184 protein-coding genes, 1 pseudogene and 1 riboswitch (2 of these 186 cut by a window edge) are annotated in these 230,686 nt (G+C 67.3%); of the genes and pseudogenes, 88 read left to right on the plus strand and 97 right to left on the minus strand.

Going from position 1 to position 230,686, the window contains the following annotated elements:
- Positions 1–934: the 5' portion of a malonate--CoA ligase gene (locus GLS40_RS01580; protein ID WP_160380843.1), read on the minus strand. 566 nt of this gene lie to the left of the window's left edge; the window shows 934 of its 1,500 coding nt (coding positions 1–934); the start codon lies at positions 932–934; the stop codon falls past the left edge of the window.
- Between the two features lie 135 nt (positions 935–1,069).
- Here GLS40_RS01580 and GLS40_RS01585 point away from each other — a divergent pair, with 135 nt between their 5' ends.
- Positions 1,070–1,993 (plus strand): DMT family transporter, encoded by a 924-nt coding sequence (locus tag GLS40_RS01585; protein WP_160380844.1) that lies wholly within the window; start codon positions 1,070–1,072, stop codon positions 1,991–1,993.
- Positions 1,994–2,146: 153 nt separating this feature from the next.
- On the opposite strand, the gene GLS40_RS01590 is transcribed toward GLS40_RS01585, so the two are convergent.
- Positions 2,147–2,860 carry a response regulator gene (locus tag GLS40_RS01590; RefSeq protein ID WP_160380845.1) on the minus strand — a complete coding sequence of 238 codons (714 nt, stop codon included), beginning with the start codon at positions 2,858–2,860 and terminating at the stop codon, positions 2,147–2,149.
- Positions 2,857–3,354, minus strand: a complete 498-nt coding sequence (locus GLS40_RS01595) for a MarR family winged helix-turn-helix transcriptional regulator (RefSeq protein WP_160380846.1) — start codon at positions 3,352–3,354, stop codon at positions 2,857–2,859. Before GLS40_RS01595 ends, GLS40_RS01590 begins: the two co-directional genes overlap by 4 nt.
- 185 nt (positions 3,355–3,539) lie before the next feature.
- Here GLS40_RS01595 and GLS40_RS01600 point away from each other — a divergent pair, with 185 nt between their 5' ends.
- Positions 3,540–4,409, plus strand: coding sequence for a branched-chain amino acid aminotransferase (locus GLS40_RS01600; RefSeq protein WP_160380847.1), 870 nt, complete (start codon positions 3,540–3,542; stop codon positions 4,407–4,409).
- Between the two features lie 177 nt (positions 4,410–4,586).
- Positions 4,587–5,360, plus strand: coding sequence for a 23S rRNA (adenine(2030)-N(6))-methyltransferase RlmJ (locus tag GLS40_RS01605; RefSeq protein WP_160380848.1), 774 nt, complete (start codon positions 4,587–4,589; stop codon positions 5,358–5,360).
- Positions 5,361–5,604: 244 nt separating this feature from the next.
- On the opposite strand, the pseudogene GLS40_RS01610 reads toward GLS40_RS01605, so the two are convergent.
- The 8 genes and pseudogenes from GLS40_RS01610 to eutB form a co-directional block, all read right to left on the minus strand.
- Positions 5,605–6,456, minus strand: a pseudogene (locus GLS40_RS01610) (ABC transporter permease); the annotation flags it as partial.
- 5 nt (positions 6,457–6,461) lie between these two features.
- Positions 6,462–8,027 carry an ABC transporter permease gene (locus tag GLS40_RS17785; protein WP_235905750.1) on the minus strand — a complete coding sequence of 522 codons (1,566 nt, stop codon included), beginning with the start codon at positions 8,025–8,027 and terminating at the stop codon, positions 6,462–6,464.
- 280 nt (positions 8,028–8,307) lie between these two features.
- Entirely contained in the window at positions 8,308–9,420 is a 1,113-nt protein-coding gene (locus GLS40_RS01615; RefSeq protein WP_160380849.1) for an extracellular solute-binding protein, read from the minus strand.
- 65 nt (positions 9,421–9,485) lie between these two features.
- On the minus strand, positions 9,486–10,592 hold the full coding sequence (locus GLS40_RS01620) for an extracellular solute-binding protein (protein WP_160380850.1): 1,107 nt from the start codon (positions 10,590–10,592) through the stop codon (positions 9,486–9,488).
- 138 nt (positions 10,593–10,730) lie between these two features.
- Complete coding sequence (locus tag GLS40_RS01625) at positions 10,731–11,831, minus strand: ABC transporter ATP-binding protein (RefSeq protein WP_160380851.1); 1,101 nt, start codon at positions 11,829–11,831, stop codon at positions 10,731–10,733.
- 224 nt (positions 11,832–12,055) lie between these two features.
- Positions 12,056–13,426: an aspartate aminotransferase family protein gene (locus GLS40_RS01630; RefSeq protein WP_160380852.1), complete on the minus strand. Its 1,371-nt coding sequence runs from the start codon at positions 13,424–13,426 to the stop codon at positions 12,056–12,058.
- A 42-nt stretch (positions 13,427–13,468) separates the two neighbouring features.
- Positions 13,469–14,458: a cyclodeaminase gene (locus tag GLS40_RS01635; RefSeq protein ID WP_160380853.1), complete on the minus strand. Its 990-nt coding sequence runs from the start codon at positions 14,456–14,458 to the stop codon at positions 13,469–13,471.
- Positions 14,448–15,440, minus strand: coding sequence for a hydroxyectoine utilization dehydratase EutB (eutB, locus tag GLS40_RS01640; protein ID WP_160380854.1), 993 nt, complete (start codon positions 15,438–15,440; stop codon positions 14,448–14,450). Before eutB ends, GLS40_RS01635 begins: the two co-directional genes overlap by 11 nt.
- Positions 15,441–15,620: 180 nt before the next feature.
- Here eutB and GLS40_RS01645 point away from each other — a divergent pair, with 180 nt between their 5' ends.
- Genes GLS40_RS01645 through GLS40_RS01655 form a run of 3 tightly spaced genes read left to right on the plus strand, consistent with a single transcriptional unit; the run spans position 15,621 to position 18,611 of the window.
- Complete coding sequence (locus GLS40_RS01645) at positions 15,621–16,805, plus strand: M24 family metallopeptidase (RefSeq protein ID WP_160380855.1); 1,185 nt, start codon at positions 15,621–15,623, stop codon at positions 16,803–16,805.
- Complete coding sequence (gene argE / locus GLS40_RS01650) at positions 16,802–17,974, plus strand: acetylornithine deacetylase (protein WP_160380856.1); 1,173 nt, start codon at positions 16,802–16,804, stop codon at positions 17,972–17,974. Before GLS40_RS01645 ends, argE begins: the two co-directional genes overlap by 4 nt.
- Complete coding sequence (locus GLS40_RS01655) at positions 17,961–18,611, plus strand: GntR family transcriptional regulator (protein ID WP_160380857.1); 651 nt, start codon at positions 17,961–17,963, stop codon at positions 18,609–18,611. The genes argE and GLS40_RS01655 overlap by 14 nt, the downstream gene beginning before the upstream one ends.
- 92 nt (positions 18,612–18,703) lie before the next feature.
- Here the strand turns inward: GLS40_RS01655 and GLS40_RS01660 are convergent, their stop codons facing one another.
- From GLS40_RS01660 to folK, 5 genes are read right to left on the minus strand one after another with little or no spacing between them, the layout of a single operon-like run.
- Entirely contained in the window at positions 18,704–19,450 is a 747-nt protein-coding gene (locus GLS40_RS01660) for a pyridoxine 5'-phosphate synthase (protein ID WP_160380858.1), read from the minus strand.
- 28 nt (positions 19,451–19,478) lie between these two features.
- Entirely contained in the window at positions 19,479–20,129 is a 651-nt protein-coding gene (locus GLS40_RS01665) for a DUF2062 domain-containing protein (protein ID WP_160380859.1), read from the minus strand.
- The gene (locus GLS40_RS01670; RefSeq protein ID WP_160380860.1) at positions 20,119–22,281 is read right to left on the minus strand and encodes a RelA/SpoT family protein; all 2,163 of its coding nucleotides are present in this window, start codon (positions 22,279–22,281) and stop codon (positions 20,119–20,121) included. Before GLS40_RS01670 ends, GLS40_RS01665 begins: the two co-directional genes overlap by 11 nt.
- Positions 22,282–22,331: 50 nt before the next feature.
- Entirely contained in the window at positions 22,332–22,685 is a 354-nt protein-coding gene (rpoZ, locus tag GLS40_RS01675) for a DNA-directed RNA polymerase subunit omega (RefSeq protein ID WP_160380861.1), read from the minus strand.
- Positions 22,686–22,736: 51 nt separating this feature from the next.
- Entirely contained in the window at positions 22,737–23,309 is a 573-nt protein-coding gene (folK, locus tag GLS40_RS01680) for a 2-amino-4-hydroxy-6-hydroxymethyldihydropteridine diphosphokinase (protein ID WP_160380862.1), read from the minus strand.
- A 143-nt stretch (positions 23,310–23,452) separates the two neighbouring features.
- Between folK and GLS40_RS01685 the strand changes: the two genes are divergently transcribed.
- From GLS40_RS01685 to lpxK, 7 genes are all read left to right on the plus strand, one after another.
- The gene (locus GLS40_RS01685) at positions 23,453–24,028 is read left to right on the plus strand and encodes a LabA-like NYN domain-containing protein (protein WP_160380863.1); all 576 of its coding nucleotides are present in this window, start codon (positions 23,453–23,455) and stop codon (positions 24,026–24,028) included.
- A 148-nt stretch (positions 24,029–24,176) separates the two neighbouring features.
- Positions 24,177–25,133 carry a 4-hydroxy-3-methylbut-2-enyl diphosphate reductase gene (ispH, locus tag GLS40_RS01690; protein WP_160380864.1) on the plus strand — a complete coding sequence of 319 codons (957 nt, stop codon included), beginning with the start codon at positions 24,177–24,179 and terminating at the stop codon, positions 25,131–25,133.
- Between the two features lie 49 nt (positions 25,134–25,182).
- Positions 25,183–25,776, plus strand: a complete 594-nt coding sequence (locus GLS40_RS01695) for a class I SAM-dependent DNA methyltransferase (protein WP_160380865.1) — start codon at positions 25,183–25,185, stop codon at positions 25,774–25,776.
- 36 nt (positions 25,777–25,812) lie between these two features.
- Positions 25,813–26,265, plus strand: coding sequence for a ribonuclease HI (rnhA, locus tag GLS40_RS01700; RefSeq protein WP_160380866.1), 453 nt, complete (start codon positions 25,813–25,815; stop codon positions 26,263–26,265).
- 152 nt (positions 26,266–26,417) lie between these two features.
- A complete protein-coding gene (locus GLS40_RS01705) occupies positions 26,418–26,657 on the plus strand; it encodes a DUF4170 domain-containing protein (RefSeq protein ID WP_160380867.1) in 240 nt (79 codons plus the stop codon).
- A 6-nt stretch (positions 26,658–26,663) separates the two neighbouring features.
- Positions 26,664–27,884: a 3-deoxy-D-manno-octulosonic acid transferase gene (locus GLS40_RS01710; RefSeq protein WP_160380868.1), complete on the plus strand. Its 1,221-nt coding sequence runs from the start codon at positions 26,664–26,666 to the stop codon at positions 27,882–27,884.
- Between the two features lie 34 nt (positions 27,885–27,918).
- A complete protein-coding gene (gene lpxK / locus GLS40_RS01715) occupies positions 27,919–28,914 on the plus strand; it encodes a tetraacyldisaccharide 4'-kinase (protein ID WP_160380869.1) in 996 nt (331 codons plus the stop codon).
- A 45-nt stretch (positions 28,915–28,959) separates the two neighbouring features.
- Here the strand turns inward: lpxK and GLS40_RS01720 are convergent, their stop codons facing one another.
- From GLS40_RS01720 to puuE, 4 genes are read right to left on the minus strand one after another with little or no spacing between them, the layout of a single operon-like run.
- Positions 28,960–30,315 (minus strand): uracil-xanthine permease family protein, encoded by a 1,356-nt coding sequence (locus GLS40_RS01720; protein ID WP_160380870.1) that lies wholly within the window; start codon positions 30,313–30,315, stop codon positions 28,960–28,962.
- A 54-nt stretch (positions 30,316–30,369) separates the two neighbouring features.
- Entirely contained in the window at positions 30,370–30,864 is a 495-nt protein-coding gene (locus GLS40_RS01725; protein WP_160380871.1) for an ureidoglycolate lyase, read from the minus strand.
- Positions 30,861–31,889 carry an allantoicase gene (gene alc / locus GLS40_RS01730; protein WP_160380872.1) on the minus strand — a complete coding sequence of 343 codons (1,029 nt, stop codon included), beginning with the start codon at positions 31,887–31,889 and terminating at the stop codon, positions 30,861–30,863. The genes GLS40_RS01725 and alc overlap by 4 nt, the downstream gene beginning before the upstream one ends.
- Positions 31,889–33,313, minus strand: a complete 1,425-nt coding sequence (puuE, locus tag GLS40_RS01735; RefSeq protein ID WP_160380873.1) for an allantoinase PuuE — start codon at positions 33,311–33,313, stop codon at positions 31,889–31,891. The genes alc and puuE overlap by 1 nt, the downstream gene beginning before the upstream one ends.
- Positions 33,314–33,389: 76 nt before the next feature.
- Between puuE and uraH the strand changes: the two genes are divergently transcribed.
- Genes uraH through aroC form a run of 4 tightly spaced genes read left to right on the plus strand, consistent with a single transcriptional unit; the run spans position 33,390 to position 35,384 of the window.
- The gene (gene uraH, locus GLS40_RS01740) at positions 33,390–33,749 is read left to right on the plus strand and encodes a hydroxyisourate hydrolase (protein ID WP_160380874.1); all 360 of its coding nucleotides are present in this window, start codon (positions 33,390–33,392) and stop codon (positions 33,747–33,749) included.
- On the plus strand, positions 33,749–33,988 hold the full coding sequence (locus tag GLS40_RS01745) for a hypothetical protein (protein ID WP_160380875.1): 240 nt from the start codon (positions 33,749–33,751) through the stop codon (positions 33,986–33,988). Before uraH ends, GLS40_RS01745 begins: the two co-directional genes overlap by 1 nt.
- Positions 33,989–33,992: 4 nt before the next feature.
- Positions 33,993–34,226, plus strand: coding sequence for a GlsB/YeaQ/YmgE family stress response membrane protein (locus GLS40_RS01750; RefSeq protein WP_160380876.1), 234 nt, complete (start codon positions 33,993–33,995; stop codon positions 34,224–34,226).
- A 54-nt stretch (positions 34,227–34,280) separates the two neighbouring features.
- Positions 34,281–35,384, plus strand: coding sequence for a chorismate synthase (aroC, locus tag GLS40_RS01755; protein ID WP_160380877.1), 1,104 nt, complete (start codon positions 34,281–34,283; stop codon positions 35,382–35,384).
- 234 nt (positions 35,385–35,618) lie between these two features.
- Here the strand turns inward: aroC and ade are convergent, their stop codons facing one another.
- Positions 35,619–37,319 carry an adenine deaminase gene (gene ade / locus GLS40_RS01760; protein ID WP_160380878.1) on the minus strand — a complete coding sequence of 567 codons (1,701 nt, stop codon included), beginning with the start codon at positions 37,317–37,319 and terminating at the stop codon, positions 35,619–35,621.
- A 219-nt stretch (positions 37,320–37,538) separates the two neighbouring features.
- Here ade and aroQ point away from each other — a divergent pair, with 219 nt between their 5' ends.
- The 3 genes from aroQ to GLS40_RS01775 all read left to right on the plus strand — a co-directional run bounded on the left by aroQ (position 37,539) and on the right by GLS40_RS01775 (position 40,233).
- Positions 37,539–37,979, plus strand: a complete 441-nt coding sequence (gene aroQ, locus GLS40_RS01765) for a type II 3-dehydroquinate dehydratase (RefSeq protein ID WP_160380879.1) — start codon at positions 37,539–37,541, stop codon at positions 37,977–37,979.
- Between the two features lie 25 nt (positions 37,980–38,004).
- The gene (locus tag GLS40_RS01770; RefSeq protein WP_160380880.1) at positions 38,005–39,423 is read left to right on the plus strand and encodes a hypothetical protein; all 1,419 of its coding nucleotides are present in this window, start codon (positions 38,005–38,007) and stop codon (positions 39,421–39,423) included.
- 117 nt (positions 39,424–39,540) lie between these two features.
- Positions 39,541–40,233 (plus strand): fumarylacetoacetate hydrolase family protein, encoded by a 693-nt coding sequence (locus GLS40_RS01775; protein ID WP_160380881.1) that lies wholly within the window; start codon positions 39,541–39,543, stop codon positions 40,231–40,233.
- A 3-nt stretch (positions 40,234–40,236) separates the two neighbouring features.
- Here the strand turns inward: GLS40_RS01775 and GLS40_RS01780 are convergent, their stop codons facing one another.
- A complete protein-coding gene (locus GLS40_RS01780; protein WP_160380882.1) occupies positions 40,237–40,950 on the minus strand; it encodes a hypothetical protein in 714 nt (237 codons plus the stop codon).
- Positions 40,951–41,154: 204 nt separating this feature from the next.
- On the opposite strand from GLS40_RS01780, the gene rimP reads away from it, so the two are divergent.
- Genes rimP through infB form a run of 5 tightly spaced genes read left to right on the plus strand, consistent with a single transcriptional unit; the run spans position 41,155 to position 46,690 of the window.
- A complete protein-coding gene (gene rimP / locus GLS40_RS01785) occupies positions 41,155–41,724 on the plus strand; it encodes a ribosome maturation factor RimP (RefSeq protein ID WP_160380883.1) in 570 nt (189 codons plus the stop codon).
- Positions 41,717–41,857 (plus strand): hypothetical protein, encoded by a 141-nt coding sequence (locus GLS40_RS01790; protein ID WP_160380884.1) that lies wholly within the window; start codon positions 41,717–41,719, stop codon positions 41,855–41,857. Before rimP ends, GLS40_RS01790 begins: the two co-directional genes overlap by 8 nt.
- Before the next feature lie 27 nt (positions 41,858–41,884).
- On the plus strand, positions 41,885–43,507 hold the full coding sequence (gene nusA, locus GLS40_RS01795) for a transcription termination factor NusA (RefSeq protein ID WP_160380885.1): 1,623 nt from the start codon (positions 41,885–41,887) through the stop codon (positions 43,505–43,507).
- Between the two features lie 25 nt (positions 43,508–43,532).
- A complete protein-coding gene (locus GLS40_RS01800) occupies positions 43,533–44,156 on the plus strand; it encodes an RNA-binding protein (protein WP_160380886.1) in 624 nt (207 codons plus the stop codon).
- Positions 44,157–44,161: 5 nt separating this feature from the next.
- Positions 44,162–46,690, plus strand: a complete 2,529-nt coding sequence (gene infB / locus GLS40_RS01805; RefSeq protein WP_160380887.1) for a translation initiation factor IF-2 — start codon at positions 44,162–44,164, stop codon at positions 46,688–46,690.
- A 68-nt stretch (positions 46,691–46,758) separates the two neighbouring features.
- Here the strand turns inward: infB and GLS40_RS01810 are convergent, their stop codons facing one another.
- The 5 genes from GLS40_RS01810 to GLS40_RS01825 all read right to left on the minus strand — a co-directional run bounded on the left by GLS40_RS01810 (position 46,759) and on the right by GLS40_RS01825 (position 50,732).
- The gene (locus tag GLS40_RS01810; RefSeq protein WP_160380888.1) at positions 46,759–47,640 is read right to left on the minus strand and encodes a DMT family transporter; all 882 of its coding nucleotides are present in this window, start codon (positions 47,638–47,640) and stop codon (positions 46,759–46,761) included.
- A gap of 230 nt (positions 47,641–47,870) precedes the next feature.
- Positions 47,871–48,011: a hypothetical protein gene (locus tag GLS40_RS17790; RefSeq protein ID WP_202075771.1), complete on the minus strand. Its 141-nt coding sequence runs from the start codon at positions 48,009–48,011 to the stop codon at positions 47,871–47,873.
- A 182-nt stretch (positions 48,012–48,193) separates the two neighbouring features.
- Positions 48,194–48,592 (minus strand): (deoxy)nucleoside triphosphate pyrophosphohydrolase, encoded by a 399-nt coding sequence (locus tag GLS40_RS01815; RefSeq protein WP_160380889.1) that lies wholly within the window; start codon positions 48,590–48,592, stop codon positions 48,194–48,196.
- A complete protein-coding gene (gene argJ / locus GLS40_RS01820; RefSeq protein ID WP_160380890.1) occupies positions 48,592–49,821 on the minus strand; it encodes a bifunctional glutamate N-acetyltransferase/amino-acid acetyltransferase ArgJ in 1,230 nt (409 codons plus the stop codon). Before argJ ends, GLS40_RS01815 begins: the two co-directional genes overlap by 1 nt.
- 5 nt (positions 49,822–49,826) lie before the next feature.
- Positions 49,827–50,732 (minus strand): peptidylprolyl isomerase, encoded by a 906-nt coding sequence (locus GLS40_RS01825; RefSeq protein WP_160380891.1) that lies wholly within the window; start codon positions 50,730–50,732, stop codon positions 49,827–49,829.
- 189 nt (positions 50,733–50,921) lie between these two features.
- On the opposite strand from GLS40_RS01825, the gene secA reads away from it, so the two are divergent.
- The 4 genes from secA (at position 50,922) to GLS40_RS01845 (ending at position 57,507) form a co-directional block, all read left to right on the plus strand.
- Positions 50,922–53,639, plus strand: a complete 2,718-nt coding sequence (secA, locus tag GLS40_RS01830; RefSeq protein ID WP_160380892.1) for a preprotein translocase subunit SecA — start codon at positions 50,922–50,924, stop codon at positions 53,637–53,639.
- Positions 53,640–53,786: 147 nt separating this feature from the next.
- The gene (locus GLS40_RS01835; protein WP_160380893.1) at positions 53,787–54,800 is read left to right on the plus strand and encodes a hypothetical protein; all 1,014 of its coding nucleotides are present in this window, start codon (positions 53,787–53,789) and stop codon (positions 54,798–54,800) included.
- 24 nt (positions 54,801–54,824) lie between these two features.
- Positions 54,825–56,399, plus strand: a complete 1,575-nt coding sequence (locus GLS40_RS01840) for a phosphate ABC transporter substrate-binding/OmpA family protein (RefSeq protein WP_160380894.1) — start codon at positions 54,825–54,827, stop codon at positions 56,397–56,399.
- Positions 56,400–56,508: 109 nt separating this feature from the next.
- Complete coding sequence (locus GLS40_RS01845) at positions 56,509–57,507, plus strand: NADP-dependent oxidoreductase (RefSeq protein WP_160380895.1); 999 nt, start codon at positions 56,509–56,511, stop codon at positions 57,505–57,507.
- Positions 57,508–57,514: 7 nt separating this feature from the next.
- Here the strand turns inward: GLS40_RS01845 and polA are convergent, their stop codons facing one another.
- The 3 genes from polA to GLS40_RS01860 all read right to left on the minus strand — a co-directional run bounded on the left by polA (position 57,515) and on the right by GLS40_RS01860 (position 61,186).
- Complete coding sequence (polA, locus tag GLS40_RS01850; RefSeq protein WP_160380896.1) at positions 57,515–60,313, minus strand: DNA polymerase I; 2,799 nt, start codon at positions 60,311–60,313, stop codon at positions 57,515–57,517.
- 112 nt (positions 60,314–60,425) lie between these two features.
- Positions 60,426–60,629 carry a zinc-finger domain-containing protein gene (locus tag GLS40_RS01855; protein ID WP_160380897.1) on the minus strand — a complete coding sequence of 68 codons (204 nt, stop codon included), beginning with the start codon at positions 60,627–60,629 and terminating at the stop codon, positions 60,426–60,428.
- A 71-nt stretch (positions 60,630–60,700) separates the two neighbouring features.
- Positions 60,701–61,186, minus strand: coding sequence for a DUF1203 domain-containing protein (locus GLS40_RS01860; protein ID WP_160380898.1), 486 nt, complete (start codon positions 61,184–61,186; stop codon positions 60,701–60,703).
- Between the two features lie 177 nt (positions 61,187–61,363).
- Between GLS40_RS01860 and GLS40_RS01865 the strand changes: the two genes are divergently transcribed.
- Together GLS40_RS01865 and GLS40_RS01870 are read left to right on the plus strand one after the other, a co-directional pair.
- The gene (locus GLS40_RS01865; RefSeq protein WP_160380899.1) at positions 61,364–61,771 is read left to right on the plus strand and encodes a GFA family protein; all 408 of its coding nucleotides are present in this window, start codon (positions 61,364–61,366) and stop codon (positions 61,769–61,771) included.
- A gap of 16 nt (positions 61,772–61,787) precedes the next feature.
- Positions 61,788–62,195 (plus strand): GFA family protein, encoded by a 408-nt coding sequence (locus tag GLS40_RS01870; protein ID WP_160380900.1) that lies wholly within the window; start codon positions 61,788–61,790, stop codon positions 62,193–62,195.
- 16 nt (positions 62,196–62,211) lie between these two features.
- Here the strand turns inward: GLS40_RS01870 and GLS40_RS01875 are convergent, their stop codons facing one another.
- Positions 62,212–62,589: an HIT domain-containing protein gene (locus tag GLS40_RS01875; protein WP_160380901.1), complete on the minus strand. Its 378-nt coding sequence runs from the start codon at positions 62,587–62,589 to the stop codon at positions 62,212–62,214.
- A gap of 8 nt (positions 62,590–62,597) precedes the next feature.
- Positions 62,598–64,175, minus strand: coding sequence for a DUF5928 domain-containing protein (locus GLS40_RS01880; protein WP_160380902.1), 1,578 nt, complete (start codon positions 64,173–64,175; stop codon positions 62,598–62,600).
- Positions 64,176–64,318: 143 nt separating this feature from the next.
- On the opposite strand from GLS40_RS01880, the gene GLS40_RS01885 reads away from it, so the two are divergent.
- Positions 64,319–65,137, plus strand: a complete 819-nt coding sequence (locus GLS40_RS01885; protein ID WP_160380903.1) for a sulfotransferase family protein — start codon at positions 64,319–64,321, stop codon at positions 65,135–65,137.
- Between the two features lie 30 nt (positions 65,138–65,167).
- On the opposite strand, the gene GLS40_RS01890 is transcribed toward GLS40_RS01885, so the two are convergent.
- Both GLS40_RS01890 and GLS40_RS01895 read right to left on the minus strand, forming a co-directional pair.
- Positions 65,168–66,037: a methyltransferase domain-containing protein gene (locus GLS40_RS01890; protein WP_160380904.1), complete on the minus strand. Its 870-nt coding sequence runs from the start codon at positions 66,035–66,037 to the stop codon at positions 65,168–65,170.
- 123 nt (positions 66,038–66,160) lie between these two features.
- A complete protein-coding gene (locus tag GLS40_RS01895; protein WP_160380905.1) occupies positions 66,161–66,814 on the minus strand; it encodes a peroxiredoxin in 654 nt (217 codons plus the stop codon).
- 171 nt (positions 66,815–66,985) lie between these two features.
- On the opposite strand from GLS40_RS01895, the gene GLS40_RS01900 reads away from it, so the two are divergent.
- The 3 genes from GLS40_RS01900 to GLS40_RS01910 all read left to right on the plus strand — a co-directional run bounded on the left by GLS40_RS01900 (position 66,986) and on the right by GLS40_RS01910 (position 70,930).
- On the plus strand, positions 66,986–68,425 hold the full coding sequence (locus GLS40_RS01900) for an aldehyde dehydrogenase family protein (RefSeq protein ID WP_160380906.1): 1,440 nt from the start codon (positions 66,986–66,988) through the stop codon (positions 68,423–68,425).
- Between the two features lie 754 nt (positions 68,426–69,179).
- Positions 69,180–69,821, plus strand: a complete 642-nt coding sequence (locus GLS40_RS01905; RefSeq protein WP_160380907.1) for a hypothetical protein — start codon at positions 69,180–69,182, stop codon at positions 69,819–69,821.
- A gap of 68 nt (positions 69,822–69,889) precedes the next feature.
- Entirely contained in the window at positions 69,890–70,930 is a 1,041-nt protein-coding gene (locus GLS40_RS01910; RefSeq protein ID WP_328598863.1) for a phosphotransferase, read from the plus strand.
- Here GLS40_RS01910 and GLS40_RS01915 read toward each other — a convergent pair.
- From GLS40_RS01915 to GLS40_RS01945, 7 genes are all read right to left on the minus strand, one after another.
- Complete coding sequence (locus GLS40_RS01915; protein WP_235905738.1) at positions 70,927–74,271, minus strand: efflux RND transporter permease subunit; 3,345 nt, start codon at positions 74,269–74,271, stop codon at positions 70,927–70,929. The genes GLS40_RS01910 and GLS40_RS01915 overlap by 4 nt on opposite strands.
- A 19-nt stretch (positions 74,272–74,290) precedes the next feature.
- Positions 74,291–75,475 carry an efflux RND transporter periplasmic adaptor subunit gene (locus tag GLS40_RS01920; protein WP_160380908.1) on the minus strand — a complete coding sequence of 395 codons (1,185 nt, stop codon included), beginning with the start codon at positions 75,473–75,475 and terminating at the stop codon, positions 74,291–74,293.
- 154 nt (positions 75,476–75,629) lie between these two features.
- Complete coding sequence (locus GLS40_RS01925) at positions 75,630–76,091, minus strand: hypothetical protein (protein ID WP_160380909.1); 462 nt, start codon at positions 76,089–76,091, stop codon at positions 75,630–75,632.
- 433 nt (positions 76,092–76,524) lie between these two features.
- On the minus strand, positions 76,525–77,763 hold the full coding sequence (locus tag GLS40_RS01930) for an agmatinase family protein (protein WP_160380910.1): 1,239 nt from the start codon (positions 77,761–77,763) through the stop codon (positions 76,525–76,527).
- A complete protein-coding gene (locus GLS40_RS01935) occupies positions 77,760–78,512 on the minus strand; it encodes an ATP-binding cassette domain-containing protein (protein ID WP_160380911.1) in 753 nt (250 codons plus the stop codon). Before GLS40_RS01935 ends, GLS40_RS01930 begins: the two co-directional genes overlap by 4 nt.
- A gap of 445 nt (positions 78,513–78,957) precedes the next feature.
- On the minus strand, positions 78,958–79,770 hold the full coding sequence (locus GLS40_RS01940) for an ABC transporter permease (RefSeq protein WP_160380912.1): 813 nt from the start codon (positions 79,768–79,770) through the stop codon (positions 78,958–78,960).
- Between the two features lie 179 nt (positions 79,771–79,949).
- Positions 79,950–81,011, minus strand: coding sequence for a putative urea ABC transporter substrate-binding protein (locus GLS40_RS01945; RefSeq protein WP_160380913.1), 1,062 nt, complete (start codon positions 81,009–81,011; stop codon positions 79,950–79,952).
- 91 nt (positions 81,012–81,102) lie between these two features.
- A riboswitch (guanidine-I (ykkC/yxkD leader) is annotated at positions 81,103–81,217 on the minus strand.
- A gap of 255 nt (positions 81,218–81,472) precedes the next feature.
- Here GLS40_RS01945 and modA point away from each other — a divergent pair.
- The 8 genes from modA (at position 81,473) to GLS40_RS01985 (ending at position 90,167) form a co-directional block, all read left to right on the plus strand.
- A complete protein-coding gene (gene modA, locus GLS40_RS01950) occupies positions 81,473–82,255 on the plus strand; it encodes a molybdate ABC transporter substrate-binding protein (RefSeq protein ID WP_160380914.1) in 783 nt (260 codons plus the stop codon).
- 1 nt (position 82,256) lies between these two features.
- Complete coding sequence (gene modB / locus GLS40_RS01955; protein WP_160380915.1) at positions 82,257–82,955, plus strand: molybdate ABC transporter permease subunit; 699 nt, start codon at positions 82,257–82,259, stop codon at positions 82,953–82,955.
- Complete coding sequence (modC, locus tag GLS40_RS01960; RefSeq protein WP_160380916.1) at positions 82,952–84,049, plus strand: molybdenum ABC transporter ATP-binding protein; 1,098 nt, start codon at positions 82,952–82,954, stop codon at positions 84,047–84,049. Before modB ends, modC begins: the two co-directional genes overlap by 4 nt.
- Before the next feature lie 66 nt (positions 84,050–84,115).
- Positions 84,116–84,862: a tyrosine-protein phosphatase gene (locus tag GLS40_RS01965; protein ID WP_160380917.1), complete on the plus strand. Its 747-nt coding sequence runs from the start codon at positions 84,116–84,118 to the stop codon at positions 84,860–84,862.
- A gap of 265 nt (positions 84,863–85,127) precedes the next feature.
- Positions 85,128–86,477 carry an ABC transporter substrate-binding protein gene (locus GLS40_RS01970; RefSeq protein WP_160380918.1) on the plus strand — a complete coding sequence of 450 codons (1,350 nt, stop codon included), beginning with the start codon at positions 85,128–85,130 and terminating at the stop codon, positions 86,475–86,477.
- A gap of 25 nt (positions 86,478–86,502) precedes the next feature.
- On the plus strand, positions 86,503–87,792 hold the full coding sequence (locus GLS40_RS01975) for a carbohydrate ABC transporter permease (RefSeq protein ID WP_160380919.1): 1,290 nt from the start codon (positions 86,503–86,505) through the stop codon (positions 87,790–87,792).
- A 109-nt stretch (positions 87,793–87,901) separates the two neighbouring features.
- Positions 87,902–89,113 carry a carbohydrate ABC transporter permease gene (locus tag GLS40_RS01980; protein WP_160380920.1) on the plus strand — a complete coding sequence of 404 codons (1,212 nt, stop codon included), beginning with the start codon at positions 87,902–87,904 and terminating at the stop codon, positions 89,111–89,113.
- 4 nt (positions 89,114–89,117) lie between these two features.
- Complete coding sequence (locus tag GLS40_RS01985; protein WP_160380921.1) at positions 89,118–90,167, plus strand: ABC transporter ATP-binding protein; 1,050 nt, start codon at positions 89,118–89,120, stop codon at positions 90,165–90,167.
- Between the two features lie 133 nt (positions 90,168–90,300).
- Here the strand turns inward: GLS40_RS01985 and GLS40_RS01990 are convergent, their stop codons facing one another.
- Positions 90,301–93,909 (minus strand): hydantoinase B/oxoprolinase family protein, encoded by a 3,609-nt coding sequence (locus GLS40_RS01990; RefSeq protein ID WP_160380922.1) that lies wholly within the window; start codon positions 93,907–93,909, stop codon positions 90,301–90,303.
- 106 nt (positions 93,910–94,015) lie between these two features.
- Here GLS40_RS01990 and GLS40_RS01995 point away from each other — a divergent pair, with 106 nt between their 5' ends.
- The 4 genes from GLS40_RS01995 (at position 94,016) to GLS40_RS02010 (ending at position 97,424) form a co-directional block, all read left to right on the plus strand.
- Positions 94,016–94,972, plus strand: coding sequence for a TRAP transporter substrate-binding protein (locus GLS40_RS01995; RefSeq protein ID WP_160380923.1), 957 nt, complete (start codon positions 94,016–94,018; stop codon positions 94,970–94,972).
- A gap of 304 nt (positions 94,973–95,276) precedes the next feature.
- Positions 95,277–95,801: a TRAP transporter small permease gene (locus GLS40_RS02000; RefSeq protein WP_160380924.1), complete on the plus strand. Its 525-nt coding sequence runs from the start codon at positions 95,277–95,279 to the stop codon at positions 95,799–95,801.
- Entirely contained in the window at positions 95,798–96,133 is a 336-nt protein-coding gene (locus GLS40_RS02005) for a hypothetical protein (protein WP_160380925.1), read from the plus strand. The genes GLS40_RS02000 and GLS40_RS02005 overlap by 4 nt, the downstream gene beginning before the upstream one ends.
- The gene (locus tag GLS40_RS02010) at positions 96,126–97,424 is read left to right on the plus strand and encodes a TRAP transporter large permease (protein ID WP_160380926.1); all 1,299 of its coding nucleotides are present in this window, start codon (positions 96,126–96,128) and stop codon (positions 97,422–97,424) included. Before GLS40_RS02005 ends, GLS40_RS02010 begins: the two co-directional genes overlap by 8 nt.
- Before the next feature lie 139 nt (positions 97,425–97,563).
- On the opposite strand, the gene GLS40_RS02015 is transcribed toward GLS40_RS02010, so the two are convergent.
- Positions 97,564–98,568, minus strand: a complete 1,005-nt coding sequence (locus tag GLS40_RS02015; protein WP_160380927.1) for an asparaginase — start codon at positions 98,566–98,568, stop codon at positions 97,564–97,566.
- A gap of 172 nt (positions 98,569–98,740) precedes the next feature.
- Between GLS40_RS02015 and GLS40_RS02020 the strand changes: the two genes are divergently transcribed.
- The 3 genes from GLS40_RS02020 (at position 98,741) to rlmN (ending at position 101,039) form a co-directional block, all read left to right on the plus strand.
- A complete protein-coding gene (locus tag GLS40_RS02020; protein WP_160380928.1) occupies positions 98,741–99,265 on the plus strand; it encodes an invasion associated locus B family protein in 525 nt (174 codons plus the stop codon).
- A gap of 94 nt (positions 99,266–99,359) precedes the next feature.
- Positions 99,360–99,761 carry a DUF1304 family protein gene (locus GLS40_RS02025; RefSeq protein WP_160380929.1) on the plus strand — a complete coding sequence of 134 codons (402 nt, stop codon included), beginning with the start codon at positions 99,360–99,362 and terminating at the stop codon, positions 99,759–99,761.
- Between the two features lie 78 nt (positions 99,762–99,839).
- Complete coding sequence (gene rlmN / locus GLS40_RS02030) at positions 99,840–101,039, plus strand: 23S rRNA (adenine(2503)-C(2))-methyltransferase RlmN (RefSeq protein WP_160380930.1); 1,200 nt, start codon at positions 99,840–99,842, stop codon at positions 101,037–101,039.
- Between the two features lie 7 nt (positions 101,040–101,046).
- Here the strand turns inward: rlmN and GLS40_RS02035 are convergent, their stop codons facing one another.
- Positions 101,047–101,742, minus strand: a complete 696-nt coding sequence (locus tag GLS40_RS02035) for a phosphodiester glycosidase family protein (RefSeq protein WP_202075816.1) — start codon at positions 101,740–101,742, stop codon at positions 101,047–101,049.
- A gap of 77 nt (positions 101,743–101,819) precedes the next feature.
- A complete protein-coding gene (gene rbfA, locus GLS40_RS02040; protein WP_160380932.1) occupies positions 101,820–102,230 on the minus strand; it encodes a 30S ribosome-binding factor RbfA in 411 nt (136 codons plus the stop codon).
- A gap of 86 nt (positions 102,231–102,316) precedes the next feature.
- On the opposite strand from rbfA, the gene dapB reads away from it, so the two are divergent.
- Together dapB and GLS40_RS02050 are read left to right on the plus strand one after the other, a co-directional pair.
- Positions 102,317–103,126, plus strand: a complete 810-nt coding sequence (gene dapB / locus GLS40_RS02045) for a 4-hydroxy-tetrahydrodipicolinate reductase (RefSeq protein WP_160380933.1) — start codon at positions 102,317–102,319, stop codon at positions 103,124–103,126.
- 89 nt (positions 103,127–103,215) lie between these two features.
- Entirely contained in the window at positions 103,216–103,578 is a 363-nt protein-coding gene (locus tag GLS40_RS02050) for a dihydrodipicolinate reductase (protein WP_160380934.1), read from the plus strand.
- An 88-nt stretch (positions 103,579–103,666) separates the two neighbouring features.
- On the opposite strand, the gene GLS40_RS02055 is transcribed toward GLS40_RS02050, so the two are convergent.
- Positions 103,667–103,843 (minus strand): DUF1674 domain-containing protein, encoded by a 177-nt coding sequence (locus tag GLS40_RS02055; RefSeq protein ID WP_160380935.1) that lies wholly within the window; start codon positions 103,841–103,843, stop codon positions 103,667–103,669.
- 990 nt (positions 103,844–104,833) lie between these two features.
- Here GLS40_RS02055 and GLS40_RS17910 point away from each other — a divergent pair.
- The 5 genes from GLS40_RS17910 (at position 104,834) to GLS40_RS02080 (ending at position 110,695) form a co-directional block, all read left to right on the plus strand.
- Positions 104,834–106,069 (plus strand): RsmB/NOP family class I SAM-dependent RNA methyltransferase, encoded by a 1,236-nt coding sequence (locus GLS40_RS17910; RefSeq protein WP_235905751.1) that lies wholly within the window; start codon positions 104,834–104,836, stop codon positions 106,067–106,069.
- Positions 106,070–106,271: 202 nt separating this feature from the next.
- The gene (locus GLS40_RS02065) at positions 106,272–108,014 is read left to right on the plus strand and encodes a heparinase II/III family protein (protein ID WP_160380937.1); all 1,743 of its coding nucleotides are present in this window, start codon (positions 106,272–106,274) and stop codon (positions 108,012–108,014) included.
- A gap of 24 nt (positions 108,015–108,038) precedes the next feature.
- A complete protein-coding gene (purH, locus tag GLS40_RS02070) occupies positions 108,039–109,640 on the plus strand; it encodes a bifunctional phosphoribosylaminoimidazolecarboxamide formyltransferase/IMP cyclohydrolase (protein ID WP_160380938.1) in 1,602 nt (533 codons plus the stop codon).
- Positions 109,641–109,647: 7 nt separating this feature from the next.
- Positions 109,648–110,118, plus strand: a complete 471-nt coding sequence (gene lspA, locus GLS40_RS02075) for a signal peptidase II (RefSeq protein WP_160380939.1) — start codon at positions 109,648–109,650, stop codon at positions 110,116–110,118.
- A gap of 52 nt (positions 110,119–110,170) precedes the next feature.
- Positions 110,171–110,695: a DUF3035 domain-containing protein gene (locus tag GLS40_RS02080; RefSeq protein ID WP_160380940.1), complete on the plus strand. Its 525-nt coding sequence runs from the start codon at positions 110,171–110,173 to the stop codon at positions 110,693–110,695.
- Here the strand turns inward: GLS40_RS02080 and GLS40_RS02085 are convergent.
- On the minus strand, positions 110,692–111,096 hold the full coding sequence (locus GLS40_RS02085) for a hypothetical protein (protein WP_160380941.1): 405 nt from the start codon (positions 111,094–111,096) through the stop codon (positions 110,692–110,694). The genes GLS40_RS02080 and GLS40_RS02085 overlap by 4 nt on opposite strands.
- A 149-nt stretch (positions 111,097–111,245) precedes the next feature.
- On the opposite strand from GLS40_RS02085, the gene GLS40_RS02090 reads away from it, so the two are divergent.
- On the plus strand, positions 111,246–112,586 hold the full coding sequence (locus tag GLS40_RS02090) for a M16 family metallopeptidase (protein WP_202075773.1): 1,341 nt from the start codon (positions 111,246–111,248) through the stop codon (positions 112,584–112,586).
- Positions 112,586–113,902 (plus strand): M16 family metallopeptidase, encoded by a 1,317-nt coding sequence (locus GLS40_RS02095; RefSeq protein ID WP_160381147.1) that lies wholly within the window; start codon positions 112,586–112,588, stop codon positions 113,900–113,902. The genes GLS40_RS02090 and GLS40_RS02095 overlap by 1 nt, the downstream gene beginning before the upstream one ends.
- Before the next feature lie 48 nt (positions 113,903–113,950).
- Here the strand turns inward: GLS40_RS02095 and GLS40_RS02100 are convergent, their stop codons facing one another.
- Both GLS40_RS02100 and GLS40_RS02105 read right to left on the minus strand, forming a co-directional pair.
- A complete protein-coding gene (locus GLS40_RS02100; RefSeq protein ID WP_160380942.1) occupies positions 113,951–114,559 on the minus strand; it encodes a COG3650 family protein in 609 nt (202 codons plus the stop codon).
- The gene (locus GLS40_RS02105; RefSeq protein ID WP_160380943.1) at positions 114,559–115,380 is read right to left on the minus strand and encodes an ABC transporter permease; all 822 of its coding nucleotides are present in this window, start codon (positions 115,378–115,380) and stop codon (positions 114,559–114,561) included. Before GLS40_RS02105 ends, GLS40_RS02100 begins: the two co-directional genes overlap by 1 nt.
- Positions 115,381–115,518: 138 nt before the next feature.
- Between GLS40_RS02105 and cysQ the strand changes: the two genes are divergently transcribed.
- From cysQ to GLS40_RS02150, 9 genes are all read left to right on the plus strand, one after another.
- Positions 115,519–116,316 carry a 3'(2'),5'-bisphosphate nucleotidase CysQ gene (gene cysQ / locus GLS40_RS02110; RefSeq protein WP_160380944.1) on the plus strand — a complete coding sequence of 266 codons (798 nt, stop codon included), beginning with the start codon at positions 115,519–115,521 and terminating at the stop codon, positions 116,314–116,316.
- Positions 116,316–117,116 (plus strand): 3-deoxy-manno-octulosonate cytidylyltransferase, encoded by an 801-nt coding sequence (locus GLS40_RS02115; protein WP_160380945.1) that lies wholly within the window; start codon positions 116,316–116,318, stop codon positions 117,114–117,116. The genes cysQ and GLS40_RS02115 overlap by 1 nt, the downstream gene beginning before the upstream one ends.
- Complete coding sequence (locus GLS40_RS02120) at positions 117,113–118,351, plus strand: glycosyltransferase family 2 protein (RefSeq protein WP_160380946.1); 1,239 nt, start codon at positions 117,113–117,115, stop codon at positions 118,349–118,351. The genes GLS40_RS02115 and GLS40_RS02120 overlap by 4 nt, the downstream gene beginning before the upstream one ends.
- 222 nt (positions 118,352–118,573) lie before the next feature.
- Positions 118,574–119,464, plus strand: coding sequence for a UTP--glucose-1-phosphate uridylyltransferase (locus tag GLS40_RS02125; RefSeq protein ID WP_160380947.1), 891 nt, complete (start codon positions 118,574–118,576; stop codon positions 119,462–119,464).
- Between the two features lie 17 nt (positions 119,465–119,481).
- A complete protein-coding gene (galE, locus tag GLS40_RS02130; protein ID WP_160380948.1) occupies positions 119,482–120,465 on the plus strand; it encodes a UDP-glucose 4-epimerase GalE in 984 nt (327 codons plus the stop codon).
- Between the two features lie 22 nt (positions 120,466–120,487).
- The gene (locus tag GLS40_RS02135; RefSeq protein WP_202075774.1) at positions 120,488–121,690 is read left to right on the plus strand and encodes a glycosyltransferase family 4 protein; all 1,203 of its coding nucleotides are present in this window, start codon (positions 120,488–120,490) and stop codon (positions 121,688–121,690) included.
- A 70-nt stretch (positions 121,691–121,760) separates the two neighbouring features.
- A complete protein-coding gene (locus GLS40_RS02140) occupies positions 121,761–122,747 on the plus strand; it encodes a glycosyltransferase family 2 protein (RefSeq protein ID WP_160381148.1) in 987 nt (328 codons plus the stop codon).
- Between the two features lie 16 nt (positions 122,748–122,763).
- Complete coding sequence (locus tag GLS40_RS02145; protein WP_160380950.1) at positions 122,764–124,464, plus strand: DUF5927 domain-containing protein; 1,701 nt, start codon at positions 122,764–122,766, stop codon at positions 124,462–124,464.
- 6 nt (positions 124,465–124,470) lie between these two features.
- Complete coding sequence (locus tag GLS40_RS02150) at positions 124,471–125,901, plus strand: sulfotransferase domain-containing protein (RefSeq protein WP_160381149.1); 1,431 nt, start codon at positions 124,471–124,473, stop codon at positions 125,899–125,901.
- Between the two features lie 55 nt (positions 125,902–125,956).
- Here GLS40_RS02150 and GLS40_RS02155 read toward each other — a convergent pair whose 3' ends face one another.
- The 8 genes from GLS40_RS02155 to smpB form a co-directional block, all read right to left on the minus strand.
- Positions 125,957–126,421 carry a PTS sugar transporter subunit IIA gene (locus GLS40_RS02155; RefSeq protein WP_160380951.1) on the minus strand — a complete coding sequence of 155 codons (465 nt, stop codon included), beginning with the start codon at positions 126,419–126,421 and terminating at the stop codon, positions 125,957–125,959.
- 48 nt (positions 126,422–126,469) lie between these two features.
- Entirely contained in the window at positions 126,470–127,039 is a 570-nt protein-coding gene (gene hpf, locus GLS40_RS02160; RefSeq protein ID WP_160380952.1) for a ribosome hibernation-promoting factor, HPF/YfiA family, read from the minus strand.
- Positions 127,040–127,290: 251 nt separating this feature from the next.
- Positions 127,291–128,049: an LPS export ABC transporter ATP-binding protein gene (gene lptB, locus GLS40_RS02165; protein ID WP_160380953.1), complete on the minus strand. Its 759-nt coding sequence runs from the start codon at positions 128,047–128,049 to the stop codon at positions 127,291–127,293.
- Entirely contained in the window at positions 128,049–128,564 is a 516-nt protein-coding gene (gene lptA / locus GLS40_RS02170) for a lipopolysaccharide transport periplasmic protein LptA (protein ID WP_160380954.1), read from the minus strand. The genes lptB and lptA overlap by 1 nt, the downstream gene beginning before the upstream one ends.
- Complete coding sequence (gene lptC / locus GLS40_RS02175) at positions 128,561–129,205, minus strand: LPS export ABC transporter periplasmic protein LptC (RefSeq protein ID WP_160380955.1); 645 nt, start codon at positions 129,203–129,205, stop codon at positions 128,561–128,563. The genes lptA and lptC overlap by 4 nt, the downstream gene beginning before the upstream one ends.
- Positions 129,177–130,145, minus strand: a complete 969-nt coding sequence (locus GLS40_RS02180) for a KpsF/GutQ family sugar-phosphate isomerase (RefSeq protein ID WP_160380956.1) — start codon at positions 130,143–130,145, stop codon at positions 129,177–129,179. Before GLS40_RS02180 ends, lptC begins: the two co-directional genes overlap by 29 nt.
- Positions 130,142–130,756: a ribonuclease D gene (locus GLS40_RS02185; protein WP_160380957.1), complete on the minus strand. Its 615-nt coding sequence runs from the start codon at positions 130,754–130,756 to the stop codon at positions 130,142–130,144. Before GLS40_RS02185 ends, GLS40_RS02180 begins: the two co-directional genes overlap by 4 nt.
- Positions 130,757–130,828: 72 nt before the next feature.
- Entirely contained in the window at positions 130,829–131,302 is a 474-nt protein-coding gene (smpB, locus tag GLS40_RS02190) for an SsrA-binding protein SmpB (RefSeq protein WP_160380958.1), read from the minus strand.
- A 143-nt stretch (positions 131,303–131,445) separates the two neighbouring features.
- Between smpB and GLS40_RS02195 the strand changes: the two genes are divergently transcribed.
- Both GLS40_RS02195 and GLS40_RS02200 read left to right on the plus strand, forming a co-directional pair.
- Positions 131,446–132,462 (plus strand): NADP-dependent oxidoreductase, encoded by a 1,017-nt coding sequence (locus GLS40_RS02195; protein WP_160381150.1) that lies wholly within the window; start codon positions 131,446–131,448, stop codon positions 132,460–132,462.
- Positions 132,463–132,567: 105 nt separating this feature from the next.
- Positions 132,568–134,910, plus strand: a complete 2,343-nt coding sequence (locus GLS40_RS02200; protein WP_160380959.1) for a penicillin acylase family protein — start codon at positions 132,568–132,570, stop codon at positions 134,908–134,910.
- A 31-nt stretch (positions 134,911–134,941) separates the two neighbouring features.
- Here the strand turns inward: GLS40_RS02200 and GLS40_RS02205 are convergent, their stop codons facing one another.
- Positions 134,942–136,870: an FAD-binding monooxygenase gene (locus GLS40_RS02205; protein WP_160380960.1), complete on the minus strand. Its 1,929-nt coding sequence runs from the start codon at positions 136,868–136,870 to the stop codon at positions 134,942–134,944.
- Positions 136,871–136,990: 120 nt separating this feature from the next.
- Between GLS40_RS02205 and GLS40_RS02210 the strand changes: the two genes are divergently transcribed.
- Positions 136,991–137,452 (plus strand): MarR family winged helix-turn-helix transcriptional regulator, encoded by a 462-nt coding sequence (locus GLS40_RS02210; protein ID WP_235905741.1) that lies wholly within the window; start codon positions 136,991–136,993, stop codon positions 137,450–137,452.
- 27 nt (positions 137,453–137,479) lie between these two features.
- Here the strand turns inward: GLS40_RS02210 and GLS40_RS02215 are convergent, their stop codons facing one another.
- Positions 137,480–137,977 carry a cytochrome b gene (locus GLS40_RS02215; protein WP_160380961.1) on the minus strand — a complete coding sequence of 166 codons (498 nt, stop codon included), beginning with the start codon at positions 137,975–137,977 and terminating at the stop codon, positions 137,480–137,482.
- Between the two features lie 94 nt (positions 137,978–138,071).
- Entirely contained in the window at positions 138,072–138,839 is a 768-nt protein-coding gene (locus GLS40_RS02220; RefSeq protein WP_160380962.1) for a DeoR/GlpR family DNA-binding transcription regulator, read from the minus strand.
- A 263-nt stretch (positions 138,840–139,102) separates the two neighbouring features.
- Between GLS40_RS02220 and glpD the strand changes: the two genes are divergently transcribed.
- The 8 genes from glpD (at position 139,103) to glpK (ending at position 148,652) form a co-directional block, all read left to right on the plus strand.
- On the plus strand, positions 139,103–140,698 hold the full coding sequence (gene glpD, locus GLS40_RS02225; protein WP_160380963.1) for a glycerol-3-phosphate dehydrogenase: 1,596 nt from the start codon (positions 139,103–139,105) through the stop codon (positions 140,696–140,698).
- Positions 140,699–140,711: 13 nt separating this feature from the next.
- Positions 140,712–141,800 carry an ABC transporter ATP-binding protein gene (locus GLS40_RS02230; protein ID WP_160380964.1) on the plus strand — a complete coding sequence of 363 codons (1,089 nt, stop codon included), beginning with the start codon at positions 140,712–140,714 and terminating at the stop codon, positions 141,798–141,800.
- Between the two features lie 12 nt (positions 141,801–141,812).
- Positions 141,813–142,886 carry an ABC transporter ATP-binding protein gene (locus tag GLS40_RS02235; protein WP_160380965.1) on the plus strand — a complete coding sequence of 358 codons (1,074 nt, stop codon included), beginning with the start codon at positions 141,813–141,815 and terminating at the stop codon, positions 142,884–142,886.
- Complete coding sequence (locus GLS40_RS02240; protein WP_160380966.1) at positions 142,886–143,755, plus strand: carbohydrate ABC transporter permease; 870 nt, start codon at positions 142,886–142,888, stop codon at positions 143,753–143,755. The genes GLS40_RS02235 and GLS40_RS02240 overlap by 1 nt, the downstream gene beginning before the upstream one ends.
- A 175-nt stretch (positions 143,756–143,930) precedes the next feature.
- Positions 143,931–144,776: a carbohydrate ABC transporter permease gene (locus GLS40_RS02245; protein ID WP_160380967.1), complete on the plus strand. Its 846-nt coding sequence runs from the start codon at positions 143,931–143,933 to the stop codon at positions 144,774–144,776.
- 228 nt (positions 144,777–145,004) lie between these two features.
- The gene (locus GLS40_RS02250; RefSeq protein ID WP_160380968.1) at positions 145,005–145,277 is read left to right on the plus strand and encodes a DUF2160 domain-containing protein; all 273 of its coding nucleotides are present in this window, start codon (positions 145,005–145,007) and stop codon (positions 145,275–145,277) included.
- A gap of 70 nt (positions 145,278–145,347) precedes the next feature.
- The gene (locus tag GLS40_RS02255; protein ID WP_160380969.1) at positions 145,348–147,057 is read left to right on the plus strand and encodes an ABC transporter substrate-binding protein; all 1,710 of its coding nucleotides are present in this window, start codon (positions 145,348–145,350) and stop codon (positions 147,055–147,057) included.
- A 110-nt stretch (positions 147,058–147,167) separates the two neighbouring features.
- On the plus strand, positions 147,168–148,652 hold the full coding sequence (glpK, locus tag GLS40_RS02260) for a glycerol kinase GlpK (RefSeq protein WP_160380970.1): 1,485 nt from the start codon (positions 147,168–147,170) through the stop codon (positions 148,650–148,652).
- On the opposite strand, the gene GLS40_RS02265 is transcribed toward glpK, so the two are convergent.
- The 14 genes from GLS40_RS02265 to GLS40_RS02330 all read right to left on the minus strand — a co-directional run bounded on the left by GLS40_RS02265 (position 148,649) and on the right by GLS40_RS02330 (position 163,256).
- Entirely contained in the window at positions 148,649–149,584 is a 936-nt protein-coding gene (locus tag GLS40_RS02265) for an ABC transporter permease (protein WP_160380971.1), read from the minus strand. The genes glpK and GLS40_RS02265 overlap by 4 nt on opposite strands.
- Complete coding sequence (locus GLS40_RS02270) at positions 149,581–150,624, minus strand: ABC transporter permease (RefSeq protein ID WP_160380972.1); 1,044 nt, start codon at positions 150,622–150,624, stop codon at positions 149,581–149,583. Before GLS40_RS02270 ends, GLS40_RS02265 begins: the two co-directional genes overlap by 4 nt.
- A gap of 104 nt (positions 150,625–150,728) precedes the next feature.
- Complete coding sequence (locus GLS40_RS02275; RefSeq protein WP_160380973.1) at positions 150,729–152,246, minus strand: ABC transporter ATP-binding protein; 1,518 nt, start codon at positions 152,244–152,246, stop codon at positions 150,729–150,731.
- 160 nt (positions 152,247–152,406) lie between these two features.
- Positions 152,407–153,393 (minus strand): BMP family protein, encoded by a 987-nt coding sequence (locus tag GLS40_RS02280; RefSeq protein ID WP_160380974.1) that lies wholly within the window; start codon positions 153,391–153,393, stop codon positions 152,407–152,409.
- A 20-nt stretch (positions 153,394–153,413) separates the two neighbouring features.
- Positions 153,414–154,703 (minus strand): amidohydrolase family protein, encoded by a 1,290-nt coding sequence (locus GLS40_RS02285; protein ID WP_160380975.1) that lies wholly within the window; start codon positions 154,701–154,703, stop codon positions 153,414–153,416.
- Positions 154,704–154,927: 224 nt separating this feature from the next.
- Positions 154,928–155,719, minus strand: a complete 792-nt coding sequence (locus GLS40_RS02290; protein WP_160380976.1) for a creatininase family protein — start codon at positions 155,717–155,719, stop codon at positions 154,928–154,930.
- Entirely contained in the window at positions 155,719–156,633 is a 915-nt protein-coding gene (locus GLS40_RS02295) for an isopenicillin N synthase family dioxygenase (RefSeq protein WP_160380977.1), read from the minus strand. Before GLS40_RS02295 ends, GLS40_RS02290 begins: the two co-directional genes overlap by 1 nt.
- Complete coding sequence (locus GLS40_RS02300; RefSeq protein ID WP_160380978.1) at positions 156,630–157,265, minus strand: NAD(P)H-dependent oxidoreductase; 636 nt, start codon at positions 157,263–157,265, stop codon at positions 156,630–156,632. The genes GLS40_RS02295 and GLS40_RS02300 overlap by 4 nt, the downstream gene beginning before the upstream one ends.
- The gene (locus GLS40_RS02305; RefSeq protein WP_160380979.1) at positions 157,265–157,852 is read right to left on the minus strand and encodes an NAD(P)H-dependent oxidoreductase; all 588 of its coding nucleotides are present in this window, start codon (positions 157,850–157,852) and stop codon (positions 157,265–157,267) included. The genes GLS40_RS02300 and GLS40_RS02305 overlap by 1 nt, the downstream gene beginning before the upstream one ends.
- Positions 157,849–159,261, minus strand: a complete 1,413-nt coding sequence (locus GLS40_RS02310; RefSeq protein WP_160380980.1) for an FAD-binding oxidoreductase — start codon at positions 159,259–159,261, stop codon at positions 157,849–157,851. The genes GLS40_RS02305 and GLS40_RS02310 overlap by 4 nt, the downstream gene beginning before the upstream one ends.
- 2 nt (positions 159,262–159,263) lie before the next feature.
- Positions 159,264–160,523, minus strand: coding sequence for a cytosine deaminase (locus GLS40_RS02315; protein ID WP_160380981.1), 1,260 nt, complete (start codon positions 160,521–160,523; stop codon positions 159,264–159,266).
- The gene (locus GLS40_RS02320; RefSeq protein ID WP_160380982.1) at positions 160,523–161,398 is read right to left on the minus strand and encodes an ABC transporter permease; all 876 of its coding nucleotides are present in this window, start codon (positions 161,396–161,398) and stop codon (positions 160,523–160,525) included. Before GLS40_RS02320 ends, GLS40_RS02315 begins: the two co-directional genes overlap by 1 nt.
- Positions 161,395–162,198: an ABC transporter ATP-binding protein gene (locus GLS40_RS02325; protein WP_235905742.1), complete on the minus strand. Its 804-nt coding sequence runs from the start codon at positions 162,196–162,198 to the stop codon at positions 161,395–161,397. Before GLS40_RS02325 ends, GLS40_RS02320 begins: the two co-directional genes overlap by 4 nt.
- Positions 162,199–162,251: 53 nt before the next feature.
- Positions 162,252–163,256 (minus strand): ABC transporter substrate-binding protein, encoded by a 1,005-nt coding sequence (locus tag GLS40_RS02330; protein ID WP_160380983.1) that lies wholly within the window; start codon positions 163,254–163,256, stop codon positions 162,252–162,254.
- Positions 163,257–163,504: 248 nt separating this feature from the next.
- On the opposite strand from GLS40_RS02330, the gene GLS40_RS02335 reads away from it, so the two are divergent.
- Positions 163,505–163,894: a RidA family protein gene (locus GLS40_RS02335; RefSeq protein ID WP_160380984.1), complete on the plus strand. Its 390-nt coding sequence runs from the start codon at positions 163,505–163,507 to the stop codon at positions 163,892–163,894.
- A gap of 67 nt (positions 163,895–163,961) precedes the next feature.
- Here the strand turns inward: GLS40_RS02335 and GLS40_RS02340 are convergent, their stop codons facing one another.
- A complete protein-coding gene (locus GLS40_RS02340; protein WP_160380985.1) occupies positions 163,962–164,837 on the minus strand; it encodes a glucokinase in 876 nt (291 codons plus the stop codon).
- A 220-nt stretch (positions 164,838–165,057) separates the two neighbouring features.
- On the opposite strand from GLS40_RS02340, the gene GLS40_RS02345 reads away from it, so the two are divergent.
- Genes GLS40_RS02345 through GLS40_RS02355 form a run of 3 tightly spaced genes read left to right on the plus strand, consistent with a single transcriptional unit; the run spans position 165,058 to position 167,973 of the window.
- The gene (locus GLS40_RS02345; RefSeq protein ID WP_235905743.1) at positions 165,058–166,386 is read left to right on the plus strand and encodes a 3-hydroxyacyl-CoA dehydrogenase; all 1,329 of its coding nucleotides are present in this window, start codon (positions 165,058–165,060) and stop codon (positions 166,384–166,386) included.
- 3 nt (positions 166,387–166,389) lie between these two features.
- Positions 166,390–167,163 carry an enoyl-CoA hydratase-related protein gene (locus GLS40_RS02350; protein WP_160380986.1) on the plus strand — a complete coding sequence of 258 codons (774 nt, stop codon included), beginning with the start codon at positions 166,390–166,392 and terminating at the stop codon, positions 167,161–167,163.
- 39 nt (positions 167,164–167,202) lie between these two features.
- Positions 167,203–167,973: a VOC family protein gene (locus tag GLS40_RS02355; protein ID WP_160380987.1), complete on the plus strand. Its 771-nt coding sequence runs from the start codon at positions 167,203–167,205 to the stop codon at positions 167,971–167,973.
- Between the two features lie 6 nt (positions 167,974–167,979).
- On the opposite strand, the gene GLS40_RS02360 is transcribed toward GLS40_RS02355, so the two are convergent.
- Entirely contained in the window at positions 167,980–168,945 is a 966-nt protein-coding gene (locus tag GLS40_RS02360; RefSeq protein ID WP_160380988.1) for a DUF808 domain-containing protein, read from the minus strand.
- A gap of 220 nt (positions 168,946–169,165) precedes the next feature.
- Here GLS40_RS02360 and GLS40_RS02365 point away from each other — a divergent pair, with 220 nt between their 5' ends.
- On the plus strand, positions 169,166–169,975 hold the full coding sequence (locus tag GLS40_RS02365; protein WP_160380989.1) for a MaoC family dehydratase: 810 nt from the start codon (positions 169,166–169,168) through the stop codon (positions 169,973–169,975).
- Positions 169,976–170,062: 87 nt separating this feature from the next.
- Here GLS40_RS02365 and GLS40_RS02370 read toward each other — a convergent pair whose 3' ends face one another.
- The 6 genes from GLS40_RS02370 to GLS40_RS02395 are packed head-to-tail and all read right to left on the minus strand — an operon-like array spanning position 170,063 to position 174,571.
- Entirely contained in the window at positions 170,063–170,473 is a 411-nt protein-coding gene (locus GLS40_RS02370; RefSeq protein WP_160380990.1) for a Rieske (2Fe-2S) protein, read from the minus strand.
- On the minus strand, positions 170,466–171,584 hold the full coding sequence (locus GLS40_RS02375) for an amidohydrolase family protein (protein WP_160380991.1): 1,119 nt from the start codon (positions 171,582–171,584) through the stop codon (positions 170,466–170,468). Before GLS40_RS02375 ends, GLS40_RS02370 begins: the two co-directional genes overlap by 8 nt.
- The gene (locus tag GLS40_RS02380; RefSeq protein WP_160380992.1) at positions 171,581–172,678 is read right to left on the minus strand and encodes an amidohydrolase family protein; all 1,098 of its coding nucleotides are present in this window, start codon (positions 172,676–172,678) and stop codon (positions 171,581–171,583) included. Before GLS40_RS02380 ends, GLS40_RS02375 begins: the two co-directional genes overlap by 4 nt.
- Positions 172,679–172,729: 51 nt before the next feature.
- On the minus strand, positions 172,730–173,059 hold the full coding sequence (locus tag GLS40_RS02385; RefSeq protein ID WP_202075780.1) for a non-heme iron oxygenase ferredoxin subunit: 330 nt from the start codon (positions 173,057–173,059) through the stop codon (positions 172,730–172,732).
- 17 nt (positions 173,060–173,076) lie between these two features.
- Positions 173,077–173,718 (minus strand): TetR/AcrR family transcriptional regulator, encoded by a 642-nt coding sequence (locus tag GLS40_RS02390; protein ID WP_160380993.1) that lies wholly within the window; start codon positions 173,716–173,718, stop codon positions 173,077–173,079.
- A gap of 46 nt (positions 173,719–173,764) precedes the next feature.
- Positions 173,765–174,571, minus strand: a complete 807-nt coding sequence (locus tag GLS40_RS02395) for an IclR family transcriptional regulator (RefSeq protein ID WP_160380994.1) — start codon at positions 174,569–174,571, stop codon at positions 173,765–173,767.
- 262 nt (positions 174,572–174,833) lie between these two features.
- On the opposite strand from GLS40_RS02395, the gene GLS40_RS02400 reads away from it, so the two are divergent.
- Complete coding sequence (locus tag GLS40_RS02400; RefSeq protein ID WP_160380995.1) at positions 174,834–175,622, plus strand: alpha/beta fold hydrolase; 789 nt, start codon at positions 174,834–174,836, stop codon at positions 175,620–175,622.
- Here GLS40_RS02400 and GLS40_RS02405 read toward each other — a convergent pair.
- The 13 genes from GLS40_RS02405 to GLS40_RS02465 all read right to left on the minus strand — a co-directional run bounded on the left by GLS40_RS02405 (position 175,609) and on the right by GLS40_RS02465 (position 226,657).
- Positions 175,609–176,373, minus strand: coding sequence for an enoyl-CoA hydratase/isomerase family protein (locus tag GLS40_RS02405; protein WP_328598864.1), 765 nt, complete (start codon positions 176,371–176,373; stop codon positions 175,609–175,611). The genes GLS40_RS02400 and GLS40_RS02405 overlap by 14 nt on opposite strands.
- A complete protein-coding gene (locus tag GLS40_RS02410) occupies positions 176,370–178,484 on the minus strand; it encodes an acetate--CoA ligase family protein (protein ID WP_160380996.1) in 2,115 nt (704 codons plus the stop codon). Before GLS40_RS02410 ends, GLS40_RS02405 begins: the two co-directional genes overlap by 4 nt.
- A gap of 126 nt (positions 178,485–178,610) precedes the next feature.
- On the minus strand, positions 178,611–179,489 hold the full coding sequence (locus GLS40_RS02415) for an endonuclease/exonuclease/phosphatase family protein (RefSeq protein ID WP_160380997.1): 879 nt from the start codon (positions 179,487–179,489) through the stop codon (positions 178,611–178,613).
- On the minus strand, positions 179,486–180,604 hold the full coding sequence (locus GLS40_RS02420) for an ABC transporter ATP-binding protein (RefSeq protein WP_160380998.1): 1,119 nt from the start codon (positions 180,602–180,604) through the stop codon (positions 179,486–179,488). Before GLS40_RS02420 ends, GLS40_RS02415 begins: the two co-directional genes overlap by 4 nt.
- Before the next feature lie 8 nt (positions 180,605–180,612).
- A complete protein-coding gene (locus GLS40_RS02425) occupies positions 180,613–181,539 on the minus strand; it encodes an ABC transporter permease subunit (RefSeq protein WP_160380999.1) in 927 nt (308 codons plus the stop codon).
- Between the two features lie 10 nt (positions 181,540–181,549).
- Positions 181,550–182,431, minus strand: a complete 882-nt coding sequence (locus GLS40_RS02430; protein ID WP_160381000.1) for an ABC transporter permease subunit — start codon at positions 182,429–182,431, stop codon at positions 181,550–181,552.
- A 66-nt stretch (positions 182,432–182,497) separates the two neighbouring features.
- Positions 182,498–183,829 (minus strand): extracellular solute-binding protein, encoded by a 1,332-nt coding sequence (locus tag GLS40_RS02435; RefSeq protein WP_160381001.1) that lies wholly within the window; start codon positions 183,827–183,829, stop codon positions 182,498–182,500.
- A 298-nt stretch (positions 183,830–184,127) separates the two neighbouring features.
- Positions 184,128–184,943 carry a sugar phosphate isomerase/epimerase family protein gene (locus GLS40_RS02440; RefSeq protein ID WP_160381002.1) on the minus strand — a complete coding sequence of 272 codons (816 nt, stop codon included), beginning with the start codon at positions 184,941–184,943 and terminating at the stop codon, positions 184,128–184,130.
- A gap of 75 nt (positions 184,944–185,018) precedes the next feature.
- Positions 185,019–187,025 carry a preprotein translocase subunit SecA gene (locus GLS40_RS02445; protein WP_160381003.1) on the minus strand — a complete coding sequence of 669 codons (2,007 nt, stop codon included), beginning with the start codon at positions 187,023–187,025 and terminating at the stop codon, positions 185,019–185,021.
- Positions 187,018–189,168 (minus strand): PqqD family peptide modification chaperone, encoded by a 2,151-nt coding sequence (locus GLS40_RS02450; RefSeq protein WP_160381004.1) that lies wholly within the window; start codon positions 189,166–189,168, stop codon positions 187,018–187,020. The genes GLS40_RS02445 and GLS40_RS02450 overlap by 8 nt, the downstream gene beginning before the upstream one ends.
- Positions 189,165–191,024 carry an HlyD family efflux transporter periplasmic adaptor subunit gene (locus GLS40_RS02455; protein ID WP_160381005.1) on the minus strand — a complete coding sequence of 620 codons (1,860 nt, stop codon included), beginning with the start codon at positions 191,022–191,024 and terminating at the stop codon, positions 189,165–189,167. Before GLS40_RS02455 ends, GLS40_RS02450 begins: the two co-directional genes overlap by 4 nt.
- Before the next feature lie 6 nt (positions 191,025–191,030).
- A complete protein-coding gene (locus GLS40_RS02460) occupies positions 191,031–191,309 on the minus strand; it encodes a DUF3467 domain-containing protein (RefSeq protein ID WP_160381006.1) in 279 nt (92 codons plus the stop codon).
- Between the two features lie 5 nt (positions 191,310–191,314).
- Positions 191,315–226,657, minus strand: a complete 35,343-nt coding sequence (locus tag GLS40_RS02465) for a CARDB domain-containing protein (protein ID WP_160381007.1) — start codon at positions 226,655–226,657, stop codon at positions 191,315–191,317.
- A 255-nt stretch (positions 226,658–226,912) separates the two neighbouring features.
- On the opposite strand from GLS40_RS02465, the gene GLS40_RS02470 reads away from it, so the two are divergent.
- Positions 226,913–227,749 (plus strand): efflux RND transporter periplasmic adaptor subunit, encoded by an 837-nt coding sequence (locus GLS40_RS02470; RefSeq protein WP_160381008.1) that lies wholly within the window; start codon positions 226,913–226,915, stop codon positions 227,747–227,749.
- Here GLS40_RS02470 and GLS40_RS02475 read toward each other — a convergent pair.
- On the minus strand, positions 227,746–228,399 hold the full coding sequence (locus tag GLS40_RS02475) for a glutathione S-transferase family protein (RefSeq protein ID WP_160381009.1): 654 nt from the start codon (positions 228,397–228,399) through the stop codon (positions 227,746–227,748). The two genes, GLS40_RS02470 and GLS40_RS02475, sit on opposite strands and share 4 nt — an antisense overlap.
- A gap of 113 nt (positions 228,400–228,512) precedes the next feature.
- Here GLS40_RS02475 and GLS40_RS02480 point away from each other — a divergent pair, with 113 nt between their 5' ends.
- Positions 228,513–229,727 (plus strand): polyhydroxyalkanoate depolymerase, encoded by a 1,215-nt coding sequence (locus GLS40_RS02480; protein WP_160381010.1) that lies wholly within the window; start codon positions 228,513–228,515, stop codon positions 229,725–229,727.
- Positions 229,728–229,747: 20 nt separating this feature from the next.
- Here the strand turns inward: GLS40_RS02480 and GLS40_RS02485 are convergent, their stop codons facing one another.
- Positions 229,748–230,350, minus strand: a complete 603-nt coding sequence (locus tag GLS40_RS02485; RefSeq protein WP_160381011.1) for a helix-turn-helix transcriptional regulator — start codon at positions 230,348–230,350, stop codon at positions 229,748–229,750.
- Between the two features lie 105 nt (positions 230,351–230,455).
- Here GLS40_RS02485 and GLS40_RS02490 point away from each other — a divergent pair, with 105 nt between their 5' ends.
- Positions 230,456–230,686, plus strand: the 5' portion of a protein-coding gene (locus GLS40_RS02490; RefSeq protein WP_160381012.1) for a substrate-binding domain-containing protein. 969 nt of this gene lie beyond the right edge of the window; only the first 231 of its 1,200 coding nucleotides appear in the window; its start codon is at positions 230,456–230,458; its stop codon lies off the right edge, out of view.

Consider the following 230,686-nt stretch of genomic DNA (forward strand, 5'->3'; position numbering starts at 1 on the left):
GGTTCGAGGTGTTCATGTTGGTCTCGGTCATGCCGTAGCGTTCGAGGATGCGCAGGCCGGTCCGCTCTTCCCATTTCTCATGCGTGTCGACCAGCATCGGCGCCGATCCCGACACGAAGAGACGCATGTTCGACGCCGCCTCGCGGGTCAGCCGGGGGTTTTCCAGCAGGCGGGTGTAAAAGGTCGGCACGCCCATCATCGCGGTGGCACCCGGCATTGCGTCCAGGATCGCCTCGGGGTCGAATTTCGCCAGAAAGACGATGGAGGCCCCCGCGAAAAGCGCCACGTTGGTCGCCACGAACAGCCCGTGGGTGTGAAAGATCGGCAATGCGTGGATCAGCACATCGGCGTCGGTGAACTGCCAGTACCCCACCAGCATCTCGGAATTCGAGGCCAGGTTGGCATGGCTGAGCATCGCCCCCTTGGACCGCCCCGTGGTGCCCGAGGTGTAGAGGATCGCCGCCAGGTCGCCGGCCCCGCGCGCCACCGCGTCGAACCCGGCCACGTCGGGCAGGGCGTCAATCAGCGAGCCTGTGCCGTCCGGCGCCAGATCGAAGACGGCGGCGGATCCGGCCAGCGGCGCGATCTCGGCCCGGCGGGCGGGATCGCAGACCACCACGGCTGGCGTCGCGTCGCCCAGGAAATAGCCCAGCTCGGCCGCCGTGTACCCGGTGTTGAGCGGCAGGAAGATCCCGCCCGCCAGGACCGTGCCGATGTAGAGCTGCAGCGCCTCCATGGATTTTTCGACCTGTACCGCCACCCGGTCGCCCGGTGCCAGCCCCGCCGCCAACAGCGCCGCCGCCATCCTCTCGGCCCCGGCAAAAAGCTGGGCATAGGTCACGTCGGACTGCCCGGGACGGGTGGCAAAGACCTTGTCCGGGGTCCGTCCGGCATGGCGCGCCAACCGGCTGGCAAGGTGGTTCTGGTCGTACATGAAGGCCTCTCGGAGTGTGGGTATACCATTTTTTCCGATGCCGGACCGGGAATTGCAAGCGCGTCCTTGCCGTTGACCTTTGTCTGCCACAAGGAGAGCATCGCGGCGAACTGAACCCTCCGGAAGGTCGACTGAATGGCACCCCTGCGCGGTATTATCCTGAAACTCTGCGCCGTGATGTGCTTCATCGTCATGTTCGCGCTGATCAAGCTGTCCGCCGATCACGTGCCGCCGGGGGAATCCGTCTTCTTCCGCTCGTTCTTTGCCCTGCCGGTCATCGTGGGATGGCTGGCGATGAAGGGCGACCTGTCCGTCGGGCTCAAGGTGAAATCGCCCACGGCGCATGTGCTGCGCGGCTGCCTCGGGACGGTGGCGATGGGGACCAACTTTGCCGCCGTCGCCCTGCTGCCTCTGCCCGAGGTCACGGCGCTTGGCTATGCCATGCCGCTGCTGGTTGTCGTCTTTGCCGCGATGTTCCTGCACGAACGCGTCGGCCCCTACCGCTTTGGCGCGGTCGCGCTTGGGCTTGTCGGCGTGCTGGTGGTGATGGAGCCGAACATCACCATCCAGTCCGGCAACACGATCAAGAGCACGCAGGCCTTCGGCGTGATGCTGGTGCTCTTCGGCGCGGTCTGCGGGGCGCTGGCGCAGATCCATATCCGCAACATGGTGCAGGTCGAACAGACTTCGGCCATCGTGTTCTGGTTCTCGATGACCTCCAGCGTGCTGGCGCTGCTGACGGTCCCGTTCGGCTGGGTCGTGCCGCATGGCTGGGAATGGGTCTGGCTGATTTCCTCGGGCCTGATCGGCGGCATCGGGCAGATCTGCCTGACCTCGGCCTATCGCTTCGCCGATGCCTCGCTGGTGGCGCCGTTCGATTACGCCTCGATGATCTTTGCCGTGCTGATCGGCTATTTCCTCTTTGCCGAGGTGCCGACGATCCAGACCCTCGTTGGCGCGCTACTGGTCATCTCGGCGGGGGTGATCATCATCCTGCGCGAGCGGCACCTGGGCCTGCAGCGGGGCCGGGCCCGGCAGGCCAAGACGCCTCTGGGCTAGACCGGCAGCGGGCTGCAGGGGGCCGGGCACTTCGCCGGGCGCCCCCTAAGGCGGCCTGGGCATCCCTTGGCGCACCGGACCGACAGGTCGGAGGGCAACAGGTCCCCAGACATGCGCAGGCAGGCAGGTCACGCGGTGCCGCGCAATTCGCGGTCAGTCGGGCGCCAGCATGTAGCCCGCGCCGCGCACTGTCTGCAGATAGCGCGGCTGCTTCGGATCGGTTTCGATCTTGCGCCGCAGCCGGGTGATCTGCACGTCGACCGCGCGCTCCTGCGCCAGCCCGCCGTCCCGCCCGGTGGTGCGGCCCAGATCCTCGACCAGCTGGGTGCGCGACAGGGGCTCGCCCGGATTGGCGGCAAAGATGCGCATCAGCTGCACCTCGGTCGCCGTCAGGCGCACCTGCGCCTGCCCGCGCCACATCTCGCTGCGGTCGATGTCGTAGCTGACATCGCCCAGGTGCAGCACGCGGGGGGCCTCGTCCGGCTGGGCGGGTTCGGGCATCCGACGCAGGATGGCATTGATCCGCAGCAGCAGTTCGCGCGGTTCGAACGGCTTGGAAAGGTAGTCGTCGGCCCCCGCCTCCAGCCCCTCGATCCGCTCGCTCGTCTCGCCCTTGGCGGTCAGCAGCATCACCGGGGTCTGCAGCGTCTGGCGCACGTGGCGCGTCAGGCTCACGCCGTCCTCGCCGGGCATCATCACGTCCAGCACGATCAGGTCGAATTCCAGCCCGGCCAGCAGGCGGCGGGCATGGGCCGCGTCGCGCGCGGTCGAGACAAGGAAACCGCTGCGCACCAGGAACTTGGCCAGCAGGGCACGAATGCGTTCGTCGTCATCGACGATCAGCAGGTGGGGCGACGGCTCGCTCATCCCTGGCCCTCGCGCAGAGAGGCATAGGTCGCGCGCACCTGCGGCTCGATCATCGCCTCAAGCACCTGGCGGAACCCGGCCACGGCATCCGGACCGGCCTGGCGATAGGCCGAGCGCATCTGGCGGCGCTGCGCATCGGACAGGCGGGCCTCCAGCTCGCGGCCCTTCTCGGTCAGGAACAGGTGGCGTTCGCGCTTGTCGCTGGTGCCGACTCGGCTGTCCACCAGACCGTCCTCGATCAGGGTGCGCAGCACGCGGTTCAGCGACTGTTTGGTGACGCCCAATATTTCAAGCAGCCGTTTCACGTTCATACCCGGCACCCGCGCGATGAAGTGCAGCGCCCGGTGATGGGCGCGGCCGTAATCCATGCCCTCCAGTATCTGGTCGGGCGCCGAAGTGAAGCCACGGTAAGCAAAAAACATGGCTTCGATGCCCTGTCGCAACTGCTCGTCCGTGAGAAAGAGAAGGGTATCGCCGCTGCTGGCCTCGTTCATGGTAACCTGCCCTCTCGTTCACAATTTGCCCATTCAAGCGGCATGTTAAGTCAGCCTTGTTGACATTCCAAGACCCATTTGTTAGCGATTCCCGGCAACTCGCGAAATTAAATGTCCGGCATGAGACTAATTCGCGCAACAAATGAAAATTCGCGGGCCCGACCGCGCAGTGAAGGAAGAAACCGATGACCGGTGCCTATGACGATCGCGACGGCAAGATCTGGATGGACGGCAAGCTGGTGGACTGGCGCGATGCCAATGTGCACCTGCTGACCCATGCCCTGCACTATGCCTCGTCGGTATTCGAGGGCGAGCGGTGCTACAACGGCAAGATTTTCAAGGGAGTCCAGCATTCCGAACGGCTGCGCAATTCGGCCAGCCTGCTGGATTTCGAAATCCCCTACACGGTCGAAGAGATCGAGGCCGCCAAATATGCCATGCTCGAGGCCAACGGCTGGACCGACGCCTATGTGCGTGCCGTCGCCTGGCGCGGCGCGGGCGAGGACATGGGCGTCTCGGCCGCCCGCAACCCGGTGCGCCTGGCCATCGCAGGCTGGGAATGGGGCAACTACTACGGCGACGCCAAGTTCAAGGGCGCCAAGCTGGACATTTCCAAGTGGAAACGCCCCTCGCCCGAAACCATCCCGGTGCATGCCAAGGCCGCCGGTCTCTACATGATCTGCACCATGTCCAAGCACGCGGCCGAGGCCAAGGGCTGTTCGGACGCGTTGTTCATGGATTACCGCGGCTATGTGGCCGAGGCGACCGGCGCCAACATCTTCTTCGTCAAGGACGGCGAGGTGCACACGCCCAAGGCCGACTGCTTCCTCAACGGCCTGACCCGGCAGACGGTCATCGGCATGCTGGAGGAAAAGCAGATCAAGGTCACCGAGCGCCACATCATGCCGGAAGAGCTGGAAAGCTTCGAACAGTGCTGGCTGACCGGAACGGCGGCCGAGGTCACCCCCGTGGGCGAGATCGGCACCTACAATTTCGAAGTCGGCGCCCTGACGCGCGACATCGCGGAAAGCTACGAGAAGCTGGTGCGCGCCTGATCGCATCATGGCCCGCCCTTGCCGGGGCGGGCCGGTTGCCGCCGCAGTGGGGTGGCGGTGAGCGTGCTTACGTTGCCGCAGACCGCGCCGCCCCCCTGCCCGGCATGTCGCGCGCCGGGATCGCCCCGCCCGCCTGACAGGCTGTCGCGCCCCGCGCGGGGGTGCTAGAGAAACGCCATGCTCTCTTACCAGCACGCCTATCACGCCGGGAACCTGGCCGATGTCCACAAGCACGCGCTGCTGGCGCTGGCGCTGGACTACATGGCGCAGAAGCCGAAACCGCTCAGCTATCTCGAAACCCATGCCGGCCGCGCGCTCTATGACCTTGCGGCTCCCGAGGCACTGAAGACGGGCGAGGCGGCGCAGGGAATCGAGCGGGTGTCCGGCTGGTTCCCTGCCGATCACCCCTATGCCCGCGCCCTGGCCGCCGCCCGTGCGCAGGCGGGCCCCCGCGCCTATCCCGGGTCGCCCTTCATCGCCCGCCACCTGCTGCGCGAGAGCGACCGCATCACCCTGGCCGAACTGCACCCGCAGGAGGTCGCCGCCCTGCGCGCCGCCCTGCCCGGCGCCGATGTGCGCAAGGCCGACGGGCCGGCGCTGGCCCTCTCGCTTGCCCCGCCCGAGCCGCGGCGCGGCCTTGTCCTGATCGACCCGTCCTGGGAGGTGAAGACCGACTGGTCCGAGATGCCCAGGCTGGTGTCCCGCCTGCACCGGAAATGGCCGGTCGGGGTGATCATGCTGTGGTACCCGATGCTGACCTCGGGCGCGCATGAGCCGATGCGGCAGGCGCTGGACGCGCTGGATATCCCGGATGCACTGGTCAGCGAGGTGCGCTTTCCCTCGGCCCGGCCCGGTCACGGGATGACTGGCAGCGGGCTCTTTGTGGCGAACCCACCCTGGGGGCTGGCCGAGGCAGGCAGCCAGATCGGCGAGCGGTTCGGCCGGCTTTAGGTGGTTGCGCCGGCTGCGCCGTCGCGCGGGAGGGGGCTCTGCCCCCGCCGCACCTGCGGTGCGACTCCCCCGGAGTATTTTGGACGAGATGAAGCGGGGGACCGGTCCCCTGCTTCCTCTTGCGTCAAATATGCCCGCCGGAGGCGGACCTGCGCCAGCGGCGACGCAATCGCGCCGCCCGGCACTGCGGTGTCGGTGAAGGTGCCTGCCCCTCTCCGCCCGTGAGGAAGAGAGGGGGCGCGGATCAGCCCGGGGACATGCCCCGCAGCCGTTCGGACCGGCGGCGCAGCAGTTCGACCACGGTCAGCAGGACGATCGAGATCGCCACCAGCATCGTCGCCACCGCGAGGATTGTCGGCGATATCTGTTCGCGCAGGCCGATGAACATCTGCCAGGGCAGCGTCTTCTGGCCGGCGGAGCCGACGAAGAGCACCACCACCACCTCGTCGAAGGAGGTGATGAAGGCGAAGAGCCCGCCCGAGATCACCCCCGGCAGGATCAGCGGCATCTGCACCCGGAAGAAGGTTGTCACCGGATCCGCGCCCATGTTGGCCGCCGCGCGGGTCAGCGAGCGGTCGAAGCCGACCAGCGTTGCCGTCACGGTGATGATCACAAAGGGAATGCCAAGCGCCGCATGTGCCAGCACGACGCCCAGATAGGTGCCCTGCAGACCGATGCGCGAGTAGAAGAAATACATCCCCGCGGCCGAGATGATCAGCGGCACGATCATCGGCGAGATCAGGATCGCCATGATCGCCCGGCGGAACGGCACATGTTCCGACGACAGCCCGATGGCCGCCAGCGTGCCGAAGCCGACCGAAAGCAGCGTCGCCATCGGCGCGATCTTCAGCGAATTCCACATCGCCGCCTGCCAGTCCGAGGTCTGGAAGAAGTCGCGGTAATGCTTCAGCGAGTAGCCTGCCGGGTCGAGCCGCAGCATTTCCGGCGTGAAGGTGAAGAAGTCCTCGGCGTTGAAGCTGAGCGGCATCACCACCACGATGGGGGCGATCAGGAAGAAGAAGATCAGCCCGCAGATCACGCGGAAGGCGTAGTACCAGATGCGCTGGCCGGTCGTGGCGTACGGAGGAAGTCCCATGTGCGTTACCCCAGCTTCACGTTGTCGATGCCCACGATCCGGTCATAGGCGTAGTAGAGGATCAGAACCGCCGCCAGCAGGATCGAGCCGAGCGCGGCCGCGAGGCCCCAGTTCAGCGATGACGAGATGTGATAGGCGATCCGGTTCGAGATGAACGTCCCCGTCGTGCCCCCCACGATCTCGGGCGTGATGTAATAGCCGATGGCCAGGATGAAGACGAGGATCGAGCCCGCGCCGATGCCCGGCACCGACTGCGGGAAGTAGACCCGCCAGAAGGCCACCCAGTTCGTCGCCCCGAGGGATTTCGCCGCGCGCAGGTAGGTCGGCGGGATCGTCTGCATCACGGAATAGAGCGGCAGGATCATGAACGGCAGCAGGATATGCGTCATCGCGACGATGGTGCCGAACTGGTTGTTGATCATGATCAGCCGTCCGCTGTCGGATATGATCCCCAGCCAGACGAGCACGTCGTTGATCACCCCCTGCTGCTGCAGCATCACCTTCCAGGCGGAGGTGCGCACCAGCAGCGAGGTCCAGAACGGCAGCAGCACCAGGATCATCAGGATATTGGCCGTGCGCATCGGCAGGTTCGCCAGCAGCCAGGCCACCGGGTAGCCCAGCATGATGCAGCTCAGCGTGATGGTGATCGACATGAAGATCGTGCGCTTGAACAGGATGCCGTAGATCTGTTCGTTCTCGGGCCGGGCCGAGACGCCATCGGCCGTCAGCTGCGCATCCACCGCGTTCAGGAAATAGCCGGGCGTATAGGCCGGCGAATAGGTCTTGATCGTCGCCCAGACCTCGTGATTGCCCCAGTCCTTGTCGGCGTCGATGAACTGCTGCTCGATGGAGACGGGGGTGAAGGTCTTGACGGCACCGGCGGCCTGCTCCAGCCGTGGCGACAGGCCCGAGACATCGGCGCCGGCCATCAGCTCGGAATAGAGCGAGGTGAAGAGGAAGGGCTCGACATCCTCTTTCGCCGGGTCCTCGTTCTTGGTCTGCAGGAAATCCGTCCACCGCTGCCAGAGATGCGCCGTCTGCGGCAGGGCCTTGGCGATATCCTCGTTGGCGAACATCGCGGCCCAGGTGGCCGGGTCCTTCCAGCTCGGGTCCAGGGCGGCAAAATCGTCGACATATTTGTCGGTGTCGAACCGGTCGACCGCGCGGCCCGTCTTGCGGAACAGCGACGAGATGCCGGTGAGTTCATAGTTCAGCCGGGTGCCGAGGCGGGTGTGCAGTTTCTGCTCGGCGGCCAGGAACATGTCGTAATAGGCGGCTTCGAAGACCTTCTCGTCCGGCAGTTCGGTGGTTTCCTCGTCCCAGCTCTTCAGCGCCTCGACGGTCATCGGCAGCGTCTCCTGCACGATCTCGTTGCGGACGGACCGGAAGAGCATGTCGGCAATCGGCGCGATGAAGGTGATCAGAACAAAGATCAGAAGCGGCGCGATCAGCATCAGCGCCCGCAGTTTCTGCCGCCGCAGCGCGCGGTTCAGGCTGCGCTTGAGCGGCGTGCCGTCGGCAGCCAGCATCGGGCCGGGTTTCGCGCCGTTGCCTGACGTCTGAGCGTCCATGCTGCCGGGATCGGTGGAACTGGTGGTCATGTCAGGCCCCTTCCGCGGGAAATTCGGTGCTGGAGACGGCGTGCCTTTGGCCCTGGCCCGGCCCTGCGCCGATTGCGGGCGCAAACGCCCTGCGATGGCCGAAAAGAGTGCCCTGTGGCATGTGTCGCGTCCCTGTTGTGCCGGGCGGTTCATGCCGCCCCGTCGTTGGGTGCCGGTTCCCCGGCCGGGTGTTGCGGGGCGGCGGACCGCCCCGCGGATGCGGCGGGATCACCCCGCCGCGCTCAGTGCATTACTGCGCGAGCCACGCCTGGAACTTGGCGTCGATGTCGTCGCGGTAATCGGCCCAGAACTCGTAGTTGTAGATGAACGTGTTCTTGGCGTTGGCCGGATCGGTCGGCATATGCGGACCCATCTCGATGCCCAGTTCGGCATGCTTGCCGACCAGCGGGGCCGACGATTTGCGCGCCGGGCCGTACGAGATGTACTTGGCCTGATCTGCCAGACGCTGGGTGTCGGTGGCGAACTTCACGAAGTCCAGCACGCGGGCCAGGCGATCCTCGGGCAGGCCGGTCGGAATGATCCAGCCGTCAAGGTCGAACACCTGCGCGTCCCACAGCATGGCGACGGGCTGGTCCTGCTCTTCGATGACCGAGAACAGGCGACCGTTGTAGGTGGAGCCCATCACGACCTCGCCGTCAGCCAGAAGCTGGGGCGTGTCGGCACCGGAGGACCACCAGATCACGTCATCCTTGATCGTGGCGAGCTTGTCGAGCGCGCGCTGCTGGCCTTCCTCGGTTTCGAGAACGTCATAGATCTCGGCCTTGGGAACACCGTCGCAGAGCAGAGCCCATTCCATGTTGTTGATCGGACGCTTTTCCAGCGAACGCTTGCCGGGATAGGTCTCGGTATCGAAGATCGCGCAGATGTCGGTCGGCGGGGTGTCTCCCACCATGTCGGTGCGATAGCCCACGGTCGTCGAATAGACGATCTGCGGGATGTAGCAGTCCGACACCAGCATTTCGCCGAAATCGTCAGTCGGGGTCGAACCGTCATCGCCGGGTGCCAGCACCTCGTCGAAGTCGACCTCCATGGCCAGGCCCTCGTCACACAGGCGGATGGCATCGGATGCCACCACGTCGACCAGGTCCCAGGTGATGTTGCCGGCCTCGTTCATGGCGCGCAGTTTTGCGACCGCCTCGGCCGAGCTTTCGTCCCAGGTCACCGACACATCGGGGTGTTCGGCGAGATAGGGTTCGACATAGGCCTTTTGCTGGCTGTTCTGGTAAGCCCCGCCCCAGGAAACGAGAGTCATCTCGTTCGCCATGTCGGAGTGGCTTGCAGCATAGGCCGTCCCTGCGATCGCGACCGCGGTCGCGGCAAGTAGGGCTTTTGTCAGTTTCATCGTGGTCTCCCTTTAGTTGGGGCGGGGGTTGGCCCCCGCCCTTCCGCCAGGGCGGCCTGCCAGGATTACCTGGCCAGCCACGCCTGGAATTTCGCGTCGATATCGTCGCGGTAGTCGGCCCAGAAATCATACTGGGTTACGAACACGTTCTTTGCGTTTGCCGGATCGGTCGGCATGTGCGGCGCCATGTCGATGCCAAGGTCGGCATGCTGCCCGACCAGCGGCGCCGAAGAGGCGCGTGCGGGGCCGTAGCTGATCCACTTCGCCTGATCGGCGAGGCGCTGGCTGTCGGTGGCGAACTTGAGGAAGTCCATCACCCGGGCCAGGCGCGGTGCGTCAAGCCCCGCGGGAACGATCCAGCCGTCGAAGTCCAGCATCTCGGCATCCCAGAGCATGCCGATCGGCTGGTTCTGTTCGGCAATCGCCGAGAACAGGCGCCCGTTGTAGGTCGAGCCCATGACAACTTCGCCATCGGCCAGCAGCTGCGGCGTGTCGGCGCCCGCGGTCCACCAGATCACCTGGTCCTTGATCGTGCCCAGCTTCGCCAGCGCGCGTTCCTGGCCCTCTTCGGTGGCCAGAACGTCGTAGATTTCGTCCTTGGGCACACCGTCACAGAGCAGCGCCCATTCGACGTTGGCCAGCGGGCGCTTGTTCAGCGAACGCTTGCCGGGATAGGTGTCGAGATCGAAGATCGCGCAGATATCCTTGGGCGGCGTGTCGCCCACCATGTCGGTGCGATAGCCCACGGTCGTCGAAAAGACGATCTGCGGGATGAAGCAATCCGACACCAGCGAGTCGCCGAAATCGTCGGTCGGGGTCGAACCGTCGTCGCCGGCGGCCAGTTCGCCGTCAAAGTCGATCTCCATCGCCAGACCTTCGTCACACAGGCGGATCGCGTCGGCCGCTTCGACGTCAACGAGGTCCCATGTGATGTTCTTGGCTTCGTTCATGGCACGAAGCTTGGCCACTGCCTCGGCCGAGCTTTCGTCCCAGATCACATTCACCTCGGGGTGCATGGCCTGGTAGGGCTCGACATAGGCCTTCAACTGCGACTTCTGATATGCGCCACCCCAGCTGACAATTGTCATCTCGTTGGCCATCTCCTGCGCCGAAGCCGCAACGCCTGTCAGGGCGAAGGCGGCAGACGCCAGGAGCGAAGCAGTCGTTTTCATGCGATGTTTTTCCTTCTCGCAAAAGAACCCGTGATGGGATGCCCTCGGCCACTCGTCACGGGCGGGACGGTCGGGGCGTCGGGTGCCGCGCTTGCCCCGGCCCCGAGGGGCCGCGGGGGCGCAGATCTTTCTTATTCGTCAGGCGTCCAGCGCGTGGCAATCGGACGGCAGCCAGCCGATCTCGATCTGGGTGCCGGGTTTGAGGCGCACCTGATCCGGGGCGTTCCGGGTCTTGATCACGAAGTCGCTGTTGCCGGCGACCCTCAGGCGGGTGCGGAAGATGTCGCCCATGTAGATGAACTCCAGCACCTCGGCCTTGATGGTGTGGGCGTCGTCCGACATCCGTTCCTTGTTGTATTCCACCCGCTCGGGGCGGATCGACACGCGGGTGCGCTCGCCGGGCTTGCTGACGTTGACCGGCTTGCACTTGATGATCTCGCCATCATCCAGCCGGACCGTCGCGACATTGCCATCGATGCTCTCGACCACGCCTTCCAGCGTGTTGTTCTCGCCGATGAACTGCGCGACAAAGCTGTTTTCCGGGCTTTCGTACAGCGCGTCAGGCGGGGCCAGCTGCTGGATCTTGCCGTCGTTGAACACCGCGACCCGGTCCGACATGGTCAGTGCCTCGGTCTGGTCGTGGGTCACGTAGACCACGGTGATGCCCAGGTTGTCGGACAGGTGCTTGATCTCGAACTGCATATGCTCGCGCAGCTGCTTGTCGAGCGCGCCAAGCGGTTCGTCCATCAGCACCAGTTCCGGTTCGAACACCAGCGCCCGCGCCAGGGCGATCCGCTGCTGCTGGCCGCCCGAAAGCTGCGCCGGGCGGCGGCCGCCGAACTGGCCCATCTGGACCATGTCCAGCGCGCGCATGACCTTCTTCTCGCGCTCGTCCTTGGCGATCTTCCGCACTTCGAGCGGAAAGGCCAGGTTCTCGGCCACGGTCATGTGCGGGAAAAGCGCGTAGTTCTGGAACACCATGCCGATGCCGCGCTTGTGCGGCGGGATGTTGTTGATCGGCTTGCCATCCAGCTTGATCTCGCCGTGGGTGGCGGTTTCGAAACCGGCCAGCATCATCAGGCAGGTGGTCTTGCCGGAACCCGACGGCCCGAGCATCGTCAGGAACTCGCCCTTGGGCATCGAGAGGTTCAGGTCTTTCACGACTAGCGTTTCGCCGTCGTAGCTTTTTTGCACACGTTCGAATTCGACGAATGCGTCGCTCGCTGGTGTATCAGCCAAAAGTGGCTCCCCGTTTTTGTCTTACCATGCGGAATTTGTCCCGCTTATTTTTACCAACTAAAACGCGTCCATTCCCGCGTTGCAACCGAAAGGCGTCGTTTTTGGGCCATTTGCGACGCCCATGAACAATTCCCTAGGGTTAGGTAGAGCGCCACGGTGAAATGTCCCGCAGTTTCTGCGTTGCGGCGCGCCGGGGGAACCCGACGCGCCCGGATGGAATGGCCTCAGCCGAGCACCGATTCCACCGCCTTTTTTGTCTTGCCGGCGATCTCGTCGGCCTCGGCCTCGGTCAGGCAGAAGGGGGGTGCGAAACCCAGGATATCGCCCTGCGGCATCGCCCGGGCGATCACGCCCTGCTCCAGCAGCGCGGCCGAAACCTTGGCGCCGACGGTCCTGGACGGATCGAAGAAGGCGCCCTTGTCCGGGTCCTCCATGAACTCGATCGCGGCGATCATGCCCTCGCCGCGCACCTCGGCGACCTGGCCATGCGCGCCGACCGCATCGGTCAGCGCCGCATTCAAATAGGCGCCGTTTTTCCCGGCGGCCTCGACCAGGCCCAGATCGTCGATCAGCTTGAGGTTGGCGACACCCGCCGCGGCGCCGATGGGATGGGCGGAATAGGTCCAGCCGTGGCCGATGGCGCCGTTTTCATCGGTGCCCTGTTCCAGAACCTTCCACATCTTGTCGCCCACGATGGAACCGGACAGCGGCGCATAGGCCGAGGTCAGGCCCTTGGCGATGGTGATCAGGTCGGGCTTGATCCCGTAGTGATCGGATCCGAACATCGAGCCGAGACGCCCGAACCCGGTCACCACCTCGTCGGCGATCAGCAGGATGTCGTGCCGGTCCAGCACCTCCTGCACGCGGGGCCAGTAGCCTGCGGGCGGGGGGACGATGCCGCCGGTGCCCATCAGCGGCTCGCCGATGAAGGCGGCGATGGTGTCGGCCCCTTCACGTTCGATCAGCGCCTCAAGCTCGGCGATCAGATGATCGGTGAACTGCGCCTCGGTCATCGCGCGGTCCTTGCGGCGCAGGTAATAGGGCGCGTCGGTGTGGATCACCTGCGCCAGCGGCAGGTCGAACTTCTTGTGGAACAGCTCCAGCCCGGTCAGCGAGCCGGTCATCAGGCCCGACCCGTGATACCCGCGCCAGCGGCTGATGATCTTCTTCTTCTGCGGACGGCCGAGGATGTTGTTGTAATACCAGACCAGCTTGATGTTGGTCTCGTTCGCATCGCTGCCGCCCAGCCCGAAATAGACCTTGGACATATGCGACGGCGCCCGGTCCAGCACCATCTTGGCCAGGGTGATCGAAGCCTCGGTCCCGTGGCCGACATAGGCGTGGTAATAGGCCAGCTCCTTCGCCTGCTCGGCAATCGCCTCGGCGATCTCGGGGCGGCCATAACCCACGTTCACGCAATAGAGCCCGGCAAAGGCGTCCAGCAGACTGGTGCCGTTGCGGTCGGTGATGTGGCAGCCGCGCGCCGTCTGGATGATGCGCGAGGGCGCCTCGCCCCGGGCGAACTGCGCCAGGTGGGTCGAGGGGTGAAAGAAATTCTCGCGGTCCCATTGGTCGAGCTGGTCGTTACGCAGCATGGTCTCTCCTTTTCTCGTGTTGCCGCGCCGTGGCGCGGATGATCAGGCGCGGATCACGGTGCCCGCCGCGCTGCCCGAAAGCAGCGTCGCGACGTGGCTGGCGATGGCCGTGTCCTGCGCGCCGGTGCCGGTGAGATCGCAGATCGTCACCTCGTCTTCGGCCTGCCGTCCGGGGGCCTGGCCGGTCACGACCTGCCCCAGTTCAAGGATCGGGCCCGGCATCAGGCCCGCGGCCCGCGCATGGGCCAATTCGCCCAGAGTCTCGCATTGTGCGGCCCGATCCGCAACATAACGCCCCGCGGCGGCCAGAACGGCGGGGGCAAGCTCGCCCTTTCCGGCCTGGTCGGACCCCATCGCGGTGATGTGCAGGCCGGGGTGCAGCCAGTCCGCCTCGATCAGCGGTTCGCGCGACGGTGTGGTGGTCACGACCAGCTGCGACCGGGCGACCAGCCCGGCCCGGTCGGCGGTGGCTTCGGCCTCGATCCCCAGTGCCGCCGACAGGTCCGCGGCGCAGGCTTCGGCCTTTCCGGCATCCCGCCCCCAGACGAGCACCCGGCGGAAGGGACGCACCAGATGCGCCGCCTGCATCTGCAGCCGCGCCTGCACCCCGGTGCCGATCACCCCCGCCGTGTCCACCTGCGCCGGCGCCATGTGCCGCGCGGCCACGGCCCCGGCGGCGGCGGTGCGCAGGTCGGTCAGATAGCCATTGTCGAGGAACAGCGCCTGCACCAGCCCGGTCCTGGCCGAAAACAGGATCATCAGCCCGTTCAGCGAGGGCAGCCCCAGCCCGGGATTGTCGAAGAACCCCGGCGAAACCTTGATCGCGAAGCCGTCGAAGCCCGGCAGATAGGCCGTCTTCACGTCCACCTCGCCATTCGCCTCGTGCAGCGCCATCGACAGGATCGGCGGCATCACCACCCCCTCGCCCGCCAGCGCGGCAAAGGCGCGTTCGACCACGTCGACCAGCGCGAGGTCCAGCCCCAGCACCGCCCGCAGCTCTGCCTCGGTCACGATGCGCACGTCATGCGGCATAGGGCACCCCCGTCACGGTCACGTCTCCCAGTTGCACGTCCTGCCCGGTCACCACGCGGGTGAACTGCGCCATGTCGACATTGCGCCCGGTCAGGATGGTGCCCACCGGCCCCTCCGCCACGACCTTGCCCGCCATCAGCGCGGCCAGCCCCACGACCGAGCCGCCCTCGGCGACCAGCCCGTCGCGGTGGAACAGGGCCTGCATGGCGGCATAGATTTCGCCCTCGCTTACCAGCACCACGTCGTCCAGCAGGTCGCGACACATGGGAAAGCTCAGCCGGTTGCGCATCCCGATCCCGCCGCCCAGGCTGTCGGCCAGGCTTGGCACCTCCTCCACCGCCACGGGTTGACCCGCGCGAAGGCTGTCGTGCATCGCGGCACCCCGGTCCATCGTCACGCCGATCACCCGGACCGCCGGATCGGCGGCCTTGGCGGCAAGGGCCACGCCCGCGGCCAGCCCGCCGCCCGACAGCGGCACAAGGATCGTCCGCAGGTCGGGCTTCTGCGCCATCATCTCGGCCCCCACGGTCGCCTGCCCGGCGATCACCAGCGGGTCGTCAAAGGGGGAAATCTCGGCCAGCCCCTCTTCGGCCACCAGGCGTTCGACCTCGGCCTGGGCGTCATCCTGGCTGCGCCCGGTGATGCGCACCTCGGCGCCAAGCGCCCGGATGCCGTCGACCTTGGCCTGCGGCACCAGCGCCGACATGCAGATCACCGCCCGCTTGCCCGCCGCCCGCGCCGCCCAGGCGACGCCGCGCCCGTGGTTGCCGGTGGAACAGCAGGTCACCGCGGGGGCATCGGTCGCGGCCACGGCATTCAGCGCCCCGCGCAGCTTGAAGGCGCCGATGGGCTGGCAGATCTCCAGCTTCAGCCACAGGTCGGCACCGGGGAACAGCGACGGCACCAGCGGTGTCGAATCCGCCCGGCCACGCAGGGTGCGCGCCGCCGCCTCGACATCTGCCATGCTGATCGTCCCTGTCATTTCCGCCTCTTGATGCCCGCCAGTTGTGCACAACTCACTCACGATTCCGGCAAGGTCAACCTTCGCACCCATCACAGAGCTTGTATTTCCTGAAAACGACAGGTGCAGTTCGGAAATGGAACGGCAGAGTTGTGCACAACCTGCGAAGGGGGACAAAACGTCAGCCCACGGGAGACCGCCATGATCCGCAAGTCGATTCCCTTTTCGGAGGCCGAGTACCAGCGCCGCCTGGCCAAGACCCGCGACGCGATGGAGGCGAAGGGGATCGAGGTTCTCTGCGTCACCGACCCGTCCAACATGGCCTGGCTGACGGGTTATGACGGCTGGTCCTTCTATGTCCACCAGGGGGTTGTCGTCTTCCTCGACCGCGACCCGTGGTGGTGGGGCCGCTCGCAGGACCGCAACGGCGCCCTGCGCACCATCTGGATGGAGGACAGCTGCGCCTATGGCTATGCCGACCATTTCGTCCAGTCGACGGAGCGCCACCCGATGCAGGAACTGGCCGCGCAGCTGCGCGCCATGGGTGTTGCCACCGCCCGCATCGGGGTCGAGATGGAAAACTACTACTACAGCGCCAAGGCCCATGCGGTGCTGACGCACGAACTGCCCGACGCCCGGTTCATCGACGGAACGGCGGTGGTGAACTGGTGCCGCACGGTGAAATCCGCCGAAGAGCTGACCTTCATGCGCAAGGCGGCGAAGATCTCGGAAAAGATCGTCGACGGCTGGCTGGAGCGGGTCGAACCCGGCGTGCCCAAGAACCACGTGGTGGCCGAGATCATGCGCGACGCGGTGATGGGGGTGGATGACGCCTGGGGGGATTACGCCGCCATCGTGCCGCTGCTGCCCTCGGGCACCGATGCCGCCGCCCCGCATCTGACCTGGGACGGCCGCCCCTTTGCCGAGGGCGAGGCGACCTTCTTCGAGATCGCCGGCTGCTACCGCCGCTATCACATCCCCTTCTGCCGCACCGTCTTTCTGGGAGAGCCGCCCGACCTGTTCAAGATGGCCGAAAGCGCGCTGGTCGAGGGGCTGGAGGCCGGGCTGGAGGCCGCCCGCGCCGGCAACCGCGCCTGCGACGTGGCCGAGGCGCTGGCCGCGCCGCTGGAAATGGCCGGCATCACCCGGGGGGCGCGCTGCGGCTATCCCATCGGCCTCAGCTACCCGCCCGACTGGGGCGAGCGCACGATCTCGCTGCGCGCCGAGGACGAGACGGTGCTGGAACCCGACATGACCTTCCACTTCATGCCCGGCCTCTGGATGGCCAACTGGGGGCTGGAGATCACCGAATCCATCCGCATCACCGAAAACGGACCGGCGGAATGCTTCTGCGACCGGCCGAGAAAGATGTTCGTCAAGAAATGACCTCACTCGACACCACGCGCGACATCCTGGGCGAGCTGATCGCCCACCCCACCGTCTCGGCCGACAGCAATCTCGAGATGATGGCCTGGATGGCGAACTATCTGGAAGACGCGGGCGCGCAGGTCGAGCTGATGCATGACGACACCGGGCTCAAGGCGAACCTCTTTGCCACCGTCGGCCCTGAGCGGCCCGGGGGCATCATGCTCTCGGGCCATTCCGACGTGGTCCCGGTCGAGGATCAGCCCTGGTCCTCCGATCCCTTCGCGATGCGCGAACACGACGGGCTGCTCTACGGGCGCGGGGCCTGCGACATGAAGGGGTTCATCGCCGCCTGCCTCGCCATGGCGCCGGACTGGACGGGGCGCAAGCTGACCCGCCCGATCCACTTCGCCTTCACCCATGACGAAGAGGTCGGCTGCCTCGGCGCGCAATCCCTGGCCGAGGTGCTCAAGGGGCGCGAGGCCCGCCCCTCGGTCGCTGTGGTGGGGGAACCGACCTCGATGCGGATCATCGAGGGGCACAAGGGCTGCTGCGAATATCACGTCACCTTCACCGGGCGCGAGGGCCACGGCTCGCAGCCCGCGCTTGGCGTCAACGCGGTGGAATACGCCACCCGCTACGTCGCCCGGCTGATGGAACTGCGCGAGGCGCTGACCCACCGGGCGCCCCCGGGCGGGCGGTTCGAACCGCCCTGGACCACGATCAACCTCGGCCGGCTCTCGGGTGGCTACGTGCCCAACGTGATCCCCGGCCTGGCCGAGGTGATGTGGGAAATGCGCCCGGTGCAGCAGTCCGACATGGATTTCGTGAAACGCGCCATCGCGGATTATGTCGAGGATATCCTCCTGCCCGAGATGCGCCGCACCTGCCCCGAGGCCGCGATCCACACCACCGTTCTGGGCGAGGTCGCCGGGCTGGAACCGATGGACGACAACGCCGCCCGGCGCATGGTGGCCGAACTCACCGGCGCCAACGGGGCCGACCTCGTCGCCTTCGGGACCGAGGCCGGGCTGTTCCAGCAGATCGGCATGGATGTGGTGATCTGCGGCCCCGGCTCCATCGAACAGGCCCACAAGCCCGACGAATTTGTCTCGCTCACCCAGCTGAACACATGCCTCGCCATGCTGCACGGGCTTGGCGACCGGCTCACGGCCCATGGCCGAGGATAGCCGCGCCCGGCTCGACCGGCTCTACCGCGAGATGCGCCAGCGCATCTGCCTGCTCGATTGGCCCCCGGGCGCGCGCCTGTCGGAAACCGAGCTGGCGGCGGAATTCGGCACCTCCCGCACGCCGATCCGCCGCGCCCTCGCCCGGCTCGAAGACGAGGGCCTGCTGCAATCCCTGCACGGCGTCGGCACGCTGGTCACCGATGTCGACCGCGAAGAGATGGCCCGCACCTATGCCCTGCGGATGGAACTCGCCGAACTGGTCGGCCGCCTCTCGCCCGCGCCGGTCACGCCGGCCATCCTCGCCCGGCTCGACGGGTTCCGCGACCGGGCCGAACGGCTGACCCTGCAGCCGGACGCGCGCCACTTTGCCCAGCTCAACATGGACTTCTTCGACTTCGGCCTCTCGCTGACGGAAAACGCCGCCCTGCGCGAGACCTCGGAACGGCTCTACTATCGCACCGCCCGGATCTGGCTGCAGCAGATCGCGGCGCTCGACCTGGCCGAGGAATGCGACACTTTCCGCGCCGAGGTCGACGAAACCGCCCGCGCCCTGCGCGCCGGCGACCCGATGGCCGCCGCGCTGGTCCGCCGCGCCCATATCTCGATGTCCGCGCGCCGCCTGGCCCCCGGGGACTGATCCGGCTTCATCTCGTCAAAAATACTCTCGGGGGGCACGGGGGGCAGACAGCCCCCCGCCTCTGGCCCCGGACGGACCGCGGGGGCCTGGGGTCAGGCCCCCGGCCGCGCCGCGTCCATCAGCCGGCGCATCTCGGCGATGGCCGGTTGCAGCCCCAGAAAGATCGCTTCGCCGATCAGGAAATGCCCGATGTTCAGCTCGCGCACCTCGGGAAAGGCGGCGACGGGGCTGACGGTCTCGTAGGTCAGCCCGTGCCCGGCATGCACCTCCAGGCCCAGCGAATGGCCCAGGGCGGCCATCTCGCGCAGGCGTTCCAGTTCGGCGTCGCGTTCGTCGAACCGGCCCTCGGCATGGGCGTCGCAATAGGCGCCGGTGTGCAGCTCGATCACCTCGGCCCCGATGCGGTGCGCGGCCTCGATCTGGCGCCGGTCGGCGGCGATGAAGATCGACACCCGGCAGCCCGCCTCGCGCAGGGGGGCGATGAAATGGGCCAGCTTGTTCTCTTCGCGCGCGACCTCCAGCCCGCCCTCGGTCGTGCGTTCCTCGCGCTTCTCGGGCACGATGCAGACGGCATGGGGGCGGTGGCGCAGGGCAATCTTCTGCATCTCCTCGGTCGCCGCCATCTCGAAGTTCAGCGGCACCGACAGCACCTCCATCAGCCCCTCGATATCCGCGTCCGAGATATGCCGGCGATCCTCGCGCAGATGCGCGGTGATGCCGTCGGCCCCGGCCTCCTCGGCCAGTTTCGCCGCGCGCAGCGGGTCGGGATAGGCGCCGCCGCGGGCATTCCGCACGGTGGCCACATGGTCGATGTTCACGCCGAGGCGCAGGTGATGCATGGGGTGCCCTCCTGTCTGGGGACCGGGGCTACTTGCCCTCGGCCTTGGCCGCCTTGGCAGACTTGATCCGTTTCACCCGCTCTTGCAAGGCCCCCCGCCGCCGCGCCTGGTAGGCCCGGATCAGCGGCAGCGAGACGTAATAGCCGATCAGCCCGAAGACGATCCCGGGGATGATCCCGCCGATCATGTAGGGAAAGAAGATCTCGTGATAGAACACCAGCAGCCCGTGCCAGTCGGCATCGCGCGAGGTGACCAGCGCGATCAGGTTGTCCTTCAGGTCGACGGCGGCATCGGCGAACTTGCCGCCGAATGTGCGGTGCACCTCGCCATCCGGGCGCGGCGGGCGGCCCAGCAGGAAATACCCGGTCTGAATCGAGATCAGCCCGATCGGCACATAGGTCAGCGGGTTGCCCACGAAGGTCGCCAGCAGCGAGGCCAGGATATTGCCGCGCACCAGTTTCGAGATGATCGCGGCAGTCACGAAATGCAGCCCGTAAAACGGGGTGAAGACGGTGAAGATGCCCGCAAAGATCCCCCGGGCGATCCGGTCCGGGCTGTCGGGCAGACGCCGCAGGCGGTGCTTGACGTAGTGGAACGCGCGCGCCCAGCCCCCGCGCGGCCACAAGAAGTCGAGCACGATCTGCCAGACCGGCCGCCTGTCCCGGCGCTTAAAGACCAACCGCCTCTCCCTGCGTTTCCTGGGCCGGCTCGTCCGGCGCCTTGGGGGCGTGGCGGCGCCGCTCGACCGCTGCAACGTCGCTTTCGGCCCCCAGGGCCGACGAGACGGTGTGCAGATGTTCGGCGTCGCTCAGTTCCATGTCAAAGGCGATTCGATAAAAATCCGGTTTCCGGTCGAGGAATTTCACATCCGAGATATTGGCCTTCTGCTCGCCGATCAACGTGCAGATTCGTCCCAGCACCCCGGCGTCGTTGCCCATCGTGACTTCGATGGTGACCGGATAGATGGCCTTGTGCTTGCCCGAATGCCAGTGCAGGTCAACCCAGCGGTCGGGCTGATCCTCGTAGACCGAGAGCGTGGCGCAGTCGATGGCATGCACTTCGACCCCCTTGCCGCGCCAGGTGATACCGACGATGCGTTCGCCCGGCAGGGGCTGGCAGCAGGGCGCGCGGGCAAAGCTCTGCCCCGGCGACAGGCCGATCACTGCGCGTTCCCAGGCGACGCCGGGCCCTTCCAGCTGCACCAGGTCGGGATAGACCGCCTTGACCACCTCGCGCGCCGTCATCTCGGCGCTGCCGAGGCGGGCCAGAACCTCGTCCCGGTCCAGCAGGCGCAGGGTGTTGGCGGCAGTTTCCAGCGCCTTGTCGGTCGCCTTCTTGCCGACATGCTCGAAGGCCGCGCGGGCCAGTTCGCGCCCCAGCTTGATGAAACGTTCGCGGTCGACCTCGCGCAGGGCGCGGCGGATCGCGGTCTTGGCCTTGCCGGTGGCGGCGATGTCCAGCCAGGTCGCCTGGGGCATCTGGCCCTCGGCGGTGGTGATCTCGACCGACTGGCCGTTCTTGATCCGGGTCCACAGAGGCACCCGCATCCCGTCGATCTTGGCCCCCACGCAGGCATTGCCGATCCGGGTGTGGATGGCATAGGCAAAGTCGATGGGCGTGGCCCCGCGCGGCAGTTTCACCACGTCGCCCTTGGGGGTGAAGCAGAACACCTTGTCGGTGTACATTTCCAGCTTCACCGCCTCCAGGAAGTCCTCGTGATCCTCCTCGGCGTTGAACTGTTCGGTCAGGCCGGCCAGCCATTTGGCGGGATCGACGGCAAAGGGGTTTTCGGCCCGCACCCCGTCGCGGTAGGACCAGTGCGCGGCCACGCCGGCCTCGGCCACGTCGTGCATCTGGCGGGTGCGGATCTGCACCTCGACCCGCTTGCCGTCGCGCCCCGACACCGTGGTGTGAATCGAGCGATAGCCGTTGGATTTCGGCTGGCTGATATAGTCCTTGAACCGACCGGGAACCGACCGCCAGCGGCGGTGGATCACGCCTAGCGCGCGGTAACAGGCATCCTCGCTGTCGGTGATGATGCGGAACCCGTAGATATCGGAGAGGCGGGAAAAGCCCTGCCCCTTTTCCTGCATCTTGCGCCAGATCGAATAGGGCTTCTTGGCCCGACCGATGACCTGCGCCTCGACACCGTTGGTCGCCAGTTCGCTGATCATGTCCGAGGTGATGCGCTCCACCACGCCGCCGGTCTCGCGTTCCAGCATGACGAAACGGCGGATGATCGACTGGCGCCCCTCGGGGTTGAGCACCTTGAAGGCCAGGTCCTCCAGCTCTTCGCGCATCCACTGCATGCCCATGCGGCCCGCCAGCGGGGCGAAGATATCCATCGTCTCGCGCGCCTTCTGCACCTGCTTTTCGGCCCGCATCGAGCGGATCGTGCGCATGTTGTGCAGGCGGTCGGCCAGTTTGACCAGGATCACGCGCATGTCCTTGGACATCGCCATGAAAAGCTTGCGGAAATTCTCGGCCTGCTTGGTCTCGGTCGAGTTGAGCTGCAGGTTGGTCAGCTTGGTGACCCCGTCGACCAGATCGGCGATGTCCTTGCCGAACAGCGCCGCGACCTCGCCATAGCTGGCCTTGGTGTCCTCGATCGTGTCGTGCAGCAGGGCCGTCACGATGGTGGCGTCGTCAAGGCTCTGCTGGGTGAGGATGGCCGCCACCGCGAAAGGGTGGGTAAAATAGGGCTCGCCCGAATGGCGGAACTGGCCCTCATGCGCCGCGCGGGCATAGTCATATGCCGCGCGAAGCAGGGTCTCGTTGGTCTTGGGGTTGTAGGCGCGGACCAGGGCAATCAGGTCGTCAACCGCGATCATGTACCCTTGCGCCTCGCTCGCTGGGGATGGCCCCCGATTCTGTCCCGCCCTCAGCCCTGGCCCTGCGCTTCCATCAGCTGGCGCAGCAGGCGCTCTTCGCTCATGTCGTCTTCGGCCGGGCGGTCGACTTCTGCCCCCATCAGAAGCGACATGTTGTCGTCTTCGGGCTCGTCGACCTCGATCTGGGTCTGGTTCGCCTCGATCATCCGCTCGCGGAGTTCGTCGGCGCTCTGGGTCTCTTCCGCGATCTCGCGCAGCGACACGACGGGGTTCTTGTCGTTGTCACGCTCGACGGTGATGGACGAACCCGACGAGATCTCGCGTGCGCGGTGAGCGGCAAGCATCACCAGTTCGAAACGGTTCGGGACCTTGTCGACGCAGTCTTCAACGGTTACGCGGGCCATGTGTCACTCCGGGTTCGGGCAGTAGAGAGCGGTTTCTAAGCCTTTCAAACCCTATTGACAAGGCGGATCCCCCCATATTCGCACCGCAAGACGATCACTTTCGGGCAAGTCGGCGCACATTTGCGAGACGCTGCGCCCCAGGACGGGGTGCATCCAGTCCGGCGCCACCTCGCAGAGCGGAACCAGCACGAAGGCGCGGTCCTGCAACCTGGGATGGGGGAGAATCAGTTCCCCTGGCGCCTCCTGCATCTGGCGGTCTAGCGGCAGGGTGTACCATTGACGCCAAGTTGCCTCATCCGGCAGCACTTGGCCGTCAGCGCCGAGCAAATCCATGTCGAGCGTGCGGCCGGACCAGCGTTTTTTCCGCTCGCGGGAGAATTCTGCTTCGACTTGATGTAGAATCGACAGCACGGCTTGGGGCGCGGAATCAGAGTGCGCCACAACCGCGGCATTCGCAAAGTCCGGGCCACTCCCCGGCGGAAAGGCAGGTGTTCGGTATACGGTACTTCGAGCGGCTATGCTCATTCCGAGCGAGTCAAGTCGCAGGGCCGCTTCATACACCACATCCGGCGGTTGCATGCCGTCCAAGGGCATATTCCCGCCGATTGCAACCAGGTAACGCATCGTAAACTCGCTCCGTTGTGTATATTCAGGCATCTAGCCGGGGTTGATGCCCACCATTTTCGGACTTAGTCTACTTCATTCGCTCCGCCCGTATTTGATCACTCACGGAACTGCATGGCGGACGAGTTTCGGAAGGGCAATTTATGTTTTACAAGGACGAACGGCTTGCGCTGTTCATTGACGGGTCGAACCTATATGCCGCAGCCAAGGCCCTTGGCTTCGACATCGACTACAAGCTGTTGCGACAGGAGTTCATGCGCCGCGGCAAGCTGCTGCGCGCCTTCTACTATACGGCATTGCTGGAAAACGACGAATACTCCCCTATCCGGCCTCTGGTCGACTGGCTGCACTACAATGGCTTCACCATGGTGACCAAGACAGCCAAGGAGTACACCGACAGCCAGGGTCGTCGGAAGGTCAAGGGCAACATGGATATCGAGCTGACCGTGGACGCGATGGAACTCGCCCCCCGGGTCGATCATATCGTGCTGTTCTCGGGCGACGGGGATTTCCGCCCGCTGGTCGAAAGCCTTCAGCGTCAGGGTGTCCGGGTGTCGGTCGTGTCGACGATCCGCAGCCAGCCGCCGATGATCGCCGACGAACTGCGCCGCCAGGCCGACAACTTCATCGAGCTGGACGAGCTCAAGGAAGTCATCGGTCGCACGCCGCGCGAACAGCAGTCGGATGCGGATCGCGTCCGGGCCGTCGCAGGCAACTGACCCTTCCCGTTCCGGTGTCCGGCGTCATGGGGGCGGCGGGTCATCCGGGATCGGGCCATGTGACGCCGGTGTGTGCCGGCTGCTGGACGCGCAACGCCCGGGCGGATAGGTCATGCCCAGAACTCCCTCAACCGGAAGCCTTGCCGTCATGAGCGCACCCCTCCCCCCTCTCACCCTTTACCTCGCCGCGCCGCGCGGGTTCTGCGCCGGCGTCGACCGGGCGATCAAGATTGTCGAGATGGCGATCGAGAAATGGGGCGCGCCGGTCTATGTCCGCCACGAGATCGTGCACAACAAATATGTCGTCGACAGCCTGCGGGCGCTCGGCGCCGTGTTTGTCGAAGAGCTCGACGACTGCCCGGCCGACCGCCCCGTGGTGTTTTCGGCCCACGGCGTGCCCAAGGCCGTCCCGGCCGAGGCCGCCCGCCGCGAAATGGTCTGGGTCGACGCGACCTGCCCGCTGGTGTCCAAGGTGCATATCGAGGCCGAACGCCATCACCAGAGCGGCCTGCAGATCATCATGATCGGCCATGCCGGCCACCCGGAAACCATCGGCACGATGGGCCAGCTCCCCGAGGGCGAGGTGCTGCTGGTCGAGACCGAGGCCGATGTGCCCGGCTTGCAGGTGCGCGATCCCGCCCGGCTTGCCTTTGTCACCCAGACCACCCTGTCGGTCGATGACACGGCGGGCATCGTGGCGGCCCTGCAGGCGCGTTTTCCCCAGATCGTCGGCCCGCACAAGGAAGACATCTGCTACGCCACCACCAACCGGCAGGAATCGGTCAAGGCGATGGCCCCGCATATCGACGCGATGCTGGTGGTCGGCGCGCCGAATTCCTCGAACTCGCGCCGCCTGGTCGAGGTCGGCGAACGCGCCGGCTGCCCCTATGCGCAGCTGGTCCAGCGCGCGACGGATATCGACTGGCGCGCGCTGGACGGCGCCCGGGCCATCGGCGTGACGGCGGGCGCCTCGGCCCCCGAGGTGCTGGTGGACGAGGTTGTCGCCGCCATCGGGGCACGTTTCGACGTGACCCCCCGGCTGGTCGAAACCGCCAAGGAAAACGTCGAATTCAAGGTGCCCCGCATCCTGCGCGTGCCCGCCTGATCGCCGATCCGGGGAGGCCCGCGCGCGGGCCGGTTGCAAGGGACAGATGATGGCAGATCGCGAAACCCTGGATGTCTATGCGCAGCGGACGGCGGAATATGCCGCGCGGTCGGGTTCAGCCAAGGAGAAGAAGCAGCTCGACCGGTTCCTCGACGCCCTGCCGCAGGGCGCGCGGGTGCTGGACCTGGGCTGTGGCCCCGGCGACAGCTCGGCGCGCATGGCCGAACGCGGGTTCGACCCCGACCCGGTGGATGCCTCGCCCGAGATGGTCGCCCATGCGCGCGACACCTGGCACCTGCCCGCCCGGGTCCAGCCCTTTGCCGCGCTGGAATCCGAGGGCGAATATGATGGCGTCTGGGCCAATTTCAGCCTGCTGCACGCGACCAAGGCGGATTTGCCCGGCCACCTTTCGGCGATCCGCAGGGCGCTGAAGCCGGGCGGCCTGTTCGCCATCGGGATGAAGACCGGCGAGGGCGAACGGCGCGACAGGCTGGGCCGGTTCTACGCCTATTACAGCCTGGAAGAGCTGCGCGGGCTGCTGGCCTCGGCCGGTTTCATCGTGACGGGCGAGCGAACGGGGGGCGGGACCGGGCTTGACGGCACCGGCTTTGCATGGTGTCTGCTGACCGCCCGGGCGGGCTGACCCCGCCCTGCCACGCGCAGCAGAGAAGGACCCGATTTGGCCGAATTCTATGCCTATACCGACGGCGCCTGTTCCGGCAATCCCGGCCCCGGGGGCTGGGGTGTCCTGTTGCAGGCCAAATCCGGCGGCCAGGTCCTGAAGGAACGCGAGCTGTCCGGCGGCGAGCCCGAGACGACCAACAACCGGATGGAGCTGATGGCCGCGATCAGCGCGCTGGAAACCCTGGGCCGCGCCACCGACATCACCATCATCACCGACAGCCAGTATGTGAAGAACGGCGTCACCGGCTGGATCCACGGCTGGAAGCGCAACGGCTGGAAGACCTCGGCCAAGAAGCCGGTCAAGAACGCCGAGCTGTGGCAGCGGCTGGACGCGGCGCAGGCGCGGCACGCGGTGACCTGGGAATGGGTCAAGGGCCACGCCGGCCATCCCGAGAACGAGCGCGCCGACGAACTGGCCCGCGCCGGCATGGCGCCGTTCAAGGGCTGAGTCCGAACCTTTCAGGGCCTGGCCCCGCCCGCGCTTTTCGCCAGCCCCGCCAGAGCCTGCGCTTTCCATCCACCCGCCCCGCCAGTACTGTCGGCACGGGGAGAGAACCGCCGGCGGCCCGCCCGCATGGCACAGTCAAAGGAGCCCGCGCGATGCAACGCCTGCACCTCGTATTCGGCGGCGAACTCGTCGATCCGTCCAAGAACGTGTTCAAGGACGTCTCTGACCTCCACATCGTCGGGATGTTTCCCGATTACGCCACGGCCTATGACGCCTGGAAATCCGAAGCGCAGCGCACGGTGGACAACGCCCATATGCGCTACTTCATCGCCCATATTCACCGGCTGCGGGACGAGGAACGCCCCGCCTCGCCCACCGAGGAGCTTGGCTGATCCATCATGGCGCGATCGGTCAGCCTTGCGGCCTACCTGGCCCTGGCCCGGCGCGCGCCACCGTCGGACTGGCGCGCCCCCGAAGGGCTGCGCCCGCCCGGCACGCTGATCTGGGGCCACGCGGCCGAGGCCTCGCGCATCACGGCGCTGGTGCATGTGGCCGAGCGTCTGTCGGGTCTGCGCGGCGAGGTCCGCCTGCTGCTGACCCTGGGCGAGGGCGTGCGCCGCCCCGAGCGCCTGGGCCCCGGCGTGATCCTGGCCGACCTGCCGCCCGAGAACATGACAGCCGCCGAGGCCTTCATGGCGCATTGGGCCCCGGATGTCGGGCTCTGGACCAGCGGCCACCTGCGCCCGGCCCTGCTGACCTGCGCCGGGCGGCACGGCCTGCCGATGTTCCTGGTCGGCGCGACCGAAGAGGCTTTCGAGGATGCCCGCTGGCGCTGGCTGCCCGACATGGGCCGTGCCCTGCTGGGGCAGTTCGACCGGATATTCGCCCATTCCGCCAATGCCGCCCGGCGGCTGCAGCGCCTTGGCGCCCTGCCCGCCCGGATCGAGGTGACCGGCCCGCTGCAGGAGGGCGGCGTCGCCCTGCCCTGCGACGAGGCCCTGCGCGCCGAAATCGCGACCACCCTCGCCGGGCGCCCGGTCTGGCTGGCCGCGATGGTGCGCCTGCCCGAACTTCCCACCGTGATCGAGGCGCACCGCCTGGCCGCCCGCGCCGCGCACCGGCTGCTGCTGATCCTGGTGCCCGATGACGAGGACGACGGCCCCGAGTTCGCCCGCATCTGCGAGGCGGAAAGCTGGACCACCGCGATCTGGTCCAACGGCGACATGCCGCAGGAGAACACGCAGATCCTGCTGGCCGACACCCGGGGCGAGATGGGGCTGTGGTATCGCCTTGCGCCGGTGACCTTCATGGCCAGTTCGCTGCAACCCGGCTTTGGCGGCTCCGACCCGTTCGAACCCGCGGGGCTGGGCTCTGCCGTGCTCTACGGTCCGCATTCCGGGCGGTTCCTGCCGGCCTACAAGCGGTTCGCGGCGGCGGGGGCGGCGCGGATCGTGCGCGATGCCGACACGCTCTCGGCGGCGGTGAACCGGCTGACCGCGCCGGACCATGCCGCCGCGATGGCCTGCGCCGCCTGGACCGTCGCGACCGAGGGCGCCGAGGTCACCGACCGCCTGCTGGAGCTGGTGCAGGACGAGCTGGACCGGAGGACCGGACATTGACGCCGCGCCGCCCCGCCGCCCGGGGGTGGTGCTGATGCGCACCCCCGACTTCTGGTCCCGCCCGCCCGACAGCCCGGGCACCGCCGCCCGGCTGCTGGCCCCGCTGGGTGCGCTCTATGCCCGGGCCACCGCACGGCGCGTGGCGCGGGGCGCGGGCGCGCAGGCCGGCGTGCCGGTGATCTGCATCGGCAACCTGAACGCGGGCGGTACCGGCAAGACCCCCACGGTGATCGAGCTGATGATGCGCCTCGCCGCCCGGGGCGTGGCGGCGCATGTGGTGACACGGGGCCACGGCGGCACGCTCGACGGGCCGGTCAGGGTCGACGAGCGGCAGCACCGCGCGGATCAGACCGGGGACGAACCGCTGCTGCTGGCCGCCTTCGGCCCGGTCTGGGTGGCCCGCGACCGGGTGGCGGGGGCACGGGCCGCCGTCGCAGCCGGGGCACAGGCGATCCTGCTGGACGACGGGTTCCAGGATCCCGCGCTGGCCAAGGATCTGTCGCTGGTGGTGGTCGATGCGGGCGTCGGCTTCGGCAACGGGCGCTGCATCCCCGCCGGCCCCCTGCGCGAGCCGGTTGCCGCCGGGCTGGCCCGGGCCGATCTGCTGCTGTCGATCGGGGCCGAACCCGCGCAGCTCGCCTTTGGGTCCCGCTGGGGCCATGCCGTTGGTGTGCCCCGCCTGACCGGGCACCTCGCCCCGCTGCAGACCGGGATGGACTGGAACGGGCTGTGGGCGCTGGCCTTTGCCGGGATCGGGCATCCGGCCAAGTTCTTTGCCACCTTGCGCGGGCTGGGCGCCGAGCTGGCCGAGACACGCGCCCTGTCCGATCACCAGCCGCTGACACCCGCGCTGATGGCGCGGCTGGAACGCGATGCCGCTGCCGCCCATGCGCAGCTTGTGACCACGGAAAAGGACGCCGTGCGCCTGCCCGCCGCCTTCCGGCAGAAGGTCATCACCCTGCCGGTGCGGCTGGCGCTGGACGATCCCGCCCCGCTGGACGCCGCGCTGGACCGCCTGTTCCCGACATGACGACGGGGCCCGAAGGCCCCGCCGCTTGACCGCCCAAGGGCGCGTTCAGTCCAGGTTTTCGGGCAGCGCCAGGTTCAGGATGATCGACAGCCCCGCCGCGGGCAGCAGGCCCGAGGTCAGCAGGATCTGCAGCGTGCGCGGCAGGTGCTGCAGGGCCGAAGGCTCCAGCTGCAGGCCGAACCCGACCGAGAGCGACACCGCCAGGATCACCATGTTGCGGCGGTTCCAGGTGACCTCGGACAGCATGTTGATGCCCGCCGCCGCGACCATGCCGAACATGACGATCACGCCGCCGCCCAGCACGTTGATCGGCACGGTCGAGACCAGCGCGCCGAACTTGGGCACCAGACCGCAGAGGATCAGGAAGACGCCGCCGATGGTGACGACATGGCGGCTCATCACCCCGGTCATCGAGATCAGGCCCACGTTCTGGCTGAACGAGGTGTTGGGCAGCCCGCCGAACAGACCGGCGATGGCGGTGCCAAGGCCGTCGGCAAAGGTCGCGCCCGAGATCTCCTTGTCCGTCGCCTCGCGGTCGGCGCCGCCCTTGGTGATGCCCGATACGTCGCCCACCGTCTCGATGGCCGAGATCACGGCCATGAAGCACATGCCGACGATGATCGCGCCGTTGAACTCGAACCCCCATTTGAACGGCATCGGCAGGTCGAAGAAGGCCGCCCGGCCCACGTTGCCAAAGCTCACCTGCCCCATGACCAGCGCGACGAGATAGCCCGCGACCAGCCCGATCAGCACCGCCGAAACCGACAGCAGCCCCTTGGCGTAGAAGCTGAGGACCAGCGAGACCACGATCACCACCAGCGCCGGCAGCCATTTCGAGAAGGTGCCGAATTCCGGCGTGCCGATCAGGGGCACGCCGCCCGCGGCATACTGAATCCCGACCTTGAGCAGCGCGAGGCCGATCATCAGCACGATCAGCCCGGTCACCAGCGGCGGCAGGGCAAAGCGGATGCGCCCGATCACCGTGCCGAGGCAGAAGTGGAAGATGCCGCCGATCACGATGCCGGTCATCAGCCCGGCCATGCCCGCGGTGCCCTGGCCCGCGACCGCCGGGATCATCACCGGCAGGAAGGCGAAGGAGGTGCCCTGCACGATGGGCAGGCGCGCGCCCACCGGACCGAAGCCGATGGTCTGGAACAGCGTCGCGACCCCGGCGAAGAGCATCGCCATCTGGATCATGTAGGTCATGTCGGGGAAGCCGAGTGCCCCCTGGTCGGACCCGAAGCCGAACCCTGCGGCCCCCGCGACGATGATCGCCGGGGTCACGTTGGATGCGAACATCGCCAGCACGTGCTGAATGCCGAGGGGAACCGCATCGACGAGCGGCGGCGTATAGTTCGGGTCGCGGAGCTGTGCCGGAGTCCCGAGGGCGGAATCTGCCATGTTATCTTCCCAAATCCGTGTCAGAGGCATGCCCGCCTCTGCCGGGCGGGTCGGTCAGGAGGTTACCACGACCGGTTCGCTCAGGAAGAACTCTTCGAGGTTGGGGGTATCGCCAATACGGTCGATCACCGCGAAAATCGCCGGCTCTGCCAAAGGTGTAAGCACCCCGTGCCAGGTATTCCTCAGCAGATTGACCCCCTGCCCGGGCGAGGGCAGGAAGGCGAGCGGTTCGCCGGGCCGTCCGCCCGCATCCGGGGCCACGATCACCAGCCAGGCCAGGTCCATCATCGGGACAAAGGCCTGCGACCCCTCGGGGTGCCGTTCCAGCATGCCGCAGGCATAGGGCAGCGCGCGCGAGGTGGCGCGGAAGATGCTGATGCCCGCGCGCCCGCCGGGGCCGAAATCCATCCGTGCCCGGTCGTGAAAACGGTCGCAGAGCCCCTCGTTGATCACCTTGTCGGGTTGACCGGAGGCCTCCAGCACATCGCCGAACGGGGCGAAGGCGGCCGCGCTCAGCGGCCGGGCCCTGATCGTGAGGGCAGCGCTCATCCGCGCCAGACCGGCCGTCCGAACAGCCGCAGGCGCGAGACGCCTCCATCTGGGTGGATGTTGAACCGGACATGGGTCACCGGCCCCAGGTCGGCCACCTGCTCGCGGAATTCGTGGATCGTGTCGCCCTGCAGCTTCTGCCGGGGCATCAGTTGGTCCCAGAACATCGACGAGGTGACCAGCGCATCGGTCAGCCCGTCGCCGAATTCGGTCAGATCGGCGGCCTGCAGGGTGCAGCTGTCGGGATAGTTGCCCTTGAACAGGTGGGTGTCGATCTCGATCCGGTCGATCGAGCCCCGCGCGCCAAGCGCCAGCACCAGCCAGTCATAACCCGGTTCGCGGCGGCGGCGGGTTTCCCAGCCATCGGCCATGTTCTTGCCCCGGCCCGGCGCCAGCAGGCGGCGGAAGTCGCCGTAATGCGCATCGGAAAAGGCCAGCACCCGCCCGCCGTTCAGGGCCGCGGCCAGGTCGATCTCGTCCTTGCCCTCGTTGGAGGGGTCAAGCTCGGGCACGCCATAGGCGCGGAACCGGGCGACGCCGCCATCGGGGTAGATATGGATGCGCAGATGCGTCCAGAGCTCGTAGCTCTCGCAGCGGAAATAGTGATGCGCCGAGGGGCCGAGCGGCTGATTGCGCAGAATCTCGACCCAGCGGGTGCTGTCGTCGGGCTCGCCATCGGTCAGGGTGCAGGCCTCGACCCGCACGGCGGGGGCGTAGTTGCCGGTGAAATGCGAGGTGTCGACGTCGAACCCCAGCAGCCGGCCCGGGGCGGCCAGGCGGATGGTGGCGTGATCATGCCCGCTGCCGCGGCGGCGGCGGGTTTCCCAGCCGTCCATCCACTTGCCGTTGTCGTCGAACCGGTCGGGATAGAACACCGCTTCGTCATCCTCCAGCATCCGCGTCAGCGGGGCGAAGAATTCGTCGGTCGCGCTCAGGGCCTTGGCCCCCAGCCCGGCAGAAGCGAGGTTGATACCCGTGCGCACGAACAGCGGCACGTCGGATTCGAGGCGGTCAATCGTGGTCATCAGTCGTCCGGTAAAAGGGCCGCCAGACGATGATACGCGATGCGTTCGACCTGTCGGCAGGCCTCGTTGAATTCGGTGGTGGTGTCCTGATCAATGCGGCGTTCGAATGCCGCCAGGATCGACGGCTTAGTATTCTCCCTGACCGCAATGATAAAGGGAAATCCGTGTTTCGCGACATATCGGGTGTTCATTTCGGTGAACGCCGCGCGTTCCGCGTCGGTCAGCGCGTCCAGCCCGGCCGAGGCCTGTTCGGCCGTGCTCTCTGCCGTCAGGCGTCTGGCCGCCGCCAGCTTGCCGGCCAGGTCGGGATGGGCCCTGAGCACGCCCATGCGTTCGTCATCCGATGCCGTGCGGAAGCAGCGCGCCAGCGCGCTCCACAGCCCCTTGGCGCGGTCATGGGCCGGGCCCAGCTCCAGCCCGAATGCGCGCTCGGCGATCCAGGGGGAATGTTCGTAGATGCCGCCGAAGGCATTGACGAAGGCCTCCCGGTCCATCCGCGAGGGCACGAGGTCCGGCGTCACCGGCGGATGCACCGCGGCCCAGTGGCGGGCGATGTCGATGCGGCGCGGGAACCAGACGCCCTCGTGCGAGGCGGCGTAGTCCATGAACCGCTTCAGCGCCATCACGCGCCCGGGCCGCCCGACAAGACGGCAGTGCAGACCGACCGACATCATCTTGGCGGCGCCCGCCTGCCCCTCGGCATAGAGCGCGTCGAAACTGTCCTTGAGATGGGTGAAATATTCCTCGGGACCGCCGAAACCGGCTGCGACGGCAAAGCGCATGTCGTTGGAGTCCATCGTGTAGGGAATCACCAGCTGATGCCGCGCGCCCACGGGCAGCCAGTGCGGCAGGTCGTCGTCGATGGAATCGCTGACCCAGTCGAAACAGCCGGCCTCGGCCGCCAGCCGCACGGTGTTCATCGAACAGCGCCCGGTGTACCAGCCCGTGGGGGGCGTTCCGACGAGTTCGGTGTGCAGGCGGATCGCCTCGGCCATGTCGCGGGCCTCGTGCGCCTCGGGGGCGTCCTTGTACTCGATCCACTTCAGCCCGTGGCTGGCGATCTCCCAATCCGCCTCCTGCATCGCCCAGACCTGTTCGGGCGAACGGGCCATCGCGGTGGTCACGCCGTAGACGGTCAGCGGAATGCCCGCGCCGGTGAACAGCCGGTGCAGGCGCCAGAAACCGGCACGCGCGCCGTATTCGTAGTTCGATTCCATGTTCCAGTGCCGCGCACCCGGCCAGGGGGCGGCGCCGATGATCTCGGACAGGAACCCCTCGGAGGCCGCATCGCCGTGCAGGATGTTGTTCTCGCCGCCTTCCTCGTAGTTCAGCACGAAACTGATCGCGATCTTCGCGCCGCCCGGCCATTTCGCGTCGGGCGGGGTGGGGCCGTGGCCGATCAGGTTGCGCGGGTAGCGGTGCATGTGCTTCTCTCCGTCAGGCGTCGCACCGGCAATGAAGCCCAAGCGGACGCAGGGTTGCAAGCGGATCGGAGCAGGAATGGCCAAAGGCTACCTCACCACCCACGTGCTTGACACGGCAAGCGGCAAACCCGCCGCCGGGCTGGCGGTCGTGCTCTATGCGCTGGAGGGCGGCGCGCGGCGGGAACTGGCGCGGATGACGACCAATGACGACGGCCGCACCGACAGCCCGATCCTGCCCGCCGGGGATTTCGCCACCGGCAGCTACGAGCTGGAATTCCACGCCGGCGCCTATCTCGACGCCGCCGGCGTCCCGCCCGAGTCGCCGCGCTTCCTGGATGTCATCCCGCTGCGGTTCGGCATCTCGGACCCGGAGTCGCATTATCACGTGCCGCTGCTGCTCTCGCCCTTCGGCTATTCGACCTACAGGGGCAGCTGATGATTCTGCATCTCATCGGATCGGTCGTGATCGGCGGCATCGTCGGCTTCCTCTCGGAACGCACCGGATTCACCCGCAACGGCATCCTGCCCTCGATCATCATCTGCGTCGGCGGGGCCTTCCTGTTCTATTTCATCCGCATCATGTTCGGCTTCCGCTTCGGCGCGCCGGGGGTGGATGCGATCATCTCGTCCATCGGCGCGCTGATCATCGTGCCGACCCATTACCGAAAGAAGTAGCGACATGGGCCTGATCCTGTGGATCCTCATCGGGGCGGCGGCGGGCTGGTTCGCGACCCGCATGCTGGAGGTGCGCACGACCCCCCTGCAGACCGTGCTGATCGGCATGGCCGGGGCGCTGGTTGGCGGGCTGATCGTCAAGACGGTGCTGGCGGTGCTGGGCGTGCTGGCCGGGATCATCGGCGCGATCGGCGGCGCGGTGCTGGTGCTCTGGCTCTGGGATCGCTACGCCCGCTGATTGCCAGCCCTGCCCCCATGCGCTAGGGAACCCGCGTTCTCTTGGGGGAAGACCATGTCGCTCAACACCTTCGGCCATCTGTTCCGCGTCACCACCTGGGGCGAAAGCCACGGGCCCGCGCTTGGCGCCACGGTCGACGGCTGCCCCCCGGGCGTTCCGGTGGACGCGGCGCTGCTGCAGCACTGGCTGGACCGGCGCAAACCCGGGCAGAGCAAGTACACCACCCAGCGGCGCGAGGCCGACGAGGTCGAAATCCTCTCGGGCACCTTCGAGGGCCGGACCACGGGCACCCCGGTGCAGCTGACGATCCGCAACACCGACCAGCGGTCCAAGGATTATTCCGAGATCGCCGAGAAATTCCGCCCCGGCCATGCGGATATCACCTACTGGCAGAAATACGGTATCCGCGACTATCGCGGCGGCGGCCGGTCCTCGGCCCGCGAAACGGCGGCGCGGGTGGCGGCCGGCGGGCTGGCGCGCGCGGCGCTCAAGGCGCTGGCGCCGCAGGTGACGATCCGGGGCTACATGGTGCAGATGGGCCCGCACCGGATCGACCGCGACCGGTTCGACATCGACGAGATCGAGCGCAATCCCTTCTGGGTGCCCGATGCCGTGGCCGCCGGAGACTGGGCCGACTACCTCGACGGGCTGCGCAAATCGGGCAATTCGGTGGGCGCGGTGGTCGAGGTCGTGGCCTCGGGCGTGCCCGCGGGGCTGGGCGCGCCGATCTACGGCAAGCTCGACACCGACCTGGCCGCCGCGATGATGTCGATCAACGCGGTCAAGGGCGTCGAGATCGGCGAGGGCATGGGCGCGGCCGAGCTGACGGGCGAGGAGAATGCCGACGAGATCTTCATGGGGAACGACGGCCAGCCGGTCTATTCCTCGAACCACGCGGGCGGGATCCTGGGCGGGATCTCCACCGGGCAGGATCTGGTGGTGCGTTTCGCGGTCAAGCCGACCTCGTCGATCCTGAAGACGCGCCAGACCATTACCAAGTCGGGCGAGGCCGCCGAGATCATCACCAAGGGCCGCCACGATCCCTGCGTCGGCATCCGCGCCGTGCCGGTGGGCGAGGCGATGATGGCCTGCGTGGTGCTGGATCACCTGCTGCTGCATCGCGGGCAGATCGGCGACGCGGGCGGGCGGATCGGCTGAGCTGACCCGGGGATTGCTGGCGCGCGTCCCGGCGCCGGCGGGCAGGCGGCCATTTCCGGCGGGCCGGTTTGCCTGTCTGGGCGGTGCCGGTGTCGGGGCCCCCTGAACCTGCCTCCGCCCTCCCGGAGTCGGGGCGGTTCCACCGCCGCCAGGGGCCACCGCCGGCCGATATTCCGCCGCCGGGCAGCGCAGAAGGCCCCCGGGATCAGCCAGCTTTCGCCGCGCTCCGGCCCCTCAGGTGATGATCTCGAACTTCGTCACGTCGACCATGCCGCGATCGGTGATCTTCAGCGCCGGGATCACCGGCAGGGCGAGGAAGGCGAGCTGCAGGAAAGGTTCCTCCAGCGTCACGCCCAGCGAACGGGCGGCGGCGCGCAGGGCGACCAGGTCGTCATGCACCGCCTCGAAGGGCGACAGGCTCATCAGCCCGGCGACCGGCAGCGGCAGTTCGGCCTGCACGCGGCCATTCTCGACCACGACGAATCCGCCTTCGATCTGGCCGAGGCGGTTGGCGGCCAGGGCCATGTCCTCGTAATCCGCGCCGACCACCGCGATATTGTGGTGGTCGTGACAGACGGTCGAGGCGATGGCCCCCCGCTTCAGCCCGAAGCCCTTGACGAAGCCGGTCGCGATGTTGCCGTTGCGCCCGTGCCGTTCGATCACCGCGATCTTGACCAGGTCGCGGGCGGTGTCAGGGCGCTTGTCGCCGTCCTCGATGGCAATTGTCTCGTGCAGGTGCTCGGTGATGATCTTGCCTTCGAGGATGCCGATCACATCGGTCGCCTCGCGGTTGCCGGTGGTGCGGAAATCCTCGGGCTCCACCGTCGGCGCCCGGACGGAGTTGCGCCCGACCGGCGCGGTGCGGGCGCGGGTGCGGAACGCCTCTTCGCCCACCCGCACGCCGCCGGCAAAGACCATCTCGGCGCGGCAGTCCTCCAGCGTCGGCAGCACGACGATATCGGCCCGCTTGCCCGGCGCGATCATGCCGCGATCCTTGAGCCCGAAGGCCTCGGCGGCGGACAGCGAGGCGGCGCGATAGGCGGCCAGCGGCGAGGTGCCCAGGCGGATCATCTCGCGGATCATGTAATCGAGGTGCCCGTGTTCGCCGATGTCCAGCGGGTTGCGGTCGTCGGTGCACAGGCACAGATAGGGCGAGGTCGCCTCGCTCAGGATCGGTTGCAGGGCGTGCAGGTCCTTGGACACCGACCCCTCGCGGATCAGCACGCGCATGCCCTTGCGCAGTTTCTCCATCGCCTCTTCGGCGGTGGTGGCCTCGTGCTCTGTCCGGATCCCGGCCGAGATATAGGCGTTGAGGTCCCGGCCCAGCAGTTGCGGGCAATGGCCGTCGATATGGCGGCCCCGGAACGCCTCAAGCTTTTCCATGCAGCCGGGATCCTGAAAGATCACGCCGGGATAGTTCATGAACTCGGCCAGCCCGATCACCTTGGGATCGTCGGCCAGGGGCAGCAGGTCCTGCGCCCCGATCTCGGCCCCTGCGGTTTCCATATGGCTGGAGGGCACGCAGGAGGACAGGTTGACCCGGATATCCAGCACCGTCTGACGCGCACAGGCGAGGAAATATTCGATCCCCGGCACGCCGATCACATTGGCGATCTCGTGCGGGTCGCAGATCACCGTGGTCACGCCGCGCGGGGTGACGCAGCGGTCGAATTCATGCGGGGTGACAAGCGAGCTTTCGATATGCAGATGGGTGTCGATGAACCCGGGGACGAGGATCATCCCGGAAACGTCGATCTCCTGCTTGCCGTGGTAGGTGTCGCAGGTGCCGACGATGGTGTCGCCGCAGATCGCCACATCGCCGTCCAGCAGCGCGCCGGTCATCAGGTCCAGCACCTTGCCGCCCTTGAGCACGATATCGGCGGGCGCATCCCCCCTGCCCTGCGCGATGAGATCGGAAAGCGGCGTGGACGACATGGAGACCTCTGGCGATTTGACCCGGATGGCGCCACGAGACCCCAATCCCGGCAGAGTGTCCAGACGCGGCATTGCGGCATGTCCCCGCTCCGTCGGGGCCGGCGCACCGGTCCGATTCAGAGGGACAACCGGCATGCAGGGCCGGGTTGCATTCCCGTGCCTTGCAAACCGGGCCGGAACGCGCGACCACTCGAAGGGCGAGGCGACGAAGGACCCGGCATGACCAAGACGATCCTGTTCCTGAACGGACCCAACCTGAACCTGCTGGGCAAGCGGCAGGTCGAGATCTACGGCGACGTGACGCTGGAGCAGATCGAAAACGACTGCCGCGCCCTGGGCGACAGCCTGGGCCTGGCGGTGGAGTTCCGGCAATCCAATCACGAAGGCGGTCTGGTCGACATGATCCACGAGGCGCGCGGCACGCGCGACGGGATCATCATCAACCCCGGGGCCTATTCGCATACCTCGGTGGCGATCCTCGACGCGCTGAACACCTTCGAGGCGCCGGTGCTGGAGGTTCACATCTCGAACATCCACAAACGCGAGGCATTCCGCCATCACTCCTACGTCTCGCAAAGGGCCGAGGGCGTGATGGCCGGGTTCGGGACCGAGGGCTACCAGCTGGCCCTGCGCCGCATGGCGACCCTGCTGGCGGAATGAGGCGCCCGGGCGCGGCGGCGGCGCGATGACGACACCGGGCACGCCACTTCCGCTCGATGCCAGGATCACCGGGCTGCTGGCCCTGGCGATGATCCTGCTGACCATCCTGTCGCTCTGGCAGGGGCCGGCCTGGGCCGGGCCGGCGGCGGGGCTGCTCCTGGTGCCGATGCTGGCGCTGATGGCGATCCGGGCCAATCCGTGGCGGCTGATCTTTCTGGCGGTGGGCGTGGCACTGATGATCGCCGCGGCGGCGACTCACCCCGACTGGCAGGCCGAGATCCTGGCCGCGCTGGAACGCGGGGCCTTCATCGGCACCTACTTCGCCGCGCTGGCCACGTTGCGGCATGCGGCGGATACCTCTCCCACCATCCGGACCTGCGGGTACTATCTGGCGCATCAGCCACCCGGGCGGCGTTATATCGCGCTGACCGCCGGGGGGCAGGCCTTTGCCCTGCTGCTGAACTATGGCGCGATCCCGCTGCTGTCGAGCCTGGCCATCGCCGGGTCGCGCGACGAGCCGGACCTCGAAGTCCGGAAGGTGCGGCAGCGGCGGATGCTGCTGGCGATCCAGCGCGGATTCGGCTCGATGCTGCCCTGGTCGCCGCTGGCCTTTGCCGTCGCGCTGACCAGCGCCCTGGTGCCGGGCGTCTCCTGGGGCCGGGCGCTGCCCTATGCGTTGGTGTCCAGCGTGCTGCTTGTGGCCATCGGCTGGGCGCTCGACACGCTGTTCAAGCCGCGGCTAAGCCATCCCGCACAGCCGCGCAAACCCGGCGAGGCCGGGAGCTGGACCGCCGTTCTGCCCCTGCTGGGCCTGCTGGTCGGGCTGATGTCGCTGACCATGGTGCTGCACGAGGTGACGGGGCTGAAGGTCACCGCCATCGTACTGCTGGTCGTCCCGGTGATCGCCATCGGCTGGTTCGCCATTCAGGCGCCGCCCGGCGGGCGGATCGAGGGCGCGACCGCGCGGACCCGGCGCTATGTGCTGTTCGATCTGCCCGGCTATCGGGACGAGATGATCCTGCTGCCGATGGCCGGGGTCATCGGGTCGCTCGGCGGCACGCTGCTGGCGCCGGCCATCGCCGCCTCGGGCGTCGACCTGTCGGCGATTCCGGGCTGGCTGATCCTGCTGGCGCTGGTCTGGCTGACCCCGCTGGGCGGGCAGATCGGCATGAACCCGATCCTTGCCGTCACCCTGATGATCCCGCTGATCCCGCCCGCCGCCGCCATCGGCCTACACCCGAACGCGATCTTCATCGCGATCACCGCGGGCTGGGCGCTGTCGGCCTCCAGCTCGCCCTACACCGCGACGACCCTGATGCTGGGCAGCTATGCGGGCGTCTCGGCCCGCCGGGTCGGGCTGGTCTGGAACGGGGCCTATACGCTGATGTCGGGGCTTGTCCTGTCGGGCTGGGTGGTGGCGATGTGGGCCTTCGGGCTGGGCTGACGGCCCGCGGTCCGGCAAGGACTTTACCCCGGCCCGCTTTGGCCGGATAACCGGCCCAGAGACGACGCGCCCGCCCTGGCGGTGCGCCAGGCATCCAGCAACCCCGAAAGGACCGTGATGAGCCTCTTCGCCCTGCCCCCCATCCCCGATGTGCCCGTGAAGGGCGAGACCGAGGGCTATCCCGTGCGCCGCATCTTCTGCGTCGGGCGCAACTATGCCGCCCATGCCGCCGAGATGGGCAACGAGGTCGACCGCGAGGCGCCCTTCTACTTCACCAAATCGCCTGCGCATCTGGTGCTGAGCGGGGCCGAACTGCCCTATCCCCCCGGCACCTCGGATTATCACCACGAGATGGAATTCGTCGTCGCCCTCGGCGCCCCGGTGTTCCGCTGCACGAAGGAAGAGGCACAGGCCGCGATCTACGGCTATGCCTGCGGGCTGGACATGACGCGGCGCGACCTGCAGGGCGCGGCCAAGGACAAGAAGCGCCCCTGGAGCCTGGGCAAGGATGTCGAGGGCGCGGCGGTGATTGCCACGATCACCAAGGCGGCGGAATTCGGCGCGGTGGCCGACCAGCGCATCGCCCTGTCGGTGGACGGCACGGTGAAACAGGACGCCACCCTGACCGAACTGATCCATTCCGTGACCGACGTGATCGCGCATCTGTCGCAGTTCTATCACCTGGGCGCGGGCGATCTGATCTACACCGGCACCCCCGCCGGCGTCGGCGCGGTCTCGGCAGGGGCCCGGCTGGAAGGCACGATCGACGGGCTGGACCCGGTACTGCTGAGCCTGACCGCCCCCGAATAGGCGTTACCGGGCCGGGGCCGCATGGCTGCCGGCCCGCGCCGGGCGGCGCAGCAGCAGCATCTCGGCCCGGCCCTTGACCAGCCACGAGACGCCGAAGGCCCAGACGCCCACGGCCTCGCACCAGAAGACAACCGAATTGTCGAGGACGAAGGCCCGGGCCGACTCGCTCCCCAGGGCCTTGTGATAGGCGGCAATCGAGGCGACGACCCCCATGGCCACGATCAGGAACCCGCAGCCGCGATAGATGCGGCGGCGCACCGGCTTGGCCGTGCGGGCGAATTTGAACAGGCACATGTAGGCCAGCGCATAGAGGAAGACCTGCGCGCTGATGTAATGCCCGATCACCGCCGCCTTGAGCCCCAGGGCGAATTGCGAAAAGGTCACCACCGCCGGCTCGGGCGGCTCGCTGGGACAGAGGGCGATCAGGATCGCGGCGGCCCCGGCCAGGGTGGCGACAAAATCGTCGGACAGCCTCTCGCCCTCGGCGCGGACATGGCCCTTGTAGGACACCAGGAACATGCCGATGGCGACCAGGCTGCCGACAAAGATGTCGCGCTGCATGGAATGGTAGTAATCGCTGAGCGAAGGCATGATGCGGGCATCCGAGATCAGCCCCGGCACCATCAGCAGGAAGGGGAAGAGCACCCCCAGAAAGCCAAGCGCCTGCCGCACGCGGTAATAGGACAAGATCATCTCGTCCCGGGTCCGGTCGTCCATCTCCGGTCTCTCACGCCATTGTGTCTGTGCGGCCAAGTCTAGGCCCGCGCCGATTCCGCGCAAGCCGGGGAATCTGGACTTGCGCAGGGGGGTGATTCTCTCTATATGCACGCCAACAGCGGCGTGTTGAGGCTCCTGCCAAAACGCTCCACCGGATGCTTCAACGGGCCGCGCGCCCGTTTTTTTGCGTCCGAAGGACACCCCATGAACGACATGATCGCCAAAGCCGCCATCGACCGGCGCCTGGCCGAGATCGTCACCCCCGTGATCGAGGATCTGGGGTTCGAGCTGGTGCGCATCCGCCTGATGGGCGGACAGACCAAGACGCTGCAGATCATGGCCGAGAAACCCGAGGGCGGGATCGAGGTCGACGACTGCGCCGCCATCTCGAACGCGGTTTCCGCCACGCTGGATGTCGAGGATCCGATCCTCGACGCCTATACGCTGGAAGTGTCGAGCCCCGGCATCGACCGCCCGCTGACCCGTCTCAAGGATTTCGAGACCTTCGAGGGTTACGAAGCCAAGATCGAGACCGCCGAGCTGATCGACGGCCGCAAGCGCTTCAAGGGCATGCTGGCGGGGGTCGAGGATGACGAGGTGCTGATCAACATCGAGGAAGGCACCGTCGGACTGAAGTTCGAATGGCTGGCCGACGCCAAGCTGGTGCTGACCGACGAGCTGATCAAGGAAATGCTGAAGGCCCGCAAGGATGCGGGCGTGCTGAACGAGAGTGCCTTTGACGAGATCGAGGCCGAGGAAGAGACAGATGAATGAGCTGAAACCCGTGCAGGCGCCGATGGCGGCGGATCTGATGCGGATGATCGAATCGCAGGCCGTGGCCGCAGCACGCTGGGTCGTGCCGGCCTGCCTGCTGGCGGGACTTGTGATCGGCGCGGTCGGAAACTGACGCGTTTATTGGGAAAGGCTGACTGACATGGCAATCACCTCTGCAAACCAGCTTGAGCTGCTGCAAACCGCCGAGGCCGTCGCACGGGAAAAGATGATCGACCCGGCGCTGGTCGTGGAGGCGATGGAAGAGTCGCTCGCCCGTGCCGCCAAGAGCCGCTACGGCAGCGAGATGGACATCCGCGTGGCCATCGACCGCAAGACCGGCCGCGCGACCTTTACCCGGGTGCGCACGGTGGTCGAGGACGACCTGCTGGAGAACTACCAGGCAGAGCTGACCGTCGCGCAGGCCAAGCAGTACATGGCAGACCCCAAGGTGGGCGACACCTTCGTCGAAGAGGTCCCCCCGGTCGAGATGGGCCGCATCGCCGCCCAGTCCGCCAAGCAGGTGATCCTGCAGAAGGTCCGCGAAGCCGAACGTGACCGCCAGTACGAGGAATTCAAGGACCGCGCCGGCACCATCATCAACGGTGTCGTCAAGCGCGAGGAATACGGCAACGTCATCGTCGACGTGGGCCGGGGCGAGGCGATCCTGCGCCGCAACGAAAAGATCGGCCGCGAGGCCTATCGCCCCAACGACCGGATTCGCTGCTACATCAAGGACGTGCGCCGCGAGCAGCGCGGGCCGCAGATCTTCCTGTCGCGCACCGATCCGCAGTTCATGGCCGAGCTGTTCAAGATGGAAGTGCCCGAGATCTACGACGGCATCATCGAGATCAAGGCCGTCGCCCGCGATCCCGGGTCGCGCGCCAAGATCGCCGTGATTTCCTATGACAACTCCATCGACCCGGTTGGCGCCTGCGTGGGTATGCGCGGGTCGCGCGTGCAGGCCGTGGTGAACGAGCTGCAGGGCGAAAAGATCGACATCATTCCGTGGAACGAGGATCAGCCGACCTTCCTGGTGAACGCGCTGCAGCCGGCCGAGGTCACCAAGGTGGTCCTGGACGAGGATGCCGAGCGGATCGAGGTCGTCGTGCCCGACGAGCAGCTTTCGCTCGCCATCGGCCGCCGCGGCCAGAACGTGCGCCTGGCCTCGCAGCTGACCGGTCTCGACATCGACATCATGACCGAAGCCGAGGAATCCGAACGCCGCCAGAAGGAGTTCGAGGAGCGGACCAAGCTCTTCATGGACACGCTGGACCTGGACGAGTTCTTTGCCCAGCTTCTGGTTTCGGAAGGTTTCACCAACCTGGAAGAAGTCGCCTATGTCGAGCAGGACGAACTGCTGGTCATCGACGGCGTCGACGAAAGCACCGCCCAGGAGCTGCAGATGCGGGCCCGGGAATTCCTGGAAGCCCAGGCCAAGGCCGCGCTGGAACACGCCCGTGAACTGGGAGTCGAGGACAGCCTGGTTGAATTCGAGGGCCTGACACCCCAGATGATCGAGGCACTGGCCGAGGACGGCGTGAAATCGCTGGAAGATTTCGCGACCTGCGCCGACTGGGAACTGGCCGGCGGCTGGACCACCGTCGACGGCGAGCGGGTCAAGGACGAAGGCCTGCTGGAGAAATTCGACATGTCGCTGGACGAGGCTCAGCACCTCGTGATGACCGCCCGGGTCATGCTGGGCTGGGTCGATCCGACCGAACTGGAAGCCGAAGAAGACGGTGACGAGGACGGCGATGCAGTCGAGGAGGAGGCCGAGGCCTGAGGCCCCGGCCCCGGAGGACGGACGCATGACCCGCGGTGGCGCCTCCAAGGACCGCTCGGACGGAGCCGAGCGCAAATGTATCGTGACCGGCGAAAGTCAGCCCAAGGGCGGCCTCGTCCGGTTCGTGGTTTCGCCTGACGGGCTGCTGGTTCCGGATGTTCTGGAAAAGCTGCCCGGCCGCGGCATCTGGGTCAGCGCGACTCGCTCCGCGCTGGATCAGGCGGTAAAGAAGAAGACCTTTGCCCGCGCCGCGCGGCAGCCGATCACCCTGCCGGAGGGGCTGACCGATATCGTCGAGTCCGCCGTTCTGCGCCACGTGGTCGAGCTGATCGCCCTGGCGCGCAAGTCGGGCGATGCCGTTTCGGGCTTCGAGAAGGTCAAGGACTGGCTGTCCAAGGACATCGCCGATGTCCTGATCCAGGCCTCTGATGGCTCGGGCCGGGGCAAGTCGAAGCTCTCTACCCCATATGGGGGAAGCTTCATCGGCTGGCTGACGGCGGACGAAATCGGCTTGGCCTTCGGACGTGAAACTGCGATACACGCGGCTCTCGCGTCTGGTGGTTTGGCAAAACGTGTTGTAGAGGAGGCGGCAAGGCTGAAAGGCCTGCGCGCCGAGACGGCGGGGATTCCCGCCCGAGAGGATAAATGAACTACATGAGCGACCAAGACGGCAAAAAGACTTTGGGTGTACGTGGAGGGGGTTCCCGGCCGGGGAACGTGAAGCAGAGCTTCAGCCACGGACGTACCAAGAATGTCGTGGTGGAGACCAAGCGCAAGCGCGTTGTCGCGCCCAAGCCCGGTGCGGGTTCGGCAGGCGGCAAGGGGTCCGGCTCGGGTGTGAACCTCGGTGATCCGTCGAAACGCCCCGCAGGCATTTCCGACGCCGAGATGGAGCGCCGCCTGAAGGCATTGCAGGCCGCGAAGGCCCGCGAGGTCGAAGAGACCGCCCAGCGTGAGCGCGAGGAACGCGAGCGCGAGGAAGAGCGCCAGCGTCGCCGCGAGGAAGCGGAACAGAAGGAACGCGAGGAGCGCGAGCGCGAAGAAGCCCTCAAGGCCAAGGCCGAAGAGGAAGAGCGCCAGAAGCGCGAAGCCGAGGAAGCCGCCAAGCGCGCGGCCGCCGCAGCTGCCGCGCCCGCTGCCGAACAGGTCGAAGACCGTGGCCCGCGTGGCGGTGCCGCACCCTCGGCGCCCCGTGGCGGCAAGCCCGGTGGCGGCGCACCCGACCGCAACGACCGTGACGACCGCGCCGGCCGCGGCAAGGGCCGTGGCGACGATGGCGGCCGCCGTGCCGGCAAGCTGACCCTGAACCAGGCGCTTTCGGGCGGCGAAGGCGGGCGTCAGAAATCCCTGGCCGCGATGAAGCGGAAACAGGAACGCGCCCGGCAGAAGGCCATGGGCGGCCCCGTCCAGCGCGAAAAGGTCGTGCGCGACGTGCAGGTCCCCGAGGCGATCACCGTGGGCGAGCTGGCCAACCGTATGGCCGAGCGTGTCGCCGACGTCGTCAAGGCGCTGATGCAGAACGGCATGATGGTCACGCAGAACCAGACCATCGACGCCGATACCGCGGAACTGATCGTCGAGGATTTCGGCCACCACGTCGTGCGTGTTTCGGATGCCGATGTCGAACAGGTGATCGAATCCGCCGACGACAAGCCCGAGGATCTGGTCAACCGTCCGCCGGTGATCACCGTCATGGGCCATGTCGACCACGGCAAGACCTCGCTGCTGGATGCGATCCGCAACGCCAAGGTCGTGTCGGGCGAGGCCGGGGGCATCACCCAGCATATCGGCGCCTATCAGGTGCAGACCGAGGGCGGCCAGCTGCTGACCTTCCTCGACACTCCGGGCCACGCCGCCTTTACCTCGATGCGCTCGCGTGGCGCCCAGGTGACGGACATCGTGGTGCTGGTGGTCGCGGCGGATGACGCCGTGATGCCGCAGACGGTCGAGGCGATCAACCACGCCAAGGCCGCCAAGGTGCCGATGATCGTGGCGATCAACAAGATCGACAAGCCCGAAGCGAACCCGACCAAGGTGCGCACCGACCTGCTGCAACACGAAGTGGTTGTCGAACAGATGTCGGGCGACGTGCAGGATGTCGAAGTGTCGGCCCATACCGGCGACGGCCTGGACGACCTGCTGGAAGCCATCGCGCTGCAGGCCGAACTGCTGGAGCTGAAAGCCAACCCCGATCGCGCCGCGCAGGGTGCGGTGATCGAGGCGCAGCTGGACGTGGGCCGTGGCCCGGTCGCCACCGTTCTGATCCAGAACGGCACGCTGCATCAGGGCGACATCTTCGTCGTCGGCGAACAGTACGGCAAGGTCCGCGCGCTGGTGAACGACAAGGGCGACCGCGTCAAGGAAGCCGGTCCCTCGGTTCCGGTCGAGGTGCTTGGCCTCAACGGCACGCCCGAGGCGGGCGACGTCCTGAACGTCGTCTCGACCGAGGCGCAGGCCCGCGAGATCGCCGAATACCGTGCCCAGGCCGCCAAGGACAAGCGCGCCGCAGCCGGTGCCGCGACGACCCTGGAACAGCTGATGCAGCGCGCCAAGGAAGACGAGAACGTCACCGAGATGCCGATCGTCGTGAAGGCGGATGTGCAGGGCTCGGCCGAGGCAATCGTCCAGGCGATGGAAAAGATCGGCAACGACGAGGTGCGCGTGCGCGTGCTGCACTCGGGTGTCGGCGCCATCACCGAAAGCGACATCGGCCTGGCCGAGGCGTCGGGCGCGCCGGTCTTCGGCTTCAACGTCCGGGCCAATGCCCCGGCCCGCAACAGCGCCAATCAGAAGGGCGTGGAAATCCGCTATTACAGCGTGATCTACGATCTGGTGGACGACGTGAAGGCGGCGGCCTCGGGCCTGCTGTCTGCCGAAATCCGCGAGACCTTCATCGGCTATGCCCAGATCAAGGAGGTCTTCAAGGTCTCCAACGTCGGCAAGGTCGCAGGCTGCCTGGTCACCGAAGGCGTCGCACGCCGCTCGGCCGGTGTGCGCCTGCTGCGCGACGACGTGGTGATCCACGAGGGCACCCTGAAGACGCTCAAGCGCTTCAAGGACGAAGTCGCCGAAGTGCAGTCGGGCCAGGAATGCGGCATGGCGTTCGAGAATTACGAAGACATCCGCCCCGGCGATGTCATCGAGATCTTCGAGCGCGAGGAAGTCACCCGCACACTCGCCTGACCTCCGTCACCGTCACCAACGTTCAGGGACCCGGCCTCCGCGCCGGGTCCTTTTCGTTTGCGCAGGTGTCAGGCCGTGAGGACCAGCACCACCCCGATGACCGATATCGCGATCCCGGCAAAGGCAGCCCGCGACAGCGTCCGGTCGCCGTGGATCGCGCGGTTCAGCACCACGATCATCAAGGGATAGGTCGCCACGACGGGCGCCACGGTGGTCACCGGCCCCATCGTCAGCGCGGTGTAGAGGAACAGCAGCGCCAGCCCGTTGCTGATGCCGATGACGCAGAACCACAGCATCCCGCGCGTGCGGGGCACCGGGGCGCGCACCATCGTGCGGCGCACCAGCAGCAGCATCGAGGCCGAGACGACATAGCTGACGGTCGATGCGGCAAAGGCATTGGGCCAGTCCGCCAGCCCCAGCTTGACCACGGGCTGTGCCAGCCCCCGGAACAGCGCCGCCGCCAGCGGCAACAGCAGGATCCAGAGCGCCCCGCCCGGGTGGCTGCGCACCCGGTCCAGCGCCATGATCACCAGCCCGGCGCAGACCGCCAGCACGCCGATCAACTGCGACGGATGCGGGATATCGCCCAGCAACAGGACCGCAAAGCCCACGGCAAACAGCGGTGTCAGGTTGCCCAGGGCGCCCGCCAGGTTCGCGCCAAGCCGCAGGTTCCCGGCGAAGTTCAGCAGCGTCACCATCGCCGGATAGATCACCCCGGCCAGGGCAAAGAGCAGGATCGCCCCGCCATCGGCATTGCCGAGGTCGAGGGTGAAGGGCGCCAGCAGCAGGAAGAAGACGGCCGAAGACGGCACGCTGATCGAGGCCCCCACCAGCGGCGGCGCGGCGCGCAGACCGAAAGGGGTCAGTACGATGCCCAGGGCAAAGAAGAACGCAGCGATGAGCGCCACGATAAGCAGGGAAAGCGCCATCTCGTCCCATCGGCCAGGCATTCAGGTCCGGCGATATTATCCGCGCGCCCGGCAGGCGCCAGCCCTCGCCACATATGTGACGGGGCTACAGGGCTACAGGGCTACAGGGCTACAGGGCTACAGGGCCGCATAACGAAAAACGGCCCGCCGAAACAAGGCCGTTTCCGTATTCCGTTGAGTGTCGGAATGCGCCCTTCGCGCCCCATCCGACGCTGTGGTCACATCACGTTTCGCGCCCCGGGGGGCGCCGATCAGGCGGCGGCTGCCTGGCTGACCGGAGTGCCGACAAAAATCCTGTCGCCAACACGTACCTCGACCCGGCCGTCCGACAGAGTCCTGACGAACATGCCCTGAACCGAGACACAGCTTCCCATTGTGATAGTCCGATGCATTTCAATCCCTCCCCAGAGAATTGGTGCGTCCGGTTATACAACCAATCGGTTAACCGATCACTTAAATTTTCGATCCAATCTGCCAAAAGAGTGTGAGTTATGTGACAAATTTCGCCTAAATGTTGATCAACCCGCCCGAAATCCACAAAATCCGCCGCGATTCACAAAAATGCCGCATTGCGTCATAGCCAATCGCGGAGAATCGGAATCAGCGGCAGGTCGGCGGGCGGCATGGGGTAATCGCGCATGTCGCGGGGGCGGACCCACTTCAGAACCTGCCCTTCGCGCGCCTGCGGCGTGCCCTCCCACTTGCGGCAGGCAAAGAGCGGCATCAGCAGGTGGAACGAGTCATAACCGTGCGAGGCAAAGGTCAGCGGCGCCAGGCAGGACTGCCAGGTGTCGATGCCCAGTTCCTCTTTCAGCTCGCGGATCAGGGCGGCCTCGGGCGTTTCGCCCGGTTCGACCTTGCCGCCGGGGAATTCCCAAAGGCCCGCCAGCGACTTGCCCTCGGGTCTCTGGGCCAGCAGCACGCGCCCGTCGATGTCGATCAGCGCGACCGCCGAAACCAGGACGACCCTCATCAGGAGCGATAATCCGCGTTGATGTCGATGTAGCCGTGGGTCAGGTCGCAGGTCCATACGGTGGCGGCCCCGCCGCCCATGCCCAGATCGACCTTTATCGACAGCTCCTGCCCCTTCATGTGGGCGGCGCCGTCGGCCTCCTTGTAGTCGGCCGAGGCCCAGCCCTTGTCGGCCACCAGCACGTCGCCGAACCAGATCGAGATCAGGTCGCGGTCGGCCGGGGCGCCGGATTTGCCGATCGCCATGACGATGCGGCCCCAGTTCGGATCCTCGCCCGCGATGGCGGTCTTGACCAGCGGAGAGTTGGCGATGGCCATCGCATGGGTCCGCGCATCGGCGTCCGAGGGCGCGCCGCTGACGTGGATTTCCACAAATTTCGTCGCGCCTTCGCCGTCCTTCACCACCTGGTGGGCGAGGTCCAGCATCACGCCGCGCAAAGCCTCGATGAAGGCGGTGTTGCCTTCCGTCACCCGCACGCCCGAAGCGCCGGTCGCCGCCATCAGCAGAGTGTCCGAGGTCGAGGTGTCGCTGTCCACGGTGATGCAGTTGAAGGTCAGATCCGACAGGGTCGACACCATGTCCTGCAGCACCGGGCGTTCCACCGCGGCGTCGGTGAAGATGTAGACCAGCATCGTCGCCATGTCGGGCGCGATCATGCCCGAGCCCTTGGCGATGCCCGCGATCCTGACCACCTGGCCGTCGATCATGACTTCGGCCGAGGCCCCCTTGGGGAAGGTGTCGGTGGTCATGATGGCCTTGGCGGCTTCTTCGATCTTGCCTTCGTCCAGCACGGCAGCCAGATCGCCCAGCTTGGCGGTGATCCGCTCGGCGGGCAGCTTTTCCCCGATCACCCCGGTCGAGGAGGAAAAGACGCGATCCTCGGGCAGCCCCAGGACCGCGGCGGCGGCGGAGGTCACGGCGCGAGTCGCCTCGATCCCGTTGCGCCCGGTAAAGGCGTTGGCATTGCCCGAGTTCACCACGATGGCGGCACCGGCATCGCCGTCGCCGCCGATCTTGGCCTGGCAATCCAGCACCGGGGCAGACCGGGTGCTGGATTTGGTAAAGACCCCGGCCATCGTCGTGCCGGGGGCCAGGCGGGCCAGCATCACGTCGGTTCGCCCGGCATATCGCACCCCCGCCGCAACGGTGGCGAAGGATGCGCCGCGGATCACCGGTAGCGCCGGAAACGCCGCGGGGGCGAGGGGAGAGACGGGATACTTGCCAGCCATGAACCTTACTCCAGAAGGTCGGAATTCGTCAGCAGTGTCGGGTCGACGCCCTTGGCACCGCTGCGGTCGATTTCGGCCTTTTGGGTCAGTTCGTCAATATGCGCTTCGACGGCGACACGCTGGAGTTCGTTGACGATCTCGTCGCGGACCTCTTCCAGCTTGGGCGCCGACTTCTCGCGGGTCTCGTTCAGCATGATGACATGCCAGCCGAACTGCGTCTTGACCGGGGTGGCGGAATGGGCGCCCGGCTCCATCTCGGCCACGGCGGTTTCGAATTCGGGCACCATCATGCCCTTGCCGAACCAGCCCAGATCGCCGCCGTTGGGACCCGAGGGACCGGTGGAATGCTCTTTCGCCAGCTCGGCGAAATCGGCGCCGTTGTCCAGCTCCTCGATCAGCTTCTTGGCCTCGTCCTCGGTCTCGACCAGGATATGGGCCGCGCGATACTCGACCTCGGGCTCGGCGCTGGAATATTTCTCGGAATAGGCGGCCTCGATCTCGTCCTCGGTCACGGCGCCGGCCAGGAAGTCATCGACCGCCTCGCCCGCGATGAGGGCACGGCGCTCGTTTTCGAGCGTCAGGTCGACCCGCTTGGGCACCTCGCCCTGGAACGACTTTTCAAGCACCGCCTGCTGCACCAGCTGGTCGAGGATACCCTGGAACAGAACGTCGGGCGGCAGCTGGTTGTATTGCTGCGGCAGGCCCAGGCGGACCAGGATCATGTGGCCCAGGGTGATGTCGGTGCCGTCCACGGTCGCCACGACGGTCGAGGCATCGGCCGGGGTGGCGGCGGTTTCCACCTGGCTCTCGGTCGCCGCGGTGCCCGTGTCGCTGCTCTGGGCCAGAGCGGGCAGAGGCAGCGCCAGGGCCAGGGCAACGAGTCCGGGACGAAGCGGGGTGAGATATGACATAAGCGGTCCTTCCTTCAACCGTGCGCGGGAATGCCCCATTGGCACGGCGTTGACACTATCGGGTCACCCCCTTACATCGCCTTATGTTAAAGGCGTAGGGGGCCATTCCGGCCCGTTCTATGGGTGGCGGCACGGCCAGACAACCCCGCGCATTCGCACGAAACCGTCAATGACCGGAACGGACGCACCATGCTGGGTATCGGAACAATCGCCAAAAAGGTGTTCGGAACGCCGAACGACCGCAAAATCAAGGCGACGCGGCCGATAATCGAGCAGATCAACGCCCTGGAGCCCGAGTTCCAGGAGCTGAGCGACGCGGCCCTGAAGGACAAGACGGAAGAGCTGGCCAAGCGCGCCATGGCCGGCGAAAGCCTGGACAAGCTGCTGCCCGAGGCCTTTGCCAACTGCCGCGAGGCCGCCAAGCGCGCCCTGGGGCTGAGGGCCTTTGACGTGCAGCTGATGGGCGGGATTTTCCTGCATCAGGGTAACATCTCCGAGATGAAGACCGGCGAGGGCAAGACCCTGGTCGCGACCTTCCCGGCCTACCTGAACGCGCTGACCGGCAAGGGCGTGCATATCGTCACGGTCAACGACTACCTCGCCAAGCGTGACGCCGAATGGATGTCGAACGTCTATGGCGCCCTGGGCCTGACCACCGGCGTGATCTACCCGCAGCAGCCTTCGGACGAGAAGATGAAGGCCTATCGCTGCGACATCACCTATGCCACCAACAACGAGCTGGGTTTCGACTACCTGCGCGACAACATGAAATCCGAGCTGACCGAGATGTTCCAGCGCGGCCACAACTTCGCGATCGTCGACGAGGTGGACAGCATCCTGATCGACGAGGCACGCACGCCGCTGATCATCTCGGGCCCCGCGCAGGACCGCAGCGACCTCTATACCGCCATCGACAAGCTGATCCCCGAGCTGACCGATGACATGTACACGCTGGACGAAAAGCAGCGGCAGGTGACCTTTACCGACGCGGGGAACGAGTTCCTGGAACAGTCGCTGCACCGGTCGGGCCTGCTGCCCGAGGAACAGACGCTCTACGATCCGGAAAGCACCACGCTGGTGCACCACGTGAACCAGGGTCTGCGGGCGCACAAGATGTTCACCCGCGACAAGGATTACATCGTCCGCAACAACGAAGTCGTGCTGATCGACGAATTCACCGGCCGCATGATGTCCGGCCGCCGCCTGTCCGAGGGGCTGCACCAGGCCATCGAGGCCAAGGAAGGCGTGCAGATCCAGCCAGAGAACGTGACCCTGGCGCAGGTGACCTTCCAGAACTATTTCCGCCTCTACGACAAGCTGGCGGGCATGACCGGTACCGCCGTGACCGAGGCCGAGGAATTCCAGGAGATCTATGGCCTGGGTGTTGTCGAGGTGCCGACCAACCGGCCCATCGCGCGCAAGGACGAGGACGACGCCGTTTATCGCACCACGGCCGAGAAATACGCCGCCATCGTCGAGACCATCCGCGAGGCGCAGGCCAAGGGCCAGCCGATCCTGGTCGGCACCACCTCGATCGAGAAGTCCGAGGCCCTGTCCAACCTGCTGAAGCAGGCCGAGCTGCCCCACAGCGTGCTGAACGCCCGCCACCACGAGCAGGAGGCGCAGATCGTCGCCGATGCCGGCAAGCTGGGCGCGATCACCATAGCGACGAACATGGCCGGCCGCGGGACCGACATCAAGCTGGGCGGCAATGTCGAATTCAAGGTGATGGAGGCCATCGCCGCCAATCCCGACACCCACCCCGACGAGGTCCGCGCCAAGATCGAGGCCGAGCATTCCGAGGCCGAGGAAAAGGTGAAACAGGCCGGCGGCCTCTTCGTGCTGGCGACCGAGCGGCATGAATCGCGCCGGATCGACAACCAGCTGCGCGGCCGCTCTGGCCGTCAGGGCGACCCGGGGCGGTCGAGCTTCTTCCTCTCGCTCGAAGACGACCTGATGCGGATCTTCGGCTCGGAGCGTCTGGACAAGGTGCTGTCGACCCTCGGCATGAAGGAAGGCGAGGCCATTATTCACCCCTGGGTGAACAAGTCGCTGGAACGCGCCCAGGCCAAGGTCGAGGGCCGCAACTTCGACATGCGCAAGAACGTCCTCAAGTTCGACGACGTGATGAACGAGCAGCGCAAGCTGATCTTCAAGCAGCGGATGGAGATCATGGAGGCCAAGGATCTCTCGGAGATCGCCGCCGACATGCGCCACCAGGTCATCGACGACATGGTCGACCAGTACATGCCGCCCAAGACCTACGCCGACCAGTGGGACACCGAAGGGCTCTATGCCGCCGCCATCGAGAAGCTGGGCATCGACGTTCCCGTCGTCGCCTGGGCCGCCGAGGAAGGCGTGGATGACGAGCAGGTCGCCGAGCGGCTGGAGCAGGCCTCGGACGAGGCGATGGCCAAGAAGGCCAGCCAGTTCGGCCCCGAGAACATGCGCATGATCGAAAAGCAGATCCTGCTGCAGACCATCGACCGCAAGTGGCGCGAGCACCTGCTGACGCTGGAACACCTGCGTTCGGTCGTGGGCTTCCGCGGCTACGCACAGCGCGATCCGCTGAACGAGTACAAGACCGAGGCCTTCCACCTGTTCGAGGGCATGCTCGATTCGCTGCGCGAGGACGTGACCGCGGCCCTGTCGCGGGTCCGCCCGATGACCGAGGAAGAGCAGCGCGAGCAGATGGCCCTGTTCCAGCAGCAGATCGCGGCCCAGCAGGAGGCCCTGCGCCAGCAGCAGGAGGCCGCGCAGGCCACCCAGGCGGACCCGGCCCAGCCCGGCGCCGCGCGCGAGGGTTTCGACGAAAACGACCGCTCGACCTGGGGCGAACCGGGGCGGAACGAATCCTGCCCCTGCGGGTCCGGCAAGAAGTTCAAACACTGCCACGGCGCCCACTAACGACCGCGCGGGGAAAGCGGCCCGGCCGCTTTCCCTTTGCAAACAGACGCATAGTCGCCCCAATGAGTCCGCCCGCCGGACACAAACAGGCCAAACTTTGCTGACATCTTCCTTCTTCGTCGGCGCAAGACCGGGAAAGAGGGTAGAATGATCATCATCCGCAAGATCGCTTTGGCGACCGCTGTCGTCAGCACCGCTGTTGCCGTCGGGTTCCTGATGCAGCGCGATGCTGACCGATCCGCGCCGCTGCAATCCGCCACCCCGGTCGAGGAAACCGTGCTGTCGCTCGACACCGGCGGCGACGGCGCCGATCTGGACCTGCAGGACATCATCCTGACCTCGGCCAGCGATCCCGGCCCCCTGGCCGGCAAGGGCCGCGCCGTGGCCGCGCCGACCGTGGCGCCCCGGATGACCCATCCTTCGGCCGAACGCAGCGACACCGCCCCGGCCCCGATCGAGGCTCCGGACGTATCCCGCGCCGACTGCCCCGTCACGATGGAGGCCGTCACCCGCCCCGGCGCGATGGTCCGGCTTGACCTGCACGCGCCCTGCCAGCCGCTGGACCGCGTGACCTTTCACCACGAGGGCATGACCTTCACCGAGGTGCTGGATGCCAACGGCGCGATCCGCGTCGACGTGCCCGCGCTGCAGGTCGATGCGGTCTTCATCGCCGCCCTGCCGAACGGCGAGGGCGCGATCACCGCGGCCGAGGTGCCGGCCCTGAAATTCCTGGATCGCGCGGTGCTGCAATGGTCCGGCATCGGCGGGTTCGAAATGCACGCGTTGGAATATGGCGCCGATTTCAACACCGACGGGCACATCTGGTCCGGCCACACCGCCAGCCCCGGCGCCGCCGAACGCGGGCGCGGCGGCTTCCTGACCCTGCTGGGCGACGATGCGCTGCTGACCAGCAATCTGGCGCAGGTCTACACCTACCCGAGTGCCACCGCCCGCGCCGCAGGCGAGGTGGACCTGTCGATCGAGGTCGAGGTCACCCGCACGAACTGCACCGATGTGCTGAAGGCGACCAGCCTGCAGACCAGCCCCACCGGCAAGATCGTCAAGCAGGCGATGCAGGTGCCCATGCCGGGCTGCGATGCAGTGGGCGATTTTCTGGTGTTGAATAATCCCGCAAATGATCTGAAACTCGCCAGCAACTGAGGCGAGCTTCGGACCAAATCTTTGTTGCAGGACGGACGTGCGGCGAAATTCGCCGCACTTTTCCTTTGGATCGCATTCACCCTGTCGGGCCCCCGGGCCGGGCTGGCGCAGGACGTGACGCTGCTGTCGCGCGACGGCTCGGTCGAGGTCAGCGGCACGCTGCTGGGGTTCGACGGCGAATACTATCGCATCGACACGGTTTACGGAGAGCTGACGGTCGACGGCTCGGGCGTGATCTGCGACGGGCCGGGCTGCCCCGATCTGCAGGCCTATGTCGCTGAACTGGCGATCTCGGGCGCCTCGACCACCGGCGAGGTGCTGCTGCCCGCGCTGGTCGAAGGCTTTGCCCTGCGCAACGGCTACGGCGTCAGCCGCGAGGACCTGAGCCCCACCCGCGTGGTCTATACCCTGATCGAAAAGGCCGAGAACCGGATCGCGGCGCGGTTCTCCATCCATTCGGCCAATACCGACGAGGGCTTTGCCGATCTGCTGGCGAACGAGGCCGATCTGGTGATGGCCCTGCGCGAGGTCCGCGATGAAGAGGCCGACCGCGCCCTGGATGCCGGGCTGGGCGACCTGCGCGGGCGCAACCGCTCGCGCGTGCTGGCGCTGGATGCGCTGGTGCCCATCGTCGCCCCCGGCAACCCGGTGCGCGAGATCACGGTGCCCGACCTGGCCCATGTGTTTTCCGGCGCCATCGACAACTGGCAGGCGCTTGGCGGGCCGGATGCGCCAATTGCGGTGCATCTGCGGGATGCGGCCTCGGGCCTGGGGCAGGCGGCCGAGGATCGCCTGCTGGGCCCGATCTCGGCCAACCTGCGCAGCGACGCCACGCGGCACAAGACGGATGCGGCGCTGGTCAAGGCGGTGCTGCGCGATCCCTTTGCCATCGGCCTCGCCTCGGCCTCGGGGATCGGCAATGCGGTGGCGCTCGGGCTGGCTGGGAACTGCGGTTTCACCATCCACGCCACCCGCCGCAACGCCAAGACCGAGGACTATCCGCTGACCGCGCCGGTGTTCCTCTACAGCCCCGCCCGGCGGCTGCCCAAGCTGGCGCGCGAATTCCTGGCCTATATCCGCACCCCCGCCGCGCAGCTGGTGATCCGGCGCACCGGATTCACCGACCAGTCGCCGGAAGAGGTGTCCATCGACGACCAGGGCGACAGATTCGCCAATGCCATCGCCCGCGCGGGGGACGAGATCGGCCTGACCGAACTGAAACGGATGGTCACCACGCTGGCGCCGCTGCGGCGGCTGACGATCACCTACCGTTTCGAAACCGGATCGGCGGCGCTGGATCCGCAATCCCGGTCGAACGTGCAGCAACTGGCGGCGGCACTGGAATCGGGCATGTTCGACGGGCGCAAGCTGGTCTTTGTCGGCTTTTCGGACGGCGAGGGCCAGGCCGAGGGCAACCGCAACATCGCGCAGCGGCGCGCCGAATCCGTGCTGCGCGCCGTGAAGGCCGCCGCCGAGACCGCCAATTTCGACCAGCTCGAACTTGGGGTCGAAACCTTTGGCGAGGCGATGCCGATGGCCTGCGATGACAGCGCCTGGGGCCGCCAGGTCAACCGGCGGGTCGAGGTCTGGCTGCGCTGACCGCCGGACGGGCCGCAGCGTTTTCTGCGTTTGCACAGCAAGGTGTTGCCGCAGCGCCGCAACGCAGGCATCCTGACCCTGCACCGACTCCGTTTCCGGGGATACGATCATGCGAGCCGTTCTTCTGACCGGGTATGGCGGACCCGAGAAAACGCGCCTGACGTCTGTCGACAAGCCAAGCATCGGCGCCGGTGACCTGCTGGTGCGGGTGACGGGCGCCGGGCTGAACCCGCTCGACTACAAGACCCGAAAGGGCGAGGTCAGGGTGATCCTGCGCCGCCGCCTGCCCTTTGTCCTGGGCAACGAGCTGTCGGGCGAGGTGGTCGATGCCGGGCAAGACGTCCGCGATTTCGCCGTCGGCGACCGCGTCATCGGGCGGGTCGAGAAATCGCGCCTTGGCGGTTTTGCCGAATATGCCGCCATCGACGCCTCGGTCACGGCCCATGCGCCTGCCTCGATCCCCCTGGCCGACGCGGCCGGCCTGCCGCTGGCCGGGCTGACCGCCCTGCAGGCGCTGAGCGAGCTGCAGGCCGGCCCCGGCCGCCATATCCTGATCACCGGCGGCGCCGGCGGTGTCGGCACCCTGGCCATCCAGATCGCCCGCATCCTGGGAGCCGAGATCACCACCACCGCCTCTCCCCGCGGCGAGGCGCTGGTGCGGGACCTCGGGGCCGATCACGTGATCGACTACACCACAACCGACCTGGCCAGTGTCGAAACCCGCTTCGACGGGGTGTTCGACCTGATGGGGGGCAAGACGCTGAACGCCTGTTTCCGCCTGTGCAAACCGGGCGGCACGGTGCTGACGATTGCCGGCATGCCCGATGCCTATACCGCACGGCACGACCTGGGCGCCGGGTGGATCCTGCAACTGCTGTTCGACCTGGCCGCGCGCCGCTACCGGCAGCTGGCACGAGAGCATGGCGTGACCTATCGCTACATGTTCATGCGGCCCGACGGCCCGGGCCTGACCCGGCTGGTGAAATGGGTCGACGCGGGCAAGCTGCGCCTGATCGTCGACAGCCGTCACCCGTTTGACGATTTCCCCAAGGCCATGGCCCATCTGGAATCCGGCCATGCCAAGGGCAAGGTCCTGCTGCGGATGTAGCCCGGGGTCAGTGCGCCTCGGCCCAGTTGGCGCCCTTGCCGGCGTCGACCACCAGCGGCACCGCCAGCTTCACCGCCGGATCGGCGGCCCCCTCCATCACCTCGCGGGCGACCTTGATCACCGCGTCCTCGGCGCCTTGGTCGACCTCGAACAGCAGTTCGTCATGCACCTGCAGCAGCATCCGGGCGGGCAGATGCGCGATGGCGTCGTCCATGCGGATCATCGCGCGCCGGATCACATCGGCCGCAGTGCCCTGGATCGGCGCGTTGATCGCCGCCCGCCGGGCAAAGCCGGCATGCGGGCCCTTGGCGTTGATCTCGGGCGTGTTGATCCGCCGCCCGAACAGCGTCTGGACAAACCCGTGCTCCTTGGCAAAGGCCACGGTGTCGTCCATGTATTCCCGGATCCCCGGGAAGCGCTCGAAATACCGGTCGATGAAGCCCTGCGCCTCGGCGCGCGGGATCCGCAGGTTGCGCGCCAGGCCAAAGCCGCTGATGCCGTAGATCACGCCAAAGTTGATCGCCTTGGCCTGACGCCGGACATCGGGCGTCATCTCCGCCATCGGCACGTTGAACATCTCTGACGCGGTCGCCGCGTGAATGTCCTGCCCGTCGCGGAACGCCTCCTTCAGCGCCTCGATCCCCGCGATATGGGCCAGGATGCGCAGCTCGATCTGCGAATAATCCAGCGACAGCAGCACCTTGCCGCTGTCAGCCACAAAGGCCTCGCGGATGCGCCGCCCCTCTTCCGTCCGCACCGGAATGTTCTGCAGGTTCGGATCGGTCGAAGCCAGCCGCCCGGTGTTCGCCCCGGCGATGGAATAGCTCGTATGCACCCGCCCCGTTTCGGGGTTGATATGCTCCTGCAGCGCGTCGGTATAGGTCGACTTCAGCTTGCTCACCTGCCGCCAGTCGAGGATCCGGCGCGGCAGTTCATGCTCGGTCGCCAGGTCCTCCAGCACGTCGGCCCCGGTGCCATAGGCGCCGGTCTTGCCCCGCTTGCCCCCGGGCAGGGACATCTTGTCGAACAGGATCTCGCCCAGCTGCTTGGGCGATCCCACGTTGAAGGTCTCTCCCGCCAGCTCGTGGATCTCGGCCTCCAGCCGGGCCATCGTCTGGCTGAAGGCATTGGACATCCGGCTCAGCGTGTTGCGGTCGACCTTGATGCCCGCCATCTCCATCCGCGCCAGCACCGGCACCAGCGGCCGTTCCAGCGTCTCGTAGACGGTTGTCACCTTGCGCAGATGCAGCTGGGGCTTCATCACCTGCCACAGGCGCAGGGTGATGTCGGCATCCTCGGCGGCGTATTTCACCGCATCGGCGATCTTCACCTTGTCGAAGGTGATCATGCTCTTGCCCGATCCCAGCAGCGACTTGATCGGGATCGGCGTGTGCGACAGATAGCGCTCGGCCAGCGCATCCATCCCGTGCCCGTGCTCCCCCGCATGCTGGGCATAGGAGATCAGCATCGTGTCGTCGATCGGCGCCACCTGCACGCCATAGCGGGCAAAGATCTTGGCGTCGTATTTCATGTTCTGCCCGATCTTGAGGACGGCATCGTCCTCCAGCACCGGCTTCAGCGCATCCAGCACGGCGTTCAGGGGCAGCTGCCCCGCGGCCAGCGCATCGTCGCTGAACAGCCCCTCGCCGTCGCCCGCCCGATGGGCCAGGGGGATGTAGCAGGCCTGCCCCGCCTCGCAGGCCAGCGAGATCCCCACCAGATCGGCGGTCATCTCGTTCAGCCCGGTGGTCTCGGTATCCACGGCGACATAGCCCCGCTCGCGGATCCGCGCGATCCAGACCTCCAGCGCGGCCATGTCGGCCACGCATTCATAGGCCTCCGGGTCGATCGCCGGGGCCTCGGGCGCATCCGGCAGGTCGGGCGCGGTGGCGGGCGCCTCGGGGATCTCGGGCGCCTCGACACCCAGGCTGTCGGAGATCCGCTTGCTCAGCGTGCGGAACTCCATTTCGGCGAGGAAGCCCAGCAGAACCTCGGCCTCGGGCGCCTTCACCTCCAGGTCGTCCAAGGTGAAATCCAGCGGCGTCTCGCAATCCAGCTGCACCAGCCGCTTGGACAGCTCGATCTGGGCGCGGTTCTCGACCAGGGTCTGCCGCCGCTTGGGCTGCTTGACCTCCTCGGCCCGGTCCAGCAGCGTCTCCAGATCGCCATACTCGTTGATCAGCAGCGCGGCCGTCTTGATCCCGATCCCCGGCGCGCCCGGCACGTTGTCCACACTGTCGCCCGCCAGCGCCTGCACATCGACCACACGGTCGGGATAGACGCCGAACTTCTCGAACACCCCGTCGCGGTCGATGCGCAGGTTCTTCATCGCATCCAGCATCTCGACCCCGTCGCCGACCAGCTGCATCAGGTCCTTGTCGGAGCTGATGATCGTCACCCGCCCCCCGGCCGCGCGCGCCTGGCAGGACAGGGTGGCGATGATGTCATCCGCCTCATAGCCCTCCAGCTCCTTGCAGGCGACGTTGAACGCCTCGGTCGCGCGGCGGGTCAGCGGGATCTGCGGGCGCAGATCCTCGGGCATCGCCTCGCGGTTGGCCTTGTAGAGGTCGTACATGTCGTTGCGAAAGGTATGGCTGCCCTTGTCGAAGATGACGGCCACATGGGTCGGCGCATCCGGCCCGGTGTTCCCCTCGACATAGCGATGCAGCATGTTGCAAAAGCCGCTGACCGCCCCGATCGGCACCCCGTCCGACTTCCGCGTCAGCGGCGGCAGGGCGTGATAGGCGCGAAAGATGAAGGCCGAGCCGTCGATCAGATGCAGATGGCACCCCTTGCCGAATCCCATGCCGCTCTCCCTCTCGCGGGGGTCGGGCGCGCCCCCCTGCTTCCTCTTGCCAGAAATATGCCCGCCGGAGGCATCGCGGCCGCCAGGCCGCGACCCGGGGCGCAACCGCGCTTCAGGCCTTCAGGCCCGGGTTTTCCGCCGTCTCGCCCTCACGGCCCTTCAGAACGTATCTCGCGTCGCAATAGCCGCATTCGACGTAGCCGGTCTCTTCCGGGATATGCAGCCAGACCCGGGGATGCCCAAGCGCACCTTCGCCGCCGTCGCAGGCGACCTTGTGGCTCTCGACGATCTTCGTTTCGGGGGCGTCAAAGCTCATCCGGGGCATTCCTTTTTCCGACCGCGGCAACGGGGCCGAATATGGGCGATTGCCGCGGTCGGGGCAAGGCGTCAAAGCGCGGGCGGCGCCTCTCCGGACCGGGTCACCCGCGCCTGGAAGCAGTTGTTCCGGGCCGAGCGGATATCGACAAATGCCACGCGCGGCTCGGCCAGCAGCGCCGCCGCCCGTGCGGGGATATCGCCCACCGGCACGATGCCCCCGGTGCCATAGACGATACGCTCCCCGGCGGAGTATCCCTTCACCAGGTACTCCGGGCTTGCCAGCGCCGGCGGGATGCCCTCGCCCTCCCAGGCGGCGCAGTCCGCGGCGCAGAGGAAGACCGGCCCCACCTCGGCATAGGGCTGCGGCGCGCTGAAGGGGCGCCATGCCAGGATCAGCATTCCCGCGCCCTCGGGGATCATCCGCAGGCAATGGCGGCAGGGATTGGCCCCGCCGTCCGATGTAGCGCGTTCGGGCAGCTGCCCGTTGGCATCCGGCGCCCCGGCGCGAAAGGCGCGGGCCACGGCTGTCGGCATCGGGTGAATCGTCACGTCCATCTCGGACCTCCTTGCAATGATCGCGCCGCCATATGACCCGGGCGCCGTCTCCCGCTCGACCCGGATTCTGCGCAATGCGGGACGGCGGGCGGGGCGAGGGCGCAGCCGAGCGCCGGACGGCGTCCCTTCCCTGTCCCGGCCCCACGGCATACCATCCCGCCAACAGGGGAGGATTCGATGGTCTGGACAGGTGGATGCTACTGCGGGGCCGTGCGCTACCGCGCCGAGGGCAAGGCGCTGTTCAAGGCCCAGTGCCATTGCCGTGAATGCCAGTACATCAGCGGCGGCGGCCCGAATTATTTCCTGATGGTCGGCCATGAGGGTTTCGCATGGACGGCGGCCGAACCGGCCGCATTTGCCCGCAGCGACCTCGACAGCCCTGTCACCCGCCGCTTCTGTGCGACCTGCGGCACCCATATCGCCACCGAACGGCCCGGCGCGCGCACCTATGTGCTCAAGGCCGGGACGCTGGACGATCCGGCCAGCTATGGCGGCCCCACGGCCGCGATCTACATGTGCGACACCCAGGCCTTCCACCTCGTGCCCGAGGGCCTTCCCGCCTTCGACAAACTTCCCCCGCGCTGACGACAGGAGAGATCAGATGACCACCACCACCGGAGGCTGCTATTGCGGTGCCACCCGCTACGCGCTGGAGGGCGAGCCGCTGCGCCGTACCGCCTGCTACTGCCGCGAATGCCAGTACCTCAGCGGCGGCGGGGCCAATTACGTCATGGCCTACACGCCCGAGAATTTCACCTGGACCAAAGGCACCCCGACGGATTTCGCCCGCTCGGACCTCGACGCCCCGCGCAAGCGGCAGTTCTGCCCGACCTGCGGCACCCATATCACCACCGTGCGCCCGGACGGTTCGATGGTCATGGTCAAGGCGGGCACGCTGGACGATCCGGCCTTCTACGGCCAGCCCGAGAACATCATCCAGACCGCGGATGCCCAGCCCTTCCACCTCTTCCCCGAGGGCGTTCCGGCCTCGGAACGCTTCCCGGGCTAGGCTCTGACCCCAGGGCCTAGTCGGGCTGCACCATGCGGCCCATGCTGCGGCCGCCCAGGACATGGACATGCAGGTGGGGCACCTCCTGCACGCCATGCGCCCCGGCATTCGAGATGAAGCGGCAACCCTCGCCATCGCTGGCGGTCACGCCCGTCATCTCGCAGACCTTGCCCACCGCGCGGGTGAAATCCACGATCTCGGCATCGCTCGCGGCCTCGGCGAAATGATCGTAGGTGACATAGGGCCCCTTGGGGATCACCAGCACATGCACCGGGGCCTGCGGGCGGATGTCCTCGAAGGCCAGCGAATGCTTGGTTTCCAGAACCGTCTTGTTGGGGATCTCGCCCCGCAGGATCTTCGCAAAGATGTTCTGGTCGTCGTAAGTGTAACCCATATCGCTCCTCAATCGACGAAAAGGTGCTCCATCGCCGCGATGTCGCGCGCGGTCTCACGCGGGAGCGAGAGAAATTGCGACAGCGGACCGGCATTCTGCTCGGCGCTGTCGGACTGGCGGATCCGGTAGAAGTGTTCAAGTCCCTCGTCGCGGATCCGGTCCGTCTCGAAGGCGATATCGTTGCGGATCGTCGGCAGCAGCCGTTCCAGCGTATCCTTCGACGTGGTCTCGCCTGCCAGCCCGACACGCTTGGCATGGCCGATCAGGTACTCTTCGGTGAACTGGCACTCGACCTCCAGCAGCTTGGTGACCGAGCGGTCGCCGGCAAAATCCTTGATCAGCTCCAGCGAGTTCGGGTCCAGGCAGATGATCATCCGGTCCGTGTTGTAATAGTCGAACAGCATCCGCATCAGCGCCCGGCGGTGCCGCGTCCGCTTGCCCAATGAACGCTGGATGCCGCCCAGATCGGGCAGTTTGGTGTCTTCCTCGTGGAACAGATATTCGATCGCGGGCAGGTTTGTGACCTGGCGGATCCGGTCCAGCAGGCGTTTCGCCACGTGCCACTTCTTGCAGATCACGATCATCAGCTCGCGCTCGCGGCCCAGCGAATTCTCGGCCTCCCAGAACCGCAGGCCAAAACGGCGCCCGATGCGGCCCCGGTTGGTGAGGAACTTGAACAGGCTCCGCCCCTCGTTCGAGATCTGGAAGTTCACGCCCTTGGCGGCATAGAGCTGACCCAGGCGGCGCTTCAGCTGCTGCGCCTCGGGGCTGATCTTGCGGGCGAACAGGAAATCCTGGCTGAGCAGCAGGTCGTAGTGATCGTTGTAGAACGTCACCGGCATGCCGTAATCGGTGAACATCAGGAAGGTCAGCGTGCGCGACCGGATCTCGGGACCCGGCACCAGGTGGCGCACAAGCGTCTGGAAAAACGTCTCGTCCGGGATCCAGGTGGTGCGGAAAAAGCGCATCACGTCCTTGCGGGCGCGGGTGAATTCCAGGATCGCCTCGACCGTGCGGCGGCGCAGGCACCACCACTGGCTGCCGATCTGGATTTGCAGATCCTCGGGGATCTTGCGCTCCAGCCCCAGCCGGCGCTGCCATTCCAGCGACTGGTAGAACAGCCACTTGCGCCCGCGCTCGTTGAAGTAGTGGCGGTAGATCAGCCGCTCTTCCTTGATGCCGGTCTTGATCCAGTCGCTTTCGAAAAAGTCGAAGCTCTCGACATAGTCGACATCGGAGCGGTTCAGGTAGTCATGGGCGAACTCGGCCGATTTCACCGCCATGCAGTCGCCTGACAGCATGTAGAAATGGGTCGCCCGGGGAAAGGCGTCGACGGCGGCCTCGATGGCGTGGAGCGTCGCCTGCACCAGCGACCACTCGCCCCAGCCGCATTTGATCCGGCGGCGGGCAAAGGTCACCCGGGGGTTGTTCGCCAGCGCTTCGCGGATCCGCTTGTAGTGTTCGGGCTTGGCGCGGGCGTCGAAGTGGATCGACATGTAGTCGCCCACGGCGGTAAGCCGTTCAGCCTGTTCGATAATGGCGGCCGGGTCCTTGTGGCACAGCAATATGAAAGCGATGCTCGCCATAGGGCGTGTAACTCCGGCAACGGAAAAGGTCTTCCTTAGTGATAAGCACGAACGCTGATTGATTAAACCGGATAAGTTTGCTTTTTAGGTGGGCAAGCCTGTAGGGCCGAAAAAACAGGCTGGACGCCGGAGGCAGAGCAAACATGGGTTTTCCCGGAACCTGGATGACCGAGAGCGAGAGTGTCGTGTACCGTGTGGTGCCGAAATGCGCCTGCTCGACCATCGGTCAGATCATGTTTTATTCCGACCACGGCGCGTTTTTCGACGGTGACATCCATGACGCCACCGGCGGCATGCACAAATGGGCCATCGAGGACAGCCAGAAGTTGATCGAGGACAACGTGCGCGGGCACAAGTCCTATGCCTTCACCTGCGTGCGCAACCCCTATACCCGCATCTTGTCGTCCTTCTTCGACAAGATCTGCGGCATCCAGCGCAACGGCAACCGCTATCGCGGCAACCTGGTGCCCCTGCTGATCCAGAAATACGGGATCGAGGTCGGCGGCCCCGACGGCAAGGACGAGTTCGACCAGATCAAGTCGTTCCGCCGCTTCCTGCTGTTCGCCCGTGACACCATCCGCTGGCGCCGCCCGATGGAGCCCGACATCCACTGGTCGGCGATGGCCGGCCATATCTCGACCTATATCGTGAACGGCGGGCGCTACGACCACATCTTCTGGACCGAAAGCTTCAACGACGGGATGCAGGTCGTGCTGGACAGCATCGACAGCCGCCACGCGATCGACCTGAAGGAAATACCTCGCTTCAACGAAAGCGAGGGGCACGGCCCCAAGCGCGCGCATCCGGTCGAGGACTATTTCGACGATCTGTCGATGCACCTGGTCTACGAAATCTACAAACGCGACTTCGACCTGTTCAAATACGATTTCGAGAACCCGGCCAACAAGATGCCGATCGCCGAGATCGACCTGGACGAAGTCCACGCCAAGCTGGGCGAATAGGCCCGCCCCCCGGGGGCGCGGGCCCGGGGTTCAGATGTCGTTCCGGTCGTAGGTCGGCGGGATGTAGCTTGTCTGGATATCGCGTGCGAGGCCGCGCGCGCTTTCGCTTCCGGGATTGGCCGATTTCTTGAGGATGCAGATGAAGTCCATGTTGTAGGTGGGCTGCAGCATGATCATCTCGAACTGGATCAACCCGAGGTCGATGAAGTCGCCGATCAGCTCCGCGAACACCGGCGGGTCGAAATGCGACTGGTGGACAAAGGCATCCCGCGCGGTTTCGCCCCCGTTGTCCAGCAGGGCCTTCACATCGGCGATCCAGTCCTTGCGCTTGGCGACCAGCCGCCGGTCGGCCTGCTCGGCCGTCCAGCCGCCGATCTTCACCCCGTCGGGGCGCACGCCGTAGCGCATCTCGTCGACAAAGGCCTGGATCGACCCCTTGTCGCGCTGCTCGATATAGGCCTCGACAAAGGCGCCAAGCAGCGTGGTCTGCTTCAGGCAGTCGAAGCAGAAGTTCTTGTCGGGGATCACCATCGCGTAAAGCCCGTCATCCACCAGCACCTCGCCGACCTCGCGCAGGTGGCCGATCAGATTGGGGATGTGTTCGACCACATGGGACGAGGCGGCCCAGTCGAACCGCTCCCCCTCTGTCAGCTCGGCCAGCGTCTTGGTCCGGTCGAGGATGAAGTCGATCTCTTCCACCAGGTCGGGATTGCGGCCCTGCTGTTCCATCAGCTTCCTGAGGGCGCCGGTGCCACGGCTTTCGACGTATTTGACCTGTTTCCCCTCGCTCTTGCGGAACATGGGGTCGACGTGGGGCCCGAGCTCCAGGCCGCGCTTCGACTCGGCGTCGATATACGTCGCGATGGTCTGAATCTTTTCTTTGCGGGTAAAATGAAGCATGTCCAACTGCCGTCTATTGTGTTCGGGCGGACGTTATTCGCATCCGCAACATTCAGGCAATCGACAAATGGCCGCTGCCGGGGCAGGCCCGTCCCGTATGCCGGAACGGGCCCGGAACCGTTCTCAGGCCGGGGCCTTGGCGAAGCGCAGGTAGGGCAGCTTCTTGTCCAGCTTGCCGTATTTCGCTTCGGCTGCCGCATCGTCCAGCGACAGGGCCACGATCACGTCGTCGCCCGGCACCCAGTTGGCCGGGGCGGCAATCGGTTTCTCATAGGTCGCCTGCAGCGCGTCCAGCGCGCGCAGCACCTCGCCGAAATTCCGGCCGATGGTCATCGGGTAGGTCATCATCAGCTTCAGCTTCTTGTCCGGCCCGACGATGAACACGGAACGCACCGTGGCGCTGTCGTTGGGGGTCGGGTTGTCGGGCAGATAGGCCTCCGACGGCAGCATGTCGAACAGCTTGGCCACTTCCAGGTTCTTGTCCGCGATGATCGGGAACCCGGCCTTGGCGCCGGCAAAGCTTTCGATGTCACCCTTCCATTTCACGTGATCCTCGGCGCTGTCGACCGAGATGCCGATGACCTTGGTCCCGCGCTTGGCCCATTCGTCGGCCAGCTGGGCCACGGCGCCGAATTCGGTGGTGCAGACCGGGGTGAAATCCTTGGGGTGCGAAAACATGATCGCCCAGTTGTCGCCAATGAAATCATGGAACTTGATTTCGCCCTGGTCGGTCTCGGCGGTAAAGTTCGGGACGGTGTCGTTGATGCGCAGTGCCATGTGAGTCCTCCGTATGGTTCCGCGTTCCTCGCCACCCTAGATAGACGGCACAAGGCGGCTTTGCACCCCCCCGCCGCTTGCACAGGCATGGGCGGAGTGACACAGTGTCGCCAGACTCGCGGAAGGTCCGCTCGCATTGCGGAAATCTGCGGATGGAAAAGGGAGAATACCATGATCGAGAAACGCCAGTTCTATATCGATGGCGCCTGGGTCGCGCCGAAGGATGGCCGCGACCACAATGTCATCGACCCGTCGACCGAAGAGCCCTGCGCGGTGATTTCGCTGGGCGGCCAGGGTGACGTGGACGCTGCCGTTGCCGCCGCCAAGAAGGCCTTCCCGGCCTGGATGGCGACCCCGGCAGAAGAGCGCATCGCGCTGGTCGAGAAGTTCCTGGAAATCTACACCGCCCGCGGCGCGGAAATGGCCGAAGCGATTTCGACCGAGATGGGCGCCCCCATCGACATGGCCAAGACCCAGCAGGTCGGCGCCGGGATGGGCCACACCAAGAATTTCATCCGCGCGGCCAAGGAATTCCAGTTCAACCGTCCGCTCAGCGAGAAATCGCCCGACACGCGGATCATCTACGAGCCGATCGGCGTCTGCGCCCTGATCACGCCGTGGAACTGGCCGATGAACCAGGTCACGCTCAAGGTCATCGCGGCCCTGATCGCAGGCTGCACCATGGTTCTGAAACCTTCCGAGGAAAGCCCGCTGAACGGTCTGCTCTTTGCCGAGATGATCGACCAGGCCGGATTCCCCAAGGGTGTGTTCAACCTGGTGAACGGCGATGGCGCGGGCGTGGGCACCATGCTGACCACGCATAAAGATGTCGACATGGTCAGCTTCACCGGCTCGACCCGGGCCGGCATCGCGATCTCGAAAGCTGCCGCCGAAAGCCTGAAGCGCGTGCACCTGGAACTGGGTGGCAAGGGCGCCAACGTGATCTTCGAGGATGCCGACGATGCCGCCGTCAAGCGCGGCGTGCTGCACATGATGAACAACTCGGGCCAGTCCTGCAACGCGCCCAGCCGGATGCTGGTGCAGCGCGGGGCCTATGACAAGGCGGTGGAAACCGCGGCCGAGGTTGCCGGCATGGTCAGCGTCGGGTCGGCCCATGACAGCGGCCGCCACATCGGGCCGGTGGTGAACGAGACCCAGTTCAACAAGATCCAGGACCTGATCCAGAAGGGCATCGACGAGGGCGCGCGCCTTGTCGCCGGCGGCACCGGGCGGCCCGACGGGCTGAACCGCGGCTTTTTCGTCAAGCCGACGGTCTTTGCCGACGTGACCAACCAGATGACCATCGCGCGCGAAGAGATCTTTGGCCCGGTCCTGTCGATCATTCCCTTCGACACCGAGGAAGAGGCTGTCGAGATCGCCAATGACACGCCCTATGGCCTGACCAACTATGTCCAGACGCAGGACTCGGCCAAGGCACAGCGCATGGCGACTTCGCTGCGGTCGGGCATGGTCGAGATGAACGGCCAGCCGCGCGGGCCGGGCGCGCCCTTCGGCGGCATGAAGGCATCGGGCAACGGCCGCGAAGGCGGTGTCTGGGGTCTGGAAGACTTCATGGAGGTCAAGGCCGTTTCGGGCTGGGCGGCCGAGTAAGCGCCCCGGGGCCACTCCGGCCCCGCAACGATTCCGAACGCCACAGGGGGCAGCCAGCGGCTGCCCTTTGTCATGTCGTGATGCCGGATTTGCCCGAAGGGAAAGACAGGACGGCGCCCACACCCTGAGGTGCGGGCGACCGTCCGGGTCGGCAAGGCCACCTCTTACTCTTCACCAAACAACCGTGCACATTGCCGCTTCGACTTCATCGGCGAACCGAATGCGGCGCATAAGCCCTGCACGCAGAGGTGATGTGGTATTCCGGGACAACCAACGGATGCGCACACCAGATTGACACTGTTAACAAATCATTACCCAAGAAACACAACAACTCGTAACCACGGCAAACTTGCCGCTATATCTAGGTGTGCAGGTCCATTCGTGCCCACGTTTCCCGACCCACATCCTAACATTTGTCGGACATTGTGTTCCAAATGTGACCAGCATTTTGCGAATTGAGGTTCCGCTCTGGTTGCAAAAGGTACTATCGGAAAATGCCCCACTAAACGATTGAATACACCCCAGAAATCTTGCCACATTTTCAATCCGCACTTTTGCACACCCGGCGTTGCACGTTTCGGGCAGCTTGGGAAAAACACTCCGGGATAGTTGATTTCGACAATCAGTTTCCTCCGATCCGTCCTCATGCTCATGGAAGGCGGAACATTTTTCACCGGGACAATCCGCCCCGGCTCGCTTAGCCTGATCTTGTCCGGAAGCGGACAGGGGTGATTCTGACAGTCGGAGAGTGGATTTGGCGGCGAGGTCCGACCGGGAAGAATGGGCTGCGCTCTCGCTTGTGCTTGCGTGGGTCTGCGCGGCCTGGGGCATCGTGGTGATGGTCGGGGGCTGGCTTTTGAACCTGGACATCCTGCTGGGTCTTGCGCCCGGGTTCCGCATGGTTCCCAGCACCGCCCTGTGCTTCATCCTCCTCGGCTTCGGGCTTGGGCTTGCCTGGTCCTGCGAGCCGTCGCGGGCCAAGCTGGCCTATCGCATCGGCTATGTCGTCGTCGCCATCGCGGTTGCGAACCTGGCCACCTTCATCGTGCGTGACCCGGCCGGGCTGGACCGGGTGCTGATGCCCTGGATCGGGCCGCTCGACATGATGTCGCCGGCGACCTCGATCGGGATGCTGATGGCCAGCTACTGCCTGTTCGCCGTGATGGCGCCGGACAATCCCGATCCCGACGGCATGCTCTATTTCTCGGTCCTCGGCGCCTCCACCGGCTTCGGTGTCGTGGCGGCCAGCCTGCTGGACCCGCTGGCGCTGGTCGATTTCAACTTCTTCCGGTCGATGTCGGTCTACACGGCGATCCTGTTCGTGGTGTATTTCGTCGCCATCCTCGCCTACCCGGCCGAACGGCTTGGACGGGTGGTCTATCGCCGGCGCATCTGATCCGGCATTGCCTCGGGGCGCGGTTGCGGGATACACCGCCCCGACCCAGCAGACGAGGCATCCTCTCCGTGACAGGCCAATCCCAGGACAGCGATTTCGTGACCGTCACGGTGCTGAAACGCGATGCCTTTTCGGAAACGGTGACCGGGCATCTGGCCGGGGATCCCGCTACCCGCCTGGCCCTGCGCAAGCTGGACGAACTGCCCCTCTGGTCACGCCCCATCGCCCGCTTTCTGGCCCGGCGCGAGGTGCGCGCGCTGAGAGAGGTGCAGGGCATCACCGGCACGCCGCAGCTGTTGCGATCCGACCGGCAGGGCATCCTGCGCAGCTGGTCCGAGGGCACGCCGCTGCAACTGGCGCGCCCGGCCACGCCCGCCTTCTACCGCGACGCCCGCCGCCTGCTGCGCGAGCTGCGGCATCGGGGCGTGACCCACAACGACATCGCCAAGCCGCAGAACTGGCTGATGACGCCCGAGGGGCTGGCGGCGGTGATCGATTTCCAGCTGGCCTCGGTCCACCGGCGGCGGGGCAAGCTGTTCCGCGTGATGGCGCGCGAGGATCTGCGCCACCTGCTGAAGCAGAAGCGCGCCTTTGCGCCCCACCTGCTGACCCCGTCGGAACGGCGGATGCTGGACCGCAAGGCCCTGCCCGCCCGCGTCTGGATGGCCACGGCCAAGCCGCTTTACAACTACGTCACGCGGCGCCTGATGAACTGGTCGGATGGCGAGGGCACCGGCGACCGTCTGGAATACGACGGCCCGCCCATCGTGGCGGCCATCGAGGGGTCCGGCGCGGTGACGGGCTATTTCGTCACCACCTACGCCCTGCCCTCGCAAGGGGTCGGGGTCTATGTGTTTGCCGAAACCGCCCTGTCGCAGGCCGAGCTCAGGGCGCTGATCCCCGAGTCGAACGCCGACCTGGTGCAGCCCGTCGCCGATCTGCCGCGCACGCCCGAGGGGCTGGCCCGCGCCGATCTGCTGGCGCTGGTCGCCACCAACCGGCTGGACGAGCTGGAAGAGGCGCTGAAACGCGAACCCGACATGCGCGCGCCGATGGCGCCGATCATCGCGCACCGGCTGAACCTGACGGACCGGATCCTGCGCCGCTAGGCGGTGGCGGCCTGCATCTCGCGCGCCAGGCGTTTTTCTTCCTCGACCTTGGGCTTGGTGAACCGGGCCAGCAGCAGATAGGCCACCGGCGTCAGGTACAGGGTCGAAATCGTGGCCAGCCCCAGCCCGCCGACGATGACCCAGCCAAGCGCCTCGCGCGCCTCGGCCCCCGCGCCCGAGGACAGGATCAGCGGCACGCCGCCCAGCACGGTCGAGGTCATGGTCATCATCACCGGGCGCAGCCGGATGGTGGATGCCTCGAAGATCGCATCGCGCAGATCCCGGCCCTGGTCGCGCAGAGCATTGGCGAATTCCACGATCAGGATCCCGTTCTTGGCCATGATGCCGATCAGCATGACCAGCCCGATCTGGGAATAGACGTTCAGCGTCAGCCCCGTCAGCACCAGCGCGATGGCGGCGCAGGCCAGGCCCAGCGGTACGGTCGACATGACCACGATGGCCGAGATGAAGCTTTCGAACTGCGCCGAAAGCACGAGAAAGACCACCACGATGGCAAAGCCGAAGGTCAGCAGCATCCCGCCCGAAGTCTGGTCGAGCGTGGCCGCCTCGGCCAGGGGGACGATGCGGTTCTCCTCCGACAGGATCTCGTCGCCCAGGCGTTCGACCTCGTCCATCGCGCTGCCCAGCGACAGGGCCGGCGTCAGCCCGGCGGTGATCTCGACGGATCGGTTCTGCCCTTCGCGGTTCAGCTCGGGCGCGACGGCGCGTTCGGTCAGCCGCACGAAGGTCGACATCGGCACCATCTGCCCGTCGCCCGCCCGGATGAAGACGTTTTCCAGGTCCGAGGGATCGTTCACCGGGGTCGAGGTCGACAGCATCTGAATGTCGTAGCTGGTATTCTCGATGAAGACCTCGCCCACCGACCGCCCGTCGAGCACGGCCTGCAGCGCCTCGCCCAGCCCGGTGATGTCGATGCCCAGGTCCGAGGCGCGGGTGCGGTCGATCTCGATGAACAGCTGTGGCAGCGTGGTTTCGTATTCCAGCCGCACCTGCCCCATGGCCGGGTTCTGCGACATGGCGGCGGTCAGCCGGTCGGCCACATCGGCCAACTGGCTGTAATTGTTGCCGGTGATGGCAAAGGACAGCCCCCGCCCGGCGCCCCGGATGCCCAGGGAATTCGGCTGGATGGCAAAGGCGCGCACGCCGATCACGTTGCGCAGCCCGCGGTTGATGTCGCCGACGATCTCGTCCTGCGAGCGGGTGCGTTCGTCCCACGGGGCCAGCGACATGACCATGAACCCGCGCGAATTCGACCCGAAGCCGGTGATCGAAAAGACCGACACGATTTCGCCGCTGTCCCTGAGCGGGCCGAGGGTATCCTCGATCTCCTGCATCTTCGAGGTGGTGTAGTTCAGCGACACGCCCTGCGGCGCGGTGACCGACAGCAGGGCGACGGCGCGGTCCTCGCGCGGGGTCAGCTCCTGCTTGATGGCGCCCGACATCATGACAGCGGTCAGGGCAAAGAGCACGGCGATGACCAGGATCACCAGCGGCATGTTCAGCGACCAGCGCAGCGTGGCGGCGTAGAACCCGCCCAGCCGGTTGCCCAGCCAGACCATCGGCCCGCGTGGGTTGTGGTCGATAGGGCGGGTCAGCAGGCGGCTTGCCAGCACCGGGCAGAGCGTCAGCGCCACGACCGAGGACAGCATGACCGCGATGGCCAGGGTAAAGCCGAATTCGCGGAACAGCCCGCCCACCTGCCCCGGCAGAAAGGACAGCGGGATGAACACAGCCGCAAGCGTCGCCGTCGTGGTGACGACGGCAAAGAACACCTCTTGCGTGCCCAGCACGGCGGCGGCGCGGGGGCCCACGCCCATGCCACGGCGGCGGACGATGTTTTCCAGCACCACGATGGCATCGTCGACCACCATGCCCGTCGCCAGCACCAGCGCCAGCAGCGTCAGGATATTGACCGAAAAGCCGACAAGGTAGAGCGCGGCGATGGTGCCGATCAGGGCCACCGGCATGGTCAGCGCGGGGATCAGCGTCGCGCGGATGTCGCGCAGGAAGACGTAGATGATGGCGATCACGATGGCGACGGCCAGGATCAGCGTCAGCATCACCTCGCTGATCGAGCCGTTGATGAACTGCGCGTCATCCGAGGTGATGAAGATATCCACGTCCTCGGGCAGGGTCTGGGACAGCTCGTCCACCACACGGTGCACGTTTTCGGAAATCTCCAGCGTGTTGGATGTCGCCTGCCGGATCACGCCGATGCCGATGCCGGTCTGGCCGTTGGCGCGCAGCACCGTCTCGTTCGGTGCGGGGCCAAGCTCCACCTTGGCCACGTCGCCCAGCACCACGTTGTCGGCCACCTCCAGCGCCTCGAAGGCCTCGCTGGTTGCCACCAGCGCGGTGGTGCGCACGTTGATCGACTGGCGGTCCCCAGACAGGTCCCCCGCCGGCACGTCATAGGCCACGTCGCCAAGCGCGGCGCGCAGGTTGGCCAGCGTCAGCCCGCGCGAGGCAAGTTCGCGCTGGTCGATATCGACGCGAAAGATCGGTTCGCGGTCGCCATAGATCTGCAGGTCGGCCACCCCCTCGATCGAGATCAGGCGGTCCTCGACCCGGTCGGTCACGATGCGCGTCAGCTCTTGCGGCGAGCGGGTGGCCGAGGTGACGGCCAGGCGCAGCACCGGCTGAGCATTGGCATCGGCCTTGACGATTTCCGGCACCTCCGCCCCGTCCGGCAGGTTGTTGGCGATCCGCGCCATCGCGTCGCGCGTGTCGGTGGCAGCGACGTCCAGATCGACGTCGTCGCCGAATTCCAGGGTCACCCGGCTGCGCCCGTAACGCGAGTTGGACGAGATCGTGCGGATGCCCGACACCCGGCCCACCGCGCCCTCGACGCGCGAGGTCAGTTCCTGGTCCACCGTTTCGGGCGAGGCGCCGGCATAGCGGGTCGTCACCGTCACCACGGGCCGGTCGACATCGGGCAGTTCGCGGATCTCGACCCCCGCCAGCCCGGCGAGGCCCGCGATCACGATCAGGGCCGACAGGACCAGCGCCAGGATCGGGCGCTTGACGAACAGGGCGGTGCCGCCGCTGACGGCTGCGGCGGGCTCTTCCCCTGCCGGTTCGGGGCGTGTGGCGGCGACGGCAGGCGCCTCGGGGTCCGGCACCGGCGCGGTGCGGATGTCGGGCGCGGCCTCGGCGGGTGCGCGCGGGCGGGCGGGGGCCTCGTCGAAATCCCACAGGATCAGGCGTTCGGGGGGCGGGACCGGATCGTCCTCGGGGGCGGGGGAATGGGCCGGGGCCTCCAGGGTGACCTCGGGTTCGGGTTTCGGCGCGGGGCCGAACAGCTTGCGGAACCAGCTCATGCCCGGCGCACCCCCAGCGTCACAGCTTTTGCGTCGGCGCGGGGGTGGCGGCCCCCATCGCGGCCGCATCGCCCTCAACCGCGACATCGGCGCCGGGGCGCAGGGTCTGCACGCCCTCGATCACCACCCGGTCGCCGGGCTTCAGGTCGCCGCTCACCAGCACATCCGCCGCGTTGCGCTGGCGGATCTGCACCGCCACGCGCTGCGCCTTGCCGTCGCGCACGACCCAGACGAAGGCCCCGTCGCTGGACCACTGAACCGCCAGCGGATCGACCGAGGGGAACTGCTCCCCCGGAAAGGCCAGCGAGACCGACAGCGCCATGCCGTCGCGCAGGCGGTCGCCCTCGTTGGCGAGGCGGCCGAGCACGCGGATGGTGCGGCTGTTGCGGTCGATGACGTTGTCGATGGCGCTGACCTCGCCGTTGATCTTCACCCCGCCGAGCGCCAGCGGCTCGGCCGTCAGGGGCATGCCGGGCGACAGCTTGGGCAGCACCCGTTCGGGCACGCGAAAATCGATCAGGATCTCGCTGCGGTCAGCTATGACGGCCAGGTTGTCCTGGGCCGCGGTGCGGTCGCCGACCTCGTATTCCAGGATGCCCATCCAGCCCGAGATCGGGGCCACCACGGTGCGGCGCTCCAGGTCGAACTCGGCCTGGCGTACGGCCAGCTCGGCGGTGCGCAGCTCCAGCTCGGCCTCGTGCATCGCGACAACCGAAGCCGCGCCCGAGGAACGCAGACGCTCCAGCCGTTCGGCCGAGGACTGGGCGTCGCTCAGCATCAGGCGGGCGCGGTCCAGGGCGATGACCTCGGCCCGGTCGTCCAGCCGGAACAGGGTCGACCCTTCCTCGACATGCTCGCCCGGGGCAAAGCCGATCTCGACAATCCGGCCCGAGGCCTCGGCCTTGACGCTGACGGAGCGCACCGCGCGCCCGTCACCGATGGCCGTGATCCGGTCGTTCAGCGTGCCGGTGCCGACCTCGGCCGCGATCACCCGGGACGCGCCGCCGCCGCGCCGGGCAGAGGCCTGGGCGGGGGCCTCGGCCGCCTGGGCGGGGTCGATGCCCAGCATGTCGTAGATGCCCGCCTGTTCCAGCCAGGGCTGGGCGGCGGGGACATACATGATCCACAGCGCCAGGGTTCCCGCGATGACAACCGCGGCCACGATCAGCTGTCGCAGTCCGGACTTGAGCCATGCGATGAACATGGGAGGAGCCACCTTTCAGATGCCCGCGCGGGGGGCGTGAAGACCGCGGGAGCATAGCATCGGTCCCGCCATTTGCACCATATCTCTTGCTCAGGCCGCACATCCTCACGCAGCGGTGACCGCGCGTGTGCGGTACTGCATCCAAAGGGTGCAGTCAGCGCGTCTCGGTGCGGCTGCGCAGAAAATCACGGACATCCAGCAGGGATTTCTCGTCCATCGAGACATAGACCAGCGACATGTTGGTCCGCTCGCGCACCATGCTGCCGGGATAGGGCAGATAGCTCAGCTCGCGCGAGCCGAAGGAGGGCGAGGCGGTGCCGACCTGCCATTCGGTCTTCAGCTCGACATCCACCAGTTTCAGCGCGGTCTTGCCGCCCTGTCCGGGGCGCTCGAACGGGACTCCGGCGAGACGCAGATAGGCCGACTTGTCCGCCGCCTGCACGAAGCCGTCGATGAATTGCGTGGTCAGGACCTGCAGATCCGCCGCGTCGTCCTCGGGGTGGAGGTGCGAATGCAGGTGATCGGCGTCGTGGTGGTGGTTGTGGTCGTGCGGGTGGTGGTCGTGGCGATGGTGGCCGTAGTCGTGGGAATGCGAATGCGGGTGATCATGAGGCATGTCGTGGTTCCTTGATCAGGACAGAGGGGATCGGGCGCATTGGCTGCCCAGCATCCCGGCTGTCGGTTGCGTGGACCGCGCCCTGCCCTCCCGGCGCAGAGGGCCGCGCCCTCTGGGCGGGCGCGGCGAGACGGCGGCGCCGGGGCGGTTTGTCGTGGAAGCATCGGATGACGGGCCTGCTGCGCAAGACATCGCCAAAGCGCCCTTCCGCGCGGAGGGGAAGGCGCGGCCCGGGACTGGCCGCCCCGCGCCCAAGGGTTGAAATGCGGATGCCCGGGACGGGAAAGGCGTCGCCATCCGGCAGCCAGGGCCGGGGACTACCGGGCCAGAAGTGTTGCGCGGCAGGCAGGCCGACGGGCTGCTTGCCGGCCCGCACCCGGGCCGGGCCGCCGCGCCGGTCAGCCTCTCGCCAACCGGCCCTCCGATCCCGCCCTTACTTCGCATTCGACCAGCGTTTCCCCTCGAATTCGCCATGCGGGATGCTCACCGGCTTGTCGATATGCTGCTTGTGCTTGCCCAGCGTCCCGTTCGACACCATCGCCCCCAGCACATCCACGATCACCCGGGTGCCCAACAGCGCGGTGATGTCCGACGTGTCGTAGGGCGGCGAGACCTCGACCAGCTCCATCCCGCAGATGCCCTGCGCCGCGACCTTGGACGCCAGCGCCAGCGCCTCGCGCGGGAGGAACCCGCCAGGTTCGGGCCAGCCGGTGCCGGGCACGAAGCCGCAGTCGATCGAGTCTATGTCAAAGGACATATAGACCATGTCGACCCCGTCCCAGGCCATTTCCAGCGCCATCTCGGCGGTCTTGTCGACGCCCATCTTCTCCATGTCCGACATGGTGATGATATTGGTCTGCCGCTCGCGCGCGACCTTCACCGCCTCGCGCGGGACCTGCCAGCCGCCGATGCCCACCTGCACCAGGTTCTTGGCCGGCACGTTGGGCATGTTGGTGGCATGGAACCACGGGGTGGTGTGCATCCGCTCGTCCAGGTCCTTTTCCTGGATGTCGGCGTGACGGTCGAAATGCACGATCCCGATCTTCTTCGAGGTGCATTCCGCGATCCCCCGCACGCAGGGGAAGCCGATGGAATGGTCGCCCCCGATCATGATCGGCAGCGAGCCCGAGCTGAACACATGGCTCACCGCGCGGCTGATCTGGTCAAAGGACTTTTCCAGGTTCGCCGGGATCGTGAAGACGTCGCCCGCATCGCAGAGCGTCATCTGCTCGCGCAGATCGACCCCGATTTCATAATTGTAGGGCGTATAGAGCGCGCTGATCTTGCGCACACCCTGCGGGCCGAACCGCGTGCCGGGGCGGTAGGTCGTGCCGCCGTCGAAGGGGATGCCCAGCACGGTCGCGTCGTAATGCTGCACCTCGGTGACGTCCTCGGCATAGGGTGCCTTGAGGAAGGTGTTGATGCCCGCGTAATGCGGCAGCTCGCCCCGGGCGAAGGTGGGGATCGATTTGTCCTCGATGCTGTCCGCGCCGGTCAGGCCCATGCGGAGCGCCCATTTGCGTTCCTCTTCCCAGCGGTCGCCGGGGATGTCCTTTTCGGCCTGCATCGCCCGCCAGCCGCCCAGCTTGGTCAGGTCGGGATGGTGATGGCGCCGCTCGTCGCGGCCCATCAGGGCGGGGGTATGGGCGCGGCTGCGCTCGGTGCGTCTCATGCGGAAAGCTCCTCGGTCTTCTGGTAGGGATAGCCGCCGTTCCGGGCGTCGAAATCGTAGGTGATCGTGGCACCATAGGCCTCGGGCGCGTCCGGATCCCAGCGGGTCTTGTCAAAGACCAGCACCCGGTCGCCCAGTTTGAAGCCCTCGGCCAGATCGTGGGTGACCATGAAGACGGTCATCCCGGTTTCGGCGCGCAGCTCGGTCAGGAAGTCGTGCATCTGCAATCGCGTCCCCGGATCGAGCGCGCCAAAGGGTTCGTCCAGCAGCAGGATCCGCGGCTTGGCCTGCAGCGCCTGCCCGATGGCAAGCCGCTGCTGCATACCGCCCGACAGCGTCGCCGGATAGGCGCCGGCCACATGGGCAAGGCCGATCCTGTGCAGCGTCTCGTCGGCGCGCTGCAGGGCGGCGCGGCGTTCGGCCCCCGCGAACCGGCCCCAGCGGCGGGCAAAGCTTTCGCCCGCTACGATATTGTCGCGCACGGTCATGTGCGGAAAGACGGAATAGCGCTGGAACACCACGCCGCGCTCGCGCCCGGGCTCGCGGGCGGGCGGATTGCCGTCGATGCGGATGGTGCCCCGGGTCGGCTGCTCCTCGGCCAGCAGCAGGCGCAGGAAGGTCGACTTCCCGCAGCCCGAGGCGCCGACAATCGAGATGAACTCGCCCTCGGCCACATCCACGTTGACCCGCTCGATGATCGGGCGGGGGCCGTAGGACTGAAAGATGTTGCGGACCTCGACAAAGCTCATGCTGCGGGTTCCGGGTCGGGGTGGCGCGGGGCGCGGCTGACGTGTCGGACGGCGGGCCCGCTTGTCCCCGCAAGCGGCAAGGCGGGGCGGTCTGGTCTGTGCAGCGCCGAATGCTTCGCAAGGCCAGTACGCCACAACGCCCCGGCATCACGCGACGGCGCAGGGCCGTCGGCACACAGGAACCGCCCTTTCGCCCCGCGGCACGCCGGGCGGCGCCCGTCCGGCGCTGGCGCGCGTTCGGCCCTGAACCGCTCCACCGGAGCGTTTCCCAGACGGGCCCTCCCCCCGGGCGGGCGCCTGGCGATGTCCTGCGCCGCAAGACCGTCAATGCTGCTGTTGAGTGAACCGCCCAACACAAGCGGACCAAATGCCCTTCCACGGTCGGGCGCGGCCCCTGCCGCCTTGGCCGAGGCGTCGGCGCGGTGACACGTCAGGCTGGCACGCATCACAACCCCGCCCCCGTCCAGGGGAACGCCCGGCGCGACAGCGCCCTCAGCCCCCAGTCCATCAGGAAGGCCAGCAGCGTGATCCAGATCACGTAGGTCAGGATCACGTCCATCGCCAGATACCGGCGCACCAGGAAGATGCGGTAACCCAGCCCGCCCTCGGCGGCGATGGCCTCGGCCGCGATCAGGAACAGCCAGGCGGGGCCCAGCCCCAGACGGATCGCCTGGATCAGCCGGGGCATCACCTGCGGCAGCACCACCCGCGTTGCGATCACCCAGGTCGAGGCGCCCAGCGTTTCCGCCTTCACGATCATTTCGCGCGGAATTTCCAGCGTGCGGGCCGACAGGTCGCGGATCATCACAGGGGCGATGCCCACCACGATCAGCACGATCTTGGACATCTCGCCCAGCCCGAAGATGATGAAGAGGATCGGCAGCACCGCCAGCGGCGGCACCATCGAGACCACGGCGACAAACCCGCTCAGCGCCTTGCGGATATGGGGCAGCATGCCGATGGCCATGCCGAAGACCAGCGCCGACAGCGCCGCGATGCCGACGCCCAGACCCAGCCGCCGCAGGCTGTCCCAGGTGTCGTGCCAGAAGAGGATGCGCCCGGTCCGCCGGTCGCCCTGGCTGATCAGCCGGATCGCGGTGTCGAGGATGGTCGAGGGCGCGGGCAGCAGCTTGTCCTGCGGGTTCACTGCCAGGCGCATCTCGGACCCGATGACATAGGCCAGCAGCACGGCGGCAAAGGGCAGCATCGCCAGAGCGATGGCCAGCGGGCGGCCCGGGCGGCGGTTGATCAGGCGCATGCATATCCCCCCAGCCCGTACCGTGGCGCGGCGCGACAGCCCCCGGCCCCGGCGCGCAACAGGGCGGCCGGCCGGCCCGGAACCCCGGTCCGCCGCTGCCGCGGCACGGTGCAGCGGGCAGAAGCCCCCGCCGCGCCGCCGGTCGCGCGATATGCCGGATCAGGCCGCATGGCAGCCGCTCAGAGAGCGCCGTCCGCCGCCATCTGCGCATAGGTCGTGTCGTAGCGGAACTGCACATTGCCCGCGTCGCCCGTGGTCCCGCCATCGGGATATTCGACCCCGACGAAATCGGCCGAGGGCGCGCCCTCGCCCAGGATGCCCTTGTCGAAGAGGAAGTTCGCGACGGACACCATCGTCTCTTTCAGCGCGGGGTTCTCGGCAAAGGCCACCGCCTCGGCGGGATCGTAGAACATCGCCGTCGCCTCCAGCTGGCGCTTGTAGCCCTCCAGGTCGGTGCCCGCGGCCTCGGCCATCTCGGTCAGGGCGGCGTCGCCCTCGGGCGTGTCCGAGGACATCAGCGCCATCAGCTCGTACCAGGCGCCGGTCACGGCCTTGCCGAAATCGGGGTTGTCGGCCAGCGTCTGGGTGTTCACGAACATGATGTCGATGATCTCGCCCGGGATGTCCGCGCTGTCGTAGACCTTGTTGGCATCCGGCATCTCAAGGATCGTCTCGACCAGCGGGTTCCAGGTCACCACCGCCTCGACATCGTCGGTGCCGAAGGCCGCGACCATATCCGCGTCGGAGGTGTTGATCACGCCGCCCAGGTCCGCCTCGCCCAGCCCGACCTGTTCCAGCGCGCGCGCGAGCAGGTAGTGCGAGACCGAAAGCTCCACCAGGTTCACCGGCTTGCCCGCCAGGTCGGCCAGGCCGCCGTCGCCCTTGAGGATGATCGCGTCATTGCCGTTGGAATAGTCGCCCACGATCAGCGCGGTGCTGTCCACGCCGCCGCCCGCCGGGATCGACAGGGCGTCCATATTGGTGGCCGACACGCCGTCAAAGGCGCCCGCCGTGTACTGGTTGATCGACTCGATATAGTCGTTGATCTGCACGATCTCGACGTCGATGCCGTATTTCTCGGCCCATTTGTCCATGATGCCCGAGGTTTCGAGATAGCCCCAGGGCATCCAGCCGGCATAGATCGACCACGCCAGCTTGAATTCCGTCTTGGCCTCGGCCGCCGCCATCGACGCCGAAAGCGCCAGTGCAGCCGCAGAGGTGGCAAGGATAGTCCTGATCATGTCTTTTCTCCCCGTCACGTCCCGCCGCATGATGGTCGCCGGTCCGCTGGCGGAACTGAAAGAGAATGGGCGCGGACGGACCGACGCAGTATTCTCCCGGGATTTTGGCCCGCCGTGTGCCCGCGCGGAATTTGCCGCGCCGGTGGCAACTTCTCGGACCTGACCCCGACCGTGACCGGCCGGGCGGAACCCTAAGTGCCCTGCCCCCTCAGCCAAGCACGGCCCCGGCCCGGGGTGTGAGGGTTTTCTGCATGTGCCCCCCGGTTCATGCCGGAAATCGCCCAAAAAGCGGGCGTCCCGGCGGCGATCCGCCCGCCCGGGCGCCATCCGGCGGGGCCGGGCCGGGGGACAGGAGCGGTGAAATGGCGCGGAATCGGGCGTTTGCGGGCTTGCATTTCGTCCGTCCCGGTTGAACTGTCCTGTCGCGTACTGACCGCCGCGTCGGCCACATCGAGGTATTCATGTTTCACAGTGTTTTCCCTTCCGCCCGGGGCATATCCGGGTGGATCGTCGCCGGCCTGCTGACCCTGGCAGGGCCGGTGCAGGCTGCGGATCTGACGATCTTTGCCGCCGCCAGCCTGCGCACCGCGCTCGATTCGGTGGTCGAGGAATGGGAAAGCACGACCGGACTGGACGCCGCCGTATCCTATGCCGGCAGCTCGGCCCTGGCCCGGCAGATCGCCGAGGGCGCGCCGGCGGACATCTTCATTTCGGCCAATGTGGGCTGGATGGATCATGTCGCGGCACTTGGGCTGGTCAAGCAGGGCACGCGGGTCGACATCCTGTCCAGTTCGCTGGTGCTGATCGCGCCGGGGGCCGAGGGCACGCCGATCCCGATCACCCAGGGGCTGAACCTTGCGGGCATGCTGGATGGCGGCAAGCTGGCGATGGCCCTGGTCGATGCGGTTCCGGCGGGCATCTACGGCAAGGCGGCGCTGACCGGGCTGGGCCTGTGGGACAGCGTGGCCGAACAGGTGGCCCAGGCCGACAACGCCCGGGCCGCGCTGGCGCTGGTCGCCACGGGCGAGGCTCCGCTGGGCGTGGTCTATGCCACCGATGCCAATGCCGAACCGCGCGTGCATGTGGTGGGCACCTTCCCCGCCGAAAGCTATCCGCCGATCATCTACCCCGCCGCGATCATCGCGGATGGCAATGTCGCGACGGCCACGGAGTTCATGACGATGCTGCGCGGCGACATCGCCGACGAGATTTTCGCCGCCGAGGGCTTCACCGTACTGGAGTGACATGACCGGCTTGCTTGGCCCCGAGGAATGGCAGGCGGTGGCCCTGTCGCTGAGGGTTGCCTTCTGGGCGACGCTCCTGTCGCTGCCGCCGGGCATCGCCGTGGCCGTGGCGCTGGCGCGCGGGCGTTTCCCGGGGCGGCAGCTGCTCAACGTGCTGGTGCATCTGCCGCTGGTGCTGCCGCCGGTTGTCACGGGCTACCTGCTGCTGCTGACCTTTGGCCGGCGCGGGCCGGCCGGGGCCTTTCTGGCGGATACCTTCGGCATCGTGCTGGCCTTTCGCTGGACCGGCGCGGCGCTGGCGGCGGCGATCATGGGCTTTCCGCTGATGGTGCGCGCCATCAGGCTGGCGGTCGAGGCGGTGGACAGCCGACTGGAGGAAGCCTCGGCCACGCTTGGCGCCTCGCCCCTGCGGGTGTTCCTGACGGTGACCCTGCCGCTGATCCTGCCCGGGGTGCTGGCCGGGGCGATCCTGTCCTTTGCCAAGGCCATGGGCGAATTCGGCGCCACCATCACCTTTGTGTCCAACATCCCGGGCGAGACGCAGACCCTGCCCTCGGCGATCTATGCCTTCCTGCAGGTGCCGGGGGGTGAATCCGCGGCGCTGCGGCTGGTGCTGATCTCGATCGCCATCGCGATGCTGGCGCTTGTCGCCTCGGAATACCTGTCGCGGGCCGTGGCCCGGCGGATCGGCGCGGTATGAGCCTGTCGGTCGCGATACGCCACAGCTTTGGCAATGTGACCGTCGACGCGGCATTTGACGCGCCCGAGGGGGTGACCGCCCTGTTCGGACGCTCCGGCGCGGGCAAGACCACGGTGGCCAATGCGGTGGCCGGGCTGCTTCGCCCGCAATCCGGGCGAATCGTGCTGCAGGGCCGGGTGCTGCTGGACAGCGGGCGGGGCGTGAACCTGCCGCCGCACCACCGCCGCATCGGCTATGTCTTTCAGGAGGGGCGGCTGTTCCCGCATCTCTCGGTGCGCGGCAACCTGGCCTATCCCGGGCGGTTCGCCGGGCGGCGCCCCCCGGCGGCAGAGTTCGACCGCGTGGTCGGGATGCTGGGTATCGGGGATCTGCTGGACCGGCAACCGCAACGCCTGTCGGGCGGCGAGAAGCAGCGCGTCGCCATCGGCCGCGCCCTGCTGTCGGCCCCCGAGGCGCTGCTGATGGACGAACCGCTTGCCGCGCTCGACGCCGCGCGGAAGGAAGAGATCCTGCCCTATCTCGAAGCGCTGCGCGACGAGGCGCGGATCCCCATCCTCTATGTCTCGCATGCGATGGACGAGGTCGCGCGCCTGGCCACCACGCTGGTGCTGATGTCGGGCGGGCGGGTCCTGCGCGCCGGACCGGCGGCCGAGCTGCTGGCCGACCCCGAGCTGGCCCCGATGATCGGCCTGCGCGACGCCGGGGCGCTGCTGTCGGGGCGGCTGACCCGGCATCACCCCGACGGGCTGAGCGAGGTCGCCGTGTCGGGCGGCCCGCTGTTCCTGCCGCATGTGGCGGCGGATCCCGGCACCGCGCTGCGCATCCGGATCGAGGCGCAGGACATCATCCTGTCGCGCAACCGGCCCGAGGGGCTGTCGGCGCTGAACATCCTGCCCGCCACGGTCACCGCCGTGCACAGCGGCGAGGGCCCCGGCGTGATGATCCAGCTGCGCACCGGGGACGAGATGCTGCTGGCCCGCCTCACCCGCCGCTCGGCCGAGGCGCTGGCCCTTGTCCCGGGCACGCCCTGCCACGCGGTGGTCAAGTCGGTGGCGGTGGCGCGCGGCAATGTGGGCCGGGCAAAAAACGACTGAGGCCGGTTGTTTCGACCACCGATAAAAGCCAATGTTCCGCCGGGACAGCAGCACCGGGACAGAGACGTGACCACGACCACAAAGACCCCCGCCCTCAGCGGCATTCACAACGTCAGGGATCTGGGCGGCCACCCGCTGGCCGGTGGCGGCAGCACCCGCTACGGCGCCTTCCTGCGCGGCGACGCCCTGCGCGGGCTGGACAGCGACGGGCTGCGCGCGCTGCTCGACTCGGGTCTGAGAACCATCGTCGACCTGCGCTCCCATGCCGAGGTGGCGGACGGGCCGAACCCGCTGGCCGGGCATTCCGACATCGCCTATCACCACATCCCGCTTTACGACGGACTTGCCACGATCGAGGCGATGGCCGAGGCGCATCCCAACGGGTTCGACATGGGCCTGCGCTATCGCGCCGCGATGGACAGCTGCCAGCCCGCGCTGGCCGAGGCGCTGGGCCTGCTGGCACAGGCGGGCGAGGGCACGGCCCTGTTCCATTGCACCGCCGGCAAGGACCGGACCGGGGTGATCGCCGCCCTTCTGCTGGGCCATGCCGGTGTCGGCGCCGAGGCGGTTGTCGCCGATTACGCGATGACGGCCAGCTATGGCGCCGGGCTGATCGACGTGCTCAGGCAAAAGGCGCTGGCCCGGGGCACCGATCCCGACCGGGCGGAACGCGTGCTGGCCTCGCGCCCCGAGACGATGCAGGCGACGCTGATCTGGCTGGACCAGACCTATGGCGGCGCGACCTCCTACATGCAGCGCATCGGTGTCAGCTCGGGGGATTGCGACGCGCTCAGGGCCCGGCTGGCGGGCTGAACGGCCGTCGCCGCGCCCGGCCCGGGGTGACGCGGATCAGTGACAGCTTCCTTGACAGCGCGCCGTCGAGCGACATGATTGACCCCACGGGGCCCAGGCCGGACCGGTCGGCCCGATCCACCGGGCGCGTTCGCGGGCCCGGTCAGATGTCGCCCCTGGGGCGGCAGGGAGGAGATCGCGACACCTCGCCCGCGCCGGGCTGCCGGAGTGCGATGTCATCCCGCTTGCCGAACTGAAATCGACCTGTGTCCCGTGGGAGGATGACATGACCCTTTTCAATATCCGCACACCCCTTGTAGCCGCCCTGGCCCTCACCACCTCGGCCCTGGCCGTGCAGGCGGCCGACCTGCGGTTCTGGACGACCGAGGAACAGCCCGAGCGGCTGGCCCGCCAGCAGGAGATGGCCAAGAAGTTCGAAGAGATGAGCGGCAATTCGGTCGAGGTGATCCCGGTGACCGAAAGCGAGCTGGGCACCCGCGCCACCGCGGCCTATGCCGCCGGCGACCTGCCCGACGTGATCTACCACACGCTGCAATACGCCCTGCCCTGGGCCGAGGCCGGGATCCTCGACAGCGAGGCCGCGACCGAGGTGGTCGAGGAGCTGGGCGAGGACACCTTTGCCCCCGGCGCGCTGGAGATGGCGGCCTTTGACGGCGGTGTCGCCTCGGTCCCGGTGGATGGCTGGACGCAGATGATCCTCTATCGCAAGGATCTGTTCGAAGAGGCCGGGCTTGAGCCGCCGACCACCTATGCCAATGTGGTCGCCGCCATCGACAAGCTGAGCAACCCGCCCGAGATGTACGGATTCGTCGCCGCGACCAAGGTCGACGACAACTTCATGTCCCAGGTGCTGGAACATGTCTTCCTTGCCAATGGTATCTCTCCGGTCGGGCCGGACGGGTTCAAGCCGCTGGACGAGAAAAAGACGGTCGAGGCGCTGGAGTTCTACAAGAAGATTGCCGAGGCGAGCCCTCCGGGCGATCTGTTCTGGAAGCAGTCGCGCGAGGTTTATTTCGCCGGGGATGCGGCAATGATCATCTGGTCGCCCTTCATCCTGGACGAGCTGGCCGGGCTGCGCGACAGCGCCCCGCCCACGATCACCGACGACCCGACCAGCGGCGAACTGGCGTCGAAGACCGGGATCGTGACCAACTTTGCCGGGCCCTCGAACCCCGACGGCGCCGCATGGGCCGAGATGAACCTCTTCGGGATCACCGCCGATGCCGAGCTGGACGAGGCGATGGATTTCGTGAAGTTCTCGATGGGCGACGGCTACATGAGCACCCTGTCGATCGCGCCCGAGGGCAAGTTTCCGATCCGCCGCGGCACCGCCGAGGAGCCCGAGAAATTTGCCGATGCCTGGTCGAAGCTGGACGTGGGTGTCGACCGCAAGGCCCCGCTGGCGGACCTCTATGCGCCCGAGATGATCTCGGAAATCGTGGGCGGGCTGGATGTCGCGAAACGCTGGGGGGTCGAGGAAGGGCAGCTGGCGCTTGCCTCGAAGATGGTGAACACGCAGATCATCAACCGTCTGGTGCGGGAATATATCGACGGCGCGCGCAGCGCCGAAGAGACCGTTGCCATGATGAACGACGAACTCTCCAAGGTTCAGTGATGAGACCCGACGGCAGGGGCCGCGCATGAGCGTGGCCCCCGATCCGGCCACCGAACCCGCCCCGGTTCAGCCGCCGCCCGCCGCGACACCGCCCGGCGGGCGGGGCGCGCTCGCCCGGCGCGAGGCGCGGTTGGCCTGGCAGCTGCTGCTGCCGACGGTTCTGGCAGTGTCGCTGGTGGTGATCGTGCCGCTGCTGGCGATCTTCTGGATATCGTTCAAGCCGGTGGGCCTGGCCGACCTGCGCCCGCCCGCGCCGGTGGTGCGCGAGCGGCTGCGCGGGGATGCGGCGGAGGGCGACCTGCGGATCGAGTACCGGCTGCGCAATTCGTCCCGCGACGAGCCGATCCGGGGTGTCACGCTGAGCGATACGCTGCCGGATGGCATTGCCGTGAGCGGCGAAATCACCGGGCCCTGCACGGTCGAGGGGAACGCGATAAGCTGCGATTTCGGCGATCTGGAGGGCGGCGCGCGGGCCGAGGCCGAGATCCCCGTGACCCTGACGGGCGATGCCGAGGCGCTGGAAGCGGCGGCCGAGGGGTCGGAGCCCGTGGTGACGGGCGAGGCCAGGAACATCCTGACCAACGGCGAATTCACCCTGGCCAATTTCGCCCGCATCTTCGACGGGTCGGAGTTCTGGGGCGTGATCGGGGTGACGATCTTTTACACCTTCTTCGGCACGGTGGGCGCGCTGGTGGTGGGCCTGTTCGCCGCGATGCTGCTGGACCGGTCGTTCCGCGGGCAGGGCATCCTGCGCGGGCTGTTCCTGTTTCCCTATGTGGCGCCGGTGATCGCCGTGGCCTTCACCTGGGTCACGCTGTTCGATCCCTTCTCGGGCTCGGCCAATGCGCTGCTGCTGCAGATGGGGGTGACGCAGGAGGCGATCAACTTCTTCGGGCAGAAGCCGCTGGCCTTGATCATGGTCACGCTGTTCGAGGTCTGGCGGTACTTTCCCCTGTCGTTCCTGTTCATCCTGGCGCGCATGCAGTCGATCGACACCGACATGTACGAGGCGGCGGACATGGATGGCGCCTCGCCCTTCCAGAAGTTCTGGTACCTTTCGGTGCCGCAGCTGCTGGGGATCCTGTCGGTGCTGTTCCTGCTGCGGTTCATCTGGACCTTCAACAAGTTCGACGACATCTTCCTGCTGACCGGGGGCAATGCGGGCACGCGGGTGCTGACGGTGAATGTCTACGAGCAGGCCTTTGCCGTGTCCAACATCGGGGCGGGGGCGGCCGTGGCGGTGGTGATCTTCGCCTGCCTGGTGCTGTTTTCGGTCTTCTTCTTCCGGGTGATGAGCCGGGAGGAAGGGTTGTGAGCGCCGGGCAGTGCCATGTTGCGCCGCCCTGTTCGGGCGTCGCGCGGCGGGGGGCTCTGCCCCCCGCACCCCCCGGGATATTTCCGGCCAGAGGAAGGGGGAGGCGCGCATGAGATGGATGCGGCATGGCATGGTGGCCGGGCCGGTGCTGGGGGTCCTGTGGTGCCTGACCGTTGCGGTGACGGTGGCAGTTGCTATGAGCTTTGTCACCGGGAGCGGGTTCCGCCCGGGGCTGATCGGCGTGCTGGTCGCGGGGGCCGCGATCGGCTGGCCCGCCCTGCGCGTCAGCCGGCCGGTCCGGGTGGGAATCGGGGTGATCGTCGTCGCGGCGCTGAGCCTGGCCGGGTTCGGCCCGGTGCTGCCCGGCCCGGGCGTGGCGATGGCCTCGTTGGCCGTGGCGGTGCTGGCCACGGGCGGCGCACTTGGCGCGGGGGTGGCGGTGATCATGGCCGGCTGCCCGCCCGGCGCGATGACACGGCACCAGTTCGAGGCGGCGGTGATCCGGTTCCTCGTGGGCTTTGGCTATGTCTTCTTCACCGCCATCGTGGTGATCCCCTTCTTCGTCATGGTGATGACCAGCCTGAAATCGCAGCAGGCGTTGCTGCAGAACCCGCTGGATTTCTCGGTCGACCTGTCGCGGGGGACGGACCTGTTCCGGTCCTATGTCGAGCTGTTCCGCGATTTCCGGTTCGGCAGCTATCTCTGGACCTCGTTCTACGTCTCGGTGCTGACGGTGCTGATCACGCTGGCCTTCAGCGTGCCCGGCGCCTATGCGGTCGCGCGGCTCAGGTTCCGGGGGCGGGCGGCGTTTTCGCGTTCGATCCTGCTGATCTACATGGTGCCGATGATCGTGCTGGCCCTGCCGATCTATATCGCCTTTTCCATGACCGGGCTGCGCAACACTTTGTTCGGCATCGTCATCGTCTACCCGGTGACCACGATCCCGGTCGCGCTCTACATGCTGCAGGGCTATTTCCGCGGCCTGCCGGGCGAGGTGGAGGAGGCCGGGCTGATGGACGGGCTGAGCCGGCTGGCGGTGATCTGGAAGATCACCCTGCCGCTGTCGCTGCCGGCGCTGGCCTCGGTCTCGCTCTATGTCTTCATGATCGCTTGGAACGAGTTCCTGCTGGCCTTCATGCTGCTGGACGATCCGTCGAAATTCACCCTCACCCGGGGGGTGGCGATGCTGAATTCCAGCGAGATCCCGCGCCAGCACCTGATGGCGGGCGCGGTGATCGCGACGGTGCCGATCATGGCGCTGTTCCTGGGGCTGGAGCGGTTCATGACGCGCGGCCTGACGGCCGGGTCGGTGAAAGGATAGTCGGATGGGTGCGATCACGCTGAAGGGCGTCGAGAAATGGTTCGGGCCGGCGCAGGTGATCAAGGGGATCGACCTGGAGGTCGGCGCCGGCGAATTTGTCGTCTTCGTCGGGCCTTCGGGCTGTGGCAAGTCCACCCTGCTGCGGATGATCGGCGGGCTGGAAGACACCAGCCGCGGGCAGATCCTGATCGACGGCAGCGATGTGACCGACCAGCCGCCCAGCGGGCGCGGGCTGACCATGGTGTTCCAGAGCTACGCGCTTTACCCGCATATGACGGTCGGGGAAAACATGGGCTTCTCGCTCAAGACCGCCGGGGCGCCGAAACCCGAGATCGAGGCCAAGGTGGCCGCCGCCGCCGAAGTGCTGAAGCTGGAGCCCCTGCTGGAGCGCCGCCCCAAGGATCTGAGCGGCGGGCAGCGGCAGCGCGTCGCCATCGGGCGGTCCATCGTGCGCGAGCCGACGGCATTCCTGTTCGACGAGCCGCTGTCGAACCTGGACGCCGCGCTCAGGGTCGAGATGCGCTATGAGATCGCCAAGCTGCACCGGCGGCTGAAGAAGGCGATGATCTACGTCACCCACGACCAGGTCGAGGCGATGACCCTGGCGGACCGGATCGTGGTGCTGGACGCCGGGCGGATCGCGCAGGTCGGCTCGCCCCGCGCGCTGTACGAGCGGCCGGCGAACCTGTTCGTTGCGCAGTTCATCGGCTCGCCCAAGATGAATGTCATGGCGTGCAGCGCCTCGGGCGGGGACTGGTCGCTGGAGGCCGGGCGCGGCGGCAGCGGGGCGCCGGACGGGTCCGTACGGGTCGGCATCAGGCCGGAGCATGTGACGCTCGCCGCACCGGGAGAGGGGCAGTGCGACGGGATGGTCGACGTGGTCGAATATCTTGGCGCGGACAGCTTTGTCGTGCTCGATTGCGGGCCCTCGGGGCCAATCACCGTGCGGGTGACCGGCGACACCGACCTGGCCCCCGGGGACCGCGCCGGGCTGGTGTTCGATCCGGCGCGGCTGGTGTTCTTCGATGACGCCGGTCTGGCTTTGTGGGCGTGACCGTACCCAAGGGTACGGTCATTTGAGCCGTGCGCAAAGCGGCCAAGGGGCGGGCCCGATCTGACGCGCGGGGCAGGGCCGCTCTGGCCCGTGTCCTAAAAGCCCTGAACCTTACGCAGGCGGCCGGCGCGGACTAGGCCTTGCGGCCCCAGCCGCCGCCGCCCGGTGTCAGCATTTCGAACGCATCGCCGGACTTCAGCGACACCTCGGCATTGCCCGGCACCACCTCGCGCGTGCCATCCGCCCGCAGCACCGCGTTTTCCCCGCAGGCCCCCGGTTCGCCGCCATCCCCGCCCGGCGGCGGGACCAGGCGGTGCGAGGACAGGGTGGTGACGGTGACATCCTCCAGGAACCGGACCACGCGGTGAATGCCGTCGCCGCCATGCCATGTGCCGCCGCCGCCCGACCCGGCCCGCAGGCCGAACCGGTCGACGCGGACCGGAAAGCGGGTTTCCAGCACCTCGGGGTCGGTCATCAACGTGTTGGTCATGTGCGAATGCACCCCTGACGCGCCGTCGAACCCCGGGCCCGCGCCGGTGCCGCCCGCGATGGTTTCGTAGTTCTGGAAGCGGGCGTTGCCCCAGACGAAGTTGTTCATCGTCCCCTGCGATCCGGCAATCACCCCGAGCGCGCCGAACAGGCAGTCGGCAATCGCCTGGCTGACCTCGGTATTGCCCGAGATCACGGCGGCCGGGTGCACCGGGTTGATCATCGAGGCCTCGGGCAGGACCAGCTTCAACGGTTTCAGGCAGCCCTCGTTCATCGGGATGTCGCGCCCGACCAGCGTGCGGAAGACATAGAGCGTCACCGCCGTGGTGATGGAGCGCGGCGCATTGTAATTGCCCGGATGCTGCGGCGAGGTGCCGGTGAAATCCAGCACCGCCTCGCCCTTGTCGGCATCGACGGAGATACGCACCCGTATCTGCGATCCGTCGTCCAGCGGATAGGTGCATGCGCCGTCCTTGAGCGAGGTGATGACCTGGCGCACGCTGGCCTCGGCATTGGCCTGCACATGGGCCATATAGGCCAGCACCGTGTCGGTCCCGAAGGTGTCGATCATGCGCCCGACCTCGGCGATGCCGGTGGCATTGGCGGCGACCTGCGCCTCCAGGTCGGCGAGGTTGTCGTCGATGTTGCGGCAGGGATAGGTGCCCGAGCCGAGCAGCGCGCGCGTTTCGGCCTCGCGCAGGGTGCCGCCGCGCACCAGCAGGAAGTTGTCGATGACGACGCCCTCCTCCTCGATATGGCGCGAGTCGGGCGGGGCGGAGCCGGGGGTGCGCCCGCCGATATCCGCATGATGCCCGCGCGAGCCGACATAGAACAGGATCTCTTGCCCCGCCTTGTCGAAGACGGGGGTGATCACGGTCACGTCCGGCAGGTGGGTGCCGCCGTTGAACGGTGCGTTCAGCATATAGGCATCGCCGGGGCGTATCTGACCCGCGTTCAGCCGCGCCACGGTGCGCACCGAGTCGGACATCGAGCCGAGGTGCACCGGAACATGCGGCGCATTGGCGACAAGGTTGCCCTGCCCGTCGAAGAGGGCGCAGGAGAAATCCAGCCGTTCCTTGATGTTGACCGAATAGGCCGTGTTGGCCAGCGTCGCGCCCATCTGTTCGGCGATGGACATGAAGAGATTGTTGAACACCTCCAGCAGGATCGGGTCGGCCTCGGTGCCAAGCGCATGTTCGCCCTGCCGCGCCTCCGTCCGGTCGAGGATCAGGTTGCCCGCAGTGTCGATCCGGGCAGACCAGCCGGGTTCGATCACGTTCGTGCCGGTGGATTCGGTGATGATCGCAGGCCCGGTAACCTTGACCCCGGCGGCCAGGGTATCGCGGTCGTAGAGCGGCACCTCGCGCGCGCTGCCGCCCATATGGGTCGGCAGATGGGCAAGCGGTTCACCACTGTGCGACCCTGCGGGCACGGGGGCCTCGGCATCGTCGGTGGTGCCGATGGCCTCGACGCTCAGCATCTCGATCAGCAGCGCCCGGTCGGGATTGGCAAAGCCGAAGCGGGTCTCGTGCAGGGTGGTGAAGGCGTCCTTCATCCCGGCCGCGGTGTCAAAGGGCACCTCCAGCGTCTGGTGGGACCCGGAATAGCGCAGATGCGCCCGGGCTTCGGTACGTATGCGTCCGGCGGCAATGCCCTGACCTGCAACCTCGGTCACCGCCTCGTCCTGCATCCGCGCAATCTCGCGCCCGGCGGCGTCGGTGTCGTCCAGCGGCTTGCCGAACTGCGCCTCGCGCAGCGCCCGGATGTCGGCCAGGCCCATGCCGAAGGCCGACAATACCCCGGCGTAGGGATGGATGAAGACCCGCGTCATGCCAAGCGCATCGGCCACCAGACAGGCATGCTGCCCCCCGGCCCCGCCAAAGCAGTTGAGCGTGTAGCGTGTCACGTCATAGCCGCGTTCGACGCTGATCTTCTTGATTGCCTGCGCCATGTTCTGCACGGCGATGCGCAAAAAGCCTTCGGCGGTTTCCTCGGGCGTCAGGGCCGGCTTGCCGGTGGCTTCGGCGATCTCGGCGGCCAGCGCCTGGAACTTCTCGCGCACGATGTCGGCGTTCAGCGGTTCGTCGCCCTTTGGGCCAAAGACATGCGGGAAATGCGCGGGCGACAGCTTGCCCAGCATCACGTTGCAGTCGGTCACCGTCAGCGGCCCGCCGCGCCGGTAGCAGGCCGGCCCCGGATCGGCCCCGGCGCTTTCCGGCCCGACCTGATACCGCCCCTCGCGGAAGGCCAGGATCGACCCGCCGCCCGCCGCGACCGTATGGATATGCATCATGGGCGAGCGCATGCGCACCCCGGCGACCTGGGTTTCAAAGCTGCGCTCGTAGGCGCCCGCGTAATGGCACACATCGGTCGAGGTGCCGCCCATGTCGAACCCGATCAGCCGGTCGAACCCGGCAGCTTCGGCGGTGCGGACCATGCCGACGACACCCCCGGCGGGGCCCGACAGGATCGCGTCGCGCCCCTGGAACAGCCTGGCATCCGTCAGACCGCCCGAGGACTGCATGAAGAACAGCCGTTCGCAGGCGCCATCGGCCCCCACATCCAGCGCCCCGGCGACCCGGTCGACATAGCGGCGCAGCACGGGCGAGAGATAGGCGTCGACCACGGCGGTATCCCCCCGCGCGACCAGCTTGATCAGGCCCGAAGCCTGGTGCGAGGGGGTTATCTGGGTGAAACCTTCCTCGGCCGCGATCTCGGCGGCGCGCAGTTCATGCACCGGATTCAGGTAGCCGTGCATCGTGGCGATGGCGACCGAGGCGATCCCCTCGGCCCGCGCGGCGCGCAGGGCGGCGCGGGTGGCCTCTTCGTCCAGCGGGGTCAGCACCGTGCCATCCGCGGCCAGCCGTTCGGGCAGTTCGGCCACGCGGGCGTAGAGCAGTTCGGGCAGGCGGATGTGCAGGTCGAACAGGCGCGGGCGGGCCTGGGTGCCGATTCGCAGCAGGTCGGCAAAGCCTTCGGTGATCAGCAGCAGCGTCGGCGTGCCCTTGCGCTCCAGCAGGGCGTTGGTGGCCACCGTGGTGCCCATCTTGACCGCCTCGATCCCGCCCCGGGGGAAGTCCTGCACGCCCATGAGGCGGCGGATCCCTTCGACGGCGGCATCCTCGTAAAGCTCGGGATTCTCGGACAAAAGCTTGGTCGTGTGCAGGGCCCCGCCGGGCGCCCGTCCGACCAGGTCGGTAAAGGTGCCGCCACGGTCCACCCAGAACTGCCACTTTTCCGTGCTGCCCGTCATCCGCCACGCCTCCGCTGAAAAAACCTGTTGCTTTTAGTTCCAGAACGTTGTCACTTTGTCAACGTTATACCAACGAAGTGACCCAACAGATCACAGGGAGACCACCATGCTACGCTTTGCACTGCCGATTGCCGCGGCACTTGCCACGCCGCTTGCGGCCGAGAGCTGGGACATGCCCACGCCCTATGGCGATACCACCTTCCACACCGTCAACATCATGGAATTCGCCAAGGAGATCGCCGAGACCACCAACGGCGCACTTGAGATCACCGTGCATTCGGCCGGCTCTCTCTTCCCGCATGGCGAGATCAAAAACGCCGTCCGCTCGCGCCAGGTGCCGATAGGCGAGTTCTTCCTGTCGACTCTGGCGAACGAGGACCTTGCCTTCGGCATGGATTCGCAGCCCTTCCTCGCGACCTCCTATGACGAGGCGGCCAAACTCTGGGAGGCGCAGAAGCCGGTGATCACCGAGCTGCTGGCCGAACAGAACCTGATGCCGCTTTACGCCGTGCCGTGGCCGGCGCAGGGGCTCTACACCAAGAAGGAAATCAAGACGGTCGCGGATCTGAGCGGGCTGCGCTTCCGCGCCTATAACGCCGCGCTGGAGGAATTCGCCGCCCTCGCCGGCGCCGCCCCGGTGCAGGTCGAGGCGCCGGATATCCCGCAGGCCTTTTCCACCGGCCAGGTCGAAGCGATGATCACCTCGCCCTCCACCGGCGCCAACTCCAAGGCCTGGGATTTCCTGTCGCATTACACCCCGATCAACGCCTGGGTGCCCAAGAACATCGTGGTGGTGAACAAGCGCATGTTCGACGCGCTGGACCCTTCCGTACAGCAGGCCGTGATGACCGCCGCCGCCAATGCCGAGGCGCGCGGGCTTGAGATGTCGATGGCCGAGGCGGATGCCAAGACCAAGGAGCTGGCCGACAACGGGATCATCGTCTACGAGCCCTCGCCGGACCTGGTCGCCGGGCTGAAGAAGATCGGCGCCGAGATGCTGGCGAAATGGAATGCCAATGCCTCGGACCAGGCAAAGGCCGTTCTGTCGGCTTACGAGAAGTGACCCAGGGGTCCCGGGCCTGCCCCGGGACCTTCGGCTTCGGTGAGGTGCGGTTGAGCCGCGCACCGTCGTCCCGGGGCCGGGCACCACGGTCGTCCTGCGAAACGTCATCCCGGGCCTGACCCGGGAACTCCCGGGGCCTTCCCCCGCCAAGGGCATGGCGCCTTTGACAACGAGGTCCCGGGTCAGGCCCGGGACAACGTCTGGCGCAAAGGGATGCCGCGCCCGACACCGCCCGCCTCAAGTGACAACACCATTGCCCAACCACCCCGCCCCATCCGAACATTCCGGCATCGAGGGAGAGACCATGCGAAGACTACTGGACGGCCTTTACCGCCTGTCGGGCGGCATCGCGGCGGCGTTGATCCTCGGGATCTGCCTGCTGATCTCGGCCCAGATCGTGCTCAACATCACCGCCCGCGTCATGGGCCCGGGGTGGAGCTGGACGATCCCTTCCTATGCCGATTTCTCGGGGTACATGCTGGCCAATGCCTCGTTCCTCGCCCTGGCCCATACGCTGCGGGAGGGCGGGCATATCCGCGTGTCGCTGGTCACTTCGCGCCTGCCCGCACGGGTCGCGCTGGTGGCCGAGGTCTTCTGCCTGGCCCTGGCCATCGGGCTGGCGGGGTTTGCGGGGTATTTTCTTGTCGGCCTCATGGGCGAGAGCCTGAAGTATGGCGACACCTCCACCGGGATCGTCGCGATCCCGCTATGGATTCCGCAGTCGGGCGTCACGCTGGGGGCGGGGATACTCGTCCTCGCCCTGCTCGACACGCTGGTCGGGACACTGCGCACCGGCGCGCCGGTCCTGCCCGAAGGTGGCGAGGCATGAGCGCGGCCCGGCAGGCCCCCGCGCGCCGCGTCCACAGCGGCACGGGGCCGGTCGACAGCACGTCGCGGCTGGCAAATGGCGTGGCCATGTCGCGCGTGGCGGTGGACAGTCGCAAGGGCAGCGCACCCATAGGCAGCGCACGCGCGGGCATCGCACCCACAGGCGTCGCAAGCACCGGGACCGCACCCACAGACAGCGCGCGCACCGGCACGGCAAGCACCGGCAGCGCGCGCGCGGCCCCTGGCCGGGGTGCGCCAGCCGGGATGCGCGGGACCGCCCTGCCCCCAGCCGTGACATCCCTCTTCCCGCTCAAGGACGCCCCGCATGTCTGATCCGTTGATCGCGCTGACGCTCCTCGCCCTGCTGATCGGGCTGCTGGCCCTCGGGGTCTGGGTCGCCTTTGCCCTGATGGCCGTGGCACTGGTCGCCATTGTCGCCTTCTCCAACGCGCCGGTCGGGCTGGTGATGGCCACCACGCTCTGGGGTCATTCGCATGGCTGGGCGCTGGCGGCGCTGCCCCTGTTCATCCTGATGGGCGAGGTTCTGCTGCGATCCCGGCTGAGCCAGGACATGTTCAGCGGCATCGCCCCGTGGATCAGCCGCTTTCCGGGCCGCCTGCTGCATGTGAACATCCTGGGCTGCGCCATCTTCGCCGCAGTGTCGGGATCCTCCGCGGCCACGGCGGCGACCATCGGGCGGATGTCGGTGCCCGAGCTGAAATCGCGCGGCTACCCGGAAAGCATGATCCTGGGCACGCTGGCCGGATCGGCCACGCTGGGCCTGCTGATCCCGCCGTCGATCATCCTGATCGTCTATGGCGTCGCGACGGAACAGAGCATCGCGCGCCTCTTCATCGCCGGCGTTCTGCCGGGGGTGATGCTGGTGAGCCTCTTCGCGCTCTATGTCGCGGGCTATGCCTGGGCGCGCCCCGGGTCGATCCCGCGCGAGCCGTCCTTTACCTGGCGCGAACGCATCCATGCCTCGCGCCGGCTGATCCCGGTGGCGCTGCTGATCCTCGGGGTGATCGGGTCGATCTACACCGGCATCGCCTCGCCCACCGACGCGGCGGCGCTTGGCGTGATCCTGTCGGTGATCCTCGCCTTCGCCTCGGGCAGCTTCTCGTGGAAACTGTTTGGCGAGGCACTGATGTCGGCCACCCGGACCTCGGCCATGATCGCCTTCATCCTCGTCTCGGCGGCCTTCCTGTCGATTTCGATGGGGTTCACCGGGCTGCCGCGCAACCTCGCCGCCTGGATATCGACCCTGGGACTCAGCCAGGGGGCGCTGCTGGCGGCGCTCACGGTGTTCTTCGTGGTGCTGGGCTGCTTCCTCGACGGGATATCGGTGGTGGTGCTGACCACCTCGATCATCATGCCGATGGTGCAGGCGGCGGGGATCGACCCGCTGTGGTTCGGCATCTACCTGGTGATCGTGGTCGAGATGAGCCAGATCACCCCGCCGGTCGGGTTCAACCTGTTTGTCATCCAGGGGCTGACAGGAATCGACATCCTGCGCATCGCGGTCGCGGCCCTGCCGTTCTTTGGCCTGCTGTTGCTGGGGGTGTTGCTGATCACGCTGTTCCCGGGGATCGTGACGTTCCTCCCTTCCGCCATGGGGCGGTGAGGGCAACGGCCCCTTCCCGACCCGGGCGGGGGCACAGGCCGGGGGCGGGCATCCAGCCGAATGACGCATTCTGCGCAGCCCCGCGGCAGGCCCCTCCCCGGCGGGGAGGGGTGCCGTTACCGCCCCGCAGCCACGGCCGTCACCAGCCCGAGGTCAGCGCCGCGGTCGGGTGGATCGCCCCGGCGGCCAGGCCCCGGCGGCTGGTAATCGGGGTGTTGAGGTAGGACTGCGCGACCGGGTTCGACGGGTCGAGCACGCCCAGCCCCGCCAGGATGGTCGCGATGGCGGTTTCGGCACCGCGCGTGGTGCCGTCCTCGATCTTCAGCGCGACGCCAAGGCCCCGTTCGGGCAGGATCGCGACAAAGACCCCCTCGGCCCCGGTCTTGACCACGCCGCGGCCCTGCATCGCACGTATCAGCGCGGTACAGGCCCGGCCCTCGCCCGCGACAAGCTCGGGATGGGCCGACATCGCCTGCACCAGCCGCGCGGCGGCGGTTTCGCGCGTGCCCTGCCCCTCGCGCGCGGCGGCGCAATAGGCCATCGCCCGGGCCAGACCCTCCAGCGTGGTGGCGAAGTTCGGGGCAGAACAGCCGTCGATGCCGTAGCCGGGGCTTTCCACGCCTGTCACCTCTTCGAACGCGGCGCGCACGGCTTTCTGCACCACATGGTCGGTCTCGTGATACTCGCTCCCCCCGCCGAGATGCCGGTTCAGCGTCAGGAAGCCGGAGTGCTTGCCGGAACAGTTGTTGTGCAGCTGGCACGGCGTCTCTCCGGCGCGGATCAGCGCGTCGCGCGCCGGAATGTCGGCGGGTTCCTGCGGGCCGCAGCGCAGGTCGGGCTCTCCCAGCCCCAGCCCGGCCAGCCATTGAGCGGCCAGGTCGGAATGGATCGCCGCGCCGTTGTGCGAGGCGCAGGCCAGCGCCAGGTGGCGCGTCTCCAGCCCGGCCGCATCGGCCGCGCCGCTTTCCACCAGCGGCAGGGCCTGGATCATCTTGCAGGACGAACGCGGATACATCACCAGCCCCGGATTTCCCCAGGCACGGACCAGCCCGCCGGAGGCATCCCAGACAACCGCATGGCCCCGATGGATGCTCTCGACCATGCCGCCGCGGGTCACCTCGACCATGGGCACAGCTTCGCTCATATGTTCCTCCAGTCAAATATTGGCGATTTTTCGCCCTGCGGCCTTTCGCAGATGGCACAAATCACGCTATTGTACGAGGATCGAGAAGTGAATGGCCCGCGCGGCGAAAAGGCCGGTGAACGGCCGGTGCGGGCCGGGACAAAAGGCTGAAGACAGCTTGGAGGCTGGATTGATGACATCACGTTTCGCGTGTGCCGTGGCAGGCGTGCTCGGGTTGGCCGCGACGGGTGCCCACGCACAGCAGGCGAGCGAAAACCAGGTCGCCGCAAAAACCGACTGGAGCGTTTTCGAAGAACAGGACCCCCGTGAATGCTGGGCCGTATCCGCGCCCAAGGAAACCGTGAACACCCGTGACGGGCGTGTGGTTTCCGTGCGGCGGTCCGACATCCTGTTCATGGCATTCTACCGCCCCGGCGCCGAGGTGCAGGGGCAGATCACATTCACCGGCGGCTATCCGTTCAAGGACAGCTCGACCGTGAACCTGAACATCGACGGGACCGAGTTCGAACTGTTCACCGAAGGCGAATGGGCCTGGCCCGCCTCGCCGTCCGAGGACATCAAGGTGATGACCGCGATGAAACGCGGCTCGTCCGCCGTGCTGACCGCGCAGTCGGGCCGTGGCACGGTGACCAAGGACAGTTTCTCGCTGCTCGGCTTTACTGCCGCGGTCGAAGAGGCCGAAAAACGCTGCAAGTGACGTAGCCGGCGCAATCGTCCCACCAATGGGCGATTGACTGGCGCGTCGATGCGCGCAACCCTCGCCCCGCCATATCCTTGGCGGGAGAGCGTTCATGTCCGGCAGTCTGCGTATTGTGCTGATCCTCGTGGCGGCGTTCCACGTCATCGCCTTTATCGGCGAGGTCTTTCTGTGGCCGATTCCCGCCCTGCACGAGGCGCTGCTGCCCGGCATCAACCCCGACAGCACGCTGGACCCCGCGGATGAAGCGGCGGTGCTGGCGGGACTGTTCCTCAACATCGGGTTCTACAACCTGATGGTCGCCGCCGGTGCCGTTCTGGCCGTGATGCTGGCCAAGCGGGGCAATCCGGGCGCCGGGCGGATCATGGGCGGCTATATCGGCGCCTTTGCCCTGGTTGCCGGGGTGGTGCTGTTCTTTTCCTCCGCGCTGACAGGCGGCGCGCTGGTGCAGGGCCTGCTGGGCGCGCTGGCCCTGGGGCTGGCGTTGCGGGGCTGAACCGCCTGTTCCAATCGGCACGGGAATCCCCTATAAGGCGTGGCTTCTGCCCACACCGATACCCCCGCGAGCCCCGCCATGACCGAGTCGACCCCGACCGCACCGATCACCCAGGACGTGCTGACCCTGCCCCGCAAGCTGCCACAGGCGGCGGACGGCCGGGTGAACCTTGTCGGCCTGACCCGTGACGCGCTGAAAGAGGCGCTGCTGGCCGCCGGCACGCCGGACAGGCAGATCAAGATGCGGGTGAACCAGGTCTGGCAGTGGGTCTATCACTGGGGCGTGCGCGATTTCGCGCAGATGACCAACCTGTCCAAGGATTTCCGCGCGCTGCTGGCCGAAAAGTTCACCATCGACCTGCCCGAAATCGTATCCAAACAGGTCTCGGCCGATGGCACGCGCAAATATCTGGTGCGCATCGCCGGCGGGCACGAGGTCGAAGTCGTCTATATCCCCGAGGCCGATCGCGGCACGCTGTGCATCTCGTCCCAGGTGGGCTGCACGCTGACCTGCTCTTTCTGCCACACCGGCACGCAGAAGCTGGTGCGCAACCTGACGGCGGGCGAGATTGTCGGCCAGATCATGCTGGCGCGCGACGACCTGGGCGAATGGCCGGTCCCCGGCGCGCCCAAGGACGAAACGCGGCTGCTGTCCAACATCGTGCTGATGGGCATGGGCGAGCCGCTCTACAACTTCGAATCGGTGCGCGACGCGATGAAGGTGGCGATGGACGGCGAGGGGATCGCCCTGTCGCGCCGCCGGATCACGCTGTCGACCAGCGGCGTCGTCCCCGAGATCGCCCGCGCCGCCGAAGAGATCGGCTGCCTGCTTGCGGTCTCCTTCCACGCCACCACGGACGAGGTGCGCGACAGGCTGGTGCCGATCAACAAGCGCTGGAACATCGAGACGCTGCTGAACACCCTGCGCGACTATCCGCGCCTGTCGAATTCCGAACGGATCACTTTTGAATACGTGATGCTCAAGGACGTGAACGACAGCGATGCGGATGCCCGGCGGCTGGTGCGGCTGATTTCGGGCATTCCGGCCAAGATCAACCTGATCCCGTTCAACGAATGGCCCGGCGCGCCCTACCAGCGCTCGGACTGGGACCGGATCCAGAGCTTTGCCGACATCGTGCACAAGGCCGGCTATGCCTCGCCGATCCGCACGCCCCGTGGCGAGGATATCATGGCCGCCTGCGGTCAGCTGAAATCGGCGACGGAACGGCAGCGCAAGTCGCGCGCCCAGATCGCGGCGGAAACCGGAACGGCGGGCTGACCGCCCCTTATTCGCTGTCCACCACGACGCCGACCACCGGGCCCATCATCCGCCCGTAATCCGCGCGCCCCAGCTCGGGCGCGTACAGCCGCGAGACATTGCCGTCGAAATAGAGCGCCTCGGGCAGGCCTAGCCCGTCGCGGAAGAAGCTTGCGAAGTCGTGGAAGGTGACGGCGTTGCCCGACATCACAAAAACCGCGCGGTCCCCGGCTTCGGTCGTGCCGACGCCGTTGCGGATATAGCGCGAGGTGCTGTCGGGCAGGAAACGCGGGTGCAGTTCGCCGTCGATGACCAGCATCGGCCCGGACTGGGTGGCAAAGCGGCATTTGGGCGGGTTCGCGGCATAGGCCAGGGTCTCGATCACCCGGGCGGTGCCCTCGCCGATGCAGAAGACACCGTTGGGCAGCATGCCGAAATTGCCCGGCCCGGCATTCGGGATCACGCGCATCAGCTCGGTCCCGTCCTCGACATAATGGCCGACGGGGGCGCGGTCCTCGTGGTACATCCCGGCATTCATCGCAAAGGCCAGCTGCTGGCCCCGGGCCTGCAGCCGGGCGTTGATCGCCTCGAACTGGCCATAGGGCGCGCCGCCCTTGTCGTAAAGGAACAGGCGCATGTCCTCGGTCGCGGGATCGACCTCGCAGACAGTGTAGCGGTTGCCCCGGAAGTCCGTGTCGCGGCAGTCGACCGCCCGGGCGGGCATCGCCGCCAGCGCCGCGCCCGATCCCAGCAGCCAGAGCGTCAGGCGCGCAGCGTGGCGGCGGAGGGCAGCGCGCCGCATCACTCTTCTTCGTCGTCCGCTTCGATGTCGCGGCGCACGGTATCCTGCGAGAACATGCGCCGCGTGTCGTCCAGCCGGTCGAATGTCTCGTCCAGGCGGAACCGCAGATCGGGCGCGAATTTCAGCGCCATCTTCTTGGCGATCATGCGCCGCAGCTCTCCGCGGTTGCGGGCCAGCAGGTCGACAACCTCGTCCTGGCCGGATCCGCCGAGGGGCAGCACATAGGCGGTCGCGACCTTCAGGTCGGGCGACACGCGCACCTCGCCCACGGTGATCGACAGGCGGTTCAGGTCGGGGTCGTGCACGTCGCCGCGCGCCAGCACCTCGGACAGGGTGCGGCGGACCAGTTCGCCGACGCGAAGCTGTCTCTGCGACGGGCCGCGGCCCTCGGGGACGGGTGATCTGCTCATGGTCCTGCATCTACGCCTTCGCCGCCCCTTTGCCAAGTCGCCCCCGGGGCGTTAAGCAGGCCAGCGCAGCGCAAAGGAGCGACGATATGGCAGACCTTCCCGGAATCGTGATCACCGGCGCCTCGGGGCGCATGGGGCAGATGCTGATCCGTACCGTGCTGGCGTCGGACAAGGCGCGGCTGGTCGGCGCGGTGGACCGCAGCGGGCACGACTGGATCGGCAAGGACCTGGGCACCTGCATGGGTGGGGCCGAGATCGGCGTGACGGTCACCGACGACCCGCTTGAGGTCTTTGCCAAGGCGCAGGCCGTGCTGGATTTCACCACGCCCGAGGCCACCGTCGGCTTTGCCGCCCTGGCCGCGCAGGCCCGCGCCGTGCATGTCATCGGCACCACCGGCCTGACCGAGGACGACTTGGCCAAGGTCGCCGCCGCCGCCCGCCATGCGGTGATCGTGCGCGCCGGGAACATGAGCCTGGGCGTCAACCTGCTGGTCCAGCTGACCCGCCGCGTGGCCGAGGCGCTGGATACCGATTTCGACATCGAGGTCGTCGAGGCCCACCACCGCCACAAGGTCGACGCCCCCTCTGGCACCGCGCTGATGCTGGGCGAGGCCGCGGCCGAGGGCCGGGGCGTCGCGCTCAGGGACGTGGCCGACCGGGGCCGCGACGGCATCACCGGCGCGCGCGAACGCGGGGCCATCGGCTTTTCCGCGATCCGGGGCGGCGATGTGGTGGGAGAGCATGACGTGATCTTTGCCGCCGATGGCGAACGGGTGATCCTGCGCCATATCGCGACCGACCGGGGCATCTTTGCGCGTGGCGCGCTCAAGGCCGCGCTCTGGGGTCAGGGCAAGGCGCCGGGCGAATACGACATGGCCGACGTTCTGGGCTTCTGATCCGGGGGCGGTTCACGGCTCTGACATTCATTTGTGATCCACCTTGTCCCCGGGGCCGTAACCGCCCTGATTCGAGACCGGAGGATCACATGTCCAGGATCGCCCTTGCCGCGCTGGTGCTTGCCAGCCTGACCACCGCCGCCCCGCTTGCCGCCGAGGATGGCCGCCGCGTGACCGGACGCAGCGAATTCCTGTCGCTGGTGAAGGGGCGCCAGCTGACCTACACCGGCGTTGCATTGACGGTGACCGAGGACGGGCGCATCCTGGGCCGCGCCTTCGGACGCGAGGTGACAGGCAACTGGAACTGGCAGGACGGCTATTTCTGCCGGACAATGCAATGGGGCAGCCGCCAGTTCGAAGCGAATTGCCAGGCGGTTGAACTGGAAGGCTCGCGCCTGCGCTTCACCTCGGACCGTGGCACCGGGGATCACGCGCGGCTCACGCTGCAATAAGGCGCGTCACAGGGGGCTCTGCGGCCCCGCCTGATCTGCGCATCACCCCTTGGGCATGGCAAATGGCGGGCCGCGATGTCCGGCCCGGTCAGAAATCGACCGCCAGCCCCTTCTTTTCCCAGTCGCCATAGCGCACAGGCTCGGGCCCGTCGCGGCCGCCCAGTTCGGTTGGCAGGTCCAGCTCCTTCGCCTTGCGCCGCCGTTCCTCGGCCTCGGCCAGGGCGCGTTGCGCGGCGGGGGGCAGATCGTCTCTCGGTTCGCTCATCGCAGCTTCCCTCCGGCTTTCCCGGTTGATATACGCCGCGCTTGTCGTACCGCAAGGATTCCCCGCATGCCTCCGCCCAATGGCCCCAAGGGCCCGAAAAACCGTTCCGAACGCCCCGGCGGCGACCGGCCGCGCTCTGGCAAGGGCTTTTCCAAGGGTGGCAAGGGCGGCGTGTCCGGCCCGCGCCGGCCGGTATCGAGCGATCCGAGCGACACCAGCAAGCGCTTCGTCCCGCCCTCGGCCCGGCCTGCGCGCGATGGCGCCGCCGGACCGCGCAAGCCCTATGGGGCGGCCAAGGCAGGCGGGTCCGACAGGCCGCGCGGCCCCCGGGCCGAAGGCACCGGGCGCGGCGGCGATGCCGTGGCGCGGTCGGGCAAGGGCGGCGAATCGCGACCTGACCGGGGGCGCGACGGCGGCAAGCGGTTCGACCGCCCGCGCGACGGCGGCCCCCGTGGCGAGCAGCGCGGCGACGGTCCGCGCCCGGGCGGCAAGCCCGGCGGCTATGTGAAACGCGACCGGCCCGAGGGCGACCGCGGCGGCTATGCCAAGCGTGACCGGCCCGAGGGCGGCAAACCCGGTGGCTATGCCAAGCGCGACCGGCCCGAAGGTGGTAAACCCGGCGGTTATGCCAAGCGGGACCGGCCCGAGGGCGGCAAACCCGGCGGCTACCCCAAGCGTGACCGGCCCGAGGGCGGCAAACCCGGCGGCTATGCCAAGCGGGACCGCCCCGAGGGTGGCAAACCCGGCGGTTATGCCAAGCGGGACCGCCCCGAGGGCGGCGACCGTGGGCCGCGCCGGGACTACGGCAAACCGGGCGGCCCGCGCCCCGAGCGGACCGGCACCGGCCCGGGCCCCACGGCCAAGGACGGCCCACGCAAGCCCCGGCTGGACCGCGACGGGCGGGACCGCGCCAGGCAGGCCCGCGAGGCCGAGCCCGTCGCGCCGCTCAAGGGCTCTCGCCTGATCACCGCGCGCGGTGCGGCGGTCGAGATGCTGGACGCCGTCATCGGCGAAAACCGCCTGCTGGCAGAGCTGACCGGCCCCGGCGGCCCGCTCGACCGCCTGGACCCGGCGGACAAGGCGCGGGCACAGCGCCTCGCCTCGGACACGCTGCGCGGGATGGAACGGATCGACCGCCTTCTGCAGCAGCATATGGACAAATACCCGCCGCTGACCTTCCGCAATATCCTGCGGATCGCGACGATGGAGCTCTGCGCCGGCGAGGCCGCGCATGGGGTGGTGAACGAGGCGGTGACCCTGGCCGGGGCCGCCCCGCGCGGCACCGCGATGAAGGGGCTGGTCAATGCCGTCCTGCGCAAGGTGGCCGCGACCGGCCCCGCCGCCTGGGACGGGCTGCGCGTGCCGCGGATGCCGGTCTGGCTGCGCGACCCGCTGATTGAGGCCTGGGGCGACGCGGAAATCCAGGCGATGGAGGCCGCGCATTTCGCCGGCGCCGCGCTGGACCTGACGCCGCGCGATCCCGCCGATGCCGCGGCCCTGGCCGCCGATCTGGGCGGCACCCTGCTGCCCACCGGAACCGTCCGGCTGACCGCGCCCGGCCAGATCAGCGAGCTGCCGGGATTCGCCGAGGGCCGCTGGTGGGTGCAGGACGCCGCCGCCGCCATCCCCGCCCGGGTTCTGAACGCCCAGCCGGGCGAGCGGGTGCTGGATCTCTGCGCCGCGCCCGGGGGCAAGACGATGCAGCTGGCCGCCGCCGGGGCCGATGTCACCGCGCTGGATGTCTCAGCCCGGCGGATGGAGCTGGTGGCCGAGAACCTCGAACGCACCGGGCTGACGGCCACGCTGGTCACCGGTGACGCGCTGGAACACGGTGACGGCCCCTATGACGCGATCCTGCTGGACGCGCCCTGTTCGGCCACCGGCACCATGCGCCGCCACCCCGATCTGCCCTTTGCCAAGGACGGGTCGGACTTCGGCACGCTGATCGAGCTGCAGGCCGAACTGATCGACCATGCGCTCAGCCTGCTGAAACCCGGCGGGCGGCTGGTCTATTGCACCTGCTCGCTGCTGCCGGACGAGGGCGAATGCCAGACCGACGAGGCTCTGGTGCGATTCCCCGCGCTGCGCGTCGACAGCGAGGCCCTGGCCCTGCCCGGCATCGACCCCGCCTGGCGGACGGAGGAGGGCGGCCTGCGCCTGCGGCCCGACCACTGGCCCGATCTGGGTGGGATGGACGGGTTCTACATCGTCGTCTTCCGCGCCTGATGCGGCGGGCCGCGCCCCGGTGCGACCCCGCAACACAAGGCGAATCGCGATCCGGCCCGGCAGCCATGCCGCGCCGGGCCGCCACGCGACAGTCCACCGCGCTAGCCCGCTGTTGTTGCGGGGGCATTAACAAATGACTTTGCCCCGGCCCGGCGGTAGAATGCCGGGCAATGACGCCATCAGAGCGCAAGAGGCAGGTCCGATGTCACGCAGCGAAAGCTCCTCGGCCCGTGGCGGTCGATTTCTCGACCGTTTCCATGCGCGTCTGAGCGGCTTTGCCCGCCCGGCCACCGGCATCGTGTCCCAGCCCGAACCGCGCACCATCGGCGGCTTTGCCCGGGGGCGTCAGCTGATGGCCGGCAACTTCCTGTTCGCCGGGCACCTGGTCGCCAATCCGTCGGCGGCGATATGGGACATCCACCTGCCCGACCGCGCCTTCGAGGAAGAGCTGCACGGCTTTGCCTGGCTCGACGACCTGGCCGCCGTGGGCGATGTGACAGCCCGCGAGACCGCGCAGGACTGGGTCTGGCGGTGGATTTCACGCTATGGCCGCGGGGCCGGGCCGGGCTGGGTGCCCGATCTGGCCGGGCGGCGGCTGATCCGCTGGATCAACCACGCCCTGTTCCTGCTGCGCAACCGCGACGCGGGTCAGAGCGAGGCCTTCTACCGCTCGCTTGCCCAGCAGACGATCTTCCTTGGCCGGCGCTGGAAAAGCGCGGCCCCGGGCCTGCCCCGGTTCGAGGCGCTGGCGGGGCTGGTCTTTTCCGGCCTTACGCTCAAGGGCATGGACAAGCATATCGAACCGGCGCTCAAGGCGCTTGGCCGGGAATGCGACGCCCAGGTCGACCTGCACGGCGGCATTCCCACCCGCAATCCCGAAGAGCTGCTTGAGGTCTTTACCCTGCTCACCTGGGTTGCCGGGGCACTGGCGGAAACCGAGCGCAGCGTGCCCAACCAGCTGGTGCGCGCCACCAACCGCATCGCCCCGACCCTGCGCACCCTGCGCCATGCCGATGGCTCGCTCGCCCGGTTCCACGGCGGCGGGCGCGGGCTTGAGGGGCGGCTGGACCATGCGCTGGCCAACAGCGGCGTGCGGGGCCGCCCGGCGGACGGGCTGGCCATGGGGTTTGCCCGGCTGAGCGCGGGGCGCACCTCGGTCATCGTGGATGCGAGCCCGCCGCCCAGTGGCAAGGCCAGCTATAATGCCCATGCCAGCACCCTGGCGTTCGAGCTGACATCGGGCCGCCGCCCGCTGGTGGTGAACTGCGGCTCGGGCGTCAGCTTTGGCCGCGACTGGCGGCGCGCGGGGCGTGCCACGCCCAGCCATTCGACCCTGTCGATGGAGGGGCTGTCGAGCGGCCGCCTCGCCGCGCCGCGCGGGCCGGACGGGCGCGAAATGCTGGTCGAGGCGCCCAGGACCGTGCCCATCGAGATGTCCCATGCCAGCGACGGCATCCGGTTCGAGGGCGGGCATGACGGCTATCTGCGCGCCCACGGGCTGACCCATGCGCGGCGGCTAGAGATGACCTTTGACGGGCGCGGCCTGGCGGGCGAGGACATGCTGCTGGCGATCGAGGATGCCGACAAGCGCCGGTTCGACAAGTCGATGGACGAGGTGCGCCTGCAGGGTCTGCCCTATCAGGTACGGTTCCACATCCACCCCGAGGTCGACGCCGAGATCGACCTGGGCGGCACCGCGATCTCTCTGGCGCTGAAAAGCGGGGAAATCTGGATATTCCGTCATGACGGACGCACCGAAATGCGGCTTGACCCTTCCGTCTTTCTCGAAAAGAACCGGCTCAAGCCGCGTGCGACCAAACAGATCGTGTTGTCTTCGCGCGCTATGGAATATGCGACACGCGTCCGCTGGTCCCTTGCCAAGGCACAGGAGACTCCGATCTCTGTCCGCGACCTGGTGCGGGACGAAGTGGACCTGAGCGCCTGAGACCACAAAGGACACGTCCGACCCATGACCGACACCGACACCGGGCTGCAGCCCATCCGCCGCGCCCTGATCTCCGTTTCCGACAAGAACGGCCTGCTGGACCTGGCCCGCGCCCTGGCCGAACGCGGGGTCGAGCTGCTGTCGACCGGCGGCTCGGCGGGCGAGATGCGGAACGCCGGGCTGCAGGTGCGCGACGTGGCCGATGTGACCCGCTTCCCCGAGATGATGGACGGCCGGGTCAAGACGCTGCATCCGATGGTACATGGCGGCCTGCTGGCGCTGCGCGACAAGGACACCCATGTCGCCGCGATGCTGGAACACGGGATCGAACCGATCGACCTGCTGATCGTGAACCTCTACCCGTTCGAGGAAACCGTCGCCAAGGGCGCGGACTATGACACCTGTATCGAGAACATCGACATCGGCGGCCCCGCCATGATCCGCGCGGCGGCCAAGAACCACGCTTTTGTCAACGTGGTCACCGATGTGGCGGATTACGACGCCCTGCTGGCCGAGATGGACGCCAACGACAACCAGACGACCTATGGCTTCCGCCAGCGGCTGGCGCTGACCGCCTATGCCCGCACGGCGACGTACGACACCGCCGTGTCGACCTGGATGGCCGCCGCGCTGCAAGAGACGACCCCGCGCCGCCGCGCCTTTGCCGGCACCCTGGCGCAGAGCCTGCGCTATGGCGAGAACCCGCACCAGGCCGCCGCATTCTACACCGACGGCAGCAACCGCCCCGGCGTGGCCACCGCCCAGCAACTGCAGGGCAAGGAGCTGTCCTACAACAATATCAACGACACCGACGCGGCGTTCGAACTGGTCAGCGAGTTCCGCCCCGAGGACGGCCCCGCCTGTGCCATCATCAAGCACGCCAACCCCTGCGGCGTGGCCCGTGGCGCAACGATGGCCGAGGCCTACTCCCGTGCCTTCGACTGTGACCGCACCTCGGCCTTTGGCGGGATCATCGCCCTGAACCAGCCGCTGGATGCCGCCACGGCGGAACGGATCTCGCAGATTTTCTCGGAGGTCGTGATTGCCCCTGCCGCCGATGCCGATGCACGCGAGATCATGGCGAAAAAGAAGAACCTGCGCCTGCTGATCACCAGCGGCCTGGCCGATCCGGCCGCCGCCGGGCTGGCGTTCAAGCAGGTGTCGGGCGGGCTGCTGGTGCAGAACCGCGACAACGGGCGCATCAGCGCCGCCGACCTGAAGGTCGCCACCAAGCGCGCGCCGACGGACAGGGAACTGGCCGACCTGCTGTTCGCCTGGACGGTGGCCAAGCACGTGAAATCCAACGCCATCGTCTACGTCAAGGACGGTGCCACCGTCGGCGTGGGCGCGGGCCAGATGAGCCGGGTCGACAGCTCGACCATCGCCGCGCTCAAGGCGCAGCGCATGGCGGCCGAGGTCGGGCTGGCCGAAACCCCCGCCAAGGGTTCGGTCGTGGCCTCTGACGCGTTCTTCCCTTTTGCCGACGGCCTGCTGGCCGCGGCCGAGGCGGGCGCGACGGCGATCATCCAGCCGGGCGGCTCGATGCGCGACGACGAGGTGATCGCGGCGGCGGACGAGGCCGGGCTGGCGATGGTCTTTACCGGCATGCGCCACTTCCGTCACTGAGGGTCCGATGCGTACCGTCTTTCTCGCCGCCTTCTGGACGCTGCTGCTGGACCAGGTCACCAAGATCCTGGTCGTGCATGTCCTCGACCTGCGCACGCGCGGCGAGATCGACGTTCTGCCGCCGGTGCTGAATTTCCGCATGGCATGGAACGAAGGGATCAACTTCGGCCTGTTTGCGGGAAATTCCGACGTGACCCGCTGGATCCTGATCGCGCTGGCGCTGCTGATCTCGGGCACGGTGGTCTACTGGGTCTGGCGCGACCGGCCACGCCGGCTGGGCCTGATCGGGGCGGGGATGCTGATCGGCGGCGCCCTGGGCAATGTGATCGACCGCATCCTCTATGGCGCGGTGGCGGATTTCCTGAACATGTCCTGCTGCGGGATCGAGAATCCGTTTGCCTTCAACGTCGCGGATATCGCGATCTTTGCCGGCGCGATCGCGCTTGTGCTTGTTCCGGCTGAAAAAAAGGGCAGGTGACGGCGGGCCGGGGATGCGATAGACCTTGGCGACGACGAACCGGAGAGTGGCAATGAAGACGCTGCGCGTGACATTCCTGATGGCTATCGGCCTTCTGCTCGCCGCCTGCAGCGGAGAGGAGCGGGACACCCGTCTGCGCACCTTCTACAATCCCGGCAACGGACCCGAGGAATTCGCGATCCTGCCGAACAAGCCGCTGGAAGAGCCCAAGAATTTCAGCGAGTTGCCGGCCCCGACCCCGGGCGGAACCAACCGCTCCGACCTGACGCCCAAGGAAGACGCGGTTGCCGCGCTTGGCGGGCGCCCCTCGGCGCTGCAGCCTTCGGGCGTGCCGGGCAGCGAGTCCGCGCTGGTGAACTATGCCAGCCGCAAGGGCCGCGACGACGGGATCCGCCAGACCCTGGCCCAGGAAGACGCGGATTTCCGCAAGCGGCGCGGGCGGTTCACCAATATCCGCATCTTCCGCGTCGACCGGTATTACGAGATCTACAAGCGCCAGTCGGTCAAACCGCAGGCCGCCGCCGAACGCTGGCGCCGGGCCGGGGCGCCGACCCCGACAGCGCCGCCGCAGAACTAGGCCCGCTCCAGCGTTTCCTCCCAGGCGATGGCCAGCCCGTCGGCATTCCGGCTGGCGGAACCGGTGATGCGCAGCCCGCCCTCGGTGCGGATGCAGGTCGTTTCGACCGTGTTGCCGGGGAATTCCATCGTGTAATGCAGCACGTCGCCGAACAGGTGGCCCTTGCCGATCTCGCGCCCGCCCGCCGTCACGATGAACAGCGGGCCGAACCCCATCCGCATCTCGAACCGCGCCTCGACCGGCGGATCGCCATTGTCGAAGATATGGGCGAAGGCCAGGACAAAGCCGCCCGCCGTCGCCTCGATCCGGTGGGTCACGTCATAGGGCCCCGCCTCGCCATCGGCCTGATACCAGCCGCCGCTGCCCGCATAGTGCCCGGTGAAGTCGTCGATCGCCGCCATGCCGTCCCCCGCTGCGTCCGGTGCGCTTGTGCCAGCCCGATCACGCGGCGGCAACGCCCATCTCACAAGCGCGTCACCCGGATTGCAACGGGGGGCCACGGGGGTATGTTTGCGGTCACGGAATTCTCCGGCACCGGAAAGGATCGCCCATGCAGCGCCTTGCTGCCCTGACCTTCTCTCTCATGTCGATTGCCCTGCCCGCCGCGGCTGACGGCCTGAACGACATGGTCACCGATTTCAAGCTCGACAACGGAATGGAAGTGGTGGTGATCGAAGATCACCGCGCCCCGGTCGTGGTCCACATGGTCTGGTACAAGTCCGGCGCGGCCGACGAAAAACCCGGCGTGTCCGGCGTGGCGCATTTCCTGGAGCATCTGCTGTTCAAGGGCACCGACAAGATGGCCCCCGGAGAGCTGTCGCGCGTGGTGGCCGAGAACGGCGGCACCGACAACGCCTTTACCAGCCACGATTACACCGCCTATTTCCAGCGCGTCGCCGCCGACCGGCTGGAGCTGATGATGAGCATGGAGAGCGACCGCATGGTCAATCTCAACCTCGACGAAAAGGACATCCTGACCGAGCGCGAGGTGATCATCGAGGAACGCAACCAGCGGATCGAGAACAACCCGCAGGCGCTCTACCGCGAACAGGCGATGGCGGCGCAGTACCTCAACAGCCGCTACGGCGTGCCGATCATCGGCTGGCGCCACGAGATGGAGCAGCTGTCGCTGGAGGATGCGCTGGATTACTACAAGACCTATTACGCCCCCAACAACGCAATCCTGGTGGTTGCCGGCGACGTGACGCCCGACGAGGTGCGCACGCTGGCCGAAAAGTATTACGGCGTGATCCCCGCCAATCCCGACCTGCCCGACCGCATCCGCCCGCAAGAGCCGGTGCAATCGGGCGAGCGGCGGATCCTCTACCGTGACCCGCGCATCGCGCAGCCCTATGTCAGCCGCTCCTACCTGGCGCCGGAACGCGATCACGGCGATCAGAAACAGGCCGCCGCGCTGACCATGCTGGCCGAAGTGCTGGGCGGCGGTCAGACCTCTGTGCTGGCCGAAAAGCTGCAGTTCGGGACGAAACAGGCGCTGTACTGTTCCGCCTGGTATGCCGGGACCAACCTGGATGACACCACCTTTGGCGTCTACATCGTCCCCGCCGAGGGCGTGGGGATGCAGGAGGCCGAGGATGCGCTGGACAAGGCCCTGGCCGAGTTCATCGAGGAAGGCGTCGATGCCGAGCAGCTGGACCGGATCAAGATGCAGCTCAAGGCCTCGCAGATCTATGCCCGCGACGACGTGGGCGACATCGCCCGGATTTACGGCGGGGCCCTGACCCAGGGCCTGACGGTTGAGGACGTGCAGGCCTGGCCCGACCTTCTTCAAGAGGTGACGGGCGAGGATATCGTGGCCGCCGCGCGCGACGTGCTGGACAAGCGCCACGCCGTCACCGGCTGGCTGATGAGCGAGGAGATGACCCAATGATGATGCGCTTTACCCTCGCCTTTGTCGTGGCGCTGGCCGGTTCCCTGCCCGCCCGTGCCGACGTGAACATCCAGGAGGTCACGACCCCCGGCGGCATCACCGCCTGGCTGGTCGAGGATCACACTATCCCCTTCACCGCGCTGGAACTGCGGTTCCGCGGCGGCGCCTCGCTGGACCTGCCGGGCAAGCGCGGGGCGACCTATCTGATGACCGGGCTGCTGGAGGAAGGCGCCGGCGATCTCGACGCCCGTGCCTTTGCGCGCGAGATGGAGGGGCTGGCCGCCGGGTTCAATTACAACGTCTATGACGACGCGCTGACCGTTTCGGCCAAGTTCCTGACCGAAAACCGGGATCAGGCGGTGGATCTCCTCCGCTCGACCCTGATCGACCCGACCTTTGCCCCCGACGATATCGAAAGGGTGCGCGCTCAGGTGGCCTCCATCCTGCGCTCGAACCTGACCGACCCCGACGACATCGCCAGCGCGGCCTTTGACACGCGCACCTATGGCGATCACCCCTACGCGACGCAGAAGGAGGGCACGCTGGACAGCCTGGCCGGCCTGACGCGCGAGGATCTGGTCACCGCCAAGGCCAACGCGATGGCGCTGGACCGGATCTATGTCGGTGTGGTCGGCGACATCTCGGCCGAGGAACTGGGCCCGATGCTTGACCATCTGCTGGGCGATTTGCCCGCCACCGGCGCGCCGATGCCCGAACGGGCCGATCCGATGTTCGACGGCGGCACCCATGTCGTGCCCTTCGACACGCCGCAATCGGTGGCGCTTTTCGGGCAAAAGGGGATCTCGCAGGACGATCCGGACTTCTTTGCCGCCTATCTGCTGAACGTGATCCTGGGTGGCGGCGGGTTCGAAAGCCGGCTGATGCACGAGGTGCGTGAAAAGCGCGGGCTGACCTACGGCGTCTATTCCTACCTCGTCGGCAAGGATCAGGCGGATGTCTGGATGGGCTCCGTCTCGTCCGCCAACGACCGGATTGCCGACGCGATCAAGGTGATCCGTGACGAATGGACCCGCATGGCACAGGACGGCGCGACCGAGGAGGAACTGGCCGCAGCCAAGAAGTACCTCACCGGCGCCTATCCCCTGCGGTTCGACGGCAATGGCCCAATCGCCAACATCATCGTCGGAATGCAGATGCAGGGCATGCCCATCGACTATGCCGCCACGCGCAACGACCGGATCAATGCCGTGACCCTGGATGACGTGAACCGCGTCGCCAAAGAGCTGCTGGACCCGGACGCGCTGACCTTCGTGGTGACCGGGCAGCCCGAGCGGCTGACCGAGACCTCGAACTGAGGCATCCCGCCATCCGCGCCCGGCGCGGGTGGCCCCGGGGTCCTGACCCTAACGCTCCAGCGTGCAGCAGCCGGTGAAATAACTGGCTGCGCCCTGCCCTTCGATCAGCAGATCCAGCGTCAGCCCATAGGCCCGGTCCGACATGCCGTCGCTGCAGGCGCCCCGCGCGATGACGGCTGTTGCCTCGCCCGTGCCTTCGGCGTCGCGCAGGCCGCGGGCCTGACGGTCGCGCCGCCCGGCTGCCATGCCCTGCCAGGTTGTCACGAAATCCCGCGTCTCGCGGTCCGGCGCGTCGAACCGCCAGGCGGTGCCGTCGCGGGTCAGGCTCCAGAACGGTTCGGTTCCGAAACAGGCGGCGGGGGCGGCGAACCCCTCCTGCCCCGGCTGCAGGGCCATGAAGCGCATGGCGACCCAGCCCGATCCCTCATCGCTGTTGACCTGGCCCCAGCTGCCGCCGGAGGCCAGCGTCACCACCTCGACCCCCTGCCGCCCCGGGGGCAGCGCACCCATGACGGGCGCCGAGGCGGATGGCGCGGCGCGGATGTTCAGTACGTCATCGGCTGCCACGCCGCTGACGTCGTAGAGGGCGGGAAGATCCTGCTGGGCGTGGAGTGCCGCCGGCGCAAGGGCCAGCGCCGCCGCGGCCAGCCAGCGCATCAGCGCCGCGCGTTCCAGCTGATCGAGGCGTGGCGGCGGGTGTAGAATTCACCCATCAGGCCAATCATGATCAGCGCCAGCGACACGTAGATCGGGTAGGAGACCGACGAATAGCGCGGGAAGTAGTTGATGAAGACAAACCCCCGGCACTGGTCGATGGCGTGGAACAGCGGGTTCCAGTCGAACATCGCCAGCATGTAGCCGGGCAGGGAATTGGCCAGGAACATCTTGCCCGACGCAACCATGTTCGCCCGCTGGTACACGGTCGAAAAGATGCCGACGAAGCGCGGGAACCACGGCTTGACCGACAGCAGCACCACGCCGATCGCCATGCCCGAGAACCAGGCGATCAGCAGACAGCCATAGGCGCTGATCGGATCCTCGATCGTGATGTCGGTGAAGACCACGTCATAGATGAACAGGATCGCGAAAAGCGACAGCGTCTGGATGTACAGCGCACCGACAGCCGCCGAGAGGATCGAGATGATCGTGTTCATCGGCGCGTGTTGCATCATGGGCGAGGCCGGGCCGTCCGAGCCGACCACCGCGCCCAGGGTCTTGGTATGGGTCAGGAACAGGAAAATCCCCGACATGATGTAGAGCAGGAAATCCCCCCGCACCGCCGACCGCCTGAGCCCGAGGATCTGGAACATGAAGTAGAAGGCCAGCACGAAGATCGCGGCCTGCAACATGTTCACCAGGATCGACATGATCGCATTGCCATGCGCCTTGCGCACGTCACGCACGATCGAGTGATACACCAGCTCAAGTATGGCGAGTGCGGAATGGAAAGAGGATTTGGGTCTTGTCTGCTCGAACATCGCCGTCTTCTCCGCGACCTCTTGGATGACTGGCACGGAATTCTTGCCGTTCCGTAAGGGTTTCATCATAACGGGCACAGCAAATTTATTCAATTCAATCCAGGTCCCGCGGGGCCGGACGTACAAAGGAGTTGCCTTTTGGACTACACGAAGCTGATCGAGGTGATGCGGCAACTGGCCATCGAAGCCGGCGACAAGATCATGGAGATCTACAATTCCGACGATTTCGAGGTAAAGACCAAGAGCGACGCCAGCCCCGTGACCGAGGCGGACGAGGCTGCCGATGCGCTGATCTCGGCCGGGCTGCGCGCCGCGTTTCCCGACGTGATGCTGGTGACCGAGGAACAGGCCGCGACGCATTCCACCACCGGCGACACCTTCCTGATCGTCGATCCGCTGGACGGCACCAAGGAATTCGTGAACCGGCGCGGCGATTTCACCGTGAACATCGCCTATGTCGAGGGCGGCGTGCCGACCCGGGGCGTGGTCTATGCCCCGGCCAAGGAACGGATGTTCTTTACCCTCGCCGACGGATCCTCCGTCGAGGAGGAAGGCCCGTTCAACGCCGCGACCCCCGGCAAGACCTCGGCGATCCGTGTCTCGGACGCCGACAATGGCGCGCTGATGGTTGTCGCCTCGAAAAGCCACCGAGACCAGGCGACCGACGATTACATCGGCAAGTACGACGTCAAGGACATGAAGAGCGCTGGCTCCTCGCTGAAATTCTGCCTTGTGGCGACGGGTGAGGCCGACCTCTACCCCCGCGTGGGCCGCACGATGGAATGGGACACCGCCGCCGGCCATGCCGTTCTGGCGGGCGCGGGCGGCAAGGTGGTGCGCTTCGACGACCACAGCCCGCTGGTCTATGGCAAGGCGGATTACGCCAACCCGTTCTTCATCGCCTATGCCCCCGGGGTCGAGTTGAAGCCCGCCTGATGCCAGTCCTTGTCGTCATCCCGGCGCGCTATGCCTCTACCCGCTACCCGGGCAAGCCACTGGTCGCGCTCACCGGCGCGGGGGGTCAGGCGCGCAGCCTGATCCGCCGCTCATGGGACGCCGCGATGCAGGTCGGGGGCGTCGACCGCGTGGTCGTGGCCACCGACGACGACCGCATCCGCACGGCGGCCGAGGGGTTCGGGGCCGAGGTCGTGATGACCTCGGAGGCCTGCGCCAACGGCACCGAGCGCGTGGCAGAGGCCCATGCCGCGCTTGGCGGCGGCTACGATGTGGTGGTGAACCTGCAGGGCGACGCGCCGCTGACGCCCCACTGGTTTGTCGAGGATCTGATCGCCGGGCTGCGCAGCGATGCGGGCGCGGGGCTGGCCACGCCGGTGCTGCGCTGCGACGGGCGCGCGCTGAACGGCTTCCTCGCCGACCGCAAGGCGGGGCAGGTCGGCGGCACCACCGCCGTCTTCGACCGCGACCGCCGGGCGCTCTACTTCTCGAAGGAGGTCGTGCCCTATACCTCGGTCATCTACGGCGACGACGATCCGACCCCGGTGTTCCACCATGTCGGCGTCTACGCCTACCGCCCCGATGCGCTGGCCGCCTATCCCGGCTGGACGCAGGGCCCGCTGGAGACGCTGGAAGGGCTGGAACAGCTGCGGTTCCTGGAAAACGGCCACCGCGTGCTCTGCGTCGAGGTCGAGGCCCGGGGCCGCCAGTTCTGGGAGCTGAACAACCCCGGCGACGTGCCGCGCATCGAAGCGATGATGGCCGAGATGGGGATCGAATGACGGCACCTGCCGTCAGCGTGGTGGTTGTCAGCCGCGCCCGGCCAGACCGCCTGCGCCTGTGTCTGACCGGCCTGTCGCGGCTGCATTACGAGCCCTACGAAATTGTCGTGGTGGCCGATGCGCAGGGCATGGCCGTGCTGCGCGACATGGGGCTGGAGGACGAGGTCAAGACCGTCGCCTTTGACGAGCCCAACATCTCGCGCGCGCGGAACCTGGGGATCGGCATCGCCTCGGGCGAGATCGTCGCCTTCATCGACGATGACGCGGTGCCGGAACCGACCTGGCTGACGCAGCTGACCCGTGGCTTCGAATGGCCCGAGGCGGCGGCCTCCGGCGGCTATGTGCGCGGGCGCAACGGCATCTCGTTCCAGTGGCGCGCGCGGACGGTGGACCGCACCGGCACCTCGGCCCCGCTGGATCTGGAGGGCGACAGCCCCGTGCTGCTGACCCCGGCCGACGGCCGCGCGATCAAGACCGAAGGCACCAACATGGCCGTGCGCCGTACCGTGCTGGCCGAGCTGGGCGGCTTTGACCCGGCCTTTGCCTTCTACCTCGACGAGACCGACCTCAACATGCGGCTGGCGGCGCGCGGACATGCCACCGCGATCGTGCCCCTGGCCGAGGTGCACCACGCCTTTGCCGCCAGCACGCTGCGGGCCGAGAACCGTGCGCCGCGCGATCTGTATGATATCGGTGCCAGTACGGCGGTCTTCCTGCGCAAGCATTGCCCAAATGGCGAGCATCGGCAGGTTGTCGCAAAGCTGCGGGCAGAGCGCCGCCGCACGCTGCTGGAGCATATGCGCGACGGGCGCCTGGAACCGCGCGACGTGCGGCGCCTGACGGCCCGACTCGAGGCCGGGCTGGCAGCGGGCCGGGTCATGGCGCTGGAACCGATGCCCGAAATCCCGCATTCGCCGCAATGGTTCCTGCCCTTCGAAACCCGCGCCACGGGCCGGTCTGTGGTGATCTCGGGCCGCCTTATTCGGCGGAAAGCCCTGCGTGAACAGGCGGTTGCAGCGGCACAAACCGGCGATTGCGTGACCCTGCTGCTGTTTTCGCGCAGCACGCTGCGGCACCGTGTGCGGCTGACCCGCGATGCGGTCTGGGAACAGACGGGCGGTCTGTGGGGGGCCAGCACGCGCAGTCAACCCGCGATGCGCATGGCGCGCCTGGCCCGCCGCACGGCGGAGGAAGTCCGCCGGATCGCCCGACAGCGTGGCCTTGATCAAGCGTGAAGGTGGCCCGGGCGCGGCTTGCGTCGGCCAATTGTGACTGATCCGCGGCCAATAGGGCTGAAAAGCCATCAGAATGACCCAAATGGACGCTAACTGTGCTCGGCGTCAGACACCGAGAACATTTGCGCGAAGCCCTCGTTCTGTGCCAAACATGAGGGTGATATTAAGATGGCATAAGAACGAGAAATCGAGCAGCACACTGCCATAAATGAGGATTGAAGAATGCGTTCCAAAGTAACAAAGGCGATTTTTCCCGTCGCCGGCCTCGGCACCAGATTCCTGCCTGCAACCAAGTCGGTGCCGAAAGAGATCATGACCCTGGTTGACCGTCCCCTGATCCAATATGCGATCGACGAGGCACGGGCCGCCGGGATCAAGGAATTCATCTTCGTGACCTCGCGCGGCAAAGGCGCGCTTGAGGACTATTTCGACCATTCCCCCCAGCTCGAAGCCGAACTCCGCCGCAAGGGCAAGGAGAAGGAGCTCGAGGCTCTGGAAGCCACCAACATGGACAGCGGCGCCATCGCCTATATCCGCCAGCACAAGCCCCTGGGCCTGGGCCACGCGGTCTGGTGTGCCCGCCGCCTGATCTCGAACGAACCTTTCGCCGTGATCCTGCCGGACGATGTGATCGCCGCCGACAAGCCCTGCCTGCAGCAGATGGTCGAAGCCTACGAGGAACGCCCGGGCTGCATGGTCGCCGCGATGGAAGTGCCGATGGAAAAAGCCTCGGCCTACGGTGTGCTGGACGTGAAAGAGGACCACGGCAGCCTGGTCACGGTCAACGGCATGGTCGAGAAGCCGAAAGAGAACCCGCCGTCGAACCTGGCCGTGATCGGCCGCTACATCCTGACGCCCGACGTGCTGCGGAACCTGAACCGGAAGACGACCGGCGCGGGTGGAGAAATCCAGCTGACCGACGCCATCGCCGACGAGATCACCGCCGGTCGCCCGGTGCATGGCTTCCGCTTCCGCGGGCAGCGGTTCGACTGCGGCTCCAAGGCCGGTTTCCTGCAGGCGACGGTGGCCTTTGGCCTGGCGCGCGACGAACTGCGCGGCGAGCTGTGGAATTACCTGCATGAAGTCGTGAACATGGATCGCGCGGCCCAGTAAGGGGCGCGCCGTCCCTCATGGCGAACGTTCTGGTCACCGGCGGCGCCGGGTACATCGGATCCCATGCCTGCAAGGCATTGAAAGCGGCGGGCCATGTGCCCGTCACTTACGACAGCCTGGTGACGGGCTGGGCGGATGCCGTGAAGTTCGGCCCGCTTGAAACAGGCGAATTGACGGACCGCGCCCGACTGGACGCGGTCTTTGCCCAGTACAAGCCCGTCGCCGTCATGCATTTCGCCGCCCTCAGCCAGGTCGGCGAGTCGATGCAGAAGCCGGGGCTCTACTGGCACAACAACGTTGCCGGATCGCTGTCGCTGATCGAGGCGGCGGTGGCGGCGGGGTGCATGAACTTCGTCTTTTCCTCGACCTGTGCAACCTTTGGCGATCAGGACAACGTGGTTCTGGACGAAAACAGCGCCCAGTATCCGATCAACGCCTACGGTGCGTCGAAACGCGCGATCGAGGATATCCTCAAGGATTTTGATGCCGCCTATGGCCTGAAGCACGTGATCTTCCGCTACTTCAACGTGGCCGGCGCCGATCCCGAGGGCGAGGTGGGCGAATTCCACCGCCCCGAGACGCACCTGATCCCTGTCATGCTGGAGGCGATCGACGGCAAACGCCCCGCGCTGACGATCCACGGCACCGATTACGACACGCCCGACGGCACCTGCATCCGCGACTATGTGCATGTCTGCGACCTGGTGGATGCCCATGTGCTGGGCCTGAACTGGCTGATCGAGGGCAAGGGCAGCCGGGTGTTCAACCTGGGCACCGGCAGCGGGTTCTCGGTCCGGCAGGTGATCGACCAGTCGCGCAGCGTCACCAACCGCGAGGTGCCCTATCAGGAAGGCCCCCGCCGCCCCGGCGACTGTACCAAGCTGGTGTCGGGGTCGACCCGGGCCGAGGCCGAGCTGGGCTGGACCCCCGCCCGTTCGACCCTGCAACAGATGATCGCAGATGCCTGGCGCTGGCACCAGACCGGCCATTACACGAAGTGAGCCCCCCGCGCGGCTGCTGGACGTGACGCGTCTGGCCAGCCGGGCGGGGCGCGGGCTGACCGGCGTCGACAGGGTCGAACGCGCCTACCTCCAGCACCTTCTGGCCTGCCCCGGTCCGCTTTTCGGTCTGGCACGGACCGTGACCGGCTTTGCCCTGCTGGACCGCGACGGGATGGCCGCGCTGCTGGATCGTGTCGACGGACGGCAGGACTGGGGGGCGGCGGACCTTGTCGCGCGGATGGCCCGGCGGCTGACGCCGATGCGCCAGCGTGCGGATGCCGACCTGCGGCGTCTGGCGGCGGCGCGGTCGTCGCGGATCGGATTGAAATGGCTGCTCAGGCGCCGCCTGCCAGAGCGCACGGCCTATATCAATGTCGGACATTCCAACCTGACGCCCCGGGTGATCCGCGGGCTGCGCGCCCTGCCCGGCGCCACCATCGCGGTGATGATACACGACACGATCCCGCTGGATTTCCCCGATTTCCAGCGCGCGGGCACGGTCGAGCGTTTCCGCGCCCTGCTGGCGCTGGTGGGTCGCCATGCCGACCTGATCCTGGCGAATTCGCAGCAGACCGAACGCGACACCCGCCGCTGGCTGACAGCGATGGGGCTGAAGGCCCGATACCAGACGGCCCTGCTGGGCGTCGACATGCCCGCGCCGGATCCTGACGCCCTGCCCGATGGCCTGGGCATCGCGCGGCCCTATTTCGTCTGCCTGGGCACCATCGAGCCGCGCAAGAACCACGCCCTGCTGCTGGACGCCTGGGAGGAGATGGCCCGCACCATGCCCCCGGACGCGCTGCCCCTGCTGGTCGTCGCCGGCAGCCGCGGCTGGCGCAACGAGGCGGTGTTCGACCGGCTCGATCGCATGGCAAATGACCCGAAAAGCGGCATCCGCGAGGTGGCGGGCCTGTCCGACCGGGCCGTCGCGGCGCTGCTCTCGGGCGCGGCCGGGCTGCTTCAACCCAGTTTCGCCGAGGGCTACGGATTGCCGTGCGCCGAAGCCGCCGCCCTGCAAATACCTGTAATCTGTAGCGATCTTCCCGTTTACCGCGAGATGCTCGGGGATATTCCCGTTTACCTATCGCCCTCGGACAGCTATTCTTGGATCAAGAACATAAAGCAGTTGACACAGGCACATGGCAACACCCCCCGGGGCAGGTCGCAGGCAACAGACTTGCCGACGTGGACGTCGCACTTCAAGGTCGTCTTAAGGGTGACCTGATAAGTGTGCGGGGCGGTATTCCCGTGGATCGGAACGGCAGAGGCAGTTGAGCGTTGCGAAGAAATACCGGCTGAGGCTCCAGCGGCGCCGTTGGCTGATCCGTGCCGTGCGCCGGCGCCGCGATCTGTCCGTGGTCGCCAACCGCACGTCGCAGATCCGCAAGCGTGACATCCTGCTGTTCTCGACCCTGCGGAACGAACATATCCGGCTGCCCTACTTCTTTGAATATTACCGCGAACTGGGCGTGTCGCATTTCCTGATCGTCGACAACGACAGCACCGACGGCTCACGCGAGTATCTGGCCGAACAGCCCGACGTGTCGGTCTGGCATACCGCCAAAAGCTACAAGCGCGCGCGCTACGGGGTGGACTGGCTGAACTGGCTGCAGATGCGCCATGCCCACGGCCATTGGACGCTGGTTGTCGACCCGGACGAATTCTTCGTCTACCCGTTCTGCGATACCCGGCCCCTCAGGGCGCTGACCGACTGGCTGGACGCCTCGTCGATCAAGTCCTTTGCCGCCATGCTGCTGGATATGTACCCCAAGGGCCGGCTGGACGCCGAACCGTACCACCCCGGTCAGAACCCGCTTGAGATCACCTCGTGGTTCGATGCCGGCAATTACATGATCACCAAGAACCCGGAATTCGGGAACCTCTGGATCCAGGGCGGGCCACGGGCGCGGGTCTTTTTCCGCGACACGCCGCAGAAGGCCCCCGCCCTCAACAAGATTCCGCTGGTGAAATGGGACCGGCGCTACACCTACGTCAGCTCGACCCACAACCTGCTGCCGCGCGGGCTGAACCAGGTCTATGACGAATGGGGCGGGGAAAAGGCCTCGGGCGTGCTGCTGCACACCAAGTTCCTGAACACCTTTCCCGAAAAGGCGGTCGAGGAACTGGACCGTGGCCAGCATTATGCCGCCAGTGTCGAATACCGCGCATATGCCAAGCAACTGCGCGACAGCCCCGAACTCTGGTGCAAGTGGTCCGAGAAATACATAAACTGGCGTCAGCTCGAAATCCTCGGGCTGATGTCCAAAGGCAACTGGGCGTGAGGGCGGAGGAGCCCATGTGACGGTCGGTATCGTCATGCTGGTGCACACGGCCCTGAACCGGGCCGAGCAGGTCGCCCGTCACTGGGCGGCGGCGGGGTGTCCTGTTGTCATTCATGTCGACGTCAATGTCGGCCGCAAGACCTACAACGACTTCCGCCAGTCACTGCACGATGTCGACCGGGTGCGCTTTTCCAAACGGCACCGTTGTGAATGGGGGACCTGGGGCATCGTGGCCGCCACCCAGTCGGCGGCGGAACTGATGCTGCGGGATTTCGACGATGTCCGGCATGTCTACCTTGCCTCGGGCTCCTGCCTGCCGCTGCGCCCGGTGGAAGAGCTGATCGCCTACCTCAACGACCGCCCGCGCACCGATTTCATCGAAAGCGCCACCACGGCCGATGTCCCCTGGACCGTCGGCGGGCTGGACAGCGAACGGTTCACGATGCGCTTTCCCTTTTCGTGGAAACGGCACCGCTATCTGTTCGACCGCTACGTCTCGTTTCAGCGGCGGATCAAGTACAAGCGCAAGATGCCCAACGGCATCGTGCCGCACATGGGCTCGCAGTGGTGGTGCCTCACCCGGCACACGCTGTCGGCCATCCTCGAAGACCCCGACCGCGGCAAATACGACCGGTTCTTCCGCAGGGTCTGGATCCCCGACGAGAGCTATTTCCAGACGCTGGCGCGGCTCTACTCCCACCACGTGGAAAGCCGCTCGCTGACGCTGAGCAAGTTCGATTTCCAGGGCAAGCCGCATATCTTCTACGACGATCACCTGCAGCTGCTGCGCCGGTCCGACTGCTTTGTCGCGCGCAAGATATGGCCGCAGGCGACCCGGCTTTACCGTGCCTTTCTGACCGACGAGGCCAGCGCGATGAAGCGGACAGAGCCGAACCCCGGCAAGATCGACCGCATCTTCAGCCGCGCGGTGGAACGCCGGACACGGGGGCGCCCCGGGCTTTACATGCAAAGCCGGTTCCCGAACTGGGGCTGGGAAAACGGGATGACCTGCGCGCCCTATTCCGTCTTTCAGGGCTTTGCCGAGCTGTTCGAGGATTTCGAACCCTGGCTGACCCGCGCCACCGGGACCCGGGTGCATGGCCATCTCTTCGCCCCCGGACGTGTCGAATATGCCGGGGGGCAGGATGTGATCAACGGCGCGCTGCCCGACAGCGCCGCGATCCGCGACTACAATCCCCGCTCGTTCCTGACCAACCTGATCTGGAACACCCGGGGCGAACGGCAGTGTTTCCAGTTCGGCCCCGCCGATGCGCAGAAGATCGGGACCGACCTGGCCCAGGACCCGAACGCCAGCATTGCCGTCATTACCGGGGCCTGGGCCGTGCCGCTGTTCAACACCAACCGCAATTTCGGAGAGCTCAGGGCCGAGGCCGCGCGCCTGCAAAAGATCGAATCGAAGTTTGTCGAGCGTCTGAGGGCCCCCAGTGCCAAGGCGCGCAGCCGCATATGGTCGATGGCCGAATTCATCGAGGCCCCGATGGAATCGCTGCAGAACCTGACGGACGGGATCGCGACCCGCGCCCCCCGCCGCCTGACCGAGGCGCCCAAGATGGTCGATCTGACCGGGTTCGGCCACTTCCTGCAGAACCTCAAGAACCAGGGGATGCACCCCTATCTGATGGGCGATTTCCCCGTCACCGCCGATACGCCCGAACGGCCCCGCCGCCAGCCCAAGCCTTACCTCGTGCAGAAGTAGAGGATGATGCCCGACACCTTCGACTATTTCATTCTGTTCGCTGAAATGCGCACAGGATCCAATTTCCTGGAATCGAACCTGAACGCCTTTGCCGACATGGCCTGTCATGGCGAGGCGTACAATCCGCATTTCATCGGCTATCCCAACCGGGACGAGATCCTGGGCATCACCCGGGATCAGCGCGACGCCGACCCGGTGCGCCTGCTCGACGCGATCAGGGCGCAGCCCGGCACGATCGGCGGCTTTCGCTTCTTTCACGATCACGACCCGCGGATCCTGGACATTGCCCTGCCCGACCCGCGCTGCGCCAAGATCGTGCTGACCCGCAACCCGGTCGACAGCTATGTCAGCTGGAAGATCGCCCAGGCCACCGGCCAGTGGAAGCTGACCGATGTGCGCCGCCGCAAGGCCGACGCGGTGGAGTTCGACGCGGCCGAGTTCGAGGCGCATCTGGAGGCGCTGCAGGCGTTCCAGGTCCGGCTGATGAATGCGCTGCAGGTGAGCGGGCAGACGGCCTTTTACGTCGCCTACGAGGATCTGCAGGATGTCGCCGTGATGAACGGGCTGGCGCAGTTCCTTGGCGCCGCCTCGCGGCTGGAGGCGCTGGACACCTCGCTGAAGCGGCAGAACCCCAGCCCGGTGGAGGAAAAGGTCACCAACTTCCCGGCGATGGAGCAGGCGCTGGCCCGGCTGGACCGGTTCAACCTGAACCGCACGCCGAATTTCGAACCGCGCCGCGGGCCCGCGGTGCCGAGCTATGTCGCCGCCGCCGAAACGCCGCTGCTCTACCTGCCCGTCAAATCCGGACCCGAGGCCGAGGTGACGGCCTGGCTGGCCGCATTGGACGGGGTGGGCGAGGATGGGCTGCAGACCCGGTTCACGCAGAAGGCCCTGCGCCAGTGGAAACGGCGCAATGCCGGGCACCGCAGCTTTACCGTCATCCGCCATCCGGTTGCCCGAGCGCATGCCGCCTTTTGCGAGCGTATCCTGACGACCGGCGAGGGATCGCTGGCCGAGATCCGCAAGACCCTGCGCAAGGTCTACAAGCTGCCCCTGCCCGGGCAGGGGCCGGGTGCCGACTGGGACGCGGCGCAGCACAGGGCGGCCTTTGCCGGGTTCCTGGATTTCCTCAAGGCGAACCTGCTGGGCCAGACCCCGGTGCGGATCGACCCGTCCTGGGCCACGCAGAGCGCCACGCTGGAGGGGATGGGCCAGTTCGCCCTGCCCGACCTGGTGGTGCGCGAGGACGAGATGGCCACCCTGCTGCCCGACCTGGCCGCCCGCGTCGGCCACGGCGGGGCGCCGGTGCCCGTCGCCATGACAGAGCCCGGCCCGATACCGCTCGCCGACATCTACGATGCCGAGATCGAGGCCAAGGTCGCCGATATCTACCAGCGCGATTACATGATGTTCGGATACGGCGCCTGGCAGGGCTGATCTGCCGGGCATGGCCGGTCGCCCCCGGGGGCGGCCGGTACGGGGCGATGCGCCGTCAGGCGGCCTGCACCCCCTGATCGGCGGTCAGGATCGCGTGCAGGATCGCCGGGTCGGTGTTCGACCGCAGCTTCTTGCAGATGCCGGCATCACGGAAGGTCCGCGACACCAGCGCCAGCGCCTTGAGGTGTTCGACACCCGCGTCCTGCGGGGCGAAGAGGGCAAAGACCAGATCCACCGGCTGCCGGTCGACGCTGTCGAAATCGACCGGCTTTTCCAGCAGGATGAAGGCCCCCGTGACGTCGCCAAGCCCCTGCAGGCGGGCATGCGGCAGGGCTACGCCATGCCCCACGCCCGTCGGGCCCAGGCTTTCACGTTCCTGCAGCGCCTCGACGACCAGTGGCGCATCAAGCCCGTAGGCCTGTTGCGCCAGTTCGCCAAGGTCATGCAGCAGGCGTTTCTTGCTCGACGCCGCACCGATGACCTTCACGGCCTCGGGCTTCAGAATGCCTGAGAGGTTCATGCTCGTGTCTCGCTCCGATTCCTGTGCGGCCTTGCCGCACCGGGTGCCTCATGTGCGCGGGTCGATCCATCCGATGTTGCCGTCTTCCCGACGGTACACGACGTTCAACCCGTCCTTGCCCTCGTGACGGAACACCAGCACAGGTGCGCCCGCCAATTCCATCTGCATGACCGCTTCCCCAACAGAGAGCGACGGGATCTTCGTCTCCATCTCGGCCACGATGATCGGCTGCAGGGTATCGGTATCCGATTCCTCTCCGTCCTGATCAGAGGCGAGGATATACGAGGCTGCTCCGAAACTTTCAACCGGCTCGGACCGGGTTCTGTGGTGATCCTTCAACCTGCGTTTGTAGCGTCTGAGCTGCTTTTCCATCTTCTCGTTGCACGAGTCAAAAGCACCATAGATTTCAGTATCATGCGCCTTGGCCTGAACTGTAAGACCGGTCGAAAGGTGCACCGTCGCCTCGCAGGCGAACTGGTGGGCGTTCTTGGAAAAGACCACGATCGCCTCTGTCGGGCGCTGTGCGTACTTGGCCATGACGAGGTCGAGGTCATCGCGGACATGGGTTTGCAGTGCTTCCCCCACGTCGATCTGTTTTCCACTGATTTGGTAGCGCATGTCGTCTCCTTCCCTTGTGGCAATCGACACCTATCCCAACGCCCGAAGGGTGCCGGCAGTTTCAGTTCCGATGGCCGAGATAAGACAGTTGCATCGCCAAGACGTTACCCGGGCCGGTTTCCACGACCTTGCGGGAGAACGAAGCGAAAAGCGCGACTGTCATAAGAGTATTTGAGGCGAACTGCGTGCCACCTGTCAATGAAATCCGCCGCTGCATGGCGGCGGAACGGTGGCTTGCCGCTCCGCTTCGGTCACGAAATCCTGAAACTGTCGCCAAGATAGACTCGGCGCACATTCTCGTTCTGCACCACGTCTTCGGGCGTGCCCGACATCAGCACGCGCCCGTCGTGCAGGATGTAGGCGCGGTCGACGATCTCCAGCGTCTCGCGGACGTTATGATCCGTGATCAGCACCCCGATTCCGCGCTTCTTCAGGTCGGCGACAAGGTGGCGGATATCGGCCACCGAAATCGGGTCGACCCCGGCAAAGGGTTCGTCCAGCAACAGGTACTTGGGCTCTGCCGCCAGGCAGCGCGCGATTTCCACCCGCCGCCGCTCGCCGCCCGACAGGGCCAGGGCGGGGGCGCGGCGCAGGTGTTCGATCGAGAACTCCGACAGCAGCTCTTCCAGACGTTCGCGCCGCTTGTGCGGGTCCTTCTGGGTGATGTCGAGGATCGAGGCGATATTGTCCTGCACGTTCAGCCCGCGAAAGATCGACATCTCCTGCGGCAGATAGCCGATGCCCAGCTTGGCGCGGCGGTACATCGGCAGGCCGGTCACGTCGCGCCCGTCGATGGTCACGCGGCCCGCTTCGGGCAGGACCAGCCCGGCGATGGCGTAAAAGCTGGTCGTCTTGCCCGATCCGTTGGGCCCCAGCAGCGCGACGACCTCGCCCTTGTCGAGCGACATGGACACGTCGCGGATGACCACGCGCTTGCGATAGCTCTTGCGCAGGTTGGTGATCCGCAGGCCGGATCCGCCCTCGATCGATTCCAGTTCGGGCTTCGCCATCAGTTGCCGTCGCCCTGGGCGCCACCGCCCTTGGGATTCAGGATGGTGCGCACCCGACCCTCCATCTGGGCGGTGCCCGCGTTCAGGTCGATGGTCGCGCGGTTGCCGGTGATCGTGTCCGGCCCCTGCACCAGCACGACATCCTCGGTCAGGACCACGACGCCCCTGTCGACATCGTAATCGGCCCGCACGGATTCGGCGGCCTCGGCCCCGTTGACGAAGGTCACGCCGCCGGTCGCCTCCATCCGCTCGACGCGGGACTGGTCGTCGGAATAGATGACCAGCAGGCGCGGGGCGGTGAGGGTCATCGCCTCCTGCACCACGATCACATTGCCGGTGAATTCGGCGGTGTTGTTCGCCTCGATCACTTCAAGATTGTCGGACTCGACTTCGATCGGCGCATCGGGATCGCGCTCGCCGCTGCCGAATGCGACGGTCGTGCTCTGGGCGGCAGCGGTCAGGGGCAGCAGCAGCAGGCACAGGGCGGCAAGGGCGTGGCGTTTCAACGTGGTCATTCCTTGGGGTCGCGCGGATCGTATATCAGCTTGGCCCGCTGCGTCAGCAGCAAATGCGATTTTCCCGTTTCGGGATCGGTGGAGAGCTTCATCTTTCCGGCGGTGAAGCGGCCCGGCGGCCCGTTGCCCTGCACGAAGCCGTCGGTTTCGGCCCAGACGGTGGACAGGCCCGCGTTCAGCGCCTCGGTCTTCATCACGTAGCCATCGGTGGTGGTGATGACAACGTCGCCGGTCAGCCGGGTCATGTCGGCGGGCTGGTCGATCAGGCCCTTTTTCGAGGTGACAAAGATCACGCTGCCGCCGTTCATGTCCATCCGCCCGTCCACATCCGTGGCCTCGACCCGGGACATGTCGCCGTCGATGGGGCGGGCGCTGACGGCATTGATCGCGATGCGGTCGCCATTGTCCGTCACCCCGGCAAAGGCGGGTTCGGTGGCCTGCGGGTTGCGGGCGCGTTCCTTGAGGTCGATCTGGGCAAAGGGCAGCTCGTCCGGCACTTGGATACTGCGCGCCACCAGGAACAGCGTGGACAGGATCGCCAGCGCGGCCAGCGGCAGCACGATCTTGAGCCACGCGACCAGGCGCGAATGGATGTTCTCGCGCCAGCTCATGTCAGCCCAGGCCGATGCGCAGGCAGTCATGGATATGGATCAGGCCGGCCGCCTCGCCCTGCCCCTTGGGGTCCACCACGAACAGGCAGGTGATGCGGTTCGCGTTCATCACCGCCACCGCCTCCTGCGCCAGGGCGTCGGGGCCGATGGTGCGGGGGTCGTTGGTCATGACCTGGGCGGCGCTCCGCTCCAGCAGCCCGTCCATGTGCCGCCTCAGGTCGCCGTCGGTGATGATCCCGGCCAGCCGCCCCTCGCCCCCGGTTACGCCGACGACGCCGAATCCCTTGCGGCTGATCTCCAGCAGCGCCTCGGGCATCCTGGTTTCGCCCGCGACCAGCGGCAGGGCCTCGCCCTTGTGCATCAGGTCGCGCACCCGGCTGAGCTGGGCGCCCAGCTTGCCGCCGGGGTGGAAGGTGCGGAAATGCTCGGCGGTGAACTGGCGGTGTTCCATCAGCGCCACGGCCATCGCGTCGCCCAGGGCCAGCGCCATTGTGGTCGACGAGGTCGGAACGACCCCGGTGCCGCAGGCCTCTTCTGCGCGGGGCAGCACGATGGCCACGTCGGACTGCGTCAGCAGGGTCGAGCCGGGCTTGCTGGCCACGCCGATCATCGGGATCGCAAAGCGGCGGGTGTGGGCGATGATATCCGCCAGCTCCGGCGTCTCGCCCGAATTGGACAGCACGATGACCACATCACCCTGCGCCACCATGCCAAGGTCGCCGTGGCTTGCCTCGGCCGGATGGACAAACTGCGCCGGCGTCCCGGTCGAGGCCAGCGTCGCCGCGATCTTGCGCGCGATATGGCCCGACTTGCCCATGCCGCAGACGATCACCCGCCCGGTGCAGGCCAGCAGCACCTCGACCGCCTCGGCGAAGCTGTCGCCAAGCGAGGCCTCCAGCAGGCCAAGGGCCTCGGCCTCGATCCGGATGACCCGGCGGGCGGTGGTCAGGAATGTCTCGCGGTCCGTCATGTGTGGGCAAAGATGTCCTGTTCGGGCCAGCCGGCCAGGTCCAGCAGCGCCCGGTGCGGCAGGAAGTCGAAACAGGCCTGCGCCAGCGCGGTCCGGCCCTCGCGCTCAAGCCGGATGTCCAGTTCCTCGCGCAGGCGGTGCAGGTACAGAACGTCCGAGGCGGCATACTCCAGCTGGGCCTCGCTCAACGTTTCGGCGCCCCAGTCGCTGGATTGCTGCTGCTTGGACAGGTCCACGCCGATCAGTTCCTGCGTCAGGTTCTTGAGCCCGTGCCGGTCGGTATAGGTGCGCACCATCTTGCTGGCGATCTTGGTGCAATAGACCGGCGCCGCCAGCGCGCCAAAGGCATGGTACATCGCCGCGATGTCGAAACGGCCGAAATGGAACAGCTTGAGCACCTTGGGATTGGTCAGCATCCGCGCCAGGTTCGGCGCCTCGGTCTGGCCCTTCGCGACCTGCACGATATGCGAATTGCCGTCCCCGCCCGACATCTGCACGACACAGAGCCGGTCGCGCATCGGGTTCAGGCCCATCGTCTCGCAGTCGATGGCCACAACGGGGCCCAGGTCCAGCCCGTCGGGCAGGTCGTTCTGATACAGGTGATTGGTCACGGGATCATCCGTCGCTAGGGTACGCCCGGCACATAGCCCGCCGCGTCCCACGTTGCAATTGCGCGGCGCGGATCAGTGATTTTCCTTGAGCAGGCGCTGCTTCTGCCGGCCCCAGTCACGCTTGGCCTGATCCTCGCGCTTGTCGTGGTTCTTCTTGCCCTTGGCGATGCCGATCTTCACCTTCGCCATACCGCGATGGTTGAAGTAGAGCACCAGCGGCACCAGCGTCATGCCCTTGCGGCTGGTGGCCTGCCACAGCCGGGCCAGTTCCTTGCGGCTGACCAGCAGCTTGCGGCGGCGGCGCGGTTCGTGCCCGAACATGGCCTGTTCGTAGGGGGCGATATAGCTGTTCACCAGCCACAGCTCTCCCTCTTCCACCGCCGCGTAGCTTTCCGCGACGTTGGATTGCCCGGTGCGCAGCGATTTCACCTCGGATCCCGTCAGCATGATTCCGCATTCGAGGTCTTCCTCGATCGCGTAATCGAAACGGGCCCGCCGGTTCTCGGCGATCACCTTGTAGTTCTTGTTTTCGTCTTTCTTGGCCATGATCGTCTGTCCATATAGGAACTCGGGCCGCGCTGTCCATCACCCCGGCAGACGCCGCAGTGCGGAAATAATTTCCGCTTGGCATTCCGCGATGCGCGGCCCAGTGTGTCGCCGACGCGAAAAGGGAGGACACCGTGAGCACAATGAAACGCATCGTTCTGGCCAAGCGGCCCGAGGGCCCGCCGAGCGACGAGAATTTTCGCCTGGAAGAGGTCGACCTGCCGGAGCCGGGCGAGGGAGAGATCCTTGTCAAGGTTTCGCATATGTCGCTGGACCCCTATATGCGCGGCCGCATGGACGACGTGAAAAGCTATGCCGCCCCCGTGCCCGTCGGCGGCACGATGGAGGCCGGCGCCGTGGGCACCGTGCTGAAATCCAACGATCCGAAATTTGCCGAGGGCGACACCGCGTTCGGCATGTTCGGCTGGGCCGATCACGGGATCACCAAGGCCAAGATGTGCCGCAAGGTGGATCCGGATGCCGCGCCGGTCTCGACCTCGCTGGGCGTTCTGGGCATGCCGGGGTTCACCGCATGGGCCGGGATGACCGCCTATTCCGACATGAAACCCGGCGAGACGCTGGTTGTCGGCGCCGCCACCGGGCCGGTCGGCTCGATGGTCGGGCAACTGGCCAAGCAGGCGGGCTGCCGGGTTGTCGGCGTCGCGGGCGGGTCCGACAAGTGCAAGATGGCGGTCGAGACCTTCGGCTTTGACGCCTGCATCGACCACCGCGCCCATGGCTCGGCCGCCGAGATGCGCGAGGCGCTGGCCGCGGAATGCCCCGACGGCATCGACATCTATTTCGAAAATGTCGGCGGCCCGACTCTGGGCGGCGTGCTGCCGCTGATGAATCTGAATGGCCGGATCATCATCTGCGGCATGATCGCATGGTACAGCGGCGCGCAGGACGACACCGCCGCCATGCCGCTGCAAAGGTTCTGGCGCATGATGCTGGTGAACCGTCTGCAGGTCTTCGGCCTGCTGCAGACCGATCATGTGGCGCGCTTTGGCGAGTTCCTGAAAGAGGTCGCGCCCAAGGTCGCCAGCGGCGAGATCAAGTATGTCGAGGACGTGGCCGAAGGGCTGGAAAACGCACCCTCTGCCTTCATGTCGATGCTCAAGGGCGGGAACAGGGGCAAACAGGTCGTCAAGATCGGCTGATCCTTTCATGAACGGTGCCGGGGGCGGCCTCGCCCCCCGCATCATGTCCCGTCACGGGGCGGGACCCGGTTCGCAGCACCGCGCTGCGCCAGAGGAGGACCGCCCATGACCGGCACCGCTACCGACATCATCGCCCTGCCCGGGCTCGACGGACCCGTCGAGATCCTGATGGATCGCTGGGGCGTGGCGCATATCCGGGCGGGCAGCGATGCCGACCTGTTCTATGCCCAGGGCTTCAACGCCGCGCGCGAACGGCTCTGGCAGATCGACCTGTGGCGCAAGCGCGGGCTGGGGCTGCTGGCCCGCGACTTCGGCCCCGGCTTCATCGAACAGGACAAGGCCGCGCGGCATTTCCTTTACCGTGGCGACATGGCGGCGGACTGGGCCGCCTATGCCCCCGATGCCCGCCAGATCTGCGAGGCCTTTACCGCCGGCATCAACGCCTATGTCGATGCCGCGCTGACCGGGCGCCAGCCGATGCCGCCGGAATTCGCTCTGATGGACACCCAGCCCGACTATTGGCAGCCCGAGGACGTGACCCGCATCCGCTCGCACTGCCTGACCCGCAACCTGCTGTCCGAGGTCGTGCGCAACAACGCCATCGCCGCCCACGGCGCAAGGGCCGACCTGCTGCGCGAGGAACTGCGCCCCCGGGTCGATCCGGTCTTCGACCCCGACGTTCCGCCCGGCTCGGTTCCGATGGAAGCGCTGGAGATGTTCAAGCTGGCCACCGCCGAGGTCAGCTTTACCCCCGAACGCATGGCCGCGACGCTGGAACAGGCGCATCTGTGGCGCGTCCTCTCGCCGCTTGGCGATATCATGATGGCGGCCGAAGGCGACGGGTCGAACAACTGGGTGGTCGCCGGGCACCGCACCGCCACCGGGCGGCCGATGATGGCCAGCGACCCGCACCGCGCGCATATCCTGCCCTCGATCCGCTACATGGTGCATCTGAAGGGGCCGAATTTCGACGTGATCGGCGGGGGCGAACCGGTGCTGCCGGGCATTGCCATCGGCCACAACGGGCATTCGGCGTTTTCCTTCACCATCTTCAAGTCGGATCAGGAGGACATGTATGTCTACCGCACCGACCCTGAGGACCCGGACCGCTATCAATACGGCGACGGATGGGAGGGGATGCAGCGCGTGGACGAAACGATCCCGGTACGCGGCGCGCCCGATCAGCCCTTTACCATGCGCTTCACCCGGCACGGGCCGGTGGTGCTGGACCGGCCCGGTCAGGCCTATGCGGTGCGCACCGCCTGCGGCGATGCGGGATCGGCCCCTTATCTGGCCAGCCTGTCGGTGATGCGGGCGCAGGATTACGGGACCTATCGCAAGGCGCTGGAAAGCTGGGGCGCGCCGACGCTGAACCACCTTTATGCCGATGTGACCGGCACCATCGCCTGGCAGACAGTGGGCCTGACCCCGATCCGGGGCAACTGGAACGGGCTGGTGCCGATGCCGGGCGACGGGCGGTACGAATGGCGCGGGCGGCTGACGCTCGACCAGATGCCGCATGCCAGGGATCCCGCCTGCGGCTACCTTGCCACCGCGAACGAAAACAACATCCCCGAGGGCTGGGATCCGGAGGCCGCCGCCGCCATCGGCTATGAATGGTCCGACGCCAGCCGGGGCGAGCGCATCCACGCCGTGCTGGAGGCCGACGCCAGCCATACGCTTGAGGCCGCCGGGCGGCTGCAGAACGACGTGCATTCGATGATCGCCGAGCGGACGCTGGCGGTGCTCGGCTCTGCCAACCTGGCGGATCCCGCCGCCCCCGCCGCCGCGCTGCTGGCCGGCTGGGATTGCGAGATGACGGCGGATTCGGCCCAGGCGATGTTCCTGGAGTACTGGACGAACCGGCATCTGAAACCCGCCCTGTTCGATATCGTCAGCACCGGCGACGGCCCCAGGGGCCTGCTGGCGCCCGGGTCGATCCAGTCGGTGCTGGACCTGCTGGAACGCCCCGGCGACTGGCTGGAGGGGGCCGAGCCTCTGGCCTTGCGCGACCAGATCCTGTCGGACACCCTGGCCGCCGCCTGGGCCGATGCGCAGGCAAACCACGGCGCGCCCGGCGGCTGGAGATGGGGCGCCCTGCACACCCTGCCCCTGCCGCACAAGCTGGCCCGCGTGGCGCCCGAGGCCGAAGCCTGGTCGATCCCGACGATGGAACTGGGCGGCAACGGCTCGACCCCCAACAACGCGATCTACCGCGCGTCGGATTTCCAGACGCTGACCGGGCCGTCGATCCGCCTGCTGATGGACGTGGGGGCCTGGGACAATTCGCTGTTCGTCAATCTGCCCGGCCAGTCCGGCAACCCGGACAGCCCGCATTACGGCGACCTGGCCCAGGCCTGGCTGAAGGGCGATTATCGCCCGCTCGCCTATTCCGACGATGCGGTCGAGGCCGCAACCGAGGCGCGGCTGCGGCTGGTGCCCGGGTAGTCACACGCCCGCGGCGGATGCGGGGCAGCCGTCAGGACGCCCCGGCCTGGACCCTCGTCGCGGGCAGCAGGATTCCGTCGAAAAAGGCCGCCAGATCGCCATGCGCCTCCAGCGGCAGGACATGGGCAACATATTGGTCCGGGCGGACCAGCACCACGCAGCCGCGCGCCCGGTCCATGCCCCGCAGATCAAAGATGTCGCGGCCCGTGCGGGTGTCGGCGCAAAAGACCTTTTCGTAATCCGTCAGGCCCAGCCGGCCCTTGCGCGGCAGCAACAGCGGCGGCAGGTCGCTCACGCTCAGATCGTGGCAATGCTGCTGGAACACCGCGCGCAGGTCGATCACCGCATCCGGGTCCTCGTCCGCCGGCGTATGGCGCAGAAGCGGCGAGGCCGGATCGTCCGACAGGAACCGGCACAGCCCGGTGAATGCCGACCCCGCGCCCAGCGGATCCCGCGCCGGGGCAAAGACGAACAGCCGCCAGCGCGCATCGGCCCTGACGACATGGCCCAGCTCCATCGGTTTGACATCGGCCAGCCGCAGCACGGGGGCGGAATGAAACCGCGCGCCGATCCCGAAACCCTGCGCCAGCGCCTGATGCGTCGCGGCGCCGGTCAGGGCCGAGGGCGCATAGGTCACCGACATGCCGGCGGTGTAGCGCCCGTGTTCGATGAAATACTGCTGGAACCGGGGCGCATCGGCCGCCGCGCCCGTGGCGGGCCGTTCGCTCATGATCCGGGCCCATTCGCGGTCAAACTCGATCAGGTCGCGGGCCACCGCCTGACGCTCGGCGGAATAGCTGTGCAGCACCTCGGGCGCGCAGCGGCCCTGCAGCACCAGCGCCAGTTTCCAGCCCAGGTTGAAGGCATCGCCCATCGAGACATTCATCCCCTGCCCGGCCTTGGGGCTGTGGGTGTGGCAGGCATCCCCGGCGATGAAGACTCGGGGCAAGCGCGCCGCCACCTCGCCCTCGGGCACGTCGTCGAACTTGTCGGTCAGGCGCTGGCCGATCTCGTAGACCGACCACCAGACGACCTCCTTCACATCGAAGGTATAGGGCTGCAAAATGCGCTGTGCCGCCGCGATCAGGTGATCCACCGTCATGTTGCGGCTGGCCACACGTTCCCCGGCATTCAGTTTGTCCAGTTCGATGTAAAGCCGGACGAGGTAGCCACCCTCGCGCGGGATGATCAGGATATTGCCCTCTTGCGCCGACTGGATCAGCGTCTTGCAGCGGATGTCGGGGAAATCGGTTTCGGCCAGCACGTCCATCACGCCCCAGGCCTGGTTCGCGCTGTCGCCCGCCAGCTCGCGCCCGATGGCCTGACGCACCGCGCTGCGGGCCCCGTCGCAGCCCACCACGTAGCGGGCCGCCAGGGTCTCGACCGTGCCCTCATGACCCGGGTCCTGCCGGTCAAGCGTCACCTTGACCGGATGGCTGCCCTGCGGCTCCACCACCAGCGCGGAAAGGCGGCGGCTGTAATCCGGCACCAGCCGCGAGGGGGATTTTGCCATGACCTCCAGGTACATGTCATGCACGCGGGCCTGGTTCAGGATCATGTGCGGCATCTCGGACAGGCCGTCTTCGACATCCTGCACGCGCCCGTTGCGGGTGATCCGGCCGGGGCGGTCGGGATCGGGCTTCCAGAAGGTCGTCTCGTTCACCCAATAGCCCTGGTCGAGCACCTGCCCGGCAAAGCCGAAAGCGTTGAACATCTCCATCGAGCGGCAGGAGATCCCGTCGGCCTGGCCACGCTCCAGCGGGCCGGGTTTGCGCTCCACGATCCGGGTGGTGATCCCGGGAAAGGCGGCCAGCTGCGCGGCCAGCGTCAGCCCGGCCGGGCCGCAGCCGACGATCAGCACGTCGACCTCCTGCGGCAACGGCGTATCAGGCGCCCGCCCCGGCGCGGCGGGGTGAAGGGTGGGATCGCCCGGGCGGAACCCGTCCAGATGGTATTGCATGCGAAGCCCTCCCCGAGTTGATAAGCCAACATATCAATTGACGGTCGAGTCGAGTCAAGAATTTAGTATGTACAGATACCAATTCCGGGTAAGCTGTTGATGATGAGAGAGGGGCACGGCATGGAAGACACCGGGATCAGGTCTGTCGGCGCGACGATGCCGGGCCATCTGATCCGGCGTCTGCACCAGTTGTCGACCAGCGTCTTTACCCAGCGGGTGCGCGAGGCCGGGTTCGACCTGACGCCGGTGCAGTTCATCGCTCTGGACGCGTTGCAGCAGAACCCCGGGATCGACCAGGCCCGCCTGGCCGAAGCCATCGCCAAGGACCGCGCGACCGTCGGGGCGGTGACCGACCGGCTGGTGCAGAAGAAACTGGTGAAACGCGTTGTCAGCCCGCGCGACAAACGCGCGCGCGAGCTGACGCTGACCGGGGCGGGGCGCGCCACGCTGGACGCCCTGATGCCGGTGGTGACAGAGCTGCAGGCCGAGATCCTGCCCGGCCTGACGCCCGAGGAATACGCCCAGTTCATCGCCCTCGCCGCCAAGGCGGCCCGGGCCGCCGGGCCCGGGGACGCAGGCTGACCAAAGGCGCCGACCGGCAACGGGCGGTCAGATCATCCGGTGCAGCAGCCCGGATTTCCACCACAGCTGATGCACCGCCACGGCGGCGATGTGCAGAAAGACAAGCCACATCAGGATCGTGGTCATCACCTCATGCGCCTCGGCGGCGGCGGCGGCATGGACGAACCAGGCGACCAGCCCCGACACCGGGATCATCACCAGCAACAGGTACAGCGCCCAATGCGCCAGTTTCGACACCAGACGGAACTGCGCGGGCTCTTCGGCCGGGGCTGCGGGGGCGCCATGCCGGACGCGCAGGATCAGCCGCCCCGCAGCCAGGGCCAGGACGGTCACGCCGATGGCGATATGCATCACGGAAACGGTGTTGTAGGTGGCCATTCCGGTGTCCATCAGCGTGTGGAACATCCGGCCCATACCGTCAAAGACCAGGTACTGCAGGGCCAGCAGCACGACCACGGCCCAATGCAGGCGTTTCTGCCAGGGGGTATAGCCGGCCCCGGATGCGGCGGTATCTATCGTTGTCATGGGATCCTCGATCGTTGGCGCATTTCACCGGTGAAACGCCCGGGCGACGGATTTCCGTCGCGGCGAGGTGTTGAATTCTGCGTGACGCCCGGGTTCAGCCGCCGTTGGCGACCACGACTTCGGTCTGCCAGCCCTCGCACCGGGCGGACAGGGGGCCCGGCAGGGCGCGGTCCGTGAAGAAGGTGTCGATCTCAGCCAGGGACGCGATGCGCGCCGGCGCGCTGCGGGTGAACTTCGACCCGTCGGCGACAAGGTAGGTCTTGCGCGACTGGCGCATGATGGCCTGGCTGACGCCGACCTCCTGGATATCGAAGTCGAGGAAATCGCCATCCGCATCCAGCGCGGAACAGCCGATCACCGCCAGGTCGAACTTGAACTGCCGGATGGTGTCCGAGGCGAGGTTGCCGACCAGCCCGCCATCGGCGCGGCGCAGGTGGCCGCCGGTCACGATGATCTCGCAATCCGGGTTCTCGACCAGGATATTGGCGACATTCATGTTGTTGGTCACGACCAGCAGGTTGCGGTGATGCAGCAGCTCGCGGGCGACCGCCTCGGTGCTGGTGCCGATGTTCAGGAATAGCGAGATGTCGTCGGGAATGCGGCTGGCGCAGGCGCGGGCAATATCCGTCTTGGCGCGCGGGTTGAGCGAGCGGCGTTCCTCGTAGCCGATATTCGTGGTGCCCGAGGGCAGGACCGCGCCGCCATGCACCCGCTCCAGCTTGCCCGCCTCGGCGAGGTCGGACAGGTCGCGGCGGATGGTCTGCAGCGTGACGCCGAAATGCGCGGCCAGCGTCTCGACCGAGACCTTGCCGTCGCGGCGCACGATGTCGAGGATTTCGGGGTGGCGGAAGGTCTGGGACATGCCTGCTTTCGGTTTTTTGCGAAAATCGTCGCATCAACACCGATTCATTGCAAGCACGGATAAGTCCGGGTGCGATTCTGCCGCGCCGCAGCGATTCCGGGTAGCGCCAACATCAACAAGCACAGAGGTTTCCGTCCGACACCCGCCAGAGCCTTCGTTTTCCACGCGAATTCGGAAAACGAACAAAAACGCAAAAATCAGGTTGCGGTCACGTTCTCTTGAAGCCTAGTGTTGCGGTGCCATCACCGCGGAGGAGGAATCGCGTGGCGCTTCAGCCCGGCACATCGGTCTCGGACCTGTTCATCATCGGCGGCGGCATCAACGGATGCGGCATCGCGCGGGATGCGTCCGGGCGTGGCCTCTCGGTTGTATTGGCCGAGATGAACGACCTGGCGTCGGCAACGTCCTCGGCCTCGACCAAGCTGTTCCACGGCGGGCTGCGCTATCTGGAATATTTCGAATTCCGCCTGGTGCGCGAGGCGCTGATCGAACGCGAGGTGCTGCTGAAGGCGATGCCGCATATCAGCTGGCCCATGCGCTTTGTCCTGCCCTACAGCCCCGACATGCGGTTCGAGGCAGAGACGCCGACCTCCAGGCTGCTGAGCCTGGCGATGCCCTGGATGAAGGGCCGCCGCCCGGCCTGGCTGATCCGCCTGGGGCTGTTCATGTATGACAACCTGGGCGGTCGCGAGGTCCTCAAGGGCACCAAGACCCTGTCGCTGCAGAATGCGCCCGAAGGCAAGGGCCTGGCCCCCCGCTTCGCACGCGCCTACGAATATTCCGACTGCTGGGTCGAGGATTCCCGCCTGGTCGTGCTGAACGCCCGAGACGCCGCAAAACGCGGCGCGCGCCTGCTGACACGGACAAAAGTGCTGTCCGCCGAACGCAAAGGCGACCTGTGGCGCATCGAAACGCAAAATACCGAAAACGGCGAAACCGCTGTCCATCATGCCCGGATGCTGGTGAATGCCGGCGGGCCCTGGGTCGGCGACATCATCCAGGGCAAGATCCGGCTGAAGTCGAACGAGGGCGTCCGGCTGGTCCGCGGATCGCATATCGTGACCAGGCGCCTGTTCGATCACGACAAGTGCTATATCTTTCAGGGCACCGACGGGCGCATCGTCTTTGCCATCCCCTACGAGACGGATTTCACCCTGATCGGCACCACCGATGCCGAACATCACGATCCCTCGCAGAAACCGGAATGCACCCCCGAGGAACGCCAGTACCTGATTGATTTCGTGAACCAGTACCTCGCCAGCCCGATCGCCGAGGATGACGTGGTCTGGACCTATTCCGGGGTCCGCCCGCTCTATGACGACGGGGCGACCAGTGCCACCGCCGCCACCCGCGACTACACGCTGAAGGTCGACTCCAGGGATGGCGCGCCGGTGCTGAACATCTTTGGCGGCAAGATCACCACCTATCGCCGCCTGGCCGAGGGCGCGCTGGAAAAGATCGGCCAGCATCTGACCTCCGGCGCCCCCTGGACGCGCGGCGTGCCCCTGCCCGGCGGCAATTTCCCGGTGGACGGGTTCGATGCGCTCGTGGCCGGGCTGCGGGCGGATTACGGCTTTCTCGATGCCTTCTGGGCGCGGCGGCTGGCCCGCGCCTACGGGACCGAGGCGCGCGAGATCCTGGGCCGCGCCCAGACCCCCGCCGCCCTGGGCCGCGACTTTGGCGCGACGCTGACCGAGGCCGAGGTGAAATGGATGATGACGCACGAATTTGCCCGCACCGCCGAAGACGTGATCTGGCGGCGCACCAAGCTGGGCCTGCGGCTGAAGCCCGAGCAGGTGCAGGCGCTCGACGGCTGGATGGCGGCGCAGCGCAGCGCCAAGCCGGCGGCGGCGGAATGACTGGAGGACGGGGATGACACTTGAACTGAAGGGAGTGTCCAAGGTGGTTGCGGGCCAGACCCATATCCACCCGACCGACCTGGTGCTGGAAAAGGGCACGATGAACGTGCTTCTGGGGCCGACTCTGGCGGGCAAGACCTCGCTGATGCGGCTGATGGCCGGTCTGGATGCCCCTGCCGAGGGGCGGATCTTCTGGGACGGGCAGGATGTGACCGGCATGCGCGTGCAGGATCGCAAGGTCGCGATGGTCTACCAGCAGTTCATCAACTACCCCTCGATGAGCGTGTTCGACAACATCGCCTCGCCCCTGCGGCTGATGGGCGTGGACCGGGCCGAGATCGACCGCCGCGTGCACGAGACGGCGGATCTGATGAAGCTGGGCCCGATGCTGGGACGCAAGCCGCTGGAACTGTCGGGCGGCCAGCAGCAGCGTTGCGCGCTGGCGCGGGCGCTGGTCAAGAATGCCGGGCTGGTGCTGCTGGACGAACCGCTGGCAAACCTCGACTACAAGCTGCGCGAAGAGCTGCGGATCGAGATCCCGCGCATCTTCGAAGCCTCGGGCGCGATCTTTGTCTATGCCACCACCGAACCGGAAGAGGCGCTGCTGCTCGGCGGCAATACCGCCGCCCTGTGGGAGGGCCGCGTGACCCAGTTCGGCCCCACGCCCGAGGTCTATCGCCGCCCGGTCGACGCCACCACGGCGCGCGTCTTTTCGGATCCGCCGATGAATTTCATGCAGGTGTCCAAGACCGGAACGAAACTGATGTTCGGCAAGGGCCAGTCGACCACCGCAACCGGCCGCCTGGCCGAGCTGCCGGATGGACGCTACACCGCCGGGTTCCGCCCCAATCACCTTGAGATCGCACAGCACACCGGGGATGCGATGCGCTTTACCGCGCGGCTGGACGTGACCGAGCTGACGGGCTCGGAAACCTTCGTTCACCTCACGCATCACGGCGAACGCTGGGTCGGGCTGGTGCACGGGGTGCACGACCTCGCGCTTGGTGCCGATCTGACCGTCTGGCTGGATCCGCGCCATGTCTACATCTTTGCCGAGGACGGCGCGCTGATCGCCCCCGCGGCCTATGCGCTGGCAGCCTGAGGAGGACCGGGGATGGCACGTATCACGCTCGACAATCTCGCCCATTCCTACATGGCGAAACCGGGGTCGGAAGACGACTATGCCCTGAAAGAGCTGAACCACGTCTGGGAGGACGGCGCGGCCTATGCCCTGCTCGGCGCCTCGGGCTGCGGGAAATCGACCCTGCTCAACATCATTTCGGGCCTGTTGCAGCCCTCGCAGGGGCGCATCCTGTTCGACGACCGCGACGTGACCCATGCGGCCACGGCCGAGCGCAACATTGCCCAGGTGTTCCAGTTCCCGGTCGTCTACGACACGATGACCGTGCGCGACAACCTGGCCTTCCCCCTGCGCAACCGGGGGGCCAAGGCAGAGTATGTGGCGCAGCGGGTGAACGAAATCGCCCGCATGATCGGCATGGAGGAGATGCTGAACCGCAAGGCGCGCGGCCTGACTGCCGATGCCAAGCAAAAGATCAGCCTGGGCCGCGGCATGGTGCGCGAGGACGTCAGCGCGCTGCTCTTCGACGAGCCGCTGACCGTGATCGACCCGCATATGAAATGGGAGCTGCGGACCCAGCTCAAGGGCCTGCACAACCAGTTCGGCCACACGATGATCTATGTCACCCACGACCAGACCGAGGCGCTGACCTTTGCCGACAAGGTGGTGGTGATGCATGACGGCCGCGTGGTGCAGATCGGCACGCCCGAAGAGCTGTTCGAGACGCCCGAACATACCTTCGTCGGCTATTTCATCGGCTCGCCCGGCATGAATGTCATCCCCGCGCGGATCGAGGGCAACCGGGCCTATGTGAACGGCGCCTTTGTCGAGCTGGCCCAGGGCTATGGCGCGCTGGAGGGCAAGGTCGAGATCGGCGTGCGCCCGGAATATGCCCGCCTGAGCCAGACCGAGGGCCTGCCGGTGAACATCCGCCGGATCGAGGACGTGGGCCGCCACAAGATCGTGCGCGCGGATTTCTTCGGGACCGACATCAACATCATCGCGGGCGAAGACGACCGCATCAGCGCCGACATGAACCGCGTCAGCTTCGACGCCGCGCATGTGAACGTCTATGCCGACGACTGGCGCGTGAAGGGGGCCGCGTGATGGAAAAGACAGTCAACCACAAGGCTTGGTTCCTTGTCCTGCCGGTGATGGTCCTTGTCTCCTTTTCCGCCGTCATCCCGCTGATGACCGTGGTGAACTATTCCGTGCAGGACACCTTCGGGAACAACCAGTTCTTCTGGGCCGGGCTCGAATGGTTCCAGGAGATGCTGGCGGAAGAGCGGATGTGGAACGCGCTTGGCCGTCAGATCCTGTTTTCGGCGATCATCCTGGCGATCGAGGTCCCGCTGGGCATCTTCGTCGCGCTGAACATGCCCAAATCGGGCTTCTGGTCCAGCTTCTGCCTTGTGCTGATGTCGCTGCCGCTGCTGATCCCGTGGAACGTGGTCGGCACGATCTGGCAGATCTTCGGCCGGGTGGATATCGGCCTGCTGGGCTATACGCTCGAATCCATCGGGATCGACTACAACTACACGCAGGACACCTTTGCCGCCTGGGTCACCATCGTGGTGATGGATGTCTGGCACTGGACTTCGCTGGTGGCGCTGCTGGCCTTTGCCGGGCTGAAATCCATCCCCGATGCCTATTACCAGGCCGCCAAGATCGACCAGGCCAGCCGGTGGAAGGTCTTTCGCTACATCGAGCTGCCCAAGATGGCCGGCGTGCTGATGATCGCGATCCTGCTGCGGTTCATGGACAGTTTCATGATCTATACCGAGCCCTTCGTGGTCACCGGGGGCGGGCCGGGCAATGCCACCACGATGCTGTCCATCGACCTGGTCAAGATGGCGCTCGGCCAGTTCGACCTGGGCCCGGCGGCGGCGTTCTCGATCATGTATTTTCTCGTGATCCTGCTGATTTCCTGGGTGTTCTACACCGTGATGACCAACCTCGACCGGCGGGAGGGGTAAGGATGCGGAGCATGGTTTCCACAGGCGCGACGTTGCCCCCCTTCACCGTCATCCTCGGGCTCGACCCGAGGACCCCGGGCCGAGGCGCGACGCCGGGAGGTCCGCGGGTCGTGCCCGGGGATGACCGTACCCCGCTCGACCGCTGCGCCAACGTCACCACCACAGGAGCGCCCCGATGACCGACGCCACCATCGCTCACGCCCCCTCAAGGTCGCGGGTCCGCGTGAACTCCAGCGCCATCGTGATGACGCTTTACCTGCTGTTCCTGCTGGTGCCGATCTACTGGCTCGTGAACATGAGCCTGAAGACCAATACCGAAATCCTCAGCACCTTTTCCCTGATCCCGCAGAACCCGACGCTGGACAATTACCGCACCATCCTGACGGACCCGGCGTGGTACATGGGCTATGTCAATTCGCTGATCTACGTGGTGATGAATACGGCGATCTCGCTGACCGTCGCGCTGCCCGCCGCCTACGCCTTTTCGCGCTATCATTTCCTGGGCGACAAGCATCTGTTCTTCTGGCTGCTGACCAACCGGATGGCGCCGCCCGCGGTCTTTGCGCTGCCGTTCTTCCAGCTCTATTCCTCGGTCGGGCTGTTTGACACGCATATCGCGGTGGCGCTGGCGCATTGCCTGTTCAACGTGCCGCTGGCGGTCTGGATCCTCGAAGGGTTCATGCGCGGCGTGCCCAAGGAAATCGACGAGACGGCCTATATCGACGGCTATTCCTTCCCGCGCTTCTTCGTGCGGATCTTCATGCCGCTGATTGCCAGCGGGATCGGGGTGGCCGCGTTCTTCTGCTTCATGTTCTCATGGGTCGAACTGCTGTTGTCGCGGACGCTGACCACGGTGGATGCCAAGCCGATCTCGGCCATCATGACCCGCACGCAGGGCGCGGCCGGGGTCGACTGGGGCGTGCTGGCGGCGGCCGGCGTGCTGACCATCGTGCCCGGCGCGCTCGTGATCTGGTTCGTGCGGAACTACATCGCCAAGGGCTTTGCCCTGGGGAGGGTGTGATGGCGCCACCTGCTATCCATCTGAGCCCGACAGTTGCCGCAGGCGCAAGCCGGGCAGCGCCCGACCTGGGGGGCGCGGTCGAAACGCCGGTGCCGCGCATGCGCCCGAAAGCTTTCACGTCGATCCGGCGGCGGATGACATCGCCAAAAGCGCCCTCCGGGGGGAGGTCGGGCGCTGCCCGGCTTGCGCCGGGCCGGGTGCACCGCCCCAAGCAGAGGGAGATCTGACATGGCATGGATGGCTTGGACCTGGCCGACCGCGATCTTTTTCATGGTCATCGCCACGCTGCTGATCACCTTCACCGTGCTGGCGATCCGCTATCCCGAAACCCCGCGCACCGGCGTGCTGGGGATCGAGACGACGCGGGGCGACCGGCTCTTCATCACGCTTCTCGGCTCGGCCTTCATCAACCTGGCCTGGCTCGGATTGGTCGGGGCGCATCAACCCTACGCCCTGATCGTATGCCTGATCTATGCCGCGGCGGTGTTCCGCTGGGTGTAGCTGAAGGAAAACGGTTGGTCCCCAAGGGGCGGGACCGGCTGCAAGACATCTGTCACATGGGAGGAACAGAATGACCCCGAAACTCAGATCGACCACCGCGGTGATCGCTGCCATCGCCTTTAGCGCGATGCCGGCCTTTGCCGACATGCAGGCGGCGCAGGAGTTCCTGGACGCCGAGATCGGCGACCTGTCGTCGCTCAGCCGTGCCGACCAGGAAGCCGAGATGCAGTGGTTCATCGACGCGGCCCAGCCCTTCCAGGGGATGGAGATCAAGGTCGTGTCGGAAACCATCACGACCCATGAATACGAGAGCCAGGTCCTGGCCCCCGCATTCGAGAAGATCACCGGCATCAAGGTCACCCACGACCTCATCGGCGAAGGCGACGTGGTGGAAAAGCTGCAGACGCAGATGCAGTCGGGCCAGAACGTCTATGACGCCTATGTCAACGACTCCGACCTGATCGGCACCCACTGGCGCTATCAGCAGGCGCGCAGCCTGACCAAGTGGATGGCGGGCGAAGGCGCCGACGTCACCAGCCCGACCCTGGACCTGGACGATTTCATCGGCCTGCAGTTCACCACCGGGCCGGATGGCGACCTGTACCAGCTGCCCGACCAGCAGTTCGCGAACCTCTACTGGTTCCGCTACGACTGGTTCACCGACCCCGAGATCATGGCCGAGTTCAAAGAGAAATACGGCTATGACCTGGGCGTTCCGGTCAACTGGGCGGCCTACGAGGACATTGCCGAATTCTTTACCGGCAAGGAAATCGACGGCCAGAAAGTCTATGGCAACATGGACTACGGTAAGAAGGACCCCTCGCTCGGCTGGCGGTACACCGATGCGTGGATGTCGATGGCCGGCATGGGCGACAAGGGCGAACCCAACGGCCTGCCGGTCGACGAATGGGGCATCCGGGTGAACGAGCAATCGCAGCCCGTCGGCTCGTGCATGGCGCGCGGCGGGGCGACGAACTCTCCGGCCGGCGTCTATGCCGTGACCAAGGCGATCGAGTGGCTGAACAAGTATTCGCCCCCCGCCGCCATGGGCATGACCTTCTCCGAGGCGGGTCCCGTCCCGGCGCAGGGCAACATCGCCCAGCAGATGTTTATGTACACCACCTTTGTCGCCTCGCTGGTCGAACCCGGCCTGCCGGTGATGAACGACGACGGCACGCCGAAATGGCGCCTCGCCCCCTCGCCGCATGGCGTCTACTGGGAGGAAGGCACCAAGATCGGCTATCAGGACGTGGGGTCGTGGACGCTGCTGAAATCCACCCCGGATGACCGGGCCAAGGCCGCATGGCTCTACGCCCAGTTCGTGACGTCCAAGACCGTGGACGTGAAGAAAAGCCATGTCGGCCTGACCTTCATCCGCGAATCCACCATCCAGGATCCCAGCTTCACCGAGCGCGCGCCGAAACTGGGCGGCCTGGTGGAATTCTACCGCTCGCCGGCCCGCGTCCAGTGGTCGCCGACCGGCACCAACGTGCCCGACTATCCCAAGCTGGCACAGCTGTGGTGGCAGAACATCGGCGACGCCATGTCGGGTGCCAAGACCCCGCAAGAGGCGCTGGATGCGCTCTGCGCCGATCAGGAAAAGGTGCTGGAGCGTCTGGAACGCGCCGGGGTCCAGGGCGATCTGGGTCCGAAGATGAACGAGGAGAAGGGCGCCGACTACTGGCTCTCGCAGCCCGGTTCGCCCAAGGCGAAGCTGGCCAACGAGGACGAAGAGCCCAAGACCATCTCGTATGACGAGCTGGTGAAATCCTGGCAGTGATGCCTGCATCGGGCCGGGGCCTTGCGGTTCCGGCCCGTTCGCTGCAATCCTGAAACCTCGACCGGCCCGGGCCCAGCGTCCGGGCCGGCCTGCGACAAGGGGAGGTGTCCGTGGGCCATATTCTTGCGATCGACCAGGGAACGACGTCCAGCCGGGCCATCCTGTTCGACGGCCAGATGAAGATCGCAGCCGTCGCGCAGCAGGAGTTCACCCAGCACTACCCCGCCTCGGGCTGGGTAGAGCATGACTGCTCCGACCTCTGGACCACCACCGCCGCGACCTGCCGTCAGGTGATGGAAAAGGCCGGGCTGCGCGCCGCCGACATCGCCGCCATCGGCATCACCAATCAGCGCGAAACCACCGTGATCTGGGACCGCAAGACCGGCGAGCCGCTGCACAACGCCATCGTCTGGCAGGACCGCCGCACCTCGGACCTGTGCCGCCGCCTGCGCGACGAGGGGCACGAACCCGCCGTGACCGAACGCACCGGCCTGCTGCTCGACCCGTATTTTTCGGCCACCAAGGCCGCCTGGGTGCTCGACCATGTCGACGGCGCCCGCGCCCGGGCCGAGGCCGGCGAGCTGGCCTTTGGCACCGTTGACAGCTGGCTGATCTGGAAACTCACCTCGGGCCGTGTGCATGTCACCGATGCGACCAATGCCGCCCGCACCATGCTTTACGACATCCGCAAGGGCGCCTGGTCGCCCGAGATGTGCGAACTGATCCGCGTGCCCATGTCGATGCTGCCCGAGGTGCGCGACTGCGCCAGCGATTTCGGCATGGCCCGGGGCGATCTCTTCGGGGCCGAGATCCCGATCCTGGGCGTCGCGGGCGACCAGCAGGCCGCCACCATCGGCCAGGCCTGTTTCCGGCCCGGGATGATGAAATCCACCTATGGCACCGGGTGTTTCGCCCTGCTGAACACCGGCGACAATGCCGTCGTCTCGACCAATCGCCTGCTGACCACCATCGCCTATCAGATGGACGGCAAGCCGACCTATGCGCTCGAAGGGTCGATCTTCGTCGCCGGGGCCGTGGTGCAATGGCTGCGCGACGGGCTGAAGCTGATCCGCGAGGCGGGCGAGACCCAGCCCCTGGCGGCCAAGGCCGACCCGGCGCAGAACGTGGTGCTTGTGCCCGCCTTCACCGGGCTGGGCGCGCCGCACTGGAATGCCGACTGCCGCGGCGCCGTCTTCGGCCTGACCCGCAACACCGGCCCCGCCGACATGGCACGCGCCGCGCTGGAAAGCGTCGGCTACCAGACCCGCGACCTGCTGGAAGCGATGCAGCAAGACTGGGGTGCCAAGGGCGAAACCGCCCTGCGCGTCGACGGCGGGATGAGCGCGTCGGACTGGGCGATGCAGTTCGTCGCCGACATCACCGGCGCGCAGGTCGACCGGCCCGAGGTGCTGGAGACAACGGCCATGGGCGCCGCCTGGCTTGCCGGGCAACGCGCCGGGATTTACCCGGACATGGAGGCCTTTGGCGCCGGGTGGGCCCTGGAACGCAGTTTCCAGCCCGCGATGGAGCGTGACACGCGCGAGGCCAAATATGCCGGGTGGAAACGCGCCGTGGCCGCAGCGCAGATGTTTTAGCGGCTGCCCTTGCGGAACGGCTGCATCAGCGCCTGCGGCACCCGCGCGCGGCGCGACATGACCACCAGCGCCACGATGGACAGCAGGTAGGGCAGCATCAGGAACAGCTGGTAGGGTACCGCCTTGCCGAAGGATGTCTGAAGCCGCAGCTGGTAGGCGTCGAACAGCGCGAAAAGCACGGCACCGAGCAGCGCCCGCGACGGCCGCCAGGTCGAAAAGACCACCAGCGCGATGCAGACCCAGCCCCGCCCCTGCACCATCGTCGGGAAGAAGCTGTTGAAGGCCGACATGGTCAGGAAGGCCCCGCCAAGCGCCATCAGCGCCGATCCCGCGATCACCGCGCCATAGCGCAGCAGGATCGGGTCCAGCCCCTGCGCCTCGGCCGCGTGGGGATTCTCGCCGGTCATCCGCAGCGCCAGGCCCAGGGGGGTGCGCGCCAGCAGCCAGGCCAGCAGCACCGCCACCGCGATGGCCAGCCAGGTGGGCGCCGTCTGCGCGGCCAGGATCGGGCCAATACCGGGAATGCCCGCGCCCAGGCCGAGGGGGGCAAAGGCCTCGATCGTGGGCGGGGTGCCCTGCACCGGCACCGCCAGGCGGAAGATGTAGTAGCTGACAGACGACCCGAAGAGCGTGATGCCCAGCCCGGTCACATGCTGCGACAGGCCCAGCGTCACCGTCAGCACCGCGTGCAGCCAGCCAAAGACCGCCCCCGCCAGCGCCGCCATCAAAAGCCCGGTCCAGAGGTCGCCGCCGCTGTAGACCGTCAGCCAGCCCGCCATCGCGCCAAAGGTCATGATCCCCTCGATCCCAAGGTTCAGCACGCCGACCCGTTCGCAGAGCAGCGCGCCAAGCGTGCCGAAGATCAGCGGCGTCGCGATGCGCAGGACCGAGGCCCAGAGCCCGACGGTGAACAGGATGTCGAGCGCGCTCATCGCCGGATCCTCCACTGCGCGAAGAAGAGCGCGACCAGCATCGCCAGCAGCGAAAGCGAGACGGTGACATCGGCGATGTAGCTCGGCACTTCCAGCGCGCGGCTCATCCCGTCGGTGCCGACAAAGACCGCCGCGACGAACAGCGCCGCCGCCACCACACCCAGCGCGTTGAGGTTGGCCAGCATGGCCACCACGATGCCGGAATAGCCGAACCCCGGCGAAAGGTCGGTCGTCAGGTAGCCGCGCACGCCCATCACCTCGATCGCGCCGGCAAGCCCGGCCAGCCCGCCCGACAGGCAGGCGACCTTTACCAGCGTGCGCCCGAGCGGCACGCCGGCAAAGGCCGCCGCCTCGGGCGCGGCCCCGGCAGCGCGGGAACGCAGGCCGAAGACCGAGAACCGGTCCAGCGCCCAGACCGCCACCGCGCAGGCCAGCGCGATGAAAAGCCCGGTGTGCAGCCGCGACTTCGCCACCAGCTTGTCGAGCCTGGCATCGGCGGGCAGCGGCACCGATTTCGGCCAGCCAAAGGCCATCGGGTCGCGCAGGAAGCCCTCGACCGCGAGAGAGACGAAGAGCAGGACGATGAAATTCAGCAGCAGCGTGGTCACGACCTCGTCCACCCCGCTGCGCAGGCGCAGGATGACGGGGATCACCAGCAGCACGACCCCCGCCAGTGCGCCCGTCAGCATCAGCACCGGGATCAGCAGCGGCCAGGGCAGGTCGATCCCGCGCGCCGCCCAGACGGCGGCAAAGGCGCCGAGGTAGAATTGCCCCTCGGCCCCGATGTTCCAGACCCGCGCGCGAAAGGCGACGGCGGCGGCGAGGCCGGTCAGGATCAGCGGCGTGGTGCGGGTCAGCGTCTCGGTCAGCGCCAGGCGCGATCCGAAGGCCGAGCTGGCGATGCGCCCGAAGGCCTCGAAGACCGGCGCGCCGGACAGTGCGATCAGCCCGCCGGCCAGCAGCAGGGCCACGGCCACCGCGATCAGCGGCGCGCCGAGGGTCAGCCAGATCGGCGGCCGGGCGCGGCGTTCAAACTGCACGGGTCTTGCCTCGATCGCTCTGCGGTGCGCTGCGGGGTCCCGGCCGCGCGCCGGGACCTCTGGCCGCAAGCGTTTCGTCCCGATCGGCCGAAAGTCGCGTCGGTTCAGGCCGCATCCAGACCCTCCCATTCCCCGGCCATCATCAGGCCCAGGCGCTGCGCTTCCAGACCGTCGGTCGCGACGGGGGGCGAGAGGCGGCCCTTGACGATGGCGCGGACGCGGTCGCTCAGGGCGAGGGCCTCGTCCAGATCCTCGGTGATCAGCAGCACGGCGCAGCCCTTGGCGCGGGCGTCCAGGATCTCGCGGTGCACCGCGGCGATGGCGCCCTCGTCCAGACCGCGGGTCGGCTGGGCGGCGATCAGCACCTTCGGCGTGTCGGCGAGGTTCCGACCAAAGATGAGTTTCTGCATGTTGCCGCCCGAGAGCAGGCGGGTTTCCGTTTCCGGCCCGCCGCCGCGTATGTCGAAGCGGCGGATGATCCCGGCGCAGAAGGCCTTTGCCGCGCCCGAGCGGACGAGGCCGAGGGTCGAAAAGCGCGGATCGGCGATGCGCTCCAGCACCGCGTTCTGCCAGAGCGGGAAGCTGCCGACCGCGCCTTCGGCATTGCGGTCCTCGGGGATGCGGGCGACGCCCAGGGCGATCAGCTCTCCGGGGGTGGCGGCGCCGGCATCACGGGCCTGCAGGCTCAGCCGGCCGCGGGCGGGGGCGGCGAGGCCCGAGAGCAGGCGGCCCAGCGTCGACTGGCCGTTGCCCGAGACGCCGATGATGCCCAGCACCTCGCCCGCATGCAGGGTGAAATCCACCCCTTCGAGCCGGAGCGCGCCGCCTTCGACCACGTCGATGCCGCGCGCCTCGATCACCGGGGCGCCGGCGGGGCGGGCCTGGCGCTGCGGGCGTTCGACGCGGCGGCCGACCATCAGTTCGGCCAGTTCCTCCTTGCTGGTCTCGGCTGTGCGGCGTTCGGCGGCGACGCGGCCGCCGCGCAGGATGACGACGCGGTCGGAGGCCGACATGACCTCGTGCAGCTTGTGCGAGATGAAGATGATCGACAGCCCCTCGGCGGCCATGCCGCGCAGGGTGGCGAAGAGGCGTTCGGCCTCGGGGCGGGTCAGCACGCCGGAGGGTTCGTCGAGGATCAGGATTGAGGCGTCGTTGTAGAGCGCCTTGAGGATCTCGACCCGCTGGCGTTCCCCGACCGAGAGGTCCGAGACCATCGCCTCGGTGTCGGCGGCGAGGCCGAAGCGTTCCGAGAGGGCGGCGAGTTTCGCCCGCGCGGCGGCCCGGGCGGAGCGGGGGCGCCAGAGGGATTCGGTGCCGCAGATGACGTTTTCGAGGACCGAGAGATTGGGGGCGAGGGTGAAGTGCTGGTGCACCATGCCGACGCCCGCCGCGATGGCATGGCGCGGCCGGCCGAGCGGCAGGGGCCTGCCGTTCACCGTCACGCTGCCCGCATCGGGGGTGTAATGTCCGAAGAGGATGTTCATCAGGGTGGTCTTGCCCGCGCCGTTCTCGCCAAGCAGCGCCAGGAGCTCGCCCCTGGCGAGGCGGATCGAGATGTCGTCATTGGCCAGCGTCTCGCCGAAGCGCTTGGTGATATTGGCGAGGTGAAGGACATCGGTCATGCGGGGCGCCTTTTGGGCGGGGTCTGATCCAGCGGAGCGCGGGCTGGCGCCCGCGCACACGATGCTTTTGGTCAGGGGGCTCTGCCCCCGTCGCGTGCTGCGCCCGCGACTCCCCCGGCATATTTCCGGCAAGAGGAAGCCCGGGGTGCGGGTCTTGCCCTCAGGTGGGTTCGCTGAAGTCGATGGGTACTTCGAGATCGCCTGCCTTGATCGCGGCGCGCGCATCCTCCATCGGGCCGATCGCCTCGGCCGGGACCATGCTTGCGGTATAGGCGATGTCGTTGCCGCCTTCCTTCATCAGGCAGTAGGGCGTGTAGTTGCGACCGTTGGGGCCGCCCGCCAGCTTGTCGGCCACCGCCGCGTCGAGCAGCGGGCGGAAGTACCACATGGCATTGGCGAAGACCGTGTCGGGGTAGCGCGGGGTGTAGTCGATGAGCGAGCCGATGGCCTTGATCCCGGCCTCTTTCGCCGCATCCGCCGTGCCGATGCGTTCGCCGAAGAGGATGTCGGCCCCGGCGTCGACCTGGGCGAGACCGGCTTCGCGCGCCTTGGGCGGGTCGAAGAAGGTGCCGATGAAGCCGATCAGGTGTTCGGCATCGTCGCGCACGGAATCGACGCCGGCGCGGAAGCCGTTGATCAGCATGTTGACCTCGGGGATCGGGATCGCGCCGACGGCGCCGAACTTGCCGCTTTCGGACATATGGGCGGCGAGCATGCCGGCGAGATAGGCGCCTTCGTGGTTCCAGGTGCCGAAGGTGCCGAAATTCTCGCCCGAGGGTTCGCCCGAGGAGCCCATGAGGAAGGCGACGTCGGGATAGTCGGCCGCCGCTTCGCGGGCCTCGGATTCCACGGGGTAGACCTCGCCCACGATGAGTTGCGCGCCGTCCTCGGCATATTCGCGGATGGCGCGGATGTAATCGGTCCCCGCGACGCCTTCGGAGAAGACATATTCGATGGAGCCGTCGGCGGCGGCCTCCACCATCGCCCCGTGCAGGCGCGAGTTCCAGGCGTTTTCGACCGGGGAGCCGTGGATGCCGGCGACCTTGATCCTGGCCTGGCCGATCACCGGCGGCGCGGCGAGCAGCAGGCCCGTGGCGGCGGAGCCCTGGAGGAAGGTGCGGCGTGTGGCCGTCCAGCGTCTGGTCATGTGGTGTCCCTCTCTGTTGGTCATGTTCTGGGTGCGTAATCGGCCGGGTTGACCGTTCCGGGCCGCGATTGAAGGAAGAGCGAGGCGGCCGCCGGCGGGGCCGAGGCGATGACCCGCCCCCGGCGCACCACATGCAGGCGGGTGGCGCGCAGGCGGATCGCCTCGACGGGATCGCGGGCATCGAGGATGACGAGGTCGCCGTTGCAGCCGGGATCGAGGCCATAGCCCTGCAGGCCGATGGCCCTGGCCGCGTTGACGGTGACGGTGTCGAAGGCGGCGCGCATGCCCTCGGGCGAGGTCATCTGCGCGACATGCAGGCCCATCGAGGCGACTTCGAGCATGTCGCCGGAGCCGAGCGGGTACCAGGGGTCCATCACGCAGTCATGGCCGAAGGCGACGGTGAGGCCGGCCGCCATCATCTCGGGCACGCGGGTCTGGCCGCGGCGCTTGGGATAGGTGTCGTGGCGGCCCTGCAGGGTGATGTTGATCAGCGGGTTCGCGATCGCTGCGATCTGCGCCTCGGCCATCAGGGGCAGCAGTTTCGAGACGTAGTAATTGTCCATCGAATGCATCGAGGTCAGGTGCGATCCGGCGACGCGGCCCTGCAACCCGTGGCGTATGGTTTCGCGGGCCAGCGTCTCGACATGGCGGGACATCGGGTCGTCGCTTTCGTCGCAATGCAGATCGACGGGCAGGCCCCGCTCGGCGGCGATGCGGCAGAGCGCGGCGACGGACTCGGCGCCCTCGGACATGGTGCGTTCGAAATGCGGGATGCCGCCGACCACGTCGAGACCCATGTCGAGCGCACGGGTCATCAGCCCGATCGCACCGGGCGCGCGCAGGTAGCCGTCCTGCGGAAAGGCGACAAGCTGCAGGTCGATATAGTCCTTCACCTGCTCGCGCACGGCGATCATGGCCTCGGCTGTGCGCAGCTGCGGGTCGGAGGTGTCGACATGGCTGCGGATCGCCAGCAGCCCGCGCGACACGGCAAGGTCGCAGTAGCGCAGCGCCCGTTCGATCATGCCGTCGACGGTGAGCATGGTGTCCTTGAGCTCGCCCCAGAGGGCGATCCCCTCCAGCAGGGTGCCGGATTGGTTGAGCCGGGGCATGCCGAGCGAGAGCGTGGCGTCGAGGTGGAAATGCGCATCGACAAAGGGCGGCGAGACAAGGCGGCCGCCGGCGTCGAGCTCGGTCGCGGCAGCGGCGGGGATGGCGGGGGCGACATCGGCGATGCGGCCAGCGGCGATGGCGATGTCCATCCCCCTGCGGCCATCCGGCAGCGTGGCATTCCTGACGATGAGATCGGTCATCTGTCCCTCGCTTTCCCTGCGCCAGTCTGCCACCGCCGGGCGGGGCCGCGCTATGGGGCGTTGCCTTCGGTCACGAACAGCATGGCGGATTCTTGACCGGTCGATCAAGAATGTAGCATGGGGCGCGGGCCTGGGGCCGGTCTTTTCAACCTGCGGTCATTCGGGCGGGCGAGGTGCCCGCCGCGCCGGTTGAGGCCCCGGGCGCACCGCCGGGTGGCCCGCGCTCAGAGCGGCGGCATTGTGGGGGCGAAGGGCGGCAGGGGCCAGTCGCGGACCTTGCGCAGCAGATCGACCATCCCGGCCACGGCATGGTCGCAGGTGGCGCGGCCCTTCTCCGCGGTGGCGAGGTGCGCCTCGCCCACCGTGCCCTTGGGGTTCAGGTCGGACGAGACCCAGCCGAAGGAGATCCCGCCGGTCGGCAGGATCGGCGTTGACTCGGCGGTGGATCGGAAATCCTCGGCCTGGGACATGTCCACCAGTTCGGGGCGGAAATGCAGCATCAGCGAGGTTTCGAAATCGCCGCCGTGGATGCCATAGGTGCCTTCCTGCTGCGAATACATCCCCTCGGGGCGGCCAAAGCTGCCCCACTGGCATTTCACCGCCAGCATCCCGGCGCGCACCCGCAGTTCGCGCGACAGGATCGACACCAGGTCGAGGTTGCCGCCATGCGAGTTCACGATCACCACCTTGCGCAGACCGGCGCGGGCGATCGACAGGCCGACCTCGGTCCAGGCCGACAGGACGGTCTGGGCCGACAGGGTCAGCGTGCCCCTGGCGTGGATGTGCTCGTTGGATTTTCCGATGCTCTGGATCGGCAGGATCAGGATGTTCAGATCGTCCGGGCAGGCCGCGCGCAGGGCGTCGAGCATGCCGGCGTTGATCATCGTGTCCACGCCTACCGGCAGGTGCGGCCCGTGCTGTTCCACGGCGGCGGTCGGCAGGATGGCAATGGTCGTTTCCGGGTCCATCGCGGCGAATTCGGTTGTCCGGTACTCGGACCAGTCGAGGCGGCGCATCAGGCTTCCTTTGGCGTGTAGGTCGCGTCGAGGCGCGAGCGCAGGTAATCGGCGCCGGTGATGGCGGGGTACTTGGCCGCCCCGGTGCCGGGCAGGGCCGAAACGACGCTGTCGGGGTTCGGATCCATGAAGAAGGCGATGGAGCGGCGGGGCCGCGCGGGCGGCAGCACCCGGTGCGGGGTCGAAACGTAGATGTCGTTGGACCAGCGCATCAGGCAGTCGCCGATATTGACCACATAGGCACCCGGCACGTGGGGCACGTCGGTCCAGTCGCCGCCGCGCGGCTTGACCTGCAACCCGGCCACGCCATCGGTCATCAGCAGGGTGACAGAACCGTAGTCGGTATGCGCCCCGGCGCCGATCCCCCCGGTGCTGGCGGGGTAGGACAGGATGCGCAGGGTGGCCATCGGTTCGGTGAAATGCGGGGCGAAAAAGCCGGGCTTCAGGCCCAGGTCGGCCTCGAAGGCCTTGTGCAGGGCGCGGCCCAGGTTCAGCACGGCGTCGTAATAGCTTAGCATCGTTTCGCGAAAGCCGGGGACATCGGGCCAGACGTTTACGCCGCGGAACATCTCGGCCGCCTGCACGCGGGGGTCCTCCGCCGTCAGGTCGTAGCCGACGTTGAACGCCTCCTTGCGGTCCATCACGCCGCTCTTCTCGTCCAGCGCCTCGGACCCTTCGGCGGCCCAGCCCCGGTTGTGGGGATTGGCGCGGATGTCGAGCGGCGCCTTCTCGGCCTGGGGCAGTGCAAAGAAGGCATCGCCCATCTCGAAGACCTCGGCCACCAGGTGATCGGGCACGCCGTGGCCGTCGAGCAGGAAGAACCCGGTTTCGCGGCAGGCCCGGCCCAGGTCGGCGACAAAACCCTCGGCGTCGGTGCCCCCGGCAAAGCGCTGCCAGTCGAGGATGGGGATCATGCGGTGCTCTCTTTCAGGCGCGGTTTCGGGGCAGGTGCGGCGGCCAGCCGGTCGACCGACCGGGCGACCTGATCCAGGTGGCGGGCGCGGCTTTCGGGGGTCGAACTGTCCATCAGGTAATGCGCGGCGAATGCGGTGCGCGCCCGCGGCGCAAGCAGCAGCCGTACGCCGCGCGTCAGGGTCCGCCGCCCGGGCGCGCCGATCCACATCGTCAGCCAGCGCGAGGCGCCGCAGGTGGTGAAGACCCCCAGCCGGGTGATGTGCTGCAGCCCCGGCCTGATCGACTCGCCCGCCGCCCTGGGCATGACAAAAGCCACATCGGGCAACAGGACCCGGTCCAGCCAGCCCTTGAGCATCGCGGGCAGCCCGTACCACCATGTCGGGTAGACGAAGATCAGCGTGTCGCACCAGTCGAGATCGCTGCATTCGGCTTCGACCGGGGCGCGGTTGTCGGGGCAGGTCTCGTATCCCGCGTGTTCGTCGCCGGTCATCACCGGGGCGAACCCGTCGGCATAGAGGTCGTGCAGCCGGATTTCGGCGCCTGCCGCCTTCAGCCGCGCCGTGACCACGTCGCGCACCGCAGCGGTGAAGCTTTCGGGCCGGGGGTGGCAATAGACGACGAGGGCGCGCATCAGAATGTCTCCATCTCGCGGCGCACGCGGTCCAGGTGCGCCTTCAGCTTTGGCTCGGTGTTGTTGTTCATGTCGTAGAGCGCAATGTAACGCATCTTGTCGGGACGGCAGACATGCCACAGGGCGCGGGTGACGCATTTGCGCGGCGGATCGCCCACCAGGATCGCGCGGGACCGCCGCCCGCCATAGGTGGTGCAGGCGGCCAGCTTGCGGATATGCCTGAGCCCCGGTTCGACCTGCCCCGCCTCTGACAGCTTGAAGCTGACGCCGGGCAGGAAGACCCGGTCGAGGAACCCCTTGAGGATCGCCGGATAGCCGAAGTTCCAGACCGGGAAGACCATCACCAGCGCCTCGGCCGCGCGCAGGCGTTCGACATAGTCCTTCACCGGCTCGATATTCGCGGGCTGCTCGTGATAGCCGCGCCGCTCCAGCTCGGTCAGGACGGGCAGGAAGCCCTCGGCGTTCAGGTCGCAGTCGTCGACCTCCCAGCCCCGGGCGGTGAGCGTGTCGACCACGGTGCGATGCACCGCGGCGTTGAAGCTTTCGGGCACGGGATGAGCGAAGAGAATCATCGCCCGTGTGGTCATTCCGCCGCCTCGGGCTTGGGCAGCATCCCCTTGTAGGCGTAGATCTTCGCGTAGTCGAAATCGGGTTCATCCCAGGTGATCATCTTGCCGGGATTCAGCAGGCCCTTGGGATCGGCCTCGCGCTTGAAGTCGAGCTGCCGCTGATCGGCGGACTGGCGGCCGCCTTCCTCCAGCGTGTAGCGGTGCGGGTTGAAGATCATGCAGCCCATCTCTTCGTGGATCTTCACGATCTCTTCCAGCCGCTCGGGGGTCGAGAATTTCACCAGCGGCAGGCCGGCGAAACAGATCCTGCCGCTTTCCTTCAGCACCTCCAGGTGTTGCAGCACCTCGGCCCCGAATTCGGCCCGGACCTTTTCGACCAGTTCGATATGGTCCGGGAACCTGTAGCGGACCTGAAGGTAGGTGATCGAGGGATCGAACTTGAGCGCACGCAGCGTGGTGTGGTTCCAGCCGTGTTCGAACACCGGGCCGGGCGAGCGGTCCCATTGCAGATCGTCGGAGCGGTAGATGATCCGCGCGTTGGGCCAGCGGGCGCTGAAGGTCTGGAACCCGTCGAGGGATTGCGGCGCGACCATGATGCCGACCAGCGTGTCCGCCTCGGTCACATGCGCCTTGACCCGCTGGAAATACGCTTTGGCCATCGGCGCCTCGTAGACCGAGATCAGCTTGACCAGGATGCCGGGGTTGTTGGCCAGCCCGTCGGAATATTCCATCGCCTCGCGGAAATCCTCGAAGGCGACAAAGGTGTCGATCCAGTCATAGGCGGGGGCCAGCGGCATCTCGACTTCGGTGATGATGCCGTTGGTGCCGTAGGCGTGGCTGACGCGGTGCAGTTCCTCGCCCCGGAAGTCGAGCACGCGCGGCTCTGCCTCCATCGTCACCACGCGCAGGCGGATGATGTTGCCCAGATCGCGCAAGGCGCCCCAGGTGACCGAACCGACCCCGCCGGACCCGCCGGCGATAAAGCCGCCGATCGAGGCCGTGGCCCAGGTCGAGGGGTGCATCCGCAACTCCTGCCCGGACTCGGCCCTGGTCTGCGCATCGAGGTCCTTGATGATGATCCCCGGCTCGGCGATCACACGGCCGGGGTGGATTTCCTTGACCCGGTTCATGTTCTTCAGGTGCATCAGGCAGCCGCCCGACAGCGGCATCGCCTGGCCGTAATTGCCCGTCCCCGCGCCTCGGCAGGTGACCGGCACGTCATGGGCATAGCAGACCTTCAGGATCTCGATCACCTCGGCCTCGGACTTCGGGTTCACGACGAATTCGGCCTCCAGGTGGTCCAGCCGCTCCTTGAGGATGGGCGAGTACCAGAAGAAATCCCGCGACTTCGAGCGGATGGCGGCGGGCGCCTCGTCCATCTCGATATGGCTCAGGGCGGCTTTGGCGGCGGCGGCATTTGGTGTCATGGTCAGCTCATCAGGTGATCGAGTTCGGAATAATCCGGCAGGGTGCGGTCGATGGGCACGCCGTCGCGGATCACGATGCGGTCGGATTGCGGGCGGGCAAAGAACTCGGTCCAGCTGCGCGCCTTGAACAGGGTCAGATCGGCGGACGACCCGGGCGCGAGCGAGGGCGCGTCAAAGCCGCAGGCATGGGCCGGGTTCACGGTGAAGGCTTTGACCCAGTCGCTGCCGGTGTGATCCAGGTGGCCGATCCGCGTCGCCTCGCGCATCACTTCGACCATGTCCAGATCGCCATAGGCATAGAACGGGTCGCGGGTGTTGTCGCTGGCAAAGCTGACGTTGATGCCCGCCGCCTTCATCTCGTGCACCATGGTGATGCCGCGCCAGCGGGGGGTGCGGTTGGCGGAGCGGTCCTGCAGGTAGAGGTTGCACATCGGCAGGCTGACGACGTTCAGCCCGGCGCTGGCCACCGTGTCGATGATCGCGGCGGCGCGGTCGGCCTCCATCATCGAGATCGAGCAGCAATGCCCCACCGTCACCGGACGGTCCCAGCCGATCTCCAGCACGGTTTCGGCCACGCTCATCAGGGTGTCGGAGGCGGTATCATGCGTCTCGTCCACATGGAAATCCACGTCCAGCCGGTGTTGGGCGGCGTAGTGGAAGAAATCCAGCAGCCGTTCCTTAAGGTCGGGCACGGGGTAGAGCACGGCGCCCAGCACCCCGCCGCTTTCGGCCACGATGTCGGCGATGCCGGCAAAGTCGCCCGTCCGGTCGACCCGGTCGATGGCCACGAGGCACGAACCCTGCAGATCGACCTTGCCCGCCCATCTGTCCCGCATCTCGCGGAACACCGGGAAGGAGATCCCGGCCTGCGGCGGCAGGCTGTCGATATGGGTGCGCACGGCCCTGGTCCCGTGGGCATAGGCGCAGCGCAGGGCGAAATCCATCCGGGCGGCCACGTCGGCGGCGCTCCAGTTCGCCACGCGATCCGCGCCCACTGTCTGCAGCGCGCCCATGAAGGTGCCGTCGGGGTTGGGCGAACGCGCCCAGATATGCCCCTTGTCCAGATGCGTGTGCATGTCGACGAAAGACGGCAGGCAGATCGCCCCGCCCATGTCGACATGCTGACCTTCGCCTTCGGTGATGCGCCCGCCGTCGATGGTCAGGCTGGTGGTCTTCAGGTCGCCCTCTTCGCCGATCAGGCAGGCCGGAACCTTGATGTTATCCAGAGTCAGTGCGCCGCTGGGCAGAACGCGAAACCCCATCAACTCTCCCGTTTCAGTGCACTTTCGTGCCATTTCCTCAGCAGCAGGTGGCTCAGCAGCGAAGCCAGTGTAAAGATCACCACCCCCGTCACGGCAATCAGGATCAGCGCGGCGAACATGCGCGGTATGTTCAGCCGGTAACCGGCTTCGAGGATGCGGAACGCCAGCCCCGACCCGATGCCGCCGGTGCCCGCCACATATTCCGCCACCACCGCGCCGATCAGCGACAGGCCCCCGGCGATCCGCAGGCCGCCCAGGAAATAGGGCAGCGCGGTCGGCAGCTGCAGATAGCGCAGCCGCTGCCAGCGGGTCGCGCCGTAGATCTTGTAAAGGTCGCGCAGGTTGTGGTCGGTCGAGTTCAGGCCCAGCGTGGTGTTCGACAGGATCGGAAAGAAGGCCACGATCCAGGCGCAAAGCAGCAGCCCCGCCAGCCGGTTGTCGACATAGATGAAGATCAGCGGTGCGATGGACACCACCGGCGTGACCTGCAGGATCACCGCGAAGGGATAGAACGACATCTCGACAAAACGGCTCTGCGTGAACAGCACCGCCAAGCCGACACCGCCGATCACAGCAACCGACAGGGCCATCATGGTGATCTTGAGCGTGACCCAGAGCGCATCCGACAGGATCGGCCAGTCCTTGATCAGCGTTTCCAGCACCAGCCCGGGGCCGGGCAGGATGTAATGCGGGATCTGGTTCCAGACCACGACCCGGTCCCAGGCGAACAGTGCCAGGAACAGGACGATGGCGGGCAGGGTCCACTTGCCGATCTGCTCCCACATCTCGCGGCGGGCGCGGCGGGCCTCTTCCTCGTCCACCACCTGTTCGGCCTGTTGCCGGGCAGCGGATTGCGACAGTTCAGAGGCGGTCATGCGGGCACCTGGCCATGTTCGTTCATCGCGTTGTGCAGCGCCTCGGAGGTCTCGCGGCAGAGCGCCGCATATTCCGGCGAGGTGCGGAAATCCTCGCCCCGGGGATAGGGGGCGTTGACCGTCAGCTCGGCGCTGACACGGCCCGGACGCGCGGCCATCACCACGATGCGGTCCGACAGGAAGACCGACTCGAACACCGAATGGGTGACGAAGATCACCGTGCATTTCAGCTTGTCGCGCAGTTCCAGCAGGTCGTTGTTCAGCTTGTGGCGGGTGATCTCGTCCAGCGCAGCAAAGGGTTCGTCCATCAGGATCAGGCGCGGCCCGGTGACCAGCGCGCGGGCGATGGAGACCCGCATCTTCATCCCGCCCGACAGTTCGCGCGGGTAGGATTTGCCGAATTTCTCAAGCCCGACGAGGCGCAGCGCCTCCAGAACCTCGTCCTTGACGGAATTGTAGCTTTTCCCGCGCAGCCGAAACGGCAGCCAGACATTCTGCGCCACGGTTGCCCAGGGCATCAGGGTCGGTTCCTGGAACACCACGCCCAGGTCGCCGGTGGTCTGCCCGCCTTCCCAGAGGATCCGCCCCGTCGTCGGGCGCATCAGCCCCGCGATCAGCCGCAGGGCGGTGGACTTGCCGCAGCCCGACGGGCCGAGGAGCGAGATGAAATCGCCCTGGTTCACCTGCAGGTTCATGTCGCGCAGCGCCACGACGTTGCCGTTGAACACCTTGTCGATGGCGCTCATCTCAAGCAGCTTGTCGCGGCTGCCCATCGGGGGGATCGGTGCAATTCCAGTCATGGGTCGTCCGGGATCAGGGGCGCCCGCAAGGCGGGGCGCCCCGGTCCGCGATCTTACTTCTTCAGGTCCATGCCGACCCCGGCATTCACGAATTCGGAGGTGAAGGCGGTGGAATAATCCAGCCCGGCCTCGATCACGCCCGCATCGACCATCTTGTCGTAGAAGTCGGTGACCTTCGCCTCGGTCAGGGCGCCGATGCCCAGCGTCTCGGCATCGCCGCTGTCGACGATCCCTTCGGACAGCATCTTTTCGATCGCATAGTCGATCTTGTCCTGCGACATGTCGGGGTTGTCGGCGATGATCATCGCATTCGCGGCCGAGTTGTCGCCGTAAAGGTAGTTGTACCAGCCCTTGATCGTCCCATCGACGAAGCATTTCACCTGTTCGGGCTTGTTCGCGATGGTGTCGGCCATGGTTTCGACCGTGGTGGCATAGGTCGAATAGCCCGCATCCGCGATCAGGAAGACATCGGGGGTGAACCCGCCTTCTTTCTCGATCACGTAGGGTTCCGAGGACAGGTAGCCCTGCATGCCCTTGTCCTCGTCCGCGATGAAGGGCGCCGGGTTGAAGGTATAGGGCTCGCGCTGTTCGGCGGTGAAGCCATAGGCCGCGATCATCCACTGGTAAAACGAGGCAAAGCCGTTGTCGCCGATCAGCAGGGTCAGGTTCTTGAGATCCTCGAAGGTCTCGGCCTTGCCGGGGTGGGCCAGGATCACCTGCGGGTGCTTCTGGAAGACCGCGGCCACCGCGACGACCGGGATGCCCTCCTTGGCGGCGTTGAAGGCCTGCAGCAGGTCGCCGCCCATGTGATAGTCGATCTTGCCGGCCAGCATCAGGGCGCGGTTGTTCACCTGCGGCCCGCCGGGCAGGATGCTGACGTCCAGCCCGCATTCCGCATAGGTCCCGTCGGCCACCGACTGGTAAAAGCCGCCATGTTCGGCCTGGGCCAGCCAGTTGGTGCCAAAGACGACTTTGGGCATGTCAGAGTGGCTGGCGGCCTGGGCCGCAGTGGAAAGAGCGGCAAGCGTGATGGCCGCGACGGCGCGTTTGACAGTCATTCATCCCTCCAAGGTGACGTTTCACCCGACACGTTATCTGCCGCGAAACGCAGCGGCAGGGGGTCCGGCCCGGTTCACCCGGACAAGCCCTGCGGATGATGAAACTCATAGCGGGAAATTGATCAATTGGGCAAAAAACTGGCAAGTTTCCCGGCAATGCCCGCTGTTTTGGGCATTTTGCGCTGTCCCCTGCCCGCGAAAAAGGCAGTTGTGAGCAGACGGAACTGATTCCCAAGGCGGAGACACCCATGCCCGACAAGCTGAACCCGCAGGGTATCGCGGCCCCGTTCGGCGCCTACAGCCACGGCATCGCCGCCGGCCCGGTAGAGCGGATCGTCGTGACCTCGGGCCAGCTGGGGCTGGCGGCCGACGGGTCGCTGGCGCCCGATGCAGCGGGCCAGGCGCGCCAGTGTTTTGCCAATATCACCGCGATCCTGGCCGAGGCCGGGATGACCGCCGCCGATGTCCTGCGCATCAACGCCTTTGTCACGCGGCGCGAGGATTTCCCGGCCTACATGGCCGAGCGTGACCGCTGGCTGGAGGGGGTGGAGCCCAGGCCCGCCTCGACCCTGGTGATCGTGACCGGCTTCACCCGGCCGGAGTTCCTGGTCGAGGTCGAGGCGACCGCCGCCCGCTAGGCCGCGCCACGTTGCGTCCGCTCGCCCGTGAGGCAAATGGCCAGCCCGTCCGAAACGCCCCCGCGGATCAGTCCGCGATGTCGAGCCGGGCACAGCCCAGCAGCGCGGCGGCGTCGTCCAGCATCACGCTGACCGGCGCGACCTCGGCCCCCGCCAGCGGCAGGGGGCGGTCATAGGCGCCAGCAAAGTCCTCTGCCGCCACGTCCAGCACGCTGCGCGCCACGCTGCCTGCGAAATAGATGCCCGAGGTCGGCATGAAGGCCATCATCATGTCGCGCGCCAGGGCCGCCATCAGTTCGGCATAGAGGGTGCGGAATGCGCCCTCCCCGCCGTCGAAACGGTCCAGCAGCGCGGCGAAGCCCCGGCCGGAAAAGCAGTCCTCGATGCTGCGCATCGCCGGGACCGGGCCACCCATCCGCTGCGAGAGCAGATCGGAAATGCCCAGAGGCAGGCCGATATGGCCGATGTCGGTGCGGGGGCAGACGGTGGCCGCGCCGGTCTGCACCACGAGGCTGACGTTGAATCCGGTTCCGATCCCCATCACCAGCGACTGCTGGCGCGGGCCCTCGGCGCCCTCCTTCACCACGACCAGCCGTTGCCCTTCGAGCGCCAGCCCCGGCACGGCATAGCCCAGGGCCGACAGGTCGTTCAGCAGCTCGACCCGCGCGCCAAAGGTTGCGGCCAGTGATGCGGCGTCGAAGGTCCAGTTCCAGTTGGTCAGCCGAGCGGTGCGGCCCCGGATCGGACCGGCCACCGCCGCCACCATTTCGGCGATCTCGGGGTTGCCCTGCGCGGCCAGGTAATCCTGCGCGGCGGCCTCGAAGGTCGGGTGAGCCCGGTTCGGCCCGCTGCGGATCGTCTCGCTGATCGGCCGCCCGTCACGGGCCAGGGCAAAACGGCAGTTGGTGCCGCCGACATCGGCCACCAGTCGCAGGTCTGTCACGTCGCACTCTCCGGCATTTTCCGGTGGAATTGACACTTTCAGGGGTCAGGCGCAAGGCCGGGAATCGCCATTGCAGAGCCTGTGCGCCCCGCCGTATCCGCCCGTCCGCTTCACGCCTGTGCCGAATCCCGGGTCGCGGCGGCAATGGGCTTGCACTGCCCGACGCGGCAAGGCAGGTTTCCGGCGACGATTGCCGAACGGCAGGTAGGGAGGATTGCACATGACCGAGATGACAGTACCGACAAAGGACGAGGTGTCCGCCTATGTGGGCCAGGCCGGCAAGCTGGCCTGGGAGATCCCCGGCCTGCCCGAGGGCCTGCAGCTGCGCCCCATCGGCAAGGTCGGGATCATCGGCGCGGGCACCATGGGCGGCGGGATCGCGATGAATTTTGCCACCGCGGGCTACCCGGTGACCATCGTCGAGACCAAGCAGGAGGCGCTGGAGCGTGGCCTGGGCGTGGTGCGCAAGAACTATCAGCGCAGCGCCGACAAGGGCCGGTTCCCGCAGGACGAGGTCGAGGCGCGGATGGGCCGCCTGACCGGCACGCTGGATTTCTCGGACCTGGCCGACTGCGACCTGGTGATCGAGGCGGTGTTCGAGAACATGGACATCAAGAAGGAAATCTTTGCCAACCTCGACAAGACGGTGAAACAGGGCGCGATCCTGGCCACCAACACCTCGGGGCTGAATATCGACGAGATCGCCGCCGCCACCGCGCGCCCGCAGGACGTGATCGGGCTGCACTTCTTTTCGCCCGCCAACGTGATGAAGCTGCTGGAGATCGTGCGCGCGGACGAGACGGCGGATGACGTTGTCGCCACCTCGATGGACGTGGCGAAAAAGATCAACAAGATCGCCGCGCTGGTCGGCGTCTGCCCCGGCTTTGTCGGCAACCGCATCCTGCGCCAGCGCCAGATGCAGGCGAACAAGCTGCTCTATGCTGGGGTGATGCCCTGGGATATCGACGCCGCGATCAACCAATTCGGGTTCCGCATGGGGCCGTACCAGATGTCGGATCTTGCCGGGTTGGATATCGGTTGGTCCAAGGGCGCGACCACCGCGAACCCGATCCGCGACGCCCTGTGCGAGATGGACCGCCGCGGGCAGAAGACCGGCGCGGGCTATTACGACTACGATGCCGAGCGCAACCGCCAGCCCTCGCCCGTGACCGAGAAGGTCATCCGCGAGGTCACCGGCGCCGAGCCCAGCACCATGACCCGCGACGAGATCATCGAGACCTGCATCTTCCCGATGATCAACGAGGCGGTGAAGCTGCTGGAAGAGAACAAGGCGCAGCGGGCCTCGGACATCGATGTGATCTGGCTGAACGGTTATGGCTGGCCCACCGACAAGGGCGGTCCGATGTTCTTTGGCGACATGGTCGGCCCCAAGGCCGTGCTGGAGCGGATGGAGAAGCTGGGCGCCGAGGATCCGGCATTCTCGCCCGCCGAGACGTTGAGAAAGCTGGCGGCCGAAGGCGGCAAGTTCACGGAACTGGATCTGGGCGGGCTCAAGACCGCCGGGACCGAAAAGCGCAAGGCGGGCTGAGAGATGGGTGAATTCGTAACCTCCGAACGCAAGGGCAATATCCTCGTCGTCACGATGAACCGGCCCGAGGTCTACAACGCCATGCATGCGCCGATGCACCACGAGATGTCGGCGCTGTGGGATGACTTCGCCGCCGATCCCGACCTGTGGGTCGCGGTGCTGACCGGCGCGGGCGACAAGGCGTTCAGCGCGGGCAACGACCTGAAATACACCGCGCAGGGCGGCAAGGGTACGGCGCCTGCGACCGGGTTTGCCGGGCTGTCCATGCGGTTCGACCTGGAAAAGCCGATCATCGCTGCGGTCAACGGCTTTGCCATGGGCGGCGGGTTCGAAACCGCGCTGTCCTGCGACATCATCCTGGCGGCGGACACGGCGAAATTCGCCCTGCCCGAGGTCAAGGTGGGCCTGTTCGCCGCCGCTTCGGGCGTGCAGCGGCTGAGCCGTCAGATCGGGCGCAAGCCCGCGGTCGAGATGATGCTGACCGGCCGCCACGTCCTGGCTGACGAAGGGTATCGCCTCGGCTTCGTCAACGAGGTGCTGCCGGCGGACAAGCTGATGGACCGCGCGATGGAGATGGCGGGCGATATCGCCTCGGTCTCGCCCTCCTCGGTCAAGGCGACCAAGCGGGTGCTGAACGCGATGGACGACCTGGAGAACCTGCGGTCGAGCCTGCTCTACAGCCGCCAGGTGATGAGCGAGCTGCGCACCACCGAGGACTTCAAGGAAGGCGTCACCGCCTTTGTCGAGAAGCGCAAGCCGGAGTGGAAGAACCGCTGACGTCACGGCGTCGGCGGTGCGGAGGGGAGGCCGCACCACATGGCCATACATCTCAGGCAGATATGCCTTGTCGCCGGGGACCTGTCCTCGGCGATCGACCCGCTGTGCGAAGTGTTCGACACGCCGGTCTGCTACGAGGATCCGGCGGTGGCCAAATACGGGCTGGAAAACGCCCTGCTGGGCATGGGCACGCAATTCCTGGAGGTCGTGGCCCCCACGCAGGGGGGCACCGCCGCTGGCCGCTATCTGCAGCGGCGCGGCGGCGATGGCGGGTACATGGTGATCTGCCAGGTGCCGACCCGGCAGGAACAGGTCGCCGTGCGGGACAATGCCACCGCAAACGGCGTGCGGGTGGCGCATGAATCCGACCGGGGCAACTGGTATCTGCTGCAGCTGCATCCCGGGGATATGGGCGCCTCGTTCCTGTCGGTGGAATGGGACGACCAGGAAGACGTGAGCGGCAACTGGGAACCGGCGGGCGGCATGGCCTGGGCCGACCGGGTGCCGGACGGCCCCGTGACGGCGATCACCGGGGCCGAGTTGCAGGCCGACGACCCGCAGGCGCTGGCCGAGCGATGGGGCAAGGTCGCCGGGTTGCCGGTGGTCGAGGTCGCGGGCGCGCCGCAGATCGCGCTGGCCAATGCCGCGCTGCGCTTCGTCCCGGCGACGGACGGGCGCGGGCCGGGGCTGTCGGCGGTCACGCTGACCTGCAGCGACCGGGACGGGGTCCTGAAACGGGCCGACCGGATGGGCCTGCGCACCGGGGATACGCAGCTTGTGATCTGCGGCACCCGGTTCGACCTGGGCTGAACGCCCTCAGGCCGCGCGGGAGAAGAGCGCGGCCACCGGCGACAGCACATAGGTCGCCACCGGGATCAGCAGAAGTCCGACCGCCAGCCCGATGATGCCGTCCAGCGTGGCTGTCACGATCCATTCCGCCGTGGCGTGCAGCGAGGCTGGCACCAGCCCGGCCAGGGCGACAGCGATGTTGTGGATCGTCTCGTAGGGCAGATGCACGCCCAGCGTATGCAGCCCGTGGATCAGGATCGACCCGCCCACCCAGATCATCGCGGCGGTGCCGACCACTATCAGCAGCTTCATGAAGCCCGGCATCCCGCGCACGATCCCGCGCCCCAGGCGGCGGGTCAGCGACAGGCGGCCATGCTGCGCCATCGCCAGCCCGGCATCGTCTGCCTTCACGATCAGCGCCACGGCGCCATAGACCACGACAGTGATCAGCAGGCCCGCGATGGCCAGCGCCAGTCCCTCGACCCAGACGCTCTGCCCCTGGGGCAGGGCCGACAGGACGATGGTCATGATCTCGGCCGAGAGGATGAAATCGGTCTTGATCGCGCCTTTGACCTTCTGCTCCTCAAGATGCGCGGCATCGCCCTTCTTGGCGGCAAGCTCGTCGGAATGCGACGGGCCGGGGGTGATGGCGTGCCAGATCTTTTCGGCCCCCTCGAAACACAGATAGGCCCCGCCCAGCATCAGCAACGGCGCGATGGCCCAGGGGGCGAAGTTCGACAGCAACAGCGCAACCGGCAGCAGGATGACGATCTTGTTGAAGATCGAGCCCTTGGCGATCTTCCAGACGATGGGCACCTCGCGGTCGGCCGAAAAGCCGTGGACGTATTTCGGCGATACGGCGGCGTCGTCGATCACCGCGCCTGCCGCCTTGGACGAGGCCTTGACCGCCTGCCCCACGGCATCGTCGATCGTGGCCGAGGCGATCTTGACGATGGCCGCCACGTCGTCGAGGAGGGCAATCAGTCCGCTCATGTCTGTCCCGGGCTCCCTGCGCTTGCAAACGGGTGTGACCATAGTGCGGCGCGAGGGCCGGACCAACCGTATCTGGTCCTTGTCCCTCCGATTGGAACCCCCCGTGCGGAATTTACCGCATCCGCAGGCGCGCCCGGTACGTGAATTCAGCACCCGCCGCATTGACCGGGCCGGACGCGCGCCGCCACGCTGGGCAGGCCCTGGACAAAAGGATCGGGACATGGCCGTTGCCGCGCAGGACTTCGTCGCCCCCTTTGCCGGGATGGAATTCGCCCCGCGCCGCTTTCGCCTGAACGCGGCGGATGAGGCGCGGATGATGCGGGTCTGCGGCAGCGATCCGGCGCTGTTTGACCATTGCATCGACCCGGCGGCACTGATCCCCCATGCGATCCGCGAAAGCGTGCTGAACGGGCTGAACGCCAACGGCATGGTCAACATGCTGCAGCGGATCGAGATGCAGGCCCCCCTGCGCCTGGACGAAGAGATCACCGTGACCGGCCGCGTGACCGAGGTGATCGAAACCGCGCGCGGCCCGGTCAACACGACCGAGACCTTCTACCACGGGCAGGACGGGCGGCCCGGCTTTGCCCTGCGCCGCGTCGCGCTGATGACCGACCCGGACCGCAAGGCCGACCCGTCGCTGCGTGGCGCGGGCGAACGGCCCGCCCCGGTGGTGCCCGACCCGGCGGCGCTGCGCCAGGTGGGCCGTGTCACCCTGACGCCCGCGGATGTGAAGACCTATTGCCTGGACACCGGCAACCTGATCCATGTCGACCCGGTGGTCGCCGCCAATGCCGGGTATCGCGCGCCCCTGATCGGCGGGTCGCACGGGGTCCGCTACATGACCGCCGCGATCTGGCGCGAAGGGGCGCCGCGCTCCATCGTGCTGGACATACGGTTCCGCAGGCCGATCTTCTGGGACGAGGGGTTCGACGTGCGGGTGGCCGACGGCGATCCCCGCTGGTCCGCCATCTGCCTGGCGCGCGGGCCCAAGGTTCTGGCCGAGATCGCGATTTCCGGCTGGGCCTGACCCGGTGCGGCGGCCCCGCATCCCCGGCGCGGAAACGGAGCGCTGTCGCGGCGCCCGCCGACCGTGTCCACCTGCACCCCGCCCGGTCTAGATCTCGACCACGACATAGCGCCCGTCGCGTCTGACCTCGAAGGTTTCGAGGTTGCCGACGCTTTCCGCCTCGGCCCCGCTGACCACCGACACCGGATGCTGGCGCGAGCGAAAGGCGGCGGGGCGGGCGCGGCTCTGCCCCGTGCGGATGTCGAATTCCCAGCCATGCCAGGGGCAGCGCAGGATCTCGCCCTCGCGGCTCATCGTCACCTCGCCCGGCCGCTCGGCCTCCACCAGCGAGATCAGCTGCCCCTCGCAGAGCGATCCGCCCATGTGGGGGCAGCGGTTGGACATGGCAAACCACTCCTCGCCCAGGCGAAAGACGACGATGGGCCGGCCCTTGACCTGGACCAGTTTGCGGTCGGTCTTGTCGAACTCCTCGACGCTGGCCACGACATGCCTAGCCATCGGACAGCCCGTAGGCGCTAAAGGCATTGTCGCGGAAGAAGTTGTCGCGCTGCGCACGCGTCAGCTTCACCGGCAGGACCTGCTGCGGATCGTCGAAATCCCAATGCGGATAATCCGAGGCATAGAGCACCCGGTCCCAGCCGATCCAGTCGATGGCGTCGACTAGGTGCTGGCGGGTGTCCGGTTCCTCGATGGGCTGCGAGGTCAGCCAGATGCACTCGCGGATATAGTCGGACGGGGGGCGTTTCACCGCCGTCAACTCGCCACGGTTCTTGCGCCAGATCGCATCCAGCCGCCAGGCCAGCGCGGGCAGCCAGGCGATCCCGGCCTCGACGATCACCAGGCGGAAACCGGGGATCCGCTCGAACACACCTTCGAAAACCATCGAGGTGATGAGGGCCTGACAGCTCTGCGAATGCGCCATCATGTCCTCCATGTAATAGGACGGCCAGCCGCCCCCGGTGACCGGCGTGCCGCCATAGCCGAAGGCATGGACGCCGACGGGCAGACCGGCGGCGGCGGCGGCCTCGTAGATTGGCCAGTACATGCGGTTTCCCATCGGCTCGGGCGTGCGCGAGAGCATGGACACCTGCACGAAATCGTCCTTGCCCGCGTGGCGCTCGATCTCGCGCACGGCGGCGCCGGCATCCTGATAGGCGGTCAGGATGGACCCCTTCAACCGCGGCTCCTGCGAGGTCCATTCCGCGATCTGCCAGTCGTTCATCGCGCTGCAGATGGCGATGGCCAGGTCGATGTTCAGGATCTGCTGGCCCACGCGCAGGGGGATCATCACCCCCAGTTCGACGTTATGCGGGTCAAGGTGCTGCTGGCGCATGAAGGCCAGGTCGCTGCCCGGCCCCCCGCCCCCGGGCGGAAAGCTGTCGCGGCGCGAGGCACGGGGCTGGCCCTTGGGATATTGCGTGCCGCCCATGAAGCCGACGCGCTGCACCATGCCGTAGCTTTCGATGTAGCGTTGCCATCTGGTTTCGAGAAAGGGATAGACCTCTTTCTCGAAATCCCTGGGGCTGGGGTGGATGTCGCAATCGGCGATGCCGGTGCGGACCTTGGCGCCCCCGGCGTCCTGCGCCTGCGGATTGGTTTCGATGTTCATGACATGACCTCGCTCAGCCGGGCGTAGGTGGCGCGCGGCGTGTCGATCATCATCCGCCGCGCCTGCGTGGCGGATATACCGTCGGGCACCGCATGGTTTCCGTCGAACTGCCAGTGCGGGTAGTCGGTGGAAAACAGCAGCAGGTCCTCGCAGCCGACATGTTCCATCAGGCGCTGCAGGTCGGCGGCGGTCGGCGGTGCGTCGACGGGCTGCAACGTGAACCGGACGTTCGACGCGATGATCTCGGCGGGCCGCCGGTCGACCCAGGGCACCTCCATCCGCAGGCCGTGCCAGTACTTGTCCAGCCGCCACAGATAGCCGGGCAGCCAGGTGAAGCCCGACTCGGCCAGCACCACCTTGAGGTCCGGGCAGACGCTGAAAACGCCCTCGCAGATCAGGCTGGTCAGCGCGGTCTGAAAGGCGGTCGCGTTGGCCGCGTAATCCTGCGCGTGGAACGAGGGCCAGCCCAGCCCCGTCGGCCCGTGGCGGTACATCGACCCGGCGTGCAGGGTGACGGGCAGGCCGTGCCGTTCCGCCGCCTTGTAGATCGGCCAGTAATAGCGCTTGCCCGCCGGCATCTCGCCCATCACCAGCATCATGACCTGCACGAAACGGGGATCGCCGGCCCAGCGGTCGATTTCCTCGACCGCCATCTCGGGGTTCTGCATCGGCACGACGATGGAGGACCGCAGGCGCGGGTCGCGGTCCAGCCAGTCCCGCGCGGTAAATGTGTTGAGCCCGGTCGCATAGCGCGCCGCCATGTCCTCGGACATCAGCACCTGCAGGCCGTAGAGCGGATTCAGGATCGCGGTGCCCACGCCCAGCCCATCGAACAGATCGCGCTGCATCCGGGCCAGCGCGGGCCCGGCGCCGGGTTCGCCGCGCCAGTCCTCGCGCACTGTCATCGGGGCATTTGGCGGGTAGGAGACCGAGGTCAGCGGCCCGATGCCGCGCTGCGTGATCGACTCGCGCAGGAACGGATCCAGATGTGGCAGCAGTTCGGCGGTGGTCGGCGGTTCGGGGTGGACGTCGCAATCCACCGTGCCGACAAGAATGGCGGCTGCGGGTGCCTCGGCTTCGCTCAGTGCTTCCATGGGCTCCTCTCCCCCGGTCACGCCTGTGACATGTGGTGGCCCGTCAGGCCATCATGACAGATCCACCCACACCTGTCCCCCCTCGACCCGCACCGGATAGACCTTCAGGTCGCACTCCGCCGGATCGCAGAGCGCCTTGCCGGTGACGACGTCGAACTGCCCGCCATGCAACGGGCATTCGATCACGTTGTCCTCCAGGAAGCCCTCGCTCAGCAGGGCATAGGCATGGGTGCAGACATTGTCGGTGACATGGATCGCCCCGGCGACGTTGAAGGCCGCCAGTTGCAGATCGCCGATGTCGATCCCCCGCACCGCGCCCTCGGGCAATTCGCCGGCCGGCATCAGCACAGCCCATGCGGTGCCGTCCTGTTCCTCGGTCATCGCCCGATCCCCTTCTGTCAGTTCAGCGGCAGCTGCGCGCCCAGCCCCCGCAGGGCGATGTCAGAATAGGTCAGCGCCACCTGCTGTGCCAAAAGATCGCCCCCGGGCTTCAGCCAGCGCGGAATGTCGTTGACCGAGGATAACAGCAGCCGGGCCACCAGGACGGGATCGGCCCGCTCCAGCGCGCCCTGGTCCATCGCCTCCGAGATCAGATCGCGCAACAGATGCTCGAACCGGTCCCGCAGGGCGGTGATCCTCTGGCGCCGTTCGGCATCCTCCAGCGACTGAAAGCTCTGCTTGGTCACCAGCCAGATGTCGCGGTCGGTGTCCATGCGGGTGGAATGCGCGCGGATGTAGCAGCGGATGCGCTCGACCGGGTCGTCGGTCTGCTCCACCGCCTCGGTCACGACGGATATCAGGCCGGTCATCCGCTCGGCCACGACATGTTCGTAGAGCGCTTCCTTGTCCGAGAAGTGGTAGTAGAGCGCCGGTTTGGTCAGCCCCGCCGCCGCGGCAATGTCACGGATCGAGGTGCCCGCGAACCCGTTGCGGGCGAACAGGCCCGAGGCGACCGTCGCGATCTGGTCACGACGCGCCGAACCCGTTCCCTTGCGCCCCGCTGTCTGCGGGCGCTTGGCGGATGGCCTTGCCGATTTCATGACGGTCGGCTCCTCGCTGACTGTCGGGACGGATCCCCCCTGGGGATCAGCCCGCCAGCTGGGCCAGCCCGGCCCGGATCAGCTTGGCCAGCGCATCGGCGCGCGGCATGATCCGTTGCTCGGGGCCCTCGACCGCGATCACCAGCATGTCGCCGGCGCTGTCATGGCGCAGCTGCGCCGCCACGGCGCCCATGTCGGGTGCCGAGCCGGGGCCGGCAAAGGCGCCGTGACGCCGCCCGTCCGACAGGCGCTCCATGTAATCGGCCACGTCGATGGCGGTTTCGCCGCGCGGGCGTTCCGAATTCAGGCGGGTGAGGATGCGGCGGATCTGCCGGTCTTCGTACATCGCCAGCAGGGCCATCCCGGCGGCGGAGCGTGCCACCGGATGCTGGCTGCCGACCGAGGCGCTGGCCGGGCGCACGCCGCCCTCGGCCACATAGATCGTCTGCACGCTCATGTCGTTCAGCCGCGCCAGGATCACCGTCTCTTCGGTATCGCGGGCCAGGCCATGCGCCAGGTTCACGATCGCGCCCTGCCGCACCAGCGAGGGATCGACCCAGGCGCCCAGCAAGCCGGTGCGCCGGGTCAGCCGGTAGGTGCGCGCCACGCGGTTGTGCTGCAGATAGCCCATGGCCACCATGCTGCGCAGCAGGGCCGAGGTGCTGGACTGCGGATAATGCAGCGCGTTGGCGATTTCCGAGATGCTGACATCGCGGCGGATGTGGTCGAAGAACTCCAGGATCTGGATCGTCCGCGCGGCGGATTTCACCACGCTGGACGGGATTTCTGCACTGAAACCCGGGGTGCTGACAGGCACGCCCTCCGACAGGGCCGGGGTCATTTCATACGACATTTTCGTTCCTCCCAAAACGCGCAAGTTCCCCGGCGGCGCCGGTCCCTGCGGATTCCAAGTGGGGAATGCCGCGGGCGGTGGCCACTGCAGCCGAGTCGTGAACTAACTTACCGGTAGTTAAGTAAATCCGGATTCGCATGTCAATACGGCGCGCGGCGCCTGGCAGCGGCTGCGCGGCGGATGGCCTGTCCGGGCGCTGGCCGGGCGCGATCTTGTCTTGCCCCGGCCCGCCGGGCACAGTCCCGCGCAGGAGGACCCGCCGATGCCCGACCAGTGGATCGAGACACCCGGATTTGCCACACGCTACCGAATGGAATCCCGGTGCGACGGCCCGGTTCTGGTGCTTGTCCACGAGATGGGCGGCACGCTGGAAAGCTTTGATCCGGTGATCGGCCAGCTGGACCGACCGGTCCTGCGCTACGACATGCGCGGCTTCGGACTGGCGAGCAAGGCGGTGAAGGTTCAGCAGATGTCCGGGCTGGGCACGGATCTTGTGGCGCTGCTGGACGCGTTGCAGATCGCGGGGCCCTGCGACATTGCCGGTGTCGCGGTTGGCGGGGCCGTGGCGCTGCATGTCGCGGCGCATCATCCGGGGCGGGTCAGGTCGGTCTTTGCCACCTCGCCGGTTACCGGAATCGCCGGGGACCGGCGGCCCGGTCTGCTGGAACTGGCCGACCGGATGGAGGCGGATGGCCTGGCCCCGCTCGCCGACAGCTGGCTCGCCACCGGCTGGCCGGAACGCCAGAGGACCGATCCCGCGCTCTTCGCCGCCTACCGGGCGCGCTGGCTGGGCAATGACCCGCGCAGCTTTGCCGCGACCTACCGCATGCTCGCCACGCTGGGGATGGAGGATGACCTGCCCCGCATCGCCTGCCCCGCGATGATCGTCGGCGCGCGGCAGGATGCCTTTCGCCCGGCAGAGGCCGTGCGCAAGGCGGCCGGGCTGATCCCCGGGGCGACCTACTGCGAGGTCGATGGCGGCCATTTCCTGCCGCTCCAGCAGCCGCAGCTTTACGCCGACCTGCTGGCCGGCTGGCTCACTCGTCGATGAAATTCGGCGGGCGTTTTTCCAGCCTGGCGGTCCGCGCCTCGACCGCGTTGTGGGTGCGGCCCAGTTCCAGCGTGTATTGCTGTTCAAAGATATAGGCGTCGCGCGGCGACATCAGGTCGACCAGGTTGGCCGACCGCTTGGCGATTTTCAGCCCCGCCGGGTTCTTGGCGGCGATCTCTTCGGCCAGCGCGCGCACCGTGGGCATCAGATCCTCGGGCGTGGTGCAGTCCTCGATCACGCCCAGGCGATAGAGCTCTTCGGCCGGGAAGGCCTCGCCTGTCGCCATCATCCGCCGCATCCGCGACTTGCCGAACAGCTGCCGCAGCATCGACCCGCCACCGGCCAGCCCGACGTTGATCTCGGGCATCCCGAAGGTGGCGTTGGAACTGGCGTACATGATGTCACAGGCCGCCGCGATGCCGAAGCCCGCGCCAAGCGCCGGGCCGTTCACGGCGGCGATGACGAACTTGTTGCACTCGCGGATCGGGTTGTTGGTCTCGCGCACGATCCGGTTGTGCAGCAGCCCGTCGCCGGGCACGTCCGGGTCGGGCCGGTCCTTGAGGTCGGCCCCGGCGCAGAAGACATGGCCGTCGGCGGTCAGGATCGCGACACGGACATCCTTGCGCTCGCTGATCTCGTCGAACGCGAACTGGATTTCCGCCCGCATCTCGCGGTTCAGCGCGTTCACCTTGGGCCGGGCCAGGGTGACCGTGGCGATGTAGTTTTCGACCTCGTAGCGGATGTGTTTCACGATGCGGTCTCCTTGGGGTCCGCCGGGGCCGGGTGGCGCGGGACGATCAGCGCGTCCAGCACCAGCCCGCCCTGCTGTCGCAGGCGGAAGGGGTTGATGTCGATTTCCGAAATGCCGAATGCCGGGTCGGCCACCAGGTGGCTGACCGCCGCCAAGGCCTGGCCTAGCGCGTCGAGATCCAGCGCCGGGCCGCCACGCCAGCCGGTCAGCAGAGCGGCGCTCCTGGTGCCCAGGATCATCTCCCGGGCACGCGCGGCGGTGACCGGCGCGGGGGCGAGGGCCACATCGTGGAACAGTTCGGCCGCCGTGCCGCCAAGGCCGACCATGACCATCGGGCCAAAGACCGGGTCCTGCGAGCCGCCGATGATCACCTCGGCCCCGTCCCGCACCATCTCGATGACCGAGACACCGGCGATGCGCGCTTCGGGCGCGGCGGCACGGGCGCGCTGCATGATGCCGTCATAGGCCGCGCGCATGGCATCCGCGTCGCGGATATCCAGCACCACGCCGCCGATCTCGGTCTTGTGCGGCAGGTCCTGCGAGACGATCTTGGCCACCACCGGGAAGCCGATCCGCGCCGCCGCCGCGACAGCCTGATCGGCACTGGTGCAGAGGGTTTCCGCCGGGCCGCGCAGTCCGGCCTGTTCCAGATAGGCCCGCGCGGCCACTTCGTCGCCGCCGGTGAAGGGACCGGAGGGCAGCGCAGGGCGTGAGCCACCCGTGGCGGCGCGGGCCTGCGCCTGCAGCATACGGGACCGTGCGGCCCCGCCGATGGCGGCAATGGCGCGGTCGGGGTCGATGATATTGGCGATGCCCGCGCGGTGCAGCGCCTGGCGGTTCGCCTCGTCGATGAATGTGGCCAGGATCACCGTCAAACCGGGGTATTTCGCCTTGAGCGCGGCAACCATGCCGATCAGCAGCTCCAGCCGGGCCTGGGTGCGCCCGACATGGCTGAAATACATGTAGACGCTGCCGTATTGATCCAGTGCGCAGATCTCGTCGAGCATCTGGCCCACCTTGGGCAGCGCGCTCCCGGCATTGGCTGTCGTGTCCAGCGGATTGCGCCCGATCACCAGCGGATAGATCTCGGCGATCCTGTGCAGCGTCGCATCGGGCAGCGGCGCGACATCCACCCCGACCGCGGCCGCGGCATCGGCGGCCATGATGCCGACCCCGCCGGAAATGCTCATCACCGCCAGACGGTTGTTGGCGGGGCGTCCGGCGACGGATGCGACAAGCGCAAGTTCCAGCATCTCGTCCAGCGAGGTGGCGCGCAGGGTGCCGCATGCCTCGAACAGGGCCGAATAGGCGGCATCGTTCCCCGCCATGCGCCCGGTGTGGGACATCGCGGCCTCGGCACCGATCTCGGACACGCCGATCTTGAGGATGAACACCGGCTTGTCCGCCTGGGCCGCCGCCAGCAGGGCGCGTTTCAGCTTGGGCCCGTCGGAACAGGTCTCCAGCGCGCAGCAGATCACCCGGGTGGCGGGATCGCCGGCCAGCGCCTCGATGAAATCGGCGGCCTCCAGGTCGCCCTCGTTGCCGGTGAACATGGCGTGGCTGATGCCCAGGCCCATGTCGACCGCGCGGCCCAGCACATGGGTGCCCACGGCGCCCGATTGGGTGATGATCGCGATATCGCCGACCGGCGGACGCGCCGCCATCAGAAAACCCGAGAAGGAGGCGGTGAAGCTGTTCACCGCGCTCATGCAGCCAAGCGCATTGGGTCCGGAAAACCGCACCCCGGCCTCCTGCGCCATACGCAGCAGTCTGGACTGTGCCGCGCGCCCTTCTTCGCCCATCTCGGCGAACCCGGCCGAAAGGATCTGCGCATGGGTCACGCCGCCCGCGATGGCGTCCTGCATCGCCGCTTCGACCGCCGGGCCGGGGACGCAGATGATCGCATGGGCGGGCCGCTCCGCCAGGTCGGCTGCCGAGCTATGGGCGGGCAGGCCCTGCACCACATCCGCCTTGGGATGGATCACATGGACCTTGCCGCCATAACCGCCCGACAGCAGGTTCGCCAGCACGCGCCCGCCCATTTTGGTCGGGTCGGTCGACGCGCCGTAAACCACGACGGAGGGCGGGTTGAGGAAATTCTCGATCAGCATGACACAGGCACCAGAAGCACCGGACAGTCCGGCGGATTCCCCAGAGCCTAGCTACTTACCGATCGGCAGGCGACGGCCCCGCGGGGCGATCGCACATCCTTGGAACGCTGCCCGCCTGTGGCCGGGTCAGGCCTGCGCGGCGGCCAGATCCAGCGACACGAAAATCGGCTGATGGTCCGAACCGACCGCATCCGCATCGACCGAGGCCGAGCGCACGAAAGGCGCCAGCCGGGCCGAGAGGAAGCAGTGGTCGATCTTCACCTGCCCGATGCGCGCGGCGTCGATGGTGGGAAAGGCGTCCTCGGCATGACCCGCGGCGACAAAGGCATCGGCAAAACCGCCCGCGCGATTTGTCCGGCCGAGCGAACCCGCGATGTCGCCAAACAGGCGCGTGTACTCGGCCCCGGCGGGCGAGAAGTTCATGTCGCCCATCACCACCATATCGGCGGGCATCTCGGGCGGATCCATCGGCGCCCAGCTGAAATCCGGGGCGCCGCCATATCCGGACCCACGGATCGCATGAGAGTGCAGCAGCCCCTCCATCAGCTCGACCTGCGGCATCCGCGTGTCGGTCGAGACGTGATCCAGATGCACAGAACAAAAGCGCAGCGGCCCCTCGGGCGTGGCAATCACCGTCTCGATCAGCGCACGCTGCTGGTGGAACTGGTTCACCAGCGCCAGACGCGGCAGCACATGGTTGGTGCAGGTCAGGATCGGCCAGCGCGACAGAACCATATTGCCGTATTCCCACCGCGTGTGCCGCGCCTTGGGATCGTTCGACGGGCTGTGCGCATCGACCCCGGGGCAAAAGACCCAGTAATGATCGGGCAGCAGGGCGGCGATCTCTTCGGGCTGGTCGACATGGCCTGAGCGGGGGCAATTCCGTTCGACCTCCTGCAGGGCGATCAGGTCCTGTTCACCCAGTTCGCCGACGATGCGGGGCAGGTCGAACAGGTCGTCCTTACCCTTGCCGTACTGGATGTTGTAGCTCGCCATGCGGATCATGCGCTGACCCTTTCGTTGACACTGGAACGCAGCGTGGTTTCGATCCGCCGGCCGGTTTCGCCATAGAACAGATGCACCGCGCCCGGCAGCAGGGTCAGGCCGACCGGCTCTCCTTCGCGCAGGGTCTGCTTGGTTTCGCTCACCACGGTGACCGGCACATCCTCGTGCCGCAGGTGGTAGAGACGGCCAGAGCCGAGCTCTTCGGCGAATTCGAACCGGACATCCATCGCGCCCGACCCGACAGGGCCGATCCTCAGCCGTTCGGGCCGCAGGCCAAGCTGCAGCATCGCCCTGGGCGCCAGGCCGCGCGGCATCTCCATAACGCCGCGCAGGTCGACACGCTCGCCGGTGGCCAGCCACAGCACGGGCCCCTCGGCCAGGGTGGCGGGCAGGAAATTCATGGCGGGCGAGCCGATGAACCCGGCGACATAGGTCGAGGCGGGGCGGTCATAGACCTCTTGCGGGGTGCCGACCTGTTCGATGGTGCCCCGGTTCATGATCACCAGCCGGTCGGCGAGGGTCATCCCCTCCACCTGGTCATGCGTGACGAAGACCGAGGTTGCGCCGATGCGGTTGTGGATGCGCCGGATCTCGTGCCGCATCTGCACCCTGAGCTTGGCGTCGAGGTTCGACAGCGGTTCGTCGAACAGGAACACGCCCGGTTCGCGGATGATGGCGCGGGCCATCGCGACGCGCTGCCGCTGCCCGCCCGACAGCTGGCCGGGCTTGCGGTCGAGGAACTCGCCCAGGCCCACCGTCTGGGCAACGGCGGCGACCTTTTCCAGCCGCTCGGCCTTTTTCATGCCGGCGACCTTCAGCGCATAGCCGATGTTGTTGGCGACGGTCATATGCGGGTAGAGCGCGTAGTTCTGGAACACCATCGCACAGTTGCGTTCGCGCGGTTCCAGCCTGTTGACGACACGGTCGCCGATCTGCACCTCGCCCGAGGTGATCTCTTCCAGCCCCGCGATCATGCGCAGCAGGGTGGACTTGCCGCAGCCCGACGGCCCGAGCATGACGATGAACTCGCCGTGGCGGATGTCGAGGTTGACGCCGTGCACGACCTCGGTGCCGGCATAGGATTTGCGGACGTCGCGTATGGTGATGTCGGACATGTCTTTCCCTACTTGTCTGCGCTGATCAGCCCACGGACGAACCAGCGCTGCATGAAGATGACGACGATGATGGGGGGCACCATGACGATGAGGGTGCCCGCCATCGCGATGTGCCAGTTCGGAATGCCGCCCCCGGTGGAAGAGCTGTCGGGCACCAGCCGCCCGAGCTCCACCGCCACGACGCCATAGTTCGGATCGGTGGTGATGAGCAGCGGCCAGAGGTACTGGTTCCACGAGTAGACGAACATGATCGTGGCCAGCGCCGCGATGTTGGTGACCGACAGCGGGATCAGCACCTCGCGCAGGAACCGCAGGGGGCCCGCGCCGTCCATCTTGGCGGCCTCCACCAGTTCGTCCGGGACGGTCAGGAAGAACTGGCGGTACAGGAAGGTGCCGGTGGCCGTGGCGACCAGCGGCAGGATCAGCCCGGTGTAGGAGTTCAGCAGGTTCCATTCCATGCTGACCCGTATGGACGTTGCCTTTTCGATCAGCCAGGTCAGCCCGCTCCAGTCGAGCATGGCCTGGAACGGCGACAGGGCGTTGGCGGCGACGGCGTAGGTCGGCACGATGCGCACCTCAAGCGGCAGCATCAGGGTGATGAAGACCAGCCAGAACACCGGCATCCGCATCCGGTGGTCGAAGAAGACGATGCCGAAGGCGGTGATCGCCGACAGCACCACCTTGCCGGTCACCACGCCGACGGCGAGGATCATCGAATTGACGAACTTGGTGCCGAAATCCGCCGTGATCCAGGCCGCCTTGACGTTCACGAAGAACTGGTCGGACGGCAGAAGCCTGGAGGGGATCGCCGTCACCTCGGCCAGGGTCTGGGTCGAGGCGACGAAGACAAGGTAGATCGGCAGCGCCAGGGCGATCAGGCCGGCGGCCAGGATCGCATGGGTGGCGATGTTCAGGACGGGGGTGCGTTCGATCATCGGGGCGCCCTCAGCTGTAATGGACTTTCCGCTCGATAAAGCGGAACTGGAACACGGTCAGCGCGACGACGAGGACCATCAGGATGATCGACTGTGCGGCGGCGCCCGAATAGTCGAGGCCGCGGAAACCGTCCTCGTAGATCTTGTAGACCATGAGGTTGGTCGCCCGGGCGGGCCCGCCGCCGGTCATCGTGTCGACGATGCCGAAACTGTCGGTGAAGCTGTCGGTGATGTTGATCACCAGCACGAAGAAGAAGGTCGGCGCCAGCAGCGGCAGCTGGATGTCCAGCATCCGCCGCAGCACGCGGGCGCCGTCGATGGCCCCGGCCTCCAGCAGCGAACGGGGGATGGATTGCAGCGCGGCGAGGAAGAAGATGAAGTTGTAGGCCACCTGTTTCCACGCGCCGGCAAAGACGATCATCGCCATGGCGTGGTCCCCGTTCAGGATCGGATCCCAGACGCCGGGAAAGGCGAGGTTCAGATACGACGCCACCCCTGCGGACGGGTTGAAGATGAAGCGGAAGGCCAGGCCCACGGCGGGGGCGGCGATGGCATAGGGCCAGATCATGCCGACCCGGAAGAAGCGATAGCCGCGCAGCTGCCGGTCGGCGAACAGGGCCAGGATCAGCGACATGCCCATGGCCAGCGCGGTGGTGAAGAAGGCGTAGACGCAGGAGACCCAGACCGAGTCCCAGTAGCGGCCGTCGTTCAGGATGGTGCGGAAGTTCTCGAACCCCACCCATTCGTTGCCGCCGCCCCAGGGCTGTTCCAGCGTGAAGGCCCAGTAGAGGGCCTGGCTGGTAGGCCAGTAGAAGAAGACGAAGATGATCATCAACTGCGGTGCCACGACCAGCGCGGCGATCCAGTTGTTCTTGAAATAGGCGCGGCGCATCTGCGGGTCCCTTTGAACGAAAGACCCCCCGGCCCGAAGGCCGAGGGGCAAATCCCGGCGAGGGGATCAGGGGAACTGCTTGCCCTTGTAGGTGCGGGCGAACTTGGCGATGGCGGCATTGCCGCGCGCGACGGCGGTGTCCAGCGCCTCTTGCATGGTCTTCTGACCGGCCAGGGCTGCCTGCACCTCGTTGTTCCATTCCGAACGGATCTGGATGAAACCGCCCAGGCGGATGCCGCGGGTCAGGTTGTTCGGCTTGGTGTAGGTCAGCGACTCAAGCGCCACTTCGCGGCCCTTGTACGGAGGGTTGTTGTAGAACCCTTCCTCGACCAGCGATTCAAAGCCGGTCCGGGTCACCGGGATATAGCCGGTGTTGGAGGCCCAGAACTTTTCCGACTCCGGGGTGGCCAGGAACTTCAGATAGGCCGCGGCGCCGCGATACTCTTCCTCGGTCTTGCCGGCTAGCACCCACAGGGATGCGCCGCCCACCACGGTGTTGTGACGCTCGGTGCCTTCAAAGACCGGCAGCATCGCGACGCCCCAGGTCATGTCCGCGGGCGCGGTATTGGTGACGGTCTGGTGCCCGGCGATGGAGCCGAAGTAGAACGAGCATTCGCCCTGGGCAAAGCTGTCGCGCGTGTTCAGGCCGCCCTGGGTCGTGCGGATCTGCAGCAGGCCCTCGTCCTTCCAGCGGATGATATCCTCCATGTGGCGGACATGCAGGGTGGTGTTGAACAGCAGCTCCGAATTGATGTCGGAATAGCCGTTGTCGTTGCTGGCGACGGGCACGTTATGCGCCATCGAGAACTGTTCCAGGTCGACCCAGCTGTCGGGCGCATAGGCGTAGGGGCAGGCCTTGCCGTTCGCCTTGATCGCGCGGATCGCGGTGTCGAACTCTTCCCAGGTGGCGGGGGCGGTGTCGATCCCGGCGGCCTTCAGGTCATCGTAGTTGATGTACATGACGGCGGTGGAAGAGTTGAACGGCATCGAGAACAGTTCGCCCTTGGACGAGGCGTAGTAGTTCGAGATGCCGGGGAAATAGTCGTCCCAGTCCACGTCGATGTCGAAATCGGCCATCATCTGCTGCACCGGGTAGAACTGCCCCGACAGCATCAGGTCGGCGGTTCCGGCGTCATAGGCCTGCACGATGGTCGGGTGCTGGTTGGCGCGGAAGGCGGCGATGGTGTTCTGCACGGCAGTGGCATAGCCGCCCTGGCCGACGCAGGTGATCTCGTAGTCGTCCTGGCTTTCGTTGAAGCGGGCGCAGGTCTGTTGCACCACCTCGCCCAGATAGCCGTCGAGGCCGTACCAGTATTCGAATTTCGTCTTTTCGGCAGCGGCGGGCGAGGCCACGGCAGCGGCGCAGAGCGCGATGACGCTCAGGGTCGACTTCTGCATGTTCCGTCTCCGGTTCAGTCGGGTTTCACTGCTGGCGGTGATTAGAAGCGGCCCATGACGATCCGGCGTCGTACGTGCGAAGGTTTGCCAAACAGAGCATGACGTAAAGCCAAAGCTTCGATGACAGCCCCCGTGGACGGATCGCGCAACCTGTTGATTTCGGGCGATCTGTTTGTGACAGCCCCGGGCCGGGTGTGTGAAAGACGGGTGCGAATGGCCAGTCGGGGCGTTTGACGAAAGGAAAAGACCCGCCCGAAGGTCAATCGGGCGGGTCTGAATGTCGGTCATCGACTGCGGGTTACTGGCCCAGCCCAAGCCCTTCGAGGTAGCGCATCGAGGCCGGGATGCCTGCCTTGTCGCGCAGTTCCAGGATCAGGCGCGGGCTGGCCTCGATCTCGCCCAGGGCGCGGAACACGGACGGCCACAGGATCGTGCCCTCGCCGATGGCCCAGTGCCGGTCGGCATAGCCGTCGGCATCCTGCAGGTGAACGTGGTGCAACCAGTCGCCGGCGGCGCGGACGAAGTAATCCACCGGCGGGGCACCGGTGCTGCCGCAGGCGTAGTGCACATGGCCGGTGTCGATCGACAGGCGCAGCGCCTCGGAGTCAAAGCTGTCCGCCAGCACCCGCCGGTCCTGCGGGTCGATGTCCTGGATCGTCTCCAGCACCAGCACCACGCCCTGATCCTCGGCCCGTTTCACCGCCGCGCCGATGGAGCCGTGGCTGCATTCGATCACCCGCTCGCGCGCGCCGGGCTTGTCGTCCAGGTTGTTGTAATCCCATGTGGTATAGGGCGAATGGATCACCATCTGCGTGGCGCCCACGGCGGCGCAGATGTCCAGCCCCTGGTCCATGCGCTTTGCGATCACCTTGCGGATTTCCGGATCGGGCGAGGAAATCGAAAAGCCCCAGAACGGCCCGTGGATACCCAGCCGTCCGGTGTAGCCGTCCAGCAGCTTGCGGGTGTGGTCCGCCTCGGGGCCCCAGTCGCCATCCAGCGCCTCGGGGGCGTGAAAGGCCTGCAGTTCCAGGTCGCGGTTCTTTTCCAGGATCCAGTCGCGATAGGTTTCCAGGTCGGCCGTGCCAAGCGCGGCGCCAATGACGGGAGCGGTCATGTCATCCTCATGTGTCGAGTTGTCGATGCCTGTGCCATAGGCGCGGCAGGTCACGGGCAGATGACAGTGCGCCGCTCAGATATTGTCGGGACGAAAGCCAAGCGCCTTTTCCTGACGCCGCGCCCGCTGCACCGTCTGGGATCGGCGCGACCGCCCCCGCCGCTCGGCCCGGCCCTGCGCCAGATTGCGCATCAGCTCGGCCAGCGCGGCGGGCAGTGGGCCGCCGTATCCCGGTGTCAGGCGCTGGACCATGCGCACCAGTCCGGGCAGGTTGTCGGCGAACAGCGGATCGTCCAGCGCGACAAAGGCCTGCGAAGTCCCGCGCTGCCCCTGCCGCGCGGTGCGCCCGATCAGCTGCCGGTCGATCCGGGCCGAGCCGTGGAATTCCGTCAGGATCACGTGCAGCCCGCCCTGCGCCTCGACCTCGGCCGAGACCGGAATGTCGGTGCCGCGTCCGGCCATGTTCGTTGCCACGGTGATCCGCCCGGGCTGGCCCGCGGCGGCCACGATACCGGCCTCGTCGGCATCCTGCCGGGCGTTCAGCACCACCGGCTCCGCGCCCTCCATACGCAGGCGTTCGGCCACCAGCTCCGACGCCGAAACCGACCGCGTGCCGATCAGCACCGGACGGCCCCGCCGCGACTGGCGCAGGGCCGCGCGCACCACCGCCCGCCACCGCGCCGCCGAGCCCGCATGGAACCGCGTCCGCCAGAGCCGCCGCCGCACCCGGCGGTGGGTCGGCACGCGGAACACGGCGCGGTCATGGGTCAGCCGCAGCTCCCGCGCGACCTCGGCCGCGGTGCCGGTCATGCCGGCAAACCACAGGTAGCGGCCAAAGAACGTCTGATAGGTGATCTGCGCCAATGTCTCGCGGCGACCCGACCGGTCGGCGCGTTCCTTGGCCTCGATCATCTGGTGCAGGCCGGATTGCCACTGGCGGTCGGGCATCACCCGGCCCGTGAATTCGTCGACAATGGCAACGCCCTCGTCGGTGACGATGTAATGCTCGTCCCGCAGGTAGAGATGCAACGCCGACAGCGCCTGCGCCAATGCCTCGCGCCGGGCGGGTTCGGGTTCCAGCGACGGGACCGGGGGCAGGAAACCGGCCAGCACATCCTCGGCCCGCGGCATCAGGCGGACCTGGCGGTGACGGCGGTCCAGCCGGAAGTCCGGCCCTTCCTCCAGCGTGGCGGCGAGGGCCAGCATGGCGTCTTCGGCGACAACGGCATCGGGATCGCCGGGGCGTTCGGCGGTGATGATCAGCGGGGTCTGCGCCTCGTCGATCAGGATGCTGTCGACCTCGTCCACCACCGCAAAACCCAGCCCCCGCGTCACGATCCGCCGCGCATCCCGCCCGCCGCCCGCCGCCAGCATCCGGCGCGACAGCGTGGCCAGCGCCGACCGGTCCTGCCCCAGGGCAATACGGTCCCGCAGGTAGTCAAAGGCGATATCCGAATTGGTCGAAAAGACCACGTCGCTGTCATAGATGCCGGGGCGCAGGTGATGCTCTGTCTCTTCGGTGATGACGCCGTGGCTCAGTCCGAAGGCCTCCAGCACCGGGGCCAGGGTGGCGGCGTCGCGCGTCGCCAGGTAGCGGTTGACGGTGATCACATGCACCGGAACGCCGACCAGCGCGACCAGCACGGCAGGGATCAGCGTGGTGATCGTCTTGCCCTCGCCGGTCGCCATCTCGACAATGCGGCCCCGGGCCAGGGCCATGCCGCCGGTCACCTGAACCGGGTGATGCCGCAGGCCCAGCCTGCGATGCGACATCTCGCGGATCCCCGCCGTGGCCAGCCGGAACGGCCGCCCGCGAAATCCGTGCCGCAGCAGCGCGGGGGCCTGATCGCGCACGAGGGCCGCCAGCGCGTCATCGTCCAGCGCGCTCAGCCGGGTGCCCTCGCGCAGCACCTGCCGGGTTTCCCACCGCGTCATCCATCCGGGACCGTAGGTTGCGCGGCGCAGGCGGGACAGGGCCGCGCCGACCAGTTCGTCCGACCGGCGGGCGGCCTTGCGGCGGCGCTCCGGTTCGGCCGTATCGGCGCGGTCCGCGACCAGCCAATGCCGCGCCAGGTCAGACATCGAAGGCATCCAGGAACAGGTTCCGCAGCGCCCGTGCCGCCCGCACCGCCAGCGGCTTGGGCGCAAAGGTCAGACGCACATGGGCGCGCATGCCGTAGTGCGGAACGGCGGGCTGCTCTTCCAGCGCGAGGTCGAGCTGGAACAGGCGGGTCACGCTGCGCAGTTCGTCCCCCGGGACGGTCGCGTAGGGCCCGCCGCCGTCGAGCGACAGCACGGCCGAGGGCAACTGGTCCTCGCCCGCCGGCACCGCGCGCACGATCCGCGCCCCGAGCCGGTGCGACAGATCCGAGGCCAGCCGGACATCCACCGCCCGCGTTTCCGAGCGGATCAGTTCGGCGAGGTCCTGCGGCACGACCAGCCGGATCAGGGGCGGTGTTCCGGGCAGGACATGGCCGATCACCTCGCCCCGCCGGTAGAAGCGGCCCAGCGGATCGGTCGTGTCGGGCAAGTCCAGCCGCCCCGCGATGCCCGCCCGCAGATCCAGATCGGCGAGGTTGGCGGCGGCGGTGTCACGTGCGGCGCGCGCCTCGGCGATGCGGGCGCGCAGACGTTCGGCGCTGGCCCGGTCTGTGGTGCGGGCCTCGGCGAATTCGGCCTCGGCCCGGATCAGACGGGCCTCGCCGATCCGCGCCTCGGCCAGCAGCTCGGGCGCGTCGAAGGTGAAAAGCGGCGTGCCAGCGCTCACCTCGGCGCCGTCCGCCGCGCGTGCGGCGATCACGCGACCGGGCTGGGGCGCGCGCAGGAAGGCCTCTTGCGGCAGCCATGTCACGCCCTGCACCATCGCATGATGCGGCAGCGGAAGGGCCAGGAACACCAGCGCAAGCACCAGACCGGCCCCGCCCGCCCCGGCCAGGGCCCGTGGCCCCGCCCGGCGGATTCGCTGGTCGGTCAGGGCCTGGTGAGCAACCTTGGCGGCGGGCCAGGCAAAGGTCAGGACCAGCGACCAGATGGCCAGCAAAACCCCTACGGCACGGTATGTTCCCGCCACGAAGAGGGCGATCGTCAGCGAGATCCAGATGCGATAGACGAAGGCCAGCGGCGGGTAGAGCAGGAACCACCACCTTTCCCATGCCACGGTCCGCATCCGGGCGCGGGGCCGTTCGGCGGTGCCCAGCAGGCGGACGCGCAACTGTTCGCCCCACCAGGCATTGCCGCGTTTGGACAGGTTCGGGATCTCGATCAGGTCGCACATCACGTGGTAGCCGTCGAATTTCATCAGCGGGTTGCCGTTGACCGCCAGCGTCGACAGGCCCGAGACGACCATCGTGTTGAACAGGATCGTGCGCACCAGCCCCGGCTCGGCCACCGTCCAGAGCAGGAAGGCCGCCGAGGCGATGGTCAGCTCGACCACCACCCCGGCGGCGGCGACGGCGGCGCGGTCCCATTTCGACGGGAAGGCGAGGGAGGAGGACGCCTCTACATACGGCAGCGGATAGAAAGCGATGAACATCAGCCCCATCTCGTGCACCTCGCCGCCGCGGGATCGGGCGGCGACGCCGTGGCCGATCTCGTGCAGCGCCTTGACCACCGGGTAGACCAGCGCAATCAGGCCCAGGTTTTCGAGGTCCAGGAAACCCTCCAGCCCCCGGTTCGCCAGCGCCTGCCAGTGCAGGGGCAACCGGACCAGCGCCCAGAGCATCAGCGCCAGCGCCGCCAGCCACCAGGCGGGGCGCGGCACCACGCCCATCACCCGGCAGAGCACCTGCAGGAACCGGTCCGGGTCCAGCAGCGGCAGGGTGATCGACAGCGGGTTCATCAGCATCTTGCGCCACAGCTGGACGCGGTCCTTGTCGCGCCGCTCCAGCAGGTCGGCCAGCAGGGGCGTTTCGGCACTGTCCAGCAGATCGGCCTGGTGGAGCTGCGTGAGCAGCTGGATCACCTCGTCCTGCGTGGGCGCATCGGGGCCGAGATCGGCGGCCACCTGCTGCCAGATCGACTCCACCGTCGTTGCGCCGTCGAGCCGCCCCGCGATCTCTTGCGCGGCGGGCGTCAGGCGGTGGACCTTCGTTCCCGTTTGGTCCGACAGGATGTACCACGGGCGCCCTAGGTAGAGATGCCGGCGCACCGTCGCCTCGCGCCGCAGCCGGGGACGGGCCTGCGCGACGCGATACCAGTCCTGCGCGCTGTGGCTTTCGGTGGTCACGGCAGCAGCCTCCACCACAGCAGGCGCAGGCGGATGACGCTGCTGCGCGCCCAGGCCCAGGCCAGCGAGCTGTCGCCCACGGAAACCTTGGCGGTGCCCTGCAGACCCGGGCGTATGGCGGGCGGGGCGTCCAGCACGCGCGCCTCGACCCGAAACCGGTTTTCGCCCTCCCCGGGATCTGACACCGAAGCGACGGCGGTGATCTCGAAGGGCACCGGCGTTGCGGCCAGGCCGGGCATCACGGCGCGGCCGGTCTGGCCGGGCGCGATCAGCGCCAGGTCGTATTCGCTGACGTCGATGCGCAGGCGCCATCCGTCCTGGCGGGCGATCTCGAACAATGTGTCGCCGCGTGTGACCGGAGAGCCGATGCGCTGGCTCAGGTCGCCCGAAACGACCAGCCCGTCGATCGGCGCGGTGATCTCCAGCCGGTCCAGCCGCGCGCGGGTCAGGTCGGCGGCGGCCAGCGCCTCGGCCAGATCGGCATTGGCGACGGCGGCCTTGGCCCGGTCGCCGATCGACAGCGCCTCGCGCAGGGACTGGCGGGCCTGGTCGACGCGGGCGTCGTTGGCGGCGGCCTCCAGTTCCAGATCGCGGTCGTCGAGCCGGGCCAGCAGCATGCCCCGCGTGACCTCGGCCCCGGCGCGCACCGGCGCCTCGGCGATGAACCCGTCGGCGGGGGCAACGGCGGCCTGCTGCATCGCGCCCTCGACCGTCGCATCGGCGCGGATGCGCAGTTCGGCCGGCACCAGAAAGGGCACGGCCAGCGCCACGGCCAGCACGATGGCCCCCAGCGTGATCGCGGGGCGGCGGCCCAGCACGGCCGTCAGCCCGCGCCCGGCCCAGTCCCGCAGGCGGCCCGAGACCAGCCGCCTTTCGTCGTATTTCGCCTTGAGCAGCGGCGCGAGGGCCGAGGCGACCAGCCGCAGGTCGTCCACCGCATCCGCGGCCAGCACCAGCGACTCGTCCTCGCCCCTGCCGCGTTGCAGGGTCAGGACGCCGACGACCTGCCCCCTAACCAGCAGCGGGGCCGAGACCACGGCACCGGACCCCAGCGTACGGCCAAGGGCGCGATGCGCGGCGTCGATCATGCGGCGGCCTTCTGGCGGGGCGGGCCAGACCACGGCCTCGCCCTGCGCCAGCGCCTCGTCCATCGCGGCCTCATGCGCCGCGACCCGTTCGGTGCGGCGGCCAAAGGCGGCCACGCGGCTCAATGCCTCCAGCCGGACACGGCCGCGGCGGACCATGCCCAGGGCGGCGGCGTCAAAGCCGGTGACCTCGGGGATCGCGTTGACCAGCGACAGGGCGGCACCGTCGAACCGGACGTGACCGTCGGTTGCGGCCAGCAGCCGGGTCAGCAGATGCGCGCTGTCGGCCTGTTTGCGGCCAAGCGCGGCCTGCCCCTGCCACAGCCGCGCCTCGATCCAGCCGGCCGACCAGTGCAGATCGCGCATGATGCGGCGAAAGGCGGCGCCATCCGGGCGGTCCCGCAGGGCCAGGACCAGCACGCCCTGCAGTTCGGCCCCCGCTTCGATCGGGTATCCCAGCAGGGTCACGCCTTCGTGGTGATCGATCAGCGGCTCGGGACGGCGCAGCAGGGCCTCGGCGACGGTGACATAGGGCTGGGGGATCTCTTCGGGCAGGTTCCATCGCGCGGCCGGGCCCATCCGCCCCGCATCGCCGCGCAGGAACAGCACGGCGGCCTGCGCCTCGGCGATCCGCCCGGCGGCAATGGCCAGCCAGCCCGCCAGGAAATCCGCACCGTCCCCGGGGTTGAGAAAAGCACGCCAGGGGTCGGTCGCGGTGGCCGCGGCAGGGGCGTCGGCACTTTGGGTGCCCGTATCCAGCCTGCCGTCCACCGTCGCCTAGCCCTCCAGCTTTCCGTAGCGACCTTCGTATTCCGACATCAGTTCGTCGAGCACCGATTTCAGTTTCGCCGCCGCATGTGGCGACAGGATAACGCGATGGTGGAGCTGAATGTCGAGTTCGCCGTCGGCCCTGTCCCAGCTTTGGTTGAGGCCGAAGTTCAGCACCACCTCCTCGCGCGTCGAGGTGGCGTTGCAGACGTTGCAGTACGAACTCTTCAATTGTGACGTGTCCAGCCGGACGCGGCGGTTGTCCTCGGGTGCGGTCTCGTCGGTCATGTCGCTTACCTCTGCTCGGGATCGGCGCCGTCGCCCAGCAGCGTGGCGCGCAGCGACCGGCGGTCGCTGGCCCGTGCCCGGTCCGGCCTGACGCCCGCCGAGACCAGCGCCAGCGCGGCCAGCGGCAACAGGCGCGAGACCTCGGCACCGCCGGGCGCGGCCACGGCCGGGGCCTCGGGCAGCAGGCTCAGCTCATCCGGTGCGACCTCTTCGAAACACAGGCGGCGGAGCGCATCGCCGGATGCCGTATCGGGGGCCGTCACGCCACCGGCGGCATCCTCTGCCGGGCCCTGCACAAGGCGGTAGATATCGCCGACATCCAGGTCTTCGCCACCGCCGGTGATCACGCATACGGTGCCGTCCTGGGGATCGGTGTCCGCCGGGGCTTTGCCAGCCGTGCCGATGCCCGTCAGGCGCCAGCGCTGATCCGGATCGGCAAGGTCGGCGATGTCGCCCTCGAAGCAGAGGCCAGCCTTGGCCGCGCGCGCGGCGGCGGCCTCTCCCCCCGCGGCTTCGGGGATCAGGCACAGCTCCACCGGGCGGGAATAGCTGTAGGTGATCAACGCCCCGGGCGATGCGGACGAGAGGCTGCCGCCGGTGCGGATCAGCTCGACCGCCGAGGGCGCGTACCGCTGTGCCGCAAGGCCCGCCCCGCTTGCCAGCAGGCCAGAGCCGGTGCCGCGCGTACCCGTGCCGCCGCCGGTGCCATCGGCCCCGCCGCCGGGCGTCGGGCTGTCGGTCCCGCCGCCTTCGCCGGTGCCGTCCCCTCCGTCGCCGCCCCCGTCGCCATCGCTGGCCGGGAACAGCAGCGACGGATCGACAAGGCTGTAAGCGTCGAAGCCGAGGGTGGCATCGGACAGCACGGCAGAGAACAGGCGTTTGTCAGCCTCGGTCATGCGGCCATCGCCATCGGCGTCGCCCCGCAGCGCGGCGAGGCTGAGCGCGCGGTCGGCCGAGGCCAGTTGCTCGGGCAGTTTCTGTGGCGCGCCGTTGACCTCGACCACCCGCAGTTCGATTGCGGGGCCGTTGCTGCCATAGGCCACGCCCTGCGCCATCCGCCCGACCAGCCGCCCGACGGAGAACTGCCCCGGGGGCAATGGCGCCGAGAGATCCAGCCGGTACTGCGCGATGCCGCTGCTGCGCTGGACCAGCGTCCAGGTCGCGCCCGGCAGATCGGTTTCCACCCCCTGCACCACCATACGGTCGGGATCCCAGTGCAGCTCGACCAGCAGATGCTGCACGCCGCCGGCCTGGCGGAGGTCGATCTCAAGCCCGCGCCCGTCCTGGCCCAGCGGGGTGCCGGGGGCGGCGACGGCGTCTTCCAGCATCGCGCGGACGCCGACGGGTGCAAGGGTGACGGTTGTCTCGTAGACACCGCCGGACCCGGTCGACAGGATGTCCCACTTGCTTTTCCACGACAGCGCATCGCCGCGCAGGCGCAGGGTGTAGGTGCCGGGGTCCAGCCCCTCGCCCGCCGCGATGAAGGAGAAGGCCCGCCCGTCCGCATCGGGGACCAGACTGCCGCGTATGGTCTTGCCGGCGGCGTCCAGCACCTCGACATCCACCGGCTCTTGCGGGCGGGAGGGCAGGCGGTAGGGATTGGGCAGGCCAAGGTCCACCGGCTCGTTGAACTGGACGTAGAGTCCCCAGGTCCGGGCGGTGACGCCGATCACCCGCAGGCCGGGCGTGTCGACCCGCAGCACGGCGCTGGCGGAGGCTTCGGCCCCGTCCTTGTCGGTGCCCCGCAGGGTGACGGTAAAGCTGCCCGGGCGGTTGTAGCTGTGGGTCGGGGCGGTGGCGTCGGGGGCCAGAACCTCGCGCGTGCCGTCGCCCCAGTCGATGGTCAGGGCGGACAGAGGATCGCTGCCGGGATCGGTAACGCCGATGGCCACCTCGACCTGCGTGTCGACCACGGCGCCCGCCGGCAAGGTCAGGGCCAGGGCCGGTTCGACATTGGCGATGGCCAGGTTGATCGATTGGCGCGCGGTGCCGCCCTGCCCGTCCGAGACCTCGACGACAAATGTCTCGGCCCCGGGTCCGTCGGTGGCGCGCCATTCCAGCAGCCCGGTGGGCCAGAGCACCGCACCGGCGGGACCGGACACCAGCGTATAGATCAAGGGATCGCCGTCGATGTCCGAGGCCGCGACCTGCAGGGCAAAGTCACCGCCTTCGGCCACACTCGCCGTGCTGAGCGAGGTGAATACCGGCGCGTCATTCACCGGCGTCACGATCAGGGCCAGGGTCGCGGGCGGCGCGGTCAGCTGCCCGTCGCTGGCGGTGAAAGTCAGGCTGTCGGAGCCGTTGAAATCCGCCGCGGGGCGGTAGCGCCAGACGCCCGGCTCGACCACTTCCAGCGTGCCGTTGGCCGGGGACGTCACGATCGAGATGGTCAATTCGTCGCCGTCCGGGTCGCTGGTCAGGGCGCGCAGGTCGACAATCGCGCTGCCGTCCTCGTCCAGCGTCACCGCCGGGCCGTCGCTGGTCACCGGGGGATCGTTGATGTTTTCGACGGTGATGGAGCCGCTCACGCTCGCCGCGGCGGCGCCATCCTTGTCCGTGCCGTTGAGCGTGACGTTGAACTGGCCGGGGGCGGCATAGACATGGCTGGCCGATGTGGCGTCGGGGGCCAGCGTTTCGACCGTGCCGTCGCCCCAGTCGATCCGCAGCGCCGCCAGCGGATCGGCCCCCGGGTCGGTGAAACCGATCGCCGCGGTGACAGTCTTGCCCGTATCGGCACCGGCTGGCAGGCCGAGGGTCAGGACCGGGGCCGCGTTATCCACCGTCACGGTCAGCACCTGCACCGCTGTGCCGCCCTGCCCGTCGCTGACCTGGATGCGAAAGACCGAACTGCCCGGCCCGTCGCCTGCCATCCATTCCAGCGCGCCCTCTGCCGTCAGGGTCGCGCCCTGCGGCCCGTCGAGCAGGGTAAAGGTCAGCGGATCGCCATCCACGTCGGCGGCGCCGAGTTGCAGCGCCAATGTGCCCCCCTCGACCACGCGGGCGGTGTCGGAGGTGGTAAAGACAGGGCTGTCGTTCACCGGCGTCACGCTCAGCCGCAGCACTGTGGGCAGCGAGATCTTGGACCCGTCGCTGACCTGGAAGACCAGCGAATCCTCGCCCGAGAATTCGGCGGCCGGGGTATAGCGCCAGACCCCGGGTTCGACAGCTTGCAGCGTTCCGCGCAGGGGTTGGGTGAAGATCGAGATGGTCAACGGGTCGCCATCCGCATCCGAAACCAGCGGGCGCAGGTCGACAAGCACATTGCCCCCCTCGGCCACCGTCACCACCTGCCCGGCGGCGGCCTGGGGCGCGGTGTTTTCTTCGGGCAGGCGCACGTCGAAGCCGATGTCGCGCAGCTGCACCACCGAGTCGATGGCGCCGAAACCGATCAGGTCGAGCGACAGGACAATCTGCCCGCTGGGCGCGATCCCGGCCAGATCGACGGTGACCAGGCGTTCGGTGTAGCCGTCCACCGCGAGGGCCGGATCGCCCACGCTCAGCCCCGGGCCCACGCGCAGCGTGCCATCCGCCTGCAGGTTCAGCGCAGCATCGGTCATGCTGAGCCCCGGCAGACGCGTCAGCGGATTGCCCAGCCGGTCGAGCAGTGCGACCTCGAAGGCATCGGGCGGCTGCCCGGCGGCCAGAGGCATACGCGAGCGGATGGTGAAGGTCAGCTTGGTTGCGCCCTGCGGCACCTGATAGCTCCGCTGCGCGGCGGTGCGGGCGGTGGTGCCCTCGGTCAGGTCCAGCCCGTGGGTGCCGATCCTGGCGACATCGCCCAGCACCTGCCACGACGTCCCGGCCAGCGGGCTGGAGGTGATCAGCGGCGCAAAGGCATAGTCGCGCTGGTGCGTCTCGTCGCTGTCCAGAACGCCGGCGGCATCGGCCGTACGCAGCAGTTCGGTCAGCCGGTCGAGATCCACCTGCGCCCCCGCATCCTGCCGGTTCGACGCTAGCCGCACGATATCGGCCAGGGCATCCGACAGGGCAAAGTCGTTGCGCAGCCCCATCAGGCCCGCATCGGGCAGCGCCGCGCCGGTTGCGAAATCGTAGAGGTCCGGCAGGCCCAGCGTATGGGCAATCTCGTGCGTGTAGGTCCAGGCGACCGTCTGGGCGAATTCCGCGACGGGATCGAAATCCGCCTCGTCCTTGCGGCTGCGCAGGGAGTCGAACAGCGCGGCGGTGTCGATGATCACCCGGTCGCCGGTATAGGTCGCGTTGAACAGGCCATCGAGGCGGAACAGGCGCTGCGTCTCGGTCAGCGTATTGGCGACGTCGGGGTGCAGCAGTTCGGCCAGGGTGAAGCCCGGCGCGGGGTTCGAGGTATCGGCGGGGGTGAAGTCGAAGCTGGCCAGCCCGAGGCGCGTCGCGGGGCCGATCTCGGCCACCTCGTTGATCGCGTCCTTCAGCGGTTCCTCGGTCGTGTCGTCCAGGTCGGCCACCTTCTCGGCCGCGGCGTCTGTATCCGTCTTGGCGGCCTCCAGCGCGGCCTTAAGACCAGCCAGCGCCGCCTCGGCCGCCGCAGAGGAACCCGGGGGCACGGCCAGCAGCGTCTCAAGCGCCTGTCCGACCGCATCTATGCCCGCGGTGCCCAGTTCGACCGCCGCGCCCAGCCCGCTCAGCCCGTCGGTCACCGCCGCCGACAGATCCGAGGCGGCGGTCAGTTCGGCGCCGGTCACGGTGTCCGAGATCTTGGTCAGCCGCGCGCCCTCGACCGTCAGTTCGGCGCTGCTGCGGCCCCAGGCGGCGTCCAGGTCGAACTTGGCGCCCCGCAGCTCGTTCTGGGTTTCGATGGAGATCTCGCCGCTGAGCAGTTCGCTGATCGCGCCGCCCGAGTCGGTGTCGATCTTCTGGAAGATCTCGCTGAGCTTGTGGATGTTGTCCTTGGTCAGGCCCAGCGACTCGCTGACTTTGGCGGCTGAGGTGTCCAGCCCGAGCGCCTTGGCCAGCCCGCTGACGTTGCCAAGGCCGCTGAACATGCCGCCAAAACCGCCCGAGACGCGCTCTGTCTTGACCTCGGCCTCGGCGAACCAGCCCTTGCCGGCCTCGACGTCGGACTTGATCGACTTCGACGTCCCCAGCAGATTTGCCAATGCGCCTTCCTGCTGCTCGAAGAGTCCGCCAAGGCTTTCCGTCAGCTTGGACGTGCTGTCCTTGAGCGTGCCCAGAAGGCCCTTCATGAAGCCCTTGTCCTGTGCCAGCGGGTTGGTGGCCGGCGCGCTGGAAGAGGTCGAGTCCTCCAGCAGCGGCAGCAGCTCCGTCAGAATCTTCTTGTTGAAGCCACCGAACATCCCGCCGCCGGACCCTCCGCCCGACGACGGTTTCAGAGTGTTGCCCAGCTTGTCAAAGGCGCCCTTCATCGACTGCACCATCTCGGGCGTGAACAATGTCTCGCCCTGGAAGAAGTCGGACTGACCCATCTCCGTCAGGAAGCCCTGGATATCCCCGACCCGCCCGATGGCGGCGCCGATGTCACCGCCCGACAGCGCCATGTTGGCCTGGCCCATCTCGCCCAGCCCGCCAATGCGTTCGCTCAGTTCGGTGATGCGCCCCAGGGAACCCGTCAGCTGGCCCAGCAGACCGCCGCCGGACGCACTTCCCGACTCTGTCTCGCCACCGCCGAGCAGCTTCGAAAGTGCCTCACCCGCCGGGGGGAAGAATTGCGGCAGCCCGCTGAGGACCGCCTTCAGGTCGCCGATCTCGGAATGTACCTGGCTGGCCTGTTCGCTCAGCCCCCGCTGCGCCGTATCAAGCGACTCGCGCTGCAGGATGACCCGCTCCAACGAGGCCTGCGCTTCGGCTTCACCGCCCTGGGCAACCTCGCCTTCCAGCCTGGCCTGGCGCTCCGCCAGGGTCTCGTCCAGACCCTGGCGCATGTGCACCGCTTCGCTCGCATAGAGCGCCGAGTCGGCCGTGTTCAGATCGTCCAGCACCGATCCGCTCATCACCGAGGCCCGGGCGCCCACTTTTTCCAGCGCCGCGTCCGAGGCCGTGGTCGCTGCGGCCATGTAGCCCGACAGGTCGTTGAAGTCGAATATCGACCCTTCGAGCGTCTGCACCGAGGTGACGACCTGGTCGATCTGGCCCAGCAGAGAGGGCAGCGATTTCGTGGCCTCCGGATCGGTGTAGACGGTGCCGGCCCCGGTCAAGGCATCCTTGGCCTGCGAGATATGCCGTGCCAGCGCGCCGATCCCGTCAAACGTGCCGCGGGTGATCATGTCGATCGCCCCGGTCAGCTGCCCGCCACCTTCGGTCTGGAAGAAGGTGCCCTGCAGGTCCTTCAGCAGCCCGCCGATAGGCAGGGAGATGCCCAACCCCAGGTTGATCTTTCCGCCATTCGCCAGCGACCCCATGATCTTGCCGAGAGCGCCGCCGGCTTCGCCGTCGACACCCTGCTGGGGCAGGTAACCCTGGCCTGACAGGAACCCGGCCTCGCTGATCGACTTGGTGATGTCGCCAATGCCGGCGAACAGGTCATTCAGGCTGCTCGACAGGGTGTTCTTGGCCTGGACCTGCTCGGGCGTGTCCTCGGGCAGGGCGGCCATCAGGCGCACCTGCTCGTCCAGCAGATCGGTCTGCGACTGCATGATCTTGCCCGTCTCGGACGAGATCGAACCGACCAGATCGACCAGCCCCGCGCCGATGTCGTCAAAGGCCGCCTGATCGCCCTCCAGCGCCCCGAGCAACTGGGTGATCGGCGCGACCTCGCGCTCCAGCGTGGCCCGGGCCGAGCTTACGGCCGCAGAGGCATTGCCGATCTGTTCGCCAAAGCTTTGCGCCTGCTGGATCAGAGCGGCCTGATCCTCGACATCGGCCACGAAGAATCCCGCCAGCTCGTCTCCGATGGCCTCGAACCGCTCGCGTGCGCCGGTCAGATCTTCGCGGTGCTGTGCGATGGCCTCGTCGACTGTATCGCGCGCCTCGGCGGCGGCGGCCTCTTCCTCGGTCCGCTCGACCGGCAGCGCGGTGCTGCTGCCCTCGCCCTGGCGGAAGATATAGGTCAGATCGCCGCCAACCGCTTCTGTCACGGTATAGGCATCCTCGCCCGCGGTGGTCAGCAGGGCGTTGACGCGCTCGACAATACGGTCGCGCACGGTATCCCATTCGCCGCCCGTCAGCCCGTCAAAGAGAGCGGCAAAGCTCTCCTCCTCGGGCAGCTCGCGTTCCGCCTCGTCGGCCAGGATCGCTGCGATCCGTTCGTCGATGGCGGCGCGCAGGGCGTCGGTGTCCAGGTTGACCTTCTGCTTTGTCGTGGCGCGGGCTTCGATATTGACGGTGCCGATCTCCTGCCCCTGCCAGAGCAGCCGCATCACCCCGCCGTCGTCATAGACCGGCTGCGCGCCGGGGATGGCACCCAGCCCGGTGGGCGCGAAACTGACGCGCAGGTTGCGGGGGTTGCTGGCATCGGCGCTCAGCCACGAGCTGTCGTAGCTGGGGGAGATCCCCGCGATCAGCCCCTGGGTCGCGGCCAGGGCGCCCAGGATCGGAATGTCCAGCGCCCGGGTCGTATCGCCCACCGTATCGGCGATCTGCAGCGTTCCGTCGATCGAGGACTCGTCGCCGCCGTCCAGCAGATAGAACACGTTGGCCGTCTTCTCGAAATGCCGCGTGGTGCCGACGACATCCCAGGCGATGTCGATCTCGCCGGTCAGCAGCGCCACGCCCGAACTGCCGAGCAGCTCGGTCAGGCGGTCCCTGGCGACGCTGGCCGACAGGCCCAGTTTCGCCGTCTCGCCCCCGGCCAGCCGCAGCGTCAGCGCCGCCGTGGTGGCGCCGTCCTGCATCCGGTAGGGCAGTTCGCTCAGCGCGCGCTGATCCGGCCGCTTCCACTCGCCCTGCACGGCGGTGATCGTCAGGAAGTCGTTCACGGGCACCTGGATCGTGATGTCGATCGCATGGTCGTCCCGGTTGAAAATCGTCAGCTCGTGCCGGTCGATCGCGGTGCCGACCGTCTCGCTCACCGTCAGCGCCTCGCTGCCCGCGACCTGGGCCCCGCCCACGGTCTGGCCGTTGTCGCTGAAGAAGATGTTGAGGTCGTCGGAATCCTTGGAGGTGTCGGTCAGGATGACCTGCCCCTCGAACCCGATATTGTCGATGATCGCGGTCTGGCCCACCGCCAGCCGTTCGCCTGTGGCGGCGTGCACGATCACCAGCCGCCCGGCCTTGCCCTGCACCGTCGTGGGAACCTGGAACAACACCCGCTGCGTCTTGCCGACGTTGCGGACCGAGATGCGGTTTTCGCCCTCGTTCACCGGCTCCAGCTCGAACAGGGCGCCGTCGATATCGGCATAGACCCTGAGCTGGTTCAGCGGATATTCGGGCGACGGCAGGTCTTTCGCCAGTTCGATGGCGGGATCTTCCCAACGGATGTCTATGCCCAGCTGGTCCTGCACCTTGTCGAAGACCATCGTGTTGTGCACCAGCGACCGCCCGGCCTGCAACTGGAAGGACCAGGTGATCAGCTTGTCCTGGATGAACTTCAGGATCGCGGGAATGCGTTTGACGATCTCTTCCCTGGCAAAGCTGCCCGTCGCACCGAGGACCGAGATATCCTCGACCTTGCGCTTTTCGGCATCGAGGAAGAAGTTCAGCAGCCCCTGGTTGTCACCCTCGCCGACCCGGGCGCCGATGTTGAAGTAGAGCTGATCGTTGACGATGTTCTTCAACATCATCTCTTTCAGGATCGTATAGGTCGCCCCGCCGGTGAAGACGTCAAAGACCTTCAGGCTGGCCTTCTGGACAAAGGTCGCCAGCGCGCCGGGGATCTCGGTCCACTTGGCCTCCAGCAGCTTCTTGATGACGTCGTCGGCCTCTTGCGCGGCAAAGGTCTCGCCGATGAAGAACTTGACCAGTTCCTCAAGCTGCTTGGTCACGGCGGCGGGGGTGTTGGTGGGCAACAGGGCCAGGAATTTTTCAGCCGAGAAGCCGGGCACCAGCGCGTTCAGCCCCGGCAGCGGCACGCCGGTGAACCGGGTCGCGGTGTCGAAATCCCCGACCCCGGGCGCCATGTTGTCGAGGTTGCCGATGCCGCCGCCGTGGAACGACCAGCCCGCGATCTCGTAGGCGCTGCGGAAGGGGATCGGCACACGGCCGTAGAACGGGCGGAACGAGGCCTCGAAATCGCCGTTGAAGACCTCGGAAACCGGCGCCTTCAGGTCGCTGTCGGTGGCGTTGTTGAACTTGGCCGGGTCATAGGCATCGCGGGACACCCCGTCGATATTGGCCTGCAGCTTGGATCCGCCGCCCAGGCTGGAATAGAACCAGCCGGTGCCGACCCCTTCCCAGGCGCGCCCGTCCTCGGCCACGGCGGAATTGACCCGCAGGCGCTGCTGCGCATCCTCGAATTCGCGCGAGACGTACCAGCTTTTCAGGTTCGGATCGAAACCGACGGCGCTCTGGGCGATGGTCTCGGCGGCGGGAAAGCGGGGATCGTTGTAATAGCGCGCCAGCTTGCCGAAATTCCACAGGTCGCCCGGCGGGGGAAAGGCGGTCTTGGTCTCGACAAACCGGTCAGAAGCCTGGCGCCAGATGTTGTCGGGGCTGCCGCCATTGGTCGGGTAGGTGTCGGCCCGCAGGTTCGCGGTGCCGAGATACCAGCCGACGGCCCGGGCATTGACCGTTCCCAGGCCCGCGCCGATCTGGAAGCTGTTGAACAGCCCGATGTCGATATCGGGCACGGCGTCGTCTTCGAAGAAGCCGGGCAGCCCGGTCAGGTTCAGGTTCACATCCGCCGTTGTCAGCGACGTCCCGATCGAGCTGAAGGACACGCCGCGTTTCACGTCGACGGCCTTCTGGTAATAGTTGTCGGCGAAATCGACACCGGCCCAGTTGATCGTCTTGGGATCGCGGAAATTGGTCAGGTCCAGCTCGGAGAAGCCCATCCAGCGGACGACCTTGGTGGCGGCGGCGATCTTCTCGCCGAATTCCTTGGCCAGCTTGGCATTCTTGAAGGCAGCGGCGGCCGCGGGCACGGTCACCGCCGCCGACAGCCCGCCGGACTGGATCGTCGCATAGCTCTGCGCCACGCCGTAGGTGAAGAAGCCGACCGCGACCAGCTTGGTCATGTCCTCGGCAAAGGCGAGGATCTTTTGGATCGGGACCTGCTGCTGCGGCTGCACCCCGGGGCTGGGGTCTATGGTGGTCACCTGGATGTTGCCCAGGTTCTCGTCCCCGATCCGCACCAGCAGGCGCTGGACGATTTCCGAGTTCACCGCCGTGCCGCGATCCTGTCCGATGAAATGCAGCGGCGAGGTCAGCAGCCCGTCCAGCCGCTTGTCCAGATCGACGAGGCTGGCATAGAAGGCATCGCCCGCTGCCTCGGCAAACCCGCCGTCATTGGTCGAGCTGTCCTTGATCCAGTCGGTCACCAGCACCAGCGAATTGGCGCTGCGCGGATCGCTGGCCGGGCCCGACACGCGCACCCAGTCCCCGAACCGGCGCGGGTCGTTCGCCGAGCTGCCGGGATCGTAGACCAGGACCGTGCCGTTGCCGGCCTGGGCGATGGCCTCGGCCAGGGCGAAGAGGGTGGTTTCCTCGATATCCGGGCCGACGAAGGGTGTGCTGATCCCGTGGGTCAGCACCGTCACCCCGGCATATGCCGCGCCCGACGGCGGGTCGGCCGGCGCGATGACCAGGCTGGCCTGTTTGGTTTCCACGCGGGGCTGATCCTTGCCCTGCTGGACGACCTCGACCCCCCAGAAATACTGCTGCCCCTTTGTCAGCACCACACTTGTCGGCAGCGTGACCTCGAACCGCCCGCCCGCGGCGATGATCTCCAGCGCCTCGGCGCGGGTGAACTTGCGGGTAAAGATGCGGTTGCGGTTGCCCTCGACCGCAAGCTTGCCCAGCGAACTCTCGTTGTTCTGGAACGCCTCGCGGTAGCCGAGGTTTTCCAGCGCCTTGATCTCGTCTGCCGAGCTGTCGCCGAGGAAGAGGCCCCGCCCCGTCGCGGCGACGGCAAGGGTAAAGACCACCTCGCTCAACCCGTCGAGCTCGGGCAGTTCAAAGACAAAGGTCGGCTGCGTCGGGGTGCCGTTGGCGGGGTAATCCGGCAGCTTGATCGACCCGGTCCCGGCGGTGACGAACAGCGGGCCCGTCACGTTCTTGGGCGTCAGGTTGATGAAGCTCTTGGACTCGGCCACGCCATTTGCAAGACCGCCGGTGACGATGGGACCGTAGTACTGGCCAAGGAAGCCCGGCGGCGCGCCAACCACCTCGTTCGACCCGCGCGAAAAGAACAGGCCATAGGCGGCGCGCAGGTCGATGTCCTTGTTGATCGTGTCGCGCTCGTCGAACCCCGGCTCGCCGAAGATGACGTCGCCCTCGTCGTTCAGGTCGTCGATGGGGTGCTGGGACAGCAGCTCCCTGGTGTCGATCTCGCGCAGCAGCTTTTCGATTGCGTCGATGGAATAGACCAGCACGTTGCCCAGCCGTCCGCCCGACATGATCAGCTGGCGCCCGTCGGCGGACAGGCCCAGCTCGGTCCCCCAGCTTTCGGGAATGCCGCGGGTGGCGGCCACGATCTGGGGGGCCAGGCCGCGGGACGTTCCCAGCAGGTTCTGCACCACCGCGATGTTGCTGCCCGCCGGGTTGTTGTAGATCCGGTCCTCGCTGTAGGTCGTGGCCAGGTTGGGGTTGCGGCCAAGATCGGTCACATCGAACCGGCGCTGGCCCATGACAAAGGCCGTCAGCCCGTCGCGCGAGAACACGATATCGACCGGGTCCGAGATGTCGAAGCTGGCCTCCTGCCCGTCGATGGCCTCCGACAGGGCAAAAGGCACCGAGGTCTCGAAGCTCCACTTGCCATCCGTACCCCGGCTGATCACCACGATCTGGCCGGAATACGCGCTCGGCTGGCCGATGGTGCCGCGATCCAGGATCACCGCCTTGGTCAGGTTGTCTTCGCTCGCGATCCGGGTGACGACGGTTGACGGATTGCGCAGGAAGGCCCCGTTGCCCGCCCCGCGCGTGCCGAAGGTGGCAATCGGCGCGGGGTCGGGCGTGCCGGCAAGGATACTGGCAAAGTTGAACACGGCAACGCGGCCCGTGCGGTTGGCGGCGTCGACCTGGGTGACCAGCAGATCGGTGAAATCCTCGGTCACCGTGGCGCCCGTGATCGGCATCCCGCCGCCCAGGCTGACCGACGTGATCACCTTGTGATAGGTCGCCAGGTCGTTCGGGTCGGTCCCGATGACATAGACCGTGTCGCTGCGCGAATCCGTGGCCAGCAGCCGCCGGTTGTAGCGGTCCATCACCAGGTTGCCGATGGCCGCGCCCGGGATCTCGATAAAGTTGGTGTGGTCCTTGTCTTCGGGTTTCACGTCGATCTGGCGGTACATCACCGCATCCACCACCGCGACACCGCCGGCGCCGGTCAGCGCCACGTAGAGCCGGTTGTTGTCGGTGGTCATCACGACCTTGCCCGGGCGGGCCGATCCCTTGTCCTCGATCGTCTCGCCCTTGCCGTCGAGATAGCCGATCGGGATCCGCGCGACGAGGCTGGGCAGGCTGTCGATCTGGCTGGTGTCCGGCCGCGGCGTGTCGCGGATCACCACCAGCTGGTCCAGCTTGCCCCGTACGGTTTCGACCTCGACCCCCTCGGGCTGGGTGATGCCGCGTTCGACCGACACAAAGGTGTCGGTATCGCTGCCGCGCATCCTCACCGGTTCCGAGAACTCGAAGGTCACATCGGTAAAGGCACCGCCGGTCTGGGATGCGCCGGCCATGCCGCTGGGGGTGTAGCCCAGGAAGGTCTGGGTCGCCCGGTCGGGCCGCGCCACGGCGATCGAGGTCACGAGGATGTCGCGCGGGGGCCTGACGGTCAGCGCGTCCTTGCCGTTGGCAACGCCGGCCTCGGCACGGACCGCAACCGCCCTGCCATCCTTGGAGCGCAGCACGGAATCCACCGCCGCCTCTTCGCCGGCTTCGAGCATCAGGCCGGTCATCTCGTCCGCGTCGAATTCGCCAAAGATCACCCAGCTGGGCAGCGGGGCGTTCGATCCGGCGGGTGCCCGCAGCCGGTCGCCGCGCACCTGCAGGCGCGGGTCGATCACGGCAGAGCCTTCGGTCGTGCCGGTCAGCTGCGCGGCCGCTTCGGTGATCACCGGCGCGTTGCCCTGGATCGCCAGCGCCGCGCCCGAACCGACGATGGAGGTCACGATCTCGCCGATGCCGGCAAAGACCTGCAGGACCTTCTCGCCGATATATTCCAGCGTATCGGCGTTGAACACGGTGGTGACCAGGCTCGTGACATTCCTGGCCAGCGTCACCACGAACTTCGAACCCGAGTTGATCGCCCCCATGAAGGCGCCGCCCACCCCGCCCTGTCCGGTGACAAAGGCCGAGGTCTGCACCGCGTCGCTGGCGCCCTTGGCCTTGATGTCGACAATGCCGGTCTTTTGCGCCAGGTCGTTTTCGATCCCAGCGACGACATAATCGCCCGGCCCCTGGACCCCGCCATGCGGCGGAGAGGTCGTGCGGGCAATGCCGTTGGCGTCGACGATGCCGCTTTCGACTTCCTGATAGCCCTTGACCGTGCCGGTCGGCGTCACGAAATCCGAGATGCGGTAGAACAGCACCTTTGTTCCGGCGGCCAGCGCGGTCGGGATGGCCAGCTGCGCGGGCACCTGCATCGGCGCATCGCCGGTGTCCAGCCGGAAGGCGGCGGCATAGGTGAAGCCGACGCCCTCGGGCAGGGGCGGGGCCTCGATATCGGCCTGGTCGAGCGTGGTGATCGTCACCTCGGTCTCGCGCGGCAGCGACCCTTCGGAAATGCCGACCTGGAAGCCCTCGGCATTCTGCACCACCCCGCCCTCGGGGCCGACGGGGATGTTGTCGCCCACCACCGGGGCCTGCACCCGCACCGGCACCAGCACCTCGGTCGCGCGGAAGATCACCTGCACCACCGTTTCACCCGGGGCCTTGCCGATGATGCGGCCATCCGGCGTGACCTCGACGATATCGCCATTGGCGACGATGGTGGTCACCTCGCCGGGGCGGGTCTGCACCACGTTCTCGCCCGCGTAATCGAACAGCAGCAGCTGGCGCGATGCGCCCTCGGTCACGATCACGGTGTCGGGGTAGACATCCGCGCCATAGGTGGCGAGTCCCGCGTCATAATCCGACAGCGCGCCGACCCGCACCACAGTGGCCGCCGTCACCGCGCCCCGGGTGGCGCTGAGCAGGCTGAACCCGTCAGAGAGCCCTTCGATCTGGCCGCGCCGCAGACGGGCGACAGAGGGATCGGCGAAGTCCACCGTCACATAGCCTTCGGGCAGGTCCGCCGTGCCGCCATCGGCGAACCGTCCGGTGATCTCGAACTCCATCCGCGTGCCGTCGGCCAGCGTCGGCATCCGCTGCGAGAACTCGATCGACTCGAGCGCCGCGCCGGAAATGTCGATGGCCAGGTCGACGGGGCCGGAACTGCGATAGCCGTCGCTGGCCCGCAGGATCACACGGCCCGGCTGGGTGCGCCCGGCCTCGGGGGTAAAGACGATGCTCTGCCCGTCCGGCGACAGCACGGCCGTGCCGCCAACCGCGCCGACGATGCTGTAAAAGATCGCGTCGCCTTCGGGGTCTTCGGTCATCGGAGTCAGCGGGATGCTGATCGCAAGATCGGCATAGGTCTTTTGCGCCTGCGGCGTGATCACCGGCGCCTCGTTCGGGCGCAGGCCAAAGTTCTGCAGCAGCAGCGCCCGGTCCGCGGCATCGGCCGTGCCATCGCCGTCGATGTCCCGCGCGGCGGCGTCAAAGGCACCCAGGTCGATCCCGTCGACCGCCCCGTCGCCGTTCAGATCGCCCGCGGCCCTGACCTGCACGCGATAGCCCGCCGCCGCTGCGCCGGTGAGCGTCAGCGCATGGATGCCCGCCCGTTCCACCAGGAACAGCGCGAAACTTGTCCCGCCGCTGCGGTTGAGCTCCAGCGGTTCGACTCCGTTCAGCCTGACACTGTCCGGCGCCGCGCCCGCGATGGCGACCCGCAGCAGGACCCGCCCGCCGAGCGAGGCAAGCTCGCTCTCGCGCAGGGCCAGGGTCGTGGTCAGGCGGCCATCGGCATCGGCCAGGCCCTGATAGGCGAGCGCCCCGGCCAGCACGCCAAAGCTGTGGGCCGAGGAAAGCTCCTCCGCCGAACCATCGGCGGCATAGGCATAGGTCGCCGCATCGGGGCCGGAAGCCGTGACCAGCCGCCCCGCCCTCCCCGGCTCGTAGCTGTAGAGCACCGGCTGCGCCATGTCGGAGCCGCCGGCAAAGCTCAGCCGTCCGGCGCTGTCGTACAGGTAGATGCGCCGCGACCCGTCCGGCAGCAGCAGCCCGGCGATGCCGCCATAGGCGTTGGTGATCACCTGCACCGTGTCGCCGTCGGGCGCGATCAGCCCGCTGTCGGACACCCGGATGCGGATGCCGCCGCGCAGGATGCCCTGGATCGAGCCTTCGCCGTCGGATTGCCATTCGGTGCCGTCCGGAGTGGTCAGCGTCAGCACATGCCCGCCGCGCCCGAAGGGCGAATAGGGCAGCCCGCTGACCGCGTCATAGAGCCCGCCCTCGGCCGCCATCAGCAGCGGGCCGTTGTGGGTCAGCGCATAGCCGGGGGTGTCGCCGTCGAACCGCAGGGTGATCTTGTCAAAGCCCGCGATGCGTTCGACCTCGAACCGGGCGGTGAAGGTCATGCGCGTGCCGTCGGGCGCGGTCAGATGCACGCGGTCGCCTTCGGCCAGCGCGCGAGAGGGCGAGGCGGCGGGCCCGGCATCCAGCCGCAGGTCGGTCCAGCCTGCGCTCCACCCCGGGCCGAAATCGCCAAGGCGCCCGGCGTCGCGGGCATCGTAGATCCGGGTCAGGGCGATCTGCACCCCGGCCAGGGTCACGGTCGCGTCCGTCTCGACCCGGCGGAGGGTGGCATTGGGGGCGGGCAGCACCTCGACCGAACGCTCCAGTACGGTGCGCAGCCCGGCGATATCCACCGCCTCGATCCGCAGGGTATAGAATCCCGACTGCACCAGCCCGGGCCGCAGCTGCGCCACGGCGCCCTGCACCGGCTCTGTCCCCTGGGCCAGCAGGATGGCCGCGCTGCCGTCGCCGGGCACCAGGCTGATCCGCCAGGCGTCGAGCGTGGCATCGCTGATCGTCGCATTCACCGCACCCGCGGCCAGCACCGCCCCGTCCTGGATCGGGGTCGCGATGACCGGGCCGCTGCGGTCGGCGGCGTCACGGACCGCGATCGTGCGCTCCACCCGCCCGACGCGGCCATCGGCATCCGTCACCTCCAGCACCGCGACAACCTTGCCCGGCGCCCCGGCGGTGAAGGACGCGCGGTTCAGGTCGTCCAGCGCGACCTCGGCCCCGTCGATGGTCAGACGGAACCCCGTCACCGGCACGAAGCCCGAACCGGCGGCAGACAGGGTCACCACCTGCCCGGGGCGGGCGGGGAAATTCGGGGTGATGTCCAGCACCGCAACCGGCGGCACCGCGTCGCGTGTCACCCGCAGCACCATCGCCCGGCTGACGCGATCCGTGCCGTCAAAGGCCGTGACCTTGATCACCCGGTCGCCCAGGTCGCCCGCCTCTGGCGTAAAGGTCAGCATCCCCGTGGCCGGGTCGAAGCTGGCAGTGTCGGGCAGATTCTCGACGCTCAGCACCAGCGTGTCGTCCAGATCGGGATCGGTGGCCGCCAGCGCCACGGTCAGCGTCTCTCCCAGCACGATGCTGCGATTGGTGATCGACAGCTCGGGCAGGCGGTTGGTGTTCAGCACGTTCAGCGCGACGGTCTGCTCGGCGGTCGCGCCGCCTGCGTCCCGCACACGGATACGTATGGAATGCACGCCAGCCTGATCGTAATCCGGGGTCCAGCTGAATTCGCCGGTGGTGCTGTTCAGCCGCGCGCCGGGCGGCAGGGCATTCACCGGTTCGAACACCACGCCGTCGCCATCCACATCGGCGGCCAGCAGGCGGAAGCGCAACGCCTCGCCCTCGCGCCCGGTCTGCGCGGGTGTCGGCACGAAGATGGGCGCCCGGTTGGTGTTGGAGACGGCGAGGGTGATCACCTCTTCGGCCGTGGCCAGCCCGTCGCTGACCCGCAGCGTCACCTCGTACTCCCCGGCCTGGAAGGAATGCGGCGTAAAGCTCAGCACCCCGGTCAGCGGGTCCAGCACGGCACCGGCGGGCAGGCCCTCGGCGGCAAAGGTCAGCGGGTCGCCATCCGGGTCGGCAGCCTGCAGCTTGTGGGACAGCGTGGCCAGCTCGGCCACGGTGAGCGTGCCGACCGGCTGCAGCAGGGGCGCGCCGTTGCTCGCGCGCACGGTGACGGCAAAGCTCAAGCTGTCAGACTGCACCGCCGCCGCCTCGCCTCCGCCGCTGTCGCTGACCTTCAGCACGGCGCTGTGCGCCCCCAGGTCGGCTGCGGTGGGTGTCCAGCGCAGGATGGCGCGGCCATAGGTGGTCGAGGGCACGATGCTGGCCCCGGCGGGCAGACCGGACAGATCGTAGGTCAGGGGATCGCGGTCGGGGTCGGTGACCTGGAACTCATGCTCCAGCAGCTGGCCCGGCACCGCGACCAGCCCGGCAATCGGCACGATCCGCGGGCCAAGGTTGCCCGCCTCGACCGTCAGGATGAACGAGGCCGCGTCGCTCTGGACATTGGCCGCCGCGCCGTTGCCGTCGTCGCTGACCTGCAGGTCGATGCGCCAGTCGCCGCGGTCCAGCTCTTGCGGGGTCAGCCGCAGGACGGTCGTTCCATCCGCCAGCGTATCCAGAATGCCGAAGGGCGAGGAGCCGTCCAGCGGCACCGGTTCCGGGTCCAGGCTCAGCTGGTCGGACCCGGCGGCCCGGGTGGCGGTCGCGGCAAAGATCAGGCGGTTCCCGTCGGGGTCGACCGAGGCCAGCGGAATCGTCAGCGTCCCGCCCCCGCTGACCGTGCGGTTCGGCAGGTCCGGCAGTTCGGGCGGGCGGTTCAGATCCTCGACCGTGATGACGATGTCGATGCTGCGCTCGGCGGTGACACCGGTGCCGTCGCCATCGTCGGTCGCCGTCAGGCGCATCACGTAGCGGCCCGCGTCAGAGAAACCGGTCTGCCAGAAGAACTGCCCCGTTTCGGCGTCGTAGCTCGCGCCCTGCGGCAGCCCGGTGAGCCTGTAGCTCATCGTGGTGTCCTGCGAGCCGGCATAGAACTGCAGGGCGCCATTGGCGTCGCGCTCGGGCAGGACGAAATCGGGATTGTCGGGATCCAGCCCGGTGGTGCGGAAGAACAGGCCCTGCCCCTCGGTCACTGTCCAGCTTTCAAACCCCTGCAGCACCGGGGCGCCATTGGCATTCAGCACTTCGATCTGCAGCACCACGCGCCGGATGGTCACGCCGTCGCTGACATCGACCGGGATCTCGTAGCTGCCGGTCTGGGTATAGGCGGGCGTCCATTCCAGCACCCCGGTGGCCGGGTCGATGGTGGCGCCCGCGGGCAGGAAGGGCGCGCTGAAGGACAGCACATCGCCCTCGGGATCGGCGGCCGACAGAGGCAGGCGCAGCAGGTCGCCCTCGCGCACCTGCAAGGGCTTGGGCGTGGCGACAACCGGCGGGGCATTGCCGGGCCGCACCACGATGTCAAAGCTCTGCGTGGTTTCCTTGCTGCCGTCGCTGGCGCCGATCACCACGCCTTGGTAGGTTCCGCGCTGCCCGGCGGCGGGGATCCAGACCAGCTCTTGCGTGGCCTGATCCAGGTAGGCGCCGCGCGGCAGGTTGTCGGCAAACAGCAGCAGCCCGTCCATGTCGGGATCGTAGGCGAGAAGCGGCAGGCGCATCTCTTCGCCCTCGATCAGCTCGATCAGGGGCGAGGGCGCTTCGAGGATCGGGGCAGAGTTGGTGCCCTCTTCGATTTCGATCTGCCATGCGACCTCGGCAAAGCCGCCGACATCGTCATAGACCCGCACGACAACCGGCGTCACCGGATCGGCATCCGCCCCGGGCGTCCATGTCAGCAGGCCGGTCAGGGTGTTCACCGACATCCCCGCCGGGCCCTGCACAAGAACATACCCCAGCGGATCGTTATCCAGGTCGACAGCGGTGAACTGATAGCTCAGCGGTTCGCCGATCACCGCAACGGTTGGCGGATCCTGCGACATCGACGGCGGCGTATTCGAACCGGGCAGGATCCGGACGCCCTGGGCAAAGGCGGCGCGCTGCCCCGGCTCCAGCACCAGCGACACGGCGAGGGCCGATGCGCTTTCGCCCGGGGCCAGTTCGCCGTCCGCGCCAATCGCGCCGGTCAGGTCGATCAGCCAGATGTCACCCTTGAGCGTGCCGGTCAGCGGCGTGCCCGATGCGCCCGGGCTGGCGGTGTCGAGCGTCAGTTGCAGCGGCGCCTTCAGCGGGCGGGTGCCGGTGTTGGTGACGATGACTTCGTAGGTCGCGGCCCCGGTCTGGCGGTCGTAGCGGGTGTCGCGATATTCGATCCGCACATTGGCGGTGACGTCCTCCAGCCGCGTGAATTCAAAGCTTTCGGACGCGGCCAGCGACACGCCACGCGCGCTCTGCAGCAGGGACGAGACCGACACGGCATAGACACCGCGCGGCAGCGAGGCAAAGGACAGCGTGACCTCGCGCGCGGCGGCGTCGTAGGACAGGCCGGTGATCGGCAGGATGTCCCCGTCCGCATTCACCAGCGCATAGTTCGCCGGGTTCAGGACAGAGCCGGGCCCGGTGGTCGCCATGTCGTCGTCGAACCGCAGCGCGAAACTGGCGACGGGGCGCGCGGTGATCTCGCCATCCGCAAAGGTCGTCGCGACGATCTGCGGCGCGTAGAGCGGGCGCAGCACGTCCAGCCCGGTGCCATGCGCGACGATCACCCGGCCATCGGCCAGCGCGGCGATGCCTTCGGCCCGGACGGTGGCGGCGGCGACGCTGACGATCTGGTGCGAGGCGACGTCGAGCGCAAAGATCCGCGACAGGGCGTTTTCGCCCGTACCGTTACGTACGGACGTGAGGATGGCGAGCCCGTCGAAATCCGTGCCCTCAGCCCCAAAGGCGATGGAGTCGAGCGGCGCCGGCACCTCGGCCACGACCTGCGCCGTGCCGTCGGCCGCGAATTTCAGCACGCGCCCGCGGTCGGGCCAGGACGTGCCCCAGAGGCTGCCGTCAGGCGCAATGGCCAGGCTGTCGACCCGGGTTTCCGAAAAGGCGGTGAAACTGCCGCTTGCCGGATCGAACAGTGCCACGCCATCGCCGGTGGAGACATAGATCCGACCGTCGAGGGCCACGGCCAGCGCCTGGGTGACGCTGTCGCCATGCCGCGCCAGGATCTCTGCGCTATCCGGGTCCAGCTCCAGCAGCGCGCCACCGCCGGAGGTCGCCCAGAGCCGTCCGTCATCGGTCAGCCCCAGCCCGTAGATCGGGGTGTCGAGCCGGGCGAAGGGTTCTTCGCCGCCCGCGCCCTGATCGTCGATCCGGTAGAGCCAGGCGCGGTCCGGCCCGCCGGAATAGATCACCGACCCGTCCGCAAGTCCCAGCACGGCCAGCGCCCCGATGCCGCCCTGACTGCCGGGCGTGGTGGCCAGCGCTTCGAAGGCGAAGGGCGCGACGGCGGCGGCAAAGGCGCCGGGGCGCAGCGGCGAAACGGTGGAGGTCACACCATCGAGCGCCGCGATGAACAGCGCGTTGGCCGGCTCCGCCGCCGGGGCTGGCGCGGGGTCGAGCGGAGTGGCCGTGGTGGTCTGGGCGGCCTCGGTCCCGCCCAGGTCGGGTGTTTCGGGCGCCAGATCGCCGGTGCTGCCGATCCCGGCGGGCGGGGTCTCGCGGTTGCCGGCCATGTCGCGGGCGAGGACGAGGAATTCCACCGACGCCCCCGCCGGGGCCGAATAGACGAAGGAGCCGGTGCTGTCGTTCCGCGCGACGATGCGGAACATCCCGCCGTCGACCGAGGCGTATATATTCGCGTCGCGCAGGCCCGATCCGCCGGCCTCGTCCGTGGCCTGCCAGTCGATGCGGTACTCGTCGCTGCCCGGGATCCGCGTGACGGTGTGGCTGCTCTGCGGCGCGGCGCTGTCGATCGCAAAGCCATAGGCGTCGGTATCTTCGGGCGCGGACACGTCAAAGATCACCCTGGCGGCGGACAGGATTTCGGTGCCGGATGCGGTTTCCTCGTCCGCCTGCACGCTGTAGCGGACGGAGCCGCTTTCGCCGGGCCGCAGCAGGCCCTCCGGACCGTCGCCCTCCAGCAGTTCGCCGGTTGCCGGGTCGATGGCCTGGACAAGCCAGGTCGCGGTTCGGCTGTCGAGGTCGATCCCGGCCGAAACACGCAGTATGAAGCCCCGGCTGGCGGACAGGTCGATGTCGGTCTGATAGACCAGCCGGCCCTCGGGCACCTGCACCGACAGCCCGCCCAGCGTCAGCCCACCAAGCCGGAAGCTGCGGGCATCCAGCGCCTCGTCCAGCGTGGTGACAACGCGCAATTCGCGCACCGGCAGGGGGCTGGTCTCGTCCAGCGCAAATCCGACCTCGTGCGGCAGGGCCACACCGGCGGGCACCCAGTTGTCCTCGCCCGCCCCGACCGGGCCGCGCAGCCAGCTGGTGCCGTCGCCGGGCGCGACACCCGCGATTTCGCGGAAACGGTCGAGGTCCAGTTCCTCCAGCGCGCCATCGGTGGCGTCAGAGCCGAAGTCGGGCAGGTTCACCGCCCCCTCGCCCAGCCACGGGGCGTAGATGTTGAAGGCGGTAAAGGTCGTCGGCCGGTCCAGCCCCAGGTCGTACTCCGCCATATCGGGAATCGCCGGAACGGGGACCGAATAGGGAATGCCTTGCGGCGGCTGGCGAACGTCGTAGCGGGCAATCGGCGCGACCTCGCCCGGGGTGTCGCCGTACCATTCGCGCACCTTGGCGAAGAATTCGACCAGGTCGCCGGTGCTGCGCAGCTCGTCCCCCGCCGGGCCCAGTAGGAGCCCTTGCGAGAGTTGCGCGACCATGCTGTTGACCCGGGTCGTTTCGAACACCGGAGGGGCGGTATCGTCATCCCGCAGCAGCCCGGCCTGCTGCAGCGCGGCAAGGAATGAGCTGGACCATACGTCACCGTCCGCGGCGAGGGTCTGCAGCGCCGGTGCGGCTTCGGCATCGGCCAGCACGGCCTGGCGCAAGGTCTCGGCATCGGCCAGCTGGCGGGCGACAAATTCGGCGCGCGTCATCGGCGTGGCCGCAGCGACCACGTTGAACTGGAACGGCAGATACCAGGGCAGATCCCCCGACACGACGTCAAAGGCGGGGTCGGTGAAGATCTCGTGAAACAGCGGGTCCACGTCCTTGAGCGCGTCGACGCCGGCCGACAGGGCATCGGCCTCTTCCAGATCGGGGAAGCGGGCGTAGAGATAGGCCTTGATCCCCTCGAAATCCCGGTCGATCAGCGCCTGCAGGCCCGGGTAGGTCTGCACCGCAAAGGTCATCTGCGCCTGCCCCTCGGCCGCGAGGTCGAAGGCATAGCCCGGGGCCAGCAGCCGCCCGCCCTGGTTCAGCGCGGATTGCGCGCCGCTCAGCCCCTCGGCCGGGGTGTCGGACCCGTCGCCCACGTTGGAGGCAAAGCTGAGGAACGGCAGCCCATAGGCCATGTCGTTGGTGCCCATCTCGGGCGCGCCAAAGGTGAAATAGACATAGGGCGTGTCGACATTGGTCAGGCTGTCGACGACGACGGAATAGAACCCGGCCCGGCCCGCGGGCACGACGCGCGGGCCGCCCAGGCCCACGGTCACATCGCGTTCCACCTGGCGTTCGACAAGGTAGCGATAGGGCTCTATCGCCTCTTCGCCATCGGCGTTCACCACGATCACGTCGTAAAGCCCGTGCGGCGCGCCCTCCAGATCGAAGGTCGCGATGATCCGTGTCGCGTCGACCCGCAGGACCGAAACCGGCAGGAACTCTGCCACGCCGGGGCGCGACAGTTTGGCCACCGCGCCGGGCAGGATGCCCGCGCCGTCGATGGTCATGGTGACATAGCGGCCCGAACCGCCCTGATCGGGCGAAACGCCGGTGATCTGGAACGGCAGCAGTTCCGCGGTCAGGGTATGGTCGAGCGCGGCGCCCGCGTCACCGCCGAAGGACCGGACCAGGATGTAATAGACCCCCGGTTCCGTCGAAGAGATGACCGCCGACTGGCCGCCGCCAAAGACCGAGTCATGCGAGGCATCGAAATCGGATTGCGTGGGCGGGGCGTCCCATTTCACGAACACCTCGTTCGGGACCTGCGGGTCGCCGCCCGACAGGGTCACGCGCAGGGTCTGGCCTGCGGGCACCTCGATCCGGAACAGGCGTTCGTCGGAACCGTCCAGCGGCACCGTCCGGGGGATGCCAAGCGTCAGCAGAGGGCTTTCGATGCCGATGGGATTGGCGCCCGCCGTGGTGTTGTTGGCTTCGGCCGCGCCCTCGTTCACCTCGTTCCGGGCATCCGTACGCACCAGTACGCGCCATGTGCCATCGGCGAGGATCGGCAGGTCTGCGGTCAGCTGTGCATCGTAGAAGGCGCCGGGCGCAAGGCCGCCGCTATGGTCGAACCGGCCCAGGAAGATGTCGCCGATATCCCATTCGCCATCGCGCGACAGGTAGACGGCATCGCTCCACCGGCCCGGGGCCTCGGCGGCGCTTTCATTGGTGACGCGCCAGGTGACGGTCACGGTGTCGCCGGGCGCCGAACCGCCGCCGATCTCGACCTGCGAGGCGACGAGGTCGGCGGGCGGGGCCTGTTCGATCAGCAGGGGCTGGGCGGAGGACCTGACGTTGACCTCGGCGCCGTCCTCGAACACCTGCCCGATGGGATGCCCGTCCTGCAGCGGATCGCTGAGGACAAAGACGAAATACGACCCCGACAGCCCCTTGGGCAGGCTGGCCGTCAGCGCGACGGCGCGGCTGTCACCGGCGGCCAGCGGGTCGAGGTGATCGTGATAGCCGAGGAAGAAATCGGTCCGCGTGTCCAGCGACTCGTCACGCGAGAGGTAGACGATATCGCGCCAGCCCGACCCCGTGTCAAAAGCGCCGCTGTTGGTGATCTCCCAGTTCACGGTCAGCGGCTGGCCGGTCACGCCACGCTGCGGATGGGTCAGCGCGGTGATGGTCAGGTCGGCGGCCTCGGCGGCCTCGACCGCGATGGTTGCACTGGCGCCGTTGTTGCCCTCGCCGACGAACTCGTCGACCGAATCCGCGCCTGAGGACACGCCGCGCAGACCGGCCCGCACGGTCGACGGCAGGTAACTGCCCCCCTCGCGCGCCGCCGAGTCGGTTTCCACGAGGATGGTGAAATCGCCCTCGATCCCGATGGGCAGGTCAACCAGCAGGGTGGCGACATAGCTTTCGCCGATACCCAACGGCCCCGTATGGCGCAGCTCGCCGATCATGTGGTCCTGCGGGTCCAGCGCGCCGTCGACCGAGAGGAAGACACGGTCGTACCAGCTGCCCTCGCGCGTGCCCCGGGTGCCGTCATTGGTGACGGTCCAGGACAGTTCCACCTGCTGGCCGCTCTTGCCACTGGCGGGAACGTCAAGCGCGGTGATCTTCAGGTCGGGCTCGGCATAGGTGATCTGCACCGTGCCCCGGCCCATATTGCCGGTTGGATCCTCCTCGGTCTCGTAGACCGTCGAGGCATAGTCGCCCCTGACATTGGCCGCATTGCCCGCAAGCGCCTCGCCGCGCGGCAGGCCAGAGATGCCGCTCGCATCCGTGGCGACGTGCAGGTAGTAGGCGCCGTCGGTCCCCGCGGGCAGGGTGAAGGACATGCTTTCGGTATAGCTCGCCCCCGCTGCCAGACCGGCGGCGTTGGAATGGATCACCTGGCCCAGATGGGTGGCGCGGCTGCGGTCCAGCACCGGGTCGCGCGACAGCCAGACGGCATCGCGCCAGTATTCGGTCCCGTCCCAGACCGCGCCGCCGTCGTTGCGCACCGTCCAGGTGATCGTCAGCGGCTCGCCCGAGGTGGCGCCCGGGGCAGCGGCCACGGCGATCACCCGCAGGTCGGCGGGGGTGTTGGTCACATCCGCATCGCCACTGGCCAGGTTGTTGGTCTCGTCCTCCTCGTCCACCGCCTGGCGGCCACGGACCGAGGCATCGGTGATCACGTGGACATATTTGCCACCGGCAGAGGGCGGCAGGTCAAACCCATGCGTTACCGTATAGCTTTCGCCCGGGGCGATGCCCGCCTGGGGCACCACGTCGCCCAGCAGCCAGAGCGTTTCGCCGGGCGCGCCCAGAACGGGGCTGTCGGACAGGTAGACCCGGTCGACCCAGCCCCCATCGGGCGTGTCGATCAGCCCGTCGTTGGCAACGGTCCAGGTGACCTGCAGCTTGTCCTGACCGGCCACCACCGGGCCACCGGTCGTGACGGAACGTACGGTAAGGTCCGGACGCACGGGCGTGTAGCCCAGGATGTCGATGGCCCGGCCCTTGTAGTTGTTGTTGTCGATCTCGTTCGGATCGTCCGGGTTCACGTTGATGGCCAGCGTGTCTTCGGCCACCACATCATAGGAATCCGACCAGGGCGTGATGTAGTACCGCCCCGAAGGCAGGTCCGTCGGGATTTTCACCCGCACCGTGACCTCGTAGCTGTCGCCCACGGGCAAGACCCCGGTGTGGGTGACGGATCCCAGCAGGCGGGCAGAGTTGCCTTTCAGGAAATCCGCGCCCGCCACGTCGACAAAGGCGCTGGTGTTCGGGCGGCGGGGGTCGCGGGCGATCCAGATCGTGTCGCGCCAGCTGTCGGTCAGCGTCTCGCCCGCGCCCTTGTTGGTGACCTTGTAGCGCACCTCGATTTCCGAGCCATAGACCGCCTGCGCCGGGGCGACGACCGAGCCGGCGACAAGATCGGGCCGGGGCAGCCCGTCGACCTGAAAGGCGGTGGCCTTCACGTTGTCATTGTCGAAGGGGTATTCGTCGACCCGGGCGTTGCTGTCGGTAGACACCAGCACATAGGCGGTGCCCGACCAGCGCAGCGGCACCACGCCCGGGGCCGAGGTGACCGAATAGCTTTCCCCCGGGGCCAGCGCCAGCGGATTGCCCGCGCGGCTGATCAGGATGTCGTCGGCGCTGAGCTTGTCGTCGAGCGAGAGGTAGACGGAATCCTGCCATTCGCCGGTCGCCGCCACCGCGCCCTGGTTGATGATCTCGAATGTCGCCTGCACCGATCCGCCCGCCGTCACGCGCGGCGTGGCGACAACCGAGGCAACCTGCAGGTTCGCCCTGGGGTTCAGCGCGACGGTCAGCGGGCGATCGTCGGTGCCGGTGTTGTTGTCCCCGGCCGCGCCTTCCTCGTAGATGCCGCGGTTGTAGTTGGTGACCACGGTCAGGGTATAGGCGCCCTCGATCCGCGCCGGCAGGCGGAACCGTTCGGTCCGCTGATAGCTTTCGCCCACGGCCAGCGCACGGGTGTTGCTGTAGGTGCCTACGACGATGGCAGATTTCCCTGCCTCAACCGGAACCAGCACCAGCCGGTCGGACCAGGTGCCGTCCAGCGCGGCCTGCCCGGCGTTGGTGACCCGCCAGGCGATGTCGATCTCCTGCCCCTCGACCGCGTTGGCGAGGGTGGCGATATCGGTGACCTGCAGGTCGGGTGACGGCGCAAGGGTAATGGCCACCGGCTGCGCGTCCGAGGCATTGTTGCCGGTCAGTACGAATTCGTATGGCGCGCGGTAGGCCCCGGCCACCGCGGTCAGGTAGACGGTGCCCTGCGTGCCGTCCGGCACCCGTATGGTGGCGGTGCGCTGGTAGCTGTCGCCGACCTGCAGGATGCCGATATGGCTATAGCTGACAGAGGCGATCTGGCCCGAACCATCGGGGTTGCGCGACAGGATCAGCCTGTCGTCCCAGGTTCCGGTGTCGGTGGCGCCGATGCCATCGTTACGCACGGTCCATTTCACCGCAATCTCGGTGCCCGAGACCGCCGTCGCCGCCGCCTCGACCGAGGTGAGCGCAAGATCGGCATAGGGCTTGCGCGCGACATCGGTGACGGCGGGCGCGGTTGCGGTGTTGTTGCCGGTTGCGCCGTCCTCGAACACCATGCCTGTGGCATCGGCGACGACATAGATACGCAACCGTTCAGAGAAACCCCCGGGCAGGGCGATCTGTTCCGAGCGCAGGTAGCTGCCGCCGGGGGCCAGCCCGCCGTCGCGCAGGTATTCGCCCAGCAGGATGTCGTCGCCATCGCCGATGATGCTGTCGCGCGAGGCCCAGACCTGATCGGTCCAGGCGGCCTCGCTCCCACGCTGGTCGGATATGTTGGTAACGGTCCAGCCCACGGTGATCGTCGCCGGATCGGCCACCACGCGGGCCGGTGCGGTGACGTTGCTGACCTCAAGGTCGTAATGCGGGGCCAGCGCGATGCCGAAGGCGCGCGAGAAGGTGTTGTTGCTCTCGCCCTCCTCTTCCTCGACCACGTCGGTGGCATCGGTGACAACGATGATCCGCCAGTCGCCGCGCTGTTCGATGGGGACAACCAGGTCGACGCTCTGCATGTCGGGCGTCCCGGCGTCCAGCGCGGGGCGGGCCGTGGTTTGGTGCAGCAGGATATCGCCGTTGTCGACAACGCCGTCCCGGGACAGGTAGATGCGGTCGATCCGCCCGGCCGCAGCCGTGCCGAATCCTGCATTCTCGACCGTCCAGGCCACGGTGATGGCACTGCCCGACACGGCGCTTTCGGGCGCCGACAGGTTGGTGACCTGCAGATCCGGCACCGTCAGGCCGAAGGGGGCGTCGGACAGGGCCGAATTCTCCTCGCGCCCGCTTTCAAAGACCTGCTGCCCCTGGTCGGTGATGACGAGGAACCGCCACTGACCCGCCGGCAAGGTCGGCAGGGTGACCTCCAGTTCGACGTCAACGCCCGCACCGGCGGCGATCTGGCTGTTATGGATAAAGTCGCCCAGGAATTGCGCGCCCTGCGTGGTTCCGGTCGCGCTCAGGTAGACCCGGTCGCGGAACGGCGCGCGGGCGGGCCCCTCGCCGGTGTTGTCCACACGCCAGCGCACGGTCACGACCTCGCCCGGGGCGCCGTCGGCGGGACCTTCGACCCTGCTTGCCACAAGGTCGGCCGCGGGGCTGGAGGACAGACGCAGCGGCTCGATCGCGGCGGTGGCGTTGTTGTCCTCGGCTGCGCCTTCGGATACGGCTGCGGCGGCGTCGGTGACGACGATCAGACGCCAGGCGCCGTTCAACCCGCCGGGGATCGTGACATTGGCGCTGGCGGTGTAGGTCTGACCCACGGCCAGCGGCCCGGCGGGCGCGGCAACCTCGGCCAGCAGCACGTCAGAGCCATCCAGTACGTCGTCCCGGGACAGATAGGCCCGGTCGACCCAACCGCCGGTGGCCGGGGCCGCGCCGTCGTTGGTCACCCGCCACGAGATCGGAACCGTGTCGCCCCAGCTTGCCGCCGTGGGGCCGGCGACCGCCTCGACCCGCAGGTCGGGGGCCGTGGCGGCGGCGATCGCCACAGGCAGCAGGCCCGAGAGGTTGTTGCCCTCGCCGTCACCCTCCGTCACCGTATTGTTCGCATCGGTGATCACGGCCAGCTGGTAGTCGCCCAACAGCCCGGCGGGCAGGGTCAGGGCCAGGCTGACGTTTTCCGCCGCACCGGGGGCCAGCGCGGCGCGCGAGACCTCGCCCAGCACGATGTCGTCGGCATTGCCGATGATGTCGTCCGTCGACAGGACCACCCGGTCGACCCGCGCCTCAGAAGCGGCATCCCCGGCATTGGTGATCCGCCAGGCCACCGTCACCTGCGCCCCGGCCTGCGGCGCACCGGTCAGCGTCGGCACCGCCACCTGCAGGTCGGCATAGCTGCGTTCGCGCGAGGTGAAGGACAGGTATTCGACGTTGTTCGATTCGGCATCGCCGGCGGCGTTATCCTCCAGCACCCGGGTCGGGCCGGTGTAATCCAGCGTCACCTCAAGGCGCAGGTCCCCGGCCCCGTTGGAATTGTCGGGCAGGGTGAAGGCGATGCTCTGGCTGCGCGTGGCCCCGGCCCCGAGGATCTCTCCGGCCTGCACGGGAAAGGGGATCGGCTGGTCCAGCACATAGGTCCGGGTGGTGAAATTGTAGAGCCGGACGCGGTTGACGAAGGTCACCGGCACATCGGCGGTGCCGGTGTTCTGGACGTCCCACGAGAAGGTGACCGTGTCGCCCGCCTGCGGGTCGTCCGAAGAAATGGCCATGTTGGCGACCTGCAGGTCGGGGGCCGAAAGCACCTCCAGCGTGGTCACGTTGTTGGTCTCGCCGGTGCCCTCGTCGTTATCCTCGGCGATGCGGGTGTCGACATCGGTGGTGATCTCGAAACCGATGCGCCCGGTGCCGTCGGTGCCGTCCGGCCAGGTGAAGGTCAGGCTGCGCTCGACAGTACCGCCCGCGGCAATCGCGCCGTTGGTGGCGGGGTCGTAAGCCAGGCTCTGCAGGTCGAACTGCGGGCCGTTCCTGATGCTTAGATTGCGCAGGCGGACCTGTTCGGAAAACGCCTGCGTCACCGCGGCGCCACCGGCATTGCGCAGCGTCCAGCGCACCGTCACCGCCTGCCCCGGCACCCAGGCCCCGGCGGGTTCGGCGCGGATATTCTCGACCACCAGGTCAGGCAGGGCGTCGCTGACGGCGGTAAAGGCGACGGTGGCGATATTCGCCGTCTCGCGCGCGATGCCGCCGCTGGCCTCGTCCACCGCGTTGGTGATGTCGACCTCGACCTCGGCGATCAGCTCTCCGGCTCCGACAGCGCCGCGCGGCAGGGTCAGCACGGCCTGCCGGGTCACGCTGCCCCCGGCGCCCAGCGGGGCGGCAGGGGCCACAACCGCGACGCCAACGATCTCTCCGCTGTCGGCGCGGCGCAGGATCACGCGGTCGCTCCAGGGCTGCGCCGCCGCGCCGCCGGTGTTGCGCACCGTCCACGACACCGTCACCGGCTGCCCGGCCTGCGGCGTGCCGACTGCGGCAACCGTCACGCCCGAGGGCACGAGGTCGGCGCGCACGGGGCTGGCAGAGCTGGCGGGCACAGGCGCGGCCCTGGGCAGTTCGATCAGGTTCAGCGTCAGGGTAACCGGTTCGACCTGGGTGATCAGGCCCTCGATCAGCAGCACGTAGTCGCCGGTGGCAGGCAGGACAAAGGGCGCGCGGCTGGCGATCGAGGAGGCCGAGAATACCTCGCCTCCGTTCGGGTCGATCAGCCGCCAGCTGGCCTGAAAGGTGCCGCCCTCGGGCAGGTCGATCCCGAACCGCTGGCCTGCACTGCCCGAGAAGGCATAGCCCCGGGTCAGCGCGCCAGGGTCCAGCCGCACCGCCAGGGGCGCGCCCGGCTGCGTCCGCGGCAGGTCGGCAAGGCGCAGCAGGCGGAACGGCACCTCGCCCGAGGCCGCGTCGCTGCGGCCCACGGTCAGGGTATAATTGCCGGCATCCAGCCAGAAGCGCGAGCTGTCGCCCCGGTCGGTCGAAAACCGCCCCTCGGCCACGCGATGACCCTGCGCATCCTGCACCCACCAGCGGGCAGAGCTGTCGTTGAGCAGGCTGTCGAAATAGAACTCGCTGCCCGCCGCATGGCTGAAACTGTAGATCAGTCGCGCCTGGGTGTCGGGCAGGCTGTCGTGGTTGCGCTCTCCCAGCACCAGGTCCTTGGCGATCTCTTCGGGATCGAAGATGCGGAAACTGTAGTCGAGCGACCCTTCGCGGGTGGTCGGCGGCTGCAGGACAAGGCGATAGGTCCCGGTCTGCTGCAGGGTGAATCGCGACAGGTCGTACATGTAGTGCCGGGCGAGGATCCGGCCCGTGGGATCGACAAGCTGGAACTGCGCGCCGCTGCGGTTGCCCGAAAAGCTCAGCAGGTCGAACACCAGTTCCTGCCCGGCCACGCCGTCAAAGGCCAGCACGCGGGCGTCTGTGGCCACGGGCTCGCTGATCGTGGCCGTATCGCCCAGAGCGTAGTCTTCCGCATCCGACAGGTTCAGCAATCGGAAGGTGAAGGGATCCGGCCCGTACACCCCGGCAATCACCAGCTGGTAGGTGCCCGGCAGGATCTCGAACAGGCGCGGATCGACGCTGTCGATACGCGCCCCGGCGACCTGCCGCCCCTCGGCATCGTAGAGGCCCCAGGTCATGGACTTGGTGTTCACCACCCGGCTGTCGAAATAGAGGCTGGCGGGGCTGTCGACGGTGACTTCCCAGCGTTGCACGCTGGAGGTCTGGGGCAGGCTGGCGGTCTGCACCTCGGCAAAGGCCAGAGGCGCGGGATTGCCGTCGCGGCGGATCAGCTCGACCGTGCGGGGGGTGGCGGCACCCGCGTCGCCATCCACGACAACGACATAGCGCCCGGCCTCTCCGGCACGGAAGCTGACGAACCGGGTCAGGCTCAGATCGAAATACTGGCGCCCGTCGGGGCCAAAGACGGTGAGGTTCGGACTGTCCCCGCTGGCCTCGGCGAAGATCTCGACATACTCGCCAAGCGCCGCGTCCAGATGGGCCGTATAGGCGCCCTGGGCCGGGTCCAGCGTCAGGGTGACCGGCGTGCCGATCTGCAGCTCGGGCCCGAGATCCACGTCGATGATGCGGAAATCATAGGGTGCGGTAGCGGCGCTGGTGTAGACGTCCACCTGATAGGTGCCCGCCTTCAGGTCGACCGTGTAGGTCGCGCCGGGAATGTCGGCCCGTTGATGCGCCGCATTGGCATCCTGACGCAGCTGGCGGGGGTCGGTGATCGCGCCGAACTCGTCGCGGATCACGGTAAAGACGTTGTTCTGGCTGTTCTGCCCGTCGATCAGCAGGCGCGTCACCGGCTTGGTCAGGGTCAGCCGGTAGCTGACGGGCACGTTCGCCTCCGTCAGCGTCCCGCTGGCCAGCTGGCCCAGGGCCAGGGGCGCGCCGACCGGCGGCTCGGCCGTCGCCATGCCCGCGACTTCCAGCGCAAAGGAGTATTGCGCCGTATCGGTCTCGCCAAACCCGTAGCCGTTGATCGCCAGGATATAGCGCCCGGTCTGGCGCAGCAGCAGGCTCGTGTCGCTGAAATTGCCGCTGGCCGCGAGAGCGCCGTCAGGATCGTAGAGGCCCCAGTTCAGGTTCCCCGAACTGCTCAGCCGCCTGAAATTCACCATCTGCCCGGCGATCCCCTGCCAGGCATAGAGCTTCTTGCCCGAGGCCGGTTCCAGCTGGACCAGCGGGGTTGCCACATTGTCCTGCAAAGGGGTGGCGGCGCTGGCGGGCAGCAGCTCGATCTCGTAATCGCCCCGGAAGCCGTCATTGCCGGCCATGACGATGCTGTAGTTGCCAGGGCCAAGGTCGAAATGGACATGGCTGGCATTGGTGTTGCGCGTGGTGACCGCATCGGTGATCGGCACGCCGTCCTGCTCAAGCCACCAGCTGACGGAATTGGTGCTGAGGCGCGGGTCGAAATTGTAGCGCCCGGCGGTGGCCAGGGTGAAATCGTGCCGGACCTGCGACAGGGGCGCGTCGATGCTGCCGGCCGAGACGGTGCCGGGTGTCATCGCCACGCGGTCGCGCGCGGCGGCAGTCACGCGGAAGGTCGTTTCGTACCCCGCATCGCGGTCGGTGCGTTCATCCAGGATCAGCAGGTAGCGCCCGGCCAGCAGCACGTGCTGGGCCATGTCGTTGCTGACCAGATTGGCGTTGATCGACACGCCCCGCGGATCGACCAGCCGCCAGAAGGCATCGCTGCTGCCGGACAGGCGGTCGAAGTAGAGCTGCGCCGGTTCGGTGATATCCAGGCCGAGGATCTGCGCGGTCCGGTCGCCCGTCACCGTCACCTCGTCGCCCAGGGCGAACATCGCGTCGGCGGTCGCCTCGCGCAGGGTAAAGGCGTAGTCGGGCGTGCCGTTGCCATCCGGGATCAGGCGCAGCGTGTACCGCCCGGCCGCCAGCCGGAACAGGTTCTGATCCGAATTGTACGGGTTGAAATCGCCGTTGGTGCCGGTCGACACCTTTTCCCCGTCGGGGCCGTAGACCTCGTAGGCGATGCCCGAATTGCTGTGGCTGTCGAGGTACAGCAGCGTTTCGGCATCCAGGGTGAGGTCGTATTCACGCACCGCAAAGGGCACGGCGAACCCGCCTTCGACCCGCGTGCCCAGGGTGAGGGGTTCGCGCACCAGCGGCGCCTCGCGCAGCGTCAGGTCGTAGGTCAGCGCCTGACCCTGGTAGGCCTGCGGCGTGATGTAGAGCATGTAGCGCCCGCTGAGGCGCGGCGTGAATGCCCGGTCAGCGGTCGAAGGGTTGGAACTGAGGGCGCGCTTGCCATCCGGGCCCCAGATCGCCAGTTCGGGGCCGTAAAAGGTGTCGATCCCCGAAAAGACGTTGAAGTCGATGGTAACCGGCACGCCCGCCACCGCGTCAAAGGCCAGCTGCAGCAGTCCCGACCCGGGGTCGATCTGGCCGCTCACCTGCTCGCCAAAGGTCACGACACGGGCCTCGGCCTCGTCCAGCAGGACGATCTCGTCCGCCGGCGTCGAGTCCAGGTAGCCATAGAACCGCAGGATGTAATCGCCCGGTTCCAAGTCGTACCGGTAATAGGACGTGCTGGTGCTTTCCGTCGCAAGCCCCGTGGTGATGGCGCCATCCGGCCCGATCAGGTCCAACCGCAATTCGCTGCTGCCCCGGAGCCGCCTCAGCTGGTCGAAATAGACCGTCGTGGGCGTGTCGATGCTGAAGGTCAGATCGCGCACACGCCCCGGTTCGTCGATGTCGACGGTCAGGGGCGTGCCCAGGGTCAGCGGGGCCACAACCGGGTTCGACAGGCGCAGCACGGCCTCGATCCGCTCGACCGAGGCGGTTTCGCTGCGCCGGAATTCCAGCCGGTAGATTCCGTCCGTCTTGACGGTCATGCCGCTGCCGGCGCCCGCGCGATTGTCAAAGGCGGTGAAAAGCTCGCCCGTTGGCGAGATCAGCCGGACGTCGTAATCGAACCGGCTGCCGATGCTCTGTTCGACCAGCGTGGTGTTGAAGAACACGCGGTCCCCGGCCTTGAGCGCGACCGTCCGCTGCGCCACCGCGTGGTCGGCGCCCAGGTCGATGACCAGCGGATCGCCGGGGGTGTAGGGCGCCGCCGTGGCGGTATCCAGCAGCCGCAGGCGATAGCTTTCCGCCGCATCGGTGCCGCCGCGCACGACAACCGAATACTGGCCCGGGGTCAGTTCCAGCGCGTAGCGGCGAAACAGGCCATAGCCTGCCGCCGTGTGGTTCAGCAGGGTCTCTGACCGCCCCTCGATCCGGAAATCGACATTTCTGTCCAGCGCCAGGACCTCGACATAGACGCTCTTGTCGCCAGTGACGGTGAAATCGTAGCGCTGCAGCTGATCGGTCGCGGTCAGCGTCCCCTCCAGCAGGTCGCCAAGGGCGGCACTGGCCACCGTCAGATTGGCGGGGGTTCCCGCAAAGGGCCCGGTGGGGGTGATGGCAAAGCCATGCGCGGACTCGGCACCGTAAAGGGACCGGGTGACGAACCAGTAGGTGCCCGCCTCCAGGTCCAGCTCTTGCGGGGCCTCGGTGCCGGGCAGGCCCAGACCCGACGCCACCTGCCCGTTGCGCGATCTCAGCGACCAGGAGATTTCGGCCGTGGCCCCTGTCCCGGCCAGGGTGACATGAGCATCCGCAGCGAGGTCAAAGGCGTGCACATGGGTTTCGCCCGCCACGGGAAAGCTGTCGCTGACCGTGCTGCCGGGGGTATAGCTGCGGTCGACCACGCCGCCCAGCGTCATGCTGAACGTCAGGTCAAGCGCCGAAGCCGCGCCGCCATAGGCATCGAACAGCAGCACATGGCGCCCGTTCTGCTGCAGCGTGCTCTGCACATCCGCCAGGTTCCGGGTGGTCAATGCGCTGCCGTCCGGCTGAATCACGGTCAGGGCACCGAGGGCGGCATCGTTCACCGCCGAAAAATCGACAGACAGCTGCTCTCCGGCCCGGCCGTCAAAGGCGAACTGGCGCGACGCGCCGCCGGGGGCGATGCTGATCGTGGCCCCCTCGCCCGACGTCAGCACGGCCGCGTCCGACAGGTCGTTCAGGCGGAACGCATAGTCGCCGGTCAGCCCGTCACGCCCAAAGAAGCTGAGCGTATAGGTCCCGCGCGCCAGTTCGGCGGTGGCGGGCACACTGCGCCTGCCGCCTTCGGCGCGGTCCAGGGTGGTCGAGATATCGACATTGTTCGGCCCGTTCAGCCGCCAGCTGAGTTCCGAGTCCGACAGGGCGTCAAAGCTGACCCGCGCGGGGTCGGACAGGGTGATTGCGTAGCTGTCGACCTCGCCCGGGGCCGAGATCGTGCCGGCAATGGGAAAAAGATCGGCAGACAGCAGAAGCCGCGGCTCCAGCGTCTCCATCAATACGCGCCGGGACACCGACCCTTTCAACAGATCTTCGGTCCCGAGCGTGTCGATTGGCGTATGCACGCCCCTTCCCTTGCGCGGTTTCATCGGCCCAACGCCGCACGCATGTCTGTCGAAGGTCGTGCGCATTCCACCCTTATGCGCAATTCCATATCGTCTACCCAAGCAATCCGATGCCCGGGCGCGAATCAATTAGTGCCCGGAAATAATTCAGAAAAAACGTTCCAGCCCCAAGTATTCGACTGTCACTGTCCTTGCAAACGCTGCCAGAGGCTAGCATCATGCAAGCGGCGTTTTCAATGTTAATGACATGCTTTCGTGATCAACTTTATTTTTCAATTCCCGCAACAACTTGGCCGAATACGTTCCGGTTTCGGCATCTGTTTCCTGTGTCTGACGGTCCCGGCGGCGCATGCGCAGGGGGTCGATTCCGAATGCATCGTGCGTGCGGAACAGATTGCGCGGATCGGGGCGTCGACGCGCGGGGTGATCGCCTCCATCGTCGTGGATCGCGCGGATCGGGTCACCGGCGGGCAGGTCATCGCCGAGCTTGAAGCCTCGGAGGAAGACAGCCAGATCACCCTGGCCAAGCTGCGGTTGGGCAGCGACATCGCCCTGCGCCTTGCCCGGCTGAAGGCCGAGACGGCCGAGGCGAATGCCGAACGCCTGACCACGCTGGTGGGCCGCAGCCTGGTGCCCAAGGCCGAGCAGGAAGAAGCCGTGCTCGCCGCCCGGACCGCCCGGCTGGAAGAGGAAGAGGCCCTGCTGGAACACCGCATGGCCGAGGCCGAACTGGCCGCCGCCGAAGCCGCCCGCGAGCGCAAGCGCATCCGCGCGCCGTTTGACGGGGTGGTGACCGAAAAACTGCTGTCAGTCGGCGAACTCTATACCGAGCAGGGGCCCGTGGTGACCGTCGTCAGCGTCGACCCCCTGCATGTGGAGGCCTATCTGCCCGTCAGCCGCCGCGCCGAGGTGGCCGAGGGCCGCACCGCCACCCTGACACTGGAAACCGGCGACACCGTCGAGGCCACCGTCGACGTGATCGACCCTGTACTGGATGCCGCCACCGGCACCTTCGGCATCCGGCTGATCCTGCCCAATCCCGATGGCGCGATCCTGGCGGGGCAGAGCTGCCGCCTGCGGATGGACGGTTAGAATTCGACCTCAAGCTCGATGACCTCGTCAGGCTCGGCCCGGGCGGCCTCGGCCCATTCCTTCATCGGGGCCCAGTCGAAAATCGTCTCGCAATAGGCCTGCAGCGGCGGCTCCAGCTCGACGGCATAGGTGCGGAAACGGGTGCAGACCGGGGCGTACATCGCATCCGCCACGGTGGGCGCGCCGAACAGGAACGGGCCGCCATAGGTGGTCAGACAGTCGGTCCAGATCTCCTTGATCCGCTGCACGTCGGGCCGCGCGCCCGAGAATATCTTGAACGCGTCGTGGCGGGCCTTGATGTTCATCGGCAGGGCGGACCGCAGGTTGTAGAACCCGGAATGGATTTCCCCCGACACCGCCCGGCAATGCGCCCGCGTCTTGATGTCATCGGGCCACAGCCCGGCCTTGGGGGCGATTTCGCTCATATATTCAGCAATTGCGAGGGTGTCCCACACCTCGACATCGCCGTGGCTGAGTCGCGGAACCCGGACCGAGGGGGACAGAAGCAGCAGTTCCTGCCGGGTTTCGGGGTCGTCGATGGCCACCGGCTTCTCGACAAAGTCGAGCCCCGCCATGCGGCACAACAACCAGCCCCGCAAGGACCAGGACGAGTAATTCTTGGATGAAATCGTCAGTGTTGCCGGTGCCATTGGCCGTCGCTCCGCTGTTTTGCTGCGCTGCAAACATAATTCTGTCGCACCGCAGCATTTTATGCACTAGAAATTTCAGACGGGGAGCCGTTCACGGTCTCGAGGGTCACGCCATGCTCTATCACATGTACCAGTTGCAGGATGATATGATTGCGCCCATGCGGTTCGCCGCCGGCATGACCCGGATGGGCAGCCTGCCCGGGGCCTCGCTGCTGAACGGCGCCGTGCACAAGTTCGACGCGCTGATGACGATGATCGAACGCTTTCAGCTGACCCACGAACGCCCGGATTTCTGCATCACCAGGGTCAAGTCGGGCAACCGCATGGTCGATGTGGTGGACGAGGTCGCGCTGGACCTGCCCTTTGGCCAGCTGCTGCATTTCACCAAACCCGAGGTCGACGTGCCCCAGCCCAAGGTGCTGGTGGTCGCGCCGCTGTCAGGCCATTTCGCCACCCTGCTGCGCGGCACGGTCGAGGTGCTGCTGCAGGACCATGACGTCTATATCACCGACTGGAAGAATGCCCGCGACGTGCCCGTGTCGGCGGGGTATTTCGGGGTCGAGGATTACGTCGAATACCTGATCCGCTTCATGGAAGAGATCGGGCCCGGCGGCAACATCCTGGCGGTCTGCCAGCCCTGCGTGCAGGCGCTGATCGCGGTGTCGGTCATGTCGCAGCAGGATCATCCCTGCACCCCGCGCACCATGACGCTGATGGCCGGCCCGATCGATGTGCGCGAAAGCCCGACGGTGGTGAACGACCTGGCCTTCGACCACCCGATCGGCTGGTTCGAACGCAATGTGATTTCCACCGTGCCGTGGCGCTTTGCCGGGGGCGGGCGCAAGGTCTATCCCGGCTTCGTCCAGCTTTTTGCCTTCATGAACATGAACATGGACAGGCACAAGGCGCAGCACAAGAAGCTTTACGACCTGCTGGCCGAGGGCAAGGAGGACGAGGCGCAGAAGATCATGGAGTTCTACGACGAATATTTCGCCGTGCTCGACCTGACCGCCGAATTCTACTTGGAAACCATCGAACGCATCTTCCAGAAGGCCGAGCTGGCCAAGGGAGAGTTCACCTATCGCGGCGAGCTGGTCGACCCGTCGGCCATCCGCAAGACCGCGCTGCTGACCGTCGAGGGCGGGCGCGACGACATCTGTTCGCTGGGCCAGACCACGGCGGCGCATGACCTGTGCAGCTCGCTGCGCCCGCATCTCAAGCGGCACCACCTGCAGGCCAATGTCGGCCATTACGGCGTGTTCAACGGCAAGCGGTGGGAATTCGAGATCTACCCGGTCGTGCGGAACATGATCCTGGCGATGGAGTGACCGGGGCCAAGTGATCCGGCCTAGCCGCTCCCGCGCGAGACGACGTGATCCGACCCGATTCCGCCCAGCGAATGGAACAGCCCGCCGGTGTTGCTCACCCCGAATTTCTTGAGCAGCTTGGCGCGGTAGACCTCGACCGTGCGGTGCGAGATCTCCAGCTTCTGCGCGATCTCCTTGCTGGTCAGCCCGTCGGACAGGTGGCTGATGATCTCGCGCTCGCGCCGGGTCAGGGGGATGTAGGGGCGCGTGGCCGACAGGTCGGCAAAGCTCCAGACCGCGCGCATCAGGGGATCTTCGGGGGTGAAGGAATGGCCCCGCACCCGGCACCAGAACAGCCGCCCCGAACGATGCGCCATGATCCGCTCGTCCCAGTAGGTATTGGTCTCGCGCAGCTGGCGGATGCCCCGGTCGCGGATGTTCACGAACTCTTCGTCGCTGGGGTAGAGCATGGCAAAGACCTGGTCGCGCAGCTCGTCCGGGGAATAGCCGAACATCTCGGCAAAGGCGTTGTTGCAGTCGCGGATCACGCGGTTTTCGGTGATCACCAGGCCCACCGGCGCAAAGGCGTAGGCCAGCGCGGCAAAGTCTCCGGTGCGGTAGGACTCGTCTATACGTAGTTCCACTATCTTGCTCCACCAGCCCGCTGCGGCGATCCTTGGGGCCAAGGTAGGGCAGCGGCCCCGACATGTGCAACGCCGCGCAATCCCCTGCCGCACAGGGAGGATATCATGAATATCATCAAGCGACTCGTCGCACCCGTCGTTATCGGCCTTGCCGTCGCGACAGGTGCCCAGGCCCAGGATCCGATCAAGATCGCCCTGATCCACGGCCTGTCCGGTTCCAGCTTCGAGGCCTTTTCGAAACAGGCGCAGACCGGGTTCGAGATGGGCATCGAATACGCCACCGATGGCACCAACGAAATCAACGGCCGCCCCATCGAGCTGATCATCAAGGACACC

The organism is Pseudooceanicola pacificus (assembly GCF_009789075.1).
GTDB lineage: Bacteria > Pseudomonadota > Alphaproteobacteria > Rhodobacterales > Rhodobacteraceae > Pseudooceanicola > Pseudooceanicola pacificus.

What these genes read in the sequence shown, in the direction of transcription:
- GLS40_RS01995 (WP_160380923.1), top strand. Translation starts at nt 94,016, where the DNA reads ATGCTACGCTTTGCACTGCCGATTGCCGCGGCACTTGCCACGCCGCTT.
- GLS40_RS02050 (WP_160380934.1), top strand. Translation starts at nt 103,216, where the DNA reads ATGTCCAGGATCGCCCTTGCCGCGCTGGTGCTTGCCAGCCTGACCACC.
- GLS40_RS02105 (WP_160380943.1), bottom strand. Translation starts at nt 115,380, where the DNA reads ATGTTCGAGCAGACAAGACCCAAATCCTCTTTCCATTCCGCACTCGCC.
- GLS40_RS02350 (WP_160380986.1), top strand. Translation starts at nt 166,390, where the DNA reads ATGGGTGAATTCGTAACCTCCGAACGCAAGGGCAATATCCTCGTCGTC.
- GLS40_RS02300 (WP_160380978.1), bottom strand. Translation starts at nt 157,265, where the DNA reads ATGCGCGCCCTCGTCGTCTATTGCCACCCCCGGCCCGAAAGCTTCACC.
- eutB (WP_160380854.1), bottom strand. Translation starts at nt 15,440, where the DNA reads ATGACAGGGACGATCAGCATGGCAGATGTCGAGGCGGCGGCGCGCACC.
- GLS40_RS02120 (WP_160380946.1), top strand. Translation starts at nt 117,113, where the DNA reads ATGACGGCACCTGCCGTCAGCGTGGTGGTTGTCAGCCGCGCCCGGCCA.
- GLS40_RS01605 (WP_160380848.1), top strand. Translation starts at nt 4,587, where the DNA reads ATGCTCTCTTACCAGCACGCCTATCACGCCGGGAACCTGGCCGATGTC.
- GLS40_RS01990 (WP_160380922.1), bottom strand. Translation starts at nt 93,909, where the DNA reads ATGACGGGCAGCACGGAAAAGTGGCAGTTCTGGGTGGACCGTGGCGGC.
- GLS40_RS02335 (WP_160380984.1), top strand. Translation starts at nt 163,505, where the DNA reads ATGCCCGACAAGCTGAACCCGCAGGGTATCGCGGCCCCGTTCGGCGCC.
- GLS40_RS02325 (WP_235905742.1), bottom strand. Translation starts at nt 162,198, where the DNA reads ATGACTGGAATTGCACCGATCCCCCCGATGGGCAGCCGCGACAAGCTG.
- GLS40_RS01920 (WP_160380908.1), bottom strand. Translation starts at nt 75,475, where the DNA reads ATGTTCATCGCATGGCTCAAGTCCGGACTGCGACAGCTGATCGTGGCC.
- GLS40_RS01670 (WP_160380860.1), bottom strand. Translation starts at nt 22,281, where the DNA reads ATGATCGCGGTTGACGACCTGATTGCCCTGGTCCGCGCCTACAACCCC.
- modC (WP_160380916.1), top strand. Translation starts at nt 82,952, where the DNA reads ATGAGCCTGTCGGTCGCGATACGCCACAGCTTTGGCAATGTGACCGTC.
- rpoZ (WP_160380861.1), bottom strand. Translation starts at nt 22,685, where the DNA reads ATGGCCCGCGTAACCGTTGAAGACTGCGTCGACAAGGTCCCGAACCGT.
- GLS40_RS02390 (WP_160380993.1), bottom strand. Translation starts at nt 173,718, where the DNA reads ATGAAATCGGCAAGGCCATCCGCCAAGCGCCCGCAGACAGCGGGGCGC.
- galE (WP_160380948.1), top strand. Translation starts at nt 119,482, where the DNA reads ATGGCGAACGTTCTGGTCACCGGCGGCGCCGGGTACATCGGATCCCAT.
- ade (WP_160380878.1), bottom strand. Translation starts at nt 37,319, where the DNA reads ATGTCGTCCACGCCGCTTTCCGATCTCATCGCGCAGGGCAGGGGGGAT.
- GLS40_RS01945 (WP_160380913.1), bottom strand. Translation starts at nt 81,011, where the DNA reads ATGATCAGGACTATCCTTGCCACCTCTGCGGCTGCACTGGCGCTTTCG.
- nusA (WP_160380885.1), top strand. Translation starts at nt 41,885, where the DNA reads ATGGCAATCACCTCTGCAAACCAGCTTGAGCTGCTGCAAACCGCCGAG.
- GLS40_RS02475 (WP_160381009.1), bottom strand. Translation starts at nt 228,399, where the DNA reads ATGGCACCGGCAACACTGACGATTTCATCCAAGAATTACTCGTCCTGG.
- GLS40_RS01775 (WP_160380881.1), top strand. Translation starts at nt 39,541, where the DNA reads ATGAGCCTCTTCGCCCTGCCCCCCATCCCCGATGTGCCCGTGAAGGGC.
- GLS40_RS01695 (WP_160380865.1), top strand. Translation starts at nt 25,183, where the DNA reads ATGGCAGATCGCGAAACCCTGGATGTCTATGCGCAGCGGACGGCGGAA.
- lptC (WP_160380955.1), bottom strand. Translation starts at nt 129,205, where the DNA reads ATGACTGCCTGCGCATCGGCCTGGGCTGACATGAGCTGGCGCGAGAAC.
- GLS40_RS01590 (WP_160380845.1), bottom strand. Translation starts at nt 2,860, where the DNA reads ATGAGCGAGCCGTCGCCCCACCTGCTGATCGTCGATGACGACGAACGC.
- GLS40_RS01620 (WP_160380850.1), bottom strand. Translation starts at nt 10,592, where the DNA reads ATGAAAACGACTGCTTCGCTCCTGGCGTCTGCCGCCTTCGCCCTGACA.
- GLS40_RS02310 (WP_160380980.1), bottom strand. Translation starts at nt 159,261, where the DNA reads ATGACACCAAATGCCGCCGCCGCCAAAGCCGCCCTGAGCCATATCGAG.
- GLS40_RS02055 (WP_160380935.1), bottom strand. Translation starts at nt 103,843, where the DNA reads ATGAGCGAACCGAGAGACGATCTGCCCCCCGCCGCGCAACGCGCCCTG.
- GLS40_RS02195 (WP_160381150.1), top strand. Translation starts at nt 131,446, where the DNA reads ATGAAACGCATCGTTCTGGCCAAGCGGCCCGAGGGCCCGCCGAGCGAC.
- GLS40_RS01880 (WP_160380902.1), bottom strand. Translation starts at nt 64,175, where the DNA reads ATGGCGAGCATCGCTTTCATATTGCTGTGCCACAAGGACCCGGCCGCC.
- rimP (WP_160380883.1), top strand. Translation starts at nt 41,155, where the DNA reads ATGAACGACATGATCGCCAAAGCCGCCATCGACCGGCGCCTGGCCGAG.
- GLS40_RS01720 (WP_160380870.1), bottom strand. Translation starts at nt 30,315, where the DNA reads ATGGCAGATTCCGCCCTCGGGACTCCGGCACAGCTCCGCGACCCGAAC.
- GLS40_RS02400 (WP_160380995.1), top strand. Translation starts at nt 174,834, where the DNA reads ATGCCCGACCAGTGGATCGAGACACCCGGATTTGCCACACGCTACCGA.
- GLS40_RS02115 (WP_160380945.1), top strand. Translation starts at nt 116,316, where the DNA reads ATGCCAGTCCTTGTCGTCATCCCGGCGCGCTATGCCTCTACCCGCTAC.
- GLS40_RS02020 (WP_160380928.1), top strand. Translation starts at nt 98,741, where the DNA reads ATGACATCACGTTTCGCGTGTGCCGTGGCAGGCGTGCTCGGGTTGGCC.
- GLS40_RS01810 (WP_160380888.1), bottom strand. Translation starts at nt 47,640, where the DNA reads ATGCCTGGCCGATGGGACGAGATGGCGCTTTCCCTGCTTATCGTGGCG.
- GLS40_RS02250 (WP_160380968.1), top strand. Translation starts at nt 145,005, where the DNA reads ATGGCATGGATGGCTTGGACCTGGCCGACCGCGATCTTTTTCATGGTC.
- dapB (WP_160380933.1), top strand. Translation starts at nt 102,317, where the DNA reads ATGGCAGACCTTCCCGGAATCGTGATCACCGGCGCCTCGGGGCGCATG.
- rbfA (WP_160380932.1), bottom strand. Translation starts at nt 102,230, where the DNA reads ATGAGCAGATCACCCGTCCCCGAGGGCCGCGGCCCGTCGCAGAGACAG.
- GLS40_RS02345 (WP_235905743.1), top strand. Translation starts at nt 165,058, where the DNA reads ATGACCGAGATGACAGTACCGACAAAGGACGAGGTGTCCGCCTATGTG.
- GLS40_RS01835 (WP_160380893.1), top strand. Translation starts at nt 53,787, where the DNA reads ATGATCATCATCCGCAAGATCGCTTTGGCGACCGCTGTCGTCAGCACC.
- GLS40_RS01970 (WP_160380918.1), top strand. Translation starts at nt 85,128, where the DNA reads ATGACCCTTTTCAATATCCGCACACCCCTTGTAGCCGCCCTGGCCCTC.
- GLS40_RS01860 (WP_160380898.1), bottom strand. Translation starts at nt 61,186, where the DNA reads ATGGACGTGACGATTCACCCGATGCCGACAGCCGTGGCCCGCGCCTTT.
- GLS40_RS02415 (WP_160380997.1), bottom strand. Translation starts at nt 179,489, where the DNA reads ATGATCCGCATGGCGAGCTACAACATCCAGTACGGCAAGGGTAAGGAC.
- GLS40_RS02200 (WP_160380959.1), top strand. Translation starts at nt 132,568, where the DNA reads ATGACCGGCACCGCTACCGACATCATCGCCCTGCCCGGGCTCGACGGA.
- GLS40_RS01780 (WP_160380882.1), bottom strand. Translation starts at nt 40,950, where the DNA reads ATGGACGACCGGACCCGGGACGAGATGATCTTGTCCTATTACCGCGTG.
- GLS40_RS02370 (WP_160380990.1), bottom strand. Translation starts at nt 170,473, where the DNA reads ATGGCTAGGCATGTCGTGGCCAGCGTCGAGGAGTTCGACAAGACCGAC.
- GLS40_RS02290 (WP_160380976.1), bottom strand. Translation starts at nt 155,719, where the DNA reads ATGCGCCGCCTCGACTGGTCCGAGTACCGGACAACCGAATTCGCCGCG.
- lspA (WP_160380939.1), top strand. Translation starts at nt 109,648, where the DNA reads ATGCGTACCGTCTTTCTCGCCGCCTTCTGGACGCTGCTGCTGGACCAG.
- GLS40_RS01935 (WP_160380911.1), bottom strand. Translation starts at nt 78,512, where the DNA reads ATGAGCTTTGTCGAGGTCCGCAACATCTTTCAGTCCTACGGCCCCCGC.
- aroC (WP_160380877.1), top strand. Translation starts at nt 34,281, where the DNA reads ATGTCGCTCAACACCTTCGGCCATCTGTTCCGCGTCACCACCTGGGGC.
- GLS40_RS17910 (WP_235905751.1), top strand. Translation starts at nt 104,834, where the DNA reads ATGCTGGACGCCGTCATCGGCGAAAACCGCCTGCTGGCAGAGCTGACC.
- rlmN (WP_160380930.1), top strand. Translation starts at nt 99,840, where the DNA reads ATGACCGAGTCGACCCCGACCGCACCGATCACCCAGGACGTGCTGACC.
- GLS40_RS02320 (WP_160380982.1), bottom strand. Translation starts at nt 161,398, where the DNA reads ATGACCGCCTCTGAACTGTCGCAATCCGCTGCCCGGCAACAGGCCGAA.
- GLS40_RS01630 (WP_160380852.1), bottom strand. Translation starts at nt 13,426, where the DNA reads ATGCTGCGTAACGACCAGCTCGACCAATGGGACCGCGAGAATTTCTTT.
- GLS40_RS02005 (WP_160380925.1), top strand. Translation starts at nt 95,798, where the DNA reads ATGAGCGCGGCCCGGCAGGCCCCCGCGCGCCGCGTCCACAGCGGCACG.
- GLS40_RS02220 (WP_160380962.1), bottom strand. Translation starts at nt 138,839, where the DNA reads ATGTCCCAGACCTTCCGCCACCCCGAAATCCTCGACATCGTGCGCCGC.
- GLS40_RS01615 (WP_160380849.1), bottom strand. Translation starts at nt 9,420, where the DNA reads ATGAAACTGACAAAAGCCCTACTTGCCGCGACCGCGGTCGCGATCGCA.
- GLS40_RS02180 (WP_160380956.1), bottom strand. Translation starts at nt 130,145, where the DNA reads ATGACGGACCGCGAGACATTCCTGACCACCGCCCGCCGGGTCATCCGG.
- GLS40_RS01825 (WP_160380891.1), bottom strand. Translation starts at nt 50,732, where the DNA reads ATGTCATATCTCACCCCGCTTCGTCCCGGACTCGTTGCCCTGGCCCTG.
- GLS40_RS01885 (WP_160380903.1), top strand. Translation starts at nt 64,319, where the DNA reads ATGGGTTTTCCCGGAACCTGGATGACCGAGAGCGAGAGTGTCGTGTAC.
- GLS40_RS01800 (WP_160380886.1), top strand. Translation starts at nt 43,533, where the DNA reads ATGACCCGCGGTGGCGCCTCCAAGGACCGCTCGGACGGAGCCGAGCGC.
- GLS40_RS02305 (WP_160380979.1), bottom strand. Translation starts at nt 157,852, where the DNA reads ATGACCACACGGGCGATGATTCTCTTCGCTCATCCCGTGCCCGAAAGC.
- GLS40_RS02215 (WP_160380961.1), bottom strand. Translation starts at nt 137,977, where the DNA reads ATGACAACGATAGATACCGCCGCATCCGGGGCCGGCTATACCCCCTGG.
- GLS40_RS02035 (WP_202075816.1), bottom strand. Translation starts at nt 101,742, where the DNA reads ATGCCCGCCCGGGCGGTCGACTGCCGCGACACGGACTTCCGGGGCAAC.
- GLS40_RS02065 (WP_160380937.1), top strand. Translation starts at nt 106,272, where the DNA reads ATGTCACGCAGCGAAAGCTCCTCGGCCCGTGGCGGTCGATTTCTCGAC.
- GLS40_RS01875 (WP_160380901.1), bottom strand. Translation starts at nt 62,589, where the DNA reads ATGGGTTACACTTACGACGACCAGAACATCTTTGCGAAGATCCTGCGG.
- GLS40_RS01845 (WP_160380895.1), top strand. Translation starts at nt 56,509, where the DNA reads ATGCGAGCCGTTCTTCTGACCGGGTATGGCGGACCCGAGAAAACGCGC.
- GLS40_RS02275 (WP_160380973.1), bottom strand. Translation starts at nt 152,246, where the DNA reads ATGACCGATGTCCTTCACCTCGCCAATATCACCAAGCGCTTCGGCGAG.
- GLS40_RS02245 (WP_160380967.1), top strand. Translation starts at nt 143,931, where the DNA reads ATGACCGACGCCACCATCGCTCACGCCCCCTCAAGGTCGCGGGTCCGC.
- GLS40_RS01660 (WP_160380858.1), bottom strand. Translation starts at nt 19,450, where the DNA reads ATGCATCACCTGCGCCTCGGCGTGAACATCGACCATGTGGCCACCGTG.
- purH (WP_160380938.1), top strand. Translation starts at nt 108,039, where the DNA reads ATGACCGACACCGACACCGGGCTGCAGCCCATCCGCCGCGCCCTGATC.
- aroQ (WP_160380879.1), top strand. Translation starts at nt 37,539, where the DNA reads ATGACCAAGACGATCCTGTTCCTGAACGGACCCAACCTGAACCTGCTG.
- GLS40_RS02255 (WP_160380969.1), top strand. Translation starts at nt 145,348, where the DNA reads ATGACCCCGAAACTCAGATCGACCACCGCGGTGATCGCTGCCATCGCC.
- GLS40_RS01975 (WP_160380919.1), top strand. Translation starts at nt 86,503, where the DNA reads ATGAGCGTGGCCCCCGATCCGGCCACCGAACCCGCCCCGGTTCAGCCG.
- GLS40_RS01745 (WP_160380875.1), top strand. Translation starts at nt 33,749, where the DNA reads ATGATTCTGCATCTCATCGGATCGGTCGTGATCGGCGGCATCGTCGGC.
- GLS40_RS02235 (WP_160380965.1), top strand. Translation starts at nt 141,813, where the DNA reads ATGGCACGTATCACGCTCGACAATCTCGCCCATTCCTACATGGCGAAA.
- GLS40_RS02015 (WP_160380927.1), bottom strand. Translation starts at nt 98,568, where the DNA reads ATGAGCGAAGCTGTGCCCATGGTCGAGGTGACCCGCGGCGGCATGGTC.
- GLS40_RS01925 (WP_160380909.1), bottom strand. Translation starts at nt 76,091, where the DNA reads ATGCCTCATGATCACCCGCATTCGCATTCCCACGACTACGGCCACCAT.
- GLS40_RS01710 (WP_160380868.1), top strand. Translation starts at nt 26,664, where the DNA reads ATGGCGCGATCGGTCAGCCTTGCGGCCTACCTGGCCCTGGCCCGGCGC.
- GLS40_RS01595 (WP_160380846.1), bottom strand. Translation starts at nt 3,354, where the DNA reads ATGAACGAGGCCAGCAGCGGCGATACCCTTCTCTTTCTCACGGACGAG.
- GLS40_RS01930 (WP_160380910.1), bottom strand. Translation starts at nt 77,763, where the DNA reads ATGAGACGCACCGAGCGCAGCCGCGCCCATACCCCCGCCCTGATGGGC.
- polA (WP_160380896.1), bottom strand. Translation starts at nt 60,313, where the DNA reads ATGGGATTCGGCAAGGGGTGCCATCTGCATCTGATCGACGGCTCGGCC.
- alc (WP_160380872.1), bottom strand. Translation starts at nt 31,889, where the DNA reads ATGACCACGATTGACCGCCTCGAATCCGACGTGCCGCTGTTCGTGCGC.
- GLS40_RS01600 (WP_160380847.1), top strand. Translation starts at nt 3,540, where the DNA reads ATGACCGGTGCCTATGACGATCGCGACGGCAAGATCTGGATGGACGGC.
- GLS40_RS02265 (WP_160380971.1), bottom strand. Translation starts at nt 149,584, where the DNA reads ATGAGCGCGCTCGACATCCTGTTCACCGTCGGGCTCTGGGCCTCGGTC.
- GLS40_RS02000 (WP_160380924.1), top strand. Translation starts at nt 95,277, where the DNA reads ATGCGAAGACTACTGGACGGCCTTTACCGCCTGTCGGGCGGCATCGCG.
- GLS40_RS02330 (WP_160380983.1), bottom strand. Translation starts at nt 163,256, where the DNA reads ATGACTGTCAAACGCGCCGTCGCGGCCATCACGCTTGCCGCTCTTTCC.
- GLS40_RS01725 (WP_160380871.1), bottom strand. Translation starts at nt 30,864, where the DNA reads ATGAGCGCTGCCCTCACGATCAGGGCCCGGCCGCTGAGCGCGGCCGCC.
- GLS40_RS02080 (WP_160380940.1), top strand. Translation starts at nt 110,171, where the DNA reads ATGAAGACGCTGCGCGTGACATTCCTGATGGCTATCGGCCTTCTGCTC.
- GLS40_RS02445 (WP_160381003.1), bottom strand. Translation starts at nt 187,025, where the DNA reads ATGTCTGACCTGGCGCGGCATTGGCTGGTCGCGGACCGCGCCGATACG.
- GLS40_RS01890 (WP_160380904.1), bottom strand. Translation starts at nt 66,037, where the DNA reads ATGCTTCATTTTACCCGCAAAGAAAAGATTCAGACCATCGCGACGTAT.
- GLS40_RS02360 (WP_160380988.1), bottom strand. Translation starts at nt 168,945, where the DNA reads ATGAGCGGACTGATTGCCCTCCTCGACGACGTGGCGGCCATCGTCAAG.
- argE (WP_160380856.1), top strand. Translation starts at nt 16,802, where the DNA reads ATGACCTCACTCGACACCACGCGCGACATCCTGGGCGAGCTGATCGCC.
- GLS40_RS02430 (WP_160381000.1), bottom strand. Translation starts at nt 182,431, where the DNA reads ATGCGCCGCGCCTATTTCAAGAACAACTGGATCGCCGCGCTGGTCGTG.
- GLS40_RS02375 (WP_160380991.1), bottom strand. Translation starts at nt 171,584, where the DNA reads ATGAACATCGAAACCAATCCGCAGGCGCAGGACGCCGGGGGCGCCAAG.
- GLS40_RS02205 (WP_160380960.1), bottom strand. Translation starts at nt 136,870, where the DNA reads ATGCAATACCATCTGGACGGGTTCCGCCCGGGCGATCCCACCCTTCAC.
- GLS40_RS01980 (WP_160380920.1), top strand. Translation starts at nt 87,902, where the DNA reads ATGAGATGGATGCGGCATGGCATGGTGGCCGGGCCGGTGCTGGGGGTC.
- folK (WP_160380862.1), bottom strand. Translation starts at nt 23,309, where the DNA reads ATGCGTTACCTGGTTGCAATCGGCGGGAATATGCCCTTGGACGGCATG.
- GLS40_RS01685 (WP_160380863.1), top strand. Translation starts at nt 23,453, where the DNA reads ATGTTTTACAAGGACGAACGGCTTGCGCTGTTCATTGACGGGTCGAAC.
- GLS40_RS01900 (WP_160380906.1), top strand. Translation starts at nt 66,986, where the DNA reads ATGATCGAGAAACGCCAGTTCTATATCGATGGCGCCTGGGTCGCGCCG.
- GLS40_RS02085 (WP_160380941.1), bottom strand. Translation starts at nt 111,096, where the DNA reads ATGGCGGCGATCGACGACTTCACCGGGCACTATGCGGGCAGCGGCGGC.
- argJ (WP_160380890.1), bottom strand. Translation starts at nt 49,821, where the DNA reads ATGGCTGGCAAGTATCCCGTCTCTCCCCTCGCCCCCGCGGCGTTTCCG.
- GLS40_RS02280 (WP_160380974.1), bottom strand. Translation starts at nt 153,393, where the DNA reads ATGACCAGACGCTGGACGGCCACACGCCGCACCTTCCTCCAGGGCTCC.
- GLS40_RS02230 (WP_160380964.1), top strand. Translation starts at nt 140,712, where the DNA reads ATGACACTTGAACTGAAGGGAGTGTCCAAGGTGGTTGCGGGCCAGACC.
- GLS40_RS02095 (WP_160381147.1), top strand. Translation starts at nt 112,586, where the DNA reads ATGATGCGCTTTACCCTCGCCTTTGTCGTGGCGCTGGCCGGTTCCCTG.
- GLS40_RS01865 (WP_160380899.1), top strand. Translation starts at nt 61,364, where the DNA reads ATGGTCTGGACAGGTGGATGCTACTGCGGGGCCGTGCGCTACCGCGCC.
- GLS40_RS01855 (WP_160380897.1), bottom strand. Translation starts at nt 60,629, where the DNA reads ATGAGCTTTGACGCCCCCGAAACGAAGATCGTCGAGAGCCACAAGGTC.
- GLS40_RS01870 (WP_160380900.1), top strand. Translation starts at nt 61,788, where the DNA reads ATGACCACCACCACCGGAGGCTGCTATTGCGGTGCCACCCGCTACGCG.
- GLS40_RS02010 (WP_160380926.1), top strand. Translation starts at nt 96,126, where the DNA reads ATGTCTGATCCGTTGATCGCGCTGACGCTCCTCGCCCTGCTGATCGGG.
- infB (WP_160380887.1), top strand. Translation starts at nt 44,162, where the DNA reads ATGAGCGACCAAGACGGCAAAAAGACTTTGGGTGTACGTGGAGGGGGT.
- GLS40_RS02025 (WP_160380929.1), top strand. Translation starts at nt 99,360, where the DNA reads ATGTCCGGCAGTCTGCGTATTGTGCTGATCCTCGTGGCGGCGTTCCAC.
- GLS40_RS02460 (WP_160381006.1), bottom strand. Translation starts at nt 191,309, where the DNA reads ATGACCGACGAGACCGCACCCGAGGACAACCGCCGCGTCCGGCTGGAC.
- GLS40_RS02410 (WP_160380996.1), bottom strand. Translation starts at nt 178,484, where the DNA reads ATGCTGATCGAGAATTTCCTCAACCCGCCCTCCGTCGTGGTTTACGGC.
- lptB (WP_160380953.1), bottom strand. Translation starts at nt 128,049, where the DNA reads ATGGCGAAGCCCGAACTGGAATCGATCGAGGGCGGATCCGGCCTGCGG.
- smpB (WP_160380958.1), bottom strand. Translation starts at nt 131,302, where the DNA reads ATGGCCAAGAAAGACGAAAACAAGAACTACAAGGTGATCGCCGAGAAC.
- GLS40_RS02150 (WP_160381149.1), top strand. Translation starts at nt 124,471, where the DNA reads ATGCCCGACACCTTCGACTATTTCATTCTGTTCGCTGAAATGCGCACA.
- GLS40_RS17790 (WP_202075771.1), bottom strand. Translation starts at nt 48,011, where the DNA reads ATGCATCGGACTATCACAATGGGAAGCTGTGTCTCGGTTCAGGGCATG.
- GLS40_RS01895 (WP_160380905.1), bottom strand. Translation starts at nt 66,814, where the DNA reads ATGGCACTGCGCATCAACGACACCGTCCCGAACTTTACCGCCGAGACC.
- GLS40_RS02380 (WP_160380992.1), bottom strand. Translation starts at nt 172,678, where the DNA reads ATGGAAGCACTGAGCGAAGCCGAGGCACCCGCAGCCGCCATTCTTGTC.
- GLS40_RS01585 (WP_160380844.1), top strand. Translation starts at nt 1,070, where the DNA reads ATGGCACCCCTGCGCGGTATTATCCTGAAACTCTGCGCCGTGATGTGC.
- GLS40_RS02155 (WP_160380951.1), bottom strand. Translation starts at nt 126,421, where the DNA reads ATGAACCTCTCAGGCATTCTGAAGCCCGAGGCCGTGAAGGTCATCGGT.
- modA (WP_160380914.1), top strand. Translation starts at nt 81,473, where the DNA reads ATGTTTCACAGTGTTTTCCCTTCCGCCCGGGGCATATCCGGGTGGATC.
- GLS40_RS01645 (WP_160380855.1), top strand. Translation starts at nt 15,621, where the DNA reads ATGATCCGCAAGTCGATTCCCTTTTCGGAGGCCGAGTACCAGCGCCGC.
- hpf (WP_160380952.1), bottom strand. Translation starts at nt 127,039, where the DNA reads ATGCGCTACCAAATCAGTGGAAAACAGATCGACGTGGGGGAAGCACTG.
- GLS40_RS01705 (WP_160380867.1), top strand. Translation starts at nt 26,418, where the DNA reads ATGCAACGCCTGCACCTCGTATTCGGCGGCGAACTCGTCGATCCGTCC.
- secA (WP_160380892.1), top strand. Translation starts at nt 50,922, where the DNA reads ATGCTGGGTATCGGAACAATCGCCAAAAAGGTGTTCGGAACGCCGAAC.
- GLS40_RS02285 (WP_160380975.1), bottom strand. Translation starts at nt 154,703, where the DNA reads ATGACCGATCTCATCGTCAGGAATGCCACGCTGCCGGATGGCCGCAGG.
- GLS40_RS01940 (WP_160380912.1), bottom strand. Translation starts at nt 79,770, where the DNA reads ATGCGCCTGATCAACCGCCGCCCGGGCCGCCCGCTGGCCATCGCTCTG.
- GLS40_RS02295 (WP_160380977.1), bottom strand. Translation starts at nt 156,633, where the DNA reads ATGATCCCCATCCTCGACTGGCAGCGCTTTGCCGGGGGCACCGACGCC.
- GLS40_RS02480 (WP_160381010.1), top strand. Translation starts at nt 228,513, where the DNA reads ATGCTCTATCACATGTACCAGTTGCAGGATGATATGATTGCGCCCATG.
- GLS40_RS01655 (WP_160380857.1), top strand. Translation starts at nt 17,961, where the DNA reads ATGGCCGAGGATAGCCGCGCCCGGCTCGACCGGCTCTACCGCGAGATG.
- GLS40_RS02090 (WP_202075773.1), top strand. Translation starts at nt 111,246, where the DNA reads ATGCAGCGCCTTGCTGCCCTGACCTTCTCTCTCATGTCGATTGCCCTG.
- GLS40_RS02440 (WP_160381002.1), bottom strand. Translation starts at nt 184,943, where the DNA reads ATGACCGCTCCCGTCATTGGCGCCGCGCTTGGCACGGCCGACCTGGAA.
- puuE (WP_160380873.1), bottom strand. Translation starts at nt 33,313, where the DNA reads ATGCACCGCTACCCGCGCAACCTGATCGGCCACGGCCCCACCCCGCCC.
- GLS40_RS01915 (WP_235905738.1), bottom strand. Translation starts at nt 74,271, where the DNA reads ATGAGCTGGTTCCGCAAGCTGTTCGGCCCCGCGCCGAAACCCGAACCC.
- GLS40_RS02125 (WP_160380947.1), top strand. Translation starts at nt 118,574, where the DNA reads ATGCGTTCCAAAGTAACAAAGGCGATTTTTCCCGTCGCCGGCCTCGGC.
- lptA (WP_160380954.1), bottom strand. Translation starts at nt 128,564, where the DNA reads ATGACCACGTTGAAACGCCACGCCCTTGCCGCCCTGTGCCTGCTGCTG.
- GLS40_RS01790 (WP_160380884.1), top strand. Translation starts at nt 41,717, where the DNA reads ATGAATGAGCTGAAACCCGTGCAGGCGCCGATGGCGGCGGATCTGATG.
- GLS40_RS02100 (WP_160380942.1), bottom strand. Translation starts at nt 114,559, where the DNA reads ATGCGCTGGCTGGCCGCGGCGGCGCTGGCCCTTGCGCCGGCGGCACTC.
- GLS40_RS01770 (WP_160380880.1), top strand. Translation starts at nt 38,005, where the DNA reads ATGACGACACCGGGCACGCCACTTCCGCTCGATGCCAGGATCACCGGG.
- GLS40_RS02365 (WP_160380989.1), top strand. Translation starts at nt 169,166, where the DNA reads ATGGCCGTTGCCGCGCAGGACTTCGTCGCCCCCTTTGCCGGGATGGAA.
- GLS40_RS02385 (WP_202075780.1), bottom strand. Translation starts at nt 173,059, where the DNA reads ATGACCGAGGAACAGGACGGCACCGCATGGGCTGTGCTGATGCCGGCC.
- GLS40_RS02210 (WP_235905741.1), top strand. Translation starts at nt 136,991, where the DNA reads ATGGAAGACACCGGGATCAGGTCTGTCGGCGCGACGATGCCGGGCCAT.
- GLS40_RS01750 (WP_160380876.1), top strand. Translation starts at nt 33,993, where the DNA reads ATGGGCCTGATCCTGTGGATCCTCATCGGGGCGGCGGCGGGCTGGTTC.
- GLS40_RS02420 (WP_160380998.1), bottom strand. Translation starts at nt 180,604, where the DNA reads ATGTCCGACATCACCATACGCGACGTCCGCAAATCCTATGCCGGCACC.
- GLS40_RS01635 (WP_160380853.1), bottom strand. Translation starts at nt 14,458, where the DNA reads ATGCCGCATGACGTGCGCATCGTGACCGAGGCAGAGCTGCGGGCGGTG.
- GLS40_RS01985 (WP_160380921.1), top strand. Translation starts at nt 89,118, where the DNA reads ATGGGTGCGATCACGCTGAAGGGCGTCGAGAAATGGTTCGGGCCGGCG.
- GLS40_RS02355 (WP_160380987.1), top strand. Translation starts at nt 167,203, where the DNA reads ATGGCCATACATCTCAGGCAGATATGCCTTGTCGCCGGGGACCTGTCC.
- ispH (WP_160380864.1), top strand. Translation starts at nt 24,177, where the DNA reads ATGAGCGCACCCCTCCCCCCTCTCACCCTTTACCTCGCCGCGCCGCGC.
- GLS40_RS02435 (WP_160381001.1), bottom strand. Translation starts at nt 183,829, where the DNA reads ATGCAGAAGTCGACCCTGAGCGTCATCGCGCTCTGCGCCGCTGCCGTG.
- GLS40_RS02315 (WP_160380981.1), bottom strand. Translation starts at nt 160,523, where the DNA reads ATGGGGTTTCGCGTTCTGCCCAGCGGCGCACTGACTCTGGATAACATC.
- GLS40_RS02240 (WP_160380966.1), top strand. Translation starts at nt 142,886, where the DNA reads ATGGAAAAGACAGTCAACCACAAGGCTTGGTTCCTTGTCCTGCCGGTG.
- GLS40_RS01815 (WP_160380889.1), bottom strand. Translation starts at nt 48,592, where the DNA reads ATGAGGGTCGTCCTGGTTTCGGCGGTCGCGCTGATCGACATCGACGGG.
- GLS40_RS17785 (WP_235905750.1), bottom strand. Translation starts at nt 8,027, where the DNA reads ATGGACGCTCAGACGTCAGGCAACGGCGCGAAACCCGGCCCGATGCTG.
- lpxK (WP_160380869.1), top strand. Translation starts at nt 27,919, where the DNA reads ATGCGCACCCCCGACTTCTGGTCCCGCCCGCCCGACAGCCCGGGCACC.
- modB (WP_160380915.1), top strand. Translation starts at nt 82,257, where the DNA reads ATGACCGGCTTGCTTGGCCCCGAGGAATGGCAGGCGGTGGCCCTGTCG.
- GLS40_RS02395 (WP_160380994.1), bottom strand. Translation starts at nt 174,571, where the DNA reads ATGTCGTATGAAATGACCCCGGCCCTGTCGGAGGGCGTGCCTGTCAGC.
- uraH (WP_160380874.1), top strand. Translation starts at nt 33,390, where the DNA reads ATGGCCAAAGGCTACCTCACCACCCACGTGCTTGACACGGCAAGCGGC.
- GLS40_RS02425 (WP_160380999.1), bottom strand. Translation starts at nt 181,539, where the DNA reads ATGATCGAACGCACCCCCGTCCTGAACATCGCCACCCATGCGATCCTG.